Below are 225,069 nucleotides of genomic sequence, written 5' to 3' on the forward strand. Positions count from 1 at the left end.
GGCCATGACATCTGGAAGTAACTCAGGCACAGCGTGACCAGGGCATAGGTCTCGGCCAGCAGGAGCAGTATGGACAGGCCGCCCTGTATCCACCCGTGAAATTCCAGCGTGGTGGTCAGCCGCCATATGATGTAGCGCAGGGATACGAACAGCGACAGCATCATCAGGAATATGGTAATGCCCCGCCCCGGCCTGCGGTTGAGCACCAGCAGGAGCGTGACCGTGCCAAGGCACAGTATGCCCTGTGAATACAGGCTGAGCGTTATGGACCCCGCGAATCCCATGATGCATGCACCAATGACAACCGGCACCCACGGGGGCATCCGGCTCAGCGGTGTCTTTTTCATCAGGACCGTGACTTTGTCCGCTATGCGTTTTGCCCTGACCATGTTCAGCTGTGTCGCTGCCTTGCAATCGTTAAAATTTAATCGAGCTTTCCCAAGGGTATGCGTCCCCTTGTAGGGAAAGCAGGTAACTTAATATGAACATCGTTCATTTTAAACTCAAAATCTGTCCCTCGCATCCAGGTCGAATAATTCTTAATGAATGCATAGAATGAAAGCGTGTCTGGCTATGTGGGTAGAAAGGCTTTTTCCTCACCTCGTATCGGTATTAATTTCCGATTAATTTCCTGTCAAGAAGAAAGCATCCCTCGTGCAGGATGGATAATCATTTCCTAATTTCCGTGAAAAGAAGAATTTTTATGATTTTTCCCAGGTAGTTAAATAATTTTTACCGCCATATCGAGAAGGTATAAATGCATAAATATTTATATTTTTTGTAACAATAATGTCCATGAATGGCATCTCGTGAAGGGTCTTATATGAACATGGTTCATTAAACTGGATGTTGGAATTGAGGAAAGGAATTCCGTAGCCTGTGCATGCCGCTTACGTCCGCCTCTCGCCAGAAGATAATGAATCCAATAGGCCGCATGGCATTTTCCATCTGACATCAGGTCAGGACCCGCGCTGTCAAAGAAAGGATCCGTTCTGATATCAATTCTGCATCCCCTGCAGTCTGTCAGAATGGTGCGTTATAGATACGGGAAATGGCGGGGTATCCCTTGCCCACTGAGCATCCGATAAAATGTTAATAGGAATTTTATGGTGACCAGATACAAAATAGGAATTATTTCACATTTTGTATAAAATCTATCATTTTTTGACCATACTCGATTGCAAGATAATCTTTGATTATAATCTTACGTTCATGCGCTTATGCTATGCCTTTTCAGAAGGATGCCGTTCCATTCCAAGACGCTATCATAAAGGAAACGTCCCCGAAGATCTGCGCATTGCGACCGTCAGGATACTTGAATCCGAACGGCTTGAAGATCTTTCGGTGCGTCGCCTCGCCAAGGAAGTCAAGGTCGCTCCGGCCAATTTCTATAACCATTACGGAAGCCTGAACGACCTGCTGCTTGATATTGCCGTGGAGTATCTGCAGGTTTTCCGCAAGCAGATCGCGCATATCAACCGCACTTGCGCCAATCGTACCGATGCGCTCAAGCGCTTTGTATTTTACTGCGTGGATTTTGGCTGCGCTCATCCCCAGATCTACCGGCTTATGTTCGGTCATATACCGGATGCCTATGCCTATCCGCGCTACCGCATTACGTCAGGGGCTGCGTTCGAGGATCTGATGGAATTGATCTACGGCCAGCGGATTTTCACGTTGACCGATGATTTCGGCCCCAATGACATGGAAACTCTGAGCCATAAAGTGCAGGCCGGTTACGGCATGTACGCCATGCTCTGCGGTTTATCGAACCTGTTCGTCATGCACGCGGCCAACGGGCCTTTTTTGAAGAATGACAACCCGCGTGAAGGCATGGCCGCTTTTCTTGGTAATATTCTCGATGCTTTCATCAGGGGCGATCTCGCCCGCGCGCTCGATGCAGCGCCGGGCGAAGAGGAAAATGCCCTTAAGGAATGATGGGCACCAGATTCCAGGGCACGTTTTGCTGATGCGGCATGGTCCGGATCATGCTCCGTGTTGTCAGCAAGCGCCCATCATCATGCCCGGGCCCGATCAGCTTTGAGCCGGAGCAGGACGAAAATCAGGGTTGGGAAGACTGATCTGAAGGGGCCATGGCACGGGTTTCACGCAGGATCACTTCTATGGCCCAACTGATGGCGGCACCTGCCTCGCTGCCGTTCATATCGAATTCTTCCTTGAGCGTAAGCCACGACAGGACATTGTCCAGGCAGGCAATCACGGCTTCTGCCCGGCGTCGGTCGGCAGCCGGCACATCTGGCGTATCGTGCCATAGCGTTCTACGCCGACGGATGAGCAGCTCATTACGGAACTTGATCCGCATGGAACGCCCTACCCGTGTCAGGGCAAGGATGCGGGAAAGATTCGGGTGCTCATCAAACCGCTCCGCTGCGACGCGGAAGCCCTGCACCAGATCATCCGCGCCTGTGCCCAGCGCAAAGCCGAATACCTGCGTATTCAGCCATTCGCCCGTAGCCCGCAACAGGGCATCACGGGAGGGAAAATACTCATGGACAATTCTGACCGAAAGGTTGGCGCGTTTTGCAATATAGGCCGTCGAGACCGTGACATCATCGCACTCTTCGATAAGGGCGACAAAGCTTTCAATAATGCGTAGCCGGGTCTGTGCGGCAACTTCGTCGCTCGGCATGTGTCATTTCCCTCATTCCATGAAACGGCTTTGTCATGAGAGCATGTATTGTGTCAATGCCATTGATGTAATGCTCCACCCAAGAGCCGCCTGCTCCCAGTCCTTTTAAGGGCTGGGCGTGGGGCCTAAATGGCATTTCAATACAGAACGTGTTGATTTATATTTTGTTATGGTCGCCGTGACATATAATAACTTTTCCGCCTATAATCAAGCGGTGCGGAACAGGCAGGCAATACCCATAATTAGTCATAGTTTGAAAAAAATCAGCCGGGCTGATGGTTTTTTGTGCTGTTTGCCTGTTTTCCAGCCCCTGGTTTGCCCCCTGCCCTGTGATGATGAACTCGGACTCCACACCATCGATCAGTGCATATTCCAGATCCGCCTTTTTGCCAGGACACCGGCGCATCCATCTTTGCGGATTAGGCTGTTGTCAATAAACATGATTTATACAGGCTCTGAATCACTTCAGGGCCTTTGAGGAAAATTGATCCTCAATAGACCCTTTAAAAATCAACCAGGAAACTGTTTATAATGATAAAATATTGCTTGGATTTGTATAATATAAACTGATCATAACTGTTACAGGTCCAGAGTGAGAGAAGGCGTACGGGCACGTGAGCAGCATAGGGCTATGCTACCGGCCTGCTCCGCCTCGGTCAGTACCATGTCACGGTGCGCGCCTTCCCCTGCCAGCAGCGGCACGACACAGGCCCCGCACATGCCCTGTTCACACGAGAGGCTGACCTCAATACCCGCTGCCATCAGGGCACCGGCAATGCTCTGGCCGGGCGGCACGGTCATGCTGCGCCCGGAGCGGGCCAGCACGACCTCAAATGCCTGCTCATCATCATCAGATGTCATTTCCGTAGGGCGGAAATACTCCGTATGGATCTGCGCAGGCTCCCAGCCCGCGGCGATGGTGTGGGATGACACAGCCTGCATGAAGCCATCCGGGCCACACAGCATGATGGCCGTATCGGCTTCAGGGTGGGAGAGTGCAGCGGGATAGCCCTGTTTGAGGCTCGTGGCCATATGCACGCGGCTCGCATAGGGGGCTGCTCGCAACCGGTCCCTGAACGGTGCCTGATCGGGCGTGCGGGTGTAATAATATAGCGCCCAGTCCGCGCCCTGACGCTGCAGCCGCGCCATCATGGACAGGAGCGGGGTAATCCCGATTCCGCCTGCAATCAGTATATAATGTTGCGCGGCTGGTAGCGCGAAGGCATTGCGGGGCGGTGAAATGTGCAGTTCCATCCCCTTCTCCACCGTGCGGCACAGGGAGTCCGATCCCCCGCGTGAGGCGGCTTCACGCTTGATGCACAGTTCATAAAAACCGGGATCATCGGCGTCGCCACATAGCGAATACTGGCGCACCAGCCCCGAAGGGGTCAGGACATCGACATGCGCGCCGGGCGCGAAGCGGGGCAGCACCCCCTGCCCCGGCTTTGCCCCCAGGCGCAGGCGGACGCAATCAGTGCCTTCCGGCATGACATCATGCACGACAACAGGAAAAAGAGCTGACATGACGTTATGCCGTAAAAAACTGGCTCAGGCCCATCGTGCGCAGGGCACGACGATAGGCGATCGAACTGCGGTCAGCCATGACATGGGCCTCAAGCGTGGGGTCGAGCGGCAGGTTCTCGGGCTTCTGGGCCTCGACAAGCGCGCGGTCTTCCTCGAACACACGCAGGTTGAAGTCATAGACATCCTGCAGCGGCAGGTCCTTGTCGAAGTTGCGGCACATCGGCGCGAACATGCGTGTCTGCCGCGCGGATACGGGTGAAGCCGTGTTCATGATAACCAGCCGCCCGTTATCGGGAAAATGGATTTCCAGCGTGGCGGTAAAGGGCACATGCACCCGGAAGTGACGCAGCCATTCAAAGCCGGGACACCCCCGATCCGTCTTGCCAATGGGGTAGTTGCCCACGCTGCTGCGATATTCGGCCTCGAACCCGTCGGGCGTGATGTGTGTCTTGTAGGGGGGCACCACGGGGTTTTCGGGGTCGGCGAAGGTGTCGGTATGCACGAAAGCGAAGTGGGCGACATCAATGAAGCCTTCCACCTGCCGCCCGGCAAAACCGGCAATGTCGATAAAGGGGCAGTTGATCTGCTGGTAGGCCGGGTCATTCCAGTGCGGCATGGGCGGAATGACCGGCGGCGCCTCATCGGGGCGCAGGCAGGTCCAGATCAGGCCGTATCGCTCCACCGCCGGGTAGGTACGCAGGTTCAGCTTGCCGGGAATGGCGCTGTCAGGGTGGGCGGGCACCCTGACGCAACGCCCCTGCTGGCCAAAACGGAAGCCATGATAGGCGCAGGCCACGCTTTGCCCATCTCCCTTGCCCATGCTTAGCGGCACGCCGCGATGCGGGCACAGATCATCGGCCACCACAATCGTGTCTCCCGCGCGGTAGAGCACCAGCGGGGCATCAAGCAGGGTCACGCCCATCGGCTGTGTGCCCAGATCACGCACCAGGGCAACCGGGTGCCAGCAACGGGCCAGGATCAGCCAGTCATCGGCATCAAATGTCATGTTGCGGGGCAAAGAGGGGGCAGTGGCAGCAAGGGTCACGATGGGGGTCTCCTGAACGGGCCGGAAAGGCTCCAGCGGCTTTCAGAAAGATCATTTCACATGCAGCATGCTCTCAGATATATCATAATTGAGCCTTTCCCATTCTCGAAATAAGAACGCATGCACCCCTTTTCCCGCTTTCTGGTCTATTTTCTGGCGGTCGCGCGCCATAAATCCATCCGCCGCGCGGCAGAGGAACTGCACATCGCCAGTTCAGCCATCAACCGGCATATCCTGCTGGGTGAAAAGGAATTGCAGACACCCCTGTTCGAGCGGCTGCCCACCGGCATGCGCCTGACGGCAGCAGGCGAACTGCTTTATGCCTCCGGTCGCCGCTGGGTTAAGGATCTGGATGACCTGACCCGCCAGATCGATGACCTGAAGGGTATCCGCCGCGGGCAGGTTGACCTGCTGGCACCCGAGGCCCTGTCACGCGCTTTCGTGCCGCAACTCGTAGCAGGCATGAAGGCCAGCCATCCGGGCGTGGTGCTGAATGTGAACATCCGGGACAATAAACGGATATGCCAGGCTCTCCTGGCGGGTGAAGGCGATCTGGCCCTTGTGCTCGACCCTGATGACATGCGCGACATCGTGGTACTGCGCCGCATGACCTTTCCCCTCGGCTTCGTGTGCCCGCCTGCACACACGCTGGCGCGGGAAGGTTCGGTCAGGCTGGCGCAGTGCATGGATCATCCCGTCATCATGCCCGAGCAGCCACTTGCCATCGCCACCGTGTTCGACAGGCTGCTGCAAAGCGGGCGTGTCAGCCCGCCGGTGGCCGCGCGGGCAAACAACGTGCAGATGATGCTTTCGCTGGTGGCGGCGGGGATCGGAATCTGCTTTCTCAGTTCGCTCGATGTCATGGCCGAGGTCCTGCGTGGGGAACTGGCTTTTGTGCCGCTTGCGGGCGCGCAGGTGCCCCATCTCACGCTTGCCCTGGTGCATGACCGTACCCGGCAGCTTTCGCGCCTGACGCGGCAGGTTGAAGCCATGACCAGGGACATCATGACCAGTCACGCCCGGCAGGGCGAACTGGCACAAGGATCGTAAACTCGCCCCTGATGTGTTCCAGAAAAGGCCTTTCACGTCAGGGCAGGCGTGAAAAAGTCCCCTCATTTCTTCCCTCAGGCGCCGTTATAGGGCGCGGCGGCTTTTGGCAGTCCGCCTTCAATCGGGAGTTCCAGGTTGCGTGACCACTCGTTCCACGAACCCATATAGATGCGCAGTCTGCTGAACCCGGCCGAGGCCAGCGCCACATAGGTATTGGCGGCACGCGCGCCCTTGAAGCAGTAGATGATGATGTCATCATCAGGGTGCAGGTTGCGCGTGGCGGCCAGTGCGCGGATTTCATCAGGCGTGCGGAAGGCGGCATGGTTGTCGGTCACCTTCATGAAGTCATACCATTCGATCCACACGGCACCGGGAATGCGCCCCTTGCGCGGCGCGAAATCAACCCCGTAGGGCGATGAACTCTCAGCCAGCCATTCCACCCTGTCGCGGTTGTCGAGCAGCTTGATGGTGGAAGAGCCCAGCGCTGCCCGCACTTCGGCCTGCGTTGCCATGAGGCTGGCATCAGGCCGCAGGGGAAAGTCCGTGCCTGCGGGGCGGGTGACATCGGTGGTTAGCGTGCCCCCGGCCCTGCGCCACGCGCTCAGCCCACCATCAAGAATGCCCACCTTGGGGTAACCCAGATAACGCAGGATCCAGTAGCCCCGGCAGGATGCGCCATAACGGGTGTGCAGGGCGTCTTCATACACGATGGCGGTTCTGGTGCCATCCAGCCCGTAATCGGCAAAAAGGGAGGCAAAGGTCTGCTGCAACTTGTGCAGCCCTTCATGCGAGGTTTCGGCCAGATAGGTAAAAATGTCCGGCATGTTGACGGCGCCGGGAATGTGACCTGCCGCGAAATCCCTGGGGTCACGCACGTCAATCAGGAGAACGTTTCTCCCTGCGGCACGCACATCGTCTGGTGAATAAAGAACGGTGGTGGACATTAAAATTCCCTGCGGCATGGTGATGGACAGACCCTGTTCTCCTACCAGTAATCCGCATGGTCATGGAGGGGTTGCGACACGCCCCGGCCATGACCGGCGCGGGACGCATGCGCGCAGGGCTGCCCGGGTCAGATCGTGCTCAGCACGCCACCGTCAACGCGCACGGCCGCCCCCGTGGTGGCCGAGGCCTGCGGCGAGGACAGGTAAACCACCATGTTTGCCACCTCATCCACGCTGGCGGCGCGGCGGATAATGGAGGAAGGACGGTGCTGCATTACAAATTCCGCCGCGACTTCCTCCATCGTCCTGCCGGTTTTTTCCTGCTCGGGCCTGAGCATTTCCGCCAGTCCTTCCGACAGGGTTGGCCCTGGCAGCACGGAATTGACGGTTACATTGGTGCCTGCCATCCGCTCCGCCAGGCCGCGGGCGATGGTGACCTGCGCGGTCTTGCTGAAACCGTAATGAATCATCTCGACCGGAACGTTGAACGCTGATTCTGATGAGATGAACACCACGCGCCCCCAGTCACGCTTCTGCATGCCCGGCAGATAGGCGCGTGAAAGCCGCACGCCAGACATGACATTGACCTCGAAAAAACGGGTCCAGTCGGCATCCGGAGTTTCAAAAAAATCTTTCTGCTCAAAAATGCCCAGATTGTTGATCAGAATATCGCAGTGCGGGTGGGCTGATACCAGCGCCGCGCACCCTTCCGCCGTGCCCAGATCGCCCGTAAAGCCAGCCACGCTGCCTTTGCCCAATGCGGAAAGCGCCTTGATCGCCTCGGCTACCGGTGCCGGGCGGCGTCCGTTGATGATGACATGTGCACCGCTCGCGGCCAGTCCCCTGGCAATGGCCAGGCCGATCCCGCCGGTCGATCCTGTTACAATGGCCGTGCGGCCTGTCAGATCAATCTGCATGGTCGGTTTTCCTTTCTTTGCGGGTGGGACACGCTTATGCCCTCTGGTGTTTCGTGGTCCCTACAAGACCATGGATGCTCCGCAAGGGCCAGAAAAAGTGCGCGTATTGCTCAGACCATATGACGGCATGGCCACGCTGTTTCGCCCGGTTCCGGCAATTTTTCGCCATCACGTTTATTGCAGTGGGGTGGATCTGAATTACCTGCGGCACAGGAAGAATAGATTCCTAACAATACCAGAACGAGGTCGATCCGGGCCGCCTGCATAAGGGAAAAAGCCGGGGTGCTGCGAAACAGGATTCATACAATCGTCACACTTATGATGTTCCATATTTGTTAAGCATCCCTGCCTGCGCTTTGGCGGGCTTTTTCAAAGGTTTCCGGATCATGAACGTACAGTCCGATTCCACTCCAAAACCCCGCAAAGAGCCGCATGAAGAGTGGCGTGAAGCCCTGCTGCGCGCATGGCGCAGCAGGCGCGGCTATGCCCGCCCGCAGGATGCCACGCATACGGTATCCGATGAAGGTTTTCTGTATGATGATGCCTGAAATGCATGGCAGCATCACGTAAAATTCAGGTATTGACCTTCAGAGATATAAGTGATGCATTCGGTTACAAATGAAATAGCGGTATGCCCTTTATATCATCGGACCGTTATTTTATAAGGTAATATCTGATTTGAAAAAATCAGTTCGTTAGGAAGGAATAAATTACATGAAAAAAGCACTGCTTTTTGCTGCGGCCCTCGGTCTGGCCCTGCCCGTCGCTGCTCATGCGGATGACAACAACGAGCAGCACCACGGCGAGCACCGTGGCCACCATGGCGGCCATCGCGGCCATGAAGGTCACGACCAGAACGGTCAGGGCGGCGAGCATGGCGACCGTGACCACGGTGGTGAAGAGCGCGGTGGTGAGCATGGCGAGCACGAGCACGGTGGCGAGCATGGCGATCATGACCACGAGCATGGCGACCACGGCCAGCAGTAATCTGCGCGCCTGACACCATGTGTCAGAAAAGGGGCTCCTGATGGAGCCCCTTTTTTTGTTCCCACCATGCCGTGCTTTGCAAGCGCCTCATCGCGGCTGGCACTCCGGTCTGTTCAGAACAGGATCAGGTCGATGCCAATGCCCACCGCCATCATGCTCCACAGGCCCACCAGCAAGGCCTTGCGGCGGATGATATGACGCGACAGGAGCACGATCAGCGGGTCGCCCTCAGTTGCGGTGGTCCGTTCGCCGGGCCTGAGTTCCCGGTAAAGTCCTCCGTTTTCCGTAACGCCCACCATATTGAGCAATCCCTGGCGGAAGCTGCGCAGGTCTTCTTCGGTATAGAGCGTCTCGCGGTTGATGGTGATGGTTTTCGGCCCGCAGCGCAGCAGGCGCATAGCGCGCAGGTGGCGGGGGCGGATGCCCAGGTAATCCGATGCTTCGCCTACCGGCAGGATGGCCCGGCGCGGAAAATGCAGCACGGCTGGTCCCGTATCATTGCCAGGGAGGGGCATCATCATGCGAACCTTTCCGTCTATTCATGCGCAGCGGTGGTTGATTGCCCCCACGGTGCTCCCTTGGTGCCGCGATGACCAGACCGATTTTACATCATGACCGTAATTGTGCGTCTCACCCCCCTTTTCGCCCTATGGATATGGCGTTAAAGCGGCCCGGTTTTGCTGTGCTTGCAAGCAGGCGGCGTGCCGGGAGGTAAATGAGTTTATGATGCGTATTGTCATGCTCTCGATGGGGGCGTTCGTCTGGCTGGTGACCGAGGTGCTGCCCATCGGGCTGCTGACGGACATGGCGGCTGGCCTGCATGTCTCGCCCGGTCGCATCGGGCTGCTGGTCACGGGCTATGCCTGGCTGGTGGCGCTGACGGCCATCCCGCTCACGCTGCTGACCTCGGGGCTGGACCGGCGTACGCTCATGGCCGTGCTGCTGGGGCTGGCGGGGGTGATGGATATAGCCTGCGCCTTTGTCAGTCACTACGCACTCATGGCGGTGATGCGGGTCGCGCTGGCGCTCGGGCATGGCATTTTCTGGTCGATCATCGCGGGGGTTGCCGTGCGCCTCGCGCCCCATATGCCGGTGGCGCGTGCTACGGCATGGGCATTTACGGGGGTTGCGGTGGGCTTCGCCGGGGGGATTCCCCTGGCTGCGGCCATCGGGCAATGGCTGGGCTGGCGGGCGGCATTCGTGGTGTGCGGCATTGCGGCGCTGGCTATCATGGGCGGCGTTCTGACACTATTGCCGCCCCTGCCTTCGCAGCGCAGGCATCTTGATATTCCAGCTCTTCTGCGCCAACCGGTGCTGCGTTACATCGCTGTGCTGACCGCGCTGGTGGTGAGCGCCCACTTCACGGCCTATACCTATATCATTCCGCTTCTGTCAGCCATACCGCACACGCCAGAACGGCTGGTGCCGCTGTTGCTGCTGGTCTATGGCGTAGCGGGAATCGGAGGCAACTGGTTGGGCGGTCGCCTGCCCTGGTCGGCGGGGCGTATGATTGGCATCGCCATGCTCGCCCTGATGGCAAGCCATGTGCTGCTGCTCGCCTCGGGCTGGTCTGCGTGGCTTGCGTGGGTGGATATGGCGGTATGGGGCATCATTGCCGCCCTGATCAATCTTGGCCCGCAAAGCTATGCCATTGAACTGGCCCCCCATCAGCGCGAAGCTGCCTGTTCGTTCTGTGTCACGGGCTTCAATAGCGGCATCGGCGCGGGCGCGCTGTGTGGCGGGGTGGTTCTGTCCAGCGCTGGCCCTTACGGGGTTCTGGCGTGGAGCGCAGGGCTGGCCGGGGTGGCTCTGGTCGCGTTGCGCGCAGGCAGGAGCTACGGCGGGCGGCATGTTTCCTCTGGCGGCGCGCTGCCCTATGCTGCGCCCTCCCCTGACCGGACCAGAACGTCATGACAGATCATATCGTCTATAAAATCCTGACTGCACCGGAGCATGAAGCATTTGCCCGCGTGGGCCTGTTCAAAGGCTCGCCGGCTGATGTAGCGGATGGCTTCATCCATTTCTCCACCGGGCCGCAGGTGCATGGCACGCTTGAAAAGCATTTTGCAGGCCAGAGCGGCCTTGTGCTGCTTGCGGTCGATCTTGGCCTGCTCGACCCGGCAGCAGTGCGCTGGGAGCCCTCACGCGGAGGGCAGCTTTTTCCGCACCTGTATGCTCCCCTGCCTGTTGGCGCGGTTGTGGCCACGACTGCCGTAACCCGCGATGCACAGGGACGCGTGCAACTGCCGGTCTGAGCGGCCGGGTGCAGGCTGCCTATTCGGGGTCATGATCGCCTTCATCGGTTTCCACGCTGATCATGCCATCAATATCCGATAACGCGGCAACAAGGTGCGAGACGGGTCGCCTGCCGCGTACCTTGATGAACAGCGTGACCGTGCCATGGGCCGGCCTTTCATCTGGCGGTGGTAGCTCCGCATCGTGCTGTCGGTCGCGCAGATCCTGCAGGGTTTCAGGGTCGTGCAGGGATTGATCAGGCGGCTCGAGCTTGACGCGGGTAATGGTGAAACGCAGCCTGGTGCAGCGGATCAGGATCACGCGCAGCAGCCCTCGCCCATCAGGGTAGGACAGGAACAGCCCGACCGAGCGGGCGGCATGATCGCGTGGAATAAGGTGGCTGATGCGCGGAAAGCCGAGCATGATGATGAAATGGCCGATGGTTGTCGCTACCGCCAGCGTAATCAGCCCCGCCCCACAGGCCATGCCCAGTGCCGCAGTCAGCCAGACTGACGCAGCCGTGGTCAGCCCCCGCACGATGTCACGCCGCATGAAGATGACCCCACCGCCAATGAACCCGATGCCCGATACCACCTGTGCCGCGATGCGTGAGGGGTCCAGCACGACACGCCCCGCATCAAGGATGTTGTTGAACCCGTATTTTGACACCAGCATGAACAGCGCGGAGGCCACTCCCACCAGCGTGTAAGTGCGCAGGCCAGCGCTTTTTTGCCTGAACTCCCGCTCCATCCCCACCAGTGCCGACAGGATGAAAGCAAGCACGAGTTCACCAAGCTGGAGCCAGCCTTCGCCTGATGACATATTGGCAAAAAGTGACAAGGCTGCCCTCCCTTGCGTCAAACCATGCGCCTGTCTGTTAAACAGCACGGAGGAAGACCGGGTTGCGTGCCAGTCAGAGTAGTCCCGCTTTATTCATGGTGATCTGGAGGAAAGGGTGAAGATTGCAATAAAACAGTGGATGGCGCGCGCATGGCGATCATAAGCCTTCCCTCACGGCAGGAACTGGCACTGATGGGCGTAACACTGTTCTGGGGTGGCACGTTCCTGATCGTGCATGTCACGCTGCGACATTGCGGCCCCCTGTTTTTTGTGGGGTTGCGCTTCATGACAGCGGGTCTGATCGGCTGCACGGTTTTTCATCGTGCCCTGCGGCGGATAAGTCTGACCGAGATGGGCGCGGGCATGGCAATCGGCATCACCATATGGGCTGGTTACACCCTGCAGACCTATGGGCTGCAAACCATCAGCAGCAGCCGTTCCGCTTTTCTGACCGCGCTCTATGTGCCGATCGTGCCCCTTTTGCAATGGATCGTGCTGCATAGGCCGCCACGCCTCATGAACTGGGTAGGGATCGGGCTGGCTTTTGGCGGGCTGATGCTGCTTGCAGGCGGGGGTGCCACGCAGGGTGGATTTGGCCGGGGTGAATGGGCCACCGTGCTGTGTGCCGTATCGGTGGCAGCCGAGATCATGCTGATCAGCCATTGTGCAACGTTGGGAGACAGCAGGCGTATAACCGTGGTGCAACTGCTGGTGGCCGGGCTCCTGGCCCTGCTGGCAATGCCGGTTGCGGGCGAGCGCCTGCCTGAATTTTCATGGATCTGGATTGCCGGGGGCGTAGGCCTTGGCGTGGGCAGCATGTTTGTGCAACTGGCCATGAACTGGGCGCAAAAAGCCGTCTCGCCCACGCGGGCTACCATTATCTACGCGGGTGAGCCCGTATGGGGTGGCGCTATCGGGCGCATGGCCAATGATCTGTTGCCAGCCACCTCGGTTCTGGGCGCGTGCTGTATTGTAGCAGGCGTGCTGGCAAGTGAAATCAGGCTGCCTGCACGCCCGGAACCCAGGAAGTGATAAAGAATAAAAGCTTTTAGGCGCCGTTTTTTTAAGGTGGCGTTTCGTGAAGTTGCCAACTGACTGTTATCACGCCGTCGGCGGCCCAAGACGTTCGCAGATCATTCGCTGCCGCCGCCAATAACGTAGCATAAAAAGCCCCCCAGCCAGCAGGCTCATGGTATTTCCCACCACAATGCCACAAAGGAAGGGAAATATCGTTGCAGCATGTTCCATATTGCTTCACCTGCTCATGGTTCTTCAGGCACCATGTCTGGCCACGAAAACCGTAATCTGCCCGACCGCTTCCTGCGCAGACACGGCTGTGCCAACTGCCGGACGCCGTGCCGTCATGTCCACCATGGCCTTGAGCAGCGAGATCAGCGTTGATGCGGCATTTGCTGTCGTTTTCGCCTCCGAGACCACAGTGCCCGACAGGCCAGAAGCCATGCCGGCGATGACGGCAATAATGAGTGTATTGATCTGCTCAATGTCAGATAAAATACTGTCAAACGCCGTGCGGATGCTGGTCGTGTCGTAACTTACGGATGTGCTTGACCCGGCGGCAGTCCCGAACGCATCAAGCGCCTCCCTGAGTGCTGCGATCACCGTATTGGCCAGCGCCACGTTTGCAGGCCCCATGGCCGCCGTGACAAATGAAAGACTGATGGCAGTATTGGCAAAGGATACGATGGCATTCCCGTAATCCGTTACTTCAGCCACGTTCAGGGTGATGGTAGTGATCTTGCCCGCGCGAGTGAGCGTGCAGCCAGCGAGTGCACCGGCCATCAGCGTTCCCGCCCCCATGCGTAGCGCGCGCCGACGGGAGAGAAAAAGGTTCATGTGCCTGATTCCTATGAAAAACCGCCCTGACGGCGGTGAGATGGACCTGACTTATTTTTGCCGTAATAAAAGGCAGAATGGGGTTTGCAGCTTCGGCTCACATCGGCCATCCACCTAGCGCCGGAGCTGCACCCCCTATTCTTCCAGTATTTCGGGCCTGCCCTTCCTGTTCAGAACCGGGATGCCCGCGGCGGTTACGGCCTGCTTGGCGGCAGGCTTGTCGGCAAGCGGTACACGCACGCCTGACTGCCCCGGCTTGAAGTGATTTTCCGCCCAGCCGATATTCAGCCCGATGGTGGTCATAAGCTGATAGGCCACGGCCCACCGGCTGCCCGCATGCGGCGGCGGGATGATGGCAGCGGCGGCACTACAGGCGAAGACGAAGATCGCGGCATAGAGCGTATATTGTTCCGGCACTTCGGCCAGCAGGAGCGCGATGACGGCTCCGAGGCCACCCAGTTTTGCGGTCGTGTTCATGTCATGCCTCAATAGCCTGTGCGAACAGGGCGACGTGTTGTAGTTCAACGTCCCCTGCCTCAAGCGCTGTGTTGTAGTGAGTTTTCCAGAACCGGTATTGCCCGACAGCATCATCGGCATCAGGCGCGCGGTAGCATTTCAGCCGGGCCCGGATGGCAGACAGGCCCAGCGCCGGACCGCCACCCCGCACCAGCGCGCGGTAGCCGGTTTCGGCCAGCGCGATGCCTGCGAACAGGTTGACCGCAGCGGGTCCGCCAAGGCCGATGAACGCCAGCGCCGGTGCGATGATGCGGGCCTTGAGGTCGGCCAGTAGGCCCGGCGCGGCCATCATCACCCATGCCCGAACGCACGCTTGCAGAACGACCATGCTGCATCACCAATCTGCCCCCAGCCCAGCAGGCCGGTTGCGAGAACGATGAAGGTCATGGTCACCCAAGAGGTCAGTTTCAGTCCGCCTTCGATGCGGGCCAGCCTGCCCGATATGTCCGCGTCCCGTTTGGTGGCGGTGTCGGTCATGTCGTCCACCCGCTCCATGATCTCGCGCCGGGTCTGTGCCCCGGTATCGGCCATTGATTTTGTCAGGTCGCGTCGCAGGTCCGCAAACTGGACAGACAGAGTATTCAGCCCGTCACGCAGGTTATCGTGGCCGCCCTCGACCTTCGCCAACCGCTCACGCACGCGGGCCAGATCCTCGATCGTAGCGCAGCGCTGGGGCACGACAGGACCGCCCTGCGTCAGGGGTATTGTTTCGCTCATTCGTTTTCTCATAAAAAAACCGCCCGGATGGGCGGCGTGGTAGGCGCGGAATGTGCAGGCCGTTCAGGTCATGGCGGACGTGGGCGTAATGCCAAGCGCCTGATCAATCTGCACCAGGCCGAGATGGCCGCCCCCGTTCTCGATGGTCACAATGCCACAGATCAGGCGCGCCATCGTGGCCGGGTCATGCAGGTCCAGCACGGTATCAGGCTGCACGCCCATCTGACGGCACAGGCTAGCGATATAGGCGCTTGTGATGTTTTCAGTCGCGGGGGCATAGACCGATATGATGCTGGCAACCGTGGTCAGGCCGCGCTCCGCGTAGCGCAGGAGTTGGGTCCGCAGGGCCTGTATGCCGTCCGCCATGGTCGGGAAGGCCGCAAAGCGCGGGTTGCTCACGCCGGCTTCCAGATGCGCGCCGGGCTGGTGCGCATAGTTCAGGTTGCCGGGGTTGTTGTTGCGGATGCCGCGCGAAGTCATGTCGTCGCTCCTGTCGTAGCAGTTGCCGTCATCACATCCGTGGGCTGGGCAGGTAGGGCGGTGCTGGTGGTGTCGGTGCCGCTGGCAATCGCGCTGACTGCCAGCACATAGGCCTTCATGTCAGCCGTGAATGTCTCGCCCATCGCGGCGGCAAGGCTGGCCTGCTGCTGTATCCAATTTTCCGCTACCGTCGCCTGCGCCTGCAAGGAGTTTACAAGCGCGTTCTGCGCTGCCGTATATTCAGCTTCGCTGCAAGCAACGCATCCAGCTGGTATTGGCTGCTTGTCATCAGTCCAGGCATACACAACTTCGACTGTTCCTGATGCGCTTTTCTGTATCGCGTATATCATGGTATCACTCACTCACGGCAATATAGGAAAGTATCGCTGACCAGCCTATTGCGGTATTATTCCCATTTTCTGCTACGGTCCGAATTACGTAATCGCCAGCATCAAGCGTCAAAATTCCTGTAGCATATATGCATGACGCCGTAGTTGTATCGCCGGAGCCAAATGTGGTGAATGTTGTACCGTCGGAACTGTATTGCAGTTCAACTTGCGACTGTCCGCTGGTAACTTTCGCATAGTTCGAGCATCCAGTTACAAGAAATGTTGCACTTCGCTTCAGCGTTACGTTGCACGTTGCGTAAATAGTGTTCCCGTTCCCACCGCTTGCATGGGAATACGCGCTATTTGCTTGAACGATTTGCCCAGATGGAATGTAGTTCTGCGTAGTCCCATCGGACATCGTGGCGATCAGCGTACCGCTCGCATCCTCCTGCACGCCCGTGATGCGGACATTCGTGGACCCGGATGCAATAACAGACCCGACATAACGCCCTTCTGCCGTCTCCGCGTTCAGAGCGCTCTTGCCAGTGAAATCCTCGGTATCGGGCACCTCGGTCTCACCCGTGAACGTGACCGGGCCGTTCACTGTCTGGGCCTGTGGGTCAGCCAGCTTCAGGCGACCGGCGAGATCGGCCTGGAGTTCGGGAATGGTCTCGTAAAACGGCGCGCCTTCGGCCTGTGCAATCATGTCCGCCGTAATGGCGGTGGCCGCTGCCGGGACCGTGATGGTCCATAGCGGATACGCGCCATCAGGCACGGTCGTAGCAATGCCGAGCTGCGCCATGTCCTGCCGCACGGTTGGCGCCGTCTTGCCGCTGTTATCCGCCCCGGCATAGGTCACGGATGGGTCGGCAGCATTGTAGAAGGGCAGCACGGTGTCATCCGTATCCACCGTGGCGGGCGTGGCATAGACCGTATAAGTGCCCCCTGCCCCCGGCACGGTGAGCGTGACCGGATCACGGCTGATATGCTGGCGCACCAGCACGCTGCCATTGGCGGCCAGCGTGCCATAGGCGGTCGCATCCACTACGCCTGCCGCAAGCAGCGAACCGGGCGCGATTATGACAGTAAGCCCGGTGCCCGGCGTGCAGGCAAAGCCGCCAGCGGCCACGGTATCATCGCCATAGGCCATGCCCGCAAGGTGGCCGAGGCCCACGAAAGCGTTGCGCTGCGCGTTGAGCAGGTCGCTATCAAGCGGGATCTGCGCGGGGTAGACGATCTGTCTGTCCATCAGTCAAGGGTCTCCACGTCCTGCACCCAGGCAATCGTGCCTGCGGGCATGACGGCTGCGATGCGGGTCAGGGTCTGGGTTGCGGGCTGGCTGGTATCGCCCGTGGGGAGTTGGGCAAAAAGCTGGAACGGCGCGCCACGCGAGCCATAGCGCAGGGCGGCCACGCCGTAGCCGTAGCCACCGCCAATGGCCGGGCCGCCCAGCGTGCCCAGCCCCTTGCAGTCGGCAGCATTGCGCGGTTCGATCATGCGGCCTGCGGTGCCCACTTCATCGGCCATCACGTTCACCACGTCGGGCCGGGTGCCAAGCGAGGGGAACAGGGCTTCCTCAATGCGGGTTCGGAAGGCGTTGTCGCTCTCGCCCGTGCCGCGGGTAAGTGTCGTGCCAAAGAAGTCAGCGGCGAACATATCCAGAAACGCGCCGGTCATGGTGGCGAGACGGGTCTGGTCCGTCGTGCTTGCCAGCAGGCCCCACACCCACGCAAACACGCTGCCAAAGCCCTGCAGCAGCGCGTTGAGCACCGGGGCCTGTTCCGTCTCGCCCGTGCCGGGCACTGCCGGGAACCAGCCGGTGGGCAGCAGGGCACGGATGCGCAGCGCGAAGCCGTTCTGTGTCGTATCAGCCAAAGCTCACCGTCCCTGCCCGATAGGCTGTTCCGGTTGTGGCGGGCAGGTCCACCGTGCCGCCTGAAAGCGTGACATCGGTTACGTTGGTCACGCTCGTGCTGGCGGCATAGGCGATCTGGATCAGGCGCGAATAGCTGGCCGAGGCCCCGATGGCGAGGCTGTTGAGGTAGGCTGCGATATTGGTGCTGATGGTCGCCTGCACGGTGGCGAGATCGCCGGTTGCTCCCACGCTGACGGTCATGGTGACGGGCGGGCGCACGACCACGGGCCGCACGACCTGAATGGACACGGCGGCAGGCCGCACGTCATCCACCGCCGCGTAGACCTGATTGATCACGCTGTCGGACACATCGCCCGAGCCATCATCAACAAACACCACCACGTTGCCGGGCAGGAAGGCGCCGGATGTGTCCACGTTCTCAAGCACCTGATAGATCAGGTCGGCGGATACATCGGTCACCGCGTTCTCGATGGCCGAAACCGTCGCCTTGGAGCGGCTGTTGATGTAGGACACGAACCGCGTGCGCAGGGCCGCATCCGTTTCGCCATCGCTGCCATTGGTGAGCGCTGCGGTGTTGGTGACCGTATCGATGCCGGAAATGGCCGTGCCCAGCAGGCAGATCGCACCCGCCGCCACGTTGCCGGTCGCGCCCGTTGATGCGCATTCCACCGGCACGGTGATCGAGACCGTGCCCGCGGGCCGGACGTAAGCCCCGGCACTCGTGGACCATGCCGGGTTGGTCTCGTCCTGCACCACGGTGAACACGAGGCTTGAGGCCGTGCGCACCGTGGCCCCCACCGCCACCGTGGCCGACTGGCTGGCGGGCGAGAACGAGGTGAAGGTGACGGTGCCGGTTGCCGCCGTGCCCGGCAGGCGGGTCAGCCCGAAATCCTGCACGAAGCTGTCGGCATCCGTGCCGATCGAGGTCGCCAGCCGCGTGCGTGAGAGGATCTGGAGTGCAATGAACTGGAACCACAGCCCCAGCCCCGCCACGGCCTCGAGCATGGCGCGGCCGGGGGAGCCGATATTGAGGTCAAGCAGCGACGGGCATGCACCCTGCGCGCTCGCCACCATGTTGCCCAGCGTGGTCCTGAAAGACTGGAAGGTTAGGGCCAAGACGGACCTCCAATAAAAAAGGCGCCTCGTGAGAGACGCCCGTCATGTGCTCAGTGTCAGTTCCTGCACCGTGCCGGTTGCGGCATCGGTGTAGGCGATGGCCAGAAGGTAGGCCCCCACCTTCGTGTTCGTGAGCGTGACCGTAACCGGCTGGGTCTGGTCCACCCCGCCTTCAGCCTGCATCTGCTCAAGCACCAGGGCGCGGACGGCGGCCTCATCCATAACGTTGCCCACCTTCGCAGGCAGTCCGGCGCCGTAATCGGGCTGCCAGATATAGGCCCCGGCATTGGTGCACAGCCTGCGCAGGAGCGCCTGCCGGGTCTGGTCCGCGCCGGTCACCACGGCCACGCTGCCGGTGCCTGACAGGTCGAGGTCGCCACCCATGGTGTGTGACAGCGCGCTCATTGTGGTGCCCCCGTTGACCCGCTGCCCGGCTGCACGTCGCCATGGGTGTGGCTTTTGCCGAAAATGCCTGCTGCGAGAACATCCGTCTTTCCGGTCACGGTGCCCTGTGCGGTCATGTCCTTATCGGTCGTGATCGGGCCGCCAGTCACGGCAAGGCCGTTGGCGTCGAGCGTCATGCCGACTGCCCCGACCTTCCACGCTTTGCTGGTGGCGGTCAGCGCCTCGGTGGCCTGCCCTGCCCCGCTGTAGATCGCATCACGGGTGATGTGCCACCACGGCGCGTTCTGCGTGGCCGCGCCCTGGGTGGTGGCGCCATTGGCGGGCGGCGTGGGGCAGCCTGCCACGATCAGCAGTTCGCCGGGCTGGGCTGGCTTGCTTGTGGCGGGGGATGCCGGGGGCATGAGCACGGCGTCAAATACCGGGCAGGCCATGACCATGTGTTCGGCATCGCCCTCGACCGGTATGGTCACGACATGCGTGCCGATATCGGGCAGGCAGGCAATACGCAGGCTACCTGCCTGCAGCGCGCCGCAGGGCACCCAGCCACTCTCCACCCCGGCGGGCTGAAGCATGATCTTTACGGCGTGATTGACCGGGTCCACCGCGCTGACCAGTCCGAAGCCAGCCTGGGCCTGCGCGTGCGCAAGGCCTGCGGCGACCATGCGGGTATCAGTCATTACTATTTTCTCCTGTCATGCTGCGGCTACGCAGCGTGACCTGTTGCGAAAAGCCGCCATTCCATGAAAAACGGCTGCTTACGGCATCCACATCCAGCGTGCCGTCCCATGTCGTGCCGGTATCGGTCAGCCGCATGAAGTCACGGGGCTGGAGTGTAATACGCCCCGGCAGGGTGCCGGTAATGGTGCGGGCATGGGCCATGATCTGCCCATATTTGCATCGTGCCATCTGCCTTGCTTCGTCCAGTCGCGCCCCCGGCATGCTGAAGCTGTGCAGCGTGCCACCCTGCGCGGGTGGCGTGGTGGAGCCCCCAGCCGCCGACCAATAATAGTCAACCTTCGTGCGCTGTCGGCTGTCCCATGCCATGACATGCACGATCACACCCCGGCCAATCTGGTAATCGTGTGTGAAATTCAGGCCGTAAGCGCCGCTCCTGATGGGTTGCTCCGGCCCGTTATCGGCATAATCGAGCAGATGGGTGTTGGCCTGCGTGGGCGTGGGATAAGGCGCGCAGACAAGCGTGGTGCCCTGCGTGTACAGGTCACAGCCCGCCCCGGTGGCCAGATTACTGGCCAGGTCAAATGCAGTCTGGAACCGGCTGTGGCTGGCGGCACTGCTCCGTTTGTGTTCCACTTGCCAGAACTGGCCCGTCATGGCCTGTGGCATGCTGACCTGTGGCGTAAGCTGCGCCGCTGTGGCCATGGCCGTTATCACTTTCGCCCCGGTCATGTTCATCCAGTCTGCGCAGATACGCATGTCAAGCAATCTGGCCAGATAATCGCGGCAGGCGATGGTAACGGCTGTCTGCGCCGGGCTGAGGGCAACATGGTCAATGATGCCCGTAAATACGGTGGTCCACTGCGCGCCCTCATCCGCCACGTCACGCATCTGCAGCGTTATGCCAAGTTCAGCCAGCGTGCTGCCATCTGAAGGGGGTGGGAGGTCAAACCACAACCCTGTGGCGGCCATGGCAGTACGGTCCAGTGCCAGTGTCATTTCAAGCGTATCGGCCCGGCTGTAGCGGGTGCGGGTCAGGGTGAACTGCTCAACCCCGGTTTCCGTCCGTTCGGTGCCGTTGACCAGCAGCCGCGCGCGCGGCGCGCGCCAGATGCCCTGCCCGGCGGTGGTCAGCGAAAGACTGCCGCTCATGCCGCAACTCCCGGCATGCCGCTATCAAGCGCAGTATCGATGGCAGGCAGCACAAGTGTCACTGGCGCGGTGAAAGTGGACAGGTCAGGATCGGTCATGCCGTTGAGCTGCGCGATCCGCCACCAAGAGGTGGCATCATTCAACTGCCGGGCGGCGACATGATACAGTGTGCCATCTGCCGCCGTAACCTTTATGGTGAGCGCCATGGATTTGTTACCTCCTGCTCAGTTATTGGCAATCGGGCCATCCTGCACGCTCCCTGTGGCGAGCAGCGTGTTGGCATAGGCACGGTTGACCAGACCCGCACTGCTGACGGTAACGCTGTGCAACTGTGCGTTCTGGGTCAGGGTCGAGAGGCTGGCGGCATTACCGGGCGTAATCGCTTCCATATTGGCCCCGCTCTGGCCGATGGCGTTGGTCAGTCCCGTGCCTGATGCCGCTAGCCCAGACACCACGCTGGCAGCGCTATCAGGCACTGAGGCCAGGTTGACTCCTGCGCCAGACAGGCCGCCCACCATGCCCAGATTGTCCTCCACCCCGGACAGAACACCGCCCGCCCCCGCTATGTCGGCAATGGGGGTGACCTGCCCCATGATGGTGCCAAGCTGGCCGGTCATGTTGCCAGCAATGGTCGAGACATCTGCAAGTGCGCCCGTAAGGCCGGACAGGGCGGAACCTGTATCTGCGCCCACCAGGGCCGACAGGCCAGGCACCACATTGGTGGAGACCGCCATCTGGGGCGGTTGTTCAAGCACCAGCCGATAAGGAATGACCACGCCTTTTTGCGCGTAATCATAGGAATACTGCACGATGCGGACCATAAGCGACAGCCCAGCCCCGCTGAACGGCACCGGCACGCCCGCAATCCGCATCTGCTTGAGCACGCGCGCGCGTTCAATTGCGGTAGGGCCGACAAACGTGCCGGTCAGTTCCAGCCGGTCGGGGTCATTGCCCACGGCATCGATCACCCTGCCGCCACCGGGCAGGCGGTGCACGGCTACCTGCTGGGTGCCGCCATCACGGATAAGCCGGGGTACCTCCATGCCTGTCAGGGTCAGGCTGCCGATGGTGACGGGGGCCGAAGCCCATAGCCGCCCGATCGCGCCAATTGCGGTCTCGGCATTCATAAGGGTCAGGGACATGTATTTTTCCACTCAGGATGGATGCTGGCACACAGGTAGTGCAGTGGCAGGTGGGGCAGTACCTCTCTGCGCTGCCTTGGAAGGGCCGCATGCCGGTCTTTTGATGCCAGCATGCATGCGGGTTCATATACCCACCGAGCGACCGGGTAGCTGCACATGCTGTATGCCATCGGGTGCGGTACCGGTGGAGCGATGCTCAAGCAGGGCACGGCTGGTTTCTATGTGGGCAACAGCCTGCCCTACATTATGCTGGTCCAGTGTCACGGGAATGGTGACCTGTACGATAGGCGCGCCAGACAGGGTCGGCCCCGTGCTGCCGGGATTACGGGTACGGATCATGGGAGCCGGACTGATGAAGGGAGGACGCGCCTGTCTCTGGGGTTGCCCGCGCGGCGGGAGGGCGCTCCTGGGGCCACGAATGCTGACCGGCAGCACCCTCCTGCGCCGCATTCCATGGCTTTTCGGCCTGGCGTGCAGCAAGCCGGGCCTGCGCGGCACGACCTGCCTGTCTACCACAGGGGGGATGGACACGATGCGGCCCCGATCCGTAACAGCCATGGGGACAGGTCTGGGCCTGGATGATGCAGGCGCAGGCATGACGCGGCCCAGCGCCCTGCCTCGCTGCGTAACCCCAACGAAGGCAGCCGGTGCCGGGCGGGCGCTGGATGCGTAGGGCATTGGCAGGCGCGCCAGAGGTAAAACCATGCGCGGCGCATGAAGCATGGGCGCATGCTCTTTTTCATTTCGCCCGTTTCTGTCCGGAGCGGGCGCAGGGACGGGCATGACTGCTGGCCCTGCGCTGCTCCTGTATTTTTCACCACGGCTGGGCCAGTTCCTGCCACATGGGCTGGCGGGTTGATGTGACTGTATTGGCCGCGCGTTGTTTGCCTCCCTCAACCCGGTCGGCAAGACCTGCGCGAACCCTTTATGACTACGTTCAGGCAGGCGAAAGCGGGCTGCCGTGACAGGCTTTGCTGTGCCGCGCCCCCTGCGCCCCACCGGCACAGCCAGCCTTGCGATGGTAACTGCCGCGTGCCTGCCCCGCCCCGGCAGGCGTGCTACCGCCGCGGACAGGCCACCGGGGCGCATGGCCTGTAGCCGCATGACCATTCGTGTCGTGGCCTGACAGGATTCAGCCATCAGGATACTCCCATTGTTGCATGCCCCAGTCATAGCGACCGCCTGCAAGCTCCCCGAAGGCGACAAGAAAAGCCATGCGCCGCACGCGCGGCATGGACATGGCCACATCCCACGGCACCCCGTGCCCGACCAATGCCGCCACCTCGATCAGCACGGGGTGCCGGCTCAGTTTTTTGCGGCTTGGGCGGGGTGGCCTGCGCGTCGGGGCCAAACAGGGCCGTGCTGAGCGCCTCGATGCCGTCATTGCCGATCTGGTTGGCAAGCTGCTCAAGCTGCACACGCGTTTGCGGGCGAATGACAGGCACGGCGTCGATCGCCTCGACCGAACTGACCATGAGCGCGTATTCCAGCCATGCGGTCGAGGGGGCATCCGGTCCGAACTCAAGCAGGGCAAGCACATCACCCGGCCCGCGCTCGCGGTAGGTCAGGGTGCGGCCATCTGGGGTCTTTACGGTTTTTTCCGTCATGTCGGCGTATTCCGGCTGGGGGATCAGGAAATGCGGTTGCGGGCGCGGGCCGTGAACGTGATGGTCTGCGTGACCAGCGTTTCGGACTGATAGCGCCCCGCATCCGACAGCTTGAGGGAAGCACCGATGAATTCGTAAGTGCTCAGCGAGCCGTCGCATTCAGTCACGTACTGATAAATGCTGCCCAGAATAACCGTACCCGCCGACCAGAATCCGCTCTCGATGGCGGCAAACAGGTCATCGGCTCCCGAACCGTCGCGCTGGAAGGAAAACTGGCCGCCCCAGCCCCCTGGCACGTCATAGAACAGGGGCATGTCGTTCAGCGGGTTTGATTCCAGCTGGTGGGTGCGCTGTGCCGCATTGAATCCGGTGACCGTGGGCAGGTCGATGCGGCTGCCATTATAGACCAGCACCACGCGGCAGTCGCGGCCGATATTAAAGGGTCTGAGGGACATTCATGGCTCCATGAAAAAAGCCACCCTGAAAGGTGGCTCGTGAAGTATTGCGTAACAATGGAGGCGGGTTGAAAGGTAACAGTTTCCGGATAAGATGTTCTTCTGAAGCTTTTTAAAAAAACGCTTTACCAAAAACTGCCTTCTGTTTTCTGGGCTGGGGATCAGGCCGCCGCAGTTGCGGTGCTGACCGTAACACTCGCCCCACCCTGCAGGTTGACCACAAAGAAACGGTTGATCCCCTGATAGCGCACCTGCACGTCAGCGCGCACGTAACCCAGCGCCGTGCGTGACTGGGGGTTATTGCTCGTGTCGCACAGCACGGCGTAATCCGTGCTTGCCCCCAGTATGCCGCTGCCCACCATGTTCGACAGCGTGCCGAGCAGAACGGCGCGGATGTCGCCATACAGCGTGGCGCAGATGACGGCGCCCACGAACGCGCCCATGCCCGCGTTGAGCGTCTCGGCAATGTAGTTGGTCAGGCGTGTATAGGTGTCATCATCCATCACGTCATCGGAAGAAGTATTGATGCCCCCGCGCACCGCCCAGTAGCTGCCGCCGGGTGCTGGGTTGCAGATTACGTCAATGCCCGCCGTGAACAGCGCCGACAGTTCGGCACCAGAATAGGTCGCTGCCTGCCCGCTGCTGACCAGCCCAGCCTTCTGGCTGCCGATCACGCCATACAGCTCCTTGTTCAGGCTCGACTGCTCGGGCGAGAGGCCGCCAAGGATACCTGCTGCAAATGCCTGCGGCGGCACCAGCATGTCGCCATTGGTGTCATCTTCCCACCACAGCCAGTCACCAAACATCAGCTTGACGGCGTAACTGTCCAGACCTGCGGCATTTTTCATGGTTACCGCATTGGCAATCGTGTCGCCTGCCGGGCCGCAGGCAATCATGTACATCCCTTCCCCCAGGCCAAAAGCGGCCTGCGTGGTCCATGATGTATTATCCACCACACCATGCAACAGCCCGATCGCGCAGCCCTGCCCGCGCAGGGCATACATGCCGGTGCGGCTTGTGCCATCCGTGCCCAGAAACTGCGTGGTTGTGGGCACGCCGCCATCGCTGCCGCCTGCAAGTGTTACCGAACCCGCTTCAGGCGCGGGCACGGTGGTGGGCACGGTTACGCGTACGAGTGCTGTGCCATCGGCTGCAATGGCGGCGGCAAGGACCGGCCATGTCGCACCGCGATAGGTGCGGCTGCCCAGCACTGCGTGACTGAGCGTAAGCGTATAATTCGTGGTGATGATGGGGTCCTGCGCAAGCATTGCCACAAGGGCGTTGCCTGCACTGCCCGTATGGATGGCGGTCAGGGTCACTCCTGCCAGCGTGCCGGTGGCCGCCACATCGGTGCCATCGCTCACCCGCACGCAGCGAAAGTCGGATGCACCCTGCATTATGGCGATGTTCACCGCCGTGCCGATATCATTCACCTGCGCCTGCTTGGGGCCGAATGCGCTCAGGCAGTCACCCATGCTGCCGATGATGACCGGTGACGCCACCGGCCCCCAGGCCGCCGTGCCCACCAGGCCGATCCGCCCGGTTGCCACGCCGTTGAGAGCCAGGGTCTGGGGTTTGAGGATCTGCACATACAGATCCGGCACGCTCAGGCTGTTGGTATTGAGCTGCCCGGACTGATAGATGGTCATTTATGCGTATTCCCTGTTGCGCGGCATGCCGCGTGAAGAAACGGTTCGAGACTTGGCCGTGATGATCAGGCCTGGCCTGTGCTGTGTACCGAGCGAGCGCTTCAGGAAGCCGCCGGTGCGCCCAGCAGCACATCGCCCGCAACCTGGCCTTCAGCTGCCCCGATGCCACCGGCCAGCATGAGCGGCACTGACCGGGTCAGGTCGGTATCGAACGTCACGAGATAATGGGCGGGGCGGGCAAAGATGCCCCGGTTCATGGCGGTATCATCATTGCTGGCTACCCGTGCCTCGATGCGGAAGGTGGAGCCATTCGCATCCACCAGCCAGTCGGTCAGGGCCAGCGCATCGGCCATGGCCTGCCCCAGCGCATCCCGCGCGGCCGGACTGGCTGACCAGGTGGTGAGCACGAACATCTGCTGCTGCCTGCGCGCCACGCACCGCGCCGTGGCCGTGCCCGCATTGATGGCCTGTGCCGTGACACAGGCAGGAAGCGTGATTGTCCCCTCCTGCGCCATGGCGCCCGGCACCATCGCGGCAAGGCTTGCTGCGATACTGGCTGCCGTGTCACCCGATTGCACCCTGTACAAGCAACATCCATCGCCCGTGCTATCTTCTGCAAGACCCTTTACCCGTAACCCGACCATGCCACCGGGCACCGTGTCGGGCACAAGGTTGAGTGTTGCCATGCCATCCGTAACGCTTATGCTGACGGTGGCAGCCTGCATGCTGTCCATCCGCCAGGGGCGGCCGAGCGGTTCATCGAGGCGGGTCCAGCTTTCAGTTGTGTCGGCAATGCTGATGAAGTCGCTGCCGTCGTGTAATGTATGCAGGGCATTGCCCAGATCTGCCTGTGTCAGGCCGCCACGGCGAATGATGACGGGGCGGCCCGTGCAACTGCTGGCACTGCTCCCGTCAGGGCAGAGCGCTGCGGCAAGAGCCGCCGCAATAGCGGTGGAAATGGTGGCGATATCGGCCATGTCATGGCGCTTCCTGTTATGTCTGCTATGGGCAAATGATGGGAAAAAGGGCCTCAGACCTGCTGCTGGGCCATCTGGCATCGCACGCCCCACGGGCTGCTGCGCGCGCCCCCGATAGTGTAGCGCGGGCCACTCCCGTCCTGAACCCACATGGCTGGTTGAAGGCTAACGCCCATAATGGCGGGCACGAACATCTCGAACCCGCCCGTGTGGATGGCGCCGGACTGGACTGGTCCCGGCACGCCTGCCCCGCTGCCCGGCCGGATCATGGCAGGCCAGCCGGTGGCAAGCGTGACCTGTGCCGCGGCATCGCCCGCTGTGGCATATCCCCCCGGATTGGCCGCATCCGTCTGCACGGCTACAGTGCCGCTCAGCGTGACCACCGCATTGCACAACACGCATAAAGGTGGCCGGAAGGGTTCCACGCGGGCAATGAAATAGGTCTCCGCCCCGCAGGTCAGGATATCACCCGCCCTCAGGTCGGGCAGGTCCGTCAGGGCATAGACAAAAGGCACATCCCACAAGGCCGGCCCGGCAAAGCCGAAGGCTCGGTCATTGCTGAAAGCAGCCAGGCCCTGAGCATAAGGACTGGCACAGGGCGCAAACGCGCTGCCGGGCCGATACTGCACGGTTGGTGCACCTGTACGGGCCGCTGCGCGCGCAAAGCCGCGCGTGGTCAGGCGGCACAGGGTGTTGAGGTCCATCAGATGATGATCTCCCCCACGGCGCGCAGGCCTGGCCCCGGCGGCACGCCCATGAAGTTGCACAACTGCACCCGCCAGCGCGTGTACAGCGTAAAGCGGTCCGTGACTTCCGTGCGGTTGCGTGTCCACACCGCGGCGCGATCGGTATCAAGGTTGCTGCCTGCCGCCATCACCGCGCTTTCCAGCATCTGGCATTGCGCCATAAAGGCGCGGGCCTGGGCGCATTCGGCGGGTGAGAGATGACCAAGCCGCCATTCATTGAAGCCATAAACCCGAAAGAACCGCCAAGACTGCCTGCCGCTATCGGCACTCCCCATGGCGGGATAGCCCATGTAGCGCCGTGCCTGTGCGCGTTCGGTGTCGGTCAGGGCCGTATCGGGCATGCTTGCTGCGGTAATGGCGGCGGCTGGGGGCTGGTCCGGGCATGCCCCGTTATTCTGGCTGGTTGTGACGGTACTGGTATCTGCCCCTGTTGTGCCTGTATCTGACGTTGTCGTGGTATCCGTGGTGCTGGCTGTGCCCGTCATGTCTGTCATGCCTGCCTTTCGTGCATGGTGTGGCGTGGCTGGCGGTTATGGCCCGCGCGGCGGCGCAACATGTGCCCTGTCGTGCGGGCCACAGACTCAGGCGCCCGCGCCGAGGCTCTCGATCACCACGCCCCGCTTGAGGTAGCTGTTGGTGGCGGTGGGAATGACCGAGGTATCAGCGGTCAGGTCGGTGGGCAGCGCAAAACCGCCAATCCACGACCACGACTGGGCAATGATCTGTGCCAGGCGGTCGAGTGCGGGGCGGGTGATCATGCACACGCCGTCAACATCCGTCAGCTCGCCGCCATCAAGCAGCGGCGCGTAATGGGTGCCGATATTGGCGTAATCCCCCTCGATCAGCGCGCCCTGCCCGCAGATGATGGCACGATGGATGCCACCCGCCCCCAGCGATGCCTGCTGCGGGGCCTCGGTGGTGGGGATGAAGCGCACGCCAAGCAGGTCAAAGATCTGGCCACTCTGATAGGTGTCGGAACCATACTGCCCGCGATAGAGCAGCTTGAAGTCTTCATCACGGAACAGGCCGAGAAGCTGGGCATTGTCCAGATAGCAGTGATACACCCCGCCATCGGGCGTGGGCACGTTGTTGTCGCGCAGGGTAGCAAGCGCCCCCAGAATGGACTGCACGGTCAGCAGGTCACCCGCCACCAGTGCCGCCGTGGTAGCCCGCGCATTGGGGCGTAGCACCAGCGGCGCGGTTGCCGCCGTAACCGCGTTCCCCGCCGTGCCATCGGCCACCTTGACCGATGCCGAGAAGGTCAGCGTGCCTGAAACGCCATCCGGCGCGGTGGAGGTATTGGCAGCATCCGCAGTGGCACCCACCAGCGTGTAAGACCCTGCCCCGATGGTAACAGTCATGCCGGCGGATGCGCCCACCGAGACCACCTGCCCTTCATCCGACAGGATATTCTGGAACCCGCGGATATCATCTACGGCAACCGTGCTGCCAGCAGCCCCCAGCGTTACGCTCACGCGCGTATTGCCGCCAAGGTAGCCTCCCACCCCGTTCTGCGCCCCGCCGAAAAGCGTGTTACGCGCCAGGCGGTCGAGCGTCTGGCGGGCGTTGATGCCCAGGCGCGAGGCATTGGCAAGGAACTGGTTGGCAATGCCCACACCTTCGGTCACCTGGTTGAGGTCCATGGTGTTGCCATACTGGTTGATGGTGAGCGTATACTGCTCGACCGACCATTCGGCGGGCGTCATGCCATTGTCAAAGCTGGTGTTGGCGGCAGGGTTGAGCGGCGTGGTGGCGGGCGGCAGCAGGCCTGCGCGGGTATCGGTAATGGTCTGGCCGATGCGGGCGGGAAATTCCATCTGGTCGGCAATGGAACGGAAACCCAGGCGTGACTGCAATGCATCCTGGAACGCACGCGACAGGAACCCCTGCTGGATGACGGGCTGCAGGGCCGCGGGGAAATTGGCAATGGCCATGAATTTCATTTCCTTGAAAAAACGAAAAAAAGCCGCCATGCGCAAGGCAATAGCGGCGGGTAACGGGCTATGGCAGCGAGGTACCATTTATGGCCGGGGTGAGTGGCCAAGGGGACGTGGCGCACGGCGCGCCATCATGATGGGTTGAGTAATCATGCGCCCCTTGCCTGTTCCGCAGGCGGCCTTGACCGTGGGCGGAACAGGTAACAGGCGTTATAATTTTGGATTATTATCTCAAGTATATTTTTATAAAATAATGAACAATAATTATATGGTAAGACAGAAATAAGAAGTATAATTTCAGAACCTTACCTACATTTTAAGTAGACTAGAAGTGAATTGCCATGTCAGGGCGCATCTGGTATTACATGTTACCAGTGTGCGCCCTGCTCCAGATCATGAATAATTGGCTATTCTGAATGCAATGGGTAAGCAAAATATAAGTTTTGCCTTCCTGATACAATACATACCTTCAATCTGGGTACGGTATTGGCGTATTTATTCCCATTTCACATTCCATCCCTCCAATTCATCGCTTACTTCTGCCATATCCTTACACCAATAATCATACCCCTCGGTGGATGATTTTATTATGTATATGTAATATCCCTTCGTATCCAATTCATCAAAATCAACCTCTACTTTCCATCCGTTATATTCTCCAGACCTGATAATGCCCTTTTTTATCACACTCATTTTTGTCCCCTAAAATTTGCATATTATTTTATGTATTTATTTTTTAATATTTAATGAGATAAAATACAATATTAATGCAAAGATCCTGCATTCATCTTAAACTCTATTTTCACCTCCAGGCCATAAACTCTTTTGCAGCCTGTCGGCTCATGCCCTAATTCGCCACCGGCCAGCGCAGCCCCGCCGCCATGGCTGCGGCCTTTACATCGCGCGTTCCCGCCGTGCGGGCATCGAACGGGGCCGGATCGCCTGCACGGGGTGCGGGGCCTGCGGCAGTGGTGCCACGCGCAGCGCCCGATGCCACCTGCGGCGATGCGAACAGGTAAGCCCGGCTTTCACGCGCGGCGGTCATGATCGTGTCCAGTCCCTGGGGGGCGCCATCTTCGCCGAGCGTTACAGCGCTCAGGTCAACAAGGCGGACCACATCGGCAGGTTCCACCGCCCCCATGCGGGCGGCAAGGGCACGGGCCTCGGCGCGGATGATGGCGCGGTCCGCGCGGGTGCGGGCCGTGCTGACCTGTTCTGTAGCGCGGGCAAGGTCGCCCTCCAGTGTTGTGCGGGCACTGACCGCCGCGTCACGCTCGGCACGCAGGGTTTCCATCTCGCGGTGCAGGGTTTCAAGGTCGGGGGTCTGGGGCACACTTGCACGGGTCATGTCGTTTCTCCGTTAATGGCAAATATCAGTTCGGGTCGGCTGCGTTCAGCTGCGCCCATTCGGCATGCGGGGCCGGGCCACCAGCGCGGGTGGCAAAGATGGCGCAGGCCGTCTGCCGTGACAGGAAGCCCCCCTGCACCGCAGCGCCAAGCCCCTGCGCCAGTTGAGCCAGTTCGGCTTCCGTATCGGCTAGAGACTTACTTTCACATTTGATATCATCCTGTATCAAAACGCTGGTTATCCGGCGTTTTTTGTGTTTCCTAGATCCCTACTGTTCCCTGTTTGTATCAGGTAGTCCCAGCAGATCGCGGGTATCAAGCGGGTATGGATGAGCAGTGAGTGGGTAAGGGAAAATCTGCGATGCTGACTGACGCGAAAATCCGGGGTGCAAAGCCCGAAATCAAAGCCTACCGGCTGCCCGACACTGGCGGGTTATTTGTGCATGTCATGCCAAGCGGAAAGAAGGTATGGCGCCTGCGCTACAAATTCCAGAAACGCGAGCAGCTCCTGACCCTGGGCGATTACCCTACGATCTCCCTGGCAGATGCCCGTCTGGAACGTGAGGCAGCCAAGCGCATCCTGCGGGAAGGGCGAAACCCATCCCTCGACAAGAAAATCGTAGCGCAGGCCGCCAGGGTTGATCCATCGACAACATTCGAGGCCATAGCAAGGGAATGGCATGACCAGCGAAAAGTCTTGTGGACCCCACATCATGGTGCCGAAGTGCTGCGCAGCCTGGAGCGGCACGTTTTCCCAGCGCTAGGACATTATCCCATCAATGATTTGACCCCTCCCCTTGTGCTGGCGACCCTACGCGCGATCGAGGAGAGCGGCGCAAACGAAACCGCGCACCGCATGCGCCAGCGGATGAGTGAGGTCTTTGTGCATGCGATTGCGTCTGGCATCGGGTCGGCTGATCCAGCCCGTATCGTGGGGCCGGCACTTCGTCCGGTGGTGCACCGACATCAGCCAGCCATCACGGATCTGGATCAACTGCGTGATCTTGTCCGTCGTGCGGAATCTGAAGATGCCCACCCTACAACCCTGCTGGCACTCAGGCTGCTTTACCTGACGGCAGTCCGGCCTGGCGAACTACGTGCGGCGCGATGGGATGAGTTTCAGGACATGGATGGTGACCGACCCCTGTGGTCTATTCCGGCCGAGCGGATGAAGATGAGGCGTGGGCATATGGTACCTCTGTCACGCCAGGCTGTGGCTACAATAAAAGCATTGCGCCCATTTAGTGCGCAATGGCCTCACCTGTTTCCAAATACACGGCGGCCAGTTACCATCATGAGTGGAAATGCGTTGGGATATCTGCTCAACCGTGCCGGCTTTTACCAGCAGCATGTGCCTCATGGCTTCCGGGCTTCGTTCTCTACCATTATGAATGAGCGAAGGCCGGCTGATAGGCAGATCATTGACATCATGCTGGCCCATGCTCCCAAGGATAAGGTGGAGATGGCCTACAACAGGGCGCTCTATATGGAGCGCAGGCGCGTTCTGGCGCAGGAATGGGCCGATCTGGTTAGCGAGGGACAGATCGGCCTGGATGACCTGGTGTCAAAAAAACGTAGGTCAGGCACCTGACGCGCCAGTGCCGCCCCTGATCCAGCTATCGATAACGGCCGAGTTCCAGCGAACGGCTCCCGCCGAGAGCTTGCGTGGGGCCGGAAAAGTGCCGGCCTTCACGTAGCGGTAAATGGTCATGCGGCTGAGGCCGGTACGGGTCTGAACCTCCTTTGAAGTCAGCAGCCGGTCCTCGGCTTTATGCGCCAACTCACCCATGTTTTGGTTCCTCCCCTGTATCATTCGTGCCGGTCAGCAGCCCCCGGCCCTTGAGCATGTGCTTGCCGCCCTGGTGGGTCAGTTTGGCAATGATCGAGATCCGGCAGCCGTGCGGGTCGGACAGATAGCCAACATAGTTGCCGTCCCTGTCCTGCTGGAGGGTGAAGTCATAGACCTCCTTCCCCAGCACGGTGCCCCGGAATATCGGGTGATCACGCCAGTCCCTCTTCCTGGCGGCACTCATGGCACTGCCACCAGCCACAAGCCGATCAGGAACGCCCAGATCAGGCAGGTCACGGCAACGGCGTGCAGCAGCTCCAGCGGTGATGGAAGCTGCTCCATGAAGCGCTCAAGCCGCCCATCTTCATCATGCTGGATCATCGCTTCTCATCCTGTCCGGGCGCATCGATCAGACGCACATAGTCCTCGGCATTCGGGCAGCCGATGACTACGGTGTGCTGCTTTCCCGTGGCCACGTCCTCAAGGATGACAGCGGGACTGGTGATCCAGCCCACGGCGCGATAGATCGGGCCGCCATGCTTCCTGTGGTAAATCTGCACGGGGTCGTTCTCGGGATCATACGGTGAAATAGGCATCAGGCCGCCTCCTCCTGCTGTCCGCCCTTGCACGTCCATGGGGTCATAGCCGGACCAGGCGCACCAAAATGCACGGGCTGCCAATCGGGGGCGCGACCAACCAGCCAGCGGCGCAGGTCGGCCACCTTGGCGGGGGGCTTTTCATCGCGCGGGGCATAGTCGCGGGCTATTTCCCTAAGCGTACTGCCGCTCACGAAAGCCAGCATTTCCGGCGTGTCCAGCTCGGGCATTGCGGCATCGGCATTGATCAGCGCGCCGATATATTCCGGCGCGTTCCAATAGTATTCACTCTTCCATGAGGATGTCTGCCGATGGGCAGGCACGATTGTCATGGTCTGGGCCAGCATCTCGCCCGCCAGTTCGGCCATGCGCTCAAAACCAAGGCTGGGTAGGTCACCCTCGGGCGTGACCAGGGCCGCGAGCATGTCCCAGCTGACGCCCGTGCGTGTCGCATACCCGATCAGCAGGGCATGGAATGCATCTTCAGGCGTCATGCGCAGCGGATTGCGCAGGGCATCATGCAGTGCAGCGGTGCGGATGCTGGCCAGCATATCCTGACCGGCCTTGGTGATCTGTGGTTCCTCTGCCGGGGTTTCCTCGGGCTCGACGGCATGGACCGGGTCGGCATCGGCACCCTTGGCCTCGATCACCTCATCATCCGTCTCGCCCGGCACCTCGGCCGCCACGGCCTTGAACGGCTTGATGATCACGCTCACCACCTTGCAGGCATCATGGTGGTGGTTGACCGGCACAATGGCATAGGCCCGCTTGTGGCGGCTGCGCCTGGTCAGCACCTTGTCAGCCCCGCCGGAGCTGTCAGCATACACCCAGCCTCTGGGCAGCTGTGGCAGCAGGGTGGTGCTGTTGTAGTCCACCAGCAGCGCGGGTTCGTCGCCGGTCTGGATAAGTTCCTCAACCGCACCGCGCTGCGCTGCCATGAAGTTCACCACGTCGGTCGTGGTGAACTGGTCTGGCGATCCGGGCTCTGCAAACAGATCCTCGTCAAACACGATGCCCGAGGCCTCAACGTCAAACAGGGCACGCTCGCGTGGGATACGACGGGTGATGCACTCTGCCGCGACGCTGTTCCATTGAACAGCGTCACCATGATAAACATGGCGCTTTAGCGCCGCTATCTGCACCTCATGCGGCGCCTGCGCGATCTCGCCCAGCGTGCGCCAGGTCGGCAGGCTGCGGCCCGTCAGGGCATCAAGCACGTCCGGCGCCAGCCGGCCCAGCTTGCATATCTGCCCCACCTGTCGATCAGTCATGCCCAGTGCCGCTCCGGCCTTCTGAACCGTGTAGCCGTCCTGCACCATGCGCTCGATGTGGCGCCACTGGTCCACCGGGTCGACCGGTACGCGCTGGATGTTCTCGGCCGCCTGGGCCGCCTCGGCCTCGACCTCACTCAACAGGTGAACGATGGCCGGTATATCGGTCAGCCCTGCTCTCCGCGCCGCGTTAAGCCTGCGGTAGCCTGCAATTAAAATGTAGCCGCCGTCCGGGTCAGGCCGCACCACGACCGGCTGCAGCACGCCCAGCGTGCGGATGGAGCCGGTCAGCGCTTCCATGGCCTCGGCCGTCGGCGGCACTTGGCGCATGTTGCCGTTTTCGTGGATGTCATCAATGGCAACCATCATGATACTTTCCCCCGGAAAGGGATCGAGACCATGGTGGTGGCACCCAGCAGGATGTCCTCCACCAGCTTGCGGCAGGTGTCAGCCTCCTTGAAGCATTTCAGGGCCGTGTCGGTCGCGCCCTGCTCCAGCTGGCGGCGGCCGTAGCTGTCCAGGTTGCGGGCGTTGACCTGATACAGGCGGGCCGCCGTAGCCTGATCGGGTGACAGGCGCGCGCACAGTTCATCAGCATTAATGATGTTCATGGGTTTTCCCGTGATTGGGTCGGAAGGAAATCGGGCGTGGCAGCGCCACGCGACGTGGGGCTTCGGCGATCAGCTGGTCATGCAGCGCGATGGCCTGGCGCGCGGCCTCGGTGTCGCCCGAAACAGTGAGGCTGGCTGCAAGCTCACGATAGGCATCTGCCGTGATCAGCAGCGTATCGGCCGAGAACCGGCGCGAGGTCAGCATCAGCCGGGTCAGGCGCCGGTAGCACGATGGCAGGCGGCCCTTCATATCCGGTAGCCTCGGGCGCAGACGGGCGGTATTGCGTGCTGGTGCAGGCTGGGCGTTTCGACGATCAGGCCGCCCCCAAGCCACGCAAAGAACAGCACAAGCGCAGTATAGGACAGGGCCAGAAACAGAAAGACGGCAGGTAAAGCGATGCCATTGGCATCTGGCCCCTTATCAACCTTGAACTGGGTAAATATCGGCAATCGTTTCTTCATCTGATCGCCCTTCTCATGCCTTGTAGGCTCTGGATCGGGGGCCGCTGGCCGCTCACGTTTCTTCGGATCATCGCCAACAATGATGCGATTGGGCTCCGTCGGCGGCTCACTTTCGGTATGAGGCGGTATTGGCCCATAGAAGAACCCTCTGCCCTCGGACGGCTTTTGGGGTGGATTAGGCCGCGGTGGAGAGGATGCTTTAACCATTGGTCTTGGCCCCTGTGCATGTAGCTGGCGGGGCAGCTTTTTCAGATGGGTTGACACGCATCTCAATCCCGAACCAGACCAGCAGCACAATCCAAGAAACAGCGGACAATACGAACAGCCATCCAGGCGGCGCGTGGCCAATGTCATGCCGCACTGGCGGCGGCATCGTTGGGGGTGGTGGCGGCGACAATGGTAAACTCTCGGCCGTTGGCCGCCGTAGCGCGTCCCGCGCATACATGGAGGGCTTAACCATGCTGGCCACGCCCCTGCGCTTTGATGCGGGCCATCTGTTGCTGGAGCTTGGCTGCCATCTCGCACGCACCGATCAGGAAATTACCAGCCATGTCGAAATCGATTCCGACGACTAGACCAGCAGCCGGCCCGCACCTGCTACGCGCGCCAAAGTGGTGCCGCAACCAGCTATCATCGCCATGAAACGGCCCGTTAAGCAGATCATGTGAGATCATCTGCTGTTCGGTCATGCGCCAGGCTATTCCCTTGGCGTCTTTAATCAGGAATTTTCCCTTGTCAGAGCCTGACGGCACAACGGGACATGATGTGAGAATATTAGGCACGCCGGCCCTCCATCGCTGGTGACGATGGAGAATGTGTAAGCAGTGCTTTAACTGCTTACAAGCGAAAAGTGAAAGCTATGCTTTAATTTCCACTTTCGATGGCTGGAATGCCTGTGCCCAGATCCGCTGGCATGTACCACAGAGGCGGTATATCTGCCCCTGTGTCGGTCGCCCATGCCTGGACCGTGCCGTCCTGAACCCAGCCAACCTTCAGCCTTTGTCCTGCTGGAACGGCGCCGCATTGCAGGCGTGCTATGCGGGCCTCCCAGTCCGGGCGCTGGCGGAATGCGGCGATGCGTTTTTCCAGTGCCAGGCGCATCCCTGTATTGCTGCAGCCGATCGCGGGATTGTGCTGGGTGTAGACGATCTCACCACGCCTGAAACCATCGCCTTCCGTGGCTGCCCCGTAGCCGTTCCCCACGGGCGCTGCATATGCGCTGGCGGCAAGGATGACAGTGAGGGCGGAACAGAGCGCAGCAGACCTGACCATTACTTCCAGTCCCATTTCCCCACGACACGGCCGCCTATCGAGATATCCTCAAGCAGGCATTCATATGAGGCATAGCTGGGGTTGATGCTGCTGATCATGACGGCCGGCGGCGTGCGCCCCAGCAAGACCTCGATGCGCTTGAGCACAAGGCCAAAGCCATCCCACAGCACATAGATTCCCGGCGGCGTCGGGCCGCGCTGGGAGATATCAACCAGAACCTTATCGCCCGCCATGTAGTCGGGCTGCATGCTGTCGCCCCTGATTTCCAGCAGGCGCAGATGGTCCGTATTCCTGATCAGACGCCCGAAAAAGCCAGCCGGCAACACCCATTCCGTCAGCACGATATGGTCGCCGTTACCATCGAGAGGCGGCATGCCCCCACCACTGCCGGCCTGCGGGGTCGCCGCCAGTTCCGGGATGATAATGGTGGGGCCATCCTGTGGCTCGACGCATCTGATTGGTGGAGAAGCATCCGAGGTATCAGCGAATAGCTCATCCATCGAGACGCCCAACACCTCCAGCAGCCGCTGCGTCCGCGCGTGCGTGGGGTGCGTGCCGCGCTTCAGCCACTGATTTACCGCCTGTGACGATATATCCAGCTGCCGGGCCAGTTCCGACTGGTCGATGCCACGGGCTTCCATGAGTCGGGCAAGGTTCTGTGCGAAAGACATGCTTTAGTTTATCCCCCTTCCCGCTTTTAATCCCTACAAGAGTTGCTTGCATTGAAAGTGAAAGTGTGGCTTTCATTCGGCATGGAAAACAGCAGTCTCCCTGAAATCATCAAGCGCGCCGGCGGCCGTCGGGCCATTGCCCGCGCGCTGGGCATGACCGAACAGGCTGTCGGTCAGTGGAAGCAGGTTCCGCCGCGCTGGGTGGTGGATGTTGCTGCAATGGCCGGGATGTCGCCTACGGAAATCCGGCCCGATGTCTTTCGCGATCCTCTTCCTCAAGTAATGCAATCGATTGGAATAACAGCATGAATGAAAACCAATACTGTGATGGGCATGCTATGGCGCCGAACGTTTCCACACAGGAAAGCATTCGCAATGCTGAAGCCCAGATCGCAAAAGGCCGAGCCGATCTGGAGCGGGCAAAAGTCAAGGAACTCAATGAGAAACTGCAGGAGGTCCAGATTCTCCGTCGTGCCATTGGCTGTCCGGCTACCGTCTACGTATTGAATGGGGACGGCGTTGCTTTGGTTGAGGTCGATAAGGGTGCCGCCATCTGCACCTTTGAGCAGACAGCTCTCATGCTGCGCCGCGAAAACGGCTGACCATGAACTGCGGCGCGCCTTGTATTGGTAAAATGACGCCGGATGCGCGAACGGTCTCCCCAGTCCGTTGCGCACCCTTGGGCGTGTCGTGTGCTGTCTCCCTCCCTGTCCAGTTCTCCGTCACCAACATTGTGGAGACTGACAGAGAGGACACCCAAGATGTTGGGTATTTCACCCACGCGCGCGGGTATTTCACCCAAGGCCAGCATGGAGGCAGGCGGCATGTCCGGTAGCACCATGACCGAGCAGTTCCAGAACACCGTGTGCGGCGAGATTGAAAGCCGCCGTGGCCATGGCCTGAAAGCGGCCTTTGTCGAGGTCGCGCGCCTGTTCGGCCTGACCGAGCGACGCGTGCGCGCCTGTTGGCACCACGAAATCCGCCGCGTGTCGGTGGATGAATGGGAGGTCGTTCGCGCCCGGCACCGCCAGTTGCTCCAGCAGCGGCATGACCGCCTGGCCCACGAACTGGAGCTGATCGCCGCCGCCATGGATGACGGGGGCCTGCCATGAATGATGTGTGCATCATCATCATCGAACTCGGGCAGTTCGGGCAGTTCATGTGCGTCACGGTCTATGACCGGCTGCGCCATGTCTTCCGCACGCTGCGCATCCGCATCATGGAGGCGCGCATCGAGCGCACCAACCGGCACATGAAGCGCGTGCTGGCACGCCAGATCAAGCGCCGCGACCGCGTGCAGAAATGGATCAGCGAGCTGTGAGCGGCGCCAGCAACCTGCCCGATGCACGCGAGGTTTCGCGCATGCTCGCCCATAACATGCACGCCCTAGTGCAGACGCTGCTACCCGGTGGCACGCGGCAGGGTGCGGAATGGGTGTGTGGATCGGTTGCCGGCGAGGCCGGCCGCTCCATGGCCGTGCATCTGCATGGCGACCGGGCTGGCAAGTGGGGTGATTTCTCCACGGGCGAGACCGGTGATGCGCTCGATCTCGTGGCCGCGGTCATGACCCGTGGTGACCTGAAGGAGGCATATCGCTGGGCCGTCAACCATCTCGGCCTGCACGACATGGGCCGCGTGGCCGAGCACCGCCGCCAGATCGAGCGCAAGGCCGAGGCCACGCCTGATGAAAGCGATGAGAAGCGCCGCAAGCAGGCCCGCGCCATGTGGCTGGGTGCGCAGCACGACCTTATCAGCACGCCGGTTGATTTCTATCTGGCCGCGCGTGGCATCCGGCTGGCCGATCTGCCATCCGTGCCGCGTGCCCTGCGCTTCGCGCCCGAGCATTACTGCCATGAGATCAGGGGCAAGCTGCCTGCCATGCTGGCGGCCATAACCGACGGAACCGGCGCGCACATCGCAACCCACCAGACCTGGCTGGCGCAGGATGATGCCGGGGTCTGGCGCAAAGCGCGGCTTGAGGCCGCCAAGAAAATCCGGGGCGCGTTCCTGGGCGGATCGATCCGCCTCCAGCGCGGCGCCTCGGGCAAGTCACTCAAGGATTCACCGGCTGGCGAGATGGCCGCAATCGGGGAAGGCATCGAGACATGCCTGTCCGTCGCCCTCGCCTGCCCGGAGATGCGTGTGCTGGCAGCCGCCAGCCTCGGGAACATGGCCAGCGTGCAGCTGCCGGAGCAGATCCGCAGCGTGATCCTGCTGGCCGATAACGACGATAACGCCCAGGCGCAGCGTGGCCTGCGCCGGGCCATCGACACCCATCTGGCAGCAGGCCGCGAGGTTCGCGTCGCCCGCTCGCCAAAAGGCAAGGATTTCAATGATGCCATCACCTGACGCCTTGCAGGATGTCCGCGCCGCCGTGCTCTCGGCCGACCGGCAGTTTCAGGTCATTGACGGCGGCAAGCGCGGCGGCGGCGGACCGCCCGAAGGCGATGCCGAGAACGCCAGCTGCCCCGTCACCGCCATCGGCCATCTTGACGGCACCTATTACCTGCTCGACAGCGTGGGCCAGCTGCGCGCGCTCTCTGCCCGCCAGATCGGCAACCGGCATGACCTGGTCGGCCTGTTCGGCGGCAATGATGACTGGCTGCGCGCCCATTACCCCAAAAAGGCCCAGTGCAAGATCAAGGGGCCGGATGGTCAGGACACGACGGAAGAGCGGATCGTGGATTTCCGCATCAACTCGGTCGCGGCCTTCCTCCAGTCCGAATGCACGGCGGCAGGCCTGTTTGGCGATCATATCCTGATCCGTCGCCCCGGCATCTGGGCCGAGCGTGATGGCATGCCGGTGGTGCATTGTGGTGATCAGGTGCTGATCGGTGACCGGCTTGAGCCCGCTGGCACGCGCACGGGCAATCAGATCTGGGCGGCAGCGCCACCAGCTGCCCGCCCTGGCGTACCGTGTGGGCCAGATATCGGGCGCGCGCTGCAGTACCAGCTGCAGGAACTGTGGAACTATCGGTGCGATGGCGGCGCCATCATGGCCATGGGGCTGCTGGGCTGTGCCTATTACGGCGCTGCCATTCCGTGGCGCCCTGCCGGATTCCTGATCGGTGGCGCAGGCTCGGGCAAGTCATCGCTGCTGACCGTGCTGCGCGCGGCATCGCCCATGAACTTCTACACCAATGACACATCCAAGGCCGGCCTGGAGCAGTCGCTCGATGGCCGCGCCATGCCATCCTTCATTGATGAGGCATCCGACCGCGAGGACCAGCGCGGCGCCCGTGCCCTGCTCGATCTCGTGCTCTCGGCGTCGGGCGGTGAAGGAACGCGCGGCAGCCGTGGTGGCGTGGATGGCAAGGCCCGCAAGATCGAGGTGGCCGGCAGCATCATCATGGCCTCGATCTCGCCACCGGACATGAAGGCGCAGCATCTCGGAAGATTCACCATTATTGACCTTGAGCGCCCTGATGAAGGCTCCGACTACAGCACCGAGCACAAGGAACTCAAGGAATGGGCGCAGCAAAATGGCCCGGCGCTCTGGGGCCGTGCGCTGGCAGGATGGACCCGCTACCGCGATGGCCTTGCCATCTTCCGGCGCGCACTGGCGGCCATCGGCTGCGCCCCGCGCGAGATGGATCAGCTTGGCGCGCTGCTGGCAGGCTGGTTCATCCTCACATCCGATGGCCTGCCGACCGAGCAGCAGGCAGCCGCCGGCGTCGAGGCCGTGCGCGACTTCATCCGCGACCGCGAGGACGTGGTGGCGCAGGACGCGCCCATGCAGATGGTCAGCCACCTGCTGTCCACTACCGTCCAGCTCCAGCGCTCGACCGAGCGCAAGAGCATCGGCGAACTGATCGAGCGCATCCTGACCAAAAAGCTCGCGGTCGAGGCCGATGGCCCCGACTTCACGCGCGGCGTTGCAGCCGAGGTGCTGTCACAGCACGGCATCCGCGTCATCCGCGCCGATGAGCCAAAGGACAAGCGCGGGCGTGACGCGCCGCGCCTCGCGCTCGGGAACGGCATCTGGTTTGCCCCCAACAATTCCATGCTCAAGGAACTGTTCAATGGCACGCCATTCGAGGGCAATCGCTGGGTTTACGAGGTCATGCGGCTGGAAAGCGCCAGGCGCAATGCCAAGGCCATGCGTGTCGGCCAGACACCGCCGGCAAAATGTATCTGGGTCTCGGCAGAAGAGCTTGGCTTTGAGGGAGATGATGGTAATGATGACTGACAACGCGCGCCCATTACTGGTTCACGTAACCAGTCGTAACCGGGATGTAACCGGAAAATGCAGCAATAACAGCGTTGTAACCATGTAACCGCTGTAACCGCGTTTTTCCCTTGTATAGGCGTATGGGGAACCCTGCGCCTCTTTGCACCCAAAATATCGGTTACACTGGTTACATAGTTACATATCCTTATAATATACTGATATATAAGGATTAATGATGTAACCGGGCTTGTAACCTCCATGTAACCGGCAGTTTGCCGTCACAGTCGAGGCCAGCATGTCCCCAGTCTCCACATTCCGCCCGCATGGTAACCTGCAGGCATCACATGACCGCCAGCGCGGGTCTGCCGCATCGCGTGGCTATGGCCGCCGCTGGCAGCGCGTGCGTACCCAGTTCCTGCTGGAGCACCCAGTCTGCCAGTGTGACGACCCGGAGTGTCAGCGCCCTGCCACTGAGGTCGACCACATCCAGCCGCATCGTGGCGATTACGACCTGTTCTGGGATGAGGCCAACTGGCAGGCCCTGACCAAGGAATGCCACTCCCGCAAGACGCGCCGTGAAGGCGGCCGCACCTACTGATGGCGGCGGCGATGCACCTGCTGCCCCAGCGTGGCCCACTGGCGTTCTGGCGGCGTCCCTGTGGCGTGCGCCTGTTCCGTCGCTGGGGTGACTGCTCGCGCATCGCCGCTGCCTGCAACGTCACGCCGCAGGCGGTCAGCCAGTGGAAGCTCGTGCCCGCGCACCACGTCGCAACCGTCGCCCGCCTGCTCGGTGTGACGCCTGACCGCATCCGCCCCGATCTCGCACAGAGGAAGCTCATGACCGCCACCAGCATGGACCCACGCGACGCCGCTGCCGCCCAGGCGCAGCGCGATGAACGCCTCGACCGCATGACGGCGGATCTGGAAGCGGCCCGTATCGCTGCCCAGCAGGCGACCGTCCGCGCCCAGTCCGCGCTCACGCGCATGGAAGAAGCGCGCCTCGCGTATGAGCAGGCCCGCAGCGAGCAGCGTGCGCGGCGCTCGGCCATCACCCGTCTGCACCGCCAGATGCGCGAGGCCGGCCTGCCCATCCCCGACCTCGACGCCGATACCACCCCGCCGCGACCATCCAGCGCCGCGTCAGGGGTAGGGGGGGTCAAAACTACAGGGGTCAAAGCCGTAGACCGCACCCCCTCAAAACTCTCACCGCCGCGAAATTCCTGAACTTTTTTTTGGAGACAGCCATGATCCGGGGACGCAAACCCACACCGGACACGATCAATGAAGCGCGGGGAAATCCCGGCAAGCGTGCCCGGAAAACCATTAGTCTTGAGGCTCTGCCGGTTGCTGGCATTGATGCGCCCAAGCACATGCGCGCAAAAGGTCGCAAGTACTGGATCGAGGTCGCAGGATGGCTGGCCGAGAGTCGCATTGTGCGCGTGTCGGATCGCAACGCGCTGGCGCGGTATTGCGAGACGCTGGCCGATTACGTGAAGGTCACCGCCGCACTGGACAAGCAGGGGCACGTCTACACCACCGAAAGCAACCACGGGACCATGCAGCGGATCTCGCCATGGTTCATGGTGCAGGAGCGTCTGACCAAGCGGCTGCAGGATCTGGAAGACCGCTTTGGGCTCGCGCCTGCCTCGCGCCAGCAGATCCTCGCCCGCATGGCTGCCGGCACACAGACCTCCCTGCCGCTGGGAGGGGCGCAAAACAATCAGGACCAGAACGCGGGCACGGGGGCGCAGGATGCGCCAGTCATGTCCAATGACCCGCTCGACTTCTTCAATACCCAGTCCACGCGGCACTGATGAACCAGCAACTGCCCATGCCGCCCATGCCGCGTGGCGGCGAGAAGTTCGGTGCGTGGTGGGATGAAGGGGCTGCCCAGCGCGCCTGTGCCTTCTTCCCTGCCATGCTCCGGCATACGGAAGGCGAGTGGGCAGGTAAGCCCTTCCATCTGCGGGACTGGCAGCGCGATGAGATCGTGCGCCCCCTGTTCGGCTGGAAGCGGCAGGACGGAACGCGGCTCTACCGCTCTGCCTGGATCGAGATCCCGCGCAAGAACGGCAAGACAGAAGTGGCCGCCGGCCTTGCACTGCTCCTGATGTTTGTCGATCAGGAGTTCGGTGGCCAGGGCTATTCTATGGCCGTGGATGAAGACCAGGCCAAGATCGTGTTCAACAAGGCCACTGTCATGGTGTCCATGAATGAGGCCCTGTCGAACCGCCTGGAGCTTCTGAAGAAGTCCATCTTCTGCCCTGCCCTGTCATCCTCGTTCAAGCCGCTCTCATCCGGCCCGCGCGGCAAGCATGGTTTCTCGCCCACCTTCGCCATTGGCGATGAGGTGCATGAATGGCGCGATGGCGAGCTGGCCGATGTCGTGCACAAAGGCACGGCCGCCCGTCGCCAGCCGCTGGAAATCTACATCACCACGGCCGGCATCAACGGCGTGGGCTATGCCTGGGAACAGCACGAACTCGCCATGCAGCTGCTGTCTGGTGATGTGATTGACCCCACCATCCTGCCGGTCATCTTCGCTGCGGGCGAGAATGACGACTGGACCAAGGAAGAGACCTGGCGCAAGGCCAACCCGAATTACGGAATATCGGTCAAGCCCGATTACATGCGCGAGGAAGCCGCCAAGGCTGCCCGCTCCCCGCGTGCCGAGAACGACTTCCGCCGCTTCCATCTCAACCAGTGGACCGAGCAGGTCACCCGCTGGCTGCCGGTTGCCGAATGGAAAGCCTGCGCCGGCAGCATAGGGTGGCAGGATCTTCCTGCCCATGTACGCGGCCGCCGCTGTTTCGGCGGCATTGATCTGTCCCAGGCGCGCGACTGGAGTGCCCTGTGCTGGTGCTTCCCTCCCTTCGATGATCAGCCCGACGGCGATTACATTTTCATCTGGCGCTTCTGGCTGCCCAGGCAGTCCCTGCTGGACCAGCCTGCCGGCCGCCGTTCCCGCTTCCAGTCCTTTGCCGATAGCGGCGCACTGACCCTCCTGCCCGGCGCCATCGTCGACAACGCCTTCATCCGCCAGCAGGTCAATGACGATGCGCAGCTTTTCCAGCCGGAATGGATCGGCATCGATCCCTTCAACACCGGCGACATGCCCAACCGCCTCAAGGATACTGATGGCCTGCCCATCGAATACTTCCGGCAGGGCTTCCTTTCCATGTCGCCTGCCTGCAAGGGCTTCGAGCGCCTGGTCATCGGCAACAAGATGCAGCACGGCGGCAACCCCGTCGCGTCATGGATGGCCCGCAACATCTCCGTCACGTCCGACCCCGCCGGAAACATAAAGCCTGACAAATCGGTCGAGACAGGTGCCTCGGGCAAGATCGACGGCATCGTGGCCGCGATCATGGCCTACGGTGGCGCCACCCTCAAACCTCCTGAAAAGCCCGTTGGTGTCCAGAACATCAACGGTATCCTCGTCATAGGGTGACTGCACATGCCTCCTGCTATCCGCCGCGAGCCAAAACTCTCCTTCCCCGAGCGCAAGCCCGCGCCGGTGAACAAGGATGTCGGCACCACCACCATTCCCAGCCTCGGCATGTTCGCGGCCTTTGGCGGCTACCCCGCCAGCACCGGCACGCCGGTCACCCCGTTTACCGCCCTGCAGGCTTCTGCCGTCTATGCCTGCGTCAACTGCATCTCCCAGGACATCGCCAAGCTGGAGCTGACCATCCGCCGCAAGCTGCCCGGTGGCCGGGGCTATGTGAGCGTCAATGACCATCCGCTCTCGCGCGTGCTGCGCAAGCCCAACTCATGGCAGACAGCCAACCAGTTCTGGCGCTACCTTATCACCTCGCTCAAGCTGCGCGGCAATGGCTATGCCGCCATCATCCGCGATGCAGGCGGCGCGCCCATTGCCCTGATCCCGCTCTCGCCTGACATCACCACGCCCGTCGTGTCCGAAACCGGGCGCGTCTATTACCGCTTTTCCCATCCCGCCATCGGCCAGGGTCAGCTGTGGTATCAGGAGAACATCCTCCACCTGCGCGACACCATGGTCGACGGCGGCTATATCGGCCTCTCTCCCATTGCCTATGCGCAGGATGTCATGGGCGTCGCCATCGCCGCCCAGCGCCATGCCGCCATCCTCTTCCGCCAAGGCAACCAGTCCGGTGGCGTTCTGTCCACCGACAAGCCTCTCTCGCCCGAGGGGGCGGTACAGATCGCCAATGAAGTGGCAGGCCATTACCAGGGCGTCGAGAACTCATCCAAGCCGATGGTCCTGGGTGGCGGCATGAAATACGAGCGCATGACCCTGACCAATGAAGAGGCGCAGTTCCTGGAGTCCCGCCGCTTCTCGGTCGAGGAAATCTGCCGCATCTTCCGCGTGCCACCCCACAAGGCCCAGCACCCTGTCGGCGGCACGTTCTCCGATATCGAGAGCGAGGAGCAGGCCTACATTAACGATACCCTGCAACCCGTCGCCACCGAGGCCGAGCAGGTCGGCACCGACCGCCTGCTGTTTCAGGATGAAGTCGAGGCCGGCCTGCAGCTCTATTTCGATTTCGCCAGCCTCCTGCGCGGCAACATGAAGGCGAGATACGAGGGCTACAGCATCGGCACCCAGACCGGCATCCTGTCGGTCAATGAAGCCCGCGCCAAGGAAGGTCTCGCCCCGATCGAGGGTGGTGACGTGCACCGCTTCCCGCTCAACACCGGCGACATCACGCCACCCTCCCCGCCACCAACAGGCGCGCCTGGCGACACCGCGCCCGAGGCCAAACCCCAGATCACTCCGCCACCAGAGGACAACTGACCATGCGTACCGTCTCCCCCGCACGCTTCGCCAAGATGGCATGGGAATGCCGCAAGCGCGGCAGCACATCCCGCCTGTCCGACCTGCGCGTCGTGCGCTCCTTCATCACCAAGCTCGATGCCCCGCAGGATGCCGGCGAGACCCGCCAGCTGCGCTACACCATCACCACCGATGCCGTGGACCGCATGCAGGATGTCATCTCGGCCGATGGCTGGGATCTGAAATCCTACCTCCAGAACCCCGTCGTGCTCTGGGGCCATGACCATGACCTGGTCATCGGCAAGGCGATCGACATCTCCCGCGCCGGCAACGGCCTGGACGCCACCGTGCAGTTCCAGCCCAGCGACATGCCCATCGTGGGCGGCTGGGCCGATTATGCCTTCCGCTCCGGCATGACCGGCTTCATCCGCGCCACCAGTGTGGGCTTCCGCCCGCTGGAATGGGATTTCACGGAAGATGAGGAACGTGACGGCGACAGCTGGTTCCCCGGCATCGATTTCAAACGGCAGGAACTGACCGAGTTCTCCGTGGTCAGCGTGCCGGCCAACCCCGAGGCCCTGCTCGCGCCTGACGCCACCGTTGCAGGGGCCGGTGGGAAAAGCCTTGAAAATCCCGGCGCACGGCCAGACACGGCCAGTATCGACGTAGCGCGGGCGCACCTGCGTGCTACGCGGGCAAGACGGTTCGCGCTCCCGGCCTGACTTCCCTACGGGTGCGGGCGCGCCCTCAAGAGGACGGAACATGCCCGCACCAATCAATCTCGAATCCCTCAAGGAACTCCGCCGCCAGCGCAAGAAGGCGGCGGATGATTATCGTAATACCGTAGCCCGGCTGGAAGAACGTGCCATCGCCCGCGTCAAGGCCGCCGAGGAAGGCAACCCGGTCGACCCCGAAACCGCCCAGACCGAAGACAAGGCGGATAACGACGCCATCACCGGGCTCCAGCGTACCATTGAAGACCTCGACACCCGCATCGGCCGGGTGGAGGAAGTCCTCAACCTCGACGCCGCAAATACAGCTGACCCCGAAGGCCCCGAGGGGCAGCAGGAAATGGGCATGAGCCAGAACCTCCAGCGCACCATCATCGGCGTGCCCTTCAAGCAGAAGATGGAAACCGGCAGCCAGTTCATCCATTACATGCTCGCCGTGGGCCACGCCAAGAAATACGGTTTCCAGAACGCACTCAAATACGCCAAGGAAGGCCTGGGCAATACCGATGTCGAGCGCGCCCTTGCCGCTGGCGGCCAGACCACCGGCGGCGCGCTCGTGCCACAGCAGTTCGTGGCCGACCTGATCGAACTGCTGCGCGCCGCCACCGTCGTGCGCCGCGCCGGCGCCCGCACCATCGACATGGCTACCGGCAACCTGACCATGCCCCGCCTGGCGGGCGGCGCCACGTCCGGCTACCAGGACGAACTGGACGATATCGGCGTCAGCCAGGAAACCTTCGATGACGTGCAGTTCAATGCCAAGAAACTGACCACGATTGTCCCGGTATCGAATGACCTTATCCGCCGCGCGGCCATGTCGGTGGACCAGATCGTGCGTGATGACCTGATCGCCTCGGCTACCCGACGCGAGGATCTGGCATTCCTGCTCGGTGCGGGCACGCTCAAAGACCCGATCGGCATTCTCAACATGGGCGGTGCTGTCGTCGCAGGCGGGGCTGCGACCCTGACCGGCGCAATCAATACGCTCCAGTCATGTGAACTGACCCTGAAAAACGGTAACAGCCGCATGATCGCGCCGGCATGGATATTCCATCCCGCAGTTGAAGCCTTCCTCAAGGGCCTGACCAACGAGGTCGGCGGGTATTTCTTCCGTGATGAAATGAACACGGGGAAGTTGTCCGGCTACGATTACTACACCACCACCCAGCTGCCCACGAACCTCCAGACTGATGGCAAGGGAAGCTACATCTTCTTTGTCGACATGGCCGATATCCTGATCGGCGACGCCTACACGGCCGATATCGAGGTCTCGTATGAGGGTGCCTACAAGGGCACTGATGGCGAGATGGTCTCTGCTTTCCAGCGTGACCAGACGATTTTCCGCATCATCCGCGAACACGACATCCAGACCCGGCATCAGCAGTCCATCGCCGTGGCGGACGTGGATGGGTGGATGCCTGGCGGCTGGACCGGCATGTCTGCTGGCGCGCCCTACACGACCCAGCCACTCAACACGTCCGGCTCGGCAGCGCAGAGCGCCAACCCGACCAGTGGCACAACCACGTCATCCGGCAGCACGACATCGTCTGGCACAACGGGCAGCTAAGGCTGCCCATCACCCATTTCCATTCCTGACAGGAACATCAGACCATGCAGCATTTCCGCCGTGCCACAACTGTTGCCCTAAAAGACGCAGACCCCGGAGAAGCCGTGCGCCTCACTCGCTGGTGGCGGGGTTACCAGAAAGGGCAGGTTGCCCGGTTCAATACGATCACATCCACCCAGCTCAAGGCGAAGGGCTGGGCCATCCCTTACAAGCCCACAAAGGAAGAGAAGGAAGACGACGAACGTCGCGTCCAGATCCAGACCGATGGCATCATGCAGGATCGCCGCCTGCGGGCATCCGTCATCCAGGGCCTGGCTGAACCCACCAGCCCCAAGCGCACCCGCGCCTGATGCCCACCACTCTTGTCCTGCGGGTCAAGACGCCGCCGCAACGCAAGGCCATATCGCTTGGCTTTGCGAAGCGGCATCTGCGTATCGACCACGATGATGATGATGACCTGCTGCGCACCTACATCAGGGCCGCAACATCATGGGTGGAGAAGTTCACCGGTCGCGCCCTCATCACCACAGAATACACCATGGCAGTCGGCGACCAGCCCATCGCCAACGCATGGCCCATGACGCCCTCGCCCCTGCTGGTCCTGCCGCTGGCCTATTCGTGGCCGCCCATGCACCCGCGTCCCTACCGGCTGCTGCGCGCCCCGTTCCAGACCTTCGGCGGCATACAGGTCATCGACCCGGAAGGTGCGACCGATACCCTCTCTCCCACCGATTACTGGCTCGATGCCGCATCCGAACCCGCCCGGTTTTCCATGACCGGGTCGTTCGGTCTGCTGCGTGGCCGCCACCTGCTGGTCACCTTCACGGCAGGATACGGCGATACGCACAAGCAGATCCCTGCTGACATCAGGCTCGCCATCGCCATGCTCACCGCCTACATCTACGAGAACCGGGGCGACATGAGCATGGAGGCCATGCCCGACTGGGCCGAGGCCATGCTCTTTAACTATCGCCTGGTGTGGTTCGGTGCCTGAAGACGAACGCATCCGCGTGGGGCGCCTGCGCTGGCCGGTGCTCATCGCACGCCGCAACCAGATGCCCGACCAGACCGGTGCCGGCATCGTCACCGCGTTCCAGGGCATGGCCAAGACCCGCGCCGATGTGCAGGCCGTGGGCGCCATGACCTACTGGGGCACCATGCAGACCGACAGCCCCGCCATCACCCATCGCATCTTCATGCGCTGGGCTGATGCCATCCCGAACACCCACGCCATTTTCCGCACCACACGCCGCAATGACGGCTCGCTTAGGTGGGAACAGTTCCGCGTGCGCCGCTGGAAGGAACTCGGCGGCCGCAAGCGCTTCGTGTGCATCGAATGCGAGCTGGAACAGCAGGGAACGGATGAACAGATCGATGCCACGCAATAGCAATATCCAGATCCAGATTTCCGCCTACGCTCCCGTTTTCTCCAAAAAGCTGCTCCGCAAGAACCTGCGCACCGCAGGGCAGGAAGTGGCTGCCGCCGCCCGGCGCAACATCCGCTCCACCATAGGCGGCGGCCGCATCTACTACGGCGCCGGCGGCTCCATCAAATACCGTGGCGGCGCCAACCCCGGCAAATACCGCGCATCGGCACCCGGCCAGTCACCCGTCAACGTCACCGGCACGCTCGCCCGCTCCATCAAGGCACGCCTGCTCAAGGGCAAGAACCGCGATGTCGAGGCCATTACCGACAGCGCTTTCTACGCCAAGTTTCTGGAAGTCGGGGCAAAGGGCGGCAAGCCCGGTGGCCGCAACAAGCGCAGCCGCAGCCAGCTCTATGTCTCCAGCCAGCGCGTGCTGGCCCCGCGCCAGTTCCTGTCCAGGGCACTGGCCGAGCGCGCCAGCTCCATCGAGCGCCGCATGGCCGATGCCGCGGTAAAGGACATCGTCATGGAGCGCGTCAGGACATGAACATCGACGCCGTCATCATGCAGATCCGCGCCTGCTCGACTTTCCTCGCGCGTGACGCCAATGGCGAGACCTGTGTTGCCGGTGCAGCCGAGCTGGCGCAGGTGGTCGACAAGGCATGGCTCAAACGGCCCGCCGCCTACGTCATCCCGCTCGATGATGCCGCTGGCGACAATATCTCGCTTAACGGCCTCGACCAGGACGTGACCGAGACCATCGGCATCGTCGTCGACATGCCCAACCGCACCGACCAGCGCGGGCAGCACGCATCCTCGCTCGTCGACCTCGCCCGTGCCGACCTGTTCCGGTGCATCCTCAACTGGCGGCCCGATTGGGCGACCGGTGCAAGCAAAGGCTTTTCCTATGCCGGCGGCCACCTGGTGCACATGGATCGAGAGCGGTTGCACTGGCAGTTCGATTTCTCCTTGAAAATCCTCATTACCGATGAAGACGGCTGGCAGCCCCCGGCTGATCCCATCATAGGGATAGAGGCAACATTGACTGATCCCGAGAGCGGCGACGACACCCCGTTCGGCTTCACGCTCGGTTCGCCTGGAGGCAACACATGAAAATCTACCCGGTCGAGGGCCGGACGGTCAGAGACCCCCGCACCCGCGCGCCCGTTCCCGCAAAAGGGCTCACCGTATCGGATTACGATCCGTTCTGGGCACGCCGCCTGCGTGATGGCGATGTCACGAAAACCGCACCACAGGCCGAGGCCAAGCCGGTCGAGGCTCCTGCCGCCCAGCCTGAAACCACGGCCGAGGCCCCCGCGCAGGAGAGCAAGTCGTGAGCATCACCTATCCGAACTACCAGACCACGAACCGCGTCCCCGGCGTGTTCGCGGATATTGACCCGACCTTCGCCAATGATGCCAGCACCACCCTGCGCTCGCTCATCATCGGCCAGCGCCTCAAGGCTGGCAGCGCGCCTGCCGGCACGCCGGTCATCATCCCCAGCCCGTCGGTTGCCGTCTCCATGTTCGGCGCCGGTTCGCAGGCTGCCATCATGGTCTCGCACTATCGCAACATCGATACGTTCGGCGAGCTGTGGGTGCTGCCACTGGATGATGATGCCGCAGCCATTCCCGCCAAGGGCGCGATCGCGCTCTCGGGCACGCCCACCGGTTCCGGCACGATCGTGTTCGAGATCGATGGTGCCCTGGTGCCCGTCGTCTATAACGCAGGCGATGCCCCGGCCGATATCGTAGCACGCATCCCCGTCGCCATGGCGCAGGTGGCGAACATCCCCGTGGCCGCCGGTGATATCACCGATGCCTCCCTGCCGCTCACGGCCCTGAACGCGGGCGAGTGCGGCAACGACATCCTGCTCGGCACGTCCGATACCTCATCGGATTACACGTCCGATGGCATCACCATCACTTTCACCCAGCTCACGGGTGGCAGCGAGAACCCCTCGGCAGCGCTCACGCCTGCGCTGGCAAACCTTGGCGACCGCACCTTCGACTTCGTGGCCTGCGGCTATACCGACGCCACCAGCCTGGCCGCCATGGAGGAGTTCTGGAACGACCAGACCGGTCGCTGGTCATGGCTCCAGATGCTGTTCGGCCACGTCTACAATGCGCGCCGTGGCACGCTGGGCGAGATCACCACCTTTGCCGCCACGGTCAATGACCAGCATCACAGCATCATGCCCATTGCCGACAGCCCGCATTCGCCCATCCGCTGGGCAGCCGAGATCGCGGCAGGCGTGGCGAACAAGGCGCGCAATGATCCTGGGCTGCCGCTGACCCAGATCGCGCTCACGGTCATGCCCCCGTCCCTACCCAGCCGCTGGACATTCTCCGAGCAGAACAGCCTTCTGTATGAGGGCATGTCCACCTTCTCGGTCGGCGATGACGATACCGTCTACATCCTGCGCATGGTCACCACCTATCAGGAAGATGCCTCGGGCATGGCCGATGACGCCTATCTCGATGCCGAGACCATGAACCAGCTGGCATATGTCATCCGCGACCTGCGCGCATTCCAGGCCCCCTACCTGACCAAGAAGCTGGTGTCAGACACAACGCGCATCGCCGCCGGATCTGATGCGATCAGCGCCTCGGTGGTCAAGCAGGCCCTGATCAGCCGCTATGCCACGCTGGAGACGGCAGGCTACGTGCAGAACAGCGCCAATTTCGCAGCAGGCATCCTCGTGCAGAACGCAGGCGGCGGCCAGCTGCGCGAGCTGCTGCCGGTCGATGTCGTCAATCAGGTGCGTGACATCCCCATGCTGATCCAGTTCCGCAAAAGCTGAAAGAGCTAGACAATGGCAAATATGCGCCGCGCAGGTGTCGCGGAAGGATTTATCAACGGTGTGTCCTACGACATTACCGAAACCCGCTACAGCCCCACCAAATGGGTGCGCGAAACCCTCAAGGGCCAGAACGGCATTCATGGCTATTCCGAAATGCCGCAGCAGGCCCGCATTGTCCTGTCCATACGTGATGCGGGCGGCATGACGGTGGGCGATTTCAGCGAGATGGTGGACGAGGAAGTCCAGCTCGTCCTTGCCAACGGCAAGACTGTTGGCGGTTCGGGCATGTGGTGCACGGAAGCGATCGAGGTCAACACCGTCGAAGCCACCATGGAAGTCACCTTTGAAGGCGTGAGCGTTACGGAGACCACAACATCATGACCAAGCACCCCGCACCCCCTGAACCGGTAAAGACCATCGAACTGCCGGAGCCGGTCACAAGCCGCTCCGGCGCCACCTATACCGAACTGAACCTGTCTGAGCCCACCGGTGGCCAGGTGCTCAATGCCGAAAAGCACCTCAAGGGCGCCACCATCGGCCCGGCAGACCTGCGCATGTATTCGCTCACGCTGGTCTCACAGAATGCGGGCATCCCGTTCAGCGATGTGCGCGACCTGTTCCCCATCAGCGTCATCAATGAAGCAACCCGATACCTCCAATCTTTCATAGAAGCTGGCCAGGAGACTGGCGAGAACTGACCGTCTTCCTGTCACGGCGGCTCGGCTGGTCAGCACAGGAATCACAATCCCTGACGCCCACGGAGATGGTGTGGTGGCTGGAGGAAATCAAAAGACAGACTGAAAGCGAGCGCGAATAATGGCTGGCGGATTTACCATCACCATCTCCGCTGTCGACAAGGCCAGCGCGAGGATGAACGACATCACCAAGCGCATCAACGCCATGAACGCCCCCGTCAGGAAATTCCGGGGGGCGTTTGGCCGTTTCATGGATGCCACTGGCGTGCGCCGCGTGGCCGGTGCCTTCCGCGACTGGTCGCGTGCCGGCCTGCAGGTGGCAGGCTCCCTGCTCAAGATCGTCGAGCCTATGGGCATCCTCACGGGGGCTGCCTCCCTAGCCGGGCTGTACAAGCTCACCACGGCCTGGGCGCAGTTCGGCACAAGGCTGGGCTTCGACGCCCAGCGCATCGGCATCATGCCCCAGAAATTGCAGGCCCTCCAGGGCGCTGCCGAGGAAGCCGGGGCATCCGCAGGCTCCATGACTACGGGCCTGCGCTCACTGCACGACAACATGGTCGACGCCATCGGCGGCCGTAATAACGAAGCCCTGCTGTATTTCCGGCAGCTGCGGATCAATATCGGCAGCATGCGTGGCGGTGTGCGCAGCGTCACGGATGTGCTGCCCGAACTGGCGGACAAGATCGCCCGCATCCGCGAACCGACATTGCAGGCCCGTGTTGCCACCCAGCTGCTCGGCGCAGCGGGCGAAGAACTGCTCCCCTATCTCCGTCGCGGCTCCAAAGGCATGCAGCAGCTGGAGGCGGATTCCCGCTACCTGGGCGTAACCAACCAGAAAGGCGTGCAGGCCGCCTATGATCTGCAGCTGGCCCAGACGCGCCTAGGCATGGCGACCCGTGGCCTTGCCTATTCCATTGCCGAACAGGCAGGCCCCGGTCTCAAGTCGCTGCTCGACTGGTTCACCAACCTTATCGCCAAGAACCGCGAGGCAATAGCAGCCCGCATCGGGCAGGCCGTGCAGACCTTCGCCAAATGGCTCATGTCCATAAACTGGCAACAGGTCGGCGACGAAATCGGCCAGATTGCCGATGATGCCCAGGATGTTGCCAAAAGCCTCGGCGGCTGGAAGGAAACCGCCAAGGATGTCGGCAAGGTCATTATGGCGTTGCTGATCACAAGGGTCATGTTTGGTCTGGGCATGATGATGGCCCGCATCGTGCAGGTGACCGCAGCGATCAAGGCCATGCGTGCTGCCAGTAGCGCGGCAGATCTGGCAGATGCCGCAGGCGCTGCCGCATCTGGTGGCGGAAGTGCTGCTGCTGCAGCAGCGGCAGGCGGCACCGGCATCCTGTCGCGCCTCGGCCGCTATGGCCGCACCGGACTGCGCTGGGGTGGCCGCGCCCTGGGCGGCGTGGCCATGGCAGGGCTGGCCTATGATATATGGAACAACGTTTTTACCGGCGGCGATCATCTGGCCAGTAACGATACGACCATTCATGGCAGCACGCTGAATAAGGACATTGCGGCTCAGGCACGTCTGGCCGCTGCAAAATATGGCCTCGATCCTGACCGCTTTACCAGCCTGCTCCAGACAGAGGGAGGTGGCTACGACCGCGTATCGCCCGCTGGCGCATTCGGGCCTGCCCAGCTCATGCCGAAAACGGCTGCCGGCCTGGGACTGCCTGACGATATCCACGCGCCTGGTTACAGCTGGCAGGGCAATCTGGACGGGGGCGCACGCTATTTCAGGCAGATGCTTGACCTTTTCCACGGCAACTACAATGCCGCTGAAGCGGCCTATAATGCTGGCCCCTTCAATGCGGGCGTGAAGCGATACGCCGCCACGGGCGACCCGTCAGGCCTGCCGGATGAAACGCAGAATTACGTCCAGTCCATCAACGCCCTGACCAGTTCCGCCAGGCGCATGAATGGCAGCGCCAAAAGCGATGGGAGTGCACAGGGCAGTAGCTGGAACGACTTCTCCCGCCGCATGACCATTGACCTGCGCGTGCATAACGATGGCCATCCCCAGGGCGCACGCGTCAGCGTCAAAGGCGCACGCATGGCCGGCGGCGGCCCAGCGCCCAAAATATCCACAGCAATGCCAACCGAGACAATGTAATGTCCGTAATCGACCTGTTCATTCCTGCGATCTGGCGCGGCGTTCCCTTCCTTGTGCGTGACGGCGGCGTCACTGGCGGCCGCAGGGCTGCCGTTCACCAATATCCCTACCGCGATGATCCCTGGATCGAGGACATGGGCCGCGCGCCGCGTGTCCTGACACTGTCCGGGCGCCTGGTCGGTGATGATGTCTACCTCCAGCGCGCCGCCCTTCTGGCCGCATGCGAGCTTGAAGGGCCCGGGCTGCTCATCCATCCCTCGCTCGGCCCGGTGCAATGTAGCCTGGTCGAGCCCATCACCCTGCGCGACAGCGGCATGGCCCAGCGCGAGGTGCAGTTCGAAATGGTGCTGATGCAGGCGGGATCGCGCCTGTATCCCAACCTGCTCATCAACACCCAGAGCGCGATCCTTGTGGCCGTGGCAGGGGCCGTTATTGCCGTGGCGGACATACTCGCCACTCAGCTCTCCAGCATCTCGTCCGCAGCGCCCTGCATCGGCCTTGGCGCCCAGAACGTGGCGAGTGCCTGGGGTGCAGGTGCCAGCGCGGCAGGCCGCGATCCGGGTGCCATCGCCAATGAAACCTCGGGCCTGACCAGCTATAACGGGCGCTATGCCGGGGGCAGTCTCGCCACGCCGGCACCGGCAGGCGCCACTGTTGCCAGCCAGCGCGCAGCCGTGGTCACCTCCCGCACCGCGATCGATGCAGCCGTGGGCAGCCTGTCCACCGCTGCCCTGTCCGTCGTGTCAGATCCCGCCACATGCGCCACGGCAGCCCGCAGCGTTGTCACCGCCATCCGCTCGGCCACGATCAGCCCGGTGGACCAGATGCGTGTGCTCTCCACGCTGGCCGGCTACACGCCCACGGTTATGAACACCACGGCCCCGATCGGTGCTGATGTCGCGCTGGTGCGTACCGCGCTGGGCGCAGCCCTGCGCCTGTCCGCCATCATCGGCCTGGCCGAGGCGATCGAGGCTGCCCAGCCCGACAGCGCGGAACAGGCGCAGGCCATGCTGGTCATGATCATCAACCTGATCGATACGGAAATCATCGCGGCGGCCGACAGCGCAAACAGCATGGCCTACAGCGCATTGCGCGACCTGCGTACCACCGTGGTGCAGGATCTGAGCGAGCGCGGCGCCCAGCTGGGCCATATCGAAACCTTTAGCTTCAACGCCTGCATGCCGGCCATCGCGCTGGCCTGGCGTCTTTACCGCGACCCGACCCGTACCCGCGACCTGATCGCCCGCGCATCGTGCGCCCATCCCCTGTTCATGCCCATGCAGTTCGAGGCCCTCGACCAATGAACCTCATCAACGCCCTGGCAGGCGGCGACCTGCCCGACATCAACACCGAAGTCAGCCTCACCATCGGCAACCAGAAATGGCAGGGCTGGCAGGAAATCCGCATCACCCGAGGGGCCGAGCGCTGCCCGTCAGATTTCGATATCGGCCTGACCGAGAAATACCTCGACACCAGCAAGATCGACATCCGCCCCGGCGATGCCTGCAAGCTCTCCATCGGCGACGTGAAGGTGATCGATGGCTATGTCGACGTGTATGAAATCAGCGTTGGCCAGGACCATCAGGTCCGCATTGTCGGGCGCTCGCGCTGTTCCGACCTGGTCGATACCCACGCCGTTGTTCCAGGTGGCCAGCTGGGCAACTGTGATCTGGTGCAGCTGGCCAGGCAGCTCTGTGCGCCCTACGGGATCGATGTGGTGACAAAAAACATCACGCTCCCGTCTACAGCCGGTGACCGCATCATCCAGTTCTTTAACGTAAATCTCGGCGAGACCCCCTATCAGCTGATCGAGGAATGTGCCCGCTATATGGCGGTCATGGTCTATGATGATGCCGACGGCAATCTCGTCCTGTCCTCTGTCGGCACAGACCAGCATGCCAGCGGCTTTGCCGAGGGTGTGAATGTGATGGAAGCCGGCGTCTCCTTCCGCATGGATGAACGCTTCAGTACCTATCTGCCCGTGCTGTTCAGCGTGCAGAACTTCAACGATTTCGATAACCCTAATGCAGGGAACGAGTTCACCCCGGTGCTCGACCCTGGCGTGCCCCGCTATCGGCCTTTCTTTGTCATCAGTGAGCAGAGCTATAATGGCCAGTTCCTCGCCGAGCTACGGGCGAAATGGGAACTCCAGCGCCGGCGGGGCCGCTCGCAGTCCGTGCGGCTTTCCTGTGATTCATGGCATGACAAGAACGGTAAGCTCTGGACACCGAATACCCTCGCCCCCGTGCATCTGCCCAGCCTCAAGCTGCCCGGCAAGACATGGCTGATCACGGATGTCACCTTCTCCAAGAGTGCCGAGACAGGCACCACGGCCGAATTGAACCTGATGCCACCAGAGGGCATGTCGGTCGAGCCTGCTGTCCAGACCCCGTTTGACTGGCAGGTTGATCAGGCCCTGCAGGAAGCCGGCGGGGAACAGGCCTGATGCGTCATCTTCTCTCGCGCCTGTTCGGTATAGGCCGCACCTCGTCCGCACCAAACGACAGCGGCAATGTCCAGTTGGTGCAGGTCGGCCTCAATGAATATGAAACGCTTGATGGGCGGCAGGTCATCATAGCCTATGGCCTGATCAGCTGCCCGCCAGTAGGGGCGGATGTCGTACTGACCTGCACTGGTGGCAAACGCACCGACAGCATTGTCACGGGCCACAACCATCAGGCCTATCGCTACAAAGGCGCGAAACCGGGTGAATCCGGCATCGCCAATATGGTCAACGGCAGCCTGATCCTGTGCAGGGAAAACGGGGATGTCTACATCAAGCCCGCATCCGGCAACGTTATCGTGGATGGCGGCACCGTCACGGCAGATGACTTCATCACCACGGGAGGAATCAAGCTCTCCGACCACGTCCATGGCGGTGTACAGGCCGGCTCCGCCAATACGGGTAAGCCCCAGTCATGACCGATATCCGCCTTGTCTATGACAATACGCGCATGGAATGCGACTGGGTCATCACCAATGGCGACCTCGACACGGATGCGGATCTGGAGACCGCGGTCCTGTTCAGCTTGTTCACCGATGCGCCTGCCCCCAGCGGCACTGTCATCCCCGACGGCACGAACGACCTGCGGGGCTGCTGGATCGATGGGATGGAAAGCTTCCAGATGGGCTCCCTGCTCTGGACGATCGAGGGCGCGAAAAAGTCTGGTAATGGCCTGCTCACCCATGCCCGCACCATATGCGAGCAGGCCCTGCAATGGATGATCGATGCCGGCATCGTGGGTGCCATCACGGTGCGGACATCGTGGCTGAACGCCAATTCCTTGAATATCCGCATCCAGCTGACAAAGCCCGATGGCAGCCCCCTGTCCTTCCAGTATGCGTGGGCGTGGAGGGACACCACGCGCAATGCCCTATCAACAGCCAACCCTTTCTGACCTGCAGGCGCAGGGCCTCAATGATATTGTTGCAACCAATATCACGCAGGGCCGCGCACTTTTTCCGCGCTCGGTCCTGCGCGCCCTGACCTGGTGCTTCGCCAACCTGACATGGGGCAATTATGATTTTCTTGCCTCATGCTACCGGCAGGCCGTCCCGTTCACCGCAACGGATGAAGCGCTCGATGGCTGGGGCGCCATGCGCGAGATCCTGCGCAAGGATGCAACAGCCGCCACCGGCACCGTTCAGTTCACCGGCGCAACCCCACAAAAGCCGCTGCCCATGGGCACCGTCATCATGCGGGCGGATGGGCTGGACTACATCACCACAGCGGATGCCGCGGCTGATGCTACCGGCACCCTGTCCGCTCCCGTCACCTGCCAGACCACCGGTGCGACCGGGAACTGTGATGCCGGCATCGCCTTCAGCCTGCTCACGGCTATCTCCGGTCTGCCAGCGCAGGGCGTCGCCCTGGCGGCGTTTACCGGTGGCGCCGATATGGAAACCGACAGCGAATACCGCACCCGCGTGCTCGCAGCCTACGCCTCGCGCGCGGGTGGCGGCCGGCAGGACGATTACGTGGAATGGGCCGAGGATGTAGCCGGCGTCACCCGCGCGTGGTGCAATCCCAACGGCTTCGGCCCCGGCACCGTCGTGGTGTATTTCATGATGGATGATGCCGAGGCGGCCAACGGTGGATACCCGCAGGGCACCGATGGCGGCGCTGCCGATGAAACACGGTATGCACCTGCCACGGGCGACCAGCTTACGGTGGCCGATGCCATCTATCCCCAGCGCCCCGCCACGGCGCTGGTCATCGCCTGTGCGCCAACGCCCTGCCCGATCGATGTCACGGTCAGGAACCTCTCGCCCAACACGACTGCCCAGATCACAGCCATGGAAACCGCCCTGGCCGATCTGTTCTACCGCGAAGGTACGCCTCTGGGCATGACGCTGGCCCAGAGCGATATCGAGGATGCCCTGCTTTCTACAGGCGCATCCTTTACCATGGTCTCGCCCGCCGGGCCGACCGATATCCCGGTCGGCAGCCTGCCATCCGTTGGCGCTGTGGTGCCAGCCTGATGGCTATTCCCTCCTACTCGGCCGATCAGCTGCTGGCCGCGTTCAAGCGCACGCTCTACCGGGGCCGCGCCTGGCCACGCGGTACCGACACGGTCATGCATGTCACGCTCTCCGGCTTCATGCCCGCGCCTGCCCGCTTCATCGCGGCCGCGCGCAACCTTGTGCCTGATGTCTTTCCTTCGACCACCACCAGCGTATTGCCGGAATGGGAAGCTTCCCTCGGCCTGCCCGATCCCTGCGCGGGCGAGAGCCCCACCATCGAGGAGCGCCGCGCCCAGGTCGTAGCGCGCCTGACCGATAGTGGTGGCGCATCGATCCCTTATTACGTCCAGTTCGCCAAGACGCTGGGTTACAACATCACCATTACCGAGTTCGCGGCTGCCCGTGCCGGTGCCCTGCGTGCAGGCCAGCCCTGCTGCGGCACGGCCTGGGCCTATGCGTGGCAGGTCAATGCGCTACAAACCACCGTCACCCGCTTCGCGGCCGGCCAGTCCTATGCGGGCGATGCGCTGGCCAACTGGGGCAATGCCGTCCTGGAGTGCGAGATCCGCGCCCGCGTGCAGGCCCACACCATTGTCATGTTTGCATACGGATAATTCATCATGGTCTATCGCATAGACGACCCGACTGCCGCGTCGTCACCGCCCGCAGTCCCATCAGCATCCGGCCTCACGCCGGGCTATTTCACCAATGGCAATCCGTCCGCCTCGCTCCCCGCCACGCTGGTGCCCGACTGGTGGCTCAACATGGTGCAGGGAGAACTGGAGGCGGCTGTCAAAGGCGGCGGCCTGACGCCCGACAAGACCAATAACGGTCAGCTACTGCTCGCCATCCAGGCCCTTGCTAAAGGGGCCGCCTCGGGCGCCGTGCTCGGCTCTCCCGGCGTGCTGGCCACGGGCGATGTGGCGGGTGGCGTGCTCTACTATTCCGCAGCCCTCAAGGGGCCTGCCTTCACCTACGGCACCACCACGGTCGGCCTGCTGACCACGACGGCGCTGGACGGCTACGTGACCACCGGCGCCCTGACCACGGCGCTGGCGGGCTATCTCTCGCTGGGCGGCGGCAACGTCACCGGCGATATGGACTGGGGCAGCAAGACCGCTGCGGGCACGGTGACGCACCGGTTCTGGTCGGCAGGGCCACCTGCCACGGGTGATGCCACGCCTGACGCGACCCTGACCGTAACGGGCGGCACGCCGGGCACGGCCAACCAGGGCACGTTCCGGCTCTCCACCGGCACATTCGACCTGAGCGGGTCGGGCAAGGTTCTGGTGCCTGACGTGGTGGATTTCACCACGCAGGAAGCCCTGAGCGCGAAGGTGGCCGAGGCGCGCTACATCGGGTCGGTGCTGGCGGCAGGCTCCACGGATGTCCGCGTCACAGACATTCAGGTAGGGAGCGACGGTAGCCTCAGTGTAACCGGAAGCGATGGGAATACATATGACTACGTCCAGTCCTCAATAATACAGTCAGGTGCTGTTTTTATTGAGAGGACGGGTAAGCTTATAAAGCAGGTATTCACGGTCACGTTGCCGAAAGGCCAAGGTTCCAGCAGTCTCGTCGTCACATTGCCGGTGGCGCTCTCGACGGCGATCATATCCGGCACAGGGAATGCGCTGAATGGAACTAATGGCAAGGTCATCCTTGTTCCTGCCGTGAACATACTCTCCGTAGAAGGCTCAATCAGTCAGGTTGAAGTTTTTGCGGATAATCTGGCGAGCCAGGCATGGTCAGAAACTGTGGATGTCCAGGTTACTGTCGAGGGATATTGATATGTCATGGAAAGAAGTATTTTCGAGCAGCCGTTACTGGGCCGTTTATAATCCCGCAGTTGCTGCCCCATCTCCTGTTCTCGCATGGGTTGATTTATCCCTGATGCCGGATGATGTGAAACCATCCTGGTGGACGTCCGATCTGTCGCAGATAGCGCTCACGGCAGCGCAATGGACAGCGCGGCAGACGACAGGACAGGGCATTCAGAACGGCGCAATCGTTGCCTATACGCCGCCCGCTGCTGTCGTGCCGCTGAAGACGCAGGCCACCAGTGCGCAGGCGTGGATACAACAGCAGGCCAATCTCGCCGCCGCGATGGGCGCGACCTTCACCGCTGACATGAAGGCCTATGTGCTGGCGATCAACGCGATCGCCAGCGGCACCGACACCACCAGCACCACCCTGCCTGCCCAGCCCACGGATGTGATGACGGCCACCACGACCACAGGAGCAACGACATGACCCCGCGCGGCATCCGCAACAACAACCCCGGCAACCTGAACTTTGCCCACCAGCCCGGCGCGCACCTTGAAACCGGCGTGTCCGAGCCACGATTTGCGGCCTTCCCGACCATGGCGGACGGCATACAGGCGCTCCGGGCGCAGCTTCTGCGCTACGGGCAGCGCGGCCTGACCACGGTGGCCAGCATCATCTCGGTCTATGCGCCCTCCACCGAAAACGAGACCACCGCCTACATCACCACGCTGTGCCGCCACATGGGCGTGCAGGCCGATACCGTGCTGGACCTGAACGACCCGGCCACGATGGCGGCCCTGATCGGCGGCATCACGACCATCGAGAACGGCCCCGGCCATCTCACGACCGCGCAGATTGACCAGGCGCTCGGCATTACGCCAGCGGTCAGCAACGGGGCATTATCGTGACCAGCGCGTGGATCGCCAGTCGCGCCCGCACGATCCCGTTCCACTTACCGGGTGACTGCGCGCTGCGAGGCGTCTCGGTCAGGCCATTCCCGCGCGCCTGGCCCGACAAGGCAGCAGATGACGCGCTCGATTATAGCGTGGATTACACCGCCTGGCTTGCGGACTGTAACGACACGATCAGCAAGATCGCGGTTGACGATGTATCGGTTGCTCCGGCCACAGGCCTCTCGATTGAATGGGCCGTGTTCGTCAACGGTATTGTCACCCTCGGCCTGTCTGGTGGTGTTGCCACTCTGCGCTACAAGGTCCGCATCGCCCTCACCACGGCGCAGGGTCGCACCATTGCCGGCATCTTCACGCTGCCCATTTCCAATATCGCGCCAGCTGTCGCGCCCGGCGATCTGACTGCGCCTGCCCTGACCTTCCCCGCCGGAACAATTACCATAAACGGCACCCCGAATACCTGATGCCTTGAATAACGGCGCGCCTGGCAGTTCGCTCTGTACGGGCATGCCGCCCATCTGCCATCCCTGATGCTCGTAATCTGATCGTGCACAAGGGACTGCCCTATGGAAATGTCACCTCCTGAACCGCCGGGGCAGGAACAGCAGATCAGTCTTCTTTCGCTGGATCGAAGGATGACTGTGATGGAAACAAAATTCGACCTCGACCGGGAAAGCCGCACCAAGTTCGAGCATGGTGTGGCGGCCCAGCTCACCACGTTGAACAACAACCTGTCGAGCATGCGGGATGAGAACACCCTGAAGAAAGGGACCATCCGGGGCATCGTTCTGGTGTTTGGCTTCTTCGGGTCCAGCGCTGGCGCAGGCCTGATCATGCTGCTCAAGCACCTGGCGGCAGGTGCTTCATGATCATGACGGTTGTCACCGGTCTGGATGTCGGGCAGCTCAAATATGACATTGTTCAGCCCACCCTCACAGACATCCGGCTGGATGGATCGGCTGCTGTCAATCTCATGACTGGTATCGCGCTGGCCGAAAGCCGGAGTGCCTATCTGCGCCAGCTCAATGGGCCGGCGTTGGGACTGTGGGCAATGGAACCGGCTGCGGAAGCGGACTGCTGGGCCTGCCTCAATACTCCGGAGCAGGCCCAGCTTGCGGGCCGTATACGCGCGCTGATGTCGCCCGATCCCAGCTTCATGCAACTGGTTTCCAATCTGCGCTATGCCTGCGCCATGGCGCGCGTGCGGGTGCTCCGCGCGGATGCTCCGTTGCCAAACGCTGCCGATGCGGCCGCGCTCTCTGCCTACCACAAGCAGTTTTACAACTCCGCCCTGGGCGCCGCGAACGCCGGGGCCAACCGCGTCCTGTTCCAGGCCGCGATCGATGCAACGTGAAGGATCGCCCCATGAACCCCAAATCGGCATCCGCATGGCTGCGGCAGCCCTCCACCCTGTTTTTCTTTGCCATCGTGGCTGGCACCGTTGTCGCCACCTGGTTCAATGTCATTCCGCAGGGTGCGGCCGTGGCGCTGCTGGCTGCATCCGTGCCGCTCCTGCTCAATGACACCACATCCGACACGGCCGCGAATCCGGCCCTGGTCGCGGTGGTAAGCGCGCTGGCCACGCACAGGGATGTCGGGCCGGCTGCCATGCAGGTCATCCGCGCTACGGCCCCGCACCTGCTGACCGATGGCACGCTGGCATTGCCCAAGCCCACGCCTCCTGCAAGCGCGCCCAGTCGGCCGACCGGCATGAGTGTGGCTGCCCTTGCCTGCCTTGTGGGCGCAGGCCTGGTGCTCACGGCCTGCGGCTCAACCACGCAGGTCAAGCTCAGGCAGTCGGTCAATGATCTGGAGAGTGCCTATTACGTCCTGGCTGACCCCATGCCCGATGTCATGGCTGGCAAGGTGCCGGGCATTACCCTGTCCGATACCGACAAGGCCCTGATCAAGAAAGCCAGCCAGAGCGTCTATAACGAGATCAGCGCGCTCCAGACGCAGATCGACAAGGGCAGCTCCCTGACCTCGACCGCCGTATCAGGTCTGGAGACCGACTTTGCCAGCTTCCAGACCTGCTGGACCGGCGTGCAGGCCGGCACCGTGCCCGCAGCCTGCACCGACCTGGTGCCCGCGACCACAACCACGACAACCACCACGACGGGAAACTGATATGACCGCTGCGGAAATCAGCGCCATCCTTGGCGCAGCCACCACCATCGCCGGCCTGGTCGAGAAATACGGCCCCGAGGTCTACACGGATGTGAAAGAGGCGATCGAGGCCACCCTGAGCAAGACCGGCCCCACCACGGCCGCGATGGACGCCCTGGCAGCCAAGTGCGCGGCCGCCAATGCCGCGATCCAGGCATCATGAAATCTCTGGCGATCTTCGCCGGTGGAATGGCGGCGGGAGCCGCCATTTCGCTTGGGGCCATCATGTGGCGCTTTGTCAGTGAATGCTGGGGTCATGGCCATGCATGACCTGCTGGTATTCGCAGGCGGCGCGATTGCCAGCCAGATCGTAGCCGTCGCCCTTTCCCTGATCATGTCCGCCAGGCGCAGGCGCAGCATTGCTGATCGCCTCGGCCCTCCTGCTCCCTGACCCATTTCTCCATCCCGGTGCCCTGATGCAATCATCCGACCTGCACGTCATCTGTGTCTTCTCCAACAATCGCGGCTGGAAATCGCGCGAGCGCCTGCTCCGCCGCTTCATTCCCCACATGCTCGACAGTGGAGTCAGCCTCACCGTGGTCGAGCACGTCATTGGCGAGCGTGGTTTTGCCCTCTCGGCCGATGATGATGCCTTCCGGCACGCCCGGCTGTTCCAGGTGCGCGGGTCCGACCGGCAGGAAAACTGGCTCAAGGAAGGGCTGATCCGCTACGGGCGGCAGCGTCTGCCCGATTCCGCCCGCTACATCGCCCAGATCGATGCCGACGTGTTCTTCCAGCGCCCTGACTGGGCACGCGCCACGCTCGACATGCTGCAGGTTCATCGCGTGGGCCAGCCATGGTCCTACTCGGTCGACCTCGGCCCGGATGAAAACCCGGTCGAGGATGAGAACGGCCGTATCATGGACCGTTCCTTCTGCGCCGCCTGGGCTGCGGGTGATATCCGCGTCACCCCAAATGACTATGGCCTGGGTCAGCCCACGCCCGGCTGGATGCTCAAGGGCGGCCGGCGCCGCGACTGGCGCCAGCATTACGGGTATGCATGGGCTTTCCGGGCTGATGTCTATGACGCCATCGGTGGGCTGCCCGACTGGCTGGTGACGGGCTCGGCCGATTACATATCCGCCATGGCCTTTGCCGGACTGCTCGACACATCCGACACCTACCCGTCGCCCAGCTGCACGCGGCGCCTGCAGCAGTTTGCCGCCCTGTGCGATGAGCACGTGCGGCAGGATATCGGCGTGGTGTCCGGCATGCTTTCGCATGGCTTCCACGGCCCCAAGCGCAAGCGGTTCTACCTCGACCGCAAGGATATCCTGCGTGAGGCCGCCTTCGATCCCGATCTCGATCTCGCCTATGACCGCCACGGCCTACCCTACCTGGCGCGCGATAACCGCATCCTGCGCGATGGCCTGCGGCGCCTGTCGGTCATGCGTGATGAAGACGCTAACACCATCTGAAAGGAACGATCCCATGCCCCACAATTATGCTGCCGACAGCACCTTCCAGGATGTCATGGCCCGTCTGGCCGGCACCGGCGCGACCTTCGCCCAGGTCTGGCCCGTGCTTCGCCCCGCCATCCTGTCGGGCCGTGCCCCGACGGTGGACGAATACAGGCCCCTCAATGCCCTGATCCATGAAGCCCATGCCAAGCGGATTGCCAGAAATGAAGCACTCAATGCACCGCACATGCACAGCAAGGTGGGCGACGTGGCAAACTCGGTGGGGGTGGAAGAGGAAGATGAGAAGCCTGCAGATGCCGAGGCAGCCCCCGTACAGCCGACCCAGATCACGGCGGACCATGTCGAGAAAACTCAGAGAGAGGTCCAGACGCCCCCGCCTGAATCAGAAAAGCCGGAGCCTGATGGGGATAAAAAGGCTGAAGAGCCCAAGAACGAATTAACCGACAAACTGGCAGCCGAAGAAAACAAAAAAAGCGGGTAAAAAAGCGGGTAATCACAGATTATGGAGTAAAGATAAGGCGGGGAATATCAGTAATTTATTCCCCGTTTTATATAGCCGTATCGGCAAAATAGGGCGGCCACTGCAGCGCAAGCCCGGTTGCGTCCAGCCTGGCGTAATCCTGTCCGCCAATATGCACGCCGCCTTCCAACACATGCGAAAACGCGCAGACCATGCGGTACAGCGCCAGCAGACCGTATTCGCCATATGAAAGACGCATGCGGTCCACGAGCCACAAAAGGGGCTGATAGAGCATTTCCATCGCCCGGCCCGATGTCGGGGCGGCAAGGCGGTCAGCCTGAGCGCGGTTGCCATGGATCTGCTCCATCACGCTGGCACGCAGTTCACGGTAATGGTCGCGCATCGCACCTGCGGCATCACCGTTGATTTCGAGCAGCTTGGCATCACCATCAAGCGGCAGGGTCAGGGCGGCTGATGCACCGCCAGTGCTGGTGGGCGTGCCATCGGCATAAGGGTCCGGCCCCGCGCGGATGACAAGCCGGGGGTCGGCACTGTATTTGAGACCCCGCCCGGATTGTGAGAGCAGGTAATCGCACTCGATAACCGTATCAATGGCCGGGGCAAAGGTGCATGGACCATCCACCGTGCCCGGTGCTGCCAGATTGGCCATCCACACCCACGGCACAAAGCCCAGACCGTGATGGGTGCTGCGTGTGCCATCAAGCCGGGTGGGCAGGCCGGCATCGACACGCTGGGGCACATAAACATGGCAGTCCGCCCGGTCCCACACGCGCAGCCACCAGAAAATGGTGGCAGCGTCCCCTGCGGCGATGGGCCAGCCCTGGGCTGCCAGCGTGGCGCCCGTCACCTTGAAGCACTCGGTCACCGAGGCAAGGAGGCCCGCGCCATCCCATTGCGGGGTGAGGTAGCGGGTATCATGCACCTGCACGCGCAGGCGGCGTGCAACGGCTTCGATCAGCACGGCAACCGATCCGGTCGCCCCACGCGTAGCGGCATCAAGCATGAGGGCTGGCAGCGCGGTCTCCGCCCCGAACTGCGCCAGAATACCGGGCAGTGCGGGATCGGTGGCAACCGTGGCGGGCCAGTGACTGGCGCCAAACAGGAGCGATACTGCATCATCCACCACCGCGCGGCACATATTGGTACGCACCGACGGGCGGCGCTGGCCTAGGGGTATGTATTCCCCTGCCCCGTTATATTCGGTGCCAAACGGGTTGGGTATGGCATCATATTGCGTTCCTTCAAGCACGCGCGCGAGTGCAGCAAGCGCATGGGTCCGTGCGGGCAGGTCCGGGTCACGGGGGTATGTTCGCTTGAGTTCCTGCCAGTCCATGAATTGGTTATCTCCGGCATAGGGTGAAGCTGCGCTGTCATGTTTGCCCGTAAATGGAGCATGAACAGTATTCAGGCAGAAAACAGGATTTATAAAGGTGATCCCTGAAGTATTCAGGAATGTACTGGTCTGGCACGGTATCCAGCGCCACATGCGCCCAGGCTTTCTAGCGCCCGAGGTTGAAGCGCGTGGGGGCCCAGCGCGCGGGGGCGGCAGGCGGTGCGCACAGCATAAGGTCGGTCAGCGCCCAGACCAGCGCATCTGCCCGGTCGGGGGAATGGGGGCCATGGTAACCACTGGCTGAAAACTGACAGAGCTGTTCCTCGAGTTCCGGGTAAATGCCATGATGGGTCACGCGGCCCTGTTCGTATAACGCCGCCACCGGCTCGGCGCGTGCCGCCTTGCCCCGGCTGGCGGTGACCATGCGCAAAGCGGCATTCGGGTTCAGTCCGCGCAGGGTGGCCTCAACCAGTGCGCCGCCAAAATTGTGTTCGGCTACAATGCGCTCGGCTGCCCAGTCGGCCTGCGCCTGCAGGGCGGCCCGTGCCCAGCCCGCAGGCGTGTCGCGGCGCGACAGGTCGGCCAGCACATGGCCACACCCCGCACCATCCACCCCGCATACGATGATGCCAATTTCATCGGAGCGGGTATCTTCCGGCCCGGCGCAGCCTGAGGGGTCAACCGCCACCACGATCCGCCGCATCTGCGTGCCTATATGGCGGCGGGTTGCAGGTGTTATTGCAGCGTCACGGCGAAAATTCTCCAGTCGCCACAAGGCGCCATCGACAGCCTGCTGGTATTCTCCTTCCACAAAGCGCCTGCGTTCACGCTCCGGCAGGGCCGCGAGTTGCGCCAGATACTCTGCCGAGAGATTGGCCCGGTTACCCTCAGGGTTGAGCTGCATGGTGGCGTAGCACGCAGGGTCTGGCAGGGGCTGGCCCGATGAAGGCTCGATACCGGATTCAAACACGCGGTAAAGCCAGTGCGCGGTGGTGGGCGGATTGGCATCGATATATTCCTTCAGCGCCAGGGGTGATTTCTGCGCCAGCCTTGTAAGCAGCATGTTGCGCGCGCCATAAGCGACCTGACTGGCTTCGTTAAGGTAGACAGTGGCGAATTCCAGCCCCAGTATCTTTTCAGTCCGTTCCTCGTCATCCAGGCCGCCAAACATGATGAGTGAGCCATTGGGCAGTGTCACGCTCCAGTCGGTGCGCGAGAGTTGCCACGGCACGGCGGGAAAACACCGACGCATGACGGTAGGAAATGTGTCGGCCACAATGGTGGCCCGCAAGGCGTTGAACCTGTGGCGGAATATGCCATGCCGCGTGCCCGCTGCCCGGAGCGCGCGAATGACTACCGCGCGCACCAGCACGAATGTCTTGCCCGACCGCGCGCCGCCGCGCAGCAGGATATGGGTGGCCCCGCCCCCCAGCAGCCGGTTGGCGGCATGCTGGTCGGGGGTGAGGCTAAAGGGCTGCGTCATCAGTCGTGATGGTAATGGCAATACCACCTGTCCCCTCGCCCCGCGTGTTGGAGCCCGATGGGCGCAGACGTGTTGCTACCCACATGCGGGCCTCCATGCGCAGTTTTATGGCTGGTACATCCTCCCGCCCCGTAGCGCGGTCAGCAATGGCTATGATCTCTTCGGCCAGCGTGTCGGCCGCGGCTTCACGCGCGGTATCATAGAGCACACGAAAGGCCGGGTTATCGCGCAGCCAGCGCAATATGGTAGCGCGGTGCGGCAGGGCCGGATCAGCACAGATGGCACGCAGGCTCTGCCCATCAGCCAGGCGCAGGCAGATTTCGTCGGCCAGCCTGCGGCTATAGGTGCTGCGCCGCGTGCCCGTGGCTGCGTGTTCGGGCATGCTGTTTCTCCGTAAGTGCATGACGCCCGGAAACCGCGGGAGCGGTGTCGGGCGTGGGTCTGTCATGATAGGATCTTTATGCTGAAAAACCGCGCAGGCAGCAAATACAGTTTCCAGAAAATCCTTATCCTGAACAAGGTGGTATGTCTGGTCCTGCACATATACGTAAAAATGGACTATATTATTTTGTGCAGGATGTTTTTCGCTGATGTGTTTTTTGTGTTTATACCACGACCGGCGCAATCTTGCGTAGACAGAATAGATACAGAACTGTCAGGATATGTTTCTTATACCTAAAAACCGTGCAGGCAACAATTTTCCTGTGTGGCGTAAAACCGCACAGCGCGGTGTATTAACAGGAGATACGCATCCCTGCATTGGAAAATGTAATAATGTGCCAGACTGAATCAATGCTCGATAAGCATAGATCGCATCACACACAGCAACCTGATACAGGACTCAGCCTTGTGGCACAGATGGCAAGAGCGTGTTAAAAGTCACGCACTCACTATCATATTCCCGCTGGCAGTATCGAAAACCGGTCAATGCATAAACCAGTTCTACCGGTATATCGAAGTAGAAATCGATCATATCCGGCAGGTAGCCGCTATCCGCTTCTTCCTTCTGCATATTGGTCACAATGACATCGAGTTGCGCAGGCGGTGTACCGGTGATGTGCAGGTCATGCGGACCACCGGGCAACGAGCGGGTGCGCGACGTACCAACATGGCGCACAGTCCACAATTGTGATCCGTTGGCATAGCCGGTGGCTTCCGTCATATAATCCGGTTCGTCGACAAACAGGGAAATGGCTGTGCACCCCGCCGCATAGGCCTGCATCCGAGTAACATGATGAAGGGCTGCGGCAGGGTCATTGAACCATATAACCGTCCATCCATCAGGCAGGCTGGCAACAGCGGCGGGTGCCGGGCGGTCTGCCTCTGTATTGCCAGTATCGGAAAGGTGCATGCGGTGCAGCACCTCTGCCCGATCAATGCCATGGAACAGGAACATCCCTACCCTGTAGCCAACCGGGCGCGGCGGGCAGCTCTCGCGTATCCACGGACGCAGGCGGATGGGCGCGAAGATGTCCTGCGTGCCTTCCGCCATCTCAAGCGGCGCGAATGTGACCCGGCCGTTGGTTATGGTATAGGGATAGACGTAATTCGCCGCCGTGCCATCGCGATGCGTGCACATGAGCACGGCAGCCTCGGCCTGCTTGCCGCTACCGGGCAACAGCACGGTGCAGTTGGCCGCCACCATCGCCGCGCGCTGGTAGCTGCGGGCCACCCTGTCGCGCAGGGCCTGTTTGAGATGGTCAAGCTGAACGTTGCCGTCCTTTTTATCCGGCATTGGTGCGTCAAACAGTTCAATGGCGCCACGATAGGGTTCGCGTGCCATCAGCGCGCCCAGGGGAGCAAAAACGCCATCGCGCCCCAGCCTGGCTTCTATTTCCGGCATGATGAAGTCGACAAGCGCCGTGAAGTCCTGCGGCGGCATGCTGAGCCAGTAGGGCTGATCCGCGTCATCCCCAACTTCATACTGATCCATTGCGCCGTCCTTGCTGGCTGTGGCGGCGTTCAGGTTACGTTCGGCACGCGAAACCTGTCAATCCGGCACCCCTGCATGGGCGGGGCACGGGCACGGCCTGTTCAGGTCGGCGTATCGATATCATCCTGCGCCGTATCGGGAATGTTATCGAAGCCGGTCAGCCAGTTCAGCGCCGCGTGCTGTTCCATCACGTTGTCGGGGCTGAAGCCACAGGCTGCCCTGCCTGAAAGCTTTTCCCTGCCTCGCGCAGGGTGGCATATGGAAGGAAGGCTGCATGCGCGACGCATCAGGCAGGGTCATGACCGGTGTCTTTTCCTGTCAGGCCGCGTGGCTGTGCCCTTCCTCATGGTCATGATCGTGGCAGTGATGCAGGTCGGGATAATGAGGGTGGCTGTGCTCAAGCCGCGTATGCACGTGGTAGTGGGTGTGCGGCTCCCCCGGCGGATCATCGGGGCCGTGGTCGTGCTGGTGGTGCGCGTCATGCACATGGCGATGGGTATGGGCCATTTCCTCATGCACATGCAGGTGGTCGTGGCGTTCGGTCAGGTGCAGCCATAGCCCGATGCCCATGAGCACTGCTGCCACAAGCAGCCGGGCCACGCCCTGTGCGGGGAACAACGCAAGCGACACCACCGCACCCACAAAAGGAGCCAGCGCAAAATATGCCCCCGTACGTGCCGCGCCCAGATGGCGCAGCCCCAGCATGAAGGCGACAAGGCTGACCCCATAACCCAGAAACCCAACGGCCGCCGCACCTGCCACCAGCGCTGCTCCCGGCAGGTGCGCGTGTTGCAGGCCAAAGGCTGCGAGCAGGTTGACGCTGCCCGCCACAATGCCCTTGAGCATGGCGATCCGCACCGGATCGACTGCCGAAAGACGATTGCTGAGGTTGTTGTCAATGCCCCAGCACACGCATGCGGCAATGATGTAAAGCGCCCCCGGTGCCAGCACAGCATGACCCTGCCATGACAGCACGCCCGCACCCAGCACGATGCACGCAGCGCCAAACAGCAGCCTGCGATCAACATTTTCACGAAACACCACCCATGCAATCAGCAGCGTTGCAATACTCTCGACATTGAGCAGCAACGAGGCGCTCGCCGCATCCGTGCGCTCAAGGCCAAGCATGAGCAGCAGCGGGCCAGCCACGCCGCCTGTGGCGATCACGCCAAGCAGCCATGGCAGGTCTCGGCGCGCCAGGGGAGCTTCATCATGCGTGGGCAGCCGCAAGGCTGCACGTGCGCCGAGCACCATTGCCAGCCCTATGCCGGAACCAAGATAGAGCAGGCCCGCTGCCATCTGGGCCGACATGTCGCCAAGCAGCAGCTTGGCAAGGGGCGTGCTTGCGCCAAACAGCACGGCGGAAAGCAGGGCAAGACAGAGGCCGGTGGTTTTCATGTTCCAGACATATCATGTCATACTCGCCCCTGTCATGCATGGGAGAAGGCAACGGATGCTTGAAGGTTGTATCAGGATTGCGGGGCGCCAGGTCGACCTGCTCCGGCAACCGATCTGGCGAGGATCGGATAGGCAATAAGGTGGGTCCGGTCAAGTTTTCTGCAAGGCTTTAAAGATAGCCACTTTGAAAAAGCGGCACATCAAAGCTTTTACTTTTTAAAAGCTTTTACTTTTTATCAGAACATTGTTTTAAAAATATATTTCAATACCAGAACACCATCTCATCGCCACTGTTCATGCAACATGTCAAGCGCCCTGTGCAGGGTACGGATGCGGGTGCCAGGATGTTCATCCAGGCCGCATACGGCGCAGACCACACGCGCCCGGGCAGGCGTAAGCAGGGCCAGCGCACGGTCAATGGCGTGCCGTGCGTTTATGCTGGTTTCGGTTTCTTCCAGCATGCCCCTGCCCTGTCCGGCTTGCGGGCTGTAACGCTGCACCAGCCGGCCTGTGCGTGTACAACGCCGCCAGCAGGTCCTGAAGCGCAGCCCAACCGCATGCTGCTCGGCGCTCAGGGCAGCATTGACGCGATAAAACAGCCGGTCGAGTTCGCATGTATCCGTCAGGCGGCGCACGGTGTGCGGGCGTGCTCCGGGTGTGAGTTGCACGCGGGTCTGCTCCACCGGGCGCATCAGCGCTGCGGGGCCATCGGCCCCCATGTCCGGTTTCAGGCCTGCTGCGATATCGCGCGCGTGCAACCGGGCACGGCGTTCAGCCCGCAGCACGGCGGCAGCATGGACAGGCGCTGGTGAAAAGGGAGCGCGCGGAGTGGGCATGGCAATTCCTGTACGACTTTGTGCAACAAAGTCATATTATCGCCACAATGTGCAGGCAGACAATTTTACTGCCCGCCACATCGTTCATGCCAGTCCTCAGGCCGCCGGTAAGCATGCCTTAAAGCATGCGGTGAGCATTCATGACATCAAACGAGCACAAGGCCCCATGATGGGCCAGACAGGCCCGGCCCTTCATCGCTGGATGTGATATTGCTCCGTGCACTGAGCGTAATGACAAGCTTGTAGTCCGTATTCCCGTCATGCACTATATGCGAAGTCGTTGGCCGTGGGCACCATCTTGCCGGGGTGCATCTGCATCATGGCCTGCAGTAGGGCATCCTTTCGCGTGATGTACCGCTGGCAAGGTTCGTGGCTGGCCCCACCGATGCATCATCATTCAGGAATGCAGGCAATTTACGGAAATGGGACACTTCCTATTAATTTATTATAATGGGATATATCCCCTCTACCCTTTGTGCTAATAATGTGGGATATTTCCCATTATGGATGAGATACGCTCCCCCGCCGCCGCCGAGATTGAACGCCGCATGGAACGGCTTAACCTCAATAAAAAACGTCTGGCCGATCTGGCCGGGCTGAACGAGACCTACGTGCATGATATCCTGCGCGGCAAATCCCGCAATCCCGGAGGCGACCGGCTGGAAAAAGTGGCCGCCGTGCTGGGCTGCACCGCAAGCGATCTGCTGCGTGGTGGCAACGGTGGCGGGGCGGGTGCCGCAGCCTCCCGGCTCAAGGCCCTGCGGGAGCGGGCGGGTTATACCGTACGGGCGCTGGCACGCGACGTGGGCATGGGAGAGCGGTTTTCCAGCTATGCTTTTTATGAGAACAAGCTGAAAAAAGACTTCATTCCTGTTGAACTGGTGCGCAAACTGGTCCCCCTGCTGACTGATCGTGGCGACCCACCCATTGCCGCATCGGAAGTCTGGGCCCTGTGCGGCATCGTGCCTGGCGCCACGGACCTGAACGAGAGCATAAGCCGCGCCGAACGCGCGAGCATGCCGGTGCATAACGAGGATGGTGCGGTGACCGTGCATGAATACGACATTTCGCCCCAGGCCGGAGCGGGCGCTATTGTGGACCATACGGCCGCAGGCGAGGGCGAGAGCCACCCCACGTTGGATTCATGGCGCATCCCGCGTGATTTCATTCGCAATTACCTGCCGGATACCGGAGGACTTGCCATCATCCGCGTGGCGGGCAATTCCATGGAGCCGGAATTCGTGGCGGGTGATCGCGTGCTGGTCGATACGGGCCACCGCATCCCCTCGCCTGATGGCGTGTATGTACTGTGGAACGGCATGGGCGTGGTCATAAAGCAGTTGATGCTGGTGCCCAATTCCCGCCCGCCGCGCATCCGCATCATCAGCGTTAACCCGACCTATCCGGTGGATGAGGTCGATGCCTCTGACCTCGTGATCAATGGGCGCGTGGTTGGTAAATGGGTATGGAAGTAATATTTTTAGAATATATTGGTAAAAAATATCTTTTAATGGCCTTGTTTCCTGCATAAAAAAACAATTTATGTAATTCTATTGAAGTTTGTGATGAAATAATTACCCCTTCCTCTAAAGATATTGCCTATGGCGGAAGCATATTGAGCCAGAAACCACCGCCAAGTTACCTGTTCTTTTCCGAGAATTATGGCTACGCGTCCATTTTTACCGATGAAATATTTTCCATCTACCCTGAGTTCGATCGCGATATGTCCAGCGGTGATATCGCCGAGCGCACCCTGCTCTATCGCCAGCAGAATGCTATAAAGCCAACGGAAATCGTTCTGTGCCAAACGGATTCCGCGGAAATATTCGTGCTCGATACGACCCGTGTCGATGCACGGGGAGAATATCCGGTTCTGCGCAAGGTCGGTGATGAATCAGCCTTGCACGCCCCTACATTTGCCGATTTCATTATAAAATTATAGCCAGAACGTCATGGCCTGACCGCGGGCATCATAAATCCCGCCCGCGCCCCGCTGCCCTACTGGCGCCGCATTCGGGGCGTAGGCACGTGTTCATGCATTCTGTCATGCCTTGCCCCGCGCGTGGTCACGGCCCCATCCGGGCCGGATGATCCATGCCCGCACAACCTCACGCGGCACCGTGCGTTAAGCCTGCCATGACAGAACATGCACTACGCCCCATCCCGCGGCGCCGTACGCGACCCTTTACACTGCTTGCCATGGCGCTGGGTTGCCTCGGGCTTTCCACTCTTGCACGCCCGGCACATGCCACGCCCCAGCATCTCACGCTCACGCCCGACAATACTGCCGTGCTGCTGCATGCCAGCAGTGTCATCGGAGCGATGGACGGGCAGTTCGGCAAGGTTTCCGGCACGCTGGATTATGACCTGTCGCGCCAGACCTGCCATGTGGACCTGACCATGGACGCCACAACCGTGCATATGGACACCATACTGGAGCGCAAGGCCGCAAAATCAGGCAGCATGCTGGGCACGGAGCGCTGGCCCACCGCGCGCTACGTGGGTAACTGCCGGCCGCATATCGTAAACGGCGGCGTGGCCTCGCGCATGGTGGGGCAACTGACCATGCGCGGCCAGACCCACCCCATGACCTTTGACACCCGGATGGACTTTACCGGCAACACGCTCAGCGTGCTTGACAGCACCGGCACGTTCGATGGACGCAAATGGGGCATGTCCACCATGCTGCATACCGTAAGGCAGCCCATGCGCACCGAAACGCGCATCACCCTGCCCAATTCACCCCACTAACCCCGCCGCGCAGAAAGTGCACGACACATGAATGATGAGACGACCGCCCCCCGCACCCTGGCCGAGATTGCCAGCTATCACGTGCATGTCTATTTTGATGACGCCACGACACGCGAAGCGGCAAACCGCCTGCGCGACCGTGTGGCCGAGCGCTTTGCCGTAAGGCTGGGGCGCTGGCATGATGTGGCGGTCGGCCCCCATGTGGCGCCTATGTACCAGATCGCGTTCGAGACAGGATTATTCGCAACATTCGTGCCCTGGCTCATGCTCAATCATGGCGGGCTGAGCCTTCTCGTGCACCCGAACACAACCAATCCCCGCCGCGACCATCTGCGCGACGGCATGTGGATCGGCCGCCCCCGTGCCCTCCTTGCCGACCGCCTGCCCGAACTGACCGGTGCCCCCGATCTCGCGGGCGAAGTCAATACACGGCCCGATGGCAGCATGGCGATCTGAGGTCAGTTTTCAAAACAACCTACTGGCACGGATCCCCTGATACCGCCTTTTGATAAAAAGGCGGTATTCCCTGACACTTTTTTAGAGAAGCCGCATCAGAAACGTTATCATAGGTAAAAAGGCCACGTCGCTGTTTCCATAAGCTGTTGAAAAAACAGCCCAGGCCGTTGTTTTACAAAACGTGTAACCGTTGCACAGACATTGTTGCAATCGGTTTGTTTTTGTAATGCACCATAACATTATCCCGCAGGATAATGGCTGGCATCATTATCGGATCAGTTTACATGCAAACGCTGTTGCAGCCTGTGCTTCGTGTCAAAATGTCCAGCGATGTGCATGAACGCCTGAGTGAACTCCATATCGCCTACCCTCAAGGCCCCAAACGGCGACAGCGTGCGGCGATGGTGCGCGAGCGCGGCCTTCTGTTCATTCATGTGCCAAAAAATGCCGGAACATCCATAACCCGTGCTTTGTACGGCATGGACGTGGGGCACGAAACCATACGGTATTTCCAGCGCCGCCTGCCCGATCTGGTGCAGTTTCCCTCCTTTGCCATCCTGCGCGATCCGGTCCAGCGTTTTCTGTCAGCGTATCGCTATGCTCGCGCGGGCGGTAGCGGGGTGCGGCAGGTGGCGCAAGGGTTCCGCGCCACTTACATGGCGCTGCGTGACCTTGATGATGCGCTCGATCTGGTGGCACAGGCACGCAACCCCTACCATATCGACCATATTTTCCGGTCACAGACATGGTACCTGACCGGGCGCGATGGTGCCATTGCCGTCAACCGCCTGTTCATGCTTGATGAAATGGCGCGTATCGAGCGCTTTATCGCACCGTTTGGCAGTGGGCCGATTGCGCATGTCAATGCCACGGCAACCGGTGAAAAAGGCGAATTGCCGAGCCCTGAGCAAATTCGGCGGATCAGGCGGATCTACCACGCCGATTATGACCTGATCGCCCGGACCCGGCAGGGTCGGTAAGCCAGGCTTCATCTGCCTTACCCTGTTATCGGCAGGATAAGGCATGATCTCCGCGATGGCGGAAGTGGGGTTCAGTCGCCCGCAGCACCAAGCGTGGGGTAGTCGATATAGCCTTCCGGGCCATGGGTATAGAAAGTGGATGGATCTGGTGGCGTCAACTCCGCTCCTGTGCGCAGGCGTTCAGGCAGGTCGGGGTTGGCAATAAAGGCCTGACCAAAGGCAATCGCATCGGCCCGACCCGCCTCAACGGCTTTTTCCGCACTGGCAGGCGTGAATTTTTCGTTGGCAATATAGACGCCACCGAACTGTTTCCTGAGTTGTGGCCCAAGGCTGTCCGGCCCTTCCGCCTCACGCGCGCAGATGAATGCAATGCCACGCCGGCCGAATTCACGCGCGACATAGCCAAAGGTGGCAGCGGGATCGGAATCACCCATGTCGTGCAGGTCGCAGCGCGGCGAGAGATGCATGCCTACCCGGTCTGCCCCCCATACCTCAATCGCCGCATCGGTCACTTCAAGCATGAGCCGTGCGCGGTTCTCGATCGGGCCGCCATACTGGTCGGTGCGGTGGTTGGTGGAATCCTGCAGAAACTGATCGAGCAGATAGCCATTGGCGCCATGAATTTCCACGCCATCAAAACCGGCAATTTGGGCCAGTTCCGCCCCACGGCGGAAGGCTGCGACAATGCCTGGTATTTCATCGGTGCGCAGCGCGCGGGGCGTTACATAGTCACGCTTTGGGCGCAGCAGGCTGACATGGCCCTTTGCCGCAATGGCGCTTGGTGCCACAGGGGCCTCGCCATTGAGAAAATACGGGTCTGAAATCCGGCCAACATGCCATAGCTGCATGAAAATGCGCCCGCCCACCGCATGCACGGCAGTGGTGACCTTTTTCCATCCTTCCGCCTGCTCTTCCGACCAGATGCCCGGCACATCCTCATAGCCGATGCCCTGGGGGGTAACCGGTGTTGCTTCCGACAGGATCAGCCCCGCAAGCGCGCGCTGGGCGTAATAATCGGCCATAAGGTCATTGGGAATATGGTCAGCCCCCGCGCGCAGGCGCGTCAGCGGCGCCATGATGATGCGGTTGGGCAGCGTAAGGGCACCGACCTTAAGCGGTGTGAACAGGGTTGGCATGTCACGTCTCCACGGTTCAGTAGAGGTGATGATGAGCGCATAGCCATCCTGTCGCAAGAGTGCATGCCACATGCCGGAGCCCACAGACCTTGCACCTGGCAATGACTGTGGGCAGACCTCATCATGAGCGCCCGTTCCGGCTGGAATGTGCGTTTAGTGCCCGCCGTTCATGCATGTGGCGGGCATCTGGGCAGCCCGCATGCCCGTGCCCGGCGTGCAGTACCACGAAATATGTTTCTGTTTGTTGATGCGGGGCGTAATCAACATGCTTTTGTTGTGGGATGTTACCGTAATTGTCATGTTGTGTTCATCCAGCGCCAGGGTATCGCCATTATTCAAATGCTCCTTCTGGCCAATCTCGGCCAGCGATGAGGGAACATCATGATTATTGATATAATAATCCTCCAGCGCGGAGCGGGTCATGGCTGTTTCGCTGAACATGAGGTGCCCGTGCAAACGGGGTAACTGGTCACGATAGATGGGCAGGCCGATCGTCAGGATGAAAATGACAATATAGAAATAGAGGATCACCACCCCTGCCCCGCCAATCCTGCCGCTATAGGGCACCATGGCGGCCAGTACGCCTGCCCAGCGGTTACGGCGCGGCAGGCTGGGCTTATGCTCCATAACGCGGGCCACGCGCTTGGTCAGCCACGGATAGCCGCCCGTGAGTTCATGAAAGGACATCCAGAACCCTCCAGTCTCACTCACCTGCCTGGCGTAACTGTCAAGGTTGATGTCCTTCCACCGTGCGCACCCGGCTGCCAGCGCCGCCAGGGCGCGGGCTGCATTTTCTGGCGTAGTGGAACATGCCGCGCCGTGGCGGTCGCATGTGCTTTCCTTCGCGCGGGAATAGGCTGCCCCCAGCAGCGGTAGCCACAATGCCGGCCAGCGCAGGAAATGCTTGCCAATATGGCGCATGCGCAGGTGACCCAGTTCATGCCCAAGGTAAAAGCGCACGCCATCGGGGTGTTCGGCCATGGCATCGACCACGTCGGATAGCAGCACGACATATTGCAGACCCAGAAACCGCGCGGCGAAGGCATTCATCATCCCGCCGCCCTGCAATACATAGACCTGCGGGTAACCATTGATCTGTAATGTCTGGCAGCATGATACAAACTGCGCGTGCAGATCGGGAAACTGCGCAGAGGTCACTTCCACGCCGTTGCCCTTGATATGAGCGATCAGGGCAGATTGCGCGAACAGGTAAAGTACGTAGCCTATCAGGACATAGAGCAGCATTATGCCGAATGTACCCACCAGCATGAGCGCCCAGAACAGAATTCCAAGTACCAGCGTTATTTTTGAAAGTGTATATTCACGGGGATAAACAAGTTCATCCCTGTCTGCCCTGGTCATGTCAGTATCCCGAAAAATTAATTATCGCAATTATGTCTGTATTTTTATTTTATGTTCAATGTAATGATTAATACCATTCATTATTCCAATTTTTAATAAAACCACATCACATCTGTTGAGAAATCAATCAGGGCAATGGCCTGAACGCTTATGGCACGGCCCCTTCGGGAGCCGTGCCATAAGTAACCAGTCATATTTATGTGTAAGTCAGATTATCGTATCTGACATTACAATAATTTTACAGGCCTTCATGCGTCTTTACTTTGGATGATGACATCACGTGATGCCAGACAACATCTCCGTTGTAGATGATATCCAGGCTTTTTTCCTTGCCATGCGACCCGTTAGAGAATGCGCCGTAATAGGGAATGAAATTCGTGCCGTTTGCCTTGGTGGTAGCGAAAGTGTACTGCCACTCTTCATGCCCGCTATCCGTAAAATGGGTGGTCATCGGGTCACCAAACATGGCCCGAACCTGCTGCTTGGTTGTTACGTTATCATGAATCTTCTGGTCGATTGAGTCGGCCGTCTCGTTTTTGATGGAAGTATTTCCGGAAGAAGCACAACCGGATACCAGAAGAACAGCGGTAAGGCAGCCCGCAATGGCGATCTTGTTCATTAATAATTTTTCCATTAACTTAACAAAAATAATTTATATCTTTGATTTACATCAAGATTTTCTTTTTTCTGGAATATAGACTTTAACGGTAAAAATCCAGAGCAAAAAAACGTAATATTGGAGAATTTTCAGGAAAAATGGTGCGTCCATCGTCAAACATATATATTTTTTACATTTTATTTAAAAAAGTTCAGTAATAATAAAGGAATTTCAAAACCTGTTATCTGCACTGCAGCCGGACATGCCACATTTTTGTCACAGTTCGCAACAATTGTGTCAAAGCCTATATAATCTACGGTCCCTCCGGTGGTGGCAGGGTGGCGCGGATGGCGATGGAATAATCCGGCCCGATCATCGCATGCTCGGGCCGCCTGATGCGGCTGGCATCATGTACCGTGGCAAAATCGGGGTAACGCTTCGGGTCATAGGGGCCAAGAAGGTTCATGTCATAGGCCATGCTGGCGGTGTGTCCGCTCAGTATGATGCGCCAGTCAAAACGGTAGCGCAGTTGTGCGCCCGCGCGCGCCAGAATGCCTGTGGTGCAGTTATCACTCAGCGTGTTGTACCATAGCGGGTGACGAATAATGTCATGGATCGCACTCACATAGCTCAGGAACAGCCGCTCGCGCACGGCGGGCGAAAGATCCAGCCGGTACAGATAGACCCGCTCCCGGCGCACATCCGTGCGCACGCCAATGAGGTCGCGCTCATCAGCCGTGACATAAAACAGTTCATAATGATGGAAGAACCCTGCAACGGTGGAATAGGGAAAACGCGCCTGCCTGCGGGTTTCGATTGACATGGCAAGATGCTGCCCGTCGCTGAAACCAAAACTCAGGAAAACATGGGCAATATTTTCACCCGCCCAGTAGGATGTCACCAGATCGACCCGGTCGAGTTTGCTCAGATCATATGTTGCATCATACCATGCAGGCAGGTAATCGGTTACCGAACGGTAGCGGAAATTGCGTACGTTACGCACATGCACCATATTGCCCTCACGCCACGCATCGGCGGGTATGGCATATTCCTCTGCCCATACCCGATCATTGCGCGGCGGGTCGGTTACGTACCAGCCCATGAGTGCTACGGCAGCACACCCACGCGCCGCATGCCCGAGCGGAGCCGGGCGCAGCCACCCTGCCCCCACCATAAGGGCAGAAAACGCAGCGCTCAGACCCAGCCGTAATGCATCAGGCATAAGGGTGGAATAGTACAGCGCCCCCGTGCCCAGCACTGTTACCACGCCCAGAACAGACCGCAGGCCAATCGTGCGCCAGCGGCGCAGCGCGGGCGTGCTCATGGCTGTGCTGCAATGCGCATGCGCTGGGGGCCGGGCACATACTCGGCAAGCTGTTCAAGCAGGATGCGCTGCACTTCGGCTATGGTGAAGGGATTGGACTGCGTGGAATGCTCCGAATGGCGCACCACCAGTTCTGATTCCACATCAGGGATATGTGCGCTGGCATAGGAGACCACGCCATCATCGGCATGGGCCAGATCCCGCCCTGCCCCGCATACGGGAATGATGGAATGCACATGCACATCGGGCATTATGGGAATGGTGGGCAGCGTGCGCATGAATGCGCTGTGCGGCGACATGGCATAGACGCTGCCAAGGCGGGGAATGCGGTTATCGACATGCGTGCTGTCACCCGCTCCGGTCACGATCTCACGCGCCGTTTCGGTCACCCGCAGCGGCAGGCTGGCCATGCCACCCACCAGTTGGGCAATCGATTTGCCGGCAAGGTAGCTGCCATGCTGCGGGGTAGAGATGAAAACCACCCGGTCAATCTCGGGCATGGGCGTGGGAAACATGGTCTGGCGGATCAGCGCCATGGTGTCGGCATTGAGATGAAAGCTGGCAAGAGGCCTGCCTGCCGTGCCATCCCACAGCCTGTCACCGGGGTTAATGACCAGCATGCGCGCCAGAAGCCCGCCCTGACTGTGGCCAATCAGCGTGATGTGCCCAAGCGCCGGATCGGCCTGCACGCCGCCCAGGCTGTTTACGGCCTCGGTAATGGCATGACGCAGTTGCCACGCCGAGTACGGAATGGGATTGGCCGTGGCGTAGGAGAAGAACCAGAAGTCGAAATGGTCGCGGATGCGCTTGTCCTCCAGCAGGTCATTGACCATGCTGGCCCAGCGGTAAGGGCTGGAGGCCGTGCCGTGTATGAACACCACCGGCATGCTGCCATGGTGGTGCGGGTTCATGGCGATCAGGCGCGGGCGGGTGCCGTCATAAGTCGTGCCGTCAAAGAACCCCCGATATTCCTTGGTGCCCAGCGCGGTATCGACCAGACTTAAGGCACGCGCGGTGGTCTGGTCATAGGCGGCGGGCACGTGGGCATGGGCAATGGGGGTGTCGGGACTTTCATCCATTATGCGCAGCACCAGCCGCCCGCTGGGGTGGCTGCCCAGCACCTGCGCGCGCGGGTTATCCATTTCCAGCACCATGCTTGCAGGCAGGCGCAGCTTTTCCGATATGACAAAGCTGCCATCGGGCGTGCCTTCAGGGGGTGTCTGGTCCTGGGGCACGGCGCGGTTGCGTGCCGCATCATCCTGCGCGGGTGCCGCGATGTCGGCCACGGCAGATGGCGCGTGATCGCCTGTGTGCTGCAGCGTCTGGCCGCTGCTGGCCGGGCGGGCGGGCGCATCCGGCGTGGCGCGGGCCAGCACGGTCAGGGCCTCGCCAAGGCCCGGAGTATGGTAGACGTTATTGATGCCCCCCACCCCGAGCGTCGCGGTGGGGCGGATATTTTCCAGCACGCGGCCGTGCCAGCGCAAGGCGGCGGGGTCGGCGCTCAGCTCCAGCGTGCCAAACGGCAGGGCCCGGCTCTGGCTGGCAATATTGACCGGGGCCGGAAAGGCTGCCGCGAGGCCAAGATTGTACAGATCACAGGCCTGGCGGAACCGCGCGTCATACGGGCTGGGGCCATCCGCCTGCCCCGGCTGCAGAAAGGCATAGGCATAGAGGCTGGCGGCCAGAAAATCCTGTGCCTGATGGTGGCGCAGGCCCTGCCTATAACTGAGTTCCGCCAGCGCGAACAGCACATCGGCTTCATCATCGCGCCCCGCTGCCTGCGTGCGCAGGGTGGCAATGGCGCGATCGGGCTGGTTGCGCCATAGCGGCAGCAGGCCGTGGCGGCGCAGCACGATCAGCGTGCTATCGCTCGCCTCCCTCCCCGCCAGCGCCGTGCGCGTGGCGGCGCGGTAGCTGTGCACCAGCGAGACCTGCCGCACGCTGACCGGTCCCGCGCAACCTGCAAGCAGGGCTGCGGCCAGAAGGCTGGCACAACGCAGGTGGTGGTTGATACGGGTGGGGGCTGCTGGAGGCATGCCGGGCGCAATCGATTTCATGCCCGCAGGTTAAGCACCCCTTTGGCTTGCAGGGAACAGACAATCGGCATGCGTAGCCCTTGGAGCCGCCTGTTTCGACCCTGTACCCGCTACGAGATCATTCCTGCAGAAAAGCCGCAAGGCCGGAGGCACGTAACCGGTCTGCGCATGCCATCGGGGCAGGTTCTCTTTCATGCCACCGGTCATAAGGAATCGATGGGATCAAGGGGATGCCAGGGCTCACGATCTGAATCCCTTGAAAGATCCCGTACGGGCCCGCATGGCTGCACGCTCACCCGGTATTGCGTGCCCGGTGCGCGCTGCAGCCGCGCGGCCAGTTCAGTCCCCTGCCTGTCAAACGCATCACGGGCCGTGGGCGTTTCAGAACTGGTATGGGGGCATCGAATTTACACCGCCAGGCATCGAGGTCCTTATTCAGGTCATCAGAGATCGGCGGGGTATCGGGATCAAGATTGCCGTCACCCGTTCATCAGCGCCAGCCCTTCCGCCACGGATACGAACTCACCACCCATATCCACCTTCTCCGCGCCAAAGCGGCGGGTAAACAGCGTGCGCACGGCGGGCACGAATGATGTGCCGCCGGTCAGGAACACGCGGTCAATGGCGCTTGCGGGCAGGCTGGCGCGTTCCAGCGCGGTTTCTACCGCCTGGTCAAAACGCGCGAGGTCAGGCGCGATCCAGCCTTCGAATTCCGTGCGCGTAATGGTGCGGTGAATGCGCACATCGCCATATTCGTAATCCAGCGTGGCACTTTCGGCGCAGGACAGGTCACGCTTGGCCTGCCCTACCGCGCGATATAGCGCCTGGCCCTGCTGGGCTTCGATGATGTCGATCAGCGCCTGTATCTTTTGCGGCTCGGCGGCGGTGCGGGCCACGTCGGCCATGTCGCGCAGTGTCTGGGGCGTGCGCATGAGCGCAAGCCGGTGCCACCGCCCAAGGGCCGCGTACCACTCGGCGGGTACCGGTAGCGGCTGGCCGCCCATCACGCGGTAGGTGGTGTTGCGGCCAAGCTCGGGCGCGATCACGTTATCAATAATGCGGTAGTCAAGCTGGTCGCCTGCAATGCCAACACCCGCATAGCCCAACGGGGTCGCTCCCTGCCCGCTGGCAGGATCAAACCGCAGGATGGAAAAATCGCTCGTGCCGCCGCCAAAATCGCCTACCAGAACGGTGGCGGGGGCCGTGAGGCGCTGGGCAAAATGCCAGCCTGCCGCTTCGGGCTCCAGGGCTACGTCAACATGATGGAAACCTGCCTGCGCAAAGCCTGCCCGCAGGCGGTCCTCGCCAAAAGCATCATCAGCGCGGATACCTGCAAAATGCACTGGCCGCCCCACGGTGGCGCTGACCTCACTAGGGTCGATATCGAGCGTGTGCATCAGGCATGACAGGAAACGCGCCACCAGTGATTCCAGTGTCATCACCTGGCCCAGCAGCCGCGTCTGGCGGAAGGATGCCTGCGCCAGATACGACTTCATGGACATGATGAGGCGGCTTTCCGCCGGGTCTTCAAGGTAGGCATCCACCGCCGCGGCACCTATGGCTTCCTGTAACGACGTGCCACGGGGCTGCATCTCGTCATGCCACAGGCATAGCAGCGTGCGGCATGTCTCGGTGGGCGGATGATGGGGGAAATGGAAGCGCGCGGGCTGCGGCTGGCCCTTGGCGTCCAGCACCACCACAACGGTATTGGTCGTGCCGAAATCTATGCCAAGCCGCACGCCATGGGGGGGCTTTATGGAAGACATGCGGCCTCCCATACGCGCCGATGCAGGCCGTGTCCATCGGGGTCATTCACATTTTGCGTGGGGTGGCGTAGGGGTTGGCATCATGACCGAGCCGTTTACCTGCGCCAATGCCCGCTATCGCACCGATACCCGCCACGGCCACCCGCATGGCAAGGGGCAGGCGCGCGGCAGCGTGCTGCAGGCACCACTGGTAACACAGGCCGATACGGGCGATACGCTGTGGCTGGAATATGTGCTTGGGCCGGAAGGCGCGCGGTTCTGGCTCATGTGGTATGATGCTAATGGCCTGCCGCGCCTGACCAACAGCGCGGTCATGGACCATGCCAACCTCGCCATCATGCTGCGCGCGTTAGGCCACGGCGCGGCACTCGACGCAGTGCAGGCCGCCCTGCCACCAGCCGGTCATGCGGCCTGATCCTGCCCGCCCGGTTTGGCCGATGGCTGCCTGCCTGTTATCAAGACCCCTGCACTCCTTTTGCAGCATGTAGCACGAGACGATATGATGAACCCATTCTCCACCCCGGGCCGTAGCGCCCTGATGCGGTTTGCAACCCTTGGCGCAATCGTTGTGCTGGGTGCCTGTACTGCCCGGCATGGCCCGGCGCAGGCGGCGCGGATCGGCATGCCCAACCCGGCTTCCGCCTATTGCCAGCATGTGGGCGGCAGGCTTGAAATGCGTACATCCCCGCAGGGCACAACGGGCTGGTGCCACCTGCCTGATGGCACGGTGATGGAGGAATGGGCCCTGTTCCGCCGCGATCATTCCGCCCCGCCGCAGTGACGTCACGCTGCCCTGCCCGGCTCGCCCTGCTGGGCCTGCTCGGACTTGCGGGCTGTGGCGACGCGCTGATGGCGCGCAACCTGCCCCCGGTACAAGACTGCCAGCAGCGTGGCGGAACATGGCGCATAACGCCAGATGGCCGCACCGGGCTCTGCACCCTGCCGCCGGGCGAAAGGGTGGCTGGCGCACGCATCGTACCGCGCCATCAAGGCACACCATAACCTGTGGTAATATGCCGCATGAAACCCTGAGGTTGGTCATCCGTTCTGGGCAAGGCAGGCTGTTTCACAAAGTCCCCTGCCAGATGGGCATTGCCTGTGCTGGCCCTGGCCCGTCCTTTACCCGGCATGGTGTTTTCTGAAACAGCCTCCTGACGCAACAAGGAGGAACCCGTGCCCGTAACCGCGACCACCAACCCGCCCCGCTTCATGCCCTTCAGGGTCATGGCCCGTTCATGCGTTCTTGCGGTGGGCATGGGGCTCGCCCTGCCCCTCATGGCCTGTAGCGGCCGGATTGGGGAGGATGCCTGCATTTCCTGCTCGAGGGAAAAAACGGACCCGCCGCGGCACGATCCCGCCGCACCCACAGGCAATGCCGTGGGCGAAGGCATGGGCGGCCCAACCGGCTCGCCCCAGCAGGCAGGGCAGGATCAGAGCCCTGGTGCCGCCAGCGCGCCGGGCATGTAATACCGTGGCAGGGGCCACGCGATCATTCACAGCAACGTGTTTTTACGCCTGCCGGGCGGGCTGAACCCCCCGGATACAGGCGCGTTTGACCCTTGCCACCCTATTGAGAAAAACAAAGGAGGATACAGGATGCGGTTCACCGTTTTCCCCGCCCTCCCCATCGCATTAGGGTTGGGGATCGGGATGGCAGCAGATGCATATGCCGACGACCCGGCAACACCGCAGCAGGTCGCGGCCTGCAAGGCCGATGCCCTGCGGCTGTGCCCGCTGGACATACCGGATACAAGACAGGTTGAAGCCTGCATGCAACGCAAAGTCACCCGTCTGTCGCCTGCATGCCGGGACACCGTGCAGGGTAAATAATACCGTCCCGTGACCGGGGCACGCCATGGCTTGGCCAAGCCGTGCCCCGCTACCGTTTTTCGGAGGCTCACATGACGATTTCGCGTAACGTAACCGACATGACCACCCGCATCGGTGATTTCCTGACAGGCGCGCAGGGCGACCGTTCCGGCGCGCTTTCGGTGCTTAACGACATTCTTGGCCCCCTGCCCGCGCCAGACGAACCCAGCATGCTCGAACACCGTGCGGAGGAAGCAGGCATGCTGCCGCTGATCCGCACCTGGCAGGAGCACGACCAGGCCCCGTATGCCGATGAAAGCACGATCCATGCCCTGTTCCGCCCGACGGAACTCGAGCGTTTCTCCACCCAGACGGGACTTTCCGCACAGGCCGCGATGAAGATCCTGCGCGAGATGCTGCCTTCGGCCATCCGTCACCGGGCGCTGAACGCGCGTGCGGGCTGGCAGCCTGAAAACACGGCTGACCCCAACCTGCACTGACACGCAACAATCAGGGTCACTGCCTTTTTAGCCTGCCCACCGGGGTACTTTTGCCCCAGTGTGGCGGGCTTTTTTTCAGCCCGACCCAAGGCCTTAAATCGTAAAGAAGTTTTTGGTGCTGCTTTTTTTAAGCTTTGAAGAACGCCGCCTTTTTTCAAAAAGGCGGCGCCCAAGGCTTTTATCAGTTGTAATGCCTTACTTACGCCCCGGCTGCATCTGGCGCGCACGATCAACCGGCTGACCGATTTCGCGCAGGGGGTAACCCGCCTTGACGCGCTGCTCGATCTCTTCAAGCGAACAGCCCCGCGTTTCAGGCACAAGGAAGTAACCGATCAGGAAGAAAACCGCATTGAAACCAGCCAGAAGCCAGAAAATACCGTAATCCCCGATGAGGCTCATGACGGACAGGAAAACGTTGCTGATCAGCCAGTTGGTCATCCAGTTGGCAAAGGTAGAGCACGCTATGGCCAGCCCGCGCCCCTGCAGGGGCTGGATTTCGGTGCACATGGTCCACGGCACAGGCCCCTCGCCCAGAGCATAGCCCAGCGTGAACAGCACCAGCAGCCCGATGATGGCAATACTGCCCATGCTGCCCCCCACATGCGCGAACAGCACGAACCCGAACACGCACAGGCTGAAAGAGGCCACAAGCGTGCTGACCAGTAGCAGCGGGCGACGCCCCCAGCGGTCAATCAGCACAATAGCCACGCCTGTTGCCACCATGTTGGCAAGGCCGAGCAATGTCGTGCACCACACCGCCGCCTGGGCTGAAAAACCAAGGTGTTCAAGCAGATGCGGGGCGTAATACAGCAGGATATTGATGCCCGCGAGTTGCTGGAACATCTGAAGTGCCATGCCAAGGGCAAGTGTCTTGCGAAAACCGGCAGAGGTTTTCAGGAGTTCGAAGCCGTTTCCCTCGGTTTTCCTGAGGTTCTGCTCGATCCGGTCGAGTTCATTATTGGCGCGCTCACGTGAGCCACGCACTTTTTGCAGCACGCCACGGGCTTCGCGCCTGCGCCCATGCATGGCCAGCCAGCGTGGCGAATAAGGCACCCGCATTGTAGCCAGAATGAAGAAAACCGTTGGCACGGCAAGAATACCCAGCATCCACCGCCAGTGTCCGCCATAGGAGAGCAGGCTGTCTGACAGCAGGGCCAGGAGCATGCCTGCGGTAATGACAAGCTGGTAGAGCGAAATCATCGTGCCGCGTTGGCTTTTTTCCGTAATTTCGGCAATGTAGAGTGGCGCTGAAAAAGACGCGAAACCAACCCCTATGCCAAGACAGACACGGCCTGCAATCATGACAGGAATGGACGGAGCCAGCGAACACAGGCCGGTGCCAAGCAGGAACAGCAGGCCGGCATAGAACATCGCCCCCCGCCGCCCCCGGTAATGCGAAACCGGAATGGCCAGCAGCGAGCCTCCTGCCGCGCCGAGCATGAGCGAGGAGACAATCCATTCCTGTGCCCGCTCATTGGCCCCAAGGTCGAGGCCCATGAATTTGAGTGCACCGGCAATGACGCCGGTGTCGAGGCCAAACATAAGTCCGGCCAACCCGGCCGCCCCGGCAAAAAGAAAGGCGTTCCGACGGCCTTGCTGCAGGCTGTCCCGGTAGGACAGATCATCGTGCTTTACAGTATCGCCATTCACGAGAAAAACCTTCTTTATCGTTATATTTTCAATATAGAACGCCTCTTATGAAAAATAGTTCTCAGGATCATGATCATTCAGCCGTGATCGGGAGTGAGAAAGGTATTTTTTTCATTCCTTACCATGAATACAATATTACAATACTTCCTAAAAACAGTCTTTACTTCAAGCATTGGGGATTGATATGATTACACGGGCTACATCAGTAATGAGCAGGATGCGGTGCGTATTAATGATTCTGGCTGGCCTGCCCCTTCCCCTTTTATAGACAAGAAATGTCCTTGGGAGAAGATCAACCATTATGCCTGGGTGAAAAGGTTTTCCATGAATCCTCCACCCAAGATAAAATATAGAGAAGAATTTTCTGTTTAATTATCTGGATTTTGCTTTTTTATGATTATAATCCTTTGTGCTCATGCTCGGTATTATCGAGAAATGCAGTGAAGCATCTTCTTCTGGTGTCCAGTCAAGCAAGTGCGCTTCCGGATAGTTCAATCCTTCGCTCTGAGGCACATTTTTTTCTTTTCGGTCTTTATTCAGGACGACATTTTTCTTTATAACAGTATATTCAGGCTTTATTTCAATAGAAGCCCATGCGCTATAAATATCAGAAATATCTGTTCTTCCGGCAGGGCGATTATTAATAAAAAATGGGGTCGGGGCTATATGATGCTGCATGGCCATCATAATAAGCCATTTGCCGGGTGGCAGGTCGGTAAATGTGAAAACGCACCCCTGCTGGTACGGTGCTATTCTACCAAAATCCTGTGAACTCTTATCTACACTGGACTTGAACCGCCACGGGGAATCAACAACCCTGATCCACTCACGATAGTATGGCGTATCCGGTTGGATAACCGCGTTTCTTGCCAGTTCGTCGCAGCTTTTTTTCTTGTGTTTGATATCAATCATGTAACCATGCAGGATTAGTGTCTTGTCACCCTTCTGTTCTGCCCATGCGGCTTCCTGGGGGTTGAATTTTACCTTGAAACTTTCACACCCCTGAAGAGAGAGCAGACCCACCATGCACGTTGCCAGAAGTGGTATGTTTTTAAGCATTCCCAATTATCTTTCTTCAAATAAACTTCTTAAAATCATCTAGCATCTATTTTTCACTGTTACAAAATTTATCATCTCATGCGGCGGAAATACCAAAAAGATGCGCCAAAGGTGCAGGTAAATAAAATGCCACTCATCTGCCGCCCTGCCTGTAATCCGGGCAGATAGACAGCCATTACACGTTCCTTTTTTTACCCTGGGCCAGTAATTCATTTTGAAACAGGAATTTTAATAATGACTTATAAGAAATATATTTTTATTTAAATTGTGCATAATACCATCAGTCCGGGCATTCTCTTTCCTGCAATGGGCTGTCATACCCGACCCTCATCATTTCAGGGCATCACGACATGCCCTTTCCCGCTCAGTGGCTGCCCATGAAACCGGGCCGACCCATCGGGCGTTTAATGTTCTCCCTGCCCACAGGTGCCCCATGCAGCCTGACCGCCCCCTTGTTGCGGCCATTCCCGTGCGGAACGAGGCTGAGCGCATCGGCCCCTGCCTGCGCGCCCTCGCCCGCCAGCACGCCACCCACCTGACCCATGTGGTGCTGCTGCTTAACAACTGCACTGATACGACATTATCCACCGTACGGACCTTGAGCGGCAGCCTGCCTTTTGCCCTTCACGTGGTTGAACGCACCTATCCGCCCCCGATTGCTCATGCCGGTACCGCACGCCGCGCGGCTATGACATGCGCGGCTGAGCTTGCCGGGCCGGAGGGCATCGTGCTCACCACCGATGCTGATGCCGTGGCGGCACCTGACTGGCTGGCGCATACGCTTGCCGCTTTTGCCAAGGGGGCTGATGCCGTATGTGGCCGCGCGTTGATCGACCCGGTGGAAGCCACCCGCCTGCCCGCCTGCCTGCATGCAGATGATCGGGCGGAAACCGCCTATGCCACCATGCTCGACCGGATTCATGACCTTGCCGACCCTGATCCGCATGATCCATGGCCTCGGCATGTCGAGCATTCGGGAGCCAGCATTGCGGTGCGGGTTGGCCTGTACCACAAAGCAGGCGGCATTCCCGCCGTGCCACTCGGCGAGGACCGGGGGTTCCTGGCTGCCCTGCGCCGCGTGGATGCCGCCATCCGCCACGCGCCGGATGTGTGGGTGAGCGTATCAGGCCGGATTGCAGGCCGCGCGCGCGGTGGCATGGCCGATACCATGGCCCGCCGCATGATACGGCAGGATGAAATGCTTGATGAAAGCCTGGAGCCCGCCATGACCTCCCTGCACCGTGCCCAGGCTCGCGCGGCCTTGCGCCCGTTATGGGGCCGACCCGTGCGCCATGGTCTGTGGCGGGCACGGGCCGAAAACCTTGCGCGTCAATTGATGCTGCCCTCCGCTATCCTGATCGAAATCAGTGCAGAACCGTTTTTTGGCCTGGCATGGGACAGGCTTGAAGCCGCAAGCCCCCTTCTGCGCCGCCGGCCTGTCAGGCGTGCTGGCCTTGCGGCTGAACACCAGCAGGCGGCGCGGATTGTGCTGCGCCTGTTGCAGGCACAGACTCCGGTTCTGCCTGCACTTGATGGATGATGGCGGGATAAAACAGCATTCTTTGAAGTTTTTTGGAAAAAGCTTCACCAAAAAACTTCAGTTTTTTATTGATAATCTGCTTTTGCAACATGGCCCAGCATGTCCAGCCGGTAATGCGCATGATGTCGGGCATATGTCACCTGTAGCCCGGCGGCAAGGCAGGTTGCGATGAAGTGGCGGGCGGCTTCGTTGCCATCGCATGGCGTGTCGGTCGGGCCAGTCCAGTTGACCAGCACGATCGGGGCTTCTGCCTGCCGCACACGCAGGCAATGGGTAGCAAGCCGCGCAATATCGGCGCGTGAGAGGAAATACAGCAGTTCCGAAATAATGATCAGGTCACACGACGCCGCTGGCAGATCAGGAAAGTCATCAGGCAACTGCCCCCGATAAAACGTCACCCCCTCCAGCCCTGCGCAGCGGCGTCGTGCCTGCGCAAGGGCGGCTTCGGCCACATCCACAGCCAGCAGGTGATCGCATTGCCGTGCCAGGCGGGCCGTCATGACACCGATGGAACACCCGAGTTCCAGCGCATGATGGAACCGCCGGCCTGCAAGCAGGGTAAGGGTGTGGCGGTATTTGTCGCGCTCATACGGGCGGCTTCCCACTCCCCACGGGTCAGAACTGACTGTATGAATGCGCTCGAACACGGCCCGCGGCCAGCTTGACCCGCTCATGGCGCCAGAAAAACCTCAAAATCCGTTATCAAAGCCGCCAGCAGGCTGGCTGGCAGGCTGAAGCCGGTGGGGTCATCGGTAATCAGGCCGCCATACTGGCTTTCATGCTGGCTGACGGCATGGGCCTTGAGGGCACGGTAGGGCGTGATGTCCAGCCGCATCCCCACGGGCGGCGCAAGGTCAAGCTCCGTCTCCGCCCCCACAAGCCAGCCCCAGACCGGATAGGTGAGCAGCGCAAGGGCATGATGATGGTGCAGGGCAAGGCCCATTTTCCATACCGCTTCATGATCGCAATGCGGATCAAGCCGCGACGGCGCAAAAACCGTGCTGCAGCCATGCTGCACGGCCAGACCGGCCAGATCCCGCACAAGGTGGTCAAAAACCGGCCCCTCATGCGCGGTGGCTGCATCAGGCTGGTCGAGGAATACAACCCGCTCCGGTCCCAGCCCCAGACAGGTCAGCGCGCGCAGGGCCTCTTGTCGCCGCTGTTCGCGCAGCCGTACTGCAGGCCACTGGCGCGAGTGGGGGTGCGAGGCCGCGCCATCGGTCACGATAACGACCATCGGCGGGCATCCGGCCCGGCAGCACGCGGCAATCAGGCCTCCACAACCCAGGCTTTCATCATCGGCATGCGGGGCAAGGATGAGCGCCGTGCCGGGCGCAATAATGGGCAGCGGAGCCAGCGGCAGGTCGCGCCACGCCGCATGCAGGCTGGCGGCCTTCATGCCAGTGCCTCCGTGGGTGGCAGGTCGCGCTGCGTGAACCATGAAGCCGCCGCGCATAATGTTTCATCCGGGGCGGGCTGGCGCAGGTAGGTGGCCAGATCGCGGGTCAGCCGTTCCGCCACGTTCGTCTTGATGAAGGCCGAAAGCCCCAGCCCGCGCTGGACCAGTTCAATCACCTCCAGCCCCGCCTGCTCGACTGCAATCCGCGCCAGATCGACGGTGGCGGTGATGTCACCCGCCTCGTAGCGGTCCTGCACGGTCGCGACCAGCGCGGCCTTGCGTGTCCAGTCCATGGCGGTCTGAGCCGCGATCAGCGCCCGGCCGATGCGCGCCTGCTGAGCGGGAGCCCGGGCCCGCTCGCGTTCGGCAAGCTGCTCGCGCAGTACGGTGGTGAGCCGTTCGATCCCGCCAAGGGCCACGGCCATGGGCCGCCATGCCCCAGCTGAAAATTCCGGCTGCCGCAGATAGTCACCTGCCTGCCCGATCAGGCTTTCCGGGGTTACGGGCAGCCCCTCGAAATCGCACTGCCCCGTGCCTGCCCCCCGCATGCCGCTCAGCCCGCCAATGGAAGGATGGATGACGCAGCCCTGCTCCACGCCTACAAGCAGCATAACCGTCGTGCCCGCCTGCGTGCGCGCCGTTACCAGCGCCTGTGTCACATGGCCTGCGCCGGAGGCAAAAGCCTTCTGCCCGCGCAGGATCAGGCCCTGCGCGGTCTGTTCCAGATGCAGGGGATGCGCGCCATCGGTCACCCATACGCCAAGCAGCGCACCCTCGTGCACATCGGCAGCAACAGAAGCGCGCTGGGCCGGAGAGCCGTAACGAATGACAAGGCGCAGCGCGTTGACATGCCCCTCCACCACGCGGCCAAGTGCAAGGCTGCCCTGCCCCACCAGCCGCAACAGGCGCAGCAGGCCCGTGGCGGCCTCAGGCGCTGCATCGGGCCAGCAGCCGCCAGACGCCAGTGGTAATGCTGCTGAAAGGACGCCAAGCGCCCGCAGTCGCGCCAAGCCATGCGTGGGGAAAACCGCCTGCGGGTCATTCGCGCTGGCTTCTGCCTCGAGTTCTGCGCGGCAGGCCACCAGGGCTTCAAAGGGAAAACTCATGCAGGCACGCTCCGTATTCCCGAAAAAACAGGAAAACGTAGCAACCGGATCAACCCGTCAGCACCTCTTCCCTGCCTTCACAAACAGCGCCGGAGCGTAATTGGTTCCCCACCGGATCGCGCACGTCACGCCCTGCTCCGCCAGTCAGGCTAGCGCCGCCCGATCATGTCCGCCACTTTCACGGCATAGCGATCTGTCATGCCTGATACGAAATCAGTCAGGGCATGCAGGGCGTCATAGGCATTGGTGACATGGGCAACCGGCAGCCGCAGGGCACGCACCAACTGCGCATGATAGGCGCTCAGCCCGGCGCAGTCCCATTCCACGGCCCGCAATTCGTTGAAGAGGGGCAGGAGACCATCAAGAATGCGGTAGACGACATTGCGCCCGTAAACCTCGAGTTCCGTCTTGCGCGCTGCGTTGAAGATCTCGGTCCGCGCCACCTGCCTTATGTCCTGGAATTCTTTGCCAAGCCGCGAGGCCTCAACCAGTGAACGTGGGAAAGTACCATCCATGATGGCCGCGTAATTCTCACGAAAGGCATCCACGCAGGCCCCGATCGCGCCGCTGATGGCCTTGGCGCGGTATATCGAGACAATATCGGCACGGCTGCGTTCAGGATACTCCTTGCGCGAGCGGGCCGTGAGCGCGCCAAGCAGGTTGGTTACCACCTCGAAGCTGATATCTTCCGAAAGGTAGGCATCTTCAAGGTCCATGATATTGTAGCAGATATCGTCCGCCGCCTCCATCAGGAAGGCCAGCGGGTGCCGCCGCCACCAGAAGCCAATGATCTGCCCGCTGGCATCATGCACATCCGTGCGCCGGAGGCCGAGTTCAGCTGCGACATGCGCGAAGGTGGGCACGTCATTTTCAAAAAAACCGTATTTCTTGAGGCCAATATAGGCCGTGCCGTCCACCATGCCCCCAGCTCCCGCCTCCAGCCGGACAGGCGCTGAAACCGGATATTTGGTAAAGGCCCCAAGCGAGCCCAGCGCAAGCCGCATGCCGCCTTTGTTCCGGTACATCTCGGTGCGGGTAAGGATGCGAAAACCCTGCGCGTTGCCCTCAAAGGCATTGAATTCGACACGCTGCGCAGGCGGGATATCGCTCATGATATCGCGGTCTGCTGCAAATTTTTCCTTGAACCATGACCCGATGGCTTCTTCACCGGAATGGCCAAAAGGCGGGTTGCCGATATCATGCGCCATGCACGCCGTCTGTACGAGGCCCGCCACGACCTTGACCTGATCAGCCGTGAGGGCCTTGAGGTCATCGGCCAGCCACGACCCCACTTCGGTGCCCAGCGAGTGCCCCACTGTCGCGGCCTCAAGACTGTGGATCAGGCGATGGTGCACATGGTCATTATCATAAAGCGGATGAACCTGGGTCTTGTTCGCCAGCCTGCGAAACGGCGGCGAGAACAGAATGCGGTCCATGTCCTGCATATAGGCGGGGCGGTGCTTTTCCTGCCTGTAGTCGGGGTCGTTGAGGCGTTCGGTCCTGAGAAGCGTGTTCCACTGCATGCCCGGTCAATCCCTGGTGGCAACATGCGGGCCATCATCCGTGCTGCCCCTGCCCCGGTCAAGCCACGGGCGCGCCTTTACTCATCCCCGCCCGAGCCGAACATGAATTCGATCGCCCACATGGCCAGCCGCATCACCGCCCATGTTAAAAAACACAGCAGGATGCCGTTACGGATTACTATGGAAATCTGATAAATCATATTCCACTGGGTCACGCGTCATTGTTCCTTCCAGCCAGGAATTCCTGCTTCGTGATATGCGTGTGCACGCTCACGCCTTGATTTACCAGCATTTACTACCTGATATCCTCTTGATCTGCCTGGTCAGGGCAGATGGATGCCAGAATATCACGGTGCCATCCGTCATATGATGTCCTGCCTTTCTGCCCCACCTGCATTGATGGCCACATGCAGGCAAGGCGCGTTGAATGTGGCCCTGCCCTCAAGGCCTTCCATGAGCTTACAGGCTGCATCCGCAAAAGTATATGTTTCGTTATCGAAACACCTGGCGCTGCAAGACGGGATGTCCTTTTCCAACAACGCTTTAACAGATGGTAGGGCTGCATTTTTTTCATGCGACATCGTGTCATAACAATCTTAGGCTTGGGCACATGTGTTGGTCGACACATCCGTGATGAAGAAAGACCGTGCGGCGGGAGTTTCGGCTCCCGCCGTTTCTGTTTCTGTGCCTCTTGCCTTGCCCGCGTGCTCCATGGCGGTTTTCCTTGCCGCCCGTTCGTGGCAGGGTGGGAAGCATGAAACCAAACCTGCTGATCAGTGGCTGCCTGGCGGGGCTGCCCGTGCGGTATGATGGCTCGGCCCGTCCCCTGATGGAACACAGCCTTGCGCGATGGCAGGCGGAAGGGCGTGTAACGGTCTGCTGCCCCGAAACGCAGGCCGGTCTCATGACCCCCCGCCCCCCGGCTGAAATTGTGCAGGGGCGCGATGGCGCGGCCGTGCTGGATGGGCTGGCCGAGGTGCATGAAGCGACCGGGCAGGATGTATCGGCCCCGTTCGTGGCAGGCGCGCATCTTGCGCTGGCCATGGCCCGGAAACATCACTGCATACTCGCACTGCTTATGGATGGCAGCCCTTCATGTGGCAGCAGCTTTATTTATAACGGCGCATTTACCGGCACGCGCCATGCCGGGATGGGGGTCACCGCAGCGCTCCTGCGCCGCCACGGAGTAGCCGTGTACGCGCCCGCGCAATTTGCGCTTGTTGCGGCCAGAATGGATTGAGTGTCGTCATGATGACAGGATCTGCCCTGCGTTACGTTCTGTCAGGCTTCTTTACACAGTGCTGCATGGGGGCGACGTATCATGGTGCCCGCGGCCCCGGCTTGCCCGGCCATCCACCTGGGCCGGGGTCGCACCCCCGGTCGCGTCTGATGCGTGTGCACGTGCCACAGTGCTTTTGCAGCCGGTAGCCGCTCTGTTATGCAATCGCGCCCTCCCAAGCTACCGCCACCTGATAAGATGCATGCCGCCATGCGTCTGGTCCCGCGCTTTTTCATGCTCCTTGCCTGTGTTGCATCACTGGCCGCCTGCGCCGATCACAACCCGCGCCTTGATGACAATGCGCGCGCAGCATCGGATCACGGCAATGGCGGCCCGCAGGGCGAGTGGGGCAGTTTGGGCGGTGGCTGGAGCGGGCCGGGTAACATGGGCTGGTAGGACCAGCTTTTATTGCTGCAAGATGAATAATATATAATCCATTTGAAACAAAAAATCGATATCCGCATATAATTCCGTAACATTGACCCCTTAAAAGTGCTGCAAACCCACGTGAGGTATTGCTCATGCTCAAAAGGATCACCATTGTGGCGTTGTCCGTCACGATGCTCGCGGCCATGCCCCGGCCTGCGGCCAGCCATAGCTATCATATCGGCCTGCCCTCGCGGCTACGGGCCCATAACCATGTCAATTCAGTCTATGGCTACATGGCGGGGCATAGTGCTGTCATTCCCACGGATAGCAGCCGTTACCGCAACATTGAAGCCAGATGCGAGGGCCGTTCGCTCGGCAATGATTATACGGCAACGACCATCGGGGTCAGCCAGGCCTCGCACCGCAACTTTTTTGCAGAATGCATGACACAGGCAGGCGCGTGGCGATAAAAGGCCCGGCGACAGGACCAGTCTGTTCACGCCAGAAGGAACGCGCTACCACAGGCAGCACTGTTGCAGGCAAAAAGGCATATATTGATGGATGAAGCGTTCTGGCAGGCGAAGTGGGAACGCGGCGAGACCGGCTTTCATGAACCCGCTCCCAATGCCCTGCTCACCCGCTATCTGCCCATTCTGCACCTGCCTGCAGGCGCGCGGGTTTTCGTGCCCCTGTGCGGCATGAGCCTCGATATTCACTGGCTGCTGGCCCGGGGCTACACGGTGGTGGGCAGCGAACTCAGCCGCATTGCCGTAACACGCCTTTTTGCAGCACTCGGCCTTGTGCCGCATGTCACACCCCTCGGCGCGCTTGAGCGTTTCGAGGCGGGAAAACTCTGCGTCTTTGTTGGCAATATCCTTGATCTTGCCCCGGAACAGCTTGGAGCAGTAGACGCCGTCTATGATCGCGCGGCGCTGATCGCCCTGCCCGCTCCCATGCGGGTGGCCTATGCCCGCCACCTCGTTGCCCTGACCCATGCCGCGCCGCAACTGCTCATTTGCCTGGAATATGACCCGTCATGCCGGGCGGGTCCACCCTTCGCGGTGGATGAAACGATGGTGCGCCAGTATTACGCCACGACATTCCTGCCAGCCCGCGTGGCACGGCACGCCGTGCCCGGCGGCCTTAAAGGCGCCTGCCCGGCATGGGAAAACGTGTGGACCCTCACGCCCCGGCCCGAGCCTGCACCGTAAACGCCACAGCCCGTCTTTACCTGCCCGACGGGCTGCCCGTTGCAATCCACAACACCAGCGCGGGGATGAAGAAATACAGCGCCGTGGCCGCCAGCATCCAGGGCATGAGAAAAGACATGTCAGTATGCAGCACGTAGTGGCAGACCAGATTGGCAAGTCCCAGCATGACCACAACGCACAGGCAGGCGCACAGATTCATCACCGGTGTGCGCTCCGCGTTGATCTGCCGGATGTATTCTATAATCGATCGCATGATTCCGCCTGTATCCGTATGGGTGCCGGGGCCGTATCCGGCCGGGCCAGAGGAAGGCCCGGAACCATGATGGTGCGCGCATTCACGCCCGGCCCCCGTGTTGCCCCTTCTATAAAGCCCGCGGGGCCGGAAGTCACTTCCATGAACAGGCACATGCACGAACCGCCTCCCCGATTGAGTGCCTTCCGCCGATGGTTTTTTTGCTATAACGTGTATGCATGTTAACACGTGCTTCGCTTACGGCCACGGATCTCGCTCGCGTCCTTGAACAGAGCACGGATTGCGTCAAACTGCTTGACTGCAATGGCAACCTGATCTGGATGAATGCCAATGGCCTGTGCGCCATGGAAATTGACTCCTTTACGCAGGTTGCAGGCACACAATGGGCCGGGTTATGGCCCGATGCACTCCAGCCCGATATAGAAAGCGCCTTCCGATCCGCCCGTCTGGGCGAGACCGCCCGTTTTCGCGGGGCCTGCCCCACTGCCAAAAACGACCCGCGCTGGTGGGAAGTCAGCATAACGCAGGTATGCGATGATGGCGGCAGGCCAATCGGCTTTCTGAGCATATCGCGCGATGTGACCCAGGCCGAGAACGACCGCGAAGCCCTGCGGGTGATGATCGGGGAAATGCGCCACCGCCTGCGCAACAGCTATACCATCGTGTGCAGCCTCCTGCGCCGCTTTGCCGGTCATGACCCCCGGCTTGGTGAATTCGTGGCGGATATGGAGCAGCGTATCATGGCGCTGGCCCGCGCGCAGTCCCTGTTTGATGATGACACAACGGCAGCCGACCTGCGGGAACTGATCGAAGTGCTGGTCACCCCCTTCTTCGGTGCGGCGGAAGACTGTTTCACGCTTGATATTCCCCCTGACGTCAGCCTTGACCGCCGCACGGCCGATGCCGTGGCGCTGGTGATCGGGGAATTATGCGTCAATTCAGCCAAATACGGCGCGGTCAGCACGGGTGGGTGCATCAGCCTGCACTGGCGGGGCAAGCCGGGCGAAGTGCGGCTGGAATGGGTGGAACATGCAGCCCAGCCCGCTCTGACAACACCCGGCGCGCACGGGCAGGGCCTGCGTCTGATCAGCCGTATCGTCAAGGCCTGCTCGGGCACGTTCGACATGCAGTGGCGTGCAGACGGGGTCACGGCAACCATGTTCCTGCCTCTGCCCTCATAAATTTTGTCGCTTATTATCAATAATTTGTTTGAAAATGCATTTCTGCCCGCAGGCAGCTTTCAACTCCCGGAAACGAAGCGTTTCCAATTTTGGCGTATCGGCAGGCCCATTGAGCCGTATTGTTAAGGCTCCTGCCGGGCAGATCCGGTAAGGCAGCATGCAACATAGCGGAAGGTCATGATCATGCCCAAGGTTCTCGTACTGTATTACTCATCCTACGGCCATGTGGAAACGATGGCCCACGCCGTGGCCGAAGGCGTGCGCGAGGCCGGGCTGGAGGCCGTGGTCAAGCGCGTGCCTGAACTCGTGCCTGAAGATGTAGCCAAAAACCACCATTTCAAGACAGAGCAGAGCGCCCCTCTCGCCACTACGGCGGAACTGCCGGAGTATGACGCAATCATCGTGGGCGCGCCCACCCGTTTTGGTCGCCTGCCCTCGCAGATGGCCAATTTCTGGGACCAGACCGGCGGCCTGTGGCTCAAGGGCGCGCTGGTCGGCAAGGTGGGCGCGGTGTTCACCTCCACCGCATCGCAGCATGGCGGGCAGGAAACCACGCTGTTCTCGCTTATGTCGAACCTTTTGCACCACGGCATGGTCATTACCGGCCTGCCCTACAGCTTTCAGGGCCAACTCAGGGTGGATGAAGTCACCGGCGGCGCGCCTTACGGCGCCACCACCATCGCGGCAGGCGACGGCTCGCGTCAGCCCAGCCCCACCGAGCTTGATGGCGCGCATTATCTTGGCCAGCACGTGGCCGGGCTCGCGCGCAAGCTCACTGCCTGATCCGGCCTCCCCCCCCGGCCCGTTGCGCCGGGGGAAACTCCTGCTGCTCAAGGGCAGCCGCTTTCCTGCGCCCAGGGTGGATGACCAAAGGCGCCCACCAGATAATCAATAAACGCATTGACCCGGATGGGCCGCAGCCCGCTTGAGGGCGTGATCAGGTACAGGCCCACCGGCGGGGCTTCCCAGCCGGGCAACATGCGCACGAAGCGGCCTGCCTTCAGCCCCTCCCACACCATGAATTCGGGGAACAGCCCAAACCCCAGCCCCGCCTCGAGCGCGGGCAGGAAACCGGCCGCATTATCGGCCCTGAGCCGTGCTGTTTGCGAGAGCACGAATTCCCGGCCATCGCTTTCATGGTGCAGGCGGAGCATGCCCGGGGCTGCGGTATTGGTATAGACAAAGCTCTTGTGCCGCGCGAGCGCGCGCGGATGTTCCGGCGCGCCAATCTGCGCCAGATAGTCAGGCGTGCATACCAGCGCCAGCCGCACGCTGCACAGCCGCCGGGCGCGCAGCGACGAATCAGCCAGCGACGCGATCCGTAGCGCCAGATCGTAGCCGCCTGCCACCAGATCAACCAGCGCATCGCTGTAATCGATGGTGAGGTCGATTTCGGGGTAGTGCCGCAGGAATTCGGGCAGCACGGGGGCCAGGTGCTGTATGCCAAAGGTCATGGGGGCGGCCATGCGGATCAGCCCCGAAGGCGCGCGCGTGCCGCCGCGGGCCTGTGTCTCGGCGGCCTCGGCTTCGGCCACGATCGTGCTGGCATGGCCAAGCAGCATGCGCCCGGTCTCGGTCAGCGACATCTGGCGCGAATTGCGGTTGAACAGGGCCACGCCAAGCGACTGCTCAAGCCGGCTGATGGCCTTCGATACAGTGGGCTTGGAGAGCTGTATGTCCTCTGCCGCACGGGCAAACGAGCCGCGTTCCGCCACTTTTGCAAAAATGGCCCAGGCCTCGAAATCCGGCAGTCTCATAGGCAAACTCGGGAAAGGGTGCGCGCCATATGTTTCCCTAACTTATCTGCGTGTTCCTGTCTCTACCCCGCCCTGGCATGCATAAAGGATGCAAAAATGGGAAACGAAAGGTTTCATTCATTTCCATATAAACGCCAGCTTCGGTCCGATACCATGAGGGCAACAGAAAAAGAAGAAACCCGATGATCGAAGTCCGACCCTTTGGCCTGCTGGGCCACGCCGACCATGGCTGGCTTGATGCACGGCATCATTTCTCGTTTGCGGGGTATCATGATCCCGCCCGCATGCACTGGGGCGCATTGCGGGTATGGAATGACGACATGATCGCACCTGGCACCGGCTTTGGCACCCATCCACACCGGGATATGGAAATCATCACCTTCGTGCGTGAAGGGGCCATTACTCATACCGACAGCCTGGGCAATACCGGGCGCACCGAGGCGGGCGATGTGCAGGTGATGTCGGCTGGCACCGGCATCCGCCACAGCGAATACAACCGCGACGCGGTGGCCACGCGCCTGTTCCAGATCTGGATCATGCCCGACCGCGCGGGCCATGCGCCTTCATGGGGCACGCGGGCTTTTCCGCGCAATGAGCGGGCCGGGCAGTTCGTGGTGCTGGCCTCGGGGCGGCCGGGGGATGACGACGCCCTGCCCATCAATGCCGATGCCCGCGTGCTTGGTGCCACCCTGGCCAAAGGGCAGACAGCCACCTACACGCTGGGTGCGCAGCGTCTGGGCTACCTGGTGCCCGCGCGCGGCGCGGTGGAAATAGACGGCGTGCGGGTGGGCGAGCGTGACGGTGCGGCCCTGTCCGACATCGAGACCGTAAGCGTGCGCGCCCTTGAGGATGCCGAGATCATTCTGGTCGATACCATCGCCTGAACTGCCGGGGGTGTGTATCATGCAGGTCGGGGCGCAACACTGCGCCCCGACCTGACCCACACCATGACCGGGACTGATTGATCCGTGACCCTGCCTGCCTACCACGCCACATGGTCGCCTGATGGCGCACCCGCCGCTGCTCCGCCTTATGGTCAATCCTACCCGGTGCGGCTGCATGATGGCTCTACCCTCACCCTGCCGCTGCGCGCCCTGCCTGGCGGCGAGCAGGCCATTGCCCTGCTCATGGCCAACCAGACCAGCTTTGCGGTCGAACGCCAGTTCATCCGCCTGCTGGCCGAAATGATCAGCCCGCTGGCGCCCGAGGCGATCGTTGGGGTGCCCACCATGGGGCTGGCCTATGCCCGGCCCGTGGCAGAAAAGCTTGGCATGAATGATTACGTAGCGCTGGGGCACTCGCGTAAATTCTGGTACGATGACAGCCTTGCCATCCCGCTTACCTCCTCAACCAGCCCGGACCAGACAAAACACCTCTACCTTGACCCGGCACTGGTGGAACGCGTGCGCGGCAAGCGCGTGGTGGTGATTGATGATGTGCTCAATACCGGGCGCACGGCTGCGGCTGCCGTGCAACTGCTTGAGCGCGCGGGGGCATGCGTCGTGGCCATGGCAGCCGTGCTGACCGAAGGCTGGGCCTGGCGCGCAACGCTGGAGGCAGCCTGCCCCGGCACCGTCCCGCCGGTGCATGCACTGGGCCATATCCCGCTTTTTGCCAGGCAGGCCGATGGCTGGCACCCCCAGTCCGGCACCTGAAACTGCCCATTGTCTTGCTGGGGGGTTTGCGGCATGACGGCACTATCAAATTCACTTTTGCCCGCAGCAGGTCGCCTTATGTCAGAACACACGCCCATCGGTCTTGAAAACCCCACCGCTCCCGTCAGCGCGGTGACGCATTCAGGTAACTTCCACCTTGATGAGACGCTGGGCTATGTGATCCTGCATTATGCGCTTGCACCCGATGGTGACCTGCGCGGGCGCGTGATGGGCACCGGCCCAGACGGGCGGCTGACATTTGCGCGCACCCGCTCGCCCGAGCGCATTGCCGCAGCCGACATCGTTTTTGACGTGGGCGGAAAATACGACCCCGCCACAGGCCGCTACGACCACCACATGAAGGAAAAGCCCCTGCGCGAGGATGGCACGCCCTATAGCGCGGCCGGGCTTTTGTGGAAGGATTACGGCATGGCCGCCATCCGCAGCATCCTGAAAAATCCGGCGCCAGAACCCGAGGTTGCCGCCATCTGGCAGAGTCTTGACCGCTCGCTTGTGCTGCCTATCGACCTTGACGATAACGGCGTGACCAAGATGGGCAAGCTCTCGCTGGCCGATATCGTCTCCGCCTGTCGCCCCACATGGGATACGGTGGAGCTGTACGGCCCCGATGCCGCAAAAACCCGCGAGACCGAAGGCTTCGCCAACGCAGCGGTGGCGGTGGCGGGGCATCTTGTCAACATGATCGACCGCGTGCGCGCCAGCCTCAAGGCGGAAAGCCGCGTGCTCGCCGCCTATGCGCAGGCGGAGGACAAGCGCATCCTGCTCATGGAAACCGGCATGCCGACCGAGAAGGTCATTTTCGACCACGACCTGCCGGTTGTCTATGTCGTCTCCCCCGCCGCCCCCGATCGCTGGAACGTCAAGGCCATTCCGCCCGTACGCGGTGATTTTGGCCAGCGCGTCTCGCTGCCCGAGGCCTGGCGCGGCCTTGATGGCGCAACGCTGGCAAGCGTGTCAGGCGTTGCCGATGCGGTCTTTGCCCACCCCGCCCGCTTCATCTGCGGGGCGGCGAGCCGCGCGGGCGCGCTGAAAATGGCGCAGCTCGCCCTTGAGATCGACGCGGCACAGGCCAAGGGCTGAACCCGCATGCGGCCCTGAACCACAGGGCCGCACTTTACCGATCCACCAGCCGCCCTGTTGAAAAAGGCGGCACCTGAAGGCAGGCTTGCGTGCCCCCTTTAGAGGGCATGCACCTGACGATGCCACAAACGTGATGGAATGGCTCATCTATCCGGCCTTTTCCCTCTTTCCGGCAGTCCTGGTGCATCCCACGTCACCTCCATCGGGCGGGACATGTCCCCCCGTAAGGGAGGTTGCCATGAATATGGGCACACGTTACCGCACAAACCCCGGTGTCATGGATCTGGTCGGCATAGGCATGGTCCTGCTGACACTGGCGTTATGGTTATCCTTTATCTTCATATGAACACGGAGCCCGACAGGTACACCTGATCGGCAGCAAGCCCCGGATACAGGAGGCATCAATGAAGCTTAATCTACGGCGTGCCTTTAACACCGGCACGGACAACCCCGGCTATGCCAGCCGGTGGGACATCATGGGTCCGGCCCTGCTGGCCATTGCCTTCGCGCTCTCGACGGCGATGATCTTCTTTCTTTAAACAAAAGGTCTCTACGCCGGGCCTGCCGGGGCAGGAAAAGCCGGGCAGGCCCGTTTTGCACCGTTTGCTGTAAGACAAGACAGCCGGGTGTGATGCAGATATTCCTCTGCACCCGCCCAAACCTTCCGCCTCCTGCCACGTTGCCTGTCGGCAGTCACAGGAGATCCCCATGAGCCGGACCCTACAGATCCTCGCGATCCTTTCCCTTACCCTGTCCATGACCAGTTGCGCCGACGGCCGGCACCACCACCGCTACCATCGGGAATGGCAGGATGGTCATTACGATAATGGCTACAGCCCCCATGGCGCGCGCATGCGCGCAGGCTCCGGCGGGCGCTGGTAACACCAGGCCAGCGCAGGAAAATGCGCAGGCAACATCCCGTGCAGTGCGTGCGTTAGGTGGAGGCGGGGCAAGACCCTGCCCTTCCTCCACCATGACGGAGCGCATGCATGACCACCACCATCCCCCCCCAGAGCCAGCCCCACCAGCCCGGCGTAGAGCGGCTGATGAATCCGCAGGCCGAACATATCCGCGAGAGCTATCGCGGTAGTGGCAAGCTGAAGGGACGCCGAGCACTGGTCAGCGGCGGTGATAGCGGCATCGGGCGGGCTGCCGTGCTGCATTTTGCCCGCGAGGGTGCCGATGTGGCCATACTTTACCTTGAAGAAGATGAAGACGCACACGAGACGGTGCGCCTGGCCAAGGCTGAAGGTGTGCGCGCACTTGCCATACGCGGCAACGTAGCCAACAGCGCCGTATGTGATGATGCGGTCAGGCAGACCGTCGATACGCTGGGCGGCCTCGACATTGTGGTGAACAATGCAGGCGTGCAGTATGTCAGCGAAGACCTGACCGATATTACCGATGACATGTGGCAGCATCACATGGATGTGAATATCAACGGCTATTTCTACCTCACCCGCGCTGCCCTGCCACATCTGGGGCGTGACAGCGTCATCATCAACACGTCTTCCATCAATGCCTTTGCGGGCAATCCCTCGCTCGTAGCCTATACCACCACCAAGGCAGCCGAGATGGGCTTTACCCGCGCGCTGGCGCTACAGCTTGCGCCACAGGGCATCAGGGTAAATGCCGTTGCCCCCGGCCCGGTCTGGACCCCGCTGCAGCCCGCAAGCTGGGGGCCGGTTGACCCGGAATCCGTTGCCCATCTGGGTGACAAGACAGCCCTTGGCCGCGTGGGTCAGCCCAGTGAGTTAGGTCCGGCCTATGTGTATCTGGCAGCGCAGGATTCATCGTTCGTGACCGGGCAGACCCTGCACGTCAATGGCGGCATGATCGTCAATGGCTGAGCCGCTACCTGCCCTGATGCTGCCTGCCGCATCATGGCTGCGCCTTTCACCCCATCGCCGCTGGCTCGACATGCAGGGCCAGCGCCTGCTTGATTTCTCCAAGCCATCACGCGTGGCGCAGGGCTTCGCTGCCCTTGATGATGACGGCGCCCTGCCGCCGCCCGCCACGGCAGACAGCACGCTCAGCGCGCGCATGACCCATGTCTATGCCGTGGCTTCCGGGCGCGGCCTGCCGGGCTGCGGCCCGCTGGCCGCCCATGGCGTGGCCTGCCTGCTCGGCCCCCTGCGTGACCATGAGCATGATGGCTGGTTCCTGACACCTCCCACCAATGGCGCCCGCCCGTCGGATGCCCGCAAGCAGGCCTACCTGCATGCCTTTGTGGCCCTCGCCGCTTCATCCGCAACAGTTGCGGGTGTGCCGGAGGGGCGCATGCTGCTCGATGCGGCACTGAAGGTATGGGAAGACCATTTCTGGAGCGAGAAGGAAGGCGTCTTTCGTGAAAGCTTTGCCGCTGACTGGTCGGATGAGGAAAACTATCGCGGCGCCAACGCCAACATGCATTCAGTCGAGGCCTGCATGGCGGTGGCGGACGTAACGGGCAACCCCGTGTGGCGGCAACGCGCGCTGCGCGTGGTGGAGCGCTTCATCCATACGCTAGCCCGTGAGGCCGACTATTTCCTGCCCGAACATTACGACCGGAACTGGACGCTACTGCCCGACTACCACCGCGACACCCCGACTGACGCCCTGCGTCCCTATGGCATGACGCCGGGGCATTTCGTGGAATGGTCTCACCTGCTGCTCAAGCTGGAAGCCGCCCTGCTACGCACGCAGGGTCATGCCCCGCCGTGGCTTGTGGATGATGCGGTAGCGCTGTTCCACCGTGGCATGGAAACTGGCTGGGCGCGTGATGGCGCGCCGGGGCTGGTCTATACCATCGACTGGAACCACCAGCCCGTGGTGCATAACCGCCCCCACTGGTGTCAGGCCGAGGCCATGACTGCTGCCGCCGCCCTGCTCAAGCGCACGGGGCATGCGCAATATGAGCAATGGTACCGCACGATATGGAATTATATCGACCTTTACATGATCGATCGCAAACGCGGCGGCTGGATACAGGAACTCGACCAGCACAACCGGCCATCCGCCGTGGTCTATAAGGGCAAGGCTGATCTGTACCACGCCTGGCAGGCCACCCTCACGCCGCTGCTGCCGCTCGCGCCAAGCTTTGCTACGGCCATATCGTTACTGGAAAACTAGGGCCTGTTAGACTTTGAATGACAGGTTCTGGCCTGATTCAGGCTGAGAATGTTTGCCCCACCTGAAAAGTCCGGGTCTGCTGACTGCACGGGATCGTCTTCCCAATTACAGATCATACAGATTTCATAGTCGCCATATTCCGAGATGGTCAATGCTTCACAGCATGGACACGGTAGCAGTCCTGTCATTATCTGTTCCAATCATTCATTCCATAAATTGAATGGAAAACCGTTCTGTTTCCAGAAATTCCCTCATGATAACAGAATGTTTTCTGTAACACTTTTTTCAGGTGACATTTAAGGGTAAAGGATGTTGAATATTTTTTTACCGGTGGAGGCCGCCTTTATGATGACATCATAAAAATTGGCGATTTTTTCTGAACGTTTCTTTTCAAACAATACGTTTTTCAATGCACGTCAATATCAGGAACAGTGGCTTACACCATCTGAAAGGCTGTTCATAAACAGAAAAACCTATTTTCTGGTGAATGTGCATGATCCGGGCGTCGCAAATTTTTTTACGTTCTGGCCATATTACTTAATTGATGACATGGTTTATTGTTCAATAACAAAATCATTTTTCCCGATAAATATTGTCTAAATAAAACCGTCTCCTTCCAGACCAACCTGGAAGATATCAGATTTATTAATGAAGATGGTCTGAAGATTTCCACGTGGCGGACCGACCTGCACGCCATGCTGGGTTTCAGCACGAAAATGCACCGTCTTCTGGCCTGAAAAACCCAATTCATGCCATAGCCCCTTCGCCCGCCGGTGCAATGCCGTAACATAAAATTGCCGCAGGCACTCCCTCACACGGAGCAGACCGGGCTATAGTGGCGGACAGAACCAGTCCGCAAGCATCCGGGTGCGCCGCCAACCATGTCTTCGCCTTCTCCTTCCCTTCCTTCCGGCCCGTGGCGACTTGCCGCGCATGCGTTCGGGCGCAACAGGTCGGCCATGGGCGCGCTGGGCGTGCTGGCATTCATCACCTGCGCCTGCCTGCTGGCTCCGCTTTATGCCCATGATGTGGCCCACAGCGATCCCTTCGCCTCAAACGTGGCCGGCAGCATCGTGCTCGATGGACAGGAGGTGGACATCATGCAGCCCAATGACAATCCGCTGCATCTCGGCCTCAGCCCCATCGGCCCCACGGGGCATGCCGCCTATCTGCTCGGCGCTGACAGCCAGGGCCGCGATCTTGCCGCCCGCCTGCTCTATGGCGGGCGCAACTCCCTGCTCATTTCGGCCTGCGCGGCCGTGCTGTGCCTTGTGGTGGCAACACTTGCGGGCATCGTTGCGGGTTTCTGCGGTGGCGTGATCGATGTTGTCCTCTCCCGCATCATGGACATCATGTGGGCGGTGCCGGTCTATCTGTTTGCCATCTCGCTTTCCATCGTCATGGTCAGCCAGCAAATCCATCTTGGACCATTCGTGCTGGGGGCGGACAGCCTGCTTATTCCCATCTTCATCATCGCACTGGTTTACGTGCCCTATGCCGCACGCCCCATACGCGGGCGGGTGCTGGCGCTGCGGCAGGCGGAGTTCGTCACCGCCGCGCGCAGCCTTGGCGTGCCGGGGTGGCGGATCATGCTGCTTGACATCATGCCCAACATCAGCACCACGCTGGCAACGCTCGGCCCGCTGCTCATGGCGCTGGCCCTGCTGGCGGAGAGTGCGCTGTCCTTCCTCTCGCTGGGGGTGCAGGCGCCACAGGCGTCATGGGGCACCATCATTCAGGGTGGCGAGGGCCTGATCTATACCCGCCCGCTTGTTGCGGTCGCGCCGGGTCTGGCCATCGTGGCGGTAGTGCTTGCCCTCAATATCGTGGCCGATGGCCTGCGCGATGCACTTGACGGGCGCGAGGGCGCACGATGATCCCTGCCCTGCTCCGCCGTCTCGGCCAGACGCTGCTCGTGCTGTTTGGCGTGTCGGTGCTGGTGTTCACGGTGTTTTTCGCCACACCGGGTGCCGACCCCACCGCGCGCATCGCAGGTCGCAATGCCTCGCCGCAGATCATGGAAAAAGTGCGCCGTGAATACGGCTTCGACCGTGCCCTGCCGGTGCAGTACGTGACCATGATGAAAAAACTGTTCGTCACCCGCGACCTCGCCTCCTACGCCGACCGGGGCGAACTGGTGGTGCCGCAGATCCTGCAGGCGGCCCCGGTTACGGCCTGCCTCGTATGCGGGGCGGCGTTCATCTGGGTCAGCGCTTCCATCATCATGGGCACGCTGGCCGCAGCTTTTAAGGATACATGGGTGGACCGCACGCTCATGATGGCCGGGCTGGCCGGTATTTCCATACCTGTGTTCTGGCTGGGGCAGGTCACCAACCTGATGACGCAGAGCCGCTATCACGACACATGGCTGTTCTCATGGGTGCCGGGACTGGGTTATGTGCCGTTCAGCGAGGACCCGGGCGGGTGGTTCCGCGCGCTTGTCATTCCATGGATCGTGCTGGCGGTCATGTTCATCGGCATCTACAGCCGGGTGCTGCGGGCCGATCTCGTCGCACTGGCAGGCGAGGACTTCATGCGCACCGCCCGCGCCAAGGGACTTTCACCCACGCGGGTCATGCTGCGCCACGGGCTGCGCACCGCGCTGGTTACGTTCGTCTCGCTGTTCGGGCTGGATTTCGCGCAGCTTGTGGGTGGCGGCGCGCTGCTGACGGAGGTGGTGTTCGGCCTGCCCGGCGTGGGGCGGCTGACCTATCGGGCGCTCACCAATCTCGACCTGCCGGTTATTATGGCCACGGTCATGTATTCCGCCATTTTCGTGGTGGTGGCCAATGCGGTGGTGGATATGGTGTACCTGCTGCTTGACCCAAGGGTGCGTGATGCCCGCTGATTCCATGCCCCTGCTCGATGTGCGCAACCTGTGCGTGAGCGTGCCCGCGAATGGCGGCATGATCCCACTGGTCGAGAACGTGTCCTTCAGCGTGGATGAAGCCGAAATCGTGGGGCTGGTGGGTGAGTCAGGTTCGGGCAAGTCGGTCACGGCCATGGCGCTGATGGGGCTGATCGACAGCCCCGGAATAAAGATCAGCGGCTCGGCGCGTTTTCGCGGGCAGGAACTCGTGGGCATGCCGCAGCGCGCCCTGCGCAGGCTGCGCGGGCGTGACATCGCCATGATCTTTCAGGACCCGATGACGGCGTTCACCCCGGTCTATACCATCGGCTGGCAGATTGATGAGCAGATCCGCGCGCATGAGCGCCTCTCGCGCAGTGCCGCTCGGGCCCGCACGGTGGCGTTGCTGGCCGAGATGGGCGTGCCCGATCCCGCCCGCACGGCGCAGCGCTATCCGCACCAGCTCTCGGGCGGGTTGCGGCAGCGTGCCATGATCGCCATGGCGCTTTCATGCAATCCCACGTTGCTGATTGCCGATGAACCGACAACCGCGCTTGACGTAACCGTGCAGGCCCAGATCCTTGAACTGCTGCGCGGCCTGCGCCACAGCCATGGCTCTTCCGTGCTGCTCATCACACACGATATGGGCGTGGTGGCCCAGACCTGTTCGCGCACGCTCGTGCTCTATTCCGGCCGCATGGCAGAGAGCGGATCAACCGCCACCCTGTTCGCCCGGCCTGCCCACCCCTATACCGCGGCATTACTGGACTCCATCCCCCCGCTTTACGGCACCCGCCCGCACCGCCTGCCCGCCATTGCGGGCGTGCCGCCTACGCCACAGGAGCGACCTGCCGGCTGCGCCTTTGGCCCGCGCTGTGCCTATGTGCACGCAACCTGCCTGCCTGCCCCGCCACCACTGACCAGCATCGGGGCCGGACAGCAGGCCGCCTGCGTGCTCCCCGCCGAAGGCAGGCCCCTGCCACCCCGCGCTACCACACAGGCCACGCCAGCATGAGTGACCTTACCCCCGTGCTGGAACTGCGCGATGTGCACAGGACCTACCGCCTGCCCCGTGGGCAGAAACTCAGGGCGGTTGATGGCATATCGCTGCGCGTCATGCCCGGCGAGATGCTGGGGCTGGTGGGGGAATCCGGCTGTGGCAAGTCCACGCTGGGGCGGTGCATGCTGCGGCTTGATGATGTCTCATCGGGGCAGGTTCTGTTTGAAGGGCGCGACATCACCACCCTGAGCGAACGGAAGTTGCGCCCGCTACGTCCGGCCATGCAGATGGTGTTCCAGAATTCCACCGCAGCCCTCAACCCGCGTCGCAGTATTGGCGACCTGCTGGCCGAGCCGCTGCGCGTACATCCGGCGCCCGACGGGCGCAAACACACGGCAGCCACGATCACCGCGCGGCTGCATGAACTCATGGCGCTGGTCGGCCTGCCTGCCTCAGCGCTTGCGCGGTACCCGCATGCCTTTTCAGGTGGGCAGCGCCAGCGCATCAACATTGCCCGCGCACTCGCGCTCTCGCCACGACTGGTGGTGGCGGATGAACCGGTCTCGGCGCTTGATGTGTCGGTGCAGGCCCAGATCGTCAACCTGTTTGCTGATCTGCGCGAGCGGCTGGGACTGACCTATGTATTCGTGGCGCATGACCTGGCGGTGGTGCGGCAGATTTCAACCCGCATCGCGGTCATGTATCTCGGCGCGATTGTGGAATGCGGCGAGACGGATGACGTGCTGCATGCGCCCGCCCATCCCTACACCGCCGCCCTGACCGCAGCCGTGCCGTGCCCCGTGGTGGGTGCGCCGCCAGCCATGCTGCTGCGTGGCGATGTGCCCAGCCCGGTCAACCGGCCTGCGGGCTGCCGGTTTCATACGCGCTGCCCGCAGGCACAGGCGCGGTGTAGCATGGAGGAACCCGGCCTGCGCGTCATCCGCCCCGGCCATGAAGTGGCCTGCCACTACCCGCTCCCGCCTGCGTAGGGGCGGAAACATAACAAAGTTTTTTGTGAAGCTTTTTTCAGAAAGCTTTAAAGAATGCCGCCTTTTTGAGAAAAGGCGGCGCCCAAAAACTTTTATCCGTTTTTTTCAGGCTTCCGTGGGTTCTACTGCCTGGCCCAGCGTGTGCATGAGCCGATTGGCCCAGCCAAAAATGGCGCTGGCCAGCACGAGGTCAAGTGCCTGAAGCGCGTTGAAGCCCAGATCGCGCACATGGTTCATATCGGCCTGGGTTGCCGCGACGGGTGTTTTGGAAAGGGCGACCGCAAAGTCGAACAGACCTTGTGAATACTCATCAATTTCAGCCTTGGTGCCATCGGTAAAGATCTCATCCATGACTTCGGGCCGTCTGGTCAGTTCGATATAACGCGCTGCATGGACCGAGCCGCAGTAAATGCAGTGGTTCACCACCGATGTCGCCACCGCCGCAAGTTCACGCTCCGCGCGCGGCAGGCCATCCTTGCCGTACATGATCAGGTTGAACAGCGGCGAGCGGTATTTCAGGCTTTCGGGGTCATGCGCCAGTGTGAGCGTATATTTCGAGATCTTGCGGTGCGAAGGGGTTTCCTGCAGGGCCTCGCGCTGGGCGGGGGTTGCCGTGTCATAATCCACCGGGGTGATGTAAGGCTCCCAGTCAAGCGTGTCGGTGGTAAAGCGGGTGACGGGCTTCATGCGAATGTCTCCTCAACCAGACGGACCCCTGCAAGCACGCGGGCCTGGAAATTGATGCACGCCACCAGTTCGGCCAGGCTGACGACATCGCTGTCGGTCAGGCCCGCGCCAAGCAGGGCATCAATATGCTCCCGGCTGGCCCTGGCGGGCGTGAGTGTGACCGTATCGACATAGGACAGGATGGCCACCCCGCGCGCATCCGCAGCCCCGGCCCCATCCGCAATGGCCGCAACCTGCGCGGCGCCCTCCATGGTGGCAAGCAGGTTGGCGTAGATCGTGGCCAGTTCTTCGCTGCCATTGGCCCGCGCAATGCGGATGGCGATGGCGCAGCGCTGGGCATGAGGGAGGTTGCCGCAGGCGGCGGGAGTGACGACGGCCTGCCCGCTGGCATCGCACAACTGCATGATTTTCGCACGGTCCGCCAGGGCTGCCTTCATCTCACCGGAATGCGAGCTTTCCGATAGGGAACTGAATGTCGAGAATGGGTTGGACATTGCCTTCCACTTCCTGCTGGGCCGGTTCCCCGAAGGACCGGCAGTGGGGTGTCGGCGCAGGCTATCATGCGCTTCCTGCATGGCAATACATCAAATGCCCAGATATGGATATTGGCAGGGAGCCGGTTTCCATGGCCTCGCCATGGCTGTGGGCCTCAGGCACCGGGAGCAATGTGCTGACGGTCGCCTGCGCGGGTGGCAGTCAGGGCGGGCTGCGGGGGGCATGGAGATCGTGTTCATCAAGGAGATCCGGGTTGCGACCCAGAAGGCCGGTTACGATCATACCGCTATGTGCCAAGGGCCGGGAAAGGCGCATTCCTCCCCCGGGCCCTGGCACATGGCGTTGCAGTCAGATTATGGAATATCTTCCACAACACCAAAGCCATGTGTCCCGTCACGCTCCAGTTGGGCTACAAGTCCGAACTCCCAGTCCAGATAGGCCTGCATTGCGGCTGTAGCATTATCGGTGCCTTCATAGGGGCGCTTGTACACATCATCCGCCCGCGACAGGGCACGGCTTTCATCCAGCCCCGTTTCAAGAGGCAGCCCCGCGTCATGCCACGACAGGGTGCCTCCCGCCAGCACGCGCACACGCACACCCCGTTTGTGGAGTTCCGGTGCGGCAATGCGCGCACTCAGCCCATCGGGGGAAGTCAGGACAATCTCGGCATTCTTCTCCCATGCCTGTGCGGGCAGATCGCTACGAATGGCGAAGACTGCGCCGGGCACATGCCCACGGCGGAACGTAGGGCTGGGTGCAAGGTCAATTACAACCGGGGCGTGCAGCGTTTTCAGTTCGGCAACCAAGTCCAGCACACCAACCATCTCCACATCTGGTAATGGCGCCACCAGCGCCGCAGGTTCAGCCCCCGTGGTGCGCGGCAGGTCTGCCCAGTCGTGCAGGACATAGACCTCCTGCCAGCCCAGTTGACGGAGCCAGTGGCCTGTCATGCGCGCGCGCACGCCGTCATCATCGGTCAGCACGATCGTGCCATGGCGCACGCCCACCCATTCATCCGTGGCCTGTACCAATTGCCCACCGGGCGCGGAACGGAAACCCTTGAGGTGCTCTGCCACGTATTCCTCAGGTGAGCGGACATCAAGCCGATAAAGGGTACGCGCTTTCTGTGCTTCCAGCTGCTCCAGTTCCGTGCGCCCGATTTCCCTTACACCCGTGCGCCGGGCAAGGGACCGGGCTGCCTCACGCGCCTTTGCCACGTTATGGGCCGATGGTTCTCCAGCCTTCCGGGTGGCGTCATGATCGAGTTGCAAGCCGGCCAATGTCCAGCCGATCGTGCCGTTACGCAGTGCAAAGACCGGGTTGGGAATACCCGCGTTGACCAGAGACTGGGTGCCGATAATGGAGCGTGTGCGCCCTGCGCAGTTCACCACCACCGTTGTATCGGGCGATGGGGCGATATCACGCACACGCAGCGCCAGTTCCGCTCCGGGCACGGAGCGGGCGGTCGGAATGGACATGGTATTGTATTCACCAAACCGTCTGGCATCGAGGACAATAATATCCTCCCCCCGCTCCAGCCGCTCATGCAGGTCGCGCGCCGCGATGGATGGTGTGCCGCGCACGTGTTCCACCAGTTCCCCGAACGCCTTGGACGGGACATTGACATCGATGAACAGCTCCGCCCCGGCCTCCCGCCAGCCCTCGAGGCCGCCTTCCAGCACGCTGACATTAGTGTAACCCAGCGCCGCCAGAACGGGCAGCGCACGGGCTACCCGCCCTTCTGCATTGTCATACAGCACAATGGGGGCATCGCGGCGTGGGATCAGGCCCCCGATCCGTTCCTCGATGCGGCCCAGCGGCAGGTTGACGGCAAACAGGGGGTGTGCCGAAGCAAACGGCCCTTCCTCGCGCAGGTCGAGCAGGGCGATTTCCTGCCCGGCACGCAGGCGATTGCGCACGAAACTAACGGAAGCGACGCGGGAAGCCGCGGGAATCTGGACGTTCATGCTACCTCCGCGCGGCGGGAGCGATCCCACAGATTGGGCACTTCCTCGCTGGAATAGCCCGAGATGAAGGTTTTCTCTGCCCCTGTGGCCACATCATAAGTAGCGCGTGATACGCCGCCGATATTGTCACCATAGACATGGATGGAAATGGAGGTCCGGTCCGGCAGGGCGTTGGCTACGAGATGGTAGTCATTGACACCCGGCGTAAGGGAGGCCACCTGCCCCGGTTCAAGAAATGTGGTCTCTATGGCACGGAACGTGCCATCAGGATCACGCGCGAACTGGGTCTCGCTCTCCCGCCCCCGCAACATGCCGATAAGCCCCCAGACACGGTGATCATGCAACGGGGTTTCCTGCCCAGCCCCCCAGACAAAACTAACAACCGAAAAACGCTCCAGCGGGTCGCAGTGCAGCAGGTACTGGCTGTATCGCGCCGGGTTGGGGCGCGTAAACGGTTCGGGCAGCCAGTCATCGTGCCGGACCAGCCTGCGCAGCAGATCGGCACCTTTAGCCTGAATGGCGACCGGTGAAAGACCGCGATCATACAGCCTTGTAAAATCGGTCACGAAATCGCGCAGGGGTGAAATGGTGCTCATGTCATTCAGTCCAGTAAATCGGGTTCAAGGGCCACGATCCAGTTCCACAGGGGCTGGAAGCTGAAATATCCACCCTGCTGTGTGCCCACCTGGCTTGCGGTCAGGCGCGCGATGTCGGGGGCAATGGGTTTGACCTGGCCTGCGGCCTCGGCCAGCAGTTGGGTGTGGGCGGCGTTGTCCATGCTCAGGAACCACCACGCCGCGGCTTCCACCGTCGGGCCAACGGTCAGCAGGCCGTGATTTTGCAGGATCAGCGCCTTGCGCGGGCCAAGTGCGTGGGCCAGGCGCTCGCCTTCGCTGTCATCGAGCACCACGCCACTGAACGGATCAAAAAGCGCGTGATCCTCATAAAACGCACAGGAATCCTGCGTGATCGGTAGCAGCTTCTTGCCCAGCGCGGAAAAGGCCTTGCCGTAGGTGGAATGAGTATGGGCTGCCGCAATGACGTCGGGCCGCGCCCGGTGCAGGGCAGAATGAATGGTAAAACCCGCCGTGTTGATGGGCCGCTCGCCATGCAGGATCGTGCCGTCGTGATCCACCAGCTGCAGATCAGACACCTTGATCTGGGAGAAATGAACGGCCAGCGGGTTGATCCAGTAATGATCGGGAAATTCCGGATCGCGCGCGGTCACATGCCCGGCCAGTCCCTGATCGAACCCGTAGCGGGCAAACAGCCGGAATGTTGCAGCCAGCCGCTGCTTGCGGTGCAGGCGCTCGGCTTCAAACGAAGGGGCTGCCGGACGCGGCTGCAGCCTGCGTGCCCGTGCCTGAATCTGTGGGGAAGATGGTACTACATTCATGGAGAAAATTTCCTGTCAGGAAAGATCAGTAACCACGGTCTGCATCCACCACATCAAGGAGGGGACGATCTCCGAGGAAACGGTTCAGATTTTCCGCGATGCGGCGGGCGAGGTTCTGGCTCACGGCTGGCCCTGTCCACGACAGGTGCGGTGTCAGCCGTATGGCGGGATGGCTGTAAAACGGGTGTCCACGGGGCAGTGGCTCAGGCGTGGTGACATCGAGGGTGGCAAACCCGACCTGTCCACGATCAAGCGCATCGAGCAGCGCGTCCTGATCGATCAGGCCACCACGGGCAACGTTGATCAGGTGCAGGCCGATCCTGGCCCGCGCCAGCAGGGCGGCATTGACGCACAATGCTGTCTGGACCGTCAGCGGCAGGGCAAGGACAAGGTGATCGGACTGCTCGACCAGCGCCTCGGGTGTAGCAACGGGCTGCACATCCGTATCCGCATGATCCCACGGGCCGCGCCGCCATGCCAGCACCCGCATGCCAAACGCCCGCGCCCGCACTGCAACCGCACGCCCGATCGCCCCGTAGCCCGCCAGCCCCAGCGTCTGGCCCTCGAGCGTGCCCAGCGGCGGCGTGGCCTTGGCCTGCAGCCACCCGTCCGGGCCATCCGGTGCAATTGCATCAAGCCGTTTGGCACGCAGCAGGATGGCCGTGAGGACATATTCAGCAATAGGGACGGCGGCATCACCACGGCCACATGTTACCGTGCGCCCGCGCAGCAGCCATTGCGGAAATCCGTCAACGCCGGCAGAGGCTATCTGCACCCATCGCGGACTGCGCTGCTGCCATCCTTGTGGCGGATGAAGGGGCGCGCCGCGCCATGCTGGCGTGGGTGCGGTCAGCAGAATATCTGCATAGCCGACATCCCACGGTGCCGCGCATCCACGCTCCCCCGCGACAACCTCTATCCGCTCGCCGAACTCAGCCAGTGATGGCGCCACGAACGCGCCAATCTGGTTGACCACGACCAGAGGCCGGGTAATTACGGCCATTCCCCCCTCCTCAGGCCGCCGCAGTCCGGTCGCGTCCGTCCTCGGCCGCAATCAGGGCCCGGACGCGCGGGATCAGGTCACGCCCGTATTCATAGGCATCCTCCAGCGGATCAAAGCCACGGATCAGGAAAGTGCTGATTCCGATGCGATAATAATCCAGCAGCGCTTCCGCCACCTGATCGGGCGTGCCGACCAGCGAGGTCGAGTTGCCGCGCGCGCCGGTCAGGGCGGCGATGCCGGTCCATAAGCGCTTGTCGAGGCGTGACCCCTTTTCAGCCGCGGCCAGCAGGCGGCGCGAGCCTTCGTTCGGTATGTCAGCGGCACGGACATAGCCAGTTTCGGCCTGCAGGGCACGCGCGGTTTCAAGGATCCGGTCAGCCTTGGCCCAGGCGGCCTCTTCCGTATCCGCAAGGATCGGACGCAGGGAAAGCGAAAAGCGTGGCGAACGCCCATGCCTTGCGGCCTCGGTCCGCACGCGCGCTACGGTTTCACTCACCTGTTCATAGGTTTCACCCCACAGGGCGTACACATCGGCATGCTTGCCCGCCACCACGATCGCCTCATCGGAAGAGCCGCCGAAATAAACGGGAATGCCACTTTCACGGTAAGGATGGACCAGTGAACCGGCGCCGCGCACATTGTAGAAATCCCCCGTATAGTCAAAGGGGGTGCGGCTGTCCCATTCCGAGCGGACAATATCGAGATATTCGCTGGTGCGGGCATAGCGCCGGGCCTTGGTCGTATGATCGCCATCGGCCTGCAGTTCGACATCACTGCCGCCGGTGATGATATGCACCGCAACGCGCCCCCGGCTCAGGTTATCAAGCGTTGCCAGTTGCCGTGCCGCGATGGTGGGGGCGTTGAAACCGGGCCGGTGCGCGATCAAAACCCCGAGATCGCGCGTAACCGCAGTGACATGCTGCGCCAGAAGAATGCTCTCGGGCGAGTTGGAATGAAACGCGATCAACGTACGGTCAAAACCGGCGTTTTCATGGATCTTGGCTGAAGCCTCGATGTGGTTGAGATCAACAACCGCCCCCTGCGGAGGAATGGTTTCCGACTGATTGCGACTGCCGATAAAGCCGATAAATTCCACAGGCATTGTTGCTATCTCCATATTGCACGACGCTAACGTGTCGTTTAGATAAAAATATCACCACTAAATCGTTAATTGGCAATTTAAAAACCGTTATATAACGGTTTAGTATAGTTAATATGAGATGCTCTTTCCTGCCTCGTGGAGATAAGTCATCGTGTCACATCCCCCTCCCCCACGCGCGCCACAGCGGATGGCGCGCAATGTTCAGACTGAACTGCTGCGTTCGTTTGTTGCCATTGTGGAGGCAGGCTCCATGGCGCAGGCAACGGAAACAATCTTCCTGACCCAGTCCGCACTGAGCCTGCAGATGAAGCGGCTTGAGGACATGCTGCAGCAGAAGCTGTTCCGGCGCGATGGACGCAGGCTGCTGCTGACCGCAACGGGCGAGGAACTCGTCACCTATGCCCGCCAGTTGCTGGCGCTGAATGACCGGATCATGCAGAATCTGGGCCAGCAGTCCGACCCCGAGCCGATTACGGTCGGCATGGTCCAGGATTTTGCCGATACCATCCTGCCTGACGTGCTGGGCCGTTTCCGCCTGGAGCATCCGCGCGCGCGGCTGATCGTGCGGGTGGGTGGGTCGATGGAACTACTTGATATGTTTGACCGTTCGCGCCTTGATCTGGTGCTCTGCCTTGGCCAGAACGGCGACCGGGCCGGTGCATCATGGAATATCGTGGGCCATGACCAGATGGTCTGGCTGGGCGATCCCGCCAATATCGAACGCGAGGAACTGCCCCTCGTGCTGCTGGAACCACCCTGCCGTTTTCGTGATGCGGCCCTGCGCACCCTGACGGAAGCACGGCGGGATTATCGCATCGTCATGGAGACACCCAACCTGCCCGCCCTGCGCGCAGGCGTGCGCGGGGGGATCGGGATCAGTTGCCGCACGCGCCGGTTTGCCGCCGCCGAAGGCCTGCCGGTCATAACTGCCAGATCGCTGCCCCCCGTACCCGATATCGAAACCATTCTGGTCCGGCGTGATGGGCTGGCGGACAGTGCCCATGATTTTGCCGACCTGCTCGCTGATGCGGCGGGGAACCAATGAATAATCCTCACACACAGGTTGAGGGAAACTCTTTTGTCGGTTGGTGTAGTGTTAATTAATAATAGCGACTTCTGATCGTGATTTCGCAGGAATCGAGACATGAATGCCGACCATTTCAATACCGGCGCCTCATTACGGAGCCGTTTTCTTGAGCTGGAAAACGAGCGCAAACGCAGTTGGACGCCTGAAGCACTGGCCGTAAACGCCAGGCAGCGTGCAACACTGGTTGCCGGGCATGGGCTTCAGCCGCATGTCGTCGTGGGTGACAGCCTGCCACCGGCGAGCCTGACCATTGTAGATGGTCGCATGATCACGTTGGATGACCTGACCGCGCAGGGGCCGGCCGTTCTGGTCTTTTTCCGCTTTGCCGGTTGTCCCGCCTGCAACATTGCGCTGCCGCACTATCGTGACACGCTCTGGCCCGCGCTGCAGGCGGCCCATATTCCCCTTATCGCGATTTCGCCGCAGCCCCCTGCCCTGCTCAAGGAAATTGTCAGTCGGCACGAACTGCCTTTCCCCGTCGCAACCGACAGCAACCTCGGCCTCTCCCGCGCATTGGGGATCACCTATGTGTTTGATGCGCCGTCGCGCAGTGCTGCGGAAGCAAAAGGCGGCACCAGCCACGGCCTGAACGGCACGGATGCCTGGGAACTGCCCAAACCCGCCGTGATCGTCATCAGGCCCGGCCGGATCGTGCAGTTTGCCGATATTTCACCCGACTGGATGGACCGCACGGAAACACCGGCAATCCTGTCCGCCCTGGGGTTGCCCGTAAAGGAAAGTCTTCATGCAATCTGAAGTCATTATATCTGTGAAAGAGCCATCGGGAGTCACGGCGGATCTTTTCCGTAACGCCATGAGCCGACTGGGCGCTCCCGTTACCGTCGTGACCACCAGCGGGCCGGCTGGCCGGCAGGGATTGACCGTTTCCGCCATAACCAGCGTCAGTGATACGCCGCCCACAGTGCTTGTATGCCTTAACCGCGACAACCGTTCCCACGCTGCGTTCATTCAGAACGGTGTGGTGGGGATCAGTCTTCTTTCGCGGGGGCATGAAGGCCTTGCAGGCATATTTGCCAGCAGCCGCCGCACGCCGGATGAAAAATTCGCAGCCGCCGCGTGGCGCACTGATGTAACCGGCGCGCCCTTGCTGGCAGATGCCCTGGTTACGCTCGATTGTACCATTGCCCTCATCCATGCCTCCAGCACGCATGACGTACTGTTCTGCACGGTAGAGGCCATTCACGTTCATCCTGCCGGGGAGACCGGGCTGACCTGGTTCAACCGTCAGTTCCATACCCTGCCGCTGCTCCCGGCCTGAAACCGGCCCAGAACAAGGTTTTTCCGCGATGTCCACATTTTCCCGAATTTCCCGACGGACGGCCCTGACTTCGCTCACCGGGCTGACAGTTGCAGCACTCGTGTCCGGGCGCCGGTCGTCAGCCCGTGCGGCAGATGAAATGCCCGGCATGGACGCTCATGGGGCCTGTGTGGGAGCAGGAGGGAACACGGACATCGCGCCGCTACCGGGACCGCCACGCAAGCTGACCATTGCGTGGAATGAAACGGCACTGTGTGTTGCGGCCATACCGGTTGCCCGGGAAAAAGGTTTTTTTGCCCGGTACAATCTTGATGTTGATTACGTCAATTTTGGCGGTGCGACCGACCAGTTGCTTGAAGCCCTGTCAACCGGAAAGGCGGATGGAGCCCCGGGCATGGCGCTGCGCTGGCTCAAGCCATTGCAGCAGGGTTTTGATGTCAAGCTGGTAGGTGGCCTGCATGCGGGCTGCATGTACATGCTTGCGCCCCCGGGCAGTGCCATCCGGCAACTGACGGATCTGCGCGGCAAGACCGTGGGGGTCACGGATATCGGTGGGCCTGACCGTAATTTCTTTGGCATCCGCCTCAAACAGGCCGGTGTGAACCCGGAAACCGAGGTGCAGTGGCGGCAGTATCCTGCCGACCTGCTGCCGCTGGCACTTCAGCGCGGGGATGTGCAGGTCATCACGGATTCCGATCCGTTTACCTATGTGCAGAAACGGCAGTTCGGGCTTGTCGAGATTGACAACAACATGAAAGACGCCTGGGCCCATGCGGCATGCTGCGTGATCGGCCTGCGGGGCAGCCTGATCCGTAACGAACCAAAGGTGGCCGTTGCCGTAACCCGCGCCATACTGGATGCCGGTGCGTGGCTGGCGTGCAACCCCGATGAGGCCGGGCGCATCTTCAAGCCATATGCCCCCAGGGTCAGCGCCGAGGATCTGGCGCAGATGATCAGGATTGAAGGCCATCACCACCAGAGCGTGGGGCCGAAATTCCATGATGAAATTGTTCAGTATGCCAATGCGTTAAAGGATATCGGTGTATTCCGCCCTTCCCTTGACAGCGCACGTTACGCCAACCGTGTCACACAGGACCTGTTCAGCGCATGACCCAGACAACGTCCTTCCCCCTGCATGACATCGCAACCGTGCCGGAAACTGCCACCGCACCCCCCAAGGCATGGCCATCTGGCCTTCTGCCCTGGCTGGCGGGGCCTGCGTGGTTCCTCGCTGCTTTTGTGACATGGTTCTGGCCAGATGCTGATGATTTTCCGGCCACTGACAGTCTTGCCATTGTATTCGCAATCATAGGTATCGTTCTTGTGCCCGCAGCGCTGCTACGGCGCTTTTCAGCAAAAGCACCCTGGATGATCGCCCTCGCTCTCGGCTTTGCTGCGTGGGAAGGGGTTCAGGCCAAACTGCTGCTCCTGCCCCGTCCCTTTTTTGGCACGCCACAGGACCTGCTGGATGTGTTCATGACGGACTGGCACAAACTGGGGGACAGCCTGCTCCATTCCCTGGGCCTGCTCGCGGTTGGTTACATCACGGGGTCCGTGCTGGGGATTGCCATTGGGGTCGGACTGGGTCGTTCGGCCCGGTTCCGCTACTGGGTGCAGCCCATCATAAGGCTGGTCGGCCCGCTCCCGCCTGTTGCCCTGCTGCCTCTGGCTTTTGTGATCATTCCCTCAAGCTGGGCGGCAAGCGAGGCGCTGATGGCGCTGGCCTCGGCCTTTCCGGTCATTGTGCTGACATGGTCGGGCATCTCGGCGGTGGACCCGGCCTATTACGACGTGGCCCGCACCATGGGGGCCCGTGACCGCTTTCTGGTTTTTCGTGTGGCACTGCCTGCGGCTGCCCCGCAGATATTCGTAGGCCTGTTCATGGGGCTGGGCATGTCTTTTGCCATGCTGGTCGTGGCTGAAATGCTGGGCGTCAAGTCAGGACTTGGCTTTTACATGCAGTGGGCACAGGGGTGGGCGGCCTATCCCAACATGTATGCCGCCCTTGCGGTCATGTCGCTTATGTGCACCGGCCTGATTACCATTTTGTTCCGTATACGTGACCGTATTCTTGGCTGGCAGAAGGATGGACTGAAATGGTAAACGCCACCACGACCCCACTGGGTATCCAGCTTCACAATGTAAGTCACGGCTATGATATCAGGGGGCGTTTTACGCCCGTTCTGGAAAATGTGAACCTGAATATCGCGCCGGGTGAGTTCATTGCCCTGCTGGGGCCCTCAGGCTGCGGCAAATCCACCCTGCTGCGGCTGGTGGCCGGCCTTGAAACACCGCATGCCGGCCGCCTGCTGGCTGATGGCACGCCCATAACCGGCCCCGGACCGGACCGAATTGTCATGTTTCAGGACCCGACTCTTTACCCATGGCGCAGCGTACGGGCCAATGTTGCACTCAGTCAGGATATTTCTGGCAGGGTGGACAATGCGGCGGTGGATGCCGCCATTGCCATGGTCGGGCTGCAGGGGTTTGAACGTGCCTGGCCGCACCAGCTTTCTGGCGGCATGGCGCAGCGGGCGGCACTGGCACGGGCACTGGTCAATAATCCACGCCTGCTCATTCTCGATGAACCCCTTGGCAAGCTGGACAGCCTGACACGGCTGACCATGCAGACCGAACTGCTACGCCTGTGGCAGGACCGGGGCTTTACCGTCATCATGGTCACGCATGACGTGGAAGAAGCATTATTGCTGGCCACAAGGGTTATTACCTTCAGTTCACGCCCGGCCAGCGTGGTGTCGAATATCAATATCGACCTGCCCTATCACCGTCATCGCGATGATCCGCACCTGCTTGCATTGCGCCGCGATATCCTGGTCCAGCTCGGGCATAGTGCGGACTGGTAACCGGCGGCAATGCCCGCAACATGCGGTCAGAAACCGAATTGAGCGGGAGGAAATCGCATGGTCGGGGAACCGTTCTCATGGCGTTAAATCCGGATCAGGGAAGAGAATATCATAATTAACGAATTAAGGGTGTTGATTTAAAATAGGACGAAGATTATAGATGTTTCTAATGTCTGCCCGAGCAATCCTGTTCAGAGGTCATGAGCCGGTTTTCGTGCCCGAAGCCCTTTTGTTTCCTGCAATAGAATGAATTCATTCGGGAGCGATATGCATGAATTATTCTTCCCTGACTCAAAAAATCTTCCTGACATTGGCCCTGTGCGTTCCCGTTGGCCAGACAGCCTTTGCCGCACCGCCACCTCCAGCCTTCGGCACGGACCCCATCATCCCGGTCAGTCACCCCTATGGCGCGGCGGAGGGAGCGCAGCAGGCTGTTGATGCCGCCTTTCAACAGGCCCGACAGACCGGCCGGAAAGTATTGCTTGATTTCGGTGCCAACTGGTGCCCCGATTGCCAGATACTGGCAGGCGTGCTGAAACGCCCGGCCATTGCGGCATGGGTTGACCAGAACTTCGTGGTTGTAGCCCTCAATGTTGACCGTGCCTCCGGCCCCACAGCCCCCGGTGAGCGCTTCAACAATAATGTGGATATCGCACGCAAATACGGTGTCACCATCAAGGCCATTCCCGCCGTACTGGTCTTTACGCCCGAAGGCAGGCTGCTCAATGGTGACAACGCACTGGTGCTGGGCAATGCGCGCACCCTGTCCGGGCAGGCCATTGTGGATCAACTGAATGAATGGGCGCAGCATTCCTGATCCTGCGCTGCGTCACATGATCCCTGTTATCCTCTGACCTTAATTTCCCTTGTTCGGCTTCTGAGCAAGCCGGACGGGGTCTGCCCCGCACCTTTGTGCATACTGATACTTAACGCGGCCGGTAATTCGTGTGCGGCGGCATCTGGCATGTCATCTTTCTGAATACCCTGCTTTCGCACTCATTCCTCACGAATAGTGCATTCGGTCATGAAATCCTTGTATTCATTGAGTTTTTCTAATATGACACAGCTTGAAAATTCATTCATTAATTACAAGAAACACAGTTGAAAAAATAATTCACATAATATAGTGCGTGATCTGGATTTGTCTTTTTTTCCAGGAGCTTATTGTGCACTCACGCCGTTCGATCATGGCCCGCCCTGCCCGTTTTACACGGCCTCTGTTTCTGGGAACAACATCCATATTCTGCCTGCTGGCTGAACCGCTACATGCCCAGAGCGCAGGCACTCCCCTGCCTGAACAGCACCAGCCCGAAGGCGAGAAAACAGCAGCGGTATCGCGTGCCCGGCAACTGAGCGTGGCTACCCCTCATCATGCAGCCGGGCAGGACGCAACTGGCACCGAGACCATTATCGTGACCGGCACGCGTGAAATCGGCAAAAAAGCGCGCGATAGTATTTCGCCTGTCGATATCATCACGGCACGCCAGCTTTCCGAGACGGGCATGCCCTCCCTTCGTGAAGCGCTGACCCAGCTCACGCCATCACTGACCATGCCCACGAGCGGATATGATGCAGGGGCCCTGACCTCGGCCTTCAGCCTGCGTGGGCTGAGCCCGAACGAAACCCTTGTGCTCGTTGATGGCAAGCGACGGCATACCACAGCCAATATCTATGCTGATCCCGGCCCCCAGCAGGGCAGCACGCCAGTTGATATCGACATGATTCCGCTTGCCGCGATCGATCATGTCGAGATCCTGCGCGATGGCGCCTCGGCCCAGTACGGGTCCGACGCGGTGGCCGGGGTAGTGAACATCATCCTGAAAAAACAGGACCATGGTTTCCATGCCCAGTCCCTTACCGGCATCACCGCGTCAAAGGACGGGTTCGAGCAGGGCATCTACATGGATGGCGGCGCAAAACTGACGGATCGCGGCTATATCCATATCAGTGGTGATTATGTGCATGAGGATCATACCTATCGCAGCGCGCCAGACCTGCGTACCGGCACCACGGCCAACAAACTGCTGGGGCAACCTGAACAGACACGCGAAACCGTGGCCATAAAGGCCGGTTACCATATACTGGACAACCTGGAAGCCTATGCGGTGGCAACTTACGCACACCGCCACGCGGAATCCTTCCAAAACTATCGCACAGCCAGTTCCCTGCAGAACTATCCGGGTTATGCTGCCCTTTATCCTGATGGTTACTCGCCTGTCATGACCATGGATGAAAACGACTGGGAAGTTACAGCAGGCCTGCGTGGCGAACTGGCGCATTGGCACTGGGACCTGTCATCGGTCTACGGGCGCGATTACGACCGGATCGGGATTGCGAGTTCAGCCAACCTGGGGCTCTCCACAGCCACGGGGCGCACACCAACCGATTTTGATGCCCAGGGCTACAGTAACGAACAGTGGAGCAACACGTTCGACCTGAGCAGGGCTTTCCATATTCATGGCTGGCCGCATGCAATCAACGTGGCGGGAGGGGCATCATACCGCTATGAAAGCTACAGCATCGCCACCGGCTCGGCTGATTCCATTTATGGTAGCGGTTCAGATGCTCTGCAGGGAACCGTGGCCGCCAATGCCGGCAATTACAACCGTGATGTTATTGGCGGTTATATTGATGTCGCGACCCATCTGGCAAAGAACCTGCAACTCGACCTGGCGGGTCGATATGAACATTATACCGATGTAGGCGATACGCAGACCGGCAAGGTTGCCCTGCGTTATGATCCCCTGCCCTGGCTGGGCCTGCGCGCCACGATCTCGAACGGTTTCCATGCGCCAACGCTGGCGCAGGAATATTACAGCGCCGTTGCGGTTTCCCCGTCCGCCGCGCGCGGCATCATCGCGGCCAATTCACCCGGTGCGCGCGCGAATGGCGCAGGTGAACTCAAGCCGGAACGCTCGACCAGTGTTTCAGGCGGGATCGTGCTCGAACCTGTCAGGCAGTTGCACATCACTGCGGATGTCTACCAGATCAACCTGCGCGACCAGATCCTGCCGGGCGGTAACGTATATGGCACGAATGCCCTTTCGGCACTGCAGATGAACGGGTTCACGCTGCCCGCCGATGCGGCCTCATGGGGCAGTTCGCTCTCTACCCACTGGTTCGCGAATGTGGCAAGCACGCGCACGCAGGGGCTGGACATCACCGCGACATATCCGACACGACTGGGGAGCAGGACTGGCAAAATCGACTGGGATGTGGGCATCAACCTCAACCGCACGCGCCTCACCCATCAGGCCGATGCATCGGATGGCACATCCCTGCTGACAGCCCAGAGCATTGCCTATATTACAACAGCCTACCCGCGCAGCAAGATGATCTGGGGGGGCCGCTTTACAAGCGGCAATGGCAAATGGACCATTGGCGTGCATGAAATACGCTGGGGGCAGACCACTTCGGAGCTGACCGACTATACGGGAGCAACGAACAGCTCCAGCCTCAGTGCCTATTCATTTACCCAATTCCATAATGCCCCCAAATTCGTGACCAATCTGGACATCACCTACCGGGTCATGCCGCAACTGTCCTTCACGCTCGGGGCCAATAATCTGTTCAATGCCATGCCATCGCGCGTGCCGGAGGGAAACCGCTACCTGGGCGTGCCCCAGTATTACATGAGCACATCACAACTCGGCATAAACGGTGGATTTTATTACCTGAAGGCGGATGTGAGGCTATAGCCCCGGATCTTTCTGGCTGATAGGGAAAAGTCAGTAACGGCCTGATGGCAGTCAACTGACCTTTACCGCCTCAGGGTGCCTTCTGGGGCACTCCGTTGCGGGTACGCCCGCGCTCGGTGCTGTCGTGAAGGAGGTGTCTTTTCCACGGAGGCGTCGTTGCTCATGACAGAAAAATCATACGCGAGAGTAAGTAATACCCTCGCGTATGATATGGTTTTACAACCTGAACTGTGCCGTGACATAAATGGTGCGTGGGTCCGAGTAGGCTGCGGCATACCCCGTGCCTACACCGCCGCTGTAAAAATATGACAATGTCTGCGGGTACCGATGATTTAACAGATTGCGCGCCTGCCCGGTTACGGTCCAGCGCTGATCGGGGCTTGTCCATGTTGCAATGGCATTGACATAAGTCTGGTCAGGCAGACGCGTCTGCGCATTTTCATTTCCATCAAGGAACAATGATGACTGGAATGATACATCTGCGCCGATCCTTAATTGCCCGGCAACGCGGGGCAGTGGCAGACGATAGTTGCTCGAAGCACTCATCTGGAAACGTGGTGAATATGGTAGCGCGTTGCCCGCACGTGGTGTTGTATTATAGCTGGTGTTGTTAGCCAGAACGGTGGCGGCAGATGAACGGCCATAGAACTCATCCAGCCTGGAATAGAGGTATGATGCTGTATAATGGATATCCCATGCACGCGTTACCTGCGCTGTTGCCTCAATTTCCGCTCCGACAGAATGTCCTTTCCCTGCATTGAAACGCTCGGATACGCCGGTAGTGGGGTTATAGGTGGTCATCTGTATATTATCAAAATTATTATAGAATAGCGCTCCATTAAAAGTCAGTATCCGTGGGAGTGGGCTGGTCTTCACACCAATTTCATATGTCGTAACCATTTCAGGATTGTACGGGCTGGTCGCCTGTTGTGGAACGCCTGGTGTCTGCGCACGATAGTCGAAACCTCCTGATTTACTACCCTGAGAGATAGAAACATAGGACATGAGGTTTGGCAGTGCCTGCCAGCTCAATGTACCCTTGGGCAAAAGTTGAAACCAGCTTTTATGGGCTTCCGCTTCGTATGCCCATGCGGCTGCCCCCGGCGTACCAAACAGCGTTGCAATATCCTGAGCCCAGCCCACTTCATGATTGGCCGTATGAGCAAGATAATTCAGCGTGGAAGAATTCGAATGGTCCTCCCAGTTAAAACGCAGGGCCGCGGTGGCAGTAAGTCTGGGAGTGATTTTATATTCAGCCTGCCCGTAAACTGCCCAGTTCCGTGTCTGCTGGTCGATGACAGAATATACCGGAGTATAAAGCTGATTTGCTGATATGGCAGGTGACGCGGTGGCCCCCAGGAAACCGTTGGCAGGCGTATTCGCACGACGGTTGGTATACCAGTCCTCATATTCAAAAAATGCGCCGGTAGTAAAGGATATCTTGTTGTAAACACCATGCAGGCTCAGATTCTCGGAATAAGAGCGGTCCGTATATTTCACCCATTGTGAACTCTGGGCATAATATGAACCATAATTGTCGTACATTCCGATATTGTCATATCCCCGGATTCCGGTTGTGGAATGCAGGGAAAGATGATCGTTTATAATATAGTTTATATTTCCTGTAAAACCTATTTCACTATAATTATTTTGTGGATAAACAGACGAATAAAGTCCATATCGGTACGTGTTGTTTATATTCCCGTATCCACGATTGGAACTGTTATCAACCGTTCCATCAAAAGCTAATGTAATATCCCATCGACTATTGGGCGTGAAGCGGATCTTGCCACGTGCCTGAGAAAAATCGATATCATTTTCCTGCCGGTCGAGCGTGTAATTATGGTCTATGCCGTCTCTCGCATGTCGATCAAATGAAATGCTGGCATATACCTTGTCCTTGACGAGCGCACCGCTCGCCATGCCAGCAATACGATATTCGTTATACGTACCGTAACCTGCCAGAAGGCTGAGATGCCGCGCGTTGGTGGGAGCGAGCGTATTGATGCGGACGGCCCCGCCCTCTGCCTGATGACCATAATCAAAGCCCACGGGACCACGATCAATCTGGACATTATCAACGTCCAGAAGTTCCTGCATGGTACCTATATTGCGTGGAAGATATACTCCATCAACATATGTGCCGACTGACGGTTCACCCTGCGGATCAAGTTCGCCGATCCCGCGGATAAAATAATTTGTGGCGGAAAATCCTACGGTTGCCCGCGGCTGATACAGATTGGGAGTCTGGTTGCTGAGTTGTCTCACATCCGTGACGCCCAGCTCACGCAGGCGCTCGGCTGACAGGATCGAAACGGATGAAGGTGTTTTCTGGACTTTTTCGCGCAACTGAGCCGTATGTGACTGCTGATGCACATGAATATTTTCTACCTTTCCCGCAATCCTCCCTCCTGTCGAGCCATTCTCCTGCGCGGTATTGGCAGGTATCGACGTCTTACGCGCTGCGCTGACCTGGCGCGGCGGCTGTTCAGCAGCGAATGCCGAATTTCCTAGCAGGAAGATGGGCGAGAGGCTGAAAAGAAGTGCGGACCGGTAGCTTCTTACCGATTTTCGCGGTGGTGATATCCGATGCAACAGAAATGAAATTCCGGTAACTTCAGATATATTCATCACATATCTCCTTTATGTATATTATTTTCAGTGGAATATAATTTCCATCATCCTACTTTGTTTTTTTATGATTACACAATGATGACGAATGTTTATTTTGTAAAATTGTGACTTTACTATTTTTAATACAATTTTTCTGTCAGAATCTGGAATTCTTCTTACATCATAAGAATGGAAGAAATAGCCTGAACAGGCGTTTCCATGGCAGAAACATGGACGATATGGAAACCTTTGACTGAGGCGGTTCACCTGCGAAGCAAAACAACAGTCACTGGGTCTGCAGCGCATGTGATCGGTGATATTTTGACATCACGAGAATGGCGCGAAATGGTGGAGAATATTGCATCTGAACCGGGGGCATGCTGGCGAGAGGCACAGCTTGCGCCCGTTGGATAATGCGTGGCGTGTTTCTTCTGGTGCAGATCATCCAGTTGCTGTCATAACCCCGATCAGCGATGAGTTCTTCTGTCCCGTCGGCACGGTCTGCAAGCAGCACATCAGTTCCTTTGAACCACGGACCTGTCCAGCAGTCAGATGCAGGTGGACAGGCCGGCCCAGGCCATCACACACAACATGCAGCTTTGAGGCGTGTCGCATTGATCATCAGACGCATGGAATGACCGGCCTGTTCTGTCTGGGTAATGAATATCCGGTCAAAGACAACCCGACCGGCCCCATCGGATAAAACGGTTGTATAAGGTCTTGTAAGGGCCATACCCTTTCGGGGCATCTTTTCACTGAAATCCGTTTTGAATCACATAAACGATCCTGCCGGTCATCCACGCACGGCGCTCCATGAGCCAGAAAAAATACGGCATATTTCTCGCCATCTGGCTCCCGGGCAGCGAAAACACATCACTCACACGCCCATCCTCCCTCACTGCGTGTGAATCCCGGAGCACAGCTCAATCCAACAAATTAATTGAGGTCTTGGAGCCAAGTTTCGTCACTGCCCGCATGCCGGGCAGGATGTATGGCCTTGCGCAGGGGGATATGCCACCATGCGGGTTACAATCATACACGACGACCCGGAAAAGAGACCTCATGCCCACTTCTGCCCCGACCAGTCTGGCCGAGCTGTTCCTTGCGGTAAGGCAGCAGAAAACCGATCCCCTCACCAGCGTGCATGAAGCACTGACTCCACGCACCCTGGCCGATGCCTATGCGGTGCAGGATGCGGTGGGGCTGCATCTCGGGCCGATACGGGGATGGAAGGTGGGTGCTGAAAACCCGCATTCCGAGCCGTTTGCTGCTCCCATCCATGCGGCCACGATCTTTGAGGATGGTGAGACCGTGCCCGCCTATGTCTGCCGCCATCTGGGCGTGGAAGCGGAAATTGGCTACCGCTTCGCCCACGCTCTCCCGGTGCGTGAGGCGGAATGGACGGCTGATGAGGTGATGGCGGCCATCGGCACGATCCACCCCATGATCGAGATTGTGGATACGCGGTTTGAAAAACCCGGCTCGCAGCACAGGCTGCTCCACACCGCCGACCACCAGAGCCATGGCGCGCTGATCGTCGGTCCGGGCCTTGCGGACTGGCGTGGCATGACACCTGTGGACGAGCCGGTCAGCCTGACCATCAACGGGCGCACGGTGGTCGAACATGTGGGCGGCAACAAAGCAGGCGATCCGCTGCGCCTGCTGGTCTGGCTGGCCAACCATGCCGCGCGTCGTGGGCTGGGCATCGAGGCCGGGTGCCTGGTTACCACCGGCTCCACAACCGGCACGCTGTTCGTGGTGCATGATACCGATGTGCGCGCAAGCTTTCCCTCCATCGGCACGGTGCAGACCCACCTCGCCTGACCCTACAGGAGACATGATCATGAAGCCCGAAATTCTGCTGCTTGAACCCATGATGGACCCCATCAAGAAACAGCTCGAGGCCGCTTATGTCGTGCACAGGCCCGAAGGGATGGGGGTGCCTGCAGATGTTGCACCACGCATACGCGGCATTGCCACCGGCGGCGGCACGGGCGTGCCCCGCGCGTTGATGGACGGCCTGCCGGCGCTGGAAATCATCGCCATAAACGGCATCGGCACCGATGCGGTCGATCTGGTAGAGGCCCGCAGGCGGGGCATTCGGGTCACCACCACGCCAGGCGTGCTGACCGATGACGTGGCCGACATGGGCATGGGCCTGCTGCTGTCTCTGCTACGTGGCCTGCCCCAATCCGACCGCTACGTGCGCGCGGGTGAATGGGGCCACGCACCCGCGCCCGCGCTGGGTCACCGGGTATCGGGCCGCCGCATGGGCATTTTTGGCATGGGGCATGTGGGCCAGGCCATAGCAGCACGGGCCCGGGCCTTTGGCATGCCCATTGCCTATACCGACTACCATGACAAGCACCTGCCGGACTGCGTGTTCGTGCCGGAACTGCTCACACTTGCACGGGAGGTGGATACGCTGGTTATTGCCGCATCAGGGGGCGCGGGTTCGCGCAATCTGGTCAATGCGCCCGTGCTGGCCGCCCTTGGGCCGGAGGGTGTGCTGATCAATATCGCGCGGGGATCGATCGTGGATGAAGCGGCCCTTGTAGCTGCTCTGGCGGCAGGCACGCTGGGCGGCGCGGGGCTGGATGTCTTTGCCCATGAACCCGACGTGCCCGAGGCCCTGCGCACATCGCCGCGCACCGTGCTGCAACCCCACCGCGCCAGCGCCACGATCGAAACCCGGCTGGCCATGGGCGAACTGGTGGTGGCCAACCTTGCCGCCCATTTTGCCAACAGGCCCCTGCCCACGCCAGTCGTGTGAGCCTGTGCGGGCGCCAGTAAGGGTTAAACCGTTCAGACGGAACCATCCATAAGGGGCCACGTTGGGTCAGCAGGCATTTTGCGGAGTACATCCCATGCTGACTCTTCTCATCATCGCACTCATCATCTTCGCCATCGGCGGGGGTGGGTATGGCTATCGCTCCGGCTGGTACGGCGGCCCACGAAGTACGGGGTTCAACGGGCTGGGGCTTTTGCCTGTCATCCTCCTCATCATCGCGCTGTTTTTGCTGTTTCACACACCAAACACGGCGCCGATGCCCTGAGCACCCGGCACGGACGGGGCATGCGTTGCGGCGTGCCTCGCCCCTGTCGTGGCAGGAACGGGAAGCATTATTCTGGCTGATCCCCATGGCGGGGCGGCCGCCCGGCCCACAGGGCCGCCAGCGCCGAGCCTGATATGTTGTGCCACACCGAAAAGACTGCGCCGGGCAACGCCGCCAGCGGCGAGAAATAGACCCGCCCCAGGGTCGCGGCCAGGCCAGAGTTCTGCATGCCCACCTCCAGCGCCAGCGTGCGGCATACGGATTCGTCAAAGCCCAGCAGCCTGCCCCCCCAGTAGCCGCCCGCCAGCCCGATGGCGTTATGCAGTATCACGCCCAGCAGCACGATCGGGCCGACACTGGCCAGAGCAGGCCGCACGCCTGCCACGATACTGCCAATAATGATCATGATCGACACCATGGCCACCAGTGGCAGCATGGGCGAAATACGACGGATGAGGCGCGGGCACAGCGTATTGACCGCCACCCCGCCGCACACAGGCAGGGCCACCATCTCCATAATGCTGCGAAACAGGCCCCAGCTATCTACGCTTACGCCCGCCGCAACATAGAGCCGGGTTAGCAGCGGGGTGGCGATGATGCCCACCAACGTGGACAGCGTGCTGATGCTGACCGAAAGCGCCACATCGCCCCGCGAAAGATAGATCATGACATTCGACGCCGTGCCGCTCGAAACACAGCCCACCAGCACCATGCCCGTCGTGATCATGGGCGGCATGCGCAACATATGCGCAATACCCCATGCTGCAAGCGGCATGACTAGGTAATGCAGCCCCACCCCTGCCAGCACCGGCGCAGGCCTGCGCGCGATGCGCCCGAAATCAGCAAGCGTGAGGGTAACCCCCATGGTGAACATGATGAAGGCCAGCAACGGGGTAATGGCCGGGGTCACGCGCAGGAAGGGGCCGGGCACCAGCACGGCTGCGAGCGAAACCAGCACCGCCCATACGGGAAAAAGCCGCGTCAGCATGCGCTTTCCCCACGCATCCGACCTGCCCTGACATTCATCACCATCATCTTCCTGCCCCACGCCAATCGGCCAACGGCGTGTGCATAGCGGGCCGCCCTGTGCGTGAACAGCCTGTATTGCGTCTGTCCTCGCGTTACAATGTTGCCACGGCGCATCGGCGGCCAGTTTACGCCAGCAACGCAGCGTGCAACCCTTTGCCCCGCAGGCAGTTGAAACAGGGGCATGGTCCGGGGCACGATGCCATCAATACGCCGCAATACTGTCTCGTCATGTCATCTGCCTCTCATCCCCCTGGAGACCTGCGTGCCTGATACCATCTACCGCAATGCGCTGTTTTTTGATGGCACGGGCGCAAGCCCTACCCGAACCGACATCGCCGTATCAGCAGGCAGGGTCTCCGCCATAGGTCATCTGCTCGTGGCTGACAGCCACACGACCGAAATCGACTGCGATGGCATGTGGCTCATGCCTGGGCTGCTTGACATTCACACCCATCTCGACCTCGAACTTGAACTTGACCCCGCCCTGCCCGAGGTCGTGCGCCATGGCACCACCACGGTCGTGATCGGCAACTGCTCCATTGGCGTGACCTATGGCAACCAGCGCCGCGAGGGCGAAGACCCGATCGTGGACTGCTTCGCCCGCGTGGAGAACATGCCCAAGACCGTGCTGGCCAAGGTGGCCGATGCGTGTGACTGGACGGATTCACAAAGCTATCTCGACCATCTTTCCGGCCTGAAGCTTGGCCCCAATGTGGTGCCACTCATTCCGCATTCCATGCTGCGCATCGAGGTGATGGGCCTGCGTGATTCCATCTCGCGTCGCCCCACGCGGCGCGAGCGCGCGCGCATGGAGCGCCTGGTCGATGCTGGCATGGCGCAGGGGTATGCCGGTTTTTCAACCGATGCCCTGCCCTTTCATTTCCTGGCAAACGACCCGCACAAAAAGCGCAAGATCCCCACGCAATATGCCAGCTTTCGCGAACTGCGACAGTTGACCGGGGTTGTGCGCCGCTACGGGCGCGTGTGGCAGGCAACACCGCCCAAGGATGACATTGTCGATGCCGTGCGCAGCTTCCTGCTCACCAGCGGGCGGCTGTTTGGCCGCCCGCTCAAGACCACGGTGCTGGCCGCGATCGACCTGCAGACCAACCGTGCCGCCGTCTCGATGTGCCTCATGCTCTCGGCCATGCTCAATTCCCGGCTGCTTGGCGGCATGTTCCGCTTTCAGGTACTGGCCGCCTCGTTCCGGATCTGGAGCGATGGGGCGATCAATCCCATTGCCGATGAAATACCGCAACTGCGTGCCCTGAACGAACTCGAGCTTGATGACCGCGCGGGGCGTGCACGCATTCTCAACGACCCGGAATGGATCGCGGGCTTTCGCGAGATGTGGCTCAAGGGCAAATCGGGCTGGACATTCGACCGCCTGCGCCGCCTGATGCGGCAGGAAGAAACGGTGCTGACCCGCAGCCTGGCCGATATGAAAGTGGCCGAATGCCCCCTTGCCAACTGGCAGGGCGAAAGCCTGCTCGCCCCCTATAACCGCCTGCTGCGCTGGCAGCACACCAAGGGCCGCCAGGGGGCTGCCAGCACGGCGGAGGCTGCGTTCTTCGCCACCTTCCCCGACCCGGTGCGTGATGATGCCACCTTCCTCCTGCACCTGCTGCGGCAGTGGGATACGGACCTGCGGTGGGAAACGACTTTTGCCAACCGTGATCCCGCGCGGCTCAAAAAGCTGCTGTTCAACCCGCAGACCCTGCCCGGCTTTAATGATAGCGGGGCGCATCTGGCCAATATCGCCTTTTATGATGGCAATCTGCGCTTTCTCAAGATCGCCCAGCCCGACGGGTTGGAAAAAGTGGCCCTGGCCATCCATCGCCTGACCGGCCTGCCTGCTGATTTCTTCAACCTCAACACAGGCAGGCTGAGGGTGGGCGCGCAGGCTGATCTGTGCGTGATCGACCCCGAGGCCCTGCGGCGATGGAACCCGGAGGAAACCTATGAATTCGTGCACCGCTCCGAATTTGGCTGCCGCCAGGTCATCAACCGCCCTGCCGGCGTGGTGCGTCATGTAATGATCGCGGGCCAGCCTGTCTGGACCGAAGGCCGCTATGTGCCTGATTTCGGCACGAAACGCCATGGAAGGGTGCTGCGCGCCAGCGACCACCCGCTCGAGCACCAGCAGGCCTGCGCGCTTGATGAGCGCGTGGTCAATGACAGGACGGTCATCACATAACCTTCACTTACGGGCGAACTGTCCGTGCAATTTTTTGATAGATACCCAGCCCGTACGTCATGCTATCCCGCCACATCGTTTATGGCTGGAGAAAGCACATACCCTTGGCATGTCGGCTGCACAGCGGATGCTTGGCATCCCTCTTGATGGTAATGGCGGCGGCTGCGCCCGTTGCAGCCCTGCATGCCCAGAGCGTGCCCGTGGTCAGGTTGCATGGCATTACCATCCGGCCCTATGCCACTGACCAGCTTGATACGGGCGGCTTTGTCTCGGCAGGCCCCGCCCACCCCGGCACGGGCGCGCGCGGGGCGCGGCTACGCAATGGCGTGCGCGTCAATATCCATGATCAGGTGGAAATCGGGGCAATCTGGGATTTCGGACCTGCTCCCAATGGCCCCATGCGGCTGTTTGAAGGGCAGATCTCCTATATCGGGCTGAAGCATTTTGTCTTTACCGCCGGTATTTTCAAACCCAGCTTTGGCCTTGAATCGATGCAGGCGCAGGGCGATACGGTTTTTGTCGAGCGCTCGAGCATTTCCACCATTACCCGCAACCTCGCCACCGGCATTGAACGTCAGGCCGTGCAGGCGGAGGCCTATGGCAAACGCTACCATTTTGCCCTTTCCGCCACGGCCGGCACTGCAGGCCCCGGCGAGGATGGCAACCAGCGCGGCATGGCCTTCCGCCTCGTGGGCCTGCCGGTGCGTAGCCATGACCTGATGGTGCATGCCGGTATTTCGGGGGAATGGGTGTTCCGTCCTGCTTCCATGACGCATGGCAACCCGGCCATTGCGCTATCCGACAACCCTGAACTCAACACTGGCACGGTCTCGAAATACCTCAATACCGGGCGTCTTGCCGCGACATCCGCCGGGGCTTTTGGCGCGGAGGCCGCCGTGGCGTGGAAACGGCTGCTGTTTCAGGGCGAAGGCTATGACATCATACTCGATACCAGCCCCGCCGCAGGCAGCCAGAACCTGAACTTTCATGGCTGGTATGGCATGCTGGGCTATACGATCAATGGCACGCCGCGCCAGTGGAAAGGACGCACGGCAGCTTTTTCCTCACCCATATGCGCGCGGGGGCAGGATGTGTTGTGCAACGGTTACGGGGTGCTGGAAGTCGCGGCCCGCTATTCGGAAGTCAATCTTGATTCTGCCACCGTGCATGGCGGCAGCCAGCAGACCGGCTCTCTGGCCCTGAACTGGTGGCCCACCGCCATCATCCGCACCACCGTGCAGTATGAATACGGGCAGGAGAACAGCGGCAAGGTGCCTGAGCATTTCCATGCCATCATGTCACTTTTCCAGATCAAATTCTGAAAGCGATCCGCCTTCCTTTTGAGAAAATTTATAAAATATAACAAGATATTATTAAAATAAACGAAGAATATATATTTATGTTTTTATATTTTATATCTCACATATTTGTAAAATAGATTATCGTTTTTAATATATTTTCCATTATTTCATTTTTATCCATCAATGCATATTCTATGGGGAGCCTCATAAGCTTCATTCTATATCCTATCCAGAAGCCTTTGGACGCCATAAATTTTTGTATTACAGAATATGTATGAAGAGAATTATTGACAGAAGGTAAAAAAGCAGGAGAATTTAATAAAATTAATTGATCATTATATTCAAATACATTCAAAAATATTTTCTCATTAATAGAATTTTCCAGGTTGGATTCATATACACTCTGGATTTTCATGGCATTCGTGTATGCATATGAAAACAAGAAAACTGTTGGTATAATAAAAAATAAATTATAAGGATTTTTATTATTTATAAATATAAAAAATAGGAATATATTATTAATCCAAAAATACTGACGACAGTCATTGACTCAAAAACAGCATGGTTCAATACCTCCATAGTGCCGGAAAAAAGGAAAAGAATTAATACTGGTGAAAGGAAATGAGCAATCTACAGAGTATTCCATATATGCCACCAGATCTGATTATTTTGTAATAATATTACCACGCGGAAACAATTACCATGATGAATAAAAATACAAATCTATATACATTATGAATAAGCATACCTGTTAAAGCGATAAATTCAGATACATTCCCAAAAAAACCGAAACTGAACGCCTGGATATCGGCAATATTTCTGAGTGGAATGCACCCCAACTCCCATGAACGGTAAGCGGCTGTATGGATGTCCTATAAAACAGATAAAAAACAACCAGCATAGACGCGAAGGTGCATAAATAATTCAGATATTTATTATATTATTCACCGTTAATACATTTCATGATAAATACGATAAAAGATGCAATTAAAAAACTATTAGTTTCATACTGATAGGTATAAAGAGCAGAAACAAGAAAAATGGCGCGCACATAATGGAAAGGCTACCCGCTATTCTTACAAACACGCTCCCCTGCGGCATGATCTTATTCATAAAGACCGTAGGAAGAACATTACTTAATACTGAATGACAATACATGCATCAGCAGATGACATGACTGGCCGCCCATGCCCTTTCCGGTCATATCCCTTTACGGATCTGATTATATCATCCTGATAATTTACATTATCAGATAACAACGGAATAAATAAAAAAATCCCGAAGCGATGTGATGATAATTTCAAATTTATACTTTATAAAATATTCGTATATTTTCATCACATGCATACCTCAGTAGAATAACCCCACCCATACCGAAAAAACTTTTATTGATCAAATTATAATAAATAAGAGTAATTTACTTTCATAATAAATTATGCCTGATACCGTGATGCTCATTAATTTTTAATGTGGAATGATAACATTTCCTCCATAAGATTTCGGACATAATTCCATGCAGAAGGGTTTGTAACTTTTTGTTGCCAAACACTCGCCACATTTACCACGGCACACTGAACGGGTCGATGAATCGACAATAACCGGCACATAAAGGAATACGGACCATGATGATCCGATCGGCTTCCATTCTCGCAACCGTCGCGGCCATCGCGCTGGCAACTCCGGCCTTCGCGCAGGGCCATCCTGATTACTGCAAAAGCGTATCCAAGGAACCCTCGGGCGAGTGGAAAATCAATTCCGACACCACCGTCACGGTGGGTGGTGCGCGCGTAGACCTCAAGCCCCAGTCGGTCTATCGCGGGGAAATTAAAATCAACGAACAGGACGTGCATAACGAGTTCGAAAAAAGCTGCGGGAAGTAAAATCCCGTGACAGGGCCGGCATTGCCTATCCGGCCCTGTCTGCCATGAGGTCCGGTCTGAACAGCCTGCGATTGAAAGAACCTGTATATTATAAAGACGTTTTGGGTAAACAGTGGCAGCACCTGAAAAACGTTTACCTTACTCCTTATAAACAGGTTATTTTCAAACAGCATCTGTCATGACCCGACACCGGGAGAACGCCCTCATGGAACCATCCCCACCCCGCCAGCCGGTGCTGTTCCTGCCGCATGGTGGTGGCCCCTGCTTTTTCATGGACTGGCCCGATACATGGGACCACATGGCCGCCTATCTGCGTGGCATCGCCGCCACCCTGCCTGCCAAGCCCGATGGCATCGTGGTCATGTCCGGTCACTGGCAAACTGGCGTGCCGATGGTCACATCAGCCGCGCACCCGCCGTTAATCTATGATTATGACGGCTTTCCACCCCATACTTACCAACTGCAATACCCCGCCCCCGGCGCACCCACGCTTGCCGCCGATGTGCTCAGCCTCCTGACCCATGCAGGCATGCCCGGTGAGGCCGATGCCGGGCGCGGGTTTGACCATGGGGTGTTCATTCCCTTCATGCTGGCTTTCCCGCAGGCGGACATTCCCATCGTGGAGCTGTCGCTGCCGCGTGATTACAACGCAGCCCATACCCTGCACATGGGGGCAGCCCTGCAGCCACTGCGGTCGCGCAATATCCTGATCGTGGGCACCGGCATGACCTATCACAACGTGCGCCACCTGATGGGCCGTGACCCGCAATCCGATGAGCCATCGCGCGCGTTCGACACATGGCTGACACGGGCAGTGGAATCAGCGCCTTCCACCCGCGCCGAGGCCCTGACCCACTGGGCACAGGCACCTGGTGCACGCATCTGCCACCCCACGCCCGAGCACCTGCTGCCACTGATTTTCGCCGCGGGAGCCGCGGGAAATGACCTTGGCAGGCGGAATTACAGTGATACGGTCATGGGCAAGGCATTGTCCGGCTTCCGCTTTGGTTAAGGACAAGCCGCTCCTCTTCGCCTGCAAGGACAGGACGCACATGACCCTGAAACTCCCCTTCTGCATGCTCACGGCGCTGGCCGTTGCCCTGCCCCTTGCCCCGCTTGCCGCCGCAACACCTGCGGCCGATGTGCGCCCCGGCCAGTACAGGGTCGAGCCGGGCCATACGCAGGTTACCTTCTCGCTGCTGCATATGGGTTTCACCCCTTATGCGGGCCTGTTTGCGGGTGCTTCAGGCACGTTGCGGCTTGACCCTGCCATGCCCGCCGCATCACGCCTGAACGTAACCGTGCCAATCGACAGCATTACCACCACCAGCCCCGTGCTGACGACCGAACTCAAGGGTCAGGACTGGTTCGATACCGCCCGCTACCCCACCGCCACCTTTGTTTCCAGCCGTGTCGTGCCGGTGGGGGCAGACCATGCCAGCGTTACCGGCGACCTGACACTGCATGGCGTTACCCGGCCGGTGGTGTTGCAGGTGCAGTACGTGGGCGCAGGCATCAACCCGCTCGACAAGGCCTATACGGTGGGCTTTCAGGCAACGGCCACCATCCAGCGCAGCGCGTTCGGCATAAAGACTTACCTGCCCATGGTGGGCGACGAAGTGACGCTGTCTATCGCCGGCGCATTTGAAAAACAGGATTGATCATGCCCCTTCCCGCACGCCCAGACCGTGCAGGAAGAACCGCCACGTTTCATCAACATAGGCCGCGCGCGTGGTGGCATCGGGCATCGGGTGCCGTCCGAGCAGGCGCTGCTGTATGGCCCAGCCGGTCATGAGGCCGGTGAGCAGGCGGGCGGTGTGTTCAGTGTCATGGCCGGGCGGGATCTGCCCTGCCTCCCCCGCCGCACGCAGCAGCTTGATGATGCGCTGGTGAAAGGGGCCGACAATTTCATCCATCGCATGGTCGATCAGGGCGGGGTAGCGGTAGCCATCGGCAATCATCATGCGGTAGGTCGCGATCACGTCCTCCTGCATGATGAAGTCGAGCAGCATGCGGCAGACCGCATGCAGGGCCTGAAGCGGATCACGTAGCGACACCTGCGTGTCGTGCTCCAGAAGCTGCGCGCATAAATGGGTAATCACCGCCTTGAACAGCGCCTCCTTTGAGGCATAGCGATGATACAGCGTCTGTTTGCTCGCACCTGCGGCGCGCGCGATCTGCCCCATCGAGGTACCCGCATAGCCATGGGCAATGAACAGATCTCCCGCCACTTCAAGCAGGTAACGGTCAAGCTGGGCTGAATCCTCTGGAGTGGGGCGGCCTGAGCGGCGCGGTCGGGCCATGGCGTTCGACATCGTTGCTCTCCCGGTCTGGCGGCGGTCAGGGCACAGGCCCCGCGCTTATGTGGCTTGACCGGAGCGTATTGTCCATCCTAACAAAACCGTACCGACCCGTTCCATAAATGGTGGCGCATGCCTGACACCCCCCCGACCGACCCTTCCCCCGCAGGCCAGCCTGCCACGCCCCAAAAACCGGCAGACCCGCGCAAGGCCACTATCCGCAAGATGGTGCTGGCCGGCATTGGCGGCGTCGCCCTCATAACCTTTGCCATATGGCTGGTGCATTGGTGGACGCATGGGCGCTTCATCCAGTCCACCAATGATGCCTATCTGCAGGCTGATCAGGTCACGGTCTCAACCCGTGTGGCGGGATTTGTGGATGAAGTGCTGGTGGCCGAAAACCAGAAGGTGAGCAAGGGCCAGATCCTGCTGCGCCTTGATGAGCGCGACCCGCGCGCGCGCTTCGAGCAGGCCCGCGCGCTGGCTGATCAGGGACAGGCCGCCATTACCCAGACCAAAGCCCAGATCGATGCGCAGGATGCCCAGATCGCGCAGGCACAGGCCCGCGTGCAGGCGGCACAGGCGCAGACCGATTTTGCCGACCGCGAGGTGGCCCGCTACCGCGCCCTTGCCGCAACCGGCGCCGAAACCAGCGAGCATTATGACCAGTTGCGCAACAGCAGCGCGCAGGCCCATGCCCAGCTTGCCCAGGCCACCGCGGGCCTGCAGTCCGCCCAGCGCCAGCTTGCCACCTACAGCGCCGAGATCCTTCAGGCGCAGGCCCGCATTGAACAGGCCATTGCCCAGCAGCGCACGGCGCAGGTCGATCTTGACGCCACCACCATCCGCGCCGCCATTGATGGCCGCGTGGGCGACAAGACCGCCCGCGTGGGGCAGTACGCCACCGTGGGCACACGCATGATGACCATCGTGCCGGTGCAGGACCTCTACCTCGTGGCCAACTTCAAGGAAACGCAGATCCGCCGCATGCGGCCCGGCCAGCCGGTTGAAGTCTCGGTTGATGCATTGGGGGGCACCAAAATCAAGGGCACGGTCGAGAGTTTCGCGCCCGGCACCGGCGCGCAGTTCGCGCTGCTGCCGCCCGATAACGCCACCGGCAACTTCACCAAGGTCGTGCAGCGCGTGCCGGTGCGCATCCGCATCCAGCCTGAAGGGAGCGAACGTGCGGTGCTGGTGCCCGGCCTGTCGGTTACGGCTGCGGTCGATACACTGGTCGAGCCCACGGCGGATGGTGGGTCGTGAGCCCCACCGTCGCCCCGGCTGAAGAACAGGCCCCACCCGAAAAGGCGGATGCCGCCGCCTGGCTGGCCGTGGCGGCGGGCACCATCGGCGCGCTCATGGCAACGCTTGACACCTCCATCGTCAACTCCGCCCTGCCCACCATTCAGGGCGAGATCGGGGCCAGCAGCAGCGAGGGCACCTGGGTCACCACCGCCTATCTGGTGGCCGAGATTGTCATGATCCCGCTGGCGGGCTGGTTCGAGCGCATTTTCAAGCTGCGTAACTTCCTGCTCATTGCCGCCGTGCTGTTCACCATCTTTTCCATGTGGTGCGGGCTGTCGCCCAACTTGCTGCACATGATCATCGGCCGCGTGGGTCAGGGCTTTACCGGGGGGGCAATGATCCCCACCGCCATGACCATCGTGGCAACACGCCTGCCGCCCGCCCAGCGCCCGGTGGGCATTGCGCTGTTTGGCATGACCGCCGTGCTCGGCCCCGTGATCGGGCCGGTGATCGGCGGCTGGCTGACCGAGAACCTGAGCTGGCATTACGCCTTCTTCCTCAACCTGCCCATCAGCATCGGGCTAGGGGTGCTGCTGTTCGTGGGGCTGCCTGCAGGCAAGATCGACTGGGGCGCCTTCCGTGAGACGGATTATTACGGGCTGGCGGGCCTGATCATGGGCCTCGGCGGCCTGACCGTGGTGCTGGAGGAAGGACAGCGTGAACGCTGGTTTGAATCCGACATGATCCGTGAACTCAGCGTCATGTGCGCGATTGGCATGGCGCTGCTGGTCATTGGCCAGTTCCGCTCGCCCCGGCCGGTCATTCACCTTAAAATACTGCTGCAAAAGAGCTTTTTTGGCGTTTTCATCCTCAGCCTCGGTGTGGGCGGCGCGCTTTACGGCATCCTGTATCTCATCCCGCAGTTTCTTGCCGCCGTGCCGGACTACAATTCCGAGCAGTCAGGCATGGTTGCGGCCATAAGCGGCGTGCCCACACTGCTCATGCTGGCGGTGTTTCCCATTCTGGTGCGCAAGCTCGACATCCGCTTTGCCATCGGCTTTGGCATGTTCCTGTATGTGGTGAGCTGTTTCATGAACGCCCATCTCTCGCCCGACAGCGCGGGCGAGCACTTCTTCTGGTCACAGATCGTGCGCGGGTTTGCACAGTTCTTCTCGCTGCTATTCCTCAACCAGGCCGCGACAAGCGCCGTGCCCATACAGTATGCCGAGGATGCATCCGGCCTGTTCAACGCCGCGCGTAACCTTGGCGGCTCGTTCGGGCTGGCGGCGGTGGCCACCCTGCATGACCGCAGGCTGGACCTGCACACCGCCCGCCTGGAGGAAACGGTCACCGCCAACTCCCTGGTCGGGCAGGACTTCGTGCAGCATTTCGGCCTCGCCCGCCTGAGTGCGCTCATTACCCGACAGGCCACGGTCATGACCTATAGCGACCTGTTCTGGATATTTGGCATCGCATTGCTGGCCATGCTGCCACTGGTCATGCTGATCAAACCTCTCCCCAAAGACGCCGGCATGACGGTGGGATGACAGATATGAAGCGCCTTTTCCCCTCCCTGTGCCGCACGCCACGCCGCCTTGCGCTGGGTGCTGCCGCAAGCCTTCCCCTTGCCGCCTGCTCGGTCGGGCCGGACTACAAGGGCCCGCCCCATGTGGCCCCCGTGGCCGAGCACGCACGGACCTTCAACCGCGCCGACCCCCTGCGCACGACAGCGCAGGAACCTCTGGCGCAGTGGTGGACCGGGCTCAATGACCCGATCCTGAACACACTCATCACCACCGCACTGCAAAACAGCCCCGACGTAAAGCAGGCCGCCGCCCGCCTGCACACAGCCCGCGCCACCCAGCGCGAGCGCTTTGCGGGCTTTTTCCCCGGTGGTGGGGCCGCAGCCTTCTGGGACCGCACGCGCATCCCCACGGGTGATATCACGTCCGTGCTGGGCGGCAGCGGGGCCGAGCAGGCCATGACGCTGCCGCCAGCCATCAAGTCCGATTCCTACGGCGCGGGTTTCGATGCCAGCTGGGAAATCGACCCTTTTGGCGGCAACCGGCGCGGCTATGAGGGCGCACGCGCACAAAGCGAGGCGCAACTGGCCCAGCTGGCCGATACACGGCTGCGCCTCGTGGCTGACGTGGCACGTAATTATGTCAGCCTGCGTGATGTGCAGAACCGTCTGGCGCTGATGGAGCGCACGATCACGATCGAGCGCCAGATGCTGGACCTGACCCGCCAGCGCCGCGCCCAGGGCACCGTATCGCAGGAGGACGTGGCCCGCTTTGCAGGCCAGCTTGCGCAGGTCGAGGGCGCCATTGCCCCGATGAAAGCCCAGCAGGCCAGCTATATGGATGCGCTTGCCACCCTTGTGGGCCGTGAGCCCGGGCAGCTTGACGCCATGCTGGCCAGCCCCGCTCCCGTGCCCGTCCCACCTGCGGTGGTGCCGGTGGGCAGCCCGGGTGACATGATCCGCCGGCGGCCCGACATTCGCGTGGCCGAGCGTGATATTGCCGCCAATAATGCCCAGATCGGTCAGGCCATCGGGCAGTATTTTCCCAAAGTCAGCCTGTTTGGCACGGTAGGCTTTACCGGGGCGAACGGGCAGCGGTTCTTCTCGGGCGACAGTTTTTCCTACATGGGTGGGCCGACGCTGGAATGGAGCATCCTGAACTTTGCCCGCACCAACTCACGCGTGGGGCAGGCCAAGGGCGGGCGAGATGCGGCGCTGGCACATTATCAGACCGTGGTGCTCGCTGCCCTGCAGGATGCGGAAGGCGCCCTTTCGCGCTTTGGCCACCAGCGCGAATACGTGCTCAAGCTCGATGAGGCCCGCACCGCCTCTGACCAGTCATGGACACTGGCCCAGCAGCGCCAGCGCGCGGGCACGCTCTCGGTCATTGACGCGCTGGATGTTGAACGCCAGCGCATCCAGATCGAACAGCAGCAGGCACAGGCGCGCGCCAGCATGACGACCGATTACATCGCCGTGCAAAAGGCGCTCGGCCTGGGCTGGCAGGCAGCACCTGGCGCGCAGACCGTGGCACTACAGTCTGCAGCGCATTGACGTGACATGGCCTGCGCTGGTGCGCAGGTCGCCATGTCCGTCTCTTTCGTTGCCGCCATATCCTTTCGTAATTGCATGCCGCGGTGTCGGGGTCTGCATGAAATGCGGAACGCGGATGTTACAATTTGCAATGCAACTCCTGCGCCCAAAGCGATGCCCGGACCTTGCCATCATGCCTGCTCTGAATTCATAACGGTATGCAATAGCACCAGGCAGGAGACCGGGCTTTGCAATTTACCCACATGCGGGGCTATGCAAGCATAGTCCTCTCGGCAATGCTGTGCTGCACATCCGCTCCGCCCGTATGGGCCGCAACACCCGCGGCGCCTGCACAGATCGCAGCCCCCGCTCCCGTCAGGACCAGTGCGCCCGACACCATCATGGTCAATGACCTCGAGCGGCGCACCTTCCAGTGGTTCTGGGATGCAGGCGACCCGCATACCGGCCTTGTGCCCGACCGCTACCCCTCGCCCCAGACCCTGAGCAGCGTGGCGTCCGTGGGCTTTGCGCTCACCGCCTATGGCATCGGGGCCGAGCGTGGCTATATCACCCGTGCGCAGGCGGTGCAGCGTACACTCGCAACCCTGCGCTACCTGATGCAGAGCCCGCAGAATGACAGCCCGGACAAGGCCGCCGGTTATCATGGCTTCTATTACCACTTCCTCGATAAAACGACCGGCCTGCGCTTCAACCGTGATATCGAACTCTCCAGCATCGATACATCGCTGCTCATGCAGGGCGTGCTGTTTGCGCAGGCCTATTACACCCGCGACACGGCCCCCGAGCATGAAATCCGCACCCTGGCGGACAAACTGTACGAACGCGTGGACTGGCAGTGGATGCGCAGGCCCGATAACCGGCTGAGCATGGGCTGGAGCCCCGAGCACCAGTTCATTCCCAATTACTGGGAAGGCTACAGCGAGGGGATGATGGCCTATATCCTTGCCCTCGGCGCACCAACCCACGGGCTGGAACCCGCATCATGGCAGGCCTGGCTTGCTACCAACAACCAGCGCTGGGGCGATTATTACGGCCAGACCTTCCTCAACTTCGCGCCGCTTTTTGGCCACCAGTACACCCATGCATGGATTGATTTTCGCGGATTGCATGATGCCTGGACGCGCGAGAAGCAGATCGATTACTTCGAGAACAGTCGCCGCGCGGTCTATGCCCAGCAGGCCTATGCCATTGCCAACCCCGGCAAATGGCAGGGCTACAGCGCCACGATGTGGGGCCTGACCGCATGTGATGGCCCAGGCGACACCACGCAGCAGATCGACGGGCAGGCGCGACATTTCCTGTCCTATTCCGCCCGTGGCGCGGGGCGTGACTATACGCAGGATGACGGCACCATTGCGCCGACTGCCGCGGCCGGTTCCATCGCATTTGCGCCCGAGATCGTGCTGCCCACCCTGCGCGACATGAAGGCGCGGTATGGCCAGCAGATTTATGGCCGGTACGGCTTTGTGGATGCGTTCAACCCCAGCTTTCACGATGGCAAAACATTCTGGACCGACCATGAATATCTTGGCATCGACCAGGGGCCGATCCTGCTCATGATTGAAAACTGGCGCAGCGGGCTGGTGTGGAACGTGATGAAGCGCAGCCCCTATATCCGCACAGGACTTGAACGTGCGGGTTTCGAGGGCGGCTGGCTGCCTGCGCCCCCCGTTACCGCAACCGCCCCACAGCCCACGGCACAGCCCGCAGCGATGGACGGCGCGCATGCCAGCGCCGTGCTGCCTGCGGCACCCCATCCCTCATAAAGGCGATACCCGAAACCGTGATCAGGGATTACGGGGCCGCATCGATCGGCACCACGTCAATCAGCTTCTTGTTGACGAATTCCTGAATGCCGAGCGAGGACAGCTCCCGCCCGAACCCCGAGCGCTTGACCCCGCCAAATGGCAGGTCGCATGTGGTCCATGTGGGGTGGTTGATATAGACCATGCCGGTCTCGATCTGCTCAGCCACCCGCACGCCCCGCGCGGTATCGCTGGTAAAGACTGACCCGCCAAGCCCGTACGGATTGTCATTGGCAAGCTGTATGGCTTCCTCATCATCGCGCACCCGGAAGAACATGGCCACGGGGCCGAACAGTTCCTGATGAAAGATCGGGTTCTCCGGCGTGACGCCGGTCAGGATGGTTGTCTGCACGAACGCACCGGTCTCGGGCGGGGCCTCGCCCACGCGGATGGCGATCGCACCGTGCTTGACCGCAAGGGCGACCTGATCGTTCAGCTGGTCAGCCGCGCCCTGCGATGAAAGGGGTGGAACGCCGCTTTTCTCATCCATCGGGTCACCGGGCACGAGTTTGGCCAGAGCTGTCTGGAACCGGTCGAGGAATTCATCTGCAATCGAGTCCGCCACGATGATGCGCTTGGAGGCGACACAGCACTGCCCGCCATTGTTCATGCGCCCCCACACCGCCCATTTGACAGCTTTTTCCATATCGGCGTCATCCAGCACGATAAAGGCATCGCTCCCGCCAAGTTCCATGGTGGTTTTCTTGAGCGCCTTGCCCGCCTGCGCCGCCACGATGGCCCCTGCCCCCTCGCTGCCGGTCAGCGCCACGCCAATCACCCGGTCATCGGCAATGATCTGGCCCAACTGGTCACGCGTGGCGTAGAGATTGGTGTACAGCCCTTCCGGCGCGCCAGCGTCCCGGAAGAGCTGCTCGAAGGCGGCAGCCGATTGCGGCACGTTGGAGGCATGCTTGACCACCACCACGTTGCCCGCCATGAACTGCGGCCCGACCACGCGGGCAAGCTGGTAGTAAGGGAAGTTCCATGGCTCGATGGCAAACACGATGCCCAGCGGCTGGCTGACCAGCATGGCATTGTCGCCCCGGCCACTTTTTTCGGTCAGTTTCTGCGGAGCGAGGAATTCCTCGGCATGATCGGCGTAATATTGCAGGATATCGGCCGAGAGTTCGACTTCCGCCAGACTCTCACGGTAGAGCTTGCCCATCTCGAGTGTGAGCAGGCGGGCGTAATGGTCGTTATTCTGGCGCAGTAACTGCGCCGCGCGCCCCACAATGGCCGCCCGTGCGCTGAAGGGCTGTTTCGACCACTGCCGGTAGGTCGCCTGGGCGCAATCGAGCTTCTGCGCCAGTTCAGCATCTGTCAGGTCAGGGAATGTCGCGAGGGTCTCGTTGGTAAACGGATTGATGGTCCTGTAGGCCATTGCTCTGCCTCCGTACGAAATGATGCAGGCTCTTCCGTGCAGTAGCGACCTGATTGCCCCCTCATAGGGCATGGGCTGCCCCTGCATGCTGCCTGTTCTGGCCCAACGGCAGGCAGCAGCGCAGGTTGCCTGCCATTTTGGCTTGTGAGCGGCATTTCATGATGGCAGTGAGCAAAAACAATAAAAGTTTTGGGGCGCCGCCCTTTTTTTAAAAAGGCGGCATTATTCAAAGCTTTTTGAAAGAAGCCTCGCCAGAAACCTGTTTGGGCGGCCCCGGTTCAGGCTGGCACCTTCTTCTCCACCGGCGCTGGCACGCGGATGAGGTAGTCAAATGCCGACAGCGCCGCCTTGGCGCCATCGCCTATGGCAATGACGATCTGCTTGTAGGGCGTGGTGGTGGCATCGCCTGCGGCAAACACGCCGGGCACCGAGGTCGCGCCATGGTCATTGACCACGATCTCGCCAAACGCGTTGCGCTCCACGGTATCCTTCAGCCAGTCCGTATTGGGCAGCAGGCCGATCTGAACGAACACCCCTTCAAGATCGACATGATGATCCGCCCCGTCGCCACCGCGATAGGTCAGGCCGGTCACGTTGCGGCCATTGCCCTCGATGCGGGTGGTCAGCGCCTCGGTCAGCACGGTCACGTTGGGCAGGGTGGCGAGCTTGTCGCACAGCACCTTGTCCGCCTTGAGGTGAGAGCCGCGCTGGAGCAGGGTAACGTGCGCCACGATACCGGCAAGGTCGATGGCCGCCTCCACCCCGCTATTGCCGCCGCCTGCCACCGCCACGCGCTTGCCCTTGTAGAACGGGCCATCGCAATGCGGGCAGTAGGCCACGCCCTTGTTGCGGTATTCTTCCTCGCCCGGCACGCCGAGGTGGCGCCAGTGCGCGCCGGTGGCCACGATGACGGTGCGGGCGTGAAGGATCGCACCACTTTCCAGCGCCACGCCATGCAGCCCGCCGGGATGAACGGCAGGGAAGAGTTCGGTCGCGACTTCGCCTGGTATCACATCGACATCATAGGCACGGACATGGGCTTCCAGCGCTGCGGAGAGCCTGGGGCCGGTTGTCTCGGGCACGGAGATGAAGTTCTCGATGCCCTCGGTATCCATCATCTGGCCGCCAAAACGCTCGGCCACCAGCCCGGTGCGCACGCCCTTGCGCGCCGCATAGACCGCAGCCGAGGCCCCTGCCGGGCCACTGCCGATGATCAGCACGTCAAAGGGCGCGATATCCTTCAGTTTTGCCGCGGCACGTTTCGGCGCATCCGCATCAAGCTTCGCCAGGATCTGGCCCGCATCGGTGCGGCCGGTCTCGAACAGCTGGCCATTGAGGTAGACCTGCGGCACCGACATGATGTTGCGCGCCGTCACCTCATCCTGAAACAGCGCGCCATCAATCGTCACATTGTGGATGTTGGGGTTGATGACACTCATGGCGTTGAGCGCCTGCACCACATCCGGGCAGTTCTGGCATGACAGCGCCACATAGGTCTCGAAATTGTACTGCCCTGGCAGGGCGCGGATCTGGGCCACCATGTCATCGGAGAATTTGGGCGCGTGGCCGCCCACCTGCAGCATGGCAAGCACGAAAGACGTGAATTCATGGCCCATGGGAATGGCGGCGAAGCTCACGCTCCCCGCCTTCGCCCCGGCCTGTCTGATGACAAAGGAAGGCCTGCGCGTGGCCTCGCCCTGCTCGCTGACCTGCACCCTGTCGGAAAGGGCGGCGACCTCGTGCAGCAGTTCATGCATCTCACGCGAGGGCGGGCTGTCATCTAGCGAGGCTTCGAGCACGATGGGGTGCGCGAGGCTGGCGAGGTAACCCTTGAGCTGCGTCTTGATGGCATCTTGCAACATGGCACGTCTCTCCACTTTTTCAGGCAGGGTGTGCGGGGCTCTGACCCGGCCCCTGCGTGTTGCGGGGGCCGGGCCAGATACAAAGATCAGATCTTGCCTACGAGGTCGAGCGAGGGGGTCAGCGTTTCGCTGCCTTCCTTCCACTTCGCGGGGCAGACTTCACCAGGGTGGGAGGCAACATACTGCGCCGCCTCGATCTTGGAGAGCAGTTCGGCGGCGCTGCGGCCAACGCTGCCTGCCGTGATCTCGATGTACTGGATCTTGCCTTCGGGATCGAGCAGGAACGCGCCACGGTCGGCCACGCCGGCTTCCTCGATATACACATCAAAATTACGTGCAATGTGGCCCGTCGGGTCGCCAAGCATGACATATTTGATCTTGCTGATGGCGGGTGACGTGTCATGCCACGCCTTGTGGGTGAAATGCTTGTCGGTCGAGACCGAATAGATTTCCACGCCCAGCTTCTGGAAGGCGGCGTAATTATCTGCAAGGTCTTCGAGTTCCGTCGGGCAGACAAAGGTAAAATCCGCCGGATAGAAGAAGAAGACGGACCATTTGCCCTTCACGTCGGCATCGGTCACCTTGATGAACTGGCCGTTATGGAAGGCGTCGGTCGCGAACGGTTTCAGCGAGTCATTGATGCGTGCCATTGGAATGCTCCTTGGTTTCGCGTGTCAGTTGTCGACGGGTTCTTATCCCACGCTCACGAAATGCGCAGAAACAGTTTCTGTCAATGTCTGTGATAGGAGAAACCTTTTTACAAATGATCCGAAATAGGTTCTATCTATACGCATGACCTACATTCCTCTCTCTGGCCTCTCGCTGCGTGATATCGAATATGTTGTGGCAGTAGACGATCTGCGCAACTTTTCACGCGCTGCAGAGCGGTGCGGCGTGAGCCAGGGCGGCCTGTCGGAGCAGGTGCGCAAGCTCGAGGCCCTGCTGGGCGTGGTCCTGTTCGAGCGTTCGCGCCGCCATGTCGCCCCTACGCCCGATGGCGCGCGGCTGATCGGCATGGGGCGCGAGGTGCTGGCTGCCGCCCGCGCCATGATCGAGGCCGCGCGCGTGCGCACTGGTCAGCTGGAGGGGCTGCTGCGCATTGGCGTGATTGCAACGCTCGGCCCCTATTACGTTCCCAACCTGCTGCCGCTGCTGCGCCGTAACTACCCGCAGTTGCAGTTGCGCCTGACCGACAGCCTGACCGACATCATGCTGCGCATGCTGCGCCATGATGAACTTGATATCGTGCTCGCGGCCCTGCCGGTCAGTGGCGAGGGCTTTCACAGCGTGCCGCTGTTCAGCGAGCCGTTTCTGGCCGCCTTCCCTGCCGAGCACGCGCTGGCCGAGCGCAAGAACCTGACCATGCCCGACCTGAAGGGGCCGGACCTGCTTTTGCTTGAAGACGGGCACTGCCTGCGTGACCAGGCGCTGGCCCTGTGCGGCATGTCATCAAACCACGAGCCCGAACGCCTGGCCGCAAGCCTTGAGATGTTGTGGCACATGATTGGCGCGGGCGAAGGTTATTCGCTCATTCCCCGCCTCGCCCTGCGCAACCGTAGCGAGTGGGAAGGACTGATCACGGTCCAGCCCATTCCCGCCGCAAGCCGCACGATCGGGCTGGTCTGGCGTGCATCTGACCCGCGCGGGGCCGCCTTTGCCGACTTCGCCACATGCCTGCGCAACAATACGCCCGAAGGCTGCACTTCGCTACCGCACTTCCCCGCAAAAACCTGCCTGCCCCCTGAGCCGGACATGCCGCAGAAGGACTGATGCCTTCAGCGGGGCATAGGTCGGGCATGAAAGACAGGCCGCCATCTTTAAGGCTGACCGGGGGCGGGCTTGCCCCCAGCGCGTTGGACAATCAGCAGATTCCGTTTAGAGTGCCCCCTATCGCGTGAATGAACGCCGCTTGGCGGCGTTCGGTTCGCCCCTTTCTTTCAACACAAGCACGGAACCTGATATGCGCCGCACTGTTGTCTCATGGGGTAAAATTTCTGCGTCCTCGCTGGCCATTTCTGTTTCCATCCTCTGTGGTTTTTCTGGCCCGAGCCATGCCAACGGTGATAATGACACCACTCTGGTTATCAAATATTCCGCACCGAACTACACGACGACCGTAGATGATGGAGCAGATATTACGCTCAAGGGAACAATAGAGTTTGTTGAAACCAGAGATAAGAATTCAGGTTCTTACTATAAATATGCCGTATTGAAAACGGATACACCTTACCGGCTCAAGGAAATTGAAAACACGGGAGAAGGTGACTACATTGAGGACAGTAACGTAACGCCGACGACGTTCCTCCCGATCACGGAACATGATCCGAAGAATTCAATCGCCGAGTTCACGTCTTATCTGGGGCAGTACGTCACGCTGACAGGCAAGATAAAATCAACCAGTCACAACGGCCCGGTGCTGGAGTATCAGTCCATCACCGGACCCCAAAAAGATAACTGACGCCAGTTGCGGGCAACCGGGCCTGCTACCCGTTCAGGCGGGTAACAAGTAGCTGGTTGATGCGAAAACCTTCCACGTCAACCACTTCAAAGCGGAAGCCCATCGTATCCACCCGGTCCGCCTTGCGGGCCATGCGGCGCAGGCGGTGCATGATGAAGCCGCCGATCGTATCGAACGGCCCTGCTTCATCAAGATCGCTGGCATCAAGTTCACGCCGCACATCCCCGATCGAGGCCGCGCCGTCAATCAGCCATGAATTGGCATCACGCCGCACAATCAGCTGCTCCTCGAACGGGTTGGCCACGCCCCCCATCAGTGCGCCCATGATATCCTTGAAGGTAATCAGCCCCACGACCAGCCCGTATTCATTCACCACCAGCGCAAAGCCCACGCCGTGAATGTCGAACTGGGCCAGCGTATCCCACAGATTAATGGTCTCGGGCACCGAGAGCACATCACGGCGCACCTGAAAAATCGGGTTCTCGGCCGACGGGCCGCTCTTGGGCACGGGTGGCGCCAGGCTGTCAGGGTCGCGGTCCACCACGGCAGCCAGTACGTCTTCCGCCCGGATGGAGCCTACCACGTTGTCCAGCCCGCCATTGCATAAAGGATAGCGGGAATAAGGCTTGGCGCGCACCTTGGCCTTCTGCATCCCGGTGGTTTCCTGCAGGTCGAGGAATACGATCTCGTCACGCGGGGTCATGGCGGAGGTAATGGAGCGGTCCTGCAGCCCGAGCACGTTCTGGATCATCTGGTGCTCCTGCTCGAGCAGCACGCCCGAGGCGGTGCCGGCGGCAAGAATGGCCCGCAGGTCTTCAGGTGTTACGGGTTCCACCGCAGAGGCCGCCGGAATGCGCAGCGCGCGCAGGATCGCGTCAGACACCTTGGAAAACACCCACACGATGGGAAAAAGCAGCCGCAACGCCAGGGCGGGAAACCACCCCACGGCCAGCGCGATCTTGTCAGGCGCATTCATGGCGATACGCTTGGGCAGCAGATCGGCAAACAGCACGAACAGGCCGGTAACCAGCATGAACCCCAGCACGGAGGCCAGCGTTCCGGCCGTGGCCTCGCTCAGGCCCCACTGCGTAAAGCCATGCGTGAGCGAGGGCGAGAGCATCTGCGAACTGATCATGCCGCCAAGCACGCCCACGCCATTGAGGCAGATCTGGAGCACGGTCATGACCTGCCCGCTGTTGCGGCGCAATTTCAGGAAGGCGACAGCCCGTTCATCTCCCGCTTCGGCGCGGGAGCGCAGGCGGGCATCACGGGCGGCAGCAAATGATATTTCCGATAGCGAAATAAATATGTTGAGTGCGACCAGAAGCACAAGCGCAATCAGGCCAGAAAAAAACAGAACCACCAGAACACCCACAAAATAAATATAACACTGTATAACACGCGCCCTGCCCTATCGGCAGGACTATATGCACGCAACGGATAATTTTTTACTTGCCTCGTCATATCGGAAAAAACAACAAATAAGAGCCCCGCTACCGCTTCGCCTCCGATGGTCCGTAAGCACAGAAACGACCGAGACATAAGCACTTTTGGGCCGCTATCGTTTTCGGCGTCAAAATTTTTTCCACTTTGCAGGCCTATAGGCTGCCCGCATATTTCACCAGCTTTGGTCCGGCCGGGCAGGAACGAAATCGCGCATGAAACCATTAATTATGGTGAAATCATAAAATCACTATTGATGGCGTTATAATTCTGCCGTATCTGTCAGACAGGATACGTAGCGCACGTCTCGCTACGCTTCTTCTCCCCGCCATGGGGTATTTTGGTACCATCTGCGTGCTCTCATCCACACGCAGGCGCGAACAGCCGCAGCAAGGAAACAGGTGATCCATGAACGCAACGCCCTCCCCCGCCCCGGCACAGACCAAAGCCGCCCTGACGGACATGGCAGCCCGTTTTGCGCAGCGCGCGGCGGCTTATGACCGATCGGGGGAGATTGCAACCGATAACCTTGATGACGTGCGCGCGGCGGGCCTGCTGGGCCTGACCATAGCCCGCGCGGATGGCGGCCAGGGGGGCGGCCTGCGGCAGATAGTCGAGGTAATCGGCACGCTGGCGAAAGGCGACCCCACCACGGCGCTGATTGTTGGCATGCACTACCTGCAGCACGCCGTCATTGCCAGGGCCACCAACTGGCCTCAGGCTGCGCGCAAGCAGGTGATCGACACCGCCCTGCACGAAGGTGCGCTGATCAACGCGCTGCGGGTCGAGCCCGAACTGGGCACGCCCTCACGCGGGGGGCTGCCCGGCACGCGCATCACATGGGTTGATGGCAGGGCACGGCTGAACGGGCGCAAGATCTATTCCACGGGGTCCACCGCCCTGCGCTGGGGCACGGTCTGGGCCGCAACCGATGAGCCGGAGCCACGCGTGGGGCAGGTGCTCGTGGATCTGACCCTGCCCGGCGTGAGCATAGAGCGCAGCTGGAACCAGATGGGCATGCGCGCCACGGGCAGCCATACCGTCGTGTTCGATAATGTGGAACTGCCTGATACCGCGCTGGTGGACCTGCGCAAGCCCGAAGAATGGCACACGCGCGACGGCTCGCTTGTGGTGGGGCATGTGCTGGCCATTGCCTGCCTGTATGATGGCGTGGCCCGCGCTGCGCGGGACTGGCTGATCACCTTCCTGCATGAACGCGTGCCGACCGCGCTGGGCAAACCGCTGGCCACGCTGCCGCGCTTTCACACCCTGCTGGGCGAGATCGATGCCCTGCTGATGGTCAATGAAAGTTTGATCGAAACCGCGCTGACCAAGGCCGAAAGCGGTAACTACCCCCCGCATGAAGCCAACCTGGCCAAGTATGTGGTGACAGAAAACGCCATCAAGTCGGTTGAACTGGGCCTTGCCGCGATTGGCAACCCGGCCCTGAGCCAGGACAACCCGCTCGAGCGGCATTACCGCAATGTGCTCTGCGCGCGCATTCATACGCCCCAGGCCGATGTGGCGCTGGCTACCGCTGGGCGGATGGTGCTCGACACCGAGCGGTGAGGAGGTTTTGCGCGGGTTCCATTTCACTCACGCCTGATAACAGCAGACACGTCTTATTACGAAATTTATTGAAATTGCCATATTCCGGATATGAATATGCTTGTATACATATTGGCGCAACGGCAACGGGTTTAGTGAATGATGCTGACATTTCTATTCCTCGGGTCGCCGTAATGTCAGCATGGGGTTGCACAAAGCAGCAGACGGCACCCTATGACCGGATGTGCATGATCATAGGGATATGCGGTCTTGTAGCCTGCCTTCTGATTACATGACCACACTGGTCCGGCCGTAACCCGGAGCTTTGCTGATTTCTACGCACGGCATGACGCCACACTGTGCGGAAATAATAATCCTTTTCAACCCTGCCTGCACTGCTCAGGATCAGGGTTGACCCAACACTCAGGATCAGGCCTGTAAACGTAATGAAAAAACAATCTTTTCTGGCGCTTGGCGCAGCATGCCTTCTGGGCTTTGCAACATCGGCCCAGGCCCAGCCCTTTGGTGGACCGCAGGGACCCGGTCCGGGTGGCGTAAGTGGCTTCGCTGGCCATGAAGGCCCGCATGCAGGCCCCGAGCAGCACGGTCCCGGTCAGCGTAGTCCTGCCCGCGGCCCGCAGCATCGCCCTGCCCCGCATGGTGGTCCCGATCACCGCATGGCAGGCCCTGGCGGCAACCGTGATGGCGGCTGGCATGACAACAATCCGGACATGAACCGCGTGTGGCATCAGGGCGAGCGTTATGATGGTCCGCGCAACAGCCGCTGGATTGTCAATGACTGGCAGAGCCACCGTGGCCTTTCCGCCCCGCCATCAGGCTACCAGTGGATGCGCTATGGCAACCAGTACCTGCTGACGGCCATCACCTCCGGCGTGATCGCGGGCGTGGTCAGCGCGACGCTGGGCGGTGGCATGCGCTGACGGCATGGTAGATGAGGTCATGGGGTACCACCCTACCCCATGACCCATTTGCAGTTTCGCACAAATTTTTAACAAACCCGTGTCTTGGCTACCTATTGGTAGCCAAGATGAATATGTACTATTATCCACTCTCTTAAATAGAGCACATCATATACCTGATCCCTACCGATATTCGGGGAGAGGCTGACGATATTAGTTCTTCTGGGTAGCGAAAAGAGAGTTTCATGAGTGACGCTGAACTGCATCAAGCTTATTGCACTATTCTGAAAGATGTTAATCCGGCCCTATTTGATAAAAAAATACTAATGATTTAACTTTATCCGGTTTTTCAGGTCTCTTCGTTTCCACAACGCCTGATACATGGGAAACTGGAAAACGTATAATGGCCGTAGGCCGTGAAACACAGGGATGGACAGTTGTTGATGATGACCATCCATATATTTCTCTTTAGAATTATATATCTCTATCAATATAAATACAAAAAAGAAGTTCTACTTTCTTTAATTTTTTAAAAAATCTGACTGCCATTGCTTGTCCAGGCAATGTGGTCTGGGTAAACCTGTTTTACTTCGACTGGGAAAAGAGTCTGCCAAAAGTTAACAATACGCCTTATTACAATTAAATTGTAAATATATCAGCATTAATTTTAAAAAAACAGATATAAATACTCTATCCTGATATTATAATATTTTCAAATGGAGTCAGTTCCGTACTGGTCCGTCGAAAGTTCTTTCCTTTAGATGGCGATCAGGCAATACCCTAGAGCCTGATCCGAAAGTTTTTGAACAATACCAGCCTGTTGTGATTCATCCGTCTTTACGAAGAGATGGAGTGAATGGTGACATGGACTGGTATTGCCCGACGTGAACATAGCCGGGAAGGACTGCGATATCCATCGGATATGATGGACGGGGAATGGGCTTTGATCATGCCATTTGTGCCCCCTGCGAAACGGGGCGGTCGCCCTCGCACGACGGATATGCGCGAGGTGGTCAATGCGATGCTCTACATAGCCTCGGCCGGGTGCGCGTGGCGCCTGCTGCCGAAATGCTTTCCGCCGGTCTCGACTGTCAGGCGCTATTTCTACGCCTGGCGTGATACCGGGCTGTTCGAGGTCATGAATACGGTGCTGGTCATGAGCCTGCGCGAGATCGAGGGGCGTGAAGCCTCCCCGAGCGCGGGCGTGATTGACAGCCAGTCGGTGAAAACTACGGAAAGCGGCGGGCTTTCGGGCTATGACGCGGGCAAGAAGGTCAAGGGCCGCAAGCGCCATATCGTGACTGATACCTGCGGCTTCCTGATCTTTCTCCTCGTTCATGCCGCCGATATCCAGGATCGTGATGGGGCCGTTGATGTCCTGGCGGCAATACGCAGGCGCTTTCCCTGGCTGCGCCACATCTTCGCTGATGGCGGCTATGCTGGCGAGAAATTGCGATCCGCGCTCGCCTCCATGGGAAAATGGACGGTCGAAATCATCAGGCGGTCCGATACGGTGAAAGGCTTTCAGATCCTGCCGCGCCGCTGGGTGGTTGAACGGACATTCGCCTGGCTGGGACGGTGCAGGCGGCTCGCCAAAGATTGGGAACAATCCATTGCGTCCTCAACCGCATGGACATTGATCGCCTCGATCCGCATGCTCACACGACGGACAGCAAGGCATTGTCAAGCTTGAAAAACTTTCGGATCGGGCTCCTATCATCATAAAAAGTTTCTGGTAGTACTTTTGAAAGAAGGTAACACACAGGAACTTTTGTGATTTCTGATCAATAAGCCCCTGTCAAACAGCGCCTCAAGCGCAACCGTAGCAGCAGACCCGAAATCGCCTCGGCCCGACAAAACCCTGTTTTACAACTGACTGGCAAACCTGCACGGCGTTCTACCTGTACCCAATCTTCTGCCTGAAGCGGCTGGTGCCGGAACATACCATGGCCTGATAATATTTTCTTTTGCTATCTAATATAGCGTATTGCATATTTTAGGCGAGTGCGATTAAGTCATCTCATGATGCCAGACCGCCCTGCTCCGCCCCACTCCACCCAAAACACCGCCTGGCGGTTTGAAAAAACATCCGGGCCTGATCAGAACAGCTTGCCGGAAGTGTTTGCCTCCGTGCAGGTGCCGCAGGCCGGAGCCTCATGGTTGCGGCGGCTGCTGGCCTTCATGGGGCCGGGCTATATGGTGTCGGTTGGTTATATGGACCCCGGCAACTGGGCGACCGACCTGCAGGGCGGGGCACAGTTTGGCTATACGCTGCTGGCTGTCATCGGGCTGTCAAACTTTATGGCCGTGCTGCTGCAATCGCTTTCGGCCCGGCTGGGCATCGCCACCGGGCGCGATCTGGCGCAGGCCTGCCGCGACCATTTTCCCCCCACCGTGAACATCGTGCTGTGGCTGGCCTGCGAACTGGCCATCACGGCGTGCGACCTTGCGGAAGTCATCGGCACGGCAGTGGCGTTACAACTGCTGTTTGGCATATCCCTGCTCATGGGGGCGGTCATATCGGTGCTCGATGTTTTTATCGTGCTCTTTCTCATGAACCGGGGTTTCCGTTACCTCGAAGCTTTCGTGATCGGGCTGCTCAGCATTATTGCCCTATGCTTTGCGGTGCAGGTTATTGCTGCCCACCCGCCCATTGCCGCCATGCTGGCAGGTTTCATGCCCCGCGCCGCAATCGTGACCAACAGTCAGATGCTCTATATCGCCATTGGCATCATCGGGGCGACGGTCATGCCACATAACCTCTACCTGCATTCCTCCATCGTGCAGACCCGCGCCTTTCCCCGCACCGAGCCCGGGCGGCGGGATGCGATCCGCTGGGCAACATGGGACAGCACGATTGCGCTCATGCTGGCGCTGTTCATCAACGCCGCCATCCTGATCGTGGCGGCAGCGGCGTTTCACACCAGCGGCCATCAGGACGTAGCCGAGATCGAGGATGCTTACCGCCTGCTCTCCCCCATTCTGGGGCTGGGCATTGCGTCCACGCTGTTTGCGGTCGCACTGCTGGCGGCGGGCACCAACTCCACCATTACCGGCACGCTGGCCGGGCAGATCATCATGGAAGGTTTTTTGCGGCTGCACATGCCGCCCTGGGCCCGGCGGCTGCTCACGCGCGGGCTGGCCATCGCCCCGGTGGTGGCGGTAACAGCACTTTATGGCGACCAGGGCGTGGGGCGGCTGCTCATGCTCAGCCAGGTCATCCTGTCCATGCAACTGCCCTTTGCGGTCATACCGCTGGTCATGTTCGTGTCTGACCGGCGCAAGATGGGGCCTTTTACCATATCGCGGCCTGTCGCCCTCCTGTCATGGGTCGTGACGGCGGTCATCCTCGTGCTCAATTTCAAGCTATTGCTCGATACGATTTCCTGACCGCTACACGGGACCGTGCAGGGCAGTGTTGCAACAATGAACCGCCCCCGCCCCTTCTGTGCGGGGCCAGACAGGCTATAACGCTCACAGCCCGTTATAACATGCGGGAGCGTGACAATATCTACCTGAATGGAAAATAGCCATGTCTGTTGAAAACATGATTCGTGACGCCATCAGCAAGAAAACCGCTGTCGGTTTTACTTTCGATGCCAAGAACTACATCGGCTCCCCCCACGCACTTGGCGAGCGCGACGGCAAGCCGCAGGTGCTGATCTATCGCGGCGAGGATGCCCACGAAAAGCGCGTGCCGCCCATGGGGGAATGGAGCGTCCTGCCGCTTGATACCATCACCGACCTGAAGCTGCTGCCCGGTGAGGAATTCCACGCAGGCCACCCCGATGCGAAGGTGGAAAAGGAACTGCACAAGATAACGCTGCGCGTCGCGTAACACATTTAGCAAGGCCCCTGCCCGGTTATTGGCAGGGGCCCTGTTTTTTTCAGCCCTGCCCCTGCTGTGGGGGCGCTTTGGCCGTGGCATCGATCTTGAGTTCGTTACCCGCCCAGTTATCAATGAAGTTGAGATAGCTTGGCACGGGGAACTTGATGCCCTCGGCATTCATGCGCACGGCAACGCGGCTGTAATACTGCCGGTACACGGTCCATTTCGACCCCGGTGCCGTGCGGATGGAGCCAAGAAAGCGCGCGCCGTTGCCATCAGCCTGTTCAATGCCCAGAAACGTGAAGTCCGACAGGATCAGATGCGTAAAACGCGGGATCTTGCGCAGGGCGGCAAGCTCTTCCTGGAGTATTCTGGTCAACTGCTGCGTGTCCTGGCTGAGGTCGATCATCACATCGACCACAACAAGGTTGTAATCACGCGACGTATTGGCAATCGATGACACCCCGGAGAACGGGATGATATGCAGGTCGCCATTGACCGAGCGCAGCCGCAACGTGCGGATGGACAGATGCTCCACCGTGCCCGACACGCCGCCAGCCGTAACCCAGTCGCCCACCTGTATGGCGTTTTCCACCAGCATGAAGAAGCCGGTGATGAAATCCTTGACCAGGCTCTGCGCGCCAAAGGCGATGGCCGCACCCATGATGCCCGCACCCGTCAGCAGCGGCGCCACGTTGATGCCGATCTGCGAGAGCGTAGTGACCGCGACAATGATGATGATCAGTGCGAGCAGCACGGTCTTGATGATGGGCAGCACGGTGCGCAGGCGGCTCGCGCGCCCTTCCTGTGATGAATTCTCAAACCGCGCAATCTGGCTCTGCAGCACCGCATTGGCGGCCTCCCATATGAACACCGCTACCGTATAGGCAATGATGACCGAGCTGATCGTGCCCATGATCTTCTGCCCCAGCCTGCCATGGAACAGGAAATGAATGGCAGGCAGCCCCAGTGCCTGCAGGAACAGGATGATCGTGGCGAATGACAGCAGGAAGGACAGGATCTTGCGCGCGGCCGGGTAATAATAATTCACCCGCGCCTGCAGGCCGGGATAACGCGCCTCCATGGCGGGCGAGATCTGGAAGAGCCGGTTCTGCACATTATAGGCCAGCACCGAAAACAGGCGCGACAGGATCACGACCGCCGTGGTCAGGATGACCGTGCGGATGATCCACGCATAACCACCCTGGATGTGGGTAGCCCAGATCAGCCACAGCGCAAAGTTGAAGAACATGGCCGGTACCCACCACAGATACACGATGCGCCCCACGAAGGCCCAGAACGGCTGCTGGAGCAGCCGCGCCGAGGGCTGCAGCGCCGAGGCGACATGCCTGCGCACCCGCCACGTAAAGATGGCCACCAGCACATGCTCGATCAGCACCACCGAGCGGATGATGGCCTCCGTGCCGCGGGCCGGCATGTCAAACACGCCGCCCAGCGTGGACAGGCACACCACGACCGAGGGGGCGGCCACCAGAAAGTTGAGCCAGCGCGTGACCATGAAGGCCGTCTGGTCGCTCGCGCTGCACAGCCGGATGGCGGGCGAATGCGGCACGAACAGCGTTTCCATGAGCAGGTAGACCACCCGCGCCACCACATAGGCGTTGGTCAGCGTCAGCGTGACCAGCATGGCCTGGTGGGTGGTGGTAAGCATATAGGCAAAACCGGTGCCCAAGCCAAAGAACAGCCCCACCGGCACCAGCTTGATGAGCAGGTGCATGAGCGAATAGGGCACGCGCGCCAGCAGGCGCAGGGTGGCGTGCTGGGCCTGCATGTCCTGCTCGGTGGCGGCCTGCTGGCCCGCACCTTCCGCCCCCGACGCTGCCTGTGCGGCAGGCTCTGGCGCAGCCGTTGAGGCATCAGGCAGATTGAGACGTTTTTCCGTAGCCAGCGCGCGTGCGGTCACTCCGCGCAGGGGCTTGCGCATCAGCAGCGAGACACCATGCTCGGCCGCCAGCGCCAGCAGCAGGATCAGCGTCGCCCTCCCCACCGCATCAAGCAGGATGCCGCGTGATTGCGGATCGGCGAAGATGGTATGGGTCCAGTGAACGACGAACGCCAGATCCCCGAACAGGGCGACAAAATGCTGTGCCTGAACGATCAGGCTCGCCCGCAGGGCTTCGGTGTCCTGCACCAGGTCGCTGCCCAGGCTGTCGGGCTGCACGGTCAGCTCCTGCGCGGGGGCTGCCGCGTGCGCAGGTGCTGCAGGGGCTGGGGCCGGAGCGGGTGCTTGCGGGAGCCCGGCAGCAATGGCGGCAAGGGTATTTTCAAACTCGGCGCGGCGGGCAGGATCGTTGATCACCGCCAGAACCTGCCGCGCCTGATCGGGGGTCATGCCATGCGCGGGCGTGGGTGCCGCCCCTTCATCCGCCGCGCAGGCCGCGTGCGGGCCGCCGTAGGCCGCCAGCAGGACCAGCAGCCCCAGAACAGCCGCGCGCAATAGGGCCGCAAAGGCCTTGCGCCGCCGGCCCCCTGCGGCAAAATGATCCGCCTCGCCCTGCTGGCCGGTCTGTGTTGAATGGCGCATTTTTTAAATTCCGTCCCGACTGCTCGATCCTGCCGATCTGCCAGGCAGACATGGCGAGGAAGGCGCCGTTACCCGGACAGATGGCGCGATTTATCGCAGAGATGGATGTAAAAGCGCAGACATGGGGAAGCCGGGCAGATATGCAATAAATTGCCCTACCCTTTTAGCCTATACTTTGTGTCATATAAAATTACTTGCCATGCTTAATTTTTATTTACATAATACCTATAAAATAATTTTATATCAATGTATCTTATATCTGAAAAACAAATCAATAAGCCCCGCCTGCCCTGAGCGCGTTTACGGCTTGCCCACATGCTTGCGGATCAGCGGTATGGCGTCCGGGTCATGCTGCAAGGCCCGCGCCAGCAGTTCCTGCCCCAGCGCCTTGAGCGCAAGCGGGTGCATGGTCTCGACCGCGCGGTCGAGGCTGTGCCGCTCCGTATCAGACAGGTCGGGATCATCAACAATGCGCTGGCGCAGCGCCTTTATCGTTGCGGGGCCGGACAGGGTGACGTGCATGTCATCGGGCCGGTCAAGATAAGCGCGACCGGCTGGCGTCAGGCTGGTTTCACCCGTAATGCCAAGACCTGTGGGCCGTATGCCTATGCCGCCCTTGCACAGGCCCTGCAATTCAAGGTCCATCAGGTTACGGGCGTATTTTTCCTCATCAGCCGCCCGCACGGGCCGCAGGGTGGTTGTGCCGCCCTGATCGGCCATGTGGCGTAGTAACTGCCCCTGCAACTCACGGTCAATCACGTCCTGCCTCCGTTCATCATGCCTACAGGTGCCATGATGGTCCGGCAGGCTCAGCCAGACAACAGCCGTGTAAATACATACGGTTATGCACCATCACTCACAATCGGGCACATCCCGGCACCATTGCGGCACATGCGCGCGGGGCACGGGCTCGCGTGCCGCCTGTGTCACCTGGGCCAGTATGCCAAGCGCATGGTCACGCACGGCGCTGGTGTTGACACGGCTGGCTCCTTCGCGGCCCTGCATCATGACCTGCCCGAACTGCCCGAGCCGCCGCAACAGCGTCGCGCGCCGGGCGTCATCAAGATCGAGCACCGCCGCGCAAAAGGCATTTTGCCAGATCTGCACGGCCAGACGCTCCTGTTCAAGCGCGGGCAGAGGGTCATGGCCCTGTGTCATGTCGGTTTATTATCCTGGTTCATAGAGATTGGTTTGAAAATAAACCGTTGCTGGAAAAAGAAAAGTTTTTAGGTCTCGCCTTTTTTCACAAAGGCAGCGTCTTCTGAAGCTTTTTTGAAACAGACTTCACCAAAAACTTTTACAATTTCAGGGCATTACTGGAAAGGGTGGTGTGCCCTCAAGGTTGGGCCACAGGCCATGTGGCGTGCAGGGCACATCATAAGTCAGGTGGTCGGGCTGGATGTCACGCAGAATTTCCATGTTACGGAACAGTTCGCGCCGGTCGGGCCGCAGCGCCTGACGCGACAGGAACGCCCGCGCTTCAGCCTTTGCGGCCTGCATGGGGTAGTCCTGCCCTGCGGGTTTGAGGTGTTCTATGGCCGTATAATCCACAATGCCGACATTATGGCGGTTGCGGTGCGCCGCGTTGCAAAATGCGATGTCCGTCGCCCATGCCCACCGCAATTCGGGGAAAGGATAGACATAGGCCATGGCATCGCGGTGGAAGGCGGTGACCGGTCCATCTTCCACATACCGGGTAATGCGCCCGAGGCTGTTCCATTTGCGATAATTGAACGTAAAGGATGTATAGGAATGGTAACGATGGGCGGGCTGGGATATTTTCAGCCCCATGACTTCGCACAACGATATGAACCCATCGAGAAAACGCGGCGGCAGCGCAACGTCGTCATCGGTAATGACCACCCAGTCGTAATCCTGCAGTTTTACTGTTGAAAGTGCAGTATTGATATTGCCAAACTTGCCCCTGTCGCGCATCTGCGCGGTTACGAAATCCACCTTATGCTTTGTATTCTTCATGCGCCTGAACACATCATGCAACGTGCGCTCGCGTTTTGGCACCCGCACGGATGTGACGAGAATCCTGCGCACCGGCTGCCTGCGGGCAATATTCCTGACATGGCGGGAATACTTCCGGTTATGGAAATCAAACACCATATCCGCCAGGACGGAAGCCTTGCGTCTTTGCCAGAAATTCTTGTGCTGGCAGAAATCTGAATCAAAAAAATCCGTTTTTTCCTGTTCTGGCATTGTCATGTTTTTCTCTCCATTACCATTTCAAGGGTAGCAGACGATGGATGACATACACTGCGACCGAGGCGTGGATATGGCAGCACAAACATGATTCTGTTTACGAAGTTTCAAATTATTTCTGAGGCAATCATATTTGATAATATTCAGCAGCGACCGGAACTGTCCCCGCGCCCGCACGATACGACCAGCAGGGAGACTGCACGCAAGGTCATATTCACCCTGCATGTTTCCTTACAGAGGAAGAATACATCATGCGTATTATTTCTGCCTTTGCAATAACGGGCGTAGTGCTCATGGCCAGCGGGCCGGTCGCCCTGGCCCAGAAGCACCCGACCGACAAGAGCGTGGACCTGCCGGGAGACAATTCCCCCTCTTCCATAGAGCGGGCGCATCCACAGGACCGCAAGACCGTACCGCTGCCTGAAAAGAGTGAACGCACCGGCCCCGCGGACCAGCCCGATCAACCCCTGACCCGGCCACCCGCTGCCAATAAAAGCCCGGACAGCCCCGGCATGTCTTCCAACCATCAGACCCTGCGCAGCCCATCCGCCCTGCAATAGGGAATTACCGGTGATGACATGCTTTTTGCGGGGCTGCTGAACGCAGCCCCGCTTTATCTGATATTGTCACATTTCAACCAAAAACAGGAAACCGTTTCCTGCGCACCCGCCTCAGGCGCAGCTTTTTGCGTGCGACATGGTCATGGCATGGGTTGCAAGATAGCGGAACTGCGCCTGTTCTTCAGGAAAGGCAGGAATGCCCTGCAAGGCATGCGCGGTTTTGCGGTAGCGATGCAGGTTGCTCAGCCGCCGCCAGGGGCGGTCAGGGTGCTGTTTGTTCCACAGGCTGATCGCCCGCAGTTCAACTTCCTGAATGTTTACATCATGATCTGACTTCGGCATGTCCATCTCCCTTGCATCTGCGTTGTGGGTACTGGAACTGTCACGAGGTTTATGCTGGTGCGGTGGGGCATGCCCGCCACGCGCATCCAACGCCGCAATATAGCACAGGTTCCTGCCCGGACACCTACTCTCCCCACACTGTGATGCCGCGGGCCTTTTACACGACGCAATCAAACCTCACGTTTCGTTACGTCCATTACGAAGTTGCACCGGTTAAGGTCGTATCCGTCCTGGGCAATTGCGTGGAGCGTGCATGTTTTTCTTGGTTGGCAGGCCACCAGATCCGCCGGATACATTGAAAATCCGGATCAGCGGGGCGGGCTGAATGCGGGCGGTCATCATGCTGGCATGCTGCGTGTTTCTGGCGGGCTGTGCTGCGCATCGCGTGCCGCTTGATGATGACGGCCTGCCCGTTACAAACGGCCGGGAGATGGACACCCCGGCCGAAGGCGGGACGCCGGGTGGCAGGGGCGGCCTGTGGTCAGACATGCTGCACACCGCCATGCAGACGGGCATGGGCATGCTCCACCATTAACAGCACCCTGCCGCTTTTTTACTTCATGCTGGCGGAAGTCATTTTGGGAAACAGCATGTTTTTCAGCCCCTCCGGGGTAGCTGGCAGTTCACGCTTTCCCGCCTGAACGCCATTTTCCCGCAGCAGGAATGCCAGCAGATCTGCATTCTGGGCCGGTGTCAGCGTACCGGGCGCAAAAAGCGGCATGGCTTTTGACATATAGTCAAACAGTTGGCCCAGCGGCGCCCCCGCCCAGTTGGCGGCAAAGCGGCCCACAAGCGGTGGCACGTCAAAGGCCCCGCCCAGATCCGCCCCATGACACACCGCGCAGAACTGCTGGTAGGCCACAGCCCCCCGCCCGGCCTGCTCTGCCGTGTAATAGGACATGGCGCCGCGCGCGGGCGCCGCATGAGCCAACTGCACTGTCAGGGCCAGCAGCCCGGCGCCCAGGGCAACACCGCGCGCCTTTGTTCGCAGGCCGCGCATCAGCCCTGCCCCGCCGGAAAACGGGCAAAAAGGTTTTCAAATATGCCAATTGCCTTTTCCGCCTCGCTACGGTCGGCATGTTCAAAACTGTTGCCCACGCCGTCCATTTCACCCAGGCCCGCCATGTCAAACCCCTGTATCATCAACCCGTCACTTTTCGAGAGCGCGGAGGCCCCCTTGTATCGCACCCCATAGGCCGCATCCGGCTGCGGTGGCAGCCACGCGGTCTGCCCGCGCACGGGAATGAGCGAACGATCCCCCCACAGGTCACGCGCCGCATAGCCGGGGCAATTGATGATGACAGGCTCGGCCAGGCTTTTCATATCGGCAGGGGTATGGAACTCGCGGATGACGATCCGCCCCCCTGCCTGATAGAACTCGGACAGCAAAAGATGCCCATACGCCCCGAAATTGAAGATCATCAGCGGCGCGCGCCGGGCATAGGGCACCGCAAACGGGTTTTCCTGCGCCGGGATCAGTTCGGCCGCAGGAATGATATCGCGTATCCGCTCGCCATAACTGGCGAATTCGCTCGATTGCTGCGGCATGCCGGTCGAGGCGTAATCCCCCTTGTGGCCCGGATTTTCCGGCTCGGATTCCGGTGCGTCAAAAGGCGTATCTGACAGGACATAACTGTCACGGAAGTCGATCGGGTTGCCGGGCAGGCCGAGATAGTCGCGATAGCTTTTCCATGAATAGCGGGCCATCCGCTCCCATGTATCGGCAAATTGCGGGCCTGCAGGATCTGTCAGCGCCACGCGTGAATCCGGCGTCCAACTGCCATTGGCGCGGACCGAGCGGGTGTGGGGCAGCAGGTCGCGCGTATAGATCGTGACATCAAGCCCCGCGCGCTGCGCCGTCAGCGCCGTGGTCAGGCCAATGACCCCGCACCCCACCACCGCAACGCGCCGGGGCGAAAGCGCAGCCGCCTTGCCCACCGCCATCTCGGCCGAACCCCATGAAAGCGACCATCCGCTGCCCCCATGGCCATAATTATGGATGACCACCTTCTCGCCCACCCGCTCGACATCAAGCCGGGGACCCGCAGCGCGGAACGGACGCAGGCAGACCTTGATATCGGTTATCTGGTCGGCATGGGGGCGCATGGGCACAAGCCGGGGCACCGTGCCGGGCACCGCCGTGCGCCGCAGGGCGGCGGCAGCGGCAGGCACGGAGGCCCACCGGCCACCCGCCAGCGCACCAAGGGCGAGGGAACCGGCAAACAACCCCCTCCGGCCCAGGCGGGGGGGCATGTTCTTCAGGGTGTCAGGAAAACTGTTCACGTTCAAACCTCTGCTTACCGGGCGCCTGTCATGGAAAATCAGCCGGTTTCATGACATGAGCATTCATGCAAATCCGTTTGGAAATATTCTGTATGCTGCTTTTCTGAAATCCGCCGTCATGGCCTGTACCTGCCATAATGAGGCAGGATAATTTTCCTCTCCCCCGCCGTCAAACCATAGCGGAAAAAAAACGGGCCACGGCGTTGAATTAAAATGCTGCCGACCAATCGTTACACTGCGCAGGCACTGGTAGTCCATATGGTCATGGTTGCATAGTTGTTAATATTATGGTATTTATATATATGTTGAATATAATATTCAGGATTTAAATAATGGGAATTAATGCCTCCTATATCGCGCTCCATGGCGTACCGCGTGAAGAAATACTGGCCCTTATGGAATTCAAGGATACGGGAATAGAGGATGAGGCATACGAGGCCGATTTTTCCATTGCCGACATGCCCACGGGGTGGACCATCCTGTGGTCCAGCCAGTGTGAATACCTGCCTGACAGCGAGCTGTTTCACCTGCCTTTCAGGTGCAGGCATAGCATCGTGGGCTGCTGCGTGCTGGAAACAACCATGATGAGCGTCGGCTTCGGGTATGACTATGACGACCATGGGAAGATGTGCAATAGGTGGATCATCACACACGAGGCCAGCAAGGGGCGCGATAACCTTGAATGCACCGGCACCCTGCCACCCGAAAGCAGAGCCATAATCGATGCAGCCCGCGCCGAGGCTGGCACGCACCCGAACGTGGATGTGTTTTTTGACATACCGGTCAGCGTGATCCAGAGCCTGACCGGCTTCCGCTATGACCAGCCGGTTTATGACGGCAAGGAAATCGTTTTTACCGAACTGCGTTCCCTCACCACTGCCTGATCAGGACAGACCGCGACCGCCTGCATCGTGCACGAGACAGACAACGGGCACCTGCCCGCGCGTAAATGGCGTGGCGGCCTGAACGGGTGCCGCGCCCAGCAGGCTGTGCCACGGGCCTGCATGTTGCGCCACGGCCACGCGTAGCGCCATGTCACGCCCCAGCGCCAGCGTATCGGCCTGCACTTCCATGCCCAGCGGCAGGCGCGGGGCAACCACCAGCAGGCTGAACCCGTCATGCTGGCGCAGGAAGGCAATGGCGTGGTCGCGGTCCGCCCCTTCCGCCTCAAGCGGCTGGTAGCTTCCTTTGGCAAACAGGTCAGGGTAGCGGGCCCGAAACGACAGGATGCGCCGAATCAGGTCGAGCTTGACCTGCCCCGTGCGCCAGGTAGCGGCAGAGACGTCAAAACTGTTTGTGTGCTCCAGCAGCGCATGGCGCAGGCCAAAATCAACCGGGCGGCGGTTATCGGGGTCAACGAGGCTGAAATCCCACAGATCACAGCCCTGGTACAGGTCCGGCATGCCGGGCGTGGTCAGTCGCAGCAGGGTCTGCGCCAGCCCGTTGAGCGCGCCTGCCGGGGCAATCCGGGCCACCACCTGCTCCATCTGCGCCATGAAAGCGCCGTTGGCGACAAGGCGGCGCACGAAGACCGTGCAGGCTTCTTCATACGCCGCGTCTGGGTCGAGCCAGTTCGTATGGCGCTTGGCCTCGCGCAGGGCCTTGGTTTGCCATTGCACGATCCGTTCGCACCACGCCTCACGCGTGGCCATGCTGGCAAAAGGAATGAGTGGCCACGCGCCAAGCATGCTCTGGTACAGCATCAGCTCATCAATGCGATCAGGCCCGATGGCCACCTGCGCGCCATTTTGGGCAAACCATTCGCTGACCTGCGCACACCACTGCGGCGCCATCTCGCTCAGCACGGCAAGGCGGGCGCGGCTGTCCTCGCCGCGCTTGTGGTCATGGGTCGCGGTGGTGAGCATCGCCGCGGGGTGCAGGCGTGCCCGCGCGGTGCAACCGGCATGGAAATCGGCAACCGTAAGGCCGAGCCGTGCCGGGTCGGCCCCCACCTCGTTGCGCGAGATCAGGCGCCCGTAGCGGTAGAAGGTCGTATCTTCAGTTGATTTGGCTGCCAGCGGCGCGGTCAGGTGCTCGAATGCCTGCTCGGCACGGCGCACGCAGGCCGCAGGTGCGTGCTCCGGTCGGGCTGACAGCACGCGCATCACCGCATCGAGCACGGGTTCCAGACCGGTTTCAAGCCGTGGCCGGGCAGCGCGCGCCGCAGCGTGCAGGGCCGCGCCATCTTCGGTATGGTCCTGCACCACCTCATCGCCAAAATAGGTGCGGTAGAGCGTGAAGAAGACCAGAACAGCCTCAAGCACCGCCTGCAGGCCCGCAGGCGTGCCATCCTCGCCCCGTGCTTTCAGCGCCGTGGCGAGCAGGCGGGTCAGGCGCCCGAATTCGGCTACAAAACCCTCGGCCAGCAGTTGGGCGCGGGCCTCGCGCGCAATCAGGCCACAGGCTTTGGCGTCTGGCCCGCAAGTTGCCCACAACCGATCCAGCACGGGTGCCGCGCGGTCATCATGCAACACGGCGGAAACCTGATTCATGAAATCATAGCCCGTGGTGCCTGCAATCGGCCAGGCAGCAGGCAGGTCCTCATTGGTGGCAAGAATTTTTTCCACGTAAACGGCAGCCCCCGGCAGGGCGCTTTCGGGGCGCAGGCGGCCCAGCGCATCAAGCCGGGCACGCAGGCGCTGGCAGTAGGCAGCGGGGGCGGCCAGCCCATCGATGTGATCGACCCGCACGCCATCAACCAGTCCGCGCTGGTATAGCGAGAACAGATAGCCATGCATGGCCTCGAACACCTCGGCCCGCTCCACGCACACGGCCACGAGGCCGGTGATGTCAAAAAACCGCCGCCAGTTGATGCGTGTTGCGGCCTCACGCCAGCAGGCCAGACGCCATGACTGCACGGCCAGCAGGTGTTCGAGCCGGGTGCGGCCTGCGGGGTCACATCCATCATGCAAAATGGCAAGGCGCGCCATGGCCCCCTGCCCGCGCTGCGTTGCCACCCAGTGCCGCAGGGCCGCCAGCGCGGAATCCGCTTCCGCCCCCGGCGCGTCACGCAGCGCCACGGTGGTGAAGGCCGCAAGCAGCGCGCCGGGCGCATCCACCTGCGCCAGAAGCCCCGCATAGCTTGCCGGGCAGAGCGGAAAGCGGTGCTCATAGTGATGGATGTGGAACAGTCCCCCTTCCCCGTCATGGCGCAGCTCAAGGCTGCCTGCCACTATTGCCTCGGGCAGCGGGCGGTCAAGAAATGGCAGAAGCACGCGCCCGTGCAGATCCGGATCAGGGTCATGCCAGTCGATGTCGAACCATGTTGCATGGGCCGAAGCCTGCCCCCAGGCCAGCACATCCATCCACCACGCATTATGGGCATCAACGGCCATGTGGTTGGGCACGATATCAAGGATCAGCCCCATGCCGTGGGCATGCAGCCGGTCGGCCAGACGCGTCAGGGCCGCCTCGCCGCCCAGCGCCGGGTCGATCCGGTCATAGGCTACGGTATCATAGCCATGGGTCGAGCCGGGACGCGCTGCAAACAGGGGGGAGGCATAAAGATGGCTTATGCCCAGACGGGCAAATTGCGGCACGAGGGCCGTCGCGTCATCGATTGTCATGCCCGCGCGGAACTGCAGCCGCAGCGTGGCCCGCACCAGGGCGGCAGGGGGGGGGCTATTCATGGGCGCGGCCCGCACGCAGGCGGTTGAAGCGCCGGCGCGTATCATGTCCTGACAGCAGGGTTGCGGTCATGCCGGGGTAGCGCCGCTGCCAGTTGGGGTGGCCGCTCGTGGTGCCGGGCAGGTTGGGCTGCTCGGCAAGGCCGAGCATGTCCTCCACCGCCACGAGGGCAAGCGGGCACGCAGCCCGGCCCACGAAGCCGATGGCTTCTTCCACCACCCTTGCCGCCCCTGTGGGGTCGGGCGGTGGCTTTTCGCCATTCCTGCCACGCGCGGCAGGCGTTGGCCGGTCCTGCATCAGGGCGGCCCACAGGGCCGTGCGGTCATTTTCGCGCTCGTCATGCACGGTGTTGGGGTCGAGACCCGGGGGAAGCTGATGCAGTTTCTCGCGCCATGCAATGTCCGTTCCCTGCCACCACCCGGCCACCGTGGGCAGGTCATGGGTCGTGGTCATGGCCGTGGCGTTGGGTGACCATGTGGCGGGTGGCCTGAACACTCCTTGCGGCGTGCGCTCGAAAAACAGCACGTTCATGCCCATGATTCCATGTGCGCCTGCCGCCTTGCGAAATGCGCTGGTGACCGTGCCCAGATCCTCGCCAATCACCATGGCATCGGCCCGCATGGCCTCAAGGGCGACGAGCCGCATGAGGTCGCGCACGGGAAAGGACAGGTAACTCCCCTCCGCCGAGGTGCCGCCCTGCGGTATGATCCACAGCCGCTCCAGCGCCATGACATGATCGATGCGCAGGCCCCCGCCATGGGCGAAGCCCGCGCGCAGCGTATCGATAAAGGCGCGATAACCCGTGGCCCGCAGCCCTGCGGGCGAAAACGTGGTCAGCCCCCAGTCCTGCCCCAGCGGGCTGAGCGCATCAGGCGGTGCGCCAATGCCAGCACCGAGCAGGAACTCGGACTGCCGTGCCCAGCATTCGCTGCCCGTGGGGTCCACGCCCACCGCCATGTCCTTGATCAGGCCGATGCGCATGCCTGCCGCCCGTGCGCCCGCGCAGGCACGGGCCAGGCTGGTGGCCGCCAGCCACTGCACGAACACATGGAATGTTACGTCATGGGCAAATTCCTGCGCAAACCGCGCCACTTCCGGGCTGTCAGGCTGGCGCATGGCCACGGGCCAGCGCCGCCAGTCGCTCCCGCGTTCCCCACGGGTGGAGAAATAGGCATGCAACGCCTCGAACAGGGCATGCTGCTCGAGTGCCTGGCCGCCTGCTGCGCGGAAGTCGCGCATGGCTTGTGGCGGACTGCTCGCAATCCGGTCGTCATAGAGCCGCCTGAGCAACTGGTAGCGGCACGTGCTGGCCCGCACCCAGTCGATCAGCGGTGCATCCTCAAGCTGCCTGAGCGTATCGACATAGGCAGCCCCCCCCTTGACCACGGCGGCCTGCACGGTTGCGGCATCAAACACGGCATGCGGGTCGGCCAGCAACCCGTTGAGGAACAGGCGCGAGGAAGGGGAATACGGGCTGTACTGCCCGGGGCGTGCGGCAAACATGGCATGGTCCGGGCTGATGGCCAGCGCATCCGCTCCCCGTGCCGCGGCCGTGCGGGCCAGGGTTTCCACCGCGCCAAAATGGCCAATCCCCCCATCGCCCGCCATGCGCAGCCCATAAACCTGCGTGCCCAGGCCCCAGGCCCGCACGCTGCCCCCGCCGCATATCCGGCTCACGCGCGGGCAGGACGGCGGCGCTATGGCCAGGGTGGCTGGCGTGTCCCCTACCTCCAGCCGGTGGTAGCCGCACACCCCTACGGGGGGCAGTGCGGGGTGGCCACGCATCAGGCGGAGCTTGCCCTCGATCTCCGCGCCATTTTCCAGCACGAGGCGAAACCGGCCCCCTCCGTCGCCAGGTGGCAGGGGAAGCACGGTGGCCTGCCCGGCAACGCCCACCACCATGGCGGGCAGTGCACCACGCGGACGTGGCGGCGGGGCATGACCTTCCAGCACGGCCAGCAGGCGGCGCAGGCTCTCGTTCGAGACGCGATGCATCTCGCCCGCGGCATCGCGCCAGCGCAGGCTCAGCCCGGCATGGCGGGCGCGCTCGACAAGGGTGCGGTTATTCATCCTGTGCCTCGTTCAGGCAGGCCATCATGGCATAAGGGGGCAGGGTTGCGGAAAACAGGTCCGCCCCGTGCGGCAACACCGCATGCAGGCAGCGCCCCTGCGGCATGTCTGGCAGGGGAACTGCCGCATCAGCCAGGTTGAGGGCAATGGACAGCACCGCCCCATCGCCCATACGCCACTGGGCAAAAACTGCCCCGGCGCCCAGAACCCGTGCGCCCATGGCACGCGCACCGGACAGGCGGGGCGCGATCTCGGCATGGCGCAGGGCCAGCAGTTCCGTAATCTGCGCGTTCCAGTCCTTGTGGGCCGGGGCTTCGCGCTCGGCGGGGTCGAGGCGGGAGGCGGCATAGGTTTCGGGCGCATTGGGGTCGGGGATGGTGTCACGCTTTTCCGCCGAGGCGAAATGCGAGAAGCCGGCAAATTCCTGCCGCCGCCCCTCGCGCACGATCCGGCCCAGCGCGGGGCTGTAATCAGTAAAAAACAGGAAAGGCTGGCGCGAACCCCATTCCTCGCCCATGAACAGCATCGGGATCTGCGGGCACAGAAGCACCAGCCCGTAGGCCGCGCGCAGGGCCTGTGGCGTGGCCAGCACGCCCAGCCGCTCGCCTAATGCGCGGTTGCCGATCTGGTCATGGTTCTGCAGGAAGATGATGAAGCGGTCAGGGGCAAGATCAGCACTCGAACTGCCCCTTGCCTTGCCATTGACCGGCTGCACCTCGCCCTGAAAGGCAAAGCCCTCGGCCAGCACGCGCGCCAGCGCGGGTGCCGGATCTGGGGCAAAATTGCCGTAATAGCCCTCGTCCTCCCCGGTCAGCAGCACATGCAGGGCGTTGTGGGCATCATCATTCCACTGGGCGCGATAGCCCGCGCGCAGCAGGCCGGCATCATTGTTTTCATTTTCCACGATCAGGTGCACATGCCGCCCGCGCTCGACATGGTTGCGGATGAAAGCGGGCAGTGCGAGCAGCCAGTCCCGGTCCACAATGGCCTGCACGGCATCGAGCCGCAGGCCGTCAAAGCGGAATTCCATGAGCCAGTACAGCGCATTATCAATAAAGAACTGACTGACCGCCTCCTGCCCGAAATCGATGGCCGCCCCCCATGGTGTGGCCGTATCATACCGGAAGAAGGGTGTGGCGTAGTCGGCCAGATAATTCCCGTCCGGGCCGAAATGGTTGTACACCACGTCCAGAAACACCATGAGCCCCAGCCCATGCGCCGTATCAATCAGTGCCTTGAGCGCATCGGGCGGCCCATAGGCGGATTCCGGGGCAAAAGGCAGCACGCCGTCATAACCCCAGTTGCGCCCGCCCGGCACCTCGGCCAGCGGCATGAGTTCGATGGCCGTGACCCCAAGGGCTGCAAGGCGCGGCAGTTCACGGGCCACTCCCTCATAGCCGCCCATCAGGCCCACATGCACCTCGTATATGACCACTTCATGCCACGGGCGGCCCGACCATGCGCCATGCCGCCAGTCATAGGCGGCGGGATCGACCACCTCGCTTGGCCCACCCACGTCATCGGGCTGGTAGCATGAGGCGGGGTCCGGCACCGCAAGGTCGCGGGCCACGCGGTAGCGGTAGCGCGTGCCCGCCCCGCAGGGAAACACGCATTCAAACCACCCTTCCCTGTCGCGGGCCATGGCGATCGGCGCATGGCCCTGCGCCTCGAGCAGGACCGTGTGGCATGAAGGCGCCCAGAACCGGAAGCGGGTATGCCGGGCATCGATTAACGTGGCCCCGACATAGCGGTCAGACTGGAAACGGGTGCTCATGCGGCGTCCTCCCCTGCGTTATCGCCACCGGGCACGAAGGCCAGCAGCACAAGCCCGTGGGCGGGCACGGGAATATCATGCACGTCAGCACCCAGCGCCTGTGCCGCCTGCTCTGGCTGCGTGGTATCGAGCAGGATGGTCCACCGCCCTTCGGGGCCGGGCAGTGTCGCGTTCACATCGCTCCCGCCGGGGTTGAGCAGCATATAGGTTATGTCGAGCGTGCCATCGGCCCCGGTGCTGGCACGGCGCACGCCAAGCAGGTGGAATGTCTCGTCATTCCACTGCTCCACCCCCATGGGCGTGCCATCATGGCCGAACCAGCCGATATCGGGCACATCGGGCAGCGGCCTGTGGCGCCCATGCATGTAACGCGCCGCCCGCAGAGAGGGGTGGGCACGGCGCAGCGTGGCAAGCCGGGCGACAAAATCGGTCATCAGCCGGCCTTCCGGTGTTGCGGCGCGGTGCCAGTCCAGCCAGCTTGTGGGGTTGTCCTGGCAGTAGGTGTTGTTGTTGCCGTTCTGGGTCTGGCCAAACTCATCGCCCGCCAGCAGCATGGGCGTGCCGTGCGAGAACATGAGGGTCGCCATCATGGCGCGCTGCACGCGGCCACGAAGGTCAAGGATGGCGGGGTCATCGGTCGGGCCTTCCACGCCCCAGTTGGCGCTGTTGTTATCTGCACTGCCATCCTGGCCATCTTCCCCGTTGGCCTCGTTATGGCGCTCGGCGTAGCTGACCACGTCCTCGAGCGTGAAGCCGTCATGCGCGGTAATGAGATTGACCGAACTCCACGGCCTGCGCCCCCTGCGGTCGAGCAGGTCACCCGAGCCTGCGATACGGGCGGCGATATCGCCCTGCTGCTGGCCATCGCCACGCCAGAAGCGCCGCGTGGTATCACGGAAGCGGTCATTCCATTCGGCAAAGCCGGGCGGGAAGTTGCCGAACTGGTAGCCGCCGGGTCCGGGATCCCATGGCTCGGCGATCAGCTTGCGCGTCGAGAGCACGGGGTCCTGAATAATGGCATCGAAAAAGCCCGATCCCTGATCAAAACCATAGGGCTCGCGCCCGAGCACCGGAGCGAGATCGAAGCGGAAGCCGTCAATGTGGAATTCGCTCGCCCAGTAGCGCAGCGAGTCCAGCACCATCTGCAGCACGCGCGGGTGTGACAGGTTAAGCGTGTTGCCGCAGCCGGTATCGTTGATGAGATGCCGCTCGTCACCGGGCACAAGGCTGTAATAGGTGGCGTTGTCCAGCCCCCGGTAGCACAGGGTGGGGCCGAGTTCGCTGCCCTCGCAGGTGTGGTTGTAGACCACGTCCATCACCACCTCGATGCCCGCCTTGTGCAGCCGCCTGACGGCCGCGCGCAACTCGTGCGGCGACCCACTGGCCAGATAGCCCGCATGTGGCACGAAAAACGCCAGCGTGTTGTAGCCCCAGTAATTGGTCAGCCTGCGCTCGATCAGGTAGCGCTCGGGGGCAAAGCACTGGATGGGCAGCAGTTCAAGCGTGGTTACTCCCAGCCGGCGCAGGTGCGCGATCATCTGCGGCGCGCCAAGTGCCTGGAACGTGCCGGGCCGGGGGTCGCGCTCCATCGCGCGCTGCATGGTCAGGCCCCTGACATGCGCCTCCATGATCACGGTATCCGCCCACGGCACGCGCGGCAGGGTGTCATCCTCCCACTCATAGGCGTCGTTCACCACCACGCATTTGGGCATGGAGGGCGCGCTGTCGCGCCGGTCGAAGGACAGATCGGCACGGGGCGAGTGCAGGCGGTAGCCGAACTGCGTGTCCGACCATGACATCGGCCCGGTGAGCCTGCGGGCATAGGGGTCGATCAGCAGCTTGTGCGGGTTGAAGCGGTGGCCGTTGAGCGGGTCATACGGCCCGAAGGCGCGAAAGCCGTATAACAGCCCCGGCTCGGCATCGGGCAGGTAACCGTGCCAGACTTCATCGGTATATTCGGGCAGCCGGAAACGCGCGATCTCGCGCCGGTCGCGCGGATCAAAAATGCATAGGTCCACCTGCTGGGCATTGGCCGAGAACACCGCGAAATTGACGCCAAGCCCATCCCAGCACGCGCCAAGGCGGTTGGGGCTGCCGGGCGATAGCGCGGGCGGGAAGCGCATCATGATCCCTCTCCCGCAGGCTGGAGGTAGAGCGCTGCCAGCGGCGGCAGGGTCAGCACGCATGAGCAGGGCTGGCCGTGGGCTGGCTCGGGCTGTGCTACAACACCACCGCCATTGCCCTCGCCGCTGCCGCCATAGGCGGAGGCATCGGAATTGAGGCGCTCGCGCCATGCGCCGCCCACCGGCACGCCCACCCGGTAGCCGTGGCGCACCACGGGCGTAAGATTGAGCACCACCAGAACCGGGGCATGGCCCGGTGCCAGCCGCAGCCAGGCCAGCACGGCGTTGGCCGTGTCATCGCCAATGATCCACGCAAAACCGGCGGGGTCGCTGTCAAGCGCATGGAGTGCTGGCAGATCGCGATAGAGGCGGTTGAGATCCGTGATGAGGCCGAGCATGCCCCCCTTGAGCGGATCATCCAGACTGCGCCATGGTGGCTCGCCCTCATGCGACCATTCGGCCTCCTGCGCGAGTTCGGCCCCCATAAACACCAGTTTGCGCCCCGGATGGGCCCACATGAAGGCAAAAAACACCCGCAGGTTGGCATGGCGCTGCCACCCGTCACCGGGCATGCGGGCCAGCAGCGAACCCTTGCCGTGAGTGACTTCATCATGTGACAGGCACAGGATGAAATGCTCGCTGAAGGCATAATGCAGCCCGAACAGGATTTCATTGAGGTGATAGCCACGCCAGAGCGGATCACGCGCAAAAAAGCGCAGACTGTCATGCATCCAGCCCATATTCCATTTATACGAAAAGCCAAGCCCTCCCTGCGCTACCGGGCGGGTGACACCTGGCCAGGCGGTAGATTCCTCGGCAATCATCATGGCGTCGGGGCAGGTTTCGTGCACGGTCTCGTTAAGCTGGCGCAGGAAGGCCACGGCCTCGAGGTTTTCACGCCCGCCATGGATATTGGGGATCCACTCCCCTTCCCTGCGGCTGTAGTCGCGGTACAGCATGGAGGCCACCGCATCGACACGCAGCCCGTCGATATGGAAGCGCTCCAGCCACATCAGCGCACTGGCGATGAGGAAGCCGCGCACCTCATGGCGGCCGAAATTATAGATATGGGTGTTCCAGTCGCGGTGCACGCCCTCGCGCGGGTCCTGATGCTCATATAGCGCGCAGCCATCGAAACAGGCCAGCCCGTGCACATCGTTGGGAAAATGGGCGGGCACCCAGTCCAGGATCACGCCGATACCGGCTGTGTGGCAGGCATCGATAAAGGCCGCGAAATCAGCCGGCGTGCCATGCCGGGCCGAGGGCGCGAACAGCCCGAGCGGCTGGTAGCCCCATGAACCGCCAAACGGATATTCCATGACCGGCATGAGTTCGACATGCGTAAAACCTGCTGCCTGCACATAGGGAATGAGTTCGCCTGCCAGTTCCCGCCATGACATGATGCGGTCCGGGTCGCCCTGCGGCCTGCGCCATGAGGGGACGTGCAGCTCGTATATGGCGAGCGGCGCATCATCGGCCTGCGCGCGCCCGCGCGTGGCCATCCAGTCAGCATCGTTCCAGGCAAAAGGTGCTGGCGACGCCACGACCGAGGCGGTAGCGGGCGGGCGCTCGGCAAACCGGGCGAAGGGATCGGCCTTGTGGGGCAGAATATGGCCCTCGCGCGTCATGATCTCGAATTTGTAGCGCTCGCCGGGGCCGAGGCCGGGAATGAACAGCTCCCACACGCCTGCCGCGTGGCGCAGGCGCATGGGGTGGCGCCTGCCATCCCAGAAATTGAAGTCCCCTATCACCGAAACCCGCCGCGCATTGGGCGCCCAGACGGCAAAGCGCACGCCCACCATGCCATCAATCACCATGGGCTGCGCGCCCATGAGGTGGTCAAGCTGACCGTGGCGTCCCTCGGCAAACAGGTTCAGCTCCGCCTCATCGAGCAGCAGGCCGAATGAATACGGATCGGCGGTTTCCTCCACCGCGTCAGCCCAGACAATTTTCAGGTGATAGCGCGCCCCGGCGGGAATGGTACCAACATGCAGCCCCGTCTCGCCCATGCGCCGCATGGGGCGCTCGATCGGGCTTGCACGCGGGCGTTCAACCACCAGCCGCACGCGCGCCGCATCATGGTACAGCACGCGGATGACATCGACACGCCCCATGTTATGGCGGCCAAGAATGGCAAACGGGTCAGAACTGCGCCCATGCACGAGATCATCAACGCTATCGGGTAAAACATAGTGAGCTGCATCCTGCCTGATCCGCATGCCGGGGCCTTTACTGTGCTGTTGGGATATGCCGTGAACGTGGCCCCGTGCCGCCGGGGCCGGGCGCGTCAATGGGGGGCAACCAGTGCGCGTGACAGGCGCGGCGGCCTGCGCGCGATGCGCCGCCTGCGGCCCTCACGCAGGCCATGCCGCCCCGATGGCAGGCTGATCACGTTTGAATCCGCCCGGCCGCCCGCATCCATGCCCAGCATCTCTGCAAACAGCCTGACGTAGTGAGCGGCCTTCTCGTTCCACGATACGTCATAGGCAGCACCCGTAAGCTGGAGCTGGCGCCACATGCGGCGGTTGCGCCGGTAGAGCATGCGGGCACGCACCACGGTGGCAAGCAGGGTCTCGCCATCAACGGGCGTGAACAGGAAGCCTGTCGCAGCGCCCTGGGCAATGGCGGCGGGGTTGGCGTTGACGATCGTATCAGCCAGGCCGCCCACGCGGGCGGCAACCGGCACCGCGCCATAACGCAGCGCGCCAAGCTGGGTCAGCCCGCAGGGCTCGAAGCGCGAGGGGATGAGCAGCGCATCAACCGCCGAAGGCAGGCGATGGCCGAGGGATTCACTATAGCCGAGATGGCAGGCAAACCGGCCGGGAAACTGGCGCTGCAGGCCAGCAAGGCGGCGCTCGATCTCGCGGTCGCCCTCGCCCACCACGATAAGCTGGGTATTGCCTTCCAGCAGGCGTGGCGTGACATCAGCGAGCAGGTCGATGCCCTTTTGAGCAGTCAGGCGGCTGACCACGCCCACCACAAAGGCATCCGGGTCGGCCCACAGGCCGAATTCCGCCTGCAGGTCGCGCTTGTTGGGCGCGCGGCCCACGGTATCGCCCACCATGTAGGGAAAATGCACGGCCGGATCGGAGGCCGGGTTCCATGTATCGGTGCTGATGCCGTTGAGAATGCCCTCCAGCCGGTCGCTGCGGTGGCGCAGCAGGCCATCGAGGCCCATGCCGCCTTCCGGTGTCTGGATTTCCTGCGCGTAGGATGGCGAGACGGTGGTGATGCGATCGGCATGGTACAGCCCCGCCTTGAGGAAACTGATGGCCCCGTAGCACTCGCACCCCTCGACCGAGAGCGCCTCGGGCGGAAGGCCGAATTCAACCAGGCATTCCGCGGGAAAACGCCCCTGGAAGGCAAGGTTGTGGATGGTCTGGATCACGGGCACGCGGAGGGCCACGGGCTGTCCGCCCTGTTCGGCCCTGATGTGGTCATGGTGCAGATAGGCTGCAGTAAGCCCGGCCTGCCAGTCATGCGCCTGCACCAGATCGGGGCGCGGGTGCGGCGTGCGGCCCTGGGCAATATCCGCCGCCATGCGGGCAAGGACTGCGAAGCGGATGCCGTTATCGGGCCAGTCCTGCCCCTCGGGGGCGAGATAGGGGTTTCCGGGGCGGTCAAACAGGGCGGGCACGTCAAGCACCAGCAGGTCAAGCCCGGCCACATGGGCCGACCACAGCGTGGCCTCGTGCCCCAGCAGGTCGAGGTGATGCATGACCGGTGCACGCGCAGGCAATGCCGCCATGACGGCGGGGTAGCCGGGCAGCAGGGTCGTGACCTCCACGCCATAAGGGCCCAGCGCATGTGGCAGGGAACCCACCACATCGCCCAGCCCCCCGGTCTTGACGAAGGGAAACATCTCTGCCGCGACTGAAAGCAGGCGGATTGGTGTTGAAAAAGGCGTAACCGCATTCATCATCGGCCTGTTTCCTTGCAGGAGGAGAAACCGGTGCCATTTCTGGATCTGTAGCGATTAACGGGTTATTAACCCCATGGTCTCACCCACACGGTTAAGTGATCCCGGCCATGGAGTCGAATTACTTATTTATTCAGTAAAAATTTAATAAAAGTGGCAATTTCGTGTCATTGTCTGCAATACAGACGCGAATGTTTATTCTCTTCCCCTATCCGGGCCACGCGCGGCGAGGTTGCGGCTGAAGACTATCCTGATTTTCATGAAACCGTGCCTGGATGCAGCACATTCGGGCAGGAAGAACAACCTGGCGCGGATGCCTGCGTGGCATATTGGGCAAGAACAGCACGCCACCTGCCACAATGCGCAAGCCACGTTCAGCCCGCCCGAGCCCGAGCAGCTGACCGTGATATCCGATGGGGTTTATGAAGGCGATATGGTGCAGGGCGTACGCCATGCCTCCCCACCCCATATGTGAGGCTGGTGGATCACTACCGAGCGTTATGATGGTGACATCACCAGCCTGAAAACTGTCCACGCCTGCCTGTCACGGCAGTACGGCTCGACCTTGCGCGGTATCTGGCCCTGCCGTTTGGGTGGTGGTTCATTACGGCGCAGGACAGGATTTATTGCGACCTTGAAGCCAGCAGGCCTGTAGAGAAAAATAGTGCTGCCACGATCAGAACCGTGGCAGCGGAATATGGGGCGCAAAAAGGCAGGTCAGCACGATAAGCGTTACAAAAAACACCACCATGCCTCCCACAATAAAAACATGCCGTTTTTCTGCCGGGGTGGCTAAAGGCGTGTCACGACGTGGATCGGTAATCCCTCCACCGCGCAACTGTTTGTCTTGACCGTATTGCATGGGAAATACTCCCTTGGCAGACGTTGATACAGACCGCCTTTCGATCAGGAAAGAGACGCGCCTGTAGTTTTACTGGGGTAGGTCCTTGGCCATCTGCAGGTGGTTTTCAAGCGTGGGCAGCGTATTGCCTGCCCATGTCTTGAGGGCAGCGTTATCACCACTCTGTGCATAGCGGCGGAAGAGCGAGACAGCATCCTCATGCCCCGCGATCTGGTCCGCGCGGTACTGCAGGGCAAAGTCACGACCATGCAGGGTCTTGAGGTGATCAAGCTTGTCCTGATGGGCCTCGTCAATGCCGGTGGGTGGACTGACCTGTACATTACTGCTCTGGATCAGGTCTTTCAGCGCGGCAGATGTTTTCTTGTGGTCTTCGATCATCCGGTTGGCAAAGGCGGTCAGCTTGGGGTCGTTATCCTGCAATGCCAGTTCGCTGGACTGGATCTCGAACATATCGCTGATCGAGGCGATCTTGATGAAATCCTCCGTGCGGGGCGCAACACCCATCAGCGAATTTATGCCTGCCTTTTCGGGTATGGACTGGGCCAGGACCGGCGCGGGCACGCAGGCAACCAGCCCGAGTATCACCATCATGCTTTTTTTCATTGTTTTGCTCCAGATGGATCAGAAATTCGTGTCATCCCGGCCCGGCCGGGCATTGAAAGGGGCAGAACCAGGCAGGCGTTCCACGCCCTGCATCAGTCAGGATTTATCGTGATCGTGGCTATGCTGGCCGCCTTTGCGCCCGGCTTCCGCCGCGCGGTCGGGGTCGTTGGCAAAGTTGCCGCTGCTGTGCTGACCACCTTTATGGCCTGCCTCGGCGGCCTTTGCCGGGTCATAGGCAAAATTGCCGGGACTGTGCTGCCCGCCCTTGTGGCCCGCCTCCGATGCTTTCTTGCGGTCATTGGCGAAGTTGCCCGGATTATGCCCGGCGCCGCCACCGCCCCGGCTGTCAGCCGGTGCGAGGGTGGCATCAAGGGTGCGTTCTTGCATGGGAATACGATAAGCCATGATCGTTCACCTTTTAAGATTACAGCACGGATACGGAATCCTTGTTTTTTCTCGCCGCCCCGTGGGGCCGTAATGAGAAAGCAATCCCGGCATCATGCGCTGTGGTGGGTTCAACGAGGCAATCGGCAGGCGGTTTCGACACAACCACGGAAAATAAAAAATAAATATTCAGGACCATAAACGCCTTATATGGACCATATCCATAGTAAAGCGAAGCGGCAGCTCCCACTTGGTCCGCAACCCATCCCCGCGCCATGCGATAGGTAGCCCATGCCCATTGGGCCACCGCATCAGGATAAAGAGAAACATGCAACACCTGTCCCGCTTCGCGTTTGCCTGCGCCAGCCTGCTGCTCATGATGCTGGCCCTTTTTCTGCTGACGTTTGGCATGTACGACCTGCTCAGGGCGCTGGGGCAGTCGTGGCATACGGGACGCAACGCCATATTGCAGGCCATCAGCTATGTTGTGATTGCGGTGGCGGTTTTTGACGTGGCCAAATACTTCGTGGAAGAAGAGGTGATCCAGACCAGCGGCAAGAAAAGCCTCGGCGAGGCACGGGCCAGCCTGACCAAGTTCATCACCACCATCATCATCGCGGTGTTCATCGAGGGGCTGGTGGGCGTTTTCGAGACCAGTACAAGCGAACCGGCCGCCATTCTCTACCCTGCCAGCCTGCTGGTGGTGGCCACCTTCATTGTTCTTGCGCTTGGCGCGTTCCAGCGCATGAGCGTGGATGCCGAGCGTGAAAAGAAAAAGGTGGGTGGCGGGGAAGAATAACCACCCCGCCCCACTGAGACTTCAGCATTTCAAAAAAACTTCAAAAACAATGCCGCCTTTTAAAAAAGGTGGCACCCAAAAGCTTTTCTGATTGCCAGAGCCGCTTTTACGTTCTTGGCAGATTATTTCTGCGCAGGAGCAGCCGGGGCCCTGGCACCCGGAGGGGCCAGCGTCTCGGACACATCTTCCGAGACGAATACGATGTTATCAAGCACCTGCTGCAGGGCGGCGGAGGCCTCCTGCGGGTGACGCGCCTCGGTGAATACGGTGGCGCGATTGATCGCCCCCTGCGTGGGTTCAAGGGCTGTCAGCGCCATGACGAAATCGGCATCCTCACCCACGACCTGCAGCGTCTGCGCGGCCTGCTTGGTCTGGCCAGCCTTGAGCTGGTTATTGGCGGTGGCGATGGCGGCCTTCTTCTCGGGGGCCAGCGTTTCGCTGCCAATGATTTCACCGCCAACCGGAATCCAGGTCACGGGCGTGGTGCCAGCCACATGGCCGGGTGCCGCCGGGTGCTGCGGAGCGGGGTGAAGGCTGGTTTCGGCCGCGATGAACTGTGCGCTGGCCTTGCCTGCGGCGGTCAGGCGCTTGGTCGCGTCATACAGCGCGGGAATGGCGGCGTCGGTCTGGCCTGCATCGAGCACCTGCTTGGCATTGAGCACATCGAGCATGGCGCGCTGCCCATCTGCCGACAGGTGGCTGAAGGCACGGGTAGCCTTGAACTTTTCCCAATCCGTGTGCACCGATGCCGCATGGGCACCCAGTGGTGCGGCGAGCAGTCCCGCCACGGCGGCCAGTGAAGCGATAAAACGCATGGTTTCCCTTTTCAGAGCAATCTGTCTGTCATGTATTCCGTGGCCCGGATATCCGGGCCTGGGCGGAATGTTACAAAAAATGGCATGCGGGGTCCATGACTATTCCCTTTGTTACGGCATGGATCGGGTGGGGGCAGTTGTCGGCCCGCAGCACACCGTGCCATGATTGGGCCAGACCATTATCGCTCAGGGAGAAAAGAATGTTCAGCCATATTGCCGTTGGCGCAAACGACATTGAAGCCGCGAAGAAATTCTACGACAGCATATTCGCAACCCTTGGCGTGCCCGCCGCCACCATCAATGCCAAGGGCAAACTGGTCTATAACGGCGATACGGGTTTTTTCCTTGTAACAAAGCCGGTAAATGGCCAGCCCGCCACGGCCGCCAACGGGGGCACGATCGGCTTTGCCGCCCCCTCACCTGAAGTGATCGACGCATGGCATGCAGCTGGGGTAGCCAATGGCGGCACCACCTGCGAAGACCCGCCGGGCATTCGCCACATGCCCAATGGTGACCTGTACCTGGCCTATCTGCGTGACCCGACCGGCAACAAGCTGTGCGCGCTCTATCGCGTCAAGCCCTGATTCGATCTAGCGGGCAAGGTTTCCGGGTGCCGTCTTTTTATCAATAATGGCGGCACCAAAAACTTTCTACTGTGCTGCGCTTGATAGCAGGCAGGATAAAGGCAGAGCATGAGCCGCCAGCTTATTGTTTTTTCAAGGCAGTGGCGCCTGTGCGCCGCCGCCATTGTGGCCAGTACGATAGCATGGGGGCAACCCGGCCACGCACGCGAGCCACAGGTGCCTGCCCCCGATCCGCTACAGGGTGCCTGCACGACGTTGCAGGCCACACCCATGTTGCAGGTGTCGCTGCTGTTTGGCCTCAACCGCCCTGATGGCGGTCATGTAAGCCAGCGTGAATGGGCCCATTTTGTGCGTGATATCGTCACCCCGCGCTTTCCCGCCGGTTTTTCGGTCCTGCATATGACGGGGCAATGGCGGGATGAACACAGCGGGCATATCGTGCGCGAACCCTCGCGCATCATATGGGTGGCAACTTCTCTTACCCCCGACCTCAGGCCACGGCTTGAGGCGATACGTCAGGCCTATCGCCAGCGCTTCAGGCAGGATTCCGTGGGGCTGGTCATCACGCCGGGCTGCGCTGCGTTCTAAGCAGCGGGTATATCGGCACAGCCCGGCCCCATCAGGGCCTGTGATAGGGGCGGGATTACGGGCTGGACGGAAGCATCATGTGTTTCCGCCCTGATCTGGTCATCAAGGATGGACAGTATTTCCGCATCCGGAATGCGTTTAATCTTTTCCCAGAGCTGAAATTCTGCGATCAAGCAATGCACTCCTGATATTTACTTCATAACATGATGAAATAAACATGTTACTTTCAATAATATATATTTCATGAATGCATTGTGGTGTAAAAACTACCAATAGACGAAAGTTTCCGCGTGCTTTCATTCAGGCAGCATGACCTGAAGGCACCGCCCAGACAATTTTCAGCCTGTTTCAGGGAAAACGCGTAATGCCGCAGGTATGATCCTGTAATTCCTCCCCGCTTGCCGGGTCAGCACGGGCCGGATCGGCGCGGTCATCAAGTAAAACAAAATCCACCCGTCCGTCGGGCCGTGTCATGGCGCTTATCACCAGCGTATGGCGTCCCATCTCGTGTGCAGGGTCCACCATGTCACGCATCAGCAGCCTGAAGGGGCGGATGCCCGCGAGCCTGCCCCCTACCAGTCGCGCCCGATAGGCATGGCCCGCAAGCGGTAGCGGCGTCCATGCCGGGCCCAGATGGGGCCGCGCCCAGTGCAGCGCCACTTTTACATCGGGACGGATGCAGTCAACATGAATGTGAAGCTGGTTCTGGCTGCGACCATAGGCCGAGTTGATGGCCAGCGACAGATCATCGGGCGGCAGGGCGCGGCCAAGGCGCCCGCTGACCCGATCGGTCTGCTGCCAGGCATAGGCAAAGTAATCAGGCGCATCAGCGCGCGTAATGAACGGGTCTTCCATCCCGGTCAGGCGCCGGGTGGGAATGAGCAGGTACTGGCTGGCCCCCACACGGTCCTTCAGCACCACGTAGCGGTCATTCACCGCCACGCAGGGCCTGACGGAGTGGTCCGGGCCATGCGGGCGACACTGTTCATGCACGATATGCCATAGTGCATCCGGACCGGCCCAGGCGTGCTGTGTCCATGCCAGCAACATGACCGGTAATATAAATCGTTTCATGCCCTGCCCCGGATACGGCACCAGGGCAGCATGCTACCAGCCTGATAAAAAAACATGACCTGCCCCCGATAGGATGACCGCACCAGTATAATCAGGAAATCCGATCCCCGCCGCTGTATGAATTTTTCATGAAAGGCAGGCCCCTGCATTTCCTTCTCCTGCCGGTCTTTCATATATACTGGCTTTTACGCTGACAGCATTCGAGATCTCATGGCCCATCTGACCCGCACCCTGCTCCGCTCCACCACGTTTACAGCCCTGCTGGTGGGCATGATGGGAGCGTGGAGCAGTCAGGCCGCATCTGCGGGCATGGAACAGATCGAAACGGTCGTGGTCATTTTTGCCGAGAACCGGTCCTTCGATAATCTCTATAACGGTTTTCCCGGTGCGGATACATCTGGCGACAGGGCCGCGCAACTGCTGCCCCAGCGCGACCGTGATGGCAGCGTGCTGCGCGAACTGCCGCCCGTATGGGGTGGCCTGACCGCACGCGGCGCAGCCGACCCCATCACCCAGGCCATGAGCGCGCACCTGCCCAACCAGCCCTTTCGCATTGACGACCCGCAGGGCTTCAACCGCCCGCTGAGCACGCTCACGCAGGATCTGTGGCACCGCTTCTACCAGAACCAGATGCAGATCAATGGCGGCCGCAACGACATGTTCGTAGCCTGGGCGGATTCCGGTGCGCTGCCCATGAGCAACTGGGATGGATCGCACATGGAGATGTGGCAGGTCGCCCGGCGATACACGCTGGCCGACCATTTCTTCATGGGAGCGTTTGGTGGTTCGTTCCTTAACCACCAGTGGCTGGCCTGTGCATGCGCGCCCTTTTACCCGCAGGCCGATACCAGCCCGGCACAGCCAGTTATTTCAGCCGTATCACCCTCGGGCACGGCCCTGCTCGTGGCGGCGGACTCACCGCGTTCAGCGCTGAAGGGCATTCCCAAATTCGTGCGTGATGGCAATCTCACGCCCGATTTTTACGCCGTCAATACCATGCAGCCACCCTACCAGCCCAGCGCCAATCCGGGCGCTCCCGGCCAAGACCCGCGTTACGCCGACCCCGCACGCGCCACCACCCTACCCGCGCAGACCACGCCCACAATCGGTGACCGGCTGAGCGAACGCGCCATAACATGGGCGTGGTATGCAGGGGCGTGGGGCGATGTGCTTGACCATGGCAATCATTACCCTGCCCCGGCCTTCCAGTACCATCACCAGCCCTATAATTACTATGCAGCCTACGCCCCCGGCACGCCCGCGCGCGCCGAACACCTGCGCGATGGCGGTCTGGCGGGGACACGTTTCATTGAGGCTATTGACCACGGTCAGTTGCCACAGGTCAGTTTTTACAAACCGCAGGGCAACCTGAATGAACATTCGGGCTATGCCGATATCCAGTCAGGCGATCATCATATTGCCGACCTTGTGGCCCATCTGGAAAAAAGCCCCCAGTGGCCGCACATGCTCGTTATTGTCACCTACGATGAAAATGGCGGCCTGTGGGACCATGTGGCCCCGCCCAGGGGCGACCGGTGGGGGCCGGGTTCACGCATTCCGGCCATCATCATCTCGCCATACGCCCGGCGAGGGCATGTCGACCATACGGTGCAGGATACGACGTCGATCCTGCTGTTCCTGACCGAACGTTTCGGCCTGCGCCCGCTTGATGGCGTTACCACCCGTGCACGCGCCATACAGGCAGCTACCGGCCAGCCTCTTGGTGACCTGACCGGCGCGCTCGACCTGAAGTAATAAACGTTCCGGGTGCAGTTTTTTCAAAAAGGCTGCACCCAAAAACGTTCTCTAATGGTGCAATGCCGGACTGAAGTAACCATCCGTCAGGGTATGGAGGAAGACCACGATAGCGTCGATCTCGTCATCCGACAGGGCAGCCTGCCCATCGGGTCGGGGGCCGAAAGGTGGGTCCATATTGATGTTGGCGTGGTAACGGACAGGTAGATCATTATAGATCTGCACCCTGCCACCCGGGCCGGTCGGATACCACAGCGCGGGGCGCACATCGCGCAGTGCATAAAACGCCACAGCCTGCCGGAGCGTATGGATCACTCCGTTATGGAAGAATACATGCCGCAGCGCCACGTTACGCAGCGAGGGCGTGCGGAACAGCCCGCAATAGTCGCCACGCCCCATAAAATCGGTGCGATCGGGACCACATAATCCCATATCGTAGTAGGCCGGGTTGCGGTTCAGCCCGATCGCTTCATTGCGCGGCACGCCAAGGGCCACCAGCCCGTAATCACTGAATTGCGGCGGCGTGCCATCATGCCCCGGCGCACTGACATGGCATGAGGCACAATTACCCTTGTCCGCCCGTTCAAACAGCGCCAGGCCCTGCGCCTCACGCGCTGAAAGATGTGCCCTGCCCGCCAGCACCGCATCGTATTTGCTGCTATAGGGATAGAACAGCCGGGCATCCTGCTGGTAAGTGGCCAGAGCCTCGGCAATCAGGGTGAAGCGGGCGAGCGCATCATCTGGCAAGGACTGGAGCAGGGCGTGCAGGCGCGCGCCGTAGCCTGCGGCATTGGCGCGGCGCACCACGGCTTGAGGACTGGCATTGGCCATTTCGTAAGGGGAAAGCAGCGGTATGCTGGCCTGGCCCTGCGCGGTATCGGCCCGGCCATCCCATGTCAGGCCGCCGGTGGGGCCGTTATCGATGCTTTCATCGGCTTCATCTTCCGAATCATGAAAATGTTCGCTGAACTGCGGCACGGCCTGCAGATACATAAGCGACGGCACCGCGCGGTGTCCCCCTGGCTGCACCGACAGGTCATTGCCCTGCGCAAAGGCCGCATTGTCCTGATGGCACGATGAACAGGACATATGCCCAGAAGCCGACAGACGGGGGTCATGAAACAGGTCGCCCCCCAACTGCCCCATCGCCTGCGCCCGGGCGCGGGCCTGCGGGCGCGACAGGGCCGGGCTGCCTGCATCTACCCCCTGCCCCCATGCGGCCCCGCCCAGCATGAAAGCCACCGCCACGGCCAGCCCATGCAGATTTGCACGGCACGATGCGCGGCAGGCGAGGTTGAAACCATGCGGCCTTGTTGAAAAAACGCGGCACCAGAAAACTTTTATCTTTTTCAATACCCTGCTTTTGCCCGGTTTTTAATTGATCTTTCTTTTCTCACCCCCGCGTGGGCGGATCAAGCCGGGTTGCGCGTAGCATGGCGTGGCTTTTGCCAATCCGGGTTCAATCGGGTTACGTGTGGCTACAGGCGCCCCCAGCACGAAGGACCGGATGACCGTGAACCCACGCAAGATCATCATCGATACCGATCCGGGGCAGGACGATGCGCTTGCCATCATGCTCGCCCTTGCCGCCCCTGAGCTTGATGTGCTGGGCGTGGTCAGCGTGGCGGGCAACGTGTCGGTGCAGCACACAACCACCAATGCCTGCAAGGTGCTGGAACTGGCCGGGCGCACCGACATTGCAGTGCATGCGGGCTGTGCTGGCCCCCTGCGCCGCACGCCCATCACCGCCGCACACGTGCATGGCCAGACCGGCATGGATGGGCCCGTCCTGCCCGCCCCCATCATGCAACCTCGCGCGCAGCATGGCGTAGATTTCCTTATTGATACGATCAGGGCGCATCCGCCGGGCAGCATAACGGTGGTGACACTGGGGCCGATGACCAACCTGGCAATGGCGCTGGTCAAGGCGCCCGATATCGCGCAGCTTCTTGCAGGCATTGTCTCCATGGGCGGCGCATGGGTACAAGGTGGCAATATCACGCCCAGCGCCGAGTTCAACGTCTACGCCGACCCCGATGCCGCCGATATCGTGCTGCGCCATGCCATAACGCATACGCTTGTGCCACTGGATGTAACCCATCGCTTTCTGGTCACGCCGCAACGGATGGCGCAGCTTAATACGCTCAAGGGGCGCTGCGCCCGCGCTGCAGCGGCCATGCTGGGCTTTTCGGAGCGGTTTGACCTGGACAAATATGGGTGGGACGGCGCCCCCCTGCACGACCCCTGCACCATTGGCTGGCTGCTCGCCCCCCACCTGTTTGCAGGGCGGGAAGTAAACGTATCGGTTGAGGTGGACAGTCCACTCATGCAGGGTGCCACCGCCGTTGACTGGTGGCATGTGACTGACCGGCCCCGTAACGCGCTTTTCCTGAACGATGTGGATAGCGACGGGCTATGGGCACTGCTGCTGGCGCATCTGGACCGCCTGCCCTGAAGCGGATTGGGCGCGCCCTGCTTCAGAAAGCGGCATTTCTCAAGGCTTTTTGAAAAAAAGCTTCACCAAAAACTTTTATAATTTCAGGTCTATCATCTCGCGCGCCGTTTATTGCATTACGTAAAACAACCATCGCGATCCTGCCGCAATCCGGGGCTTTTCTGCCAGCAGGAGGACGCCATGAAAAAGATGATTCTGGCTGCTTTTACCGCCCTGCTCTTACTCGGTGCCCATGGTGGGGCACAGGCCCAGCCCTGGGGATGGCATGACGAGCCACGCTGGCATGCGCCCCATGGCTATGGGCCGCGCCGCCCCTACTGGCGCGAGAGTAGCTGGCGTTACGACCGCCCGCCGCCACGCCGGTGGGCATGGCGGGCACCACCGCCGCCCCCACCCTATCCCTATCCCTATCCTTACTGATGATGGAACCCGGCCTTGCGCCGGGTTTTTTTATTTTACGCGATACCTGCAAAAATGATGGGGCAGCTTATTAACGATCGGGCTTGTGCGTGCCCATAATTCCACGTAGTAAATTGAACGTATGTTCGATAATTCACTTTATTAAATCGTATTTTTAGTGCCCGGCGATCAGAAACGGATAACCCGCCATCATGCCCCTGCTTGAATCCATCAACCTGCTTTATGTTCTCTCCGGTCTTGGCGTTGGCTTTCTTGTGGGCATGACCGGGGTGGGGGGCGGCTCGCTCATGACGCCGCTACTGATCCTGCTGTTCAAGGTGCATCCGCAATCCGCCGTGGGCACCGACCTGCTCTATGCCGCCCTGACCAAAACGGTGGGCACGCTGGTGCACGGGCGCAAACAGTCCGTGGAGTGGCCTGTGGTGGGCCGCCTGGCGCTGGGCAGCATACCGGCAACGCTGCTGACCATTGCCGCCCTGCACTGGGCGGGCAGCCCCTCACCCGCAGTAACGCATGTGATTTCGGTCGCACTGGGCATTGCCCTGCTCATTACCGCGCCGAGCGTGCTGTTCCGGCAGAAATTGCAGGACCTCTCGCGCCGCAAGGCCGCTGCCATCGCCCCCGCCACGACCGCGCGCCTGACCACGCTGCTCGGCGCGGTGCTCGGCGTCATGGTCACGCTGTCCTCCGTGGGGGCTGGCGCAATTGGCATGGCGGCCTTGATCTTTCTCTACCCCGGACTGGAAATCCGCCGCCTTGTGGGCTGCGACATCGCCCACGCCGTGCCGCTCACGGCCATTGCGGGCATGGGACACTGGTGGATCGGGGATATCGACATGCCCCTGCTGGCATCGCTGCTCTGCGGGTCTGTTCCGGGCATCATATTGGGCAGCCTGTGCATCGGGCTTATTCCTGACCGGGCGCAGCGGATCATACTGGCCGCCATCCTTCTGACCGTGGGCCTCAAGGTTATCTGATGCCCGTCCCGATGCCTGCATGGGCAAACAAGGCGTCATGCCGGGTTAAATCCGGTTGTTTCTTCTGCCCAATATGACAAACACCCGCTCCGATAACGGAGCGGGTGTTTTGTGTTTACAGAACGAGCTGGCTCAGACCAGTGTGTTATCCGCGTTCTTCTTGCTGCGGCGCGCGCGGGTCTTGCGGGCAGGCTTTGCCGCAGGTGCTTCCTCGACTTCCTCGGCCACGGGTTCAACCACGACTTTTCGGCCCAGCCCGATCTTCTGGGCAAGTGACGAGCGGTGCGCGGCATAGCTCGGGGCCGTCATCGGGTAGTTGGCGGGCAGGCCCCACTTCTCGCGATACTGCTCTGGCGTCATGCCATAAGCGGTCTGCAGGTGGCGCTTGAGCATTTTCAGCTTCTTGCCGTCTTCAAGGCAGACGATGTAATCGGGGAAGACCGACTTCTTGATGGGCACTGCAGGCTGCAGCGGCGCGGGTTCAACCGCCTTTTCAGCGCCAAGCGCCTTGAGCGCAGTATAAACGGTCTCGACAAGGGTGGGGATCTGGTCGACAGCAACCGTATTGTGGTTGGTGTGCGCGGCCACGATTTCGGTGGTCATGGATACCAGTTCGCTATGCGGGATTTCTTTATTGTCCAATGTCGGTACTTTCCTTGGTGGTCGGGTCATCAGGGGATGATTGACCCTATGAGTAATAATCATGCGTGTATTATGCAACCACAATAAAGCATTTTAATCCGTATTTTTTACGCCGCCCCCATTACAGCCCCACCTGCTTTTGCCTTCAGCATAGGTTGCCTGGGGTGTGCCATGCTGTTCTTGCAGACCATGATTACATCATAATAATCCAATTATTATCCCGCTCCTAACACATATGCAATTATTTTGTTTATAATAATTAAATGTGGCACGCCCTGCAAAGGGCACGTTAGTGCTTTTGCATTACCGAATTTTCATTGCATCCATGCCAATAACAGGAACAGAGTATAAACACGCGATGTTACGACAAATTTTAGCTATTCCGGTTTATATTATGGTAGAAATACAATATATTCTCATCAGTAATCGCAAACAGACCTGGTTATCCTGTATCTGTGCAGGCCATGCCGGTAACCAGAGCGGCTACACGCTGTCATCATATTTTTCCAGAATGCTTTTATATATCAGCAGTTTTTTCAGAACTACACCTGAATACAGTATTCAGGGGTGCGCCATGCCCCCGCACCCGTGCGTGTAATACCACCGCCTCACTTCATGCCCGGGATCACGCTATTGTAATGCACAATAGAATGGGCTGCCCTGCAGGCATTGCTTATCGGGACCTGACCTTCAATGCCGTTATAACAGCCATTACGTTACTTATGATTCGCCCCTGCCCTCTACAGGCAGGATGGTGAAATATCCATTCTGTAATGAATTGTCATTTTTGTCGGCTTTAAATTACGACTTAACGCAGGCCATCAACCATAACGTGCGGAAGGCCCCGGCTACATTTTTCCACCCGGGCCACAATATCATAAGTCTGGCCCAGGGTTTCGGGTGTAATAACGGCCTGGGGCACACCTGCGGCAATGATCCGCCCTTCGCGCAGGATCACGTCGTAATCGGTCATCCGCACGGCAATATTGAGGTCATGCAACACCATCACGGTCACGATCTGCCGTGCAGCGGTTTCCCGCCGCAGAATGTCCATCACTGCAAACTGGTGGTGCAGGTCGAGTGCGCTGAGCGGTTCATCAAGCAGCAGGGCATCGGGGTGGCGGCCAAGCGCCTGAGCCAGCCCTACAAGCTGCCGCTGCCCGCCCGAGAGCTCATCCATATACCGCATGGACAGATCGGCTATGCCAAACACATCGAGCATATGCAGGGCGGCATCGATTTCATCACCCTGCACATCGGCTGGAACAACGCCGGTGGCATGCTGGGCCGCAAGCATGGATTCCAGCACCTGCAGGTGCACCATGGCTGGCAGGGCCTGCGGCAGGTACAGGCAGCGCCGCGTGCGCCGGGCCAGACTGAGGCGCGTGAGGTCATCCGCCCCCAGCATGACCCGGCCCGTGGCCTCGCCCAGTCCGGCCATGCCGCGCAGCAGCGTTGACTTGCCGCTGCCATTGGGGCCAAGCAGCGCCGAGACCCTGCCGCGCGGAAATGGCCCGACACTTATATCATCCAGCACCGTGCGCCTGCCGTAGCGCACGGTCATGTGCTCGCAGTATAGCCCGTCCATCAGGTCATGCTCCGCCTGCGCAGCACAATGCCCAGAAAGAACGGGATGCCCACCAGTGCCGTCACAATACCGGTGGGAATGACCACGCCCGGCAGCAGGTTACGCGCCGCAATGGATGAGAGCGACATGACCAGTGCGCCGACCAGCATGCTGCCCGGCAGGTAAAAACGGTGGTCCTCACCCAGCAGGCGGCGGGCGATATGCGGGGCCACCAGCCCCACGAAACCGATCGTGCCCACGAAGGACACGGCCAGGGCGGACAGGATGCTCACCCGCAGCAGGGCACCACGCCGCACGCGCGGCACGTCCACCCCCAGGCTTGCGGCACGTTCCTCGCCCATGCGCAGCACGGTCAGCTTCCATGATGCGGCAAAGGAAAGGGGAGCCACGACCACGCACGCAGCGGCCAGCAGGCCCAGCTTGGGCCATGTCGCCCGTGTCAGGCTGCCCATGGTCCAGAACACAAGGTCCTGCAACGCATCTTCATTGGCCACGAACTGCAGCAGTGACACCAGCGCATGAAAGGCGAAAACCAGGGCAATGCCAAACAGCACGACCGTGCCGGTGCCTGCATTGCGCCTGCGCGAGACCATGTCGAGCAGCAGCACGGAGCCTATGGCAAAGACAAAGGCATCACCCGAAACCACCCACGCATCGGGCACGCCGGGCAGCCGCCAGCCCAGAATGATGGCAAGCGATGCGCCAAACGCCGCCGCAGCCGAGACCCCGAGCGTAAACGGGCTTGCCAGCGGGTTGGCCAGTACGGTCTGCATTTCCGCCCCCGCCAGACCCAGCGATGCCCCCACGCACACTGCCATGAGCGCATAGGGCAGCCTGATCTGCCACACGATCACGCCTTGCCCGGCGGGTACATGATGCGGGTGCAGCAGGGTGTGGATGAGCGCTGAAGGCGAAAGCCCCGATGGTCCGAGCGAGAAATCAAGCACAACCGAGGCCACGATCAGCGCGAGCAGCAGGCCAAGCACCCCCATGCGCCGCCGCAGCAGGGCATGGTAGCGCCCCCGCACTTCACGCGCATAAGCCGATAGACCTGCAGAGGAAGAAACAGAAGGCGTACCGATCGATTCCTCAGGGACGCGCATCAATCCAGAAGGTCCCTTCCTGCTTTACGGGGAGAAAGCGGCTGTAAAGTTCCTTCTGCGTGGCATCGGGGTCGAGATCGGCAAACAGGTCGGGGTGGAACCACTTTGCCATGACTTCGATGGCAAGGATGTTGTATGGCGAATCATAAAACGAATGCCAGATGCCATGCGCATGCCCATCGGTTACAGAGCGTAGCGATGAAATGCCGGGGCGCTCCATGACCTTGAGCAGCGAGGCGCGGGCCGCCTCCGGCGTTACTTCAGCGCCCATGCGCACCCCCGGCCCACTGGCCTTCGGCCCCTTGGTGCCATCCGCGATATAGATGTCGGGGTCGGAAGCGATCACTTTTTCGAGGTCGATATCGCCAATATAGCCCGGCAGCAGGGGCGCTGCGATGTTCTGGCCACCCGCCGCAGCAATAAAGGCCCCCATATTGCCCTTGCCCGCCGTGTGGCAGCAGCTCTCGCGCATGGCGGCCAGCATTTCAATGAACACTTTGGGCCGCTGGCTTTCGGGCAGCGGGGCAACACGATCGGTAATGCGCTTTAGATGTGACTGGTAGAAGTCAAGATAATCAGCGGCTTCGTGCTCACGGTGCAGCACCTGGCCAAGGATCTGCATGGAGCGGATGGTGTCATTGACCGGGTCGGCGCGGAAATCGACAAAGATGACCGGAATATGCGCGCTTTCAAGCTGACCCACGAGTTCGCTCGCCTTGCCCGGCCCGTGGCCCGACACGGTCAGGATCGCAAGGTCGGGGTGCAGGTCGAGCACGCGCTCGGGGCTGACGGTATCCGCCGTGGTCTTGCCGATCAGCGCAATATTGGCCGCCTGCGGAAAGGTTGCGACATACTGGTCATAGCTCTGCGTATCCGCCCCGCGGAACTCCCCCTGCCAGCCCACGATCCGGTCGAACAGGTGCTGTTTTTCCAGTGGAGCAAGGGCGTAGATCAGCCGCCCTTCCCCCAATATGATGCGATGGACACTGGCCGGCACGTCCACCTTGCGGCCTGCAAGGTCGGTCACGGTATCAGCCCGCGCGGCAGGAGCGTGGGCAGCAAGCCCCATGGCCAGGGCCGCGCCACAGGCCGCGACCCGCCATCCGTCCAGTATCCGTCTCATGACTTTACCCTGCTTATTTCTGGGGATAGGCGAAGTTGAAGGTCTCGCTGAACGGCTGCCAGAAGCCCGGCGTGCCGGTTTCCTTGTCCACATGGTGCAGGAAGCCGTTCTGCTCGGGCGAGGAATAGGTCAGTACCACCGTGTAGCGACCCGGGCCATTCATCTGCACGTTGTCGGCATAATGCGGGCCGTCCTTGGCGGTCATGAAATGCATGGTGCCCTCGGCCTTCCATGCCGTGCCGTCCTTGGTCAGCTTGTAGCCGATGTTCAGATACGGCACCCAGGCGCCATCGGGGTAGCCCCACACATTATCCGCCGTGGCATGTACGTCGGTTTCAAGGTGAATGGTGTCGGGCTTGGTGTTGTCCATCATGCCTGCGGGCATGGGGTCAACCATGATGCCGGTCAGGTAGCTTGAGGCGATTTCCATGTCATGCGCATGGACCGGACCACCGATCGGGTATTCACGCGCCTGTGCAGCGGTGGCGAGCGCAGGCAGCGCTGCTGCGGCAAGGGCCAGAATGGAATATTTCTTGTTCATATGACGGTTTCCATAACTTCGATAGAAATGAAGTCCGCTCGCCTGCTGCTATTTGTTATTGTTTGCAGTCGCGCACGGGCCTGATCGCAGCTTCCCATCCGGGTGATTTCCTCGCCCTGTTAATGATAATTGTTATCATTGTCAACGGATGGTATGCCCTCTCCGAGGTAACGGAGAGCCACCCGCCATGATCACCCATCCTTTTGCATTCATGCGCCTGCCCTATGCGATCCTGATGGCGCTCGACAGCCGGATGTTCCACTTCTGGCTGCAGCCGGTCCATTACCTGATCCGCATCGTGCATATCATCAGCATGGCTATGTTCTTTGGCATGGACATGCTGTTCGACCTTGGCGTGCTCCGGCCCCGCATGGCAGCCCGGATCGCGCCCGCGGCCCAGCTCATGGTGCGGCCACTGCACGTGACGTTTGCCATCGCCATGGTCTCTGGCGTGGTGCTGTTCTTCTATGACCCGGTGCATATCGGCAGCCGCGCCTATCTTACCCCCAAGCTGCTGCTCATTACGCTCGCCATGCTCAACGCATTGTGGTGCCACCGCAGCGTCTATCTGCCCGTGCTGCGCGGCAATGCCGCCATGAGCGTGCGCGGGCGTATCGGGGCCAGTCTTTCGCTGCTGCTGTGGAGCGGCGTGATGATCATGTCCTGCCTCAACAGCGAAGGCGTGCCAAAGGTTTTCCTAAGATGATATCAGGATTGCAATATGCGCATGACGGTTTGAATTGACGGGTTCGTATCAAAATGTGATTGAGAACCATTATTAATGATATTGATTCTCAATACGGCGGACCCCCATGAGCCCCTCATCCTTCGCGACTGCCATTGCCAGACATGCCTTTTCCCGTTGCCCGGCATTTTCTCCCTCCAGCCTGACGCGCCACCGCCTGCGTGCGGGTTCGTGTCTGGTCTGCTTCGGGCTGGTCTGCCAGCAACCGGCTTTGCGCAGGTCCAGACCCAGATCGAGGAAGACCGGGCCCGCCTCGGTAACTCCACCCCTCTCGTTGAACAGATCGACCCCGCCACGGTGCGCGATTCTGAACGCGCCACGGCTGATGCGGAAGAAAAAGCCGCAGGCGATGGCGACAAATTGGATACCAGCGGCAACCTGCTGGGCAATATGTGGGGCGCGCGGCCGTGGCTGTACAAACACGGCATCAGCTTCGACATTCAGGAAGTTGATGAAGTCTGGGGTAACGGCACGGGTGGCACGTCCTCGGGCAACGATGGCGCGGGTGGCTCGGGCACCGGGCCTGCCTATGATGGCGTGACCATGCCCACGCTTACCGTGGATACCGAGAAGCTGTTTGGGCTGAAAGGCGGCCTGTTCAATGTCAGCGCGCTGCAGACACGCGGGCGCTCGATCTCGCAGGATCATCTGGCCAACTTCAACCCAGTCAGCGGGTTCGAGGCCGACCGCTCCACCCGGCTGTTCGAGCTGTGGTACCAGCAGTCCTTCCTCAAGGGCAAGCTGGATGTGAAGATCGGCCAGCAGGATCTTGATACCGAGTTCCTGATCAGCGATTACGCCTCGCTCTACCTCAACGCCAACTTTGGCTGGCCCATGGCGCCCTCGGTCAACCTGTATGGCGGCGGCCCGTCATGGCCGCTCTCCTCACCCGCCATCCGCATCCGCTACCGGCCGAGCGAGAAGTTCACCTTCATGTTTGCCGCAGCGGACGACAACCCGCCCGGCAACCGGTACAATTCAACCCCCATCCAGCAGGCTACCGGTTCCGCCAGCGGCTATAATTCCGATCCAACCAGCCAGACCTATAACGGCGCCAACGGCACCAACTTCAACATGGGCACCGGCGCGCTGCTCATCACCGAACTGCAATACGCGATCAACCCCCAGCCCGCCGACATGACGAACGTGACCAAAAACCCTGGCCTGCCGGGCGTGTACAAGCTGGGTGGCTACTACGATACCGCGAAGTTTGCCGACTACCGTTACAACCGCAATGGCGGCTCACTTGGAGCCGCGACGCTGAACGCCAGCGCAACCGAGTCCGACCTGACCCCGCGCTGGGACCGGGGCAACTGGATGGTTTATGGCATCATTGACCAGATGATCTGGCGGCCATCGCTGAAGTCAGCCCGGTCAGTCGGTATTTTTGCGCGTGCAACCGGCAACGGTGGAGATCGCAACATGATCAGCTTTGCCGTTGACGCCGGCATCAATCTCAAGGCCCCGTTCAGAGGGCGCGACAATGACACGGTCGGACTGGGCTGGGGCATTGGGCGCGCCAGTTCCGGCCAGCGCCAGTTTGATCGCGATAGCGGATCCTACGTGCAGGGCAATGAAAACCACCTTGAACTGACCTATCAGGCGCAGGTCACGCCATGGATGGTGATGCAGCCTGATTTCCAGTATGTCTGGCATCCCTCGGGCGGAGTGGCGGACTGGACCGGTTACAGGCGTGTGGGCAACGAAGCGGTTTTTGGCCTGCACAGCAGTATTACGTTCTAATATTTTGTTTTAATTTAATAATATAACCCACACTCTCTATAAGACCGTTCTGGAGCGTCGCCTTTTTTCAAAAAGGCGACGTTTTTGGTGTTCATGCGCATTTCATAAGCAGCATTTATCAAAATATCATGACAAACGATTGGACCCCTCCATAGGGCTGCCTTCATGTTCCGCCACACTCAGCCTTACAGGCTGAACCCGGCACATGATGTAAAGGTATGAGACCAATGGGGGGACAGAGCACCGCATTTCCCCTGCACGGCACCCCGGATACGGGCCTGCTGCGCCATATCCGGCGCTTTTCATGGGTTTACGCGCCCTCGCTGGCCGATCTGGGCTTTGCGGTGCGCACGTCATGCGCCGCCATCCTCTCGCTGCTCATCGCCATGTGGATGGAACTCGACAGCCCGCAATGGGCGCCGCTTACCGTATGGGTCGTGGCGCAGTCCTCACGCGGGGAGAGCCTGTCAAAGGCGCGATGGCGGATTGTGGGCACGCTGGCGGGCAGCGTTGCCGCGATTACGCTCATGGCGGCCTTTCCGCAGGCTCCGGCCATGTTCTTTGTCTGCCTGGCACTCTGGATCGGGCTGTGCTGCGCCCTTGCCACCCTGCTTGACCAGTACCGTGCCTACGGGCTGGTGCTGACGGGGTTCACCTCCGCCATCATCGCCACCGGGGCCATCGTGCAACCTGACGATGTGTTTGCCGTAAGCGTTGCGCGGAGCAGCTACATCATACTGGGCGTGCTGTGCGAGGCGGTGCTGGCCGTGCTGTTCATGCCCAACATGGTCGAGCGCACCCGCACGCAACTGCTGGCCCGGCTTGATGATACATTCCGTGCCACCTGCGCTGCCATCCCCCACCTGCTGGGCATGACCGCGCCTGCCGCCCGGCAGGCCGCAACCGGCAGGCTGCTCGACCAGATCATGGCCTTTAGCGGACAGATCGAATTCGCGGCCCTCGAACTCGGGCCGCGCAACCGGGTGGGCGATCACGCCCGCCGGGCGCTTGCGGGCATGCTGGTCATGCTCGCCCATGCCCGCGCGTTGCAGATCCTCTCCCCCCGCCCCGATGCCAGCGCCCTGCCCGGCGGTGATGCGCCCGAGCGCGCCCTGGCTGCATGGCTGCATGACCACGCCCCCCCGCCCGAGCCTGACAACCTGGCCGCCCGCGCCTGGCAGCCGGTTGCCGCAGCGCTGACGCATGAAGCCACGCTGGTGCATGATGAGATGCAGGCCTGCCACGCCACCCGCCATGGCGACCACTTCCGCTTCAGCCTGACCTCGCGCCGCCATGCGCGTGAGGCAATGCATAACGGCATCCGCTCCAGCGTTGCCATTATGGTTGCGGCGGCGATGTGGGAGATCACGGCATGGCATCACGGCCCGGCCTTCATCTCGTTCGTGGCGCTGATCTACGGGCTGATGGCCACGCGCGAGAACCCGCTGGTCGCCACCCTTCCCTTTCTCAAGGGCGGGCTGTGGTGCACGGCTGCCGCCGCCGTCATGGCGCTGTGGGTCATCCCTGCCATTACCTCGCCCGAGATGCTGCTTGCCGCCCTGCTGGTGCCCATGACCATTGGCGGTCTGGCCGCGCGCAAGCCACAGCTTGCGGGCTATGCCTTCTCGTTCAACATGTTCCTGCCCGTGCTGATCGGCCCGATGAACCAGGGGCGGTATGACGAGGTCGCCTTCCTCAACAACGCGCTGGCCTTTGTGGCCAGTATCGTGTTCGTGCTGCTCACCTACCGGCTGGTCATTCCCTTCCGGCTTGACGTGCATATCCGCCGCACCGCCGCAGCCATGAACCGGCGGCTGCGCCATCTGGCCCAGACCCGCGACCGCACCACCGCTCCGGCCTGGCTGGGCGCCTGCGCGGCCAGCCTTGTGCGCATCCTGCACCAGGCCACCGCCGTGCCGCAGCCCACGGTCAATGCCTGCCTGAGCCAGCAGATCGGGGCGATGACGGTGGGCCTTTATATCATCCGCCTGCGCGAAATGCTGCGCACGGGCGCCCTGCCGCCACGGGCCACGCGCATGATCGCCCTTTTTCTGGCGCGTTGGCAGCGCGGGCAGGCTGGCCCCACCACCGCGCATGTGCTGGCCTGGCTGCACCACGAACAGACCCGCCCCCATGAAGCACGCGACCGCGCAAGTCTGGCCGAGGCCCTGGCCTGTCTGCACATCATTGCCGCAAGCCAGCATGAACATGAGCCGGGCGCGCCATGGTAAGGTGACAAAATATGTCGTATCGGATATGCCATGAACGCATTATTCGCATTCATGCACAAAAGGGGTCATTTCATGCGTAAGATTGTCACCGCTGCCGCCATCGCGGCCATTACATGCGTTACCGCCACCGCGCAGGCCGAGCCCGGCGGCTGCCTGAAATATGGCGCCGTGGGTGCCGTGGGCGGCCATGTGGCCGGTGGCCACAGCGTGCTGGGCGCTGCCGCCGGTTGTGTGACCGGCATGTACAAGCGCCACGAATACCGCAAGGAAGCGAAGGCCAAAGCCAAGCTGTATGATCAGGAACATCCCGGTTCGAAGGGTACCTACATGGAGAAGGCAACGGCCTATGACGTGGAGCACTCGACCACGCCGGGCAAGATGACGCCCGACACCCCGGCCACCACCACCCAGCCGGACAGCAGCGCGAAGATGTAAGCCGCCGGGTCCACAGGCAAGCCCCGGCCTGCCTGCGGACCCCGCGCCCGAAACGGTATTTCACCCTGCCCCACACGGCCAAGGACCGCCATGCGCGCCATTACATTCCTGTTTCGCTCGACACTGGCCGTCGTGCTGGTGGCAGGGCTCATATGGTGGCTGGCCGGACCCTTCTTCCACATGCCCACACTTGGCGTGGCGCTGGCGGTTGAAGCCGTTGTGTTCTGGGTGTGCGGGCTGCTCTATACCGAGGACTATCCGCACCATATGACCACGTTCGCGGGCATGACCGTTTTGCTCGGGCTGCTGAGCATTGGCGTCATGCTGCCTTTTGCGCGGCAATATGTCATGATGCACCCGGCCTGAACGGGCACGGGCAATTATTTTTTCATATTGGCTCAATTTAAGGAAAACTATTATCCATAAATGGAGTTAATGGGATGTGGCTTTCGTGACACCACAACGTCTCCCAATCCCTAAACTTGGCGTCCCGCCCCGGCGGGACGCCCTTTTTTTTGCTCAGGCTTTCTGCAGGCCAGGCTTGCCGCGTTCCACCGCAAAGCTGGCATAGGTGGAGAGCTTTCCATCGCGCTCCATCACCTTGTCGAGCACCTTGAGGTCGGCGCGCCATACATCCGGCCCCACATCGCACAGCACATAGCCGCGCTGGTCGGTCGTGGCCTTGAGGTGCGGGTTTTCGCGCCGGACTGAGCGGCTGAAACTGTCATCATCACCCACCCCATCCGCGCCTGAGGTGACGGACGTGGCCAGGAACTCGACCGAGACCGGCTGCTTCTGGCCCGGATCAGTCAGCAGATCCCCCGCGAAATGGCGGTGCGCATCACCCGTCACGTTCACCACATTGCCGGGGCAATGTGCACCAATGAACTCAAGCAGGCGCTTGCGGCTGTACATATAGCCCGACCACTGGTCCATGCTGTAAAGCAGTTCACCCTGCGGGGCGCGCCTATGGGCAAGGTTCATCATCATCACCTGATGCGCCAGCAGGTTCCACCGCGTGTCAGACCTGCCCAGACCGTCAAACAGCCATTGCTCCTGCGCGGACCCCATCATGGTGCGGTTGGGTGACCAGACATCAGGCCCCTGCGCTGCCACGCCATCTCCATAAGCCTGATCACTGCGATACTGGCGCGTATCGAGCACGAAGGCATTCATGAGCGTGCCATAGCGCAGGCTGCGATAAAGCTGCATGTGGCTGCCATCGGGCAGGGCTGACAGGCGCAGCGGCATGTGCTCGTAATAGGCCTGCATGGCAGCTTCGCGGCGCAGGCGGAAGATCTCGGGCGGTGTGCCGTCCTGATCGGTGTCGCCTGCCCAGTTATTGTCCACCTCATGGTCATCGGAGGTGACGATCCACGGCACGGCGGCATGGGCGGCCTGCAGGTCGGGGTCGGTCTTGTACTGGGCATAGCGGCGGCGGTATTCATCAAGCGAATAGCATTCCAGCCCGATATGCCGACGCAGCGCCTGAAAGGGGCGGCCGTTCATTTCGTGCACGCGACCCCTGCTGTCCGGGCCTTCGTAAATGTAATCGCCATAATGGAAGACAAAATCGATCGGCTCATTGGCGATATTGCGCCAGGCGGTATAATACCCTTCCTCATAATGCTGGCAGCCTGCGGCGGCAAAGCGCACCCGAGCGGGTGATGCACCGGGCAGCGGAAAGGTATGGCTGCGGCCGGTGGGGCTGTCATACCCCGCAATGCGGAAACGGTACCAGTACGGGCGGTCGGGCCTGAGGCCCGTAACTTCGACATGCACGCAATGCGCCAGTTCAGGATGAGCCAGCGCCTGCCCTTTCCTGACGATGTGGCCAAATTTTTCATCCTCCGCCACTTCCCAGTCCACCAGCACGGGGCGGTTGCGGCTCATGCCGCCTTCCAGTTCAAGCGGGCGCGGGGCAAGGCGGGTCCAGATGACAAAACCATCAGGCGCGGAATCACCTGACGCCACGCCAAGCTGAAAGGGAGATATGTCGAATTTCGGTTTTTCATCCAGATTGCGTGGGGTTGCCGCCCGTAAGGCACGCACCTGCGCCGAAAACAGTAGCCCCGTGCCAAACCCCGCGAGCACCTGCCTGCGCTTGAGAAACACCATGGAACATATCCTTTTGCATCAAGGCCGACTGCGGCCCATACCCTGTCATGACAAACAAGGTCGAGCGCTCGCGTGCGCCGGGCGGGTTTTGTCACCAAAGTTTCATACAGGCGCGATTTCCAGCCCGTCGCATGCCCGCACCAGGCGGGGCAGCATCTGCAAAAAACTGTCGCCACGGCTGATGTAATAGACCCCGCTCAGCCGCTGCCCGATCAACTGTAGGGCCCGGAGCGTGATCTTTTGCGGCATGTAGCGATTGATCTCGGCCACCACCGCGCCCAACGGGCAGTTACGGAACACGATCTGCCCCTGCTGCCAGGCCAGAAGGCTGGCAATTTCGCGATAGGTCATTTTTTCAACGCGGTGCAGCAGGAAAGCCTGCCGGGTGCGGCGCGGCAGGCGCTGGCAGCCCGCATGGAAACGGATCAGGCGTTCACGCGCCTGATAGGCTTCCTCCTGTGTGGGCGCGGTATCGCGCACATCGCCGAGCATGTCATCCCGGCCGCCGGGCGCGATACAGCCAACCTGCTCGCGCCTGCGCGCATTGTGGGAAAGGTTGACGGCACTGCGCGTAATATAGGCCTCCGGGTGGCCAATACTGCCATCGGGGCGTTCCAGGTAATTTACAAAGGCACTCTGCAGGTGGTCTTCCGCATCATCACGGCGTGTCAGGGATCGTACGCGCCGGTAAAGGCAAAGCCACTCCTACCGGCGGGGCAACCATTTTTCGCTCAACGGCTTCCTCATCCCATCTGGGGCTGCTGGAAAAGACCGTTACTGTGTAAGGGATTTTAAAAGAAAACATTTGTGACAGTTTCATGAAAACTGCATGCCCATAACGGGGCAGGCGTTTTCTGCTGCTGTCATTGTGCCATGATCCGCCAGAAAATCCCTTCGGGGCGGAACTTCTTTCGCCCTTCGTAACCCTGAGTTGTCCAAGCCATCACATGACCCGATCCAGCCTTACCGTTCTTCTCCCGCGCCCTGCGTCACGTTCGGGCCTGCCCCTTCTGGCGGGACTGCTTGCAGCGGCCACGCTTGCCAGTACGCCGGGCCGCGCGGCCGACCCGCTTGAGCCCGCAACACCCGAGGCAGGGTATTTCACCCCTGCCACCCAGCCGGATGCAACCGCTTACCTGCCACCTCCGCCCCAGCACGGCACGGTGCGGCAGGAAAATGATGACCATGCCTTCACCACCACCCGCGCCTTGCGGGGCAGCCCGCGCTGGGCGCTGGCCACGGCTGATGCTGACCTGCATGAAGATGCGCTGCTGCACAGTTTTTCCTGTGCCGCAGGCCTGCCCCTGAGCACTGCCGATGCGCCAGCACTGAGTGCACTCATTCACAAGATGGATGTGTCGGAAATTGCCGACATGCGCAAAAGCAAGGCCTACTGGCACCGGCCACGCCCCTTTGTAGGCAACAGCCAGCCCATCTGCACCGAACAGGACCGGGCGCATCTGGCAACATCGGGGGCCTATCCTTCCGGTCACACCATGCTGGGCTGGAGCACGGCACTTGTGCTGGCAGAACTGCTGCCGGAGCGCGCAACGCAGATCCTGCAACGCGGCCGGGTATTTGGCGAGAGCCGGATCATATGCGGCGTGCATTGGGAAAGCGACGTGCAGGCAGGCTACATGCTGGGCTCAGCCGAGATTGCCGCGCTGCATGGAAGCCCCGCCTTCCGCACGGATATGGACGCGGCCCGGACGGAACTCACCACCCTGCGCCGCAAGGCCCCCACAGCAGCTACACCTTCATGCACCCTTGAGCAGGAGGCGGCCGCGCATTCACCGCTGTAAAGCAATCTGTCTTTTACGGGATGTGGATTTGTGAACACAGGCGCGGGCCAAACCACGCGGGGGCCACCAACTGTGCGGGCAGCGATATAGGCAGTGCGCCTGCTTTATAATAAGATCGACCAGGAAACGATTTTAAAGCCTGTTTGCTGACGGCTTCAAATAATTGCCATATCTGGAAACGATAGATGAAAAAACGACTTCTGGCCGCTCTCTTCTCCCTTTCCCTTCCCGCAGCACCCGCGCTTGCGGCTGATGGCGCCGCCCTGTTCCAGACCAATTGCAGCGCCTGCCACCAGGCCGATGGTCAGGGCGTGTCCGGGCAGTTCCCGCCGCTCGCCGGACGCGTGGGCAAGATCGCCGCCACGCCGGAAGGCAGGCAGTATGTTATTGCCGTGGTGCTGAATGGCCTGATGGGACCGATTACAGCCGCGGGCAATACCTATGCAAGCTTCATGCCGCCCTTCAAAACCCTGCCCGATGACCAGATCGCAGCCGTGCTGAACCATGTAGCGGGCCTGCCCTCTGGCCCCGATGCAACCGTGTTTACCGCTGATGAGGTAGCCACCGGCCGCAAGGAAGCCCTGACGCCGCCTGCCGTGATTGAAAAGCGCAAGGCGCTTGACGCGCAGCATCCGCTGCCCTGAGCCACAGGCACAAAAAAGGGGATCCAACCGATCCCCTTTGTTTTTAAGGCACATGCCATGAAGACTGAGTAAAATGCTCAGTCTTCAAAAAGCTTTGCAAGAATACCGCCTTTTTGAAAAAAAGACGGTACCTGGAAACGTTTATTTACCCGGCGCGCGCACGGCCGTGGTCTCGATTTCAATCAGCCATCCCGGGTTGGCAAGATGCGCCACGCCAAACGCCGAACGCACCGGCAGGTTGGGCTGCTTGGCCGAGGGGCCATAGAACTGGGTGTAGGCTTTCATCATGCCTTCAAAGTCAAGCTTGCCCAGCTTGGGGTCTTCAACCATGTAGACGTGCATCTGCACCACGTCACCCATGCCCAGCCCCAGCTTTTTCAGTTCATCACTAATGCGCTGCAGGGCCGCATAAGTCTGTGCCTGCGTATCGCCATAGGCGGCGAGACTCTTGGGGTCGGCCTTCGTGTCCTGCACCGGCGCGCCCATGCCGCTGAGATAGACGGTGGTCGCACCCGCAGGCACCTCAATGGCGGTGGAAATGGGGAATTTTCCCCCCGCATGACGCACGATGCCATCATCAGCATAAGCAGGCATGGCAGCCGCCATGCCACCAAGAACAGCCATGGCGGCAACGGTTTTTTTCAGGTCGAACATTCTCTCACTGCTCCTGTGGTGTTACGGGAGGCCGCTGGGCCGCCACATCCGATGCACTTACGGCATCGGTATAGTGATTGCCAAAATGGGTGCGGATATAATTCACCACATTGGCGATCTGGTCATCTTTCAGCACGCCTGAAAACCATGGCATGCCGCCATAGCCATTCAGGATGACATAAACCGGGTAGGCGCTGCTCTGCAGCTTGGCGTTACCTGCAAAGGCCGGGAACTGCGCACCAGCGCCCATCGCTCCCTTGCCATCAGGCATGTGACAGCCCTGGCAGACATGGCGGTACACATCCTCGCCAGTGGTCATGGGTTGCACGTTCCCCACCACGGCGGCGGCGCTATCGGCGCGTGCGGGGCCAGAGGGAGCGGCAAGCAGCGGCAGGGCCACAAGGGCGGGCAGGAGAAGGATCTTACGCATCAGCTTGCTCCCTGCGCGCGCTTGTGCAACTGGGTTACGGCATCAAGGGCGGAAAGAATGGCCCCCTCCTGCCAGCAGCCCACATAGGATGCATGCTCGCCGGCCAGCACCACGCGGTTATCCATGGCGCACAGGGCCTTGTAGTGGGTCTTGCGGGCCTGCTCGCTCCACATCGAGCAGCAGCCCATGGACCACGGCACGCGGCTCCACGCAAAACTCACGCCGTTGGAGAATTCCTTGCGGTAATGCTTGGGGTGGAAGGCCTCGCCCTGGGCCAGCGCGTGCTCGATGCGCTCCTGCGGCGTCATGCCCGCAAAATCATAGGCTGCCGGACCAAACATGTAACCACCGAGCAGCACGGCTGGCCCGCGTGAGAAGTAGCCGTGGCTGGGATAGGAGATCTGGCTGATCGGCTGGTCGGTAAAGCTGATGCCGCCATAGATCTGGTCTTCTTCCTCCCAGAAGCGGCGCTTGAACTCCAGCCCGAGCTTGACGGATGAGGCATAGGGCACCGCCATGATCGCGGCCTTGAGCGGCGCGCTGACCTGCACGTCCAGCTGCGAAAGCACGGGCAGCGGAATGGTGCACACGCAGTAATCGGCCTTGGCCTCTCGCACGGCGCCGCCATGATTCATGTCGTTATAGGTAACGCTCACGCCCTTGTCGTCCTGATGAATGGACGTGACCTTGCAGTTGAGCGTGATGAGGTCATGCACCTGGCGGTTGAAGCCCTTGCCGATCATGTCCATGCCACCCACGGGCTGGAACATGGTGGTCTGCATGTCGAGGCGTTCGTGGAAGGCCATCCATGTCCACAGGCCCGAGCTGAGCACATCCTTGCGGTCAAACAGATCAGAGGGCACGGGCTCGCCGTTCAGGCCACCGCCCAGCGCCTTTTCATAGCCACGGCATTCGGAGCTGATCACGCCCTTGCGGTAGTTCAGCCCGGAATCAAGGCTGCCCCACTGGCGCATGGCCGTGCGCAGGTGCTCGCGCTCATCGGGCGAGACCACATCGTCGAGCTTGTGCTGGTCGATCGCCTTGCCGAGCAGCTCTGCCGTAAAGCCGTTGAAATCGGACGCGTACTCGCGGTAACGCACCGACTTGCCACCAAATGCCTTGCTCGAATGCAGCCAGGCATTGTGGTTGAGCTCGACAAACGGCTCGAGTTCCACGCCAAATTCGCGGCAGTAATGCAGCAGGCCCTGATGGTGGTAGGGAATGCGCCATGGGCCGGGATTGATGTAGTTGCCCGAGGCAAAACCGACCTTCTGGGTGGCACCGCCAAGTTCGGTAACCGTGTCACCGCCACGCAGGCTGATGTTGCGGCCACCGGCGCGCCCCTGGAACTCGAGTATCTGAACCTGGTAGCCTGCCTTGCGCAGTTCGTAGGCGGAGAGCATGCCCGCAAGTCCCGCACCAAGCACCAGCACGCGGGTGCCACGCTTTGCACCCGAAAGGACGGGCGGCGCGGTGAAATCCGTGCCCTGCGCATGCCCCATGGATGTCATGGCCTGATACAGGGCGGCACTACCGGCCAATGTACCGATACGGGAGAGGAGTTGCCTACGCGTGGGGGCTTTACGCGGATGAGCGTTTGTCATCAAGAAATCCCAAGCAATCAACGAAAACAGCTCTCTACCCTTAACCAACAAACCGGGACTTAACCATATCTTCCCCGGAATAATTTCTTATCGAAACAATTTATGTTGCTGTTATGCAACATCAATCCACAGCCGCCCGCCCTGCAGGCCCCCCGTTCCCTGCTGATGCAGAAAATAATGCGGATATTACTTTAAATTTTCTTGCTTCATGACAAAGCACATGAGTGCGGGACCGCCCCCGTCATGTCCCCGCTCCGGCATGACGGAAGCAGCCCGCCTCATGGTCATGGATCATGCCAGCGGCCTGCATCCAGGCATAGGCCGTAACCGGACCGACAAAACGAAAGCCCCGTGCCCTGAGTGCTGACGCCATGGCCTGCGACAGGGGCGAGGCCGCCTGCACCGCCAGTGTCGGCTCATGCACCGCCTTGCCGCCGGGCAACATGCCCCACGCGAAAGTGGCAAAGTCCTCGCCTGCTGCCCGCATGGCAACATAGGCACGGGCATTGCCAATCGCCGCCACTATCTTGGCACGCGCCCGGATAATGCCGGGATCAGCCATCAGGCGGTTGATCTCTGCCTCGTTAAAGCGCGCAACGCGATCAGGATCAAACCCCATGAAGGCGCGACGAAATCCTTCACGTCGCCGCAGGATCGTGCGCCATGACAGGCCAGCCTGAAAGCTTTCGAGCACCAGCATTTCCCATAACTGGCGGCTGTCATGCACGGGCACGCCCCATTCCTCATCATGATAGGTCATCATCATGGCATCGGCCTGCGCCCATTTGCAGCGCGGGCGGGCGGGATCGGGTGCGTTCATGTCCGTTTTCCTGTGCGCTTATGGCAGGGTAAACCCCAGCACATCGGCGAGGTGCGCGCGATAACGTTCGATATCGGCCTCAATCGACGGGTTCTTGATCACATCAGTGGCAAGGAAGGTCGGCAGGGCCGAGAGCGCAAGAAATTCATTGGCCTTGTGGAAAGGAAAATAGACGGCATCGATCCCCCTGCCCTCAAAGAACTGCGCGGGGTCGACAAAAGCCGCTTCCGGGGCGTTCCATGTCAATGAGAGCATGTAATGCTTGCCGTGCAACAGTCCGCCGGAGCCATATTTGCGCTCGGGGTGAGCGCGGCTGCGGCCATCATTGGCGTAAAGCACGCCATGACCGGCGGTAAAGACCTCATCCATGTATTTCTTGACGATCCACGGCGCGCCCATCCACCACCCCGGCATCTGATAGATTACGAGGTCGGCCCACAGGAAGTTCTGCACTTCTTCTTCAATGTCATAGCCTGAATCAATCTTTGTCTGCCGCAGGGCAAAACCTGCCGCCGCCAGCGTCTGTGCCGCGACAGCCTGCAAGGTGTCATTCAGGCGCCCGTGCGAATGGGCAAACTTTTTTCCGCCGTTCAGAAGAAGGATGTTTTTCATAATGTCCCGTCCTGCAATCACGCTCACTCCCGGCCCCGCGCGGGGCACGGATCATGACCGTATCCATCGCCTCATATCCGGCCATGAGGGATAGAGCCTGCTTGCGCACCAGACAACGGGCAACCGAAATCCCGCTCCGACAACGCGCCCGCAACACCGCTGACGTGTGAAAAAAAAGACAGAACTGGCAGACCTTTTTCCTGTTCTGCATGCCTGAAAGATCATCGCACAAAAAAAACCGGGGCCGCATTGCACGGCCCCGGTCGGGTCAGTCAGATGATGACAGATCCGGTCAGTTCACATTATCCAGCGCATAAACCACGAGGTCGTCAGTCACCGGCGTCATCATGAAGTGGTGGCCACCGGCCATGATGGCGACATACTGCTTGCCCTTGTATTCATACGTCATGGGCGTGGCCTGGCCGCCACCGGGCAGCACGTCGTTCCACACTTCCTTGCCGGTATGGATATCGAAGGCATGGATCATGTTATCGGTCGTGGCCGCAACAAAGATCAGCCCACCTGCGGTAATGACCGGGCCGCCATTGTTGGGCGTGCCGATGGTCAGCGGCAGGTGCGTAGGCAGGCCGAACGGGCCGTTGGCGCGCGCACTGCCCAGCGGATGCTGCCACAGCACTTTCTGGGTGTGCATGTCGATGGCGGTGATCATGCCATAGGGCGGACGGTTGCACATCATGCCCGTATATTCATCCCAGAACGGCGAGACCACGATGCCGTAAGGCGTTTCCGCCATGGCGCCAGCACCTTCCGCGCCACCGCCACCGGGCTTGAAGTTGGGGTCATCCACCGGCATCAGGCCAAGCTTGTCGGCCTTCTTGCGGCTGACCAGCTGGTCATACATCGGCGTGTTGTTCCAGTTGGCGATCAGGATGCCGGTCTTCTCGTCATAGGCCACGCTGCCCCAGTCCGAGCCACCGTTATAGCCCGGATATTCCAGCCAGGGCTTGTCGATGCTGGGCGGGGTGAACTCACCCACGTAATGCGCACGGCGGTATTTCAGGCGGCAGTAAAGCTGATCGATCGGCGACATGCCCCACATGTCGGATTCCTTGAGCGGGGCAAAGCCAAGACGCGGCATGCCAACCGACCAGGGCTGCGTGGGCGAGCGCGTATCACCCGGCACCATGCCCGGCGAGGGCGCGGGCCGTTCTTCAACCGGCAGCACCGGGTCACCCGTGCGGCGGTCAAGCACAAAGGTCTGGCCACGCTTGGTGGGCATGATCAGGGCCGGAACCGTCGAACCATCGGGCTTGGTGAAGTCCATCAGCGTGGGCTGGGAGCCGATGTCGTAGTCCCACACATCCTTGTGCACGGTCTGGAACACCCAGCGCGGCTCGCCGGTCTTCACGTCAATCGCCACGACAGCGGAGGAAACCTTGTTTTCTTCCGGGCTACGCATGGCGCTGTAGTAATCAGCCGCCGAGTTGCCGGTGGGCACGTAAACCAGCCCCAGGGCGTTATCGCCGATCATGGCGGCCCAGGAGTTGGGGGTGCCGCGGCTGTAATGCTCGCCTTCCTTCGGCTCGCCATGTTCATGCGGGCGGTTGACATCCCATGCCCACAGGAAGCGTCCGGTCTCAGCATCATACCCGCGGATCACGCCCGAGGGTGCCCAGCGGCGCTGGCCGTCGAGAATTTCCTGGTTGGTGATGATCGCGCCATTGACGATGGGCGGCGGCGCGGTCTCGGCCACGAAGCCGGGCACCGATTCACCCATGCCCTTCATCAGGTTGACCATGCCGTGCCAGCCAAAGCCTTCGCACACCTTGCCGTCCTCGCTGTCCACCTCGATCAGGCGCTCATCCAGCGTGGCTTCAAGAATGCGGTGATGGCAGTGCTCGCCTTCCGGCACGGTGGATGAGGTGTAATACACCACCGCCTTACACGCCGCCGTGTAGGGAATGCTCTCGTATTTCTCGTTGGCGTGGAAATGCCAGATTTCCTTGCCGGTAGCAGGGTCGATGCGCATCATGTCGTTCAGCGCGGAACACATGTACAGACCGTCACCAACCTTGATGGGCGTGGTCTCGGCAGCCCATTTGTTGGTCTGCCCCGGCCCCGGCTTGCTGCCGGTGTGGTAGATGAAGGCACGCTTGAGGTGGCCGATATTGGCTGGCGTGATCTGGTCAAGCGGCGAGAAGCGGGTTGCCTTGTCATCGCGCCCATAGCCAGGCCAGTCATCATGCGCGGGGTTGGCCGTGACCTGGTCCACCATGGGGGTTGCTTCGCTAGGCTCGGCGGGCGGCCCGTCGGGAATGTTGGCAGCGTTCACACCAGGAGACTGCGGCGCATTGGGCGAAGGCGGCGAGAACGCATCGCTCGGCGGCGTGGGCGTGCCGGGCGAAACCGTGGCGTTGCCATTACCGGGCGGCTGATCGGCAGGGGGCACCTGTGCGAGGGCCACGGAACCAGCGGTGCCTGCAATAATGGTGGCGCCAAGCAGCAGGGTGCGGAGCATGGGGGTGTTGGCGGACATTATGCGACCTCCCGCACGGATGTTGAGTGGGCATTTTCCATGCGGCGCAGGGCGGGCAGGCACAGCAGCACGGCAATGGCAAGGATGGTCGGCCCAAACACGCGGGGCAGCAGGCCCCAGCCATCAAACCCGACCTCCCAGAAGGCCCACAGCCATGTCACGCCAACAGCGGCCAGATACAGCATGGCCCCCATGGCCCGGCCCATGGCCATGAGCACGCCAGCGAGTGTTACGGCTATGCCAATAATGACATAATACCAGGAGCCACCCAGAAACACGAGTTCGGCACCCATGTAAGCAAGGGGCAGCCCCAGAAGAACGATGACAACCGCAAGACCCAGGATCGCCCACGCGGCGGGGGTCTGCGGCTTTATGAAAGCTGACATGATGGATATTCCTCCAGTATCATGTAACGGAAACTAATCCCGTTAATATCGAGCATGAAAAAACTTAATCGTGAGGTTGGTAACGGATTTATTATAATTGTATCAATAGCTACAGTAATCCGCCAAAAAAACGGCTGACTCATGCCGCTTCTGGCAACCTGCCCTGCAAGATGAGCGTAGTGGAGAAATATTTTTTACTTAACACCCCCTCCAGAGGAAACCATTACGGTTCTACCGTAAAACTACCGGGCAGGCATTGGCTGCATCGACGGGTCATGCTTATGGCTGAAGCGCGGAGTATGTAAACGGGGCCGAGGCGGTATGATGCAAATAAATCTGCCTTAAAAACCGGCGTTATAAATACTTTCTTTTTCGTTGATATCCGTAAGCCAGATGGGGGAGATTAAGGCCCATGGCAGGTTTATATGCGGGCGTGATGGAGCGCTGACCTTAATATATGGTGCGACACGCTCCTTTATAATGAGCGCAACGGCACTCTTTTCACTACTCTGAGTTATGGCTGCACATCTCATACCAGCAAAGCAGGCACCGTGCCTGTCAGGCTGGCACGCGGCATCCCAATACCGTCAGTTCGTGACCGAATGAGTATGGGTGGCATGGACCCACAATAGCAAATCAAAAGTACCGAACAATTATTGCGCCAGCATAATCGGTCCCTCCATGCGGCATGTCAGTACAGACGCAATGGAAAAACTGCCCGAACAGTATCATGTCCTTTCTGGAAGAAAATGTAGATACATTCGCACAGGCGACATGGCATCTGCCCGCTTATGCCGCAACAGAGCACTTCCGGGCACAAACCATACCGGTTCTGCTGCATATCGCACGAGGCACGGCAGTGCCCGACAGGGTGCGGATTGTATTTTGCTTCAACAACTGATCCGGTTGCTCCTGTTGCCAATACGGCCCGAGACCATGCCAACCATCAGGCTGGCATATGGCCTGCTGGCTTCAGATCAGCATTATCTATGTACGTACATATATAGACAATGACAGACCTGTCCACCATCATGCGCTGCCATGTCAGGCAGCCTGCCGGGGCAGAAGATCATGCAGCGTGGTCTGGTCCAGCACATCAAGGAAAGCCGTAAGCGAACGGGCCAGCAGATGACGCAGGCGGCACATATCGGCAAGCACGCAGGCCTGACCGTATTCTGGCTCGCAGGCTTTCATGGAGAGCATGTCCGCCTCCATCATGCGCACGATGTCACCTATAATGATTTCATGCGGCATGCGCGGCAGTTCCAGCCCCCCTGCCCGGCCCCGACGGGTATCGACAACCCCGTTGGTAGAGAGCCGGTTGACCACCTTGACGAGGTGATTATGGGAAATGCCATGATTTTCGGAAATCTCATGCACGGAAACGCGCCGACCAGGGTTTTGTCCCAGATAAACCAGAACACGAATGGCATAGTCGGTATGAAGGGTCAGACGCATGGTATCTGGGCTCTGGCTCCCTGTCTTGTAAAGGCCGCCTGCGTGATGCAGCAGGAGACGGTAGGCCAAGGCGACGGCGTGCGGGGCATGATGTTCCTGTTATTACACTATGTGGGCCAAATTCCTCATGCCACACCAAAAAAGACCTGTGCCGTCCTTATTGCAACCGGAAAATACGGTCTTTCCACAATATAAATAAATATTATCTTATCATAAGCAAAAGTTATCATGGCATGGCATGAATCATGTCAATACGCGCGATTTTCCAACCTCATGCGCATCGAATTTCCGAAAATTCACAGGTCTTCAGCCTGCCTGCATGGGCCTTATTTACAGTTTTTTAGGCTCATGCAGAATATCATGCAGCGTAATGCGATCGAGCACCGACATGAAGGCATTGACCGATTTGGCAAACAGTCCGCGCAGGCGGCATGCATCCGTCAATACGCAGGCCTGCCCGTTTTCAGGATTACAGGACACAATTTCGCCCATATCCACCTCCATAAGACGGACGATGTCACCAATAATGATCTGGTGCGGCGCACCAGCGAGTTCCAGCCCGCCACTACGTCCGCGCCGCGCCAGAATGACACCGTTGCTCGACAGACGGTTCACCACTTTGACCAGATGATTCTGGGAAATGCGGTGCGTCAGGGCAATCTCCTGAATCGCAACCCGTCTGCCTGGGTTCTGACCAAGGTAGATGAGGGTCCGAATGGAGTAATCGGTGTAAAGAGTAAGGCGCATGGCGTGTCATGACGCCTGTAGCGTGATCTCGGTATGATCTGGCGCAATGATGTGCTCCGCAAGAACAAGATTCGCGGCAGAAATCGGGGGAGAAATGTAAAAACCCTGAATCCGGTCCGCGCCGATCTCGTGCAGCATGTCCATCTGGCCTTTTGTTTCCACCCCGCTCACGGTCACGCTCAACCCGAATGCATGGGCCAGACCAACCAGATGCGCCATAACGTCACGGGTCTGCTGGTTGGTTTCAATGTCTTGTACCAGCCTGCGTGATATTTTGGCCTGCGTGAAAGAAATCGTGCGCAGGACCGAGATTGGTAGCATCGCCAGCCCGAAATCATCCAGCGTCAGTTGAAAGCCAAGCTCGCTCAGTTCCTGCAGGCGCTGCAGCACGCGGTCAGAGCGCCTGCCAGCCAGCACACTTTCCGATACTTCCAGCACGTAATCGGATGCCTTGCCCCCCTGCCGCTTTATTTCAGCTTCAAGGTCATTCTGGAAGCCGATATTAAGCAGGTCCAGCCGCGAGAGATTGATGGTCAGGTTGGGATAGGCGCCCAGGCTTGTATTCCACATCCGCATGTCATTTTGGAATGACTTGACCAGACGCGGGCTCATGACCTGGGCCAGGGCGGCATCGAGGAACACATCGCGGAAGCTTTCCGCCGCCAGCAGGCCGCGCTGCGGGTGGTGCCAGCGCAGCAGCGCCTCGATCTGATCGCACTTGCCGGTGCTGAAGTTCATGATCGGCTGATAGTAAAGCTCGAACTGGTCCTTCTGTACCCCGTCACGCGCATCATTGAGGATCTGGGCCCGCTCCAGCGCATGCTGGTGCAGGGCAATGTCAAACATGCGCGCCTGGTGGCCACCCGCTCGCTTGGCAGCATAAAGCGCGATATCGGCATTCTTCTGTAGTGATTCAGCACTTTCCTGGCTGGCGATGGGGCTGACCCCGATGCTGCCCGACACGTTGACCATGGTGTTGCCCACCTCGATCGGCGCTTCAAGCTCGGCCAACAGTTTCTCCAGTATGAGAGAAAGCGGATATTTGTGCAGCGTATGGTTGAGGATGAGTGCAAACTCATCGCCCCCCAGCCGACAGACCGCATCTTCAGGGTGAACAAGGGCCAGAAGGCGCTTGGAAATCACCTTCAGCACCACATCGCCCGCATGGTGGCCATGAATGTCGTTGATCTGCTTGAAGCCATCGAGATCGAACATGACCAGCATGATATCGCGGGTAATGTTCTGCGCCTTCTCCTCCACCGCAGTCTGAAGCACGTTGTTGAAACCACCACGGTTGAACAGACCCGTCAGCGGGTCGGTCGCGGCAAGCGACTTGAGCCGATCACGGGTGTTCATGAGTTCGGTAATCTCGAACCGGGTTGCGACATACCCCTCTACCGCGCCAAGCGAATTATGCTTGGGCATGATGGTGGTCGCCACCCAGTACAGCGTGCCATCCTTGGCCCGGTTGCAGATATTGCCGCGCCATACCTCCCCACCCCGGATGGTGCGGTACATCTGCCTGAAAAAGCTCGCATCATGGTAGCCGGAATTGACGATGCGATGCGTTGCCCCCAGCAGCTCTTCACGCGGGTAGCGGCTGATATCGCAAAAGCGGTCATTCACATAGGTAATCACACCGCGCACATCGGTAATGGCCACGATCAGGACATTGTCCACCACATCGGCCCAGAAATCCGAATCCTGGTGGGTCAGCGCGCGCAGGCGATCATCGTGCTTGAGTGACATGGCATATGGCTCCATCTATCTCGTAGCGGATCAGGACTTTGCAGGGCTTGCAGCGGCAGGACTGGCGGCAGGCGCAGCTTCTTTCTTGCTGCTGCTCTCGGGTTTGCCCTCTTTCTTGGCGCGGGCTGCATCGATTTCACGAATGACGGCAGGCGCTCCGCCACGGCGCACCCAGGCTTCCAGATCCTGCGGTGCCAGCGGCTTGGCGAACAGGTAGCCCTGCATCACGTCGCAGTTCAGCTTTTCCAGCAGGTCGCGCTGCTGTTCGGTCTCGACGCCTTCGGTCACGACCGTCATGCCCAGCCGCGAGCCGATGCCGATCACCGCCATGGTTACGGCCTGGGCATTGGTGTCATATTCAAAATCGTTGATGAAGCTGCGGTCGATCTTGATCTCGGTCAGCGGCAGACGCGTGAGCCGCGAGAGCGATGAATACCCCGTGCCGAAATCATCCATAGACAGGCCGCAGCCGATATTGCGGATCGACTGGAGCACTTCCTCGGTGTCGCGGCTGTTATCCATCATCACGCTTTCGGTAATTTCCACCGTCAGGCGCGCGGGCTTGAGGTTATGCTCCTTGAGCAGGGCGGCGATATGCTCGGGCAGCGCGCGATTGCGGAAATGCACGGCAGACAGGTTCACAGCCACGGTGGGCACATGCACGCCGTCGCGGTCCCATTTCACGATCTGGCGGCACGCCTCGAGCAGCGACCAGCGGCCAATGGCCTCGATTTGGCCGGTCTCCTCCGCCACGGCAATGAAGCGCGAGGGGAAGATGTTGCCAAGGTGCGGATGGTGCCAGCGCGACAGGGCCTCCACACCGCTAAGTTCGAGCGTGTGGGTGCGCACCTGCGGCTGATAGTGCAACTGCAGCATGCCCTGTGCCAGCGAATCACGCAGCGCCGAGCCCAGCACCAGCCGGTCCTGCGCCACCTGATTCTTTTCCAGATTGGCGAAGCGGAAGATGCCGCGCCCGTCTTCCTTCGCCTGACGCATGGCGGTATCGGCATGGCTGAGCAGGGATTCGCTGTCGGGCCCGTTGGCGGGGAAGGTGCTGATGCCGATCGAGCACGAGATCGACAGCGTGTTCTGCCCGATCTGGAGCGGGCGGCCAATAGTTTCGAGCAGCTTGTGGGCGATTTCCTCGATCTGCTTGCCTTCGCAATCGGGCACCACCACCACGAACTCATCGCCGCCCGAGCGGCTGAGCACGTAATCCTCCTTGGCGATGGAGCGGATGCGCCCTGCGATCTCGACAAGGAACTGGTCGGCATAGACATGACCAAGTGCATCATTGATATCGCGGAAACGGTCGATATCGAGCATGAAAATGGCCAGCGTGCGGTTACCGGGCTGGGCGATGATGTCTTCCATCACGCGATGCAGCGCACCACGGTTGAGCAGGCCGGTCAGGCTGTCATAGCGGGCAAGCTGGGTCAGGTGGGTCTTGGTGGCATGCTGCTCCAGCGCCAGCGCGCAGAAGGGCAGGCACGCGCCCACAAGACGCTGCGGCCATGCGCCAAGCTGGTTGGGCTCACGCAGGTAAAGCGCGAAAATGCCTGTCACCCGCCCGTCACCGGCCATGACGGGTGCTGCATAGCACGACTGCAGCCCCAACGAGCGGCACATGGACTGATAATTATCCCACACCAGGCGACCGGTATAGGAAGCATTGGCCTTGAGCTTCTCCACATCAGAAGGTGACGGCACGGTGGTTTCAAGCGCATTGCGGATGCGCGGCGGCAGCGCGGAGGTGCAGATCACCCGCCAGGGCTGCGCATCATCAAGCACCAGCAGGGCCGCGACCGAATTGGGCACGAAGGCCTCGACCTTGCGGCAGATCAGCTCGCCAATATCCTGAATCAGCATGTCGCTGGCCAGCGCCTGCAGCACGTCGTTCTGCAGGATCAGGATCTTGCGCCGCTGGCTCTCCTCCGTGACGTTCTTCATCACGCCCATGTAGTAGGTGAGCCGCTTGTCCCCCTGCCCGATCTGCACCTTGGAGAGCGAAAGCTCGCCGCAGATATATTCCCCATCGGCGCGGGTGAATTCCACCTCGCGCGATGTGCCGACAATGCGGTTATGCCCGGTCTCGCGGTTGCGGTCGATGTAGCGGTCATGCTCATGGCGCAGGCGCATGGGCACCAGGCAGTCGACATTGCGGCCGATCACATCGGCCCGGGGAATGCCCCACAGGGCTTCCGCCGCCTGATTATAGAAGATGATCTCGTTTTCCTGCCCGATGATGACAGTTGCATCAATGGCCTGCTCAAGGGCGGGAAGAAGGATTTCTGTGGTGAGGGCTGTGATATCGGGCATCGTCGTGCGGTCTTTCTTAGCTGTCATTCGGAGTGGGCCACGATCGCCCGCAAGCGGTCAGGGTCGAGAATATGGATGGCGCGCCGTTCGCGGGAGATAAGCTGCTCCCGCTGGAAGGCACTGAGCAGGCGGCTGACAGTCTCGGTGGTCAGACCTAGGAAATCGGCCATGTCCGCGCGTGAGATGGCCGGGTCAACGGGCCAGAGTTCACCCGGCCCCATGCGCATGCCCTGACCGAGCAGGAATGTGGCGAGGCGCTCGCGCGCGGTCTGGCGGCCAAGCATGAGCAGCCGGTTATGCAGGCTGACGAGCAACTGGCGGGCGGAATGAAGCGAAGCCGCGCACGCGCCGGGCGATGTTTCATGCAGACGGCTCATATAGGGCGCTGGCACGCATACAACCTGTAGTGTACGCATGGCTTCGGCGCTGTAATGATAGTGGGCGCAGGGATAGGCGGGGAGCACATCGCCTTTATGGGCAAAACCGATAATCTGTCTCCGCCCGTCAGGCAGGGATTTAAAAAGACGCGCGCCTCCAGCCACCACATGGAAATGCATGCTGGCGGGCATATCTTCCGTCATGAATTCCTGACGTTCGGAAAATGTCCGTTTCGCTCCGTCAGAAGACAGAGATGGCTGCACAAGAGACATGTTAATTTTTTTCTGTTCTCAACGCGATTACGAATGATCTCATTAATGACATACTTTCGCCATAAGTTAATTTGTAAAAAAAATACAGAATATACGATACCGATTCCTGTTTATTCCTGACAGTTTATACTTTCAGTTA

245 protein-coding genes (1 of these 245 cut by a window edge) are annotated in these 225,069 nt (G+C 60.7%); 125 read left to right on the plus strand and 120 right to left on the minus strand.

All coding sequences use genetic code 11. The features are described 5' to 3' along the window. A protein-coding gene (gene bcsA / locus FMA36_RS13650; RefSeq protein ID WP_240906366.1) for a UDP-forming cellulose synthase catalytic subunit crosses the window boundary here: on the minus strand, positions 1-347 show its start. The gene continues 4,186 nt to the left of window position 1, outside the view; the window shows 347 of its 4,533 coding nt (coding positions 1-347); it begins with the start codon at positions 345-347; its stop codon lies beyond the left edge, outside the window. An 817-nt stretch (positions 348-1,164) separates the two neighbouring features. Between bcsA and FMA36_RS13655 the strand changes: the two genes are divergently transcribed. Further along, complete coding sequence (locus FMA36_RS13655; RefSeq protein ID WP_240906367.1) at positions 1,165-1,938, plus strand: TetR/AcrR family transcriptional regulator; 774 nt, start codon at positions 1,165-1,167, stop codon at positions 1,936-1,938. 124 nt (positions 1,939-2,062) lie between these two features. On the opposite strand, the gene FMA36_RS13660 is transcribed toward FMA36_RS13655, so the two are convergent. The 3 genes from FMA36_RS13660 to FMA36_RS13670 all read right to left on the minus strand — a co-directional run bounded on the left by FMA36_RS13660 (position 2,063) and on the right by FMA36_RS13670 (position 5,180). Next, entirely contained in the window at positions 2,063-2,650 is a 588-nt protein-coding gene (locus FMA36_RS13660; RefSeq protein ID WP_159262875.1) for a TetR/AcrR family transcriptional regulator, read from the minus strand. A 579-nt stretch (positions 2,651-3,229) separates the two neighbouring features. Further along, positions 3,230-4,174, minus strand: a complete 945-nt coding sequence (locus FMA36_RS13665; RefSeq protein WP_159262876.1) for a PDR/VanB family oxidoreductase — start codon at positions 4,172-4,174, stop codon at positions 3,230-3,232. A gap of 4 nt (positions 4,175-4,178) precedes the next feature. Next, a complete protein-coding gene (locus FMA36_RS13670; RefSeq protein WP_159263977.1) occupies positions 4,179-5,180 on the minus strand; it encodes an aromatic ring-hydroxylating oxygenase subunit alpha in 1,002 nt (333 codons plus the stop codon). Between the two features lie 159 nt (positions 5,181-5,339). Between FMA36_RS13670 and FMA36_RS13675 the strand changes: the two genes are divergently transcribed. Then, positions 5,340-6,269: a LysR family transcriptional regulator gene (locus FMA36_RS13675; RefSeq protein WP_159262877.1), complete on the plus strand. Its 930-nt coding sequence runs from the start codon at positions 5,340-5,342 to the stop codon at positions 6,267-6,269. Between the two features lie 74 nt (positions 6,270-6,343). Here FMA36_RS13675 and FMA36_RS13680 read toward each other — a convergent pair whose 3' ends face one another. Both FMA36_RS13680 and FMA36_RS13685 read right to left on the minus strand, forming a co-directional pair. Further along, positions 6,344-7,213: a sulfurtransferase gene (locus FMA36_RS13680; RefSeq protein WP_206065105.1), complete on the minus strand. Its 870-nt coding sequence runs from the start codon at positions 7,211-7,213 to the stop codon at positions 6,344-6,346. Positions 7,214-7,341: 128 nt separating this feature from the next. Next, positions 7,342-8,130 carry an SDR family NAD(P)-dependent oxidoreductase gene (locus tag FMA36_RS13685; RefSeq protein WP_159262878.1) on the minus strand — a complete coding sequence of 263 codons (789 nt, stop codon included), beginning with the start codon at positions 8,128-8,130 and terminating at the stop codon, positions 7,342-7,344. A gap of 386 nt (positions 8,131-8,516) precedes the next feature. Here FMA36_RS13685 and FMA36_RS19200 point away from each other — a divergent pair, with 386 nt between their 5' ends. Beyond that, positions 8,517-8,678 (plus strand): hypothetical protein, encoded by a 162-nt coding sequence (locus tag FMA36_RS19200; RefSeq protein ID WP_167518036.1) that lies wholly within the window; start codon positions 8,517-8,519, stop codon positions 8,676-8,678. Positions 8,679-8,817: 139 nt separating this feature from the next. Here the strand turns inward: FMA36_RS19200 and FMA36_RS13690 are convergent, their stop codons facing one another. Next, positions 8,818-9,105 carry a hypothetical protein gene (locus tag FMA36_RS13690; protein WP_159262879.1) on the minus strand — a complete coding sequence of 96 codons (288 nt, stop codon included), beginning with the start codon at positions 9,103-9,105 and terminating at the stop codon, positions 8,818-8,820. Between the two features lie 125 nt (positions 9,106-9,230). Further along, positions 9,231-9,638 (minus strand): hypothetical protein, encoded by a 408-nt coding sequence (locus FMA36_RS13695; protein ID WP_240906368.1) that lies wholly within the window; start codon positions 9,636-9,638, stop codon positions 9,231-9,233. A gap of 202 nt (positions 9,639-9,840) precedes the next feature. Between FMA36_RS13695 and FMA36_RS13700 the strand changes: the two genes are divergently transcribed. After that, positions 9,841-11,031 carry an MFS transporter gene (locus tag FMA36_RS13700; protein ID WP_159262880.1) on the plus strand — a complete coding sequence of 397 codons (1,191 nt, stop codon included), beginning with the start codon at positions 9,841-9,843 and terminating at the stop codon, positions 11,029-11,031. Continuing rightward, on the plus strand, positions 11,028-11,372 hold the full coding sequence (locus FMA36_RS13705; RefSeq protein ID WP_159262881.1) for a DUF952 domain-containing protein: 345 nt from the start codon (positions 11,028-11,030) through the stop codon (positions 11,370-11,372). The genes FMA36_RS13700 and FMA36_RS13705 overlap by 4 nt, the downstream gene beginning before the upstream one ends. A gap of 19 nt (positions 11,373-11,391) precedes the next feature. Here FMA36_RS13705 and FMA36_RS13710 read toward each other — a convergent pair whose 3' ends face one another. Beyond that, positions 11,392-12,174 (minus strand): MgtC/SapB family protein, encoded by a 783-nt coding sequence (locus FMA36_RS13710; RefSeq protein WP_206065329.1) that lies wholly within the window; start codon positions 12,172-12,174, stop codon positions 11,392-11,394. Between the two features lie 168 nt (positions 12,175-12,342). Between FMA36_RS13710 and FMA36_RS13715 the strand changes: the two genes are divergently transcribed. Beyond that, positions 12,343-13,224 carry a DMT family transporter gene (locus FMA36_RS13715; RefSeq protein WP_159262883.1) on the plus strand — a complete coding sequence of 294 codons (882 nt, stop codon included), beginning with the start codon at positions 12,343-12,345 and terminating at the stop codon, positions 13,222-13,224. 240 nt (positions 13,225-13,464) lie between these two features. Here the strand turns inward: FMA36_RS13715 and FMA36_RS13720 are convergent, their stop codons facing one another. From FMA36_RS13720 to FMA36_RS13790, 15 genes are all read right to left on the minus strand, one after another. Continuing rightward, positions 13,465-14,046: a hypothetical protein gene (locus FMA36_RS13720; protein ID WP_159262884.1), complete on the minus strand. Its 582-nt coding sequence runs from the start codon at positions 14,044-14,046 to the stop codon at positions 13,465-13,467. A gap of 135 nt (positions 14,047-14,181) precedes the next feature. Beyond that, complete coding sequence (locus tag FMA36_RS13725; protein ID WP_159262885.1) at positions 14,182-14,523, minus strand: hypothetical protein; 342 nt, start codon at positions 14,521-14,523, stop codon at positions 14,182-14,184. A gap of 1 nt (position 14,524) precedes the next feature. Then, the gene (locus FMA36_RS13730) at positions 14,525-14,854 is read right to left on the minus strand and encodes a hypothetical protein (protein ID WP_346766520.1); all 330 of its coding nucleotides are present in this window, start codon (positions 14,852-14,854) and stop codon (positions 14,525-14,527) included. Further along, positions 14,854-15,279 carry a hypothetical protein gene (locus FMA36_RS13735; protein WP_159262886.1) on the minus strand — a complete coding sequence of 142 codons (426 nt, stop codon included), beginning with the start codon at positions 15,277-15,279 and terminating at the stop codon, positions 14,854-14,856. Before FMA36_RS13735 ends, FMA36_RS13730 begins: the two co-directional genes overlap by 1 nt. A 63-nt stretch (positions 15,280-15,342) precedes the next feature. Next, positions 15,343-15,759: a structural protein gene (locus FMA36_RS13740; protein WP_159262887.1), complete on the minus strand. Its 417-nt coding sequence runs from the start codon at positions 15,757-15,759 to the stop codon at positions 15,343-15,345. Then, positions 15,756-15,965 (minus strand): hypothetical protein, encoded by a 210-nt coding sequence (locus FMA36_RS13745; protein ID WP_159262888.1) that lies wholly within the window; start codon positions 15,963-15,965, stop codon positions 15,756-15,758. Before FMA36_RS13745 ends, FMA36_RS13740 begins: the two co-directional genes overlap by 4 nt. A 148-nt stretch (positions 15,966-16,113) precedes the next feature. Next, positions 16,114-17,337, minus strand: coding sequence for a hypothetical protein (locus FMA36_RS13750; RefSeq protein WP_240906369.1), 1,224 nt, complete (start codon positions 17,335-17,337; stop codon positions 16,114-16,116). After that, positions 17,337-17,963 (minus strand): hypothetical protein, encoded by a 627-nt coding sequence (locus FMA36_RS13755; protein ID WP_159262889.1) that lies wholly within the window; start codon positions 17,961-17,963, stop codon positions 17,337-17,339. Before FMA36_RS13755 ends, FMA36_RS13750 begins: the two co-directional genes overlap by 1 nt. Continuing rightward, positions 17,956-19,080, minus strand: coding sequence for a baseplate J/gp47 family protein (locus tag FMA36_RS13760; protein ID WP_159262890.1), 1,125 nt, complete (start codon positions 19,078-19,080; stop codon positions 17,956-17,958). Before FMA36_RS13760 ends, FMA36_RS13755 begins: the two co-directional genes overlap by 8 nt. Positions 19,081-19,122: 42 nt before the next feature. After that, the gene (locus FMA36_RS13765; protein WP_159262891.1) at positions 19,123-19,485 is read right to left on the minus strand and encodes a phage tail protein; all 363 of its coding nucleotides are present in this window, start codon (positions 19,483-19,485) and stop codon (positions 19,123-19,125) included. Beyond that, a complete protein-coding gene (locus tag FMA36_RS13770; RefSeq protein WP_159262892.1) occupies positions 19,482-20,162 on the minus strand; it encodes a phage baseplate assembly protein V in 681 nt (226 codons plus the stop codon). The genes FMA36_RS13765 and FMA36_RS13770 overlap by 4 nt, the downstream gene beginning before the upstream one ends. Next, positions 20,155-21,312 (minus strand): hypothetical protein, encoded by a 1,158-nt coding sequence (locus FMA36_RS13775; protein WP_159262893.1) that lies wholly within the window; start codon positions 21,310-21,312, stop codon positions 20,155-20,157. The genes FMA36_RS13770 and FMA36_RS13775 overlap by 8 nt, the downstream gene beginning before the upstream one ends. Continuing rightward, positions 21,309-21,518: a hypothetical protein gene (locus FMA36_RS13780; RefSeq protein WP_159262894.1), complete on the minus strand. Its 210-nt coding sequence runs from the start codon at positions 21,516-21,518 to the stop codon at positions 21,309-21,311. The genes FMA36_RS13775 and FMA36_RS13780 overlap by 4 nt, the downstream gene beginning before the upstream one ends. 18 nt (positions 21,519-21,536) lie before the next feature. After that, positions 21,537-22,454, minus strand: a complete 918-nt coding sequence (locus FMA36_RS13785; RefSeq protein ID WP_159262895.1) for a hypothetical protein — start codon at positions 22,452-22,454, stop codon at positions 21,537-21,539. Between the two features lie 123 nt (positions 22,455-22,577). Then, the gene (locus FMA36_RS13790; protein ID WP_159262896.1) at positions 22,578-22,793 is read right to left on the minus strand and encodes a hypothetical protein; all 216 of its coding nucleotides are present in this window, start codon (positions 22,791-22,793) and stop codon (positions 22,578-22,580) included. A 79-nt stretch (positions 22,794-22,872) separates the two neighbouring features. Here FMA36_RS13790 and FMA36_RS13795 point away from each other — a divergent pair, with 79 nt between their 5' ends. Together FMA36_RS13795 and FMA36_RS13800 are read left to right on the plus strand one after the other, a co-directional pair. Then, positions 22,873-23,127, plus strand: coding sequence for a hypothetical protein (locus FMA36_RS13795; RefSeq protein WP_159262897.1), 255 nt, complete (start codon positions 22,873-22,875; stop codon positions 23,125-23,127). A gap of 288 nt (positions 23,128-23,415) precedes the next feature. Then, positions 23,416-23,580, plus strand: coding sequence for a hypothetical protein (locus FMA36_RS13800; protein WP_159262898.1), 165 nt, complete (start codon positions 23,416-23,418; stop codon positions 23,578-23,580). Between the two features lie 43 nt (positions 23,581-23,623). Here FMA36_RS13800 and FMA36_RS19505 read toward each other — a convergent pair whose 3' ends face one another. The 9 genes from FMA36_RS19505 to FMA36_RS13845 all read right to left on the minus strand — a co-directional run bounded on the left by FMA36_RS19505 (position 23,624) and on the right by FMA36_RS13845 (position 31,402). Continuing rightward, on the minus strand, positions 23,624-24,061 hold the full coding sequence (locus tag FMA36_RS19505; RefSeq protein ID WP_240906370.1) for a hypothetical protein: 438 nt from the start codon (positions 24,059-24,061) through the stop codon (positions 23,624-23,626). Between the two features lie 23 nt (positions 24,062-24,084). Continuing rightward, positions 24,085-24,516, minus strand: a complete 432-nt coding sequence (locus tag FMA36_RS13810; protein ID WP_159262899.1) for a hypothetical protein — start codon at positions 24,514-24,516, stop codon at positions 24,085-24,087. Between the two features lie 161 nt (positions 24,517-24,677). Then, a complete protein-coding gene (locus tag FMA36_RS13815) occupies positions 24,678-26,165 on the minus strand; it encodes a phage tail sheath protein (protein WP_159262900.1) in 1,488 nt (495 codons plus the stop codon). Between the two features lie 101 nt (positions 26,166-26,266). Continuing rightward, positions 26,267-27,142: a hypothetical protein gene (locus FMA36_RS13820; protein WP_159262901.1), complete on the minus strand. Its 876-nt coding sequence runs from the start codon at positions 27,140-27,142 to the stop codon at positions 26,267-26,269. Between the two features lie 53 nt (positions 27,143-27,195). Continuing rightward, positions 27,196-27,846, minus strand: coding sequence for a hypothetical protein (locus FMA36_RS13825; RefSeq protein ID WP_159262902.1), 651 nt, complete (start codon positions 27,844-27,846; stop codon positions 27,196-27,198). Then, positions 27,846-28,373: a hypothetical protein gene (locus FMA36_RS13830; protein WP_240906371.1), complete on the minus strand. Its 528-nt coding sequence runs from the start codon at positions 28,371-28,373 to the stop codon at positions 27,846-27,848. Before FMA36_RS13830 ends, FMA36_RS13825 begins: the two co-directional genes overlap by 1 nt. A gap of 96 nt (positions 28,374-28,469) precedes the next feature. Then, entirely contained in the window at positions 28,470-29,822 is a 1,353-nt protein-coding gene (locus FMA36_RS13835; RefSeq protein ID WP_159262904.1) for a DUF4043 domain-containing protein, read from the minus strand. 850 nt (positions 29,823-30,672) lie between these two features. Then, complete coding sequence (locus FMA36_RS13840; protein ID WP_159262905.1) at positions 30,673-31,173, minus strand: phage scaffolding protein; 501 nt, start codon at positions 31,171-31,173, stop codon at positions 30,673-30,675. Positions 31,174-31,198: 25 nt separating this feature from the next. Next, positions 31,199-31,402 (minus strand): hypothetical protein, encoded by a 204-nt coding sequence (locus tag FMA36_RS13845; RefSeq protein ID WP_240906372.1) that lies wholly within the window; start codon positions 31,400-31,402, stop codon positions 31,199-31,201. Positions 31,403-31,533: 131 nt separating this feature from the next. On the opposite strand from FMA36_RS13845, the gene FMA36_RS13850 reads away from it, so the two are divergent. After that, positions 31,534-32,763, plus strand: coding sequence for a tyrosine-type recombinase/integrase (locus tag FMA36_RS13850; protein WP_159262906.1), 1,230 nt, complete (start codon positions 31,534-31,536; stop codon positions 32,761-32,763). Here the strand turns inward: FMA36_RS13850 and FMA36_RS13855 are convergent. From FMA36_RS13855 to FMA36_RS13900, 10 genes are all read right to left on the minus strand, one after another. Then, a complete protein-coding gene (locus tag FMA36_RS13855; protein WP_167518037.1) occupies positions 32,752-32,961 on the minus strand; it encodes a helix-turn-helix transcriptional regulator in 210 nt (69 codons plus the stop codon). The genes FMA36_RS13850 and FMA36_RS13855 overlap by 12 nt on opposite strands. Next, on the minus strand, positions 32,954-33,205 hold the full coding sequence (locus FMA36_RS13860; RefSeq protein WP_159262907.1) for a hypothetical protein: 252 nt from the start codon (positions 33,203-33,205) through the stop codon (positions 32,954-32,956). Before FMA36_RS13860 ends, FMA36_RS13855 begins: the two co-directional genes overlap by 8 nt. Next, positions 33,202-33,342: a hypothetical protein gene (locus FMA36_RS13865; RefSeq protein WP_159262908.1), complete on the minus strand. Its 141-nt coding sequence runs from the start codon at positions 33,340-33,342 to the stop codon at positions 33,202-33,204. The genes FMA36_RS13860 and FMA36_RS13865 overlap by 4 nt, the downstream gene beginning before the upstream one ends. Beyond that, the gene (locus FMA36_RS13870; protein ID WP_159262909.1) at positions 33,339-33,557 is read right to left on the minus strand and encodes a hypothetical protein; all 219 of its coding nucleotides are present in this window, start codon (positions 33,555-33,557) and stop codon (positions 33,339-33,341) included. The genes FMA36_RS13865 and FMA36_RS13870 overlap by 4 nt, the downstream gene beginning before the upstream one ends. Continuing rightward, on the minus strand, positions 33,557-35,197 hold the full coding sequence (locus tag FMA36_RS13875) for a ParB/RepB/Spo0J family partition protein (RefSeq protein WP_159262910.1): 1,641 nt from the start codon (positions 35,195-35,197) through the stop codon (positions 33,557-33,559). Before FMA36_RS13875 ends, FMA36_RS13870 begins: the two co-directional genes overlap by 1 nt. Then, a complete protein-coding gene (locus tag FMA36_RS13880; RefSeq protein WP_159262911.1) occupies positions 35,194-35,439 on the minus strand; it encodes a hypothetical protein in 246 nt (81 codons plus the stop codon). The genes FMA36_RS13875 and FMA36_RS13880 overlap by 4 nt, the downstream gene beginning before the upstream one ends. After that, positions 35,426-35,689 carry a hypothetical protein gene (locus FMA36_RS13885; RefSeq protein WP_159262912.1) on the minus strand — a complete coding sequence of 88 codons (264 nt, stop codon included), beginning with the start codon at positions 35,687-35,689 and terminating at the stop codon, positions 35,426-35,428. The genes FMA36_RS13880 and FMA36_RS13885 overlap by 14 nt, the downstream gene beginning before the upstream one ends. Continuing rightward, positions 35,686-35,901 carry a hypothetical protein gene (locus tag FMA36_RS13890; protein WP_159262913.1) on the minus strand — a complete coding sequence of 72 codons (216 nt, stop codon included), beginning with the start codon at positions 35,899-35,901 and terminating at the stop codon, positions 35,686-35,688. The genes FMA36_RS13885 and FMA36_RS13890 overlap by 4 nt, the downstream gene beginning before the upstream one ends. An 864-nt stretch (positions 35,902-36,765) precedes the next feature. Next, positions 36,766-37,173, minus strand: coding sequence for a hypothetical protein (locus FMA36_RS13895; protein ID WP_159262914.1), 408 nt, complete (start codon positions 37,171-37,173; stop codon positions 36,766-36,768). Further along, the gene (locus tag FMA36_RS13900) at positions 37,173-37,844 is read right to left on the minus strand and encodes an XRE family transcriptional regulator (RefSeq protein WP_159262915.1); all 672 of its coding nucleotides are present in this window, start codon (positions 37,842-37,844) and stop codon (positions 37,173-37,175) included. Before FMA36_RS13900 ends, FMA36_RS13895 begins: the two co-directional genes overlap by 1 nt. A 57-nt stretch (positions 37,845-37,901) precedes the next feature. Between FMA36_RS13900 and FMA36_RS13905 the strand changes: the two genes are divergently transcribed. The 40 genes from FMA36_RS13905 (at position 37,902) to FMA36_RS19310 (ending at position 67,266) form a co-directional block, all read left to right on the plus strand. Further along, entirely contained in the window at positions 37,902-38,153 is a 252-nt protein-coding gene (locus tag FMA36_RS13905; protein WP_240906582.1) for a YdaS family helix-turn-helix protein, read from the plus strand. Beyond that, positions 38,150-38,446, plus strand: coding sequence for a hypothetical protein (locus FMA36_RS13910; RefSeq protein ID WP_159262916.1), 297 nt, complete (start codon positions 38,150-38,152; stop codon positions 38,444-38,446). Before FMA36_RS13905 ends, FMA36_RS13910 begins: the two co-directional genes overlap by 4 nt. Before the next feature lie 159 nt (positions 38,447-38,605). After that, positions 38,606-38,956 carry a hypothetical protein gene (locus FMA36_RS13915; protein ID WP_159262917.1) on the plus strand — a complete coding sequence of 117 codons (351 nt, stop codon included), beginning with the start codon at positions 38,606-38,608 and terminating at the stop codon, positions 38,954-38,956. Further along, the gene (locus tag FMA36_RS13920) at positions 38,953-39,165 is read left to right on the plus strand and encodes a hypothetical protein (protein ID WP_159262918.1); all 213 of its coding nucleotides are present in this window, start codon (positions 38,953-38,955) and stop codon (positions 39,163-39,165) included. The genes FMA36_RS13915 and FMA36_RS13920 overlap by 4 nt, the downstream gene beginning before the upstream one ends. Further along, positions 39,162-40,193 (plus strand): DUF7146 domain-containing protein, encoded by a 1,032-nt coding sequence (locus tag FMA36_RS13925; protein WP_240906373.1) that lies wholly within the window; start codon positions 39,162-39,164, stop codon positions 40,191-40,193. Before FMA36_RS13920 ends, FMA36_RS13925 begins: the two co-directional genes overlap by 4 nt. Further along, the gene (locus FMA36_RS13930; protein WP_240906374.1) at positions 40,177-42,033 is read left to right on the plus strand and encodes an ATP-binding protein; all 1,857 of its coding nucleotides are present in this window, start codon (positions 40,177-40,179) and stop codon (positions 42,031-42,033) included. The genes FMA36_RS13925 and FMA36_RS13930 overlap by 17 nt, the downstream gene beginning before the upstream one ends. Before the next feature lie 277 nt (positions 42,034-42,310). Continuing rightward, positions 42,311-42,613: an HNH endonuclease signature motif containing protein gene (locus FMA36_RS13935; protein ID WP_159262920.1), complete on the plus strand. Its 303-nt coding sequence runs from the start codon at positions 42,311-42,313 to the stop codon at positions 42,611-42,613. After that, positions 42,613-43,239: a helix-turn-helix domain-containing protein gene (locus tag FMA36_RS13940; protein WP_159262921.1), complete on the plus strand. Its 627-nt coding sequence runs from the start codon at positions 42,613-42,615 to the stop codon at positions 43,237-43,239. The genes FMA36_RS13935 and FMA36_RS13940 overlap by 1 nt, the downstream gene beginning before the upstream one ends. Before the next feature lie 20 nt (positions 43,240-43,259). Continuing rightward, positions 43,260-43,829, plus strand: coding sequence for a phage terminase small subunit P27 family (locus FMA36_RS13945; protein WP_159262922.1), 570 nt, complete (start codon positions 43,260-43,262; stop codon positions 43,827-43,829). Continuing rightward, a complete protein-coding gene (locus FMA36_RS13950) occupies positions 43,829-45,466 on the plus strand; it encodes a terminase large subunit (protein WP_159262923.1) in 1,638 nt (545 codons plus the stop codon). The genes FMA36_RS13945 and FMA36_RS13950 overlap by 1 nt, the downstream gene beginning before the upstream one ends. Before the next feature lie 6 nt (positions 45,467-45,472). After that, positions 45,473-46,792 (plus strand): phage portal protein, encoded by a 1,320-nt coding sequence (locus tag FMA36_RS13955; protein ID WP_159262924.1) that lies wholly within the window; start codon positions 45,473-45,475, stop codon positions 46,790-46,792. Between the two features lie 2 nt (positions 46,793-46,794). Beyond that, positions 46,795-47,493 carry an HK97 family phage prohead protease gene (locus FMA36_RS13960; RefSeq protein ID WP_159262925.1) on the plus strand — a complete coding sequence of 233 codons (699 nt, stop codon included), beginning with the start codon at positions 46,795-46,797 and terminating at the stop codon, positions 47,491-47,493. A 40-nt stretch (positions 47,494-47,533) separates the two neighbouring features. After that, complete coding sequence (locus FMA36_RS13965; RefSeq protein ID WP_159262926.1) at positions 47,534-49,069, plus strand: phage major capsid protein; 1,536 nt, start codon at positions 47,534-47,536, stop codon at positions 49,067-49,069. A gap of 44 nt (positions 49,070-49,113) precedes the next feature. Next, positions 49,114-49,419, plus strand: coding sequence for a hypothetical protein (locus FMA36_RS13970; protein ID WP_159262927.1), 306 nt, complete (start codon positions 49,114-49,116; stop codon positions 49,417-49,419). Further along, complete coding sequence (locus FMA36_RS13975) at positions 49,419-50,063, plus strand: head-tail connector protein (protein WP_159262928.1); 645 nt, start codon at positions 49,419-49,421, stop codon at positions 50,061-50,063. The genes FMA36_RS13970 and FMA36_RS13975 overlap by 1 nt, the downstream gene beginning before the upstream one ends. After that, on the plus strand, positions 50,056-50,457 hold the full coding sequence (locus FMA36_RS13980; RefSeq protein ID WP_159262929.1) for a phage head completion protein: 402 nt from the start codon (positions 50,056-50,058) through the stop codon (positions 50,455-50,457). Before FMA36_RS13975 ends, FMA36_RS13980 begins: the two co-directional genes overlap by 8 nt. Then, the gene (locus tag FMA36_RS13985; RefSeq protein WP_159262930.1) at positions 50,444-50,983 is read left to right on the plus strand and encodes an HK97 gp10 family phage protein; all 540 of its coding nucleotides are present in this window, start codon (positions 50,444-50,446) and stop codon (positions 50,981-50,983) included. The genes FMA36_RS13980 and FMA36_RS13985 overlap by 14 nt, the downstream gene beginning before the upstream one ends. Beyond that, a complete protein-coding gene (locus FMA36_RS13990; RefSeq protein WP_159262931.1) occupies positions 50,980-51,549 on the plus strand; it encodes a phage tail terminator protein in 570 nt (189 codons plus the stop codon). Before FMA36_RS13985 ends, FMA36_RS13990 begins: the two co-directional genes overlap by 4 nt. After that, positions 51,546-51,773, plus strand: a complete 228-nt coding sequence (locus FMA36_RS19510) for a DUF2635 domain-containing protein (protein WP_240906375.1) — start codon at positions 51,546-51,548, stop codon at positions 51,771-51,773. The genes FMA36_RS13990 and FMA36_RS19510 overlap by 4 nt, the downstream gene beginning before the upstream one ends. Then, positions 51,770-53,239 carry a phage tail sheath subtilisin-like domain-containing protein gene (locus FMA36_RS14000; RefSeq protein ID WP_159262932.1) on the plus strand — a complete coding sequence of 490 codons (1,470 nt, stop codon included), beginning with the start codon at positions 51,770-51,772 and terminating at the stop codon, positions 53,237-53,239. The genes FMA36_RS19510 and FMA36_RS14000 overlap by 4 nt, the downstream gene beginning before the upstream one ends. A gap of 12 nt (positions 53,240-53,251) precedes the next feature. Then, entirely contained in the window at positions 53,252-53,620 is a 369-nt protein-coding gene (locus FMA36_RS14005; RefSeq protein WP_159262933.1) for a phage tail tube protein, read from the plus strand. Continuing rightward, positions 53,617-53,937, plus strand: coding sequence for a phage tail assembly protein (locus FMA36_RS14010; protein ID WP_159262934.1), 321 nt, complete (start codon positions 53,617-53,619; stop codon positions 53,935-53,937). The genes FMA36_RS14005 and FMA36_RS14010 overlap by 4 nt, the downstream gene beginning before the upstream one ends. A gap of 118 nt (positions 53,938-54,055) precedes the next feature. Continuing rightward, complete coding sequence (locus FMA36_RS14015; RefSeq protein ID WP_159262935.1) at positions 54,056-56,056, plus strand: lytic transglycosylase domain-containing protein; 2,001 nt, start codon at positions 54,056-54,058, stop codon at positions 56,054-56,056. After that, on the plus strand, positions 56,056-57,360 hold the full coding sequence (locus tag FMA36_RS14020; RefSeq protein WP_159262936.1) for a DNA circularization protein: 1,305 nt from the start codon (positions 56,056-56,058) through the stop codon (positions 57,358-57,360). Before FMA36_RS14015 ends, FMA36_RS14020 begins: the two co-directional genes overlap by 1 nt. Continuing rightward, on the plus strand, positions 57,357-58,502 hold the full coding sequence (locus FMA36_RS14025; RefSeq protein WP_159262937.1) for a phage baseplate assembly protein: 1,146 nt from the start codon (positions 57,357-57,359) through the stop codon (positions 58,500-58,502). Before FMA36_RS14020 ends, FMA36_RS14025 begins: the two co-directional genes overlap by 4 nt. Continuing rightward, positions 58,502-58,978 carry a phage baseplate assembly protein domain-containing protein gene (locus tag FMA36_RS14030; RefSeq protein WP_159262938.1) on the plus strand — a complete coding sequence of 159 codons (477 nt, stop codon included), beginning with the start codon at positions 58,502-58,504 and terminating at the stop codon, positions 58,976-58,978. Before FMA36_RS14025 ends, FMA36_RS14030 begins: the two co-directional genes overlap by 1 nt. After that, positions 58,975-59,454 carry a phage GP46 family protein gene (locus tag FMA36_RS14035; protein ID WP_159262939.1) on the plus strand — a complete coding sequence of 160 codons (480 nt, stop codon included), beginning with the start codon at positions 58,975-58,977 and terminating at the stop codon, positions 59,452-59,454. The genes FMA36_RS14030 and FMA36_RS14035 overlap by 4 nt, the downstream gene beginning before the upstream one ends. Continuing rightward, positions 59,426-60,538 (plus strand): baseplate J/gp47 family protein, encoded by a 1,113-nt coding sequence (locus FMA36_RS14040; protein WP_159262940.1) that lies wholly within the window; start codon positions 59,426-59,428, stop codon positions 60,536-60,538. Before FMA36_RS14035 ends, FMA36_RS14040 begins: the two co-directional genes overlap by 29 nt. Beyond that, positions 60,538-61,134, plus strand: coding sequence for a YmfQ family protein (locus FMA36_RS14045; RefSeq protein WP_159262941.1), 597 nt, complete (start codon positions 60,538-60,540; stop codon positions 61,132-61,134). Before FMA36_RS14040 ends, FMA36_RS14045 begins: the two co-directional genes overlap by 1 nt. Positions 61,135-61,140: 6 nt before the next feature. Next, positions 61,141-62,310 carry a hypothetical protein gene (locus FMA36_RS14050; protein ID WP_159262942.1) on the plus strand — a complete coding sequence of 390 codons (1,170 nt, stop codon included), beginning with the start codon at positions 61,141-61,143 and terminating at the stop codon, positions 62,308-62,310. A gap of 103 nt (positions 62,311-62,413) precedes the next feature. Then, on the plus strand, positions 62,414-62,773 hold the full coding sequence (locus FMA36_RS14055; protein ID WP_159262943.1) for a DUF3047 domain-containing protein: 360 nt from the start codon (positions 62,414-62,416) through the stop codon (positions 62,771-62,773). After that, on the plus strand, positions 62,770-63,195 hold the full coding sequence (locus FMA36_RS14060; protein ID WP_159262944.1) for a structural protein: 426 nt from the start codon (positions 62,770-62,772) through the stop codon (positions 63,193-63,195). The genes FMA36_RS14055 and FMA36_RS14060 overlap by 4 nt, the downstream gene beginning before the upstream one ends. After that, positions 63,192-63,662 carry a phage fiber-tail adaptor protein gene (locus FMA36_RS14065; protein ID WP_159262945.1) on the plus strand — a complete coding sequence of 157 codons (471 nt, stop codon included), beginning with the start codon at positions 63,192-63,194 and terminating at the stop codon, positions 63,660-63,662. The genes FMA36_RS14060 and FMA36_RS14065 overlap by 4 nt, the downstream gene beginning before the upstream one ends. 180 nt (positions 63,663-63,842) lie before the next feature. Next, positions 63,843-64,067: a hypothetical protein gene (locus tag FMA36_RS14070; protein ID WP_240906376.1), complete on the plus strand. Its 225-nt coding sequence runs from the start codon at positions 63,843-63,845 to the stop codon at positions 64,065-64,067. Positions 64,068-64,069: 2 nt separating this feature from the next. Then, a complete protein-coding gene (locus FMA36_RS14075) occupies positions 64,070-64,552 on the plus strand; it encodes a hypothetical protein (protein WP_240906377.1) in 483 nt (160 codons plus the stop codon). Between the two features lie 11 nt (positions 64,553-64,563). Further along, the gene (locus FMA36_RS19515; RefSeq protein ID WP_240906378.1) at positions 64,564-65,325 is read left to right on the plus strand and encodes a hypothetical protein; all 762 of its coding nucleotides are present in this window, start codon (positions 64,564-64,566) and stop codon (positions 65,323-65,325) included. A 1-nt stretch (position 65,326) separates the two neighbouring features. Next, positions 65,327-65,527, plus strand: a complete 201-nt coding sequence (locus tag FMA36_RS14085; protein WP_159262948.1) for a hypothetical protein — start codon at positions 65,327-65,329, stop codon at positions 65,525-65,527. Between the two features lie 93 nt (positions 65,528-65,620). Then, entirely contained in the window at positions 65,621-65,755 is a 135-nt protein-coding gene (locus FMA36_RS19765) for a hypothetical protein (protein WP_276612583.1), read from the plus strand. Between the two features lie 25 nt (positions 65,756-65,780). Continuing rightward, a complete protein-coding gene (locus FMA36_RS14090) occupies positions 65,781-66,782 on the plus strand; it encodes a hypothetical protein (protein WP_159262949.1) in 1,002 nt (333 codons plus the stop codon). A 13-nt stretch (positions 66,783-66,795) separates the two neighbouring features. Then, positions 66,796-67,266, plus strand: a complete 471-nt coding sequence (locus tag FMA36_RS19310) for a hypothetical protein (RefSeq protein ID WP_206065109.1) — start codon at positions 66,796-66,798, stop codon at positions 67,264-67,266. A 67-nt stretch (positions 67,267-67,333) separates the two neighbouring features. Here FMA36_RS19310 and FMA36_RS14100 read toward each other — a convergent pair whose 3' ends face one another. From FMA36_RS14100 to FMA36_RS14125, 6 genes are all read right to left on the minus strand, one after another. After that, positions 67,334-68,599, minus strand: a complete 1,266-nt coding sequence (locus FMA36_RS14100; protein WP_240906379.1) for a portal protein — start codon at positions 68,597-68,599, stop codon at positions 67,334-67,336. Between the two features lie 166 nt (positions 68,600-68,765). Beyond that, a complete protein-coding gene (locus tag FMA36_RS14105; protein WP_159262950.1) occupies positions 68,766-70,082 on the minus strand; it encodes a phage terminase large subunit in 1,317 nt (438 codons plus the stop codon). Then, positions 70,066-70,464: a terminase small subunit-like protein gene (locus FMA36_RS14110; RefSeq protein ID WP_159262951.1), complete on the minus strand. Its 399-nt coding sequence runs from the start codon at positions 70,462-70,464 to the stop codon at positions 70,066-70,068. The genes FMA36_RS14105 and FMA36_RS14110 overlap by 17 nt, the downstream gene beginning before the upstream one ends. Positions 70,465-70,923: 459 nt before the next feature. Beyond that, entirely contained in the window at positions 70,924-72,015 is a 1,092-nt protein-coding gene (locus FMA36_RS14115; RefSeq protein WP_159262952.1) for a hypothetical protein, read from the minus strand. 318 nt (positions 72,016-72,333) lie between these two features. After that, positions 72,334-73,413 (minus strand): DMT family transporter, encoded by a 1,080-nt coding sequence (locus FMA36_RS14120; RefSeq protein ID WP_159262953.1) that lies wholly within the window; start codon positions 73,411-73,413, stop codon positions 72,334-72,336. A gap of 281 nt (positions 73,414-73,694) precedes the next feature. Next, on the minus strand, positions 73,695-74,249 hold the full coding sequence (locus FMA36_RS14125) for a hypothetical protein (RefSeq protein WP_159262954.1): 555 nt from the start codon (positions 74,247-74,249) through the stop codon (positions 73,695-73,697). On the opposite strand from FMA36_RS14125, the gene FMA36_RS14130 reads away from it, so the two are divergent. The 6 genes from FMA36_RS14130 (at position 74,248) to FMA36_RS14155 (ending at position 78,436) form a co-directional block, all read left to right on the plus strand. Next, a complete protein-coding gene (locus tag FMA36_RS14130; protein ID WP_159262955.1) occupies positions 74,248-74,457 on the plus strand; it encodes a hypothetical protein in 210 nt (69 codons plus the stop codon). The genes FMA36_RS14125 and FMA36_RS14130 overlap by 2 nt on opposite strands. A 295-nt stretch (positions 74,458-74,752) precedes the next feature. Beyond that, positions 74,753-75,724, plus strand: coding sequence for a helix-turn-helix domain-containing protein (locus FMA36_RS14135; RefSeq protein ID WP_159262956.1), 972 nt, complete (start codon positions 74,753-74,755; stop codon positions 75,722-75,724). A gap of 98 nt (positions 75,725-75,822) precedes the next feature. Then, on the plus strand, positions 75,823-76,191 hold the full coding sequence (locus FMA36_RS14140; RefSeq protein WP_276612617.1) for an SMI1/KNR4 family protein: 369 nt from the start codon (positions 75,823-75,825) through the stop codon (positions 76,189-76,191). A gap of 194 nt (positions 76,192-76,385) precedes the next feature. Next, entirely contained in the window at positions 76,386-77,000 is a 615-nt protein-coding gene (locus tag FMA36_RS14145; protein ID WP_159262958.1) for a YceI family protein, read from the plus strand. Between the two features lie 27 nt (positions 77,001-77,027). Beyond that, positions 77,028-77,456 (plus strand): DOPA 4,5-dioxygenase family protein, encoded by a 429-nt coding sequence (locus FMA36_RS14150; protein WP_159262959.1) that lies wholly within the window; start codon positions 77,028-77,030, stop codon positions 77,454-77,456. 320 nt (positions 77,457-77,776) lie between these two features. Next, a complete protein-coding gene (locus FMA36_RS14155; protein WP_240906380.1) occupies positions 77,777-78,436 on the plus strand; it encodes a sulfotransferase family 2 domain-containing protein in 660 nt (219 codons plus the stop codon). 71 nt (positions 78,437-78,507) lie between these two features. Here the strand turns inward: FMA36_RS14155 and FMA36_RS14160 are convergent, their stop codons facing one another. From FMA36_RS14160 to FMA36_RS14185, 6 genes are all read right to left on the minus strand, one after another. Beyond that, positions 78,508-79,572, minus strand: coding sequence for an alkene reductase (locus FMA36_RS14160; protein WP_159262961.1), 1,065 nt, complete (start codon positions 79,570-79,572; stop codon positions 78,508-78,510). Positions 79,573-79,725: 153 nt separating this feature from the next. Continuing rightward, positions 79,726-80,934, minus strand: coding sequence for a M48 family metallopeptidase (locus FMA36_RS14165; RefSeq protein WP_159262962.1), 1,209 nt, complete (start codon positions 80,932-80,934; stop codon positions 79,726-79,728). A 238-nt stretch (positions 80,935-81,172) separates the two neighbouring features. Further along, positions 81,173-81,553 (minus strand): outer membrane protein assembly factor BamE domain-containing protein, encoded by a 381-nt coding sequence (gene bamE / locus FMA36_RS14170; RefSeq protein WP_240906381.1) that lies wholly within the window; start codon positions 81,551-81,553, stop codon positions 81,173-81,175. Positions 81,554-81,845: 292 nt separating this feature from the next. Then, entirely contained in the window at positions 81,846-82,856 is a 1,011-nt protein-coding gene (locus tag FMA36_RS14175) for an Lnb N-terminal periplasmic domain-containing protein (RefSeq protein WP_159262964.1), read from the minus strand. After that, complete coding sequence (locus FMA36_RS14180; protein WP_159262965.1) at positions 82,853-84,913, minus strand: alpha/beta hydrolase family protein; 2,061 nt, start codon at positions 84,911-84,913, stop codon at positions 82,853-82,855. The genes FMA36_RS14175 and FMA36_RS14180 overlap by 4 nt, the downstream gene beginning before the upstream one ends. 458 nt (positions 84,914-85,371) lie before the next feature. Further along, positions 85,372-86,658: an Hsp70 family protein gene (locus tag FMA36_RS14185; RefSeq protein ID WP_159262966.1), complete on the minus strand. Its 1,287-nt coding sequence runs from the start codon at positions 86,656-86,658 to the stop codon at positions 85,372-85,374. 82 nt (positions 86,659-86,740) lie between these two features. Between FMA36_RS14185 and FMA36_RS14190 the strand changes: the two genes are divergently transcribed. From FMA36_RS14190 to FMA36_RS14215, 6 genes are all read left to right on the plus strand, one after another. Then, positions 86,741-87,073, plus strand: a complete 333-nt coding sequence (locus FMA36_RS14190; RefSeq protein WP_159262967.1) for a hypothetical protein — start codon at positions 86,741-86,743, stop codon at positions 87,071-87,073. A gap of 84 nt (positions 87,074-87,157) precedes the next feature. Then, on the plus strand, positions 87,158-87,439 hold the full coding sequence (locus FMA36_RS14195) for a putative hemolysin (RefSeq protein ID WP_240906382.1): 282 nt from the start codon (positions 87,158-87,160) through the stop codon (positions 87,437-87,439). After that, positions 87,436-87,660, plus strand: a complete 225-nt coding sequence (locus FMA36_RS14200; protein ID WP_159262968.1) for a hypothetical protein — start codon at positions 87,436-87,438, stop codon at positions 87,658-87,660. Before FMA36_RS14195 ends, FMA36_RS14200 begins: the two co-directional genes overlap by 4 nt. Positions 87,661-87,831: 171 nt before the next feature. Next, positions 87,832-88,125, plus strand: coding sequence for a hypothetical protein (locus FMA36_RS14205; RefSeq protein ID WP_159262969.1), 294 nt, complete (start codon positions 87,832-87,834; stop codon positions 88,123-88,125). A gap of 183 nt (positions 88,126-88,308) precedes the next feature. Next, positions 88,309-88,488, plus strand: coding sequence for a hypothetical protein (locus tag FMA36_RS14210; RefSeq protein WP_236944565.1), 180 nt, complete (start codon positions 88,309-88,311; stop codon positions 88,486-88,488). A 71-nt stretch (positions 88,489-88,559) separates the two neighbouring features. Then, on the plus strand, positions 88,560-88,967 hold the full coding sequence (locus FMA36_RS14215; RefSeq protein ID WP_159262970.1) for a hypothetical protein: 408 nt from the start codon (positions 88,560-88,562) through the stop codon (positions 88,965-88,967). A gap of 195 nt (positions 88,968-89,162) precedes the next feature. Here the strand turns inward: FMA36_RS14215 and FMA36_RS14220 are convergent, their stop codons facing one another. Both FMA36_RS14220 and FMA36_RS14225 read right to left on the minus strand, forming a co-directional pair. Then, positions 89,163-90,617: a sugar porter family MFS transporter gene (locus FMA36_RS14220; protein WP_206065113.1), complete on the minus strand. Its 1,455-nt coding sequence runs from the start codon at positions 90,615-90,617 to the stop codon at positions 89,163-89,165. A 372-nt stretch (positions 90,618-90,989) separates the two neighbouring features. Then, a complete protein-coding gene (locus tag FMA36_RS14225) occupies positions 90,990-91,643 on the minus strand; it encodes a hypothetical protein (protein WP_159262971.1) in 654 nt (217 codons plus the stop codon). A gap of 466 nt (positions 91,644-92,109) precedes the next feature. On the opposite strand from FMA36_RS14225, the gene FMA36_RS14230 reads away from it, so the two are divergent. Continuing rightward, positions 92,110-93,216, plus strand: a complete 1,107-nt coding sequence (locus FMA36_RS14230) for a glycosyltransferase family 2 protein (RefSeq protein WP_159262972.1) — start codon at positions 92,110-92,112, stop codon at positions 93,214-93,216. A gap of 65 nt (positions 93,217-93,281) precedes the next feature. On the opposite strand, the gene FMA36_RS14235 is transcribed toward FMA36_RS14230, so the two are convergent. The 5 genes from FMA36_RS14235 to FMA36_RS14255 all read right to left on the minus strand — a co-directional run bounded on the left by FMA36_RS14235 (position 93,282) and on the right by FMA36_RS14255 (position 97,459). Continuing rightward, positions 93,282-93,890, minus strand: coding sequence for a class I SAM-dependent methyltransferase (locus FMA36_RS14235; RefSeq protein WP_159262973.1), 609 nt, complete (start codon positions 93,888-93,890; stop codon positions 93,282-93,284). Then, positions 93,887-94,615 carry a PIG-L deacetylase family protein gene (locus tag FMA36_RS14240; protein ID WP_159262974.1) on the minus strand — a complete coding sequence of 243 codons (729 nt, stop codon included), beginning with the start codon at positions 94,613-94,615 and terminating at the stop codon, positions 93,887-93,889. The genes FMA36_RS14235 and FMA36_RS14240 overlap by 4 nt, the downstream gene beginning before the upstream one ends. Then, positions 94,612-95,721 carry an acyl-CoA dehydrogenase family protein gene (locus FMA36_RS14245; protein WP_159262975.1) on the minus strand — a complete coding sequence of 370 codons (1,110 nt, stop codon included), beginning with the start codon at positions 95,719-95,721 and terminating at the stop codon, positions 94,612-94,614. Before FMA36_RS14245 ends, FMA36_RS14240 begins: the two co-directional genes overlap by 4 nt. A 149-nt stretch (positions 95,722-95,870) precedes the next feature. Beyond that, positions 95,871-97,244, minus strand: coding sequence for a dGTP triphosphohydrolase (gene dgt, locus FMA36_RS14250; protein ID WP_159262976.1), 1,374 nt, complete (start codon positions 97,242-97,244; stop codon positions 95,871-95,873). 77 nt (positions 97,245-97,321) lie between these two features. Then, positions 97,322-97,459, minus strand: a complete 138-nt coding sequence (locus FMA36_RS14255) for a hypothetical protein (RefSeq protein ID WP_159262977.1) — start codon at positions 97,457-97,459, stop codon at positions 97,322-97,324. Positions 97,460-97,998: 539 nt separating this feature from the next. On the opposite strand from FMA36_RS14255, the gene FMA36_RS14260 reads away from it, so the two are divergent. The 4 genes from FMA36_RS14260 to FMA36_RS14275 all read left to right on the plus strand — a co-directional run bounded on the left by FMA36_RS14260 (position 97,999) and on the right by FMA36_RS14275 (position 100,103). Then, positions 97,999-98,484, plus strand: coding sequence for a 2-thiouracil desulfurase family protein (locus tag FMA36_RS14260; RefSeq protein ID WP_159262978.1), 486 nt, complete (start codon positions 97,999-98,001; stop codon positions 98,482-98,484). Between the two features lie 249 nt (positions 98,485-98,733). Continuing rightward, positions 98,734-98,919 carry a hypothetical protein gene (locus FMA36_RS14265; RefSeq protein WP_159262979.1) on the plus strand — a complete coding sequence of 62 codons (186 nt, stop codon included), beginning with the start codon at positions 98,734-98,736 and terminating at the stop codon, positions 98,917-98,919. 125 nt (positions 98,920-99,044) lie between these two features. Continuing rightward, complete coding sequence (locus FMA36_RS14270; RefSeq protein ID WP_159262980.1) at positions 99,045-99,362, plus strand: hypothetical protein; 318 nt, start codon at positions 99,045-99,047, stop codon at positions 99,360-99,362. Positions 99,363-99,449: 87 nt separating this feature from the next. Continuing rightward, entirely contained in the window at positions 99,450-100,103 is a 654-nt protein-coding gene (locus FMA36_RS14275; RefSeq protein WP_159262981.1) for a thiopurine S-methyltransferase, read from the plus strand. A 16-nt stretch (positions 100,104-100,119) separates the two neighbouring features. On the opposite strand, the gene FMA36_RS14280 is transcribed toward FMA36_RS14275, so the two are convergent. After that, positions 100,120-100,356: a hypothetical protein gene (locus tag FMA36_RS14280; RefSeq protein ID WP_159262982.1), complete on the minus strand. Its 237-nt coding sequence runs from the start codon at positions 100,354-100,356 to the stop codon at positions 100,120-100,122. A gap of 218 nt (positions 100,357-100,574) precedes the next feature. Here FMA36_RS14280 and FMA36_RS14285 point away from each other — a divergent pair, with 218 nt between their 5' ends. Together FMA36_RS14285 and wrbA are read left to right on the plus strand one after the other, a co-directional pair. Beyond that, complete coding sequence (locus tag FMA36_RS14285) at positions 100,575-101,537, plus strand: sensor histidine kinase (RefSeq protein ID WP_159262983.1); 963 nt, start codon at positions 100,575-100,577, stop codon at positions 101,535-101,537. 183 nt (positions 101,538-101,720) lie between these two features. Then, positions 101,721-102,320 carry an NAD(P)H:quinone oxidoreductase gene (gene wrbA / locus FMA36_RS14290; RefSeq protein ID WP_159262984.1) on the plus strand — a complete coding sequence of 200 codons (600 nt, stop codon included), beginning with the start codon at positions 101,721-101,723 and terminating at the stop codon, positions 102,318-102,320. A 47-nt stretch (positions 102,321-102,367) separates the two neighbouring features. Here the strand turns inward: wrbA and FMA36_RS14295 are convergent, their stop codons facing one another. Next, the gene (locus FMA36_RS14295) at positions 102,368-103,294 is read right to left on the minus strand and encodes a LysR family transcriptional regulator (protein WP_159262985.1); all 927 of its coding nucleotides are present in this window, start codon (positions 103,292-103,294) and stop codon (positions 102,368-102,370) included. Positions 103,295-103,476: 182 nt separating this feature from the next. On the opposite strand from FMA36_RS14295, the gene FMA36_RS14300 reads away from it, so the two are divergent. The 7 genes from FMA36_RS14300 to FMA36_RS14325 all read left to right on the plus strand — a co-directional run bounded on the left by FMA36_RS14300 (position 103,477) and on the right by FMA36_RS14325 (position 109,161). Beyond that, positions 103,477-104,178, plus strand: a complete 702-nt coding sequence (locus tag FMA36_RS14300) for a pirin family protein (protein WP_159262986.1) — start codon at positions 103,477-103,479, stop codon at positions 104,176-104,178. Between the two features lie 84 nt (positions 104,179-104,262). Further along, positions 104,263-104,949, plus strand: a complete 687-nt coding sequence (locus FMA36_RS14305) for a phosphoribosyltransferase (RefSeq protein WP_240906383.1) — start codon at positions 104,263-104,265, stop codon at positions 104,947-104,949. Between the two features lie 78 nt (positions 104,950-105,027). Next, the gene (locus FMA36_RS14310; RefSeq protein ID WP_159262987.1) at positions 105,028-106,050 is read left to right on the plus strand and encodes an MYG1 family protein; all 1,023 of its coding nucleotides are present in this window, start codon (positions 105,028-105,030) and stop codon (positions 106,048-106,050) included. A 404-nt stretch (positions 106,051-106,454) separates the two neighbouring features. Then, positions 106,455-106,589: a hypothetical protein gene (locus FMA36_RS19770; RefSeq protein WP_276612584.1), complete on the plus strand. Its 135-nt coding sequence runs from the start codon at positions 106,455-106,457 to the stop codon at positions 106,587-106,589. A gap of 169 nt (positions 106,590-106,758) precedes the next feature. After that, positions 106,759-106,932, plus strand: coding sequence for a hypothetical protein (locus FMA36_RS14315; protein ID WP_159262988.1), 174 nt, complete (start codon positions 106,759-106,761; stop codon positions 106,930-106,932). Positions 106,933-107,039: 107 nt separating this feature from the next. Then, positions 107,040-107,900, plus strand: coding sequence for an SDR family oxidoreductase (locus tag FMA36_RS14320; RefSeq protein WP_159262989.1), 861 nt, complete (start codon positions 107,040-107,042; stop codon positions 107,898-107,900). Further along, positions 107,893-109,161 (plus strand): D-mannose isomerase, encoded by a 1,269-nt coding sequence (locus FMA36_RS14325; RefSeq protein ID WP_159262990.1) that lies wholly within the window; start codon positions 107,893-107,895, stop codon positions 109,159-109,161. Before FMA36_RS14320 ends, FMA36_RS14325 begins: the two co-directional genes overlap by 8 nt. Here the strand turns inward: FMA36_RS14325 and FMA36_RS19905 are convergent. Next, positions 109,158-109,349 carry a CPCC family cysteine-rich protein gene (locus tag FMA36_RS19905; RefSeq protein ID WP_159262991.1) on the minus strand — a complete coding sequence of 64 codons (192 nt, stop codon included), beginning with the start codon at positions 109,347-109,349 and terminating at the stop codon, positions 109,158-109,160. The two genes, FMA36_RS14325 and FMA36_RS19905, sit on opposite strands and share 4 nt — an antisense overlap. 175 nt (positions 109,350-109,524) lie before the next feature. On the opposite strand from FMA36_RS19905, the gene FMA36_RS19910 reads away from it, so the two are divergent. The 5 genes from FMA36_RS19910 (at position 109,525) to FMA36_RS14355 (ending at position 113,998) form a co-directional block, all read left to right on the plus strand. Next, positions 109,525-109,761: a hypothetical protein gene (locus tag FMA36_RS19910; protein ID WP_159262992.1), complete on the plus strand. Its 237-nt coding sequence runs from the start codon at positions 109,525-109,527 to the stop codon at positions 109,759-109,761. Between the two features lie 281 nt (positions 109,762-110,042). Continuing rightward, positions 110,043-111,038, plus strand: coding sequence for an ABC transporter permease (locus FMA36_RS14340; protein WP_159262993.1), 996 nt, complete (start codon positions 110,043-110,045; stop codon positions 111,036-111,038). Continuing rightward, complete coding sequence (locus tag FMA36_RS14345) at positions 111,035-112,009, plus strand: ABC transporter permease (protein WP_159262994.1); 975 nt, start codon at positions 111,035-111,037, stop codon at positions 112,007-112,009. The genes FMA36_RS14340 and FMA36_RS14345 overlap by 4 nt, the downstream gene beginning before the upstream one ends. Then, positions 111,999-113,024 (plus strand): ABC transporter ATP-binding protein, encoded by a 1,026-nt coding sequence (locus tag FMA36_RS14350; protein ID WP_159262995.1) that lies wholly within the window; start codon positions 111,999-112,001, stop codon positions 113,022-113,024. The genes FMA36_RS14345 and FMA36_RS14350 overlap by 11 nt, the downstream gene beginning before the upstream one ends. Then, on the plus strand, positions 113,021-113,998 hold the full coding sequence (locus FMA36_RS14355; protein WP_159262996.1) for an ABC transporter ATP-binding protein: 978 nt from the start codon (positions 113,021-113,023) through the stop codon (positions 113,996-113,998). The genes FMA36_RS14350 and FMA36_RS14355 overlap by 4 nt, the downstream gene beginning before the upstream one ends. A gap of 105 nt (positions 113,999-114,103) precedes the next feature. Here the strand turns inward: FMA36_RS14355 and FMA36_RS14360 are convergent, their stop codons facing one another. The 7 genes from FMA36_RS14360 to FMA36_RS14390 all read right to left on the minus strand — a co-directional run bounded on the left by FMA36_RS14360 (position 114,104) and on the right by FMA36_RS14390 (position 120,648). Then, on the minus strand, positions 114,104-114,685 hold the full coding sequence (locus FMA36_RS14360; protein ID WP_159262997.1) for a peroxidase-related enzyme: 582 nt from the start codon (positions 114,683-114,685) through the stop codon (positions 114,104-114,106). Further along, positions 114,682-115,179 (minus strand): hypothetical protein, encoded by a 498-nt coding sequence (locus tag FMA36_RS14365; protein WP_159262998.1) that lies wholly within the window; start codon positions 115,177-115,179, stop codon positions 114,682-114,684. The genes FMA36_RS14360 and FMA36_RS14365 overlap by 4 nt, the downstream gene beginning before the upstream one ends. Positions 115,180-115,533: 354 nt before the next feature. Then, the gene (locus tag FMA36_RS14370; RefSeq protein WP_159262999.1) at positions 115,534-117,147 is read right to left on the minus strand and encodes a rhodanese-like domain-containing protein; all 1,614 of its coding nucleotides are present in this window, start codon (positions 117,145-117,147) and stop codon (positions 115,534-115,536) included. Continuing rightward, positions 117,144-117,743 (minus strand): cysteine dioxygenase family protein, encoded by a 600-nt coding sequence (locus FMA36_RS14375; RefSeq protein WP_159263000.1) that lies wholly within the window; start codon positions 117,741-117,743, stop codon positions 117,144-117,146. Before FMA36_RS14375 ends, FMA36_RS14370 begins: the two co-directional genes overlap by 4 nt. A gap of 5 nt (positions 117,744-117,748) precedes the next feature. Continuing rightward, the gene (locus FMA36_RS14380; RefSeq protein ID WP_159263001.1) at positions 117,749-118,543 is read right to left on the minus strand and encodes a class II aldolase/adducin family protein; all 795 of its coding nucleotides are present in this window, start codon (positions 118,541-118,543) and stop codon (positions 117,749-117,751) included. Between the two features lie 25 nt (positions 118,544-118,568). Further along, entirely contained in the window at positions 118,569-119,546 is a 978-nt protein-coding gene (locus tag FMA36_RS14385; protein ID WP_159263002.1) for an NAD(P)-dependent oxidoreductase, read from the minus strand. Between the two features lie 10 nt (positions 119,547-119,556). Then, positions 119,557-120,648: an LLM class flavin-dependent oxidoreductase gene (locus FMA36_RS14390; RefSeq protein ID WP_159263003.1), complete on the minus strand. Its 1,092-nt coding sequence runs from the start codon at positions 120,646-120,648 to the stop codon at positions 119,557-119,559. A gap of 151 nt (positions 120,649-120,799) precedes the next feature. On the opposite strand from FMA36_RS14390, the gene FMA36_RS14395 reads away from it, so the two are divergent. From FMA36_RS14395 to FMA36_RS14430, 8 genes are all read left to right on the plus strand, one after another. Beyond that, positions 120,800-121,693: a LysR substrate-binding domain-containing protein gene (locus tag FMA36_RS14395; protein WP_240906384.1), complete on the plus strand. Its 894-nt coding sequence runs from the start codon at positions 120,800-120,802 to the stop codon at positions 121,691-121,693. Positions 121,694-121,792: 99 nt separating this feature from the next. Further along, complete coding sequence (locus FMA36_RS14400) at positions 121,793-122,491, plus strand: peroxiredoxin-like family protein (RefSeq protein ID WP_159263004.1); 699 nt, start codon at positions 121,793-121,795, stop codon at positions 122,489-122,491. 58 nt (positions 122,492-122,549) lie between these two features. After that, the gene (locus FMA36_RS14405; protein WP_346766521.1) at positions 122,550-123,014 is read left to right on the plus strand and encodes a flavin reductase; all 465 of its coding nucleotides are present in this window, start codon (positions 122,550-122,552) and stop codon (positions 123,012-123,014) included. A 28-nt stretch (positions 123,015-123,042) separates the two neighbouring features. After that, a complete protein-coding gene (locus FMA36_RS14410; RefSeq protein WP_159263006.1) occupies positions 123,043-124,125 on the plus strand; it encodes an ABC transporter substrate-binding protein in 1,083 nt (360 codons plus the stop codon). Then, complete coding sequence (locus FMA36_RS14415; protein WP_159263007.1) at positions 124,122-125,117, plus strand: ABC transporter permease; 996 nt, start codon at positions 124,122-124,124, stop codon at positions 125,115-125,117. The genes FMA36_RS14410 and FMA36_RS14415 overlap by 4 nt, the downstream gene beginning before the upstream one ends. Further along, positions 125,111-125,878, plus strand: a complete 768-nt coding sequence (locus tag FMA36_RS14420) for an ABC transporter ATP-binding protein (RefSeq protein ID WP_159263008.1) — start codon at positions 125,111-125,113, stop codon at positions 125,876-125,878. Before FMA36_RS14415 ends, FMA36_RS14420 begins: the two co-directional genes overlap by 7 nt. Positions 125,879-126,149: 271 nt before the next feature. Further along, positions 126,150-126,695: a thioredoxin family protein gene (locus tag FMA36_RS14425; protein WP_159263009.1), complete on the plus strand. Its 546-nt coding sequence runs from the start codon at positions 126,150-126,152 to the stop codon at positions 126,693-126,695. A gap of 370 nt (positions 126,696-127,065) precedes the next feature. Continuing rightward, a complete protein-coding gene (locus FMA36_RS14430) occupies positions 127,066-129,576 on the plus strand; it encodes a TonB-dependent receptor plug domain-containing protein (protein WP_159263999.1) in 2,511 nt (836 codons plus the stop codon). A 216-nt stretch (positions 129,577-129,792) separates the two neighbouring features. On the opposite strand, the gene FMA36_RS14435 is transcribed toward FMA36_RS14430, so the two are convergent. The 3 genes from FMA36_RS14435 to FMA36_RS19775 all read right to left on the minus strand — a co-directional run bounded on the left by FMA36_RS14435 (position 129,793) and on the right by FMA36_RS19775 (position 133,070). Then, the gene (locus tag FMA36_RS14435) at positions 129,793-132,207 is read right to left on the minus strand and encodes a TonB-dependent receptor (RefSeq protein WP_159263010.1); all 2,415 of its coding nucleotides are present in this window, start codon (positions 132,205-132,207) and stop codon (positions 129,793-129,795) included. Between the two features lie 268 nt (positions 132,208-132,475). Further along, the gene (locus tag FMA36_RS19315; RefSeq protein WP_159263011.1) at positions 132,476-132,703 is read right to left on the minus strand and encodes a hypothetical protein; all 228 of its coding nucleotides are present in this window, start codon (positions 132,701-132,703) and stop codon (positions 132,476-132,478) included. Positions 132,704-132,941: 238 nt separating this feature from the next. Further along, positions 132,942-133,070 carry a hypothetical protein gene (locus FMA36_RS19775; protein ID WP_276612585.1) on the minus strand — a complete coding sequence of 43 codons (129 nt, stop codon included), beginning with the start codon at positions 133,068-133,070 and terminating at the stop codon, positions 132,942-132,944. 181 nt (positions 133,071-133,251) lie between these two features. Between FMA36_RS19775 and FMA36_RS14445 the strand changes: the two genes are divergently transcribed. The 3 genes from FMA36_RS14445 (at position 133,252) to FMA36_RS14455 (ending at position 135,245) form a co-directional block, all read left to right on the plus strand. Beyond that, positions 133,252-134,013, plus strand: coding sequence for a 2-keto-4-pentenoate hydratase (locus tag FMA36_RS14445; protein ID WP_159263012.1), 762 nt, complete (start codon positions 133,252-133,254; stop codon positions 134,011-134,013). Between the two features lie 19 nt (positions 134,014-134,032). Further along, the gene (locus FMA36_RS14450; RefSeq protein ID WP_159263013.1) at positions 134,033-134,962 is read left to right on the plus strand and encodes a 2-hydroxyacid dehydrogenase; all 930 of its coding nucleotides are present in this window, start codon (positions 134,033-134,035) and stop codon (positions 134,960-134,962) included. 94 nt (positions 134,963-135,056) lie between these two features. Continuing rightward, complete coding sequence (locus FMA36_RS14455) at positions 135,057-135,245, plus strand: hypothetical protein (RefSeq protein WP_159263014.1); 189 nt, start codon at positions 135,057-135,059, stop codon at positions 135,243-135,245. Positions 135,246-135,312: 67 nt separating this feature from the next. Here FMA36_RS14455 and panS read toward each other — a convergent pair whose 3' ends face one another. Further along, entirely contained in the window at positions 135,313-136,233 is a 921-nt protein-coding gene (gene panS / locus FMA36_RS14460) for a ketopantoate/pantoate/pantothenate transporter PanS (RefSeq protein WP_159263015.1), read from the minus strand. A 303-nt stretch (positions 136,234-136,536) separates the two neighbouring features. Here panS and FMA36_RS14465 point away from each other — a divergent pair, with 303 nt between their 5' ends. The 5 genes from FMA36_RS14465 to FMA36_RS14485 all read left to right on the plus strand — a co-directional run bounded on the left by FMA36_RS14465 (position 136,537) and on the right by FMA36_RS14485 (position 143,313). Next, positions 136,537-138,471, plus strand: a complete 1,935-nt coding sequence (locus FMA36_RS14465) for an N-acyl-D-amino-acid deacylase family protein (RefSeq protein ID WP_159263016.1) — start codon at positions 136,537-136,539, stop codon at positions 138,469-138,471. Positions 138,472-138,617: 146 nt separating this feature from the next. Beyond that, a complete protein-coding gene (locus FMA36_RS14470; protein ID WP_159264001.1) occupies positions 138,618-139,793 on the plus strand; it encodes an OprO/OprP family phosphate-selective porin in 1,176 nt (391 codons plus the stop codon). 1,601 nt (positions 139,794-141,394) lie between these two features. Continuing rightward, positions 141,395-141,652 carry a hypothetical protein gene (locus tag FMA36_RS14475; RefSeq protein ID WP_240906385.1) on the plus strand — a complete coding sequence of 86 codons (258 nt, stop codon included), beginning with the start codon at positions 141,395-141,397 and terminating at the stop codon, positions 141,650-141,652. 205 nt (positions 141,653-141,857) lie between these two features. Next, complete coding sequence (locus FMA36_RS14480; protein WP_159263017.1) at positions 141,858-142,664, plus strand: DODA-type extradiol aromatic ring-opening family dioxygenase; 807 nt, start codon at positions 141,858-141,860, stop codon at positions 142,662-142,664. Positions 142,665-142,704: 40 nt separating this feature from the next. Continuing rightward, entirely contained in the window at positions 142,705-143,313 is a 609-nt protein-coding gene (locus FMA36_RS14485; protein ID WP_159263018.1) for a YceI family protein, read from the plus strand. Here the strand turns inward: FMA36_RS14485 and FMA36_RS14490 are convergent, their stop codons facing one another. Beyond that, a complete protein-coding gene (locus FMA36_RS14490) occupies positions 143,314-143,967 on the minus strand; it encodes a TetR/AcrR family transcriptional regulator (protein WP_159263019.1) in 654 nt (217 codons plus the stop codon). A gap of 117 nt (positions 143,968-144,084) precedes the next feature. On the opposite strand from FMA36_RS14490, the gene FMA36_RS14495 reads away from it, so the two are divergent. The 4 genes from FMA36_RS14495 (at position 144,085) to FMA36_RS14510 (ending at position 150,039) form a co-directional block, all read left to right on the plus strand. After that, entirely contained in the window at positions 144,085-145,215 is a 1,131-nt protein-coding gene (locus FMA36_RS14495; protein WP_159263020.1) for an HlyD family secretion protein, read from the plus strand. Beyond that, complete coding sequence (locus FMA36_RS14500; RefSeq protein ID WP_159263021.1) at positions 145,212-146,744, plus strand: MDR family MFS transporter; 1,533 nt, start codon at positions 145,212-145,214, stop codon at positions 146,742-146,744. The genes FMA36_RS14495 and FMA36_RS14500 overlap by 4 nt, the downstream gene beginning before the upstream one ends. Before the next feature lie 5 nt (positions 146,745-146,749). Next, positions 146,750-148,273 (plus strand): efflux transporter outer membrane subunit, encoded by a 1,524-nt coding sequence (locus FMA36_RS14505; RefSeq protein WP_240906386.1) that lies wholly within the window; start codon positions 146,750-146,752, stop codon positions 148,271-148,273. Between the two features lie 275 nt (positions 148,274-148,548). Further along, positions 148,549-150,039, plus strand: coding sequence for a glucoamylase family protein (locus FMA36_RS14510; RefSeq protein WP_159264003.1), 1,491 nt, complete (start codon positions 148,549-148,551; stop codon positions 150,037-150,039). A gap of 28 nt (positions 150,040-150,067) precedes the next feature. On the opposite strand, the gene FMA36_RS14515 is transcribed toward FMA36_RS14510, so the two are convergent. From FMA36_RS14515 to ahpC, 3 genes are all read right to left on the minus strand, one after another. Beyond that, positions 150,068-151,459 (minus strand): NAD-dependent succinate-semialdehyde dehydrogenase, encoded by a 1,392-nt coding sequence (locus tag FMA36_RS14515; protein WP_159263023.1) that lies wholly within the window; start codon positions 151,457-151,459, stop codon positions 150,068-150,070. A 278-nt stretch (positions 151,460-151,737) separates the two neighbouring features. Next, positions 151,738-153,321, minus strand: a complete 1,584-nt coding sequence (gene ahpF / locus FMA36_RS14520; RefSeq protein ID WP_159263024.1) for an alkyl hydroperoxide reductase subunit F — start codon at positions 153,319-153,321, stop codon at positions 151,738-151,740. 86 nt (positions 153,322-153,407) lie between these two features. Then, positions 153,408-153,971: an alkyl hydroperoxide reductase subunit C gene (gene ahpC / locus FMA36_RS14525; protein WP_061274974.1), complete on the minus strand. Its 564-nt coding sequence runs from the start codon at positions 153,969-153,971 to the stop codon at positions 153,408-153,410. A 142-nt stretch (positions 153,972-154,113) separates the two neighbouring features. Between ahpC and FMA36_RS14530 the strand changes: the two genes are divergently transcribed. Beyond that, positions 154,114-155,091 carry a hydrogen peroxide-inducible genes activator gene (locus FMA36_RS14530; RefSeq protein WP_159263025.1) on the plus strand — a complete coding sequence of 326 codons (978 nt, stop codon included), beginning with the start codon at positions 154,114-154,116 and terminating at the stop codon, positions 155,089-155,091. A gap of 124 nt (positions 155,092-155,215) precedes the next feature. Further along, the gene (locus FMA36_RS14535) at positions 155,216-155,779 is read left to right on the plus strand and encodes a hypothetical protein (RefSeq protein WP_159263026.1); all 564 of its coding nucleotides are present in this window, start codon (positions 155,216-155,218) and stop codon (positions 155,777-155,779) included. Between the two features lie 25 nt (positions 155,780-155,804). Here the strand turns inward: FMA36_RS14535 and FMA36_RS14540 are convergent, their stop codons facing one another. Beyond that, entirely contained in the window at positions 155,805-157,142 is a 1,338-nt protein-coding gene (locus tag FMA36_RS14540) for a hemolysin family protein (protein WP_206065115.1), read from the minus strand. A gap of 488 nt (positions 157,143-157,630) precedes the next feature. Here FMA36_RS14540 and FMA36_RS14545 point away from each other — a divergent pair, with 488 nt between their 5' ends. The 5 genes from FMA36_RS14545 (at position 157,631) to FMA36_RS14565 (ending at position 163,528) form a co-directional block, all read left to right on the plus strand. Then, complete coding sequence (locus tag FMA36_RS14545) at positions 157,631-158,791, plus strand: acyl-CoA dehydrogenase family protein (RefSeq protein WP_159263028.1); 1,161 nt, start codon at positions 157,631-157,633, stop codon at positions 158,789-158,791. Positions 158,792-159,216: 425 nt separating this feature from the next. Beyond that, on the plus strand, positions 159,217-159,711 hold the full coding sequence (locus FMA36_RS14550) for an RcnB family protein (protein ID WP_159263029.1): 495 nt from the start codon (positions 159,217-159,219) through the stop codon (positions 159,709-159,711). 835 nt (positions 159,712-160,546) lie between these two features. Further along, the gene (locus FMA36_RS14555; RefSeq protein WP_048859179.1) at positions 160,547-161,383 is read left to right on the plus strand and encodes an IS5-like element IS1031A family transposase; all 837 of its coding nucleotides are present in this window, start codon (positions 160,547-160,549) and stop codon (positions 161,381-161,383) included. Positions 161,384-161,712: 329 nt separating this feature from the next. After that, on the plus strand, positions 161,713-163,080 hold the full coding sequence (locus FMA36_RS14560; RefSeq protein ID WP_159263030.1) for an Nramp family divalent metal transporter: 1,368 nt from the start codon (positions 161,713-161,715) through the stop codon (positions 163,078-163,080). Between the two features lie 142 nt (positions 163,081-163,222). After that, positions 163,223-163,528 (plus strand): hypothetical protein, encoded by a 306-nt coding sequence (locus FMA36_RS14565; protein WP_159263031.1) that lies wholly within the window; start codon positions 163,223-163,225, stop codon positions 163,526-163,528. A gap of 49 nt (positions 163,529-163,577) precedes the next feature. Here the strand turns inward: FMA36_RS14565 and FMA36_RS14570 are convergent, their stop codons facing one another. From FMA36_RS14570 to FMA36_RS14585, 4 genes are all read right to left on the minus strand, one after another. Next, complete coding sequence (locus FMA36_RS14570; RefSeq protein ID WP_408885624.1) at positions 163,578-166,064, minus strand: mechanosensitive ion channel family protein; 2,487 nt, start codon at positions 166,062-166,064, stop codon at positions 163,578-163,580. 300 nt (positions 166,065-166,364) lie between these two features. Continuing rightward, positions 166,365-166,823: a hypothetical protein gene (locus FMA36_RS14575; RefSeq protein ID WP_159263032.1), complete on the minus strand. Its 459-nt coding sequence runs from the start codon at positions 166,821-166,823 to the stop codon at positions 166,365-166,367. A gap of 93 nt (positions 166,824-166,916) precedes the next feature. Then, positions 166,917-167,222, minus strand: a complete 306-nt coding sequence (locus FMA36_RS14580; protein WP_159263033.1) for a hypothetical protein — start codon at positions 167,220-167,222, stop codon at positions 166,917-166,919. 147 nt (positions 167,223-167,369) lie between these two features. Beyond that, positions 167,370-168,278 carry a glycosyltransferase gene (locus FMA36_RS14585; RefSeq protein ID WP_240906387.1) on the minus strand — a complete coding sequence of 303 codons (909 nt, stop codon included), beginning with the start codon at positions 168,276-168,278 and terminating at the stop codon, positions 167,370-167,372. Between the two features lie 248 nt (positions 168,279-168,526). Between FMA36_RS14585 and FMA36_RS14590 the strand changes: the two genes are divergently transcribed. Then, positions 168,527-168,835 carry a hypothetical protein gene (locus FMA36_RS14590; RefSeq protein ID WP_159263034.1) on the plus strand — a complete coding sequence of 103 codons (309 nt, stop codon included), beginning with the start codon at positions 168,527-168,529 and terminating at the stop codon, positions 168,833-168,835. A 111-nt stretch (positions 168,836-168,946) separates the two neighbouring features. Here the strand turns inward: FMA36_RS14590 and FMA36_RS14595 are convergent, their stop codons facing one another. Then, positions 168,947-169,177 (minus strand): hypothetical protein, encoded by a 231-nt coding sequence (locus FMA36_RS14595; RefSeq protein ID WP_240906388.1) that lies wholly within the window; start codon positions 169,175-169,177, stop codon positions 168,947-168,949. Positions 169,178-169,502: 325 nt separating this feature from the next. Between FMA36_RS14595 and FMA36_RS14600 the strand changes: the two genes are divergently transcribed. Further along, a complete protein-coding gene (locus tag FMA36_RS14600; RefSeq protein WP_159263036.1) occupies positions 169,503-169,712 on the plus strand; it encodes a hypothetical protein in 210 nt (69 codons plus the stop codon). A gap of 18 nt (positions 169,713-169,730) precedes the next feature. Here FMA36_RS14600 and FMA36_RS14605 read toward each other — a convergent pair whose 3' ends face one another. Together FMA36_RS14605 and FMA36_RS14610 are read right to left on the minus strand one after the other, a co-directional pair. After that, positions 169,731-170,177: a c-type cytochrome gene (locus tag FMA36_RS14605; protein ID WP_159263037.1), complete on the minus strand. Its 447-nt coding sequence runs from the start codon at positions 170,175-170,177 to the stop codon at positions 169,731-169,733. Then, positions 170,177-171,418, minus strand: coding sequence for an FAD-dependent oxidoreductase (locus FMA36_RS14610; protein WP_206065333.1), 1,242 nt, complete (start codon positions 171,416-171,418; stop codon positions 170,177-170,179). The genes FMA36_RS14605 and FMA36_RS14610 overlap by 1 nt, the downstream gene beginning before the upstream one ends. A gap of 374 nt (positions 171,419-171,792) precedes the next feature. On the opposite strand from FMA36_RS14610, the gene FMA36_RS14615 reads away from it, so the two are divergent. Then, positions 171,793-172,344 carry a hypothetical protein gene (locus tag FMA36_RS14615; RefSeq protein WP_159263038.1) on the plus strand — a complete coding sequence of 184 codons (552 nt, stop codon included), beginning with the start codon at positions 171,793-171,795 and terminating at the stop codon, positions 172,342-172,344. Here the strand turns inward: FMA36_RS14615 and treY are convergent, their stop codons facing one another. From treY to glgA, 6 genes are all read right to left on the minus strand, one after another. After that, entirely contained in the window at positions 172,345-175,089 is a 2,745-nt protein-coding gene (gene treY, locus FMA36_RS14620) for a malto-oligosyltrehalose synthase (protein ID WP_159263039.1), read from the minus strand. It lies immediately after the preceding gene. Further along, positions 175,082-177,157: a 4-alpha-glucanotransferase gene (gene malQ, locus FMA36_RS14625; RefSeq protein ID WP_159263040.1), complete on the minus strand. Its 2,076-nt coding sequence runs from the start codon at positions 177,155-177,157 to the stop codon at positions 175,082-175,084. Before malQ ends, treY begins: the two co-directional genes overlap by 8 nt. Further along, a complete protein-coding gene (treZ, locus tag FMA36_RS14630) occupies positions 177,150-178,931 on the minus strand; it encodes a malto-oligosyltrehalose trehalohydrolase (RefSeq protein ID WP_159263041.1) in 1,782 nt (593 codons plus the stop codon). Before treZ ends, malQ begins: the two co-directional genes overlap by 8 nt. Continuing rightward, the gene (gene glgX / locus FMA36_RS14635) at positions 178,928-181,057 is read right to left on the minus strand and encodes a glycogen debranching protein GlgX (protein ID WP_159263042.1); all 2,130 of its coding nucleotides are present in this window, start codon (positions 181,055-181,057) and stop codon (positions 178,928-178,930) included. The genes treZ and glgX overlap by 4 nt, the downstream gene beginning before the upstream one ends. Beyond that, a complete protein-coding gene (gene glgB / locus FMA36_RS14640; RefSeq protein WP_159263043.1) occupies positions 181,054-183,273 on the minus strand; it encodes a 1,4-alpha-glucan branching protein GlgB in 2,220 nt (739 codons plus the stop codon). Before glgB ends, glgX begins: the two co-directional genes overlap by 4 nt. 68 nt (positions 183,274-183,341) lie before the next feature. Next, positions 183,342-184,976, minus strand: coding sequence for a glycogen synthase GlgA (gene glgA, locus FMA36_RS14645; protein WP_159263044.1), 1,635 nt, complete (start codon positions 184,974-184,976; stop codon positions 183,342-183,344). A gap of 256 nt (positions 184,977-185,232) precedes the next feature. On the opposite strand from glgA, the gene FMA36_RS19320 reads away from it, so the two are divergent. Then, entirely contained in the window at positions 185,233-185,448 is a 216-nt protein-coding gene (locus FMA36_RS19320; RefSeq protein WP_206065117.1) for a hypothetical protein, read from the plus strand. Positions 185,449-185,649: 201 nt separating this feature from the next. Here FMA36_RS19320 and FMA36_RS19210 read toward each other — a convergent pair whose 3' ends face one another. From FMA36_RS19210 to FMA36_RS14665, 4 genes are all read right to left on the minus strand, one after another. Next, on the minus strand, positions 185,650-185,835 hold the full coding sequence (locus FMA36_RS19210) for a hypothetical protein (RefSeq protein WP_167517990.1): 186 nt from the start codon (positions 185,833-185,835) through the stop codon (positions 185,650-185,652). Positions 185,836-185,904: 69 nt separating this feature from the next. Beyond that, entirely contained in the window at positions 185,905-186,438 is a 534-nt protein-coding gene (locus FMA36_RS14655; protein WP_159263045.1) for a DUF4142 domain-containing protein, read from the minus strand. A 96-nt stretch (positions 186,439-186,534) separates the two neighbouring features. Next, positions 186,535-186,843: a con-10 family general stress protein gene (locus FMA36_RS14660; RefSeq protein WP_159263046.1), complete on the minus strand. Its 309-nt coding sequence runs from the start codon at positions 186,841-186,843 to the stop codon at positions 186,535-186,537. A gap of 19 nt (positions 186,844-186,862) precedes the next feature. Beyond that, positions 186,863-187,156, minus strand: a complete 294-nt coding sequence (locus FMA36_RS14665; protein WP_159263047.1) for a hypothetical protein — start codon at positions 187,154-187,156, stop codon at positions 186,863-186,865. Between FMA36_RS14665 and FMA36_RS14670 the strand changes: the two genes are divergently transcribed. After that, positions 187,151-187,621, plus strand: coding sequence for a hypothetical protein (locus tag FMA36_RS14670; protein WP_159263048.1), 471 nt, complete (start codon positions 187,151-187,153; stop codon positions 187,619-187,621). The two genes, FMA36_RS14665 and FMA36_RS14670, sit on opposite strands and share 6 nt — an antisense overlap. A gap of 122 nt (positions 187,622-187,743) precedes the next feature. On the opposite strand, the gene FMA36_RS14675 is transcribed toward FMA36_RS14670, so the two are convergent. Further along, the gene (locus FMA36_RS14675; protein ID WP_159263049.1) at positions 187,744-188,436 is read right to left on the minus strand and encodes a YfdX family protein; all 693 of its coding nucleotides are present in this window, start codon (positions 188,434-188,436) and stop codon (positions 187,744-187,746) included. Between the two features lie 200 nt (positions 188,437-188,636). Between FMA36_RS14675 and FMA36_RS14680 the strand changes: the two genes are divergently transcribed. Together FMA36_RS14680 and FMA36_RS14685 are read left to right on the plus strand one after the other, a co-directional pair. Then, entirely contained in the window at positions 188,637-189,020 is a 384-nt protein-coding gene (locus FMA36_RS14680; protein WP_159263050.1) for a VOC family protein, read from the plus strand. 108 nt (positions 189,021-189,128) lie between these two features. Next, positions 189,129-189,608 (plus strand): DUF3574 domain-containing protein, encoded by a 480-nt coding sequence (locus tag FMA36_RS14685; RefSeq protein WP_159263051.1) that lies wholly within the window; start codon positions 189,129-189,131, stop codon positions 189,606-189,608. A 348-nt stretch (positions 189,609-189,956) separates the two neighbouring features. Here the strand turns inward: FMA36_RS14685 and FMA36_RS14690 are convergent, their stop codons facing one another. Continuing rightward, positions 189,957-190,682, minus strand: a complete 726-nt coding sequence (locus FMA36_RS14690) for a CDP-diacylglycerol diphosphatase (RefSeq protein ID WP_159263052.1) — start codon at positions 190,680-190,682, stop codon at positions 189,957-189,959. Between the two features lie 270 nt (positions 190,683-190,952). On the opposite strand from FMA36_RS14690, the gene FMA36_RS14695 reads away from it, so the two are divergent. Continuing rightward, the gene (locus FMA36_RS14695) at positions 190,953-192,437 is read left to right on the plus strand and encodes an acid phosphatase (RefSeq protein WP_240906585.1); all 1,485 of its coding nucleotides are present in this window, start codon (positions 190,953-190,955) and stop codon (positions 192,435-192,437) included. 51 nt (positions 192,438-192,488) lie between these two features. On the opposite strand, the gene FMA36_RS14700 is transcribed toward FMA36_RS14695, so the two are convergent. Beyond that, positions 192,489-193,685, minus strand: a complete 1,197-nt coding sequence (locus FMA36_RS14700) for a cytochrome-c peroxidase (protein ID WP_408885625.1) — start codon at positions 193,683-193,685, stop codon at positions 192,489-192,491. 259 nt (positions 193,686-193,944) lie between these two features. Here FMA36_RS14700 and FMA36_RS14705 point away from each other — a divergent pair, with 259 nt between their 5' ends. The 3 genes from FMA36_RS14705 (at position 193,945) to FMA36_RS14715 (ending at position 196,289) form a co-directional block, all read left to right on the plus strand. After that, positions 193,945-194,892: a nucleoside hydrolase gene (locus tag FMA36_RS14705; protein WP_408885626.1), complete on the plus strand. Its 948-nt coding sequence runs from the start codon at positions 193,945-193,947 to the stop codon at positions 194,890-194,892. A 180-nt stretch (positions 194,893-195,072) separates the two neighbouring features. Next, positions 195,073-195,312 carry a hypothetical protein gene (locus FMA36_RS14710; protein ID WP_159263054.1) on the plus strand — a complete coding sequence of 80 codons (240 nt, stop codon included), beginning with the start codon at positions 195,073-195,075 and terminating at the stop codon, positions 195,310-195,312. Between the two features lie 191 nt (positions 195,313-195,503). Next, positions 195,504-196,289: a sulfite exporter TauE/SafE family protein gene (locus FMA36_RS14715; RefSeq protein ID WP_159263055.1), complete on the plus strand. Its 786-nt coding sequence runs from the start codon at positions 195,504-195,506 to the stop codon at positions 196,287-196,289. 132 nt (positions 196,290-196,421) lie between these two features. Here FMA36_RS14715 and FMA36_RS14720 read toward each other — a convergent pair whose 3' ends face one another. The 5 genes from FMA36_RS14720 to FMA36_RS14740 form a co-directional block, all read right to left on the minus strand. Beyond that, positions 196,422-196,931, minus strand: coding sequence for a Ros/MucR family transcriptional regulator (locus FMA36_RS14720; protein WP_159263056.1), 510 nt, complete (start codon positions 196,929-196,931; stop codon positions 196,422-196,424). An 808-nt stretch (positions 196,932-197,739) separates the two neighbouring features. Beyond that, positions 197,740-198,519 (minus strand): ABC transporter ATP-binding protein, encoded by a 780-nt coding sequence (locus tag FMA36_RS14725; protein WP_159263057.1) that lies wholly within the window; start codon positions 198,517-198,519, stop codon positions 197,740-197,742. Beyond that, entirely contained in the window at positions 198,519-199,622 is a 1,104-nt protein-coding gene (locus FMA36_RS14730) for a FecCD family ABC transporter permease (protein ID WP_159264015.1), read from the minus strand. Before FMA36_RS14730 ends, FMA36_RS14725 begins: the two co-directional genes overlap by 1 nt. Further along, positions 199,609-200,745, minus strand: coding sequence for an ABC transporter substrate-binding protein (locus FMA36_RS14735; RefSeq protein ID WP_159263058.1), 1,137 nt, complete (start codon positions 200,743-200,745; stop codon positions 199,609-199,611). Before FMA36_RS14735 ends, FMA36_RS14730 begins: the two co-directional genes overlap by 14 nt. Positions 200,746-200,758: 13 nt before the next feature. Further along, positions 200,759-201,286 carry an iron transporter gene (locus FMA36_RS14740; protein ID WP_159263059.1) on the minus strand — a complete coding sequence of 176 codons (528 nt, stop codon included), beginning with the start codon at positions 201,284-201,286 and terminating at the stop codon, positions 200,759-200,761. Between the two features lie 187 nt (positions 201,287-201,473). On the opposite strand from FMA36_RS14740, the gene FMA36_RS14745 reads away from it, so the two are divergent. The 5 genes from FMA36_RS14745 to FMA36_RS14765 all read left to right on the plus strand — a co-directional run bounded on the left by FMA36_RS14745 (position 201,474) and on the right by FMA36_RS14765 (position 206,806). Then, a complete protein-coding gene (locus tag FMA36_RS14745; protein WP_159263060.1) occupies positions 201,474-201,992 on the plus strand; it encodes a hypothetical protein in 519 nt (172 codons plus the stop codon). Between the two features lie 210 nt (positions 201,993-202,202). Then, a complete protein-coding gene (locus tag FMA36_RS14750) occupies positions 202,203-203,774 on the plus strand; it encodes a carbohydrate porin (RefSeq protein WP_240906390.1) in 1,572 nt (523 codons plus the stop codon). Positions 203,775-204,001: 227 nt separating this feature from the next. Next, entirely contained in the window at positions 204,002-206,005 is a 2,004-nt protein-coding gene (locus FMA36_RS14755; protein ID WP_159263061.1) for an FUSC family protein, read from the plus strand. 72 nt (positions 206,006-206,077) lie between these two features. Beyond that, entirely contained in the window at positions 206,078-206,440 is a 363-nt protein-coding gene (locus tag FMA36_RS14760) for a hypothetical protein (protein ID WP_159263062.1), read from the plus strand. 90 nt (positions 206,441-206,530) lie between these two features. Then, positions 206,531-206,806, plus strand: coding sequence for a hypothetical protein (locus tag FMA36_RS14765; protein ID WP_159263063.1), 276 nt, complete (start codon positions 206,531-206,533; stop codon positions 206,804-206,806). 153 nt (positions 206,807-206,959) lie between these two features. Here the strand turns inward: FMA36_RS14765 and FMA36_RS14770 are convergent, their stop codons facing one another. Beyond that, the gene (locus tag FMA36_RS14770) at positions 206,960-208,558 is read right to left on the minus strand and encodes an alkaline phosphatase D family protein (RefSeq protein WP_159263064.1); all 1,599 of its coding nucleotides are present in this window, start codon (positions 208,556-208,558) and stop codon (positions 206,960-206,962) included. Positions 208,559-208,660: 102 nt separating this feature from the next. Beyond that, the gene (locus FMA36_RS14775) at positions 208,661-209,230 is read right to left on the minus strand and encodes a sigma-70 family RNA polymerase sigma factor (RefSeq protein WP_159264018.1); all 570 of its coding nucleotides are present in this window, start codon (positions 209,228-209,230) and stop codon (positions 208,661-208,663) included. Between the two features lie 275 nt (positions 209,231-209,505). Here FMA36_RS14775 and FMA36_RS14780 point away from each other — a divergent pair, with 275 nt between their 5' ends. Then, complete coding sequence (locus FMA36_RS14780; RefSeq protein WP_159263065.1) at positions 209,506-210,360, plus strand: acid phosphatase; 855 nt, start codon at positions 209,506-209,508, stop codon at positions 210,358-210,360. A gap of 185 nt (positions 210,361-210,545) precedes the next feature. Then, positions 210,546-211,004: a c-type cytochrome gene (locus FMA36_RS14785; protein WP_159263066.1), complete on the plus strand. Its 459-nt coding sequence runs from the start codon at positions 210,546-210,548 to the stop codon at positions 211,002-211,004. Between the two features lie 141 nt (positions 211,005-211,145). On the opposite strand, the gene FMA36_RS14790 is transcribed toward FMA36_RS14785, so the two are convergent. From FMA36_RS14790 to FMA36_RS14845, 12 genes are all read right to left on the minus strand, one after another. Beyond that, positions 211,146-211,658 carry a RidA family protein gene (locus FMA36_RS14790; RefSeq protein WP_159263067.1) on the minus strand — a complete coding sequence of 171 codons (513 nt, stop codon included), beginning with the start codon at positions 211,656-211,658 and terminating at the stop codon, positions 211,146-211,148. Between the two features lie 4 nt (positions 211,659-211,662). Further along, positions 211,663-212,088: a c-type cytochrome gene (locus tag FMA36_RS14795; RefSeq protein WP_159263068.1), complete on the minus strand. Its 426-nt coding sequence runs from the start codon at positions 212,086-212,088 to the stop codon at positions 211,663-211,665. Then, positions 212,088-213,692 carry a flavin monoamine oxidase family protein gene (locus tag FMA36_RS14800; protein ID WP_159263069.1) on the minus strand — a complete coding sequence of 535 codons (1,605 nt, stop codon included), beginning with the start codon at positions 213,690-213,692 and terminating at the stop codon, positions 212,088-212,090. The genes FMA36_RS14795 and FMA36_RS14800 overlap by 1 nt, the downstream gene beginning before the upstream one ends. Positions 213,693-213,933: 241 nt before the next feature. After that, positions 213,934-214,512 carry a DNA-3-methyladenine glycosylase I gene (locus tag FMA36_RS14805; protein ID WP_159263070.1) on the minus strand — a complete coding sequence of 193 codons (579 nt, stop codon included), beginning with the start codon at positions 214,510-214,512 and terminating at the stop codon, positions 213,934-213,936. Positions 214,513-214,530: 18 nt separating this feature from the next. Further along, positions 214,531-215,124 carry an NAD(P)H-dependent oxidoreductase gene (locus tag FMA36_RS14810; protein WP_159263071.1) on the minus strand — a complete coding sequence of 198 codons (594 nt, stop codon included), beginning with the start codon at positions 215,122-215,124 and terminating at the stop codon, positions 214,531-214,533. Positions 215,125-215,416: 292 nt separating this feature from the next. Then, complete coding sequence (locus FMA36_RS14815) at positions 215,417-217,603, minus strand: pyrroloquinoline quinone-dependent dehydrogenase (RefSeq protein ID WP_159264020.1); 2,187 nt, start codon at positions 217,601-217,603, stop codon at positions 215,417-215,419. Between the two features lie 17 nt (positions 217,604-217,620). Next, positions 217,621-218,007 (minus strand): glycerol dehydrogenase, encoded by a 387-nt coding sequence (locus FMA36_RS14820; RefSeq protein ID WP_159263072.1) that lies wholly within the window; start codon positions 218,005-218,007, stop codon positions 217,621-217,623. Between the two features lie 1,044 nt (positions 218,008-219,051). Continuing rightward, positions 219,052-219,465, minus strand: a complete 414-nt coding sequence (locus FMA36_RS14825) for an RrF2 family transcriptional regulator (protein WP_159263073.1) — start codon at positions 219,463-219,465, stop codon at positions 219,052-219,054. A gap of 330 nt (positions 219,466-219,795) precedes the next feature. Further along, positions 219,796-220,212, minus strand: coding sequence for an RrF2 family transcriptional regulator (locus FMA36_RS14830; RefSeq protein WP_159263074.1), 417 nt, complete (start codon positions 220,210-220,212; stop codon positions 219,796-219,798). Between the two features lie 6 nt (positions 220,213-220,218). Then, on the minus strand, positions 220,219-221,961 hold the full coding sequence (locus FMA36_RS14835) for a putative bifunctional diguanylate cyclase/phosphodiesterase (protein ID WP_159263075.1): 1,743 nt from the start codon (positions 221,959-221,961) through the stop codon (positions 220,219-220,221). 30 nt (positions 221,962-221,991) lie between these two features. Then, positions 221,992-224,280 carry an EAL domain-containing protein gene (locus FMA36_RS14840; protein ID WP_159263076.1) on the minus strand — a complete coding sequence of 763 codons (2,289 nt, stop codon included), beginning with the start codon at positions 224,278-224,280 and terminating at the stop codon, positions 221,992-221,994. A 23-nt stretch (positions 224,281-224,303) separates the two neighbouring features. Continuing rightward, positions 224,304-224,930: a Crp/Fnr family transcriptional regulator gene (locus FMA36_RS14845; RefSeq protein WP_159263077.1), complete on the minus strand. Its 627-nt coding sequence runs from the start codon at positions 224,928-224,930 to the stop codon at positions 224,304-224,306. Positions 224,931-225,069 lie beyond the last annotated feature (139 nt).

Origin of the sequence: Komagataeibacter xylinus, assembly GCF_009834365.1 — a bacterium.
Lineage (GTDB): Bacteria > Pseudomonadota > Alphaproteobacteria > Acetobacterales > Acetobacteraceae > Komagataeibacter > Komagataeibacter xylinus_D.

Bases quoted from the DNA above. Each gene is read 5' to 3' on its own strand.
- FMA36_RS14045 (WP_159262941.1), top strand. From the start codon at position 60,538: ATGGCTATTCCCTCCTACTCGGCCGATCAGCTGCTGGCCGCGTTCAAG.
- FMA36_RS13955 (WP_159262924.1), top strand. From the start codon at position 45,473: ATGCCTCCTGCTATCCGCCGCGAGCCAAAACTCTCCTTCCCCGAGCGC.
- FMA36_RS14425 (WP_159263009.1), top strand. From the start codon at position 126,150: ATGAATTATTCTTCCCTGACTCAAAAAATCTTCCTGACATTGGCCCTG.
- FMA36_RS14160 (WP_159262961.1), bottom strand. From the start codon at position 79,572: ATGCCAACCCTGTTCACACCGCTTAAGGTCGGTGCCCTTACGCTGCCC.
- FMA36_RS13700 (WP_159262880.1), top strand. From the start codon at position 9,841: ATGATGCGTATTGTCATGCTCTCGATGGGGGCGTTCGTCTGGCTGGTG.
- glgB (WP_159263043.1), bottom strand. From the start codon at position 183,273: ATGCGGATCAGGCAGGATGCAGCTCACTATGTTTTACCCGATAGCGTT.
- FMA36_RS14245 (WP_159262975.1), bottom strand. From the start codon at position 95,721: ATGAGTTTTCCCTTTGAAGCCCTGGTGGCCTGCCGCGCAGAACTCGAG.
- FMA36_RS14680 (WP_159263050.1), top strand. From the start codon at position 188,637: ATGTTCAGCCATATTGCCGTTGGCGCAAACGACATTGAAGCCGCGAAG.
- FMA36_RS14685 (WP_159263051.1), top strand. From the start codon at position 189,129: ATGAGCCGCCAGCTTATTGTTTTTTCAAGGCAGTGGCGCCTGTGCGCC.
- FMA36_RS14270 (WP_159262980.1), top strand. From the start codon at position 99,045: ATGCTCAAAAGGATCACCATTGTGGCGTTGTCCGTCACGATGCTCGCG.
- FMA36_RS14515 (WP_159263023.1), bottom strand. From the start codon at position 151,459: ATGGCCTACAGGACCATCAATCCGTTTACCAACGAGACCCTCGCGACA.
- FMA36_RS13665 (WP_159262876.1), bottom strand. From the start codon at position 4,174: ATGTCAGCTCTTTTTCCTGTTGTCGTGCATGATGTCATGCCGGAAGGC.
- FMA36_RS13865 (WP_159262908.1), bottom strand. From the start codon at position 33,342: ATGATCCAGCATGATGAAGATGGGCGGCTTGAGCGCTTCATGGAGCAG.
- FMA36_RS14055 (WP_159262943.1), top strand. From the start codon at position 62,414: ATGCCGGATGATGTGAAACCATCCTGGTGGACGTCCGATCTGTCGCAG.
- FMA36_RS14295 (WP_159262985.1), bottom strand. From the start codon at position 103,294: ATGAGACTGCCGGATTTCGAGGCCTGGGCCATTTTTGCAAAAGTGGCG.
- FMA36_RS14265 (WP_159262979.1), top strand. From the start codon at position 98,734: ATGCGTCTGGTCCCGCGCTTTTTCATGCTCCTTGCCTGTGTTGCATCA.
- FMA36_RS14715 (WP_159263055.1), top strand. From the start codon at position 195,504: ATGCCCCTGCTTGAATCCATCAACCTGCTTTATGTTCTCTCCGGTCTT.
- FMA36_RS14695 (WP_240906585.1), top strand. From the start codon at position 190,953: ATGATGGGAGCGTGGAGCAGTCAGGCCGCATCTGCGGGCATGGAACAG.
- FMA36_RS13930 (WP_240906374.1), top strand. From the start codon at position 40,177: ATGATGCCATCACCTGACGCCTTGCAGGATGTCCGCGCCGCCGTGCTC.
- ahpF (WP_159263024.1), bottom strand. From the start codon at position 153,321: ATGTTGCAAGATGCCATCAAGACGCAGCTCAAGGGTTACCTCGCCAGC.
- FMA36_RS14240 (WP_159262974.1), bottom strand. From the start codon at position 94,615: ATGAAGGCCGCCAGCCTGCATGCGGCGTGGCGCGACCTGCCGCTGGCT.
- FMA36_RS14445 (WP_159263012.1), top strand. From the start codon at position 133,252: ATGCCCACTTCTGCCCCGACCAGTCTGGCCGAGCTGTTCCTTGCGGTA.
- FMA36_RS14230 (WP_159262972.1), top strand. From the start codon at position 92,110: ATGCAGCCTGACCGCCCCCTTGTTGCGGCCATTCCCGTGCGGAACGAG.
- FMA36_RS13720 (WP_159262884.1), bottom strand. From the start codon at position 14,046: ATGAACCTTTTTCTCTCCCGTCGGCGCGCGCTACGCATGGGGGCGGGA.
- FMA36_RS14085 (WP_159262948.1), top strand. From the start codon at position 65,327: ATGACCGCTGCGGAAATCAGCGCCATCCTTGGCGCAGCCACCACCATC.
- FMA36_RS14355 (WP_159262996.1), top strand. From the start codon at position 113,021: ATGAGTGACCTTACCCCCGTGCTGGAACTGCGCGATGTGCACAGGACC.
- FMA36_RS14260 (WP_159262978.1), top strand. From the start codon at position 97,999: ATGAAACCAAACCTGCTGATCAGTGGCTGCCTGGCGGGGCTGCCCGTG.
- FMA36_RS13835 (WP_159262904.1), bottom strand. From the start codon at position 29,822: ATGGCCATTGCCAATTTCCCCGCGGCCCTGCAGCCCGTCATCCAGCAG.
- FMA36_RS14725 (WP_159263057.1), bottom strand. From the start codon at position 198,519: ATGGACGGGCTATACTGCGAGCACATGACCGTGCGCTACGGCAGGCGC.
- treY (WP_159263039.1), bottom strand. From the start codon at position 175,089: ATGAATAGCCCCCCCCCTGCCGCCCTGGTGCGGGCCACGCTGCGGCTG.
- FMA36_RS14075 (WP_240906377.1), top strand. From the start codon at position 64,070: ATGACGGTTGTCACCGGTCTGGATGTCGGGCAGCTCAAATATGACATT.
- FMA36_RS14210 (WP_236944565.1), top strand. From the start codon at position 88,309: ATGGCAGCAGATGCATATGCCGACGACCCGGCAACACCGCAGCAGGTC.
- FMA36_RS14310 (WP_159262987.1), top strand. From the start codon at position 105,028: ATGTCAGAACACACGCCCATCGGTCTTGAAAACCCCACCGCTCCCGTC.
- FMA36_RS14800 (WP_159263069.1), bottom strand. From the start codon at position 213,692: ATGACAAACGCTCATCCGCGTAAAGCCCCCACGCGTAGGCAACTCCTC.
- FMA36_RS13810 (WP_159262899.1), bottom strand. From the start codon at position 24,516: ATGTCCCTCAGACCCTTTAATATCGGCCGCGACTGCCGCGTGGTGCTG.
- FMA36_RS14415 (WP_159263007.1), top strand. From the start codon at position 124,122: ATGACCCAGACAACGTCCTTCCCCCTGCATGACATCGCAACCGTGCCG.
- FMA36_RS14550 (WP_159263029.1), top strand. From the start codon at position 159,217: ATGAAAAAACAATCTTTTCTGGCGCTTGGCGCAGCATGCCTTCTGGGC.
- FMA36_RS14325 (WP_159262990.1), top strand. From the start codon at position 107,893: ATGGCTGAGCCGCTACCTGCCCTGATGCTGCCTGCCGCATCATGGCTG.
- FMA36_RS14810 (WP_159263071.1), bottom strand. From the start codon at position 215,124: ATGAAAAACATCCTTCTTCTGAACGGCGGAAAAAAGTTTGCCCATTCG.
- FMA36_RS13775 (WP_159262893.1), bottom strand. From the start codon at position 21,312: ATGAGCGGCAGTCTTTCGCTGACCACCGCCGGGCAGGGCATCTGGCGC.
- malQ (WP_159263040.1), bottom strand. From the start codon at position 177,157: ATGAATAACCGCACCCTTGTCGAGCGCGCCCGCCATGCCGGGCTGAGC.
- FMA36_RS14135 (WP_159262956.1), top strand. From the start codon at position 74,753: ATGGATGAGATACGCTCCCCCGCCGCCGCCGAGATTGAACGCCGCATG.
- FMA36_RS13785 (WP_159262895.1), bottom strand. From the start codon at position 22,454: ATGTCCCTGACCCTTATGAATGCCGAGACCGCAATTGGCGCGATCGGG.
- FMA36_RS13910 (WP_159262916.1), top strand. From the start codon at position 38,150: ATGAATGAAAACCAATACTGTGATGGGCATGCTATGGCGCCGAACGTT.
- dgt (WP_159262976.1), bottom strand. From the start codon at position 97,244: ATGCAGTGGAACACGCTTCTCAGGACCGAACGCCTCAACGACCCCGAC.
- FMA36_RS14615 (WP_159263038.1), top strand. From the start codon at position 171,793: ATGGGAATTAATGCCTCCTATATCGCGCTCCATGGCGTACCGCGTGAA.
- FMA36_RS14565 (WP_159263031.1), top strand. From the start codon at position 163,223: ATGTCTGTTGAAAACATGATTCGTGACGCCATCAGCAAGAAAACCGCT.
- FMA36_RS14390 (WP_159263003.1), bottom strand. From the start codon at position 120,648: ATGCCTGTGGAATTTATCGGCTTTATCGGCAGTCGCAATCAGTCGGAA.
- FMA36_RS14400 (WP_159263004.1), top strand. From the start codon at position 121,793: ATGAATGCCGACCATTTCAATACCGGCGCCTCATTACGGAGCCGTTTT.
- FMA36_RS13965 (WP_159262926.1), top strand. From the start codon at position 47,534: ATGCCCGCACCAATCAATCTCGAATCCCTCAAGGAACTCCGCCGCCAG.
- FMA36_RS14030 (WP_159262938.1), top strand. From the start codon at position 58,502: ATGCGTCATCTTCTCTCGCGCCTGTTCGGTATAGGCCGCACCTCGTCC.
- FMA36_RS14675 (WP_159263049.1), bottom strand. From the start codon at position 188,436: ATGCGTTTTATCGCTTCACTGGCCGCCGTGGCGGGACTGCTCGCCGCA.
- FMA36_RS13870 (WP_159262909.1), bottom strand. From the start codon at position 33,557: ATGCCTATTTCACCGTATGATCCCGAGAACGACCCCGTGCAGATTTAC.
- FMA36_RS19210 (WP_167517990.1), bottom strand. From the start codon at position 185,835: ATGCAATACGGTCAAGACAAACAGTTGCGCGGTGGAGGGATTACCGAT.
- FMA36_RS14830 (WP_159263074.1), bottom strand. From the start codon at position 220,212: ATGCGCCTTACTCTTTACACCGATTACTCCATTCGGACCCTCATCTAC.
- FMA36_RS14590 (WP_159263034.1), top strand. From the start codon at position 168,527: ATGCGTATTATTTCTGCCTTTGCAATAACGGGCGTAGTGCTCATGGCC.
- FMA36_RS14190 (WP_159262967.1), top strand. From the start codon at position 86,741: ATGACCGAGCCGTTTACCTGCGCCAATGCCCGCTATCGCACCGATACC.
- panS (WP_159263015.1), bottom strand. From the start codon at position 136,233: ATGCTGACGCGGCTTTTTCCCGTATGGGCGGTGCTGGTTTCGCTCGCA.
- FMA36_RS13685 (WP_159262878.1), bottom strand. From the start codon at position 8,130: ATGCAGATTGATCTGACAGGCCGCACGGCCATTGTAACAGGATCGACC.
- FMA36_RS14360 (WP_159262997.1), bottom strand. From the start codon at position 114,685: ATGAAGCCCGTCACCCGCTTTACCACCGACACGCTTGACTGGGAGCCT.
- FMA36_RS14145 (WP_159262958.1), top strand. From the start codon at position 76,386: ATGACAGAACATGCACTACGCCCCATCCCGCGGCGCCGTACGCGACCC.
- FMA36_RS14155 (WP_240906380.1), top strand. From the start codon at position 77,777: ATGTCCAGCGATGTGCATGAACGCCTGAGTGAACTCCATATCGCCTAC.
- FMA36_RS14690 (WP_159263052.1), bottom strand. From the start codon at position 190,682: ATGAAACGATTTATATTACCGGTCATGTTGCTGGCATGGACACAGCAC.
- FMA36_RS13885 (WP_159262912.1), bottom strand. From the start codon at position 35,689: ATGAAGGGCCGCCTGCCATCGTGCTACCGGCGCCTGACCCGGCTGATG.
- FMA36_RS14410 (WP_159263006.1), top strand. From the start codon at position 123,043: ATGTCCACATTTTCCCGAATTTCCCGACGGACGGCCCTGACTTCGCTC.
- FMA36_RS14710 (WP_159263054.1), top strand. From the start codon at position 195,073: ATGAAAAAGATGATTCTGGCTGCTTTTACCGCCCTGCTCTTACTCGGT.
- FMA36_RS14150 (WP_159262959.1), top strand. From the start codon at position 77,028: ATGAATGATGAGACGACCGCCCCCCGCACCCTGGCCGAGATTGCCAGC.
- glgA (WP_159263044.1), bottom strand. From the start codon at position 184,976: ATGATGAATGCGGTTACGCCTTTTTCAACACCAATCCGCCTGCTTTCA.
- FMA36_RS14130 (WP_159262955.1), top strand. From the start codon at position 74,248: ATGGCAATTCCTGTACGACTTTGTGCAACAAAGTCATATTATCGCCAC.
- FMA36_RS14825 (WP_159263073.1), bottom strand. From the start codon at position 219,465: ATGCGTCTGACCCTTCATACCGACTATGCCATTCGTGTTCTGGTTTAT.
- FMA36_RS14185 (WP_159262966.1), bottom strand. From the start codon at position 86,658: ATGTCTTCCATAAAGCCCCCCCATGGCGTGCGGCTTGGCATAGATTTC.
- FMA36_RS14705 (WP_408885626.1), top strand. From the start codon at position 193,945: ATGACCGTGAACCCACGCAAGATCATCATCGATACCGATCCGGGGCAG.
- FMA36_RS19765 (WP_276612583.1), top strand. From the start codon at position 65,621: ATGGCCATGCATGACCTGCTGGTATTCGCAGGCGGCGCGATTGCCAGC.
- FMA36_RS14840 (WP_159263076.1), bottom strand. From the start codon at position 224,280: ATGCCCGATATCACAGCCCTCACCACAGAAATCCTTCTTCCCGCCCTT.
- FMA36_RS14025 (WP_159262937.1), top strand. From the start codon at position 57,357: ATGAACCTCATCAACGCCCTGGCAGGCGGCGACCTGCCCGACATCAAC.
- FMA36_RS13920 (WP_159262918.1), top strand. From the start codon at position 38,953: ATGAATGATGTGTGCATCATCATCATCGAACTCGGGCAGTTCGGGCAG.
- FMA36_RS19510 (WP_240906375.1), top strand. From the start codon at position 51,546: ATGAAAATCTACCCGGTCGAGGGCCGGACGGTCAGAGACCCCCGCACC.
- FMA36_RS13935 (WP_159262920.1), top strand. From the start codon at position 42,311: ATGTCCCCAGTCTCCACATTCCGCCCGCATGGTAACCTGCAGGCATCA.
- FMA36_RS13815 (WP_159262900.1), bottom strand. From the start codon at position 26,165: ATGACCATCTATCAGTCCGGGCAGCTCAATACCAACAGCCTGAGCGTG.
- FMA36_RS14420 (WP_159263008.1), top strand. From the start codon at position 125,111: ATGGTAAACGCCACCACGACCCCACTGGGTATCCAGCTTCACAATGTA.
- FMA36_RS14450 (WP_159263013.1), top strand. From the start codon at position 134,033: ATGAAGCCCGAAATTCTGCTGCTTGAACCCATGATGGACCCCATCAAG.
- FMA36_RS14795 (WP_159263068.1), bottom strand. From the start codon at position 212,088: ATGCGTAAGATCCTTCTCCTGCCCGCCCTTGTGGCCCTGCCGCTGCTT.
- FMA36_RS14470 (WP_159264001.1), top strand. From the start codon at position 138,618: ATGGTAATGGCGGCGGCTGCGCCCGTTGCAGCCCTGCATGCCCAGAGC.
- FMA36_RS14790 (WP_159263067.1), bottom strand. From the start codon at position 211,658: ATGTTCGACCTGAAAAAAACCGTTGCCGCCATGGCTGTTCTTGGTGGC.
- FMA36_RS13890 (WP_159262913.1), bottom strand. From the start codon at position 35,901: ATGAAGAAACGATTGCCGATATTTACCCAGTTCAAGGTTGATAAGGGG.
- FMA36_RS14040 (WP_159262940.1), top strand. From the start codon at position 59,426: ATGCCCTATCAACAGCCAACCCTTTCTGACCTGCAGGCGCAGGGCCTC.
- FMA36_RS14835 (WP_159263075.1), bottom strand. From the start codon at position 221,961: ATGTCACTCAAGCACGATGATCGCCTGCGCGCGCTGACCCACCAGGAT.
- FMA36_RS13660 (WP_159262875.1), bottom strand. From the start codon at position 2,650: ATGCCGAGCGACGAAGTTGCCGCACAGACCCGGCTACGCATTATTGAA.
- FMA36_RS13750 (WP_240906369.1), bottom strand. From the start codon at position 17,337: ATGGACAGACAGATCGTCTACCCCGCGCAGATCCCGCTTGATAGCGAC.
- FMA36_RS14545 (WP_159263028.1), top strand. From the start codon at position 157,631: ATGAACGCAACGCCCTCCCCCGCCCCGGCACAGACCAAAGCCGCCCTG.
- FMA36_RS13985 (WP_159262930.1), top strand. From the start codon at position 50,444: ATGCCACGCAATAGCAATATCCAGATCCAGATTTCCGCCTACGCTCCC.
- FMA36_RS14745 (WP_159263060.1), top strand. From the start codon at position 201,474: ATGATCACCCATCCTTTTGCATTCATGCGCCTGCCCTATGCGATCCTG.
- FMA36_RS13725 (WP_159262885.1), bottom strand. From the start codon at position 14,523: ATGAACACGACCGCAAAACTGGGTGGCCTCGGAGCCGTCATCGCGCTC.
- FMA36_RS14100 (WP_240906379.1), bottom strand. From the start codon at position 68,599: ATGGACTGGCAGGAACTCAAGCGAACATACCCCCGTGACCCGGACCTG.
- FMA36_RS13820 (WP_159262901.1), bottom strand. From the start codon at position 27,142: ATGGCCGATATCGCCACCATTTCCACCGCTATTGCGGCGGCTCTTGCC.
- FMA36_RS13855 (WP_167518037.1), bottom strand. From the start codon at position 32,961: ATGGGTGAGTTGGCGCATAAAGCCGAGGACCGGCTGCTGACTTCAAAG.
- FMA36_RS13900 (WP_159262915.1), bottom strand. From the start codon at position 37,844: ATGTCTTTCGCACAGAACCTTGCCCGACTCATGGAAGCCCGTGGCATC.
- FMA36_RS14505 (WP_240906386.1), top strand. From the start codon at position 146,750: ATGAAGCGCCTTTTCCCCTCCCTGTGCCGCACGCCACGCCGCCTTGCG.
- FMA36_RS13875 (WP_159262910.1), bottom strand. From the start codon at position 35,197: ATGATGGTTGCCATTGATGACATCCACGAAAACGGCAACATGCGCCAA.
- FMA36_RS14655 (WP_159263045.1), bottom strand. From the start codon at position 186,438: ATGAAAAAAAGCATGATGGTGATACTCGGGCTGGTTGCCTGCGTGCCC.
- FMA36_RS13895 (WP_159262914.1), bottom strand. From the start codon at position 37,173: ATGGTCAGGTCTGCTGCGCTCTGTTCCGCCCTCACTGTCATCCTTGCC.
- FMA36_RS14560 (WP_159263030.1), top strand. From the start codon at position 161,713: ATGATGCCAGACCGCCCTGCTCCGCCCCACTCCACCCAAAACACCGCC.
- FMA36_RS13765 (WP_159262891.1), bottom strand. From the start codon at position 19,485: ATGAGCGCGCTGTCACACACCATGGGTGGCGACCTCGACCTGTCAGGC.
- FMA36_RS14485 (WP_159263018.1), top strand. From the start codon at position 142,705: ATGACCCTGAAACTCCCCTTCTGCATGCTCACGGCGCTGGCCGTTGCC.
- FMA36_RS14365 (WP_159262998.1), bottom strand. From the start codon at position 115,179: ATGTCCAACCCATTCTCGACATTCAGTTCCCTATCGGAAAGCTCGCAT.
- FMA36_RS14730 (WP_159264015.1), bottom strand. From the start codon at position 199,622: ATGCGCGTCCCTGAGGAATCGATCGGTACGCCTTCTGTTTCTTCCTCT.
- FMA36_RS14435 (WP_159263010.1), bottom strand. From the start codon at position 132,207: ATGAATATATCTGAAGTTACCGGAATTTCATTTCTGTTGCATCGGATA.
- FMA36_RS14285 (WP_159262983.1), top strand. From the start codon at position 100,575: ATGTTAACACGTGCTTCGCTTACGGCCACGGATCTCGCTCGCGTCCTT.
- FMA36_RS13705 (WP_159262881.1), top strand. From the start codon at position 11,028: ATGACAGATCATATCGTCTATAAAATCCTGACTGCACCGGAGCATGAA.
- FMA36_RS14785 (WP_159263066.1), top strand. From the start codon at position 210,546: ATGAAAAAACGACTTCTGGCCGCTCTCTTCTCCCTTTCCCTTCCCGCA.
- FMA36_RS14280 (WP_159262982.1), bottom strand. From the start codon at position 100,356: ATGCGATCGATTATAGAATACATCCGGCAGATCAACGCGGAGCGCACA.
- FMA36_RS13770 (WP_159262892.1), bottom strand. From the start codon at position 20,162: ATGACTGATACCCGCATGGTCGCCGCAGGCCTTGCGCACGCGCAGGCC.
- FMA36_RS13850 (WP_159262906.1), top strand. From the start codon at position 31,534: ATGCTGACTGACGCGAAAATCCGGGGTGCAAAGCCCGAAATCAAAGCC.
- treZ (WP_159263041.1), bottom strand. From the start codon at position 178,931: ATGAGCACCCGTTTCCAGTCTGACCGCTATGTCGGGGCCACGTTAATC.
- FMA36_RS14195 (WP_240906382.1), top strand. From the start codon at position 87,158: ATGATGAACCCATTCTCCACCCCGGGCCGTAGCGCCCTGATGCGGTTT.
- FMA36_RS14820 (WP_159263072.1), bottom strand. From the start codon at position 218,007: ATGTCAGCTTTCATAAAGCCGCAGACCCCCGCCGCGTGGGCGATCCTG.
- FMA36_RS19770 (WP_276612584.1), top strand. From the start codon at position 106,455: ATGAAGCTTAATCTACGGCGTGCCTTTAACACCGGCACGGACAACCCC.
- FMA36_RS14385 (WP_159263002.1), bottom strand. From the start codon at position 119,546: ATGGCCGTAATTACCCGGCCTCTGGTCGTGGTCAACCAGATTGGCGCG.
- FMA36_RS14215 (WP_159262970.1), top strand. From the start codon at position 88,560: ATGACGATTTCGCGTAACGTAACCGACATGACCACCCGCATCGGTGAT.
- FMA36_RS14585 (WP_240906387.1), bottom strand. From the start codon at position 168,278: ATGACAATGCCAGAACAGGAAAAAACGGATTTTTTTGATTCAGATTTC.
- FMA36_RS14090 (WP_159262949.1), top strand. From the start codon at position 65,781: ATGCAATCATCCGACCTGCACGTCATCTGTGTCTTCTCCAACAATCGC.
- FMA36_RS13790 (WP_159262896.1), bottom strand. From the start codon at position 22,793: ATGATCCGTACCCGTAATCCCGGCAGCACGGGGCCGACCCTGTCTGGC.
- FMA36_RS14555 (WP_048859179.1), top strand. From the start codon at position 160,547: ATGGTGACATGGACTGGTATTGCCCGACGTGAACATAGCCGGGAAGGA.
- FMA36_RS14340 (WP_159262993.1), top strand. From the start codon at position 110,043: ATGTCTTCGCCTTCTCCTTCCCTTCCTTCCGGCCCGTGGCGACTTGCC.
- FMA36_RS13695 (WP_240906368.1), bottom strand. From the start codon at position 9,638: ATGATGATGCCCCTCCCTGGCAATGATACGGGACCAGCCGTGCTGCAT.
- FMA36_RS14570 (WP_408885624.1), bottom strand. From the start codon at position 166,064: ATGCGCCATTCAACACAGACCGGCCAGCAGGGCGAGGCGGATCATTTT.
- FMA36_RS14805 (WP_159263070.1), bottom strand. From the start codon at position 214,512: ATGAACGCACCCGATCCCGCCCGCCCGCGCTGCAAATGGGCGCAGGCC.
- FMA36_RS14605 (WP_159263037.1), bottom strand. From the start codon at position 170,177: ATGCGCGGCCTGCGAACAAAGGCGCGCGGTGTTGCCCTGGGCGCCGGG.
- FMA36_RS13780 (WP_159262894.1), bottom strand. From the start codon at position 21,518: ATGGCGCTCACCATAAAGGTTACGGCGGCAGATGGCACACTGTATCAT.
- FMA36_RS14735 (WP_159263058.1), bottom strand. From the start codon at position 200,745: ATGAGACGGATACTGGACGGATGGCGGGTCGCGGCCTGTGGCGCGGCC.
- FMA36_RS14510 (WP_159264003.1), top strand. From the start codon at position 148,549: ATGCTGTGCTGCACATCCGCTCCGCCCGTATGGGCCGCAACACCCGCG.
- FMA36_RS14020 (WP_159262936.1), top strand. From the start codon at position 56,056: ATGTCCGTAATCGACCTGTTCATTCCTGCGATCTGGCGCGGCGTTCCC.
- FMA36_RS14275 (WP_159262981.1), top strand. From the start codon at position 99,450: ATGGATGAAGCGTTCTGGCAGGCGAAGTGGGAACGCGGCGAGACCGGC.
- FMA36_RS14320 (WP_159262989.1), top strand. From the start codon at position 107,040: ATGACCACCACCATCCCCCCCCAGAGCCAGCCCCACCAGCCCGGCGTA.
- FMA36_RS14760 (WP_159263062.1), top strand. From the start codon at position 206,078: ATGCGTAAGATTGTCACCGCTGCCGCCATCGCGGCCATTACATGCGTT.
- FMA36_RS14370 (WP_159262999.1), bottom strand. From the start codon at position 117,147: ATGAACGTCCAGATTCCCGCGGCTTCCCGCGTCGCTTCCGTTAGTTTC.
- FMA36_RS14115 (WP_159262952.1), bottom strand. From the start codon at position 72,015: ATGGATCAGTATGAAGTTGGGGATGACGCGGATCAGCCCTACTGGCTC.
- FMA36_RS13730 (WP_346766520.1), bottom strand. From the start codon at position 14,854: ATGATGGCCGCGCCGGGCCTACTGGCCGACCTCAAGGCCCGCATCATC.
- FMA36_RS13795 (WP_159262897.1), top strand. From the start codon at position 22,873: ATGCTGACCGGCAGCACCCTCCTGCGCCGCATTCCATGGCTTTTCGGC.
- FMA36_RS13670 (WP_159263977.1), bottom strand. From the start codon at position 5,180: ATGACATTTGATGCCGATGACTGGCTGATCCTGGCCCGTTGCTGGCAC.
- FMA36_RS14815 (WP_159264020.1), bottom strand. From the start codon at position 217,603: ATGCTCCGCACCCTGCTGCTTGGCGCCACCATTATTGCAGGCACCGCT.
- FMA36_RS14755 (WP_159263061.1), top strand. From the start codon at position 204,002: ATGGGGGGACAGAGCACCGCATTTCCCCTGCACGGCACCCCGGATACG.
- FMA36_RS14580 (WP_159263033.1), bottom strand. From the start codon at position 167,222: ATGACACAGGGCCATGACCCTCTGCCCGCGCTTGAACAGGAGCGTCTG.
- bamE (WP_240906381.1), bottom strand. From the start codon at position 81,553: ATGAACAAGATCGCCATTGCGGGCTGCCTTACCGCTGTTCTTCTGGTA.
- FMA36_RS13740 (WP_159262887.1), bottom strand. From the start codon at position 15,759: ATGACTTCGCGCGGCATCCGCAACAACAACCCCGGCAACCTGAACTAT.
- FMA36_RS13830 (WP_240906371.1), bottom strand. From the start codon at position 28,373: ATGACGGGCACAGCCAGCACCACGGATACCACGACAACGTCAGATACA.
- FMA36_RS13960 (WP_159262925.1), top strand. From the start codon at position 46,795: ATGCGTACCGTCTCCCCCGCACGCTTCGCCAAGATGGCATGGGAATGC.
- FMA36_RS14480 (WP_159263017.1), top strand. From the start codon at position 141,858: ATGGAACCATCCCCACCCCGCCAGCCGGTGCTGTTCCTGCCGCATGGT.
- FMA36_RS14530 (WP_159263025.1), top strand. From the start codon at position 154,114: ATGACCTACATTCCTCTCTCTGGCCTCTCGCTGCGTGATATCGAATAT.
- FMA36_RS13945 (WP_159262922.1), top strand. From the start codon at position 43,260: ATGATCCGGGGACGCAAACCCACACCGGACACGATCAATGAAGCGCGG.
- FMA36_RS13675 (WP_159262877.1), top strand. From the start codon at position 5,340: ATGCACCCCTTTTCCCGCTTTCTGGTCTATTTTCTGGCGGTCGCGCGC.
- FMA36_RS14600 (WP_159263036.1), top strand. From the start codon at position 169,503: ATGCGGGCGGTCATCATGCTGGCATGCTGCGTGTTTCTGGCGGGCTGT.
- FMA36_RS13825 (WP_159262902.1), bottom strand. From the start codon at position 27,846: ATGGACCTCAACACCCTGTGCCGCCTGACCACGCGCGGCTTTGCGCGC.
- FMA36_RS14670 (WP_159263048.1), top strand. From the start codon at position 187,151: ATGCAACACCTGTCCCGCTTCGCGTTTGCCTGCGCCAGCCTGCTGCTC.
- FMA36_RS13940 (WP_159262921.1), top strand. From the start codon at position 42,613: ATGGCGGCGGCGATGCACCTGCTGCCCCAGCGTGGCCCACTGGCGTTC.
- FMA36_RS13915 (WP_159262917.1), top strand. From the start codon at position 38,606: ATGTTGGGTATTTCACCCACGCGCGCGGGTATTTCACCCAAGGCCAGC.
- wrbA (WP_159262984.1), top strand. From the start codon at position 101,721: ATGCCCAAGGTTCTCGTACTGTATTACTCATCCTACGGCCATGTGGAA.
- FMA36_RS14490 (WP_159263019.1), bottom strand. From the start codon at position 143,967: ATGTCGAACGCCATGGCCCGACCGCGCCGCTCAGGCCGCCCCACTCCA.
- FMA36_RS14180 (WP_159262965.1), bottom strand. From the start codon at position 84,913: ATGAAATCGATTGCGCCCGGCATGCCTCCAGCAGCCCCCACCCGTATC.
- FMA36_RS14010 (WP_159262934.1), top strand. From the start codon at position 53,617: ATGACCAAGCACCCCGCACCCCCTGAACCGGTAAAGACCATCGAACTG.
- FMA36_RS14175 (WP_159262964.1), bottom strand. From the start codon at position 82,856: ATGAGCACGCCCGCGCTGCGCCGCTGGCGCACGATTGGCCTGCGGTCT.
- FMA36_RS14375 (WP_159263000.1), bottom strand. From the start codon at position 117,743: ATGAGCACCATTTCACCCCTGCGCGATTTCGTGACCGATTTTACAAGG.
- FMA36_RS14660 (WP_159263046.1), bottom strand. From the start codon at position 186,843: ATGGCTTATCGTATTCCCATGCAAGAACGCACCCTTGATGCCACCCTC.
- FMA36_RS14315 (WP_159262988.1), top strand. From the start codon at position 106,759: ATGAGCCGGACCCTACAGATCCTCGCGATCCTTTCCCTTACCCTGTCC.
- FMA36_RS14455 (WP_159263014.1), top strand. From the start codon at position 135,057: ATGCTGACTCTTCTCATCATCGCACTCATCATCTTCGCCATCGGCGGG.
- glgX (WP_159263042.1), bottom strand. From the start codon at position 181,057: ATGATGCGCTTCCCGCCCGCGCTATCGCCCGGCAGCCCCAACCGCCTT.
- FMA36_RS19505 (WP_240906370.1), bottom strand. From the start codon at position 24,061: ATGACGGAAAAAACCGTAAAGACCCCAGATGGCCGCACCCTGACCTAC.
- FMA36_RS14475 (WP_240906385.1), top strand. From the start codon at position 141,395: ATGATGATCCGATCGGCTTCCATTCTCGCAACCGTCGCGGCCATCGCG.
- FMA36_RS14070 (WP_240906376.1), top strand. From the start codon at position 63,843: ATGGAAACAAAATTCGACCTCGACCGGGAAAGCCGCACCAAGTTCGAG.
- FMA36_RS14405 (WP_346766521.1), top strand. From the start codon at position 122,550: ATGAGCCGACTGGGCGCTCCCGTTACCGTCGTGACCACCAGCGGGCCG.
- FMA36_RS14060 (WP_159262944.1), top strand. From the start codon at position 62,770: ATGACCCCGCGCGGCATCCGCAACAACAACCCCGGCAACCTGAACTTT.
- FMA36_RS14345 (WP_159262994.1), top strand. From the start codon at position 111,035: ATGATCCCTGCCCTGCTCCGCCGTCTCGGCCAGACGCTGCTCGTGCTG.
- FMA36_RS14765 (WP_159263063.1), top strand. From the start codon at position 206,531: ATGCGCGCCATTACATTCCTGTTTCGCTCGACACTGGCCGTCGTGCTG.
- FMA36_RS13680 (WP_206065105.1), bottom strand. From the start codon at position 7,213: ATGTCCACCACCGTTCTTTATTCACCAGACGATGTGCGTGCCGCAGGG.
- FMA36_RS14430 (WP_159263999.1), top strand. From the start codon at position 127,066: ATGGCCCGCCCTGCCCGTTTTACACGGCCTCTGTTTCTGGGAACAACA.
- ahpC (WP_061274974.1), bottom strand. From the start codon at position 153,971: ATGGCACGCATCAATGACTCGCTGAAACCGTTCGCGACCGACGCCTTC.
- FMA36_RS14125 (WP_159262954.1), bottom strand. From the start codon at position 74,249: ATGCCCACTCCGCGCGCTCCCTTTTCACCAGCGCCTGTCCATGCTGCC.
- FMA36_RS14300 (WP_159262986.1), top strand. From the start codon at position 103,477: ATGATCGAAGTCCGACCCTTTGGCCTGCTGGGCCACGCCGACCATGGC.
- FMA36_RS14595 (WP_240906388.1), bottom strand. From the start codon at position 169,177: ATGCCGAAGTCAGATCATGATGTAAACATTCAGGAAGTTGAACTGCGG.
- FMA36_RS19905 (WP_159262991.1), bottom strand. From the start codon at position 109,349: ATGACAGGACTGCTACCGTGTCCATGCTGTGAAGCATTGACCATCTCG.
- FMA36_RS14740 (WP_159263059.1), bottom strand. From the start codon at position 201,286: ATGAACAAGAAATATTCCATTCTGGCCCTTGCCGCAGCAGCGCTGCCT.
- FMA36_RS14005 (WP_159262933.1), top strand. From the start codon at position 53,252: ATGGCAAATATGCGCCGCGCAGGTGTCGCGGAAGGATTTATCAACGGT.
- FMA36_RS13860 (WP_159262907.1), bottom strand. From the start codon at position 33,205: ATGAGTGCCGCCAGGAAGAGGGACTGGCGTGATCACCCGATATTCCGG.
- FMA36_RS13950 (WP_159262923.1), top strand. From the start codon at position 43,829: ATGAACCAGCAACTGCCCATGCCGCCCATGCCGCGTGGCGGCGAGAAG.
- FMA36_RS14845 (WP_159263077.1), bottom strand. From the start codon at position 224,930: ATGTCTCTTGTGCAGCCATCTCTGTCTTCTGACGGAGCGAAACGGACA.
- FMA36_RS14350 (WP_159262995.1), top strand. From the start codon at position 111,999: ATGCCCGCTGATTCCATGCCCCTGCTCGATGTGCGCAACCTGTGCGTG.
- FMA36_RS14110 (WP_159262951.1), bottom strand. From the start codon at position 70,464: ATGCCCGAACACGCAGCCACGGGCACGCGGCGCAGCACCTATAGCCGC.
- FMA36_RS13710 (WP_206065329.1), bottom strand. From the start codon at position 12,174: ATGTCATCAGGCGAAGGCTGGCTCCAGCTTGGTGAACTCGTGCTTGCT.
- FMA36_RS14495 (WP_159263020.1), top strand. From the start codon at position 144,085: ATGCCTGACACCCCCCCGACCGACCCTTCCCCCGCAGGCCAGCCTGCC.
- FMA36_RS14050 (WP_159262942.1), top strand. From the start codon at position 61,141: ATGGTCTATCGCATAGACGACCCGACTGCCGCGTCGTCACCGCCCGCA.
- FMA36_RS13880 (WP_159262911.1), bottom strand. From the start codon at position 35,439: ATGAACATCATTAATGCTGATGAACTGTGCGCGCGCCTGTCACCCGAT.
- FMA36_RS14105 (WP_159262950.1), bottom strand. From the start codon at position 70,082: ATGACGCAGCCCTTTAGCCTCACCCCCGACCAGCATGCCGCCAACCGG.
- FMA36_RS13715 (WP_159262883.1), top strand. From the start codon at position 12,343: ATGGCGATCATAAGCCTTCCCTCACGGCAGGAACTGGCACTGATGGGC.
- FMA36_RS14235 (WP_159262973.1), bottom strand. From the start codon at position 93,890: ATGAGCGGGTCAAGCTGGCCGCGGGCCGTGTTCGAGCGCATTCATACA.
- FMA36_RS13735 (WP_159262886.1), bottom strand. From the start codon at position 15,279: ATGAGCGAAACAATACCCCTGACGCAGGGCGGTCCTGTCGTGCCCCAG.
- FMA36_RS13970 (WP_159262927.1), top strand. From the start codon at position 49,114: ATGCAGCATTTCCGCCGTGCCACAACTGTTGCCCTAAAAGACGCAGAC.
- FMA36_RS19310 (WP_206065109.1), top strand. From the start codon at position 66,796: ATGCCCCACAATTATGCTGCCGACAGCACCTTCCAGGATGTCATGGCC.
- FMA36_RS14380 (WP_159263001.1), bottom strand. From the start codon at position 118,543: ATGAATGTAGTACCATCTTCCCCACAGATTCAGGCACGGGCACGCAGG.
- FMA36_RS19515 (WP_240906378.1), top strand. From the start codon at position 64,564: ATGAACCCCAAATCGGCATCCGCATGGCTGCGGCAGCCCTCCACCCTG.
- FMA36_RS19320 (WP_206065117.1), top strand. From the start codon at position 185,233: ATGAAACCGTGCCTGGATGCAGCACATTCGGGCAGGAAGAACAACCTG.
- FMA36_RS14770 (WP_159263064.1), bottom strand. From the start codon at position 208,558: ATGGTGTTTCTCAAGCGCAGGCAGGTGCTCGCGGGGTTTGGCACGGGG.
- FMA36_RS14035 (WP_159262939.1), top strand. From the start codon at position 58,975: ATGACCGATATCCGCCTTGTCTATGACAATACGCGCATGGAATGCGAC.
- FMA36_RS19200 (WP_167518036.1), top strand. From the start codon at position 8,517: ATGAACGTACAGTCCGATTCCACTCCAAAACCCCGCAAAGAGCCGCAT.
- FMA36_RS14225 (WP_159262971.1), bottom strand. From the start codon at position 91,643: ATGGTGGGTCTGCTCTCTCTTCAGGGGTGTGAAAGTTTCAAGGTAAAA.
- FMA36_RS14780 (WP_159263065.1), top strand. From the start codon at position 209,506: ATGACCCGATCCAGCCTTACCGTTCTTCTCCCGCGCCCTGCGTCACGT.
- FMA36_RS13975 (WP_159262928.1), top strand. From the start codon at position 49,419: ATGCCCACCACTCTTGTCCTGCGGGTCAAGACGCCGCCGCAACGCAAG.
- FMA36_RS14165 (WP_159262962.1), bottom strand. From the start codon at position 80,934: ATGACCAGGGCAGACAGGGATGAACTTGTTTATCCCCGTGAATATACA.
- FMA36_RS13840 (WP_159262905.1), bottom strand. From the start codon at position 31,173: ATGACCCGTGCAAGTGTGCCCCAGACCCCCGACCTTGAAACCCTGCAC.
- FMA36_RS14015 (WP_159262935.1), top strand. From the start codon at position 54,056: ATGGCTGGCGGATTTACCATCACCATCTCCGCTGTCGACAAGGCCAGC.
- FMA36_RS13990 (WP_159262931.1), top strand. From the start codon at position 50,980: ATGAACATCGACGCCGTCATCATGCAGATCCGCGCCTGCTCGACTTTC.
- FMA36_RS14120 (WP_159262953.1), bottom strand. From the start codon at position 73,413: ATGAAAACCACCGGCCTCTGTCTTGCCCTGCTTTCCGCCGTGCTGTTT.